Genomic DNA, 222,897 nt, shown 5'->3' on the forward strand with positions numbered 1-222,897 from the left:
CGAACGCGATGACAGCGACTGTCAGGAGTAGGCCGGGACCGTGCATGTCCGTGGCCCATTGTCCGAGTGCAACTTGCAGGTCGAGCTGCTCGTCGACGCCCATGAGGCCGGTGAGATTCGCGGTGCCGTCGGTGACGAGAAACAGCACGCCGATGCCGATGAACAGCAGACCCGAGATGAGGGAGGCGGTATGAGTTCGCAATGGAGCCTGCTGAGTCAGGAGCGCACCGACCAATCCGAGTCCGGCGCCCAGAGGCGCGAGCACCGAGGTCAATCCGGCATAGAAGAGTGCGGTGCGTGCTGCAAGACGTCCCGCGCCGTCGAAGGCATACGCGAAGAAGGAGGGCAGTAGCAGCGCCGAGCACGGACTGAGCAGGGAAAGCAGGTCGCCGAGCAGGGCGCCGAGCAGACCGATCTCGGTCACGGCGCCGACCCGGCTGCTGCCTCGATGACCTGCTCGAAGACCCCGAGCGGTTGTGCGCCCAGAATCGGGGTGCCGTTGATCACGAACGACGGTGTACTTGCCACGCCGATGGTGTTCGCCTCGAGCATGTCGGCGTAGATGTCCTGGTCCACGGACGGGTCGGCGGCCTGCCGGTCGAATCGGTCCTGGTCGGGCACTCCGGCCGCAGCTGCGAAGCTGCGCAGAGCCTCCGATGTCAGGTCGGGATGACCACGATCGGGGGAGGAGGCGTAGACGGCCGTACCGAACTCCCAGAACTTCCCCTGTGCGGCAGCGGCGTGGCCGGCAAGATCTTCGGCCATCGACTGCTCGCCGAAGATCGGCAGGTCGCGCCATTCGATGCGCAGAATTCCCTCGTCCACGTACTTGTCGATCAAGGCCGCTTCGACGTCCCGGCTGAACTTGGCACAGAACGGGCAGCGGTAGTCGGAGTACGCGACCATCACCACGGGAGCGTCCACCGCGCCGATCGCCAACGGGTCGCCGTCGATGCGTCGGGACATGTCTCCGACCGGTCCCACTCCTACCGTTCGGGCGAAGCCCGGCACGGTTCCACTCTACGGCCTGCACACCGTCGTCGACGGCGGCGTGCAGGCCGCTGGTGAAGAAGTTCGGCCCGATGCTCAGGCGGTGGGGCCGCGCCGGACCTCTCGGCCCGCGGACACCCACGCTCTCGTCCCGCCGGCAACGGATACCGCGGGCCGTCCGGCCGATTCGAGGATCTCGGCTCCGCGCTTGCTCCGGTTTCCGGATGCGCAGATGACGTAGACGGTCTCTCCCGGAGCTACCTCGCTCACACGGGCGGACAGTTCGGGGAGGGGGATCAATTGGGCGCCGGGAACGTGGCCCTGGATGTACTCGTAGTCCTCGCGGACATCGAGCACCGGAGCTCCGGACTCCCACGCCTGGATCAGAGCGGCAGTGTCGACTTCGTGCATGGTGAACTCCTCGGTTCGGGTCTGTCGAGAATGGGTGAGCACTTCCGAGTTCTCCGCTCAGCCCGCCGCCACGGCGGCGCGAGAGCGTCCTCCGAGTCGTTGCAGCGGGCAGTGCTCCCTGCGGTTGCAGGCATAGGTGGCGCCGGCGGCAACGACGGTGAGTGCCGCCGCGGCGATGCCGACGCCGGGATGGATCTCCTGCGCGAGGATGACGGAGGACATGATCAGGACGAACCAGCCGAAGCTCTTGCGCAGGGTGTCCGGATCGACCAGTGAGGTCAGGCGGCCGCCGATGAGGCTGCCCACGACGGCGGCACCGGTGACCATCGCCGCCAGACGCCAGTCGATCTGCACGTTGGACAGGTAACCGCCGAGTCCGGCGAAGGACTTCATGGCGATCACGATCAGCGATGTGCCGACCGCGACCGGCATCGGCAGACCACCGAGCAGCGCCAGAGCCGGGACGACGAGGAAGCCGCCGCCGGCGCCGACGAGGCCTGTGACCAGGCCGACGACCACGCCGTCGAGCAGGATCTTGCCCACGGGCATGGCCTGGTCGCCGTCGTCGGCCGCGGCCTTGTTCTTACGGCCGCGGAGCATGGCGATCGCTGTTGCGATCATCATTACGGCGAAGCCGAGCAGCAGGACGGTGCCGGGTATGAAGCGCGAGAGCAGACCCCCGCCGTAGGCGCCGACCATGCCGGCCAGACCGAACAGGATTCCGGTGCGCCACTGCACGCGGCCGGCGCGTGCATGGGAAATCGCGCCGACCGCGCTGGTGACACCCACGACCAGCAGCGAAGTGGCAATCGCTTCCTTTGCGTCCATACCTGCCACGTAAGCGAGCAGCGGGACGGTGAGAATCGAGCCCCCGCCACCGAGCAGTCCGAGGGTGACACCGACGAGGACTGCCAGAGCTACGGTCAACGCGATCATGATCAGTTCCTCTCGGCGCTTTCGGTATTCGACTGGACAAGCTGCGCGACGATGCTCTGGGCGTCGCACGAGGCGCCGCGGTTGTAGGGCAGCTTGGACAGCAGCATGCCCATTGCGCAGGTGTTCGACAGTGCGGCGAAGGTCAACCCACCGCCGATTCCGGCGGCGAGCCACTTGAGCTTCGGCACGGCGATGCTGCCGAGAACCGAGCTCAGCACGAGCGAACCGGCGACGAGCCGGACCTGGCGTTCGAGGTCCCAGCGTTCGGCGCCGCGGTTGACGGGCAGGCCGGCCGCTTCCCAGCCGAGCATGCCGCCCTCGAGGATGTGGAGGTTGAACAATCCTGCGTCGCGCAGGGTCTCTTCGGCTTGACCGGCACGCTGTCCGGAGCGACACACCAGGACGACGTTCTCGTCGAAATGAGCGCAGAACTCGTCGCGGTGCTCGCGCAACAGGTCCAGGGGGACGTTGTAGGCGCCGGGGATGTGCACGGACTCGAACTCGCCCGGAGTCCGGACGTCGATGATCCGCACGTTCTTGCCGGAGTCGATCGACTCGTGCAAGGAGTTCGGGTCGACGGTGACAGCGGGGGACTCGGTCATGGGGGGCCTTTCGATCGGGGAATCGGATGGGGCTGATAAAAGTGCCCCAGGGGGTATTCTTCGACTATCGTACACATACCCCTGGGGGTATATGCAAGGAGCTTGTCGGGTGAGCTCAGGCGAGGCCGAGGAGCAACTTCTCGAGTTCCTTCTCGGTGATGCGGTCGTCGCAGGCGGCGTCCTGTTCGTCGAGGATGCATCGGCGGAGTCGGTCCGAGATGATCTTGAATCCGGCGCGATGCAGCGCGTGGGATGTCGCTGCGAGCTGAATGACCACCTCGCGCAGATCGCGGTCGGTTTCGAGCATCGTGATAACCGCGGTGAGCTGGCCTTGTGCTCGGCGCAGGCGTCGCAGGGCGGCGGTATCGGCTTCCGGATTCTCCATCGGTAACTCCCTGCTCGATCCTGCGCTGCCGGGAAATCGGACCCGGATACCCCAGGGGGTACTTGACATACCCTAGGGGGTATATGCCACGATGTCTACATCACCGGAACATCACCCGGATCCAGCAACGGAGGAATCCATGATTCTCGAGCAGTACTACATCGAGTGCCTCTCCCACGCGTCCTACCTCATCGGTGACGAGAGCACGGGCAGGGCGGTCGTGGTCGACCCCCGCCGCGACATCACCGAATACCTCTCCGACGCAAAGAAGTACGGACTGACCATCGAAGGGGTGATCAACACCCACTTCCACGCGGACTTCGTCTCGGGTCACCTCGAACTGGTCGACGCCACGGGTGCGTGGATCGGATTCGGTGAAGCCGCCGAGACCGACTACCCGATCCGCCGGCTGCGCGACGGCGAGAAGCTGTCCCTCGGTGAGGTCGAACTCGAAATTCTCTCCACCCCGGGCCACACCTGGGAATCGATCTCGGTGCTGGTGCGCGAACACCCCGATGCCGTCCCGTCGGCGGTGCTCACCGGCGACTCGCTGTTCATCGGCGATGTCGGCCGCCCCGACCTGGTCAACCTCGGCGACGGATCCACCAGCGATCTGGCGCGAGCGATGTATCACACCGTGCACGAGAAGCTGCTGACCTTGCCCGACCAGGTCGTGGTCATGCCCGCTCACGGTGCCGGTTCGTCCTGCGGGAAGAACCTGTCGACCGAACTCACCTCGACCATCGGGGAGCAGCGCGCCACCAACCCGTCCGTGCAACCGATGAGCGAGGACGACTTCGTCGCCCTGGTCACCGAAGGGCAGCCGGCCGCCCCGTCGTACTTCTCGGTCGACGCCGCGATGAACAAGCGGATGCACCCGCTTCTGCTGCAGGACCGCACCATTCCCGAGCTGAGCCCCGAGCAGGTGAAGGCCGAACTCGAGGCCGGCACGCGTGTTCTCGATGCGAGAAGCGTCGACGATTTCGCCGCCGGGCATCTGCGCGGATCGGTCAACGTCGGGTTCGACGGGCGTTTCGCCGAGACCGGCGGCATGGTCGCCGAGGTCGGCGAGAAGATCGTGCTGATCACCTATCCCGGTGAGGAGCAGGACGCCGCGGTGCGCCTGGCGCGAATCGGATCCGACGGTGCCGCAGGTTATCTGAACGTCGACCGGGACGGGGCCTTCCCCGCGGAGCTGGCCGGCCTGATCGAGGCCGCACCCCGGACGACCGTCGAGGAACTCGACCGCTTGCTCGCCGCCGACGCGGTCACCCTCGTCGACATCCGCAACCCCGGTGAGCGCGAGTTCGGGACGATTCCGGGCGCGGTGCCGATCCCGTTGGCGCAGTTGCGGGCCCGTCTGGACCAGGTTCCCGCCGGCAAGCCGATCGTGGTGCACTGTGCCGGTGGATGGCGTTCGAGCGTGGCGGCTTCGCTGCTGCGGGCCCAGGGCTTCGAGAACGTCACGGATCTGCTCGGCGGCTACAACGCGTGGGCCGAATCTCACGTCCCTGCCTGATCATTCCGGCCCGGAGAAAGGAACGGAAACGATGACGACGAAGAACCTCACGATGGCGGACTTCGAATCCACCATCGTCGGCAACGACATCGTTCTCGTCGACTTCTGGGCGTCGTGGTGCGGCCCGTGCCGTGCCTTCGCCCCGGTCTTCGACAAGTCGTCGCAGGCACACCCCGAGATCGTGCATGCCAAGGTCGACACCGAGGCCGAGCAGCAGCTCGCCGCCATGGCGAACATCCGCTCGATTCCGACGATCATGGCATTCCGAGAAGGTGTGCTCGTCTACTCACAGCCCGGCGCGTTGCCGGCACCGGCTCTCGAGGACCTGATCACCCGGATCGAGGCCCTCGACATGACCGAGATCCACGACCAGGTTGCCGGACAACGCGCAGCCTCCCGCTCCTGACCCTTCGCCGGGTCCGTAGCGAACTCTCATCGAGGAGGACTCTCATGTGTTACCCCGTCGCCTGCCCGAACTGCGCAAAGACCGGATGGGGCGGATGCGGACAGCATGTCGACGCCGTCATGCGTTCGGTGCCCGCCGCCGATCGCTGCACCTGCGGTCAGGACACCGTCCCGGCCCGCGCCGAGCGTCGAAGCGTGCGGTCGCTCTTCCGTCGCTGACCTCGGTCGCAACCATGGAGACGGCGTACGAACCGGAACCGGCCGTAGCCGTCGGCCCCGACCCGGAGGCCGGGACGTGAGCCCCAGGGCCACGCCCCGGCCTCCGGTGCTGGGTCTGCGGGCCAACGCCGCCCAGTTCACCCTGCTGGTGGCGGTCAACGCCCTGGTGGGAGGCATGGTCGGTCAGCAACAGACCGTTCTTCCGCTGCTTGCCGAGAACGAATTCGGGCTGAGCGGTTACACATTCATCTTCACCTACGTGGCAGCCTTCGGGATCACCAAGGCTGCCGCAAACTACTTCGCCGGGACCTTCTCCGACCGCTACGGGCGCAAACCGGTGCTGCTGGTGGGATGGTTGTTCGCCCTGCCGGTACCTCTCATGCTGATTCTCGCCACCGACTGGTGGTGGGTGGTAGCCGCGAACGTACTGTTGGGTATCAACCAGGGGCTCACCTGGTCGACGACCGTGGTGATGAAGATCGATCTGGTCGGTCCGGCCCGGCGCGGTCTGGCCATGGGACTCAACGAAGCTGCAGGTTACGGCGCTGTCGCGGTGACATCGCTGTTCGCCGGTTATCTGGCCGAGCATTTCGGTCTGCGCCCCGCACCCTTCCTGCTGGGGCTCGCGTACACCGCCCTGGCGTTGGTGTTGTCGGGTTTCTTCGTGAGGGAGACCCGGGATCACGCGTTGCTCGACGCCGGGCAACATGTGGCCCGCGCCGACGGAATCCACGATCACCTTCACGCCGACCTGACCGACCGTGAGATCGTGGTCCAGACCAGTCTTCGGGAACCCGCTCTGTCCTCGGCGAGTCAGGCGGGATTGGTCAACAACCTCAATTTCGGTCTCTCGTGGGGGTTGTTCCCCCTGTTGTTCGCCACCGCGGACCTCACCGTTGCACAGATCGGCCTGCTGTTCGCCCTTTATCCAGGAGTGTGGGGCGCGGGACAATTGGTCACCGGAGCCCTTTCGGACCGGATCGGCCGGAAGCACCTGATCACCGCGGGAATGGCCACGCAGGCGGTCGCCCTGGCGGTCATCGCGCTGAGCGACGCATTCGCGGGCTGGGCGACCGGCACCGTACTGCTGGGTGCGGGCACCGCCATGGTCTATCCCACCCTGCTGGCCGTGATCGGCGACGTCGCCCATCCGGTCTGGCGAGGCCGGGCCGTCGGCGTCTACCGCGTCTGGCGCGATCTGGGCTACGCGGTCGGGGCAGTCCTCGGCGGGATCGTCGCCGACCTGATGGGTCTGCACGCCGCGGTCGGAGTCGCTGCGGCCGTCAGCGCAACCTCCGCGCTGATCGTCGCTCTCCGGATGTACGAAACACAACGGCCGATCGCCGCTGCTCGGTAGCGACTAGGGTGATCCGGGCTCGTCCGGTGACGAATCGACGGAGATTCCGGCCTCGGAACCGGTGGACGCGGAGGCCGGGATACCGGCACGGTCGAGGGCTTCCTCGGTGAGGGAGCGCCCCAGCGCGATCATCTCGGCCGCCTTGTGGAAGTCGAGGCTTCGGCACGCGGTGCGCGGGACCTCCACGAGGATGTCGGGCGGATAGGCCGCCAACTGGAACCGGGACAGCGCCGACTGCATGATGTCGAGCGACCGGTTCATCACCGCGACGCGTCCGAACTTCGGGACGAGCGCATCGTCGACGTCTCCGGTGTCCTCGGTGTCCTCCTCCGGTGGCTCGTCGTTCGCCGCACTGGTCGAGAACCGGTTGACCACCGACCGCACGATGTCGGTGTCGAGCATCTGGTTGGCGCTGCGCCGGAAACGTGCCTTCCATTCCTCGATGGGCCGTGCCTCGGAGCTGGCGTTCTCGGGTGATTGTGCCGAGCCCTGCTCCTCCCCGCCGAGGCTGACTCCGATCGTGAGGTCGGCGGGCATGCCGACCGTCGGTGCGATCGGTAGGGGCGAGAGTGTGCCGCCGTCGGTGAGGACGCGGCCGTTGAGTATCACCGGCGTGATGACGCCGGGTATCGCGATGGATGCCCGGATCGCCGCGTGGACGGGACCTCGCTGGAACCAGACGGCGCGACCTGCTGCGAGGTCGGTGGCGACTGCGGTGAACGGAATCGGGAGTTCCTCGATCACCGCATCGCCGAGGATCTCCCGCATCTTGGACAGGATCCGTTCGGCGCGGATCGCGCCGGGAGCCGAGACCGACAGGTCGAGAAGGCGCACCACATCCATCTGGGACAGTCCGGTGGCCCATTCGGTGTACGGGTCCATCGCACCTGCCGCGTAGACGCCACCGACCAGCGCGCCCATCGAAGCGCCTGAGACTCCGACAATTTCGAGGCCACGTTCTTCGATCGCCCGGATGGCGCCGATATGGGCGTACCCGCGGGCACCACCACTGCCGAGGGCGAGTGCCACGCGTGTCCGTCCGGCCATGGGTCCGATGGTACGCAGCGCCCTCTCCGATATCCGACGGGAACGCAGTCGTCGTGTCGCGCACGGCGCCGGAGTTCGGAAGAATGTTCGGCGGTCGCACTGCACACTGGAGCCCGTGGGTGATGGACGACATCGCGCCCGTACCTATCAGCGAAGGAGCCGCATGCGTTTCGGACTGTTCGTTCCCCAGGGTTGGCGCCTGGACCTCGTCGGCATCGATCCCTCCGACCAGTGGCAGGTGATGCGCGATCTCGCGCTCCGTGCCGATCGCGGCCCGTGGGAGTCGATCTGGGTGTACGACCACTTCCACACCGTCCCTGTACCCACCGACGAGGCCACTCACGAGGCATGGACTCTCGTGTCGGCCTTCGCCGCCGTCACCGACCGTGTGCGCATCGGCCAGATGTGCACCGCCATGGCCTACCGCAACCCCGCCTATCTCGCGAAGGTCGCGGCGACCGCCGACATCATCTCCGGTGGGCGCATCGAAATGGGGATCGGTGGCGGATGGTACGAACAGGAATGGCGCGCATACGGTTACGGATTCCCGTCGGCGGGTGATCGACTGCGTCGGCTCGACGAGGGCGTGCAGATCTTCCGCCAGGCGTGGACCACGGGCTCTGCGACGTTCTCGGGCAGGCACTACACCGTCGACGGCGCCATCGTCCGTCCGCTTCCGCTGCAGGACGGCGGTATTCCCCTGTGGATCGCCGGCGGCGGCGAGAAGGTGACCTTGAAGATCGCCGCGAAGTACGCGCAGTACACCAACTTCGACGGCACACCCGAAGGATTCGCGCGGAAGTCGGAGATCCTGCGCGAGCACTGCGCCGAGGTCGGCACCGACTTCGACACCATCGTGCGATCGGCCAACTACAACGTGGCGATCGGCCGCACCGAAGCCGAGGTGCAGGACCGGCTCGAGGCTCTGCGGGCCCGTCTCGAACCGATCGTCGGAGCGGAGAAGGCCGACGGGGCGCTCGACGCCTTCCGGGGGATGCCCGCCGTCGGAACTCCCGAGCAGATCGTCGAGAACCTCACGGCGCTGAAGAAGCAGGGGCTCGAGTACGCGATCTTCTACGTTCCCGAGGCTGCCTACGACACCTCGGGGCTGGAGCTGCTCGAGAAGGAAGTGCTTCCGCACCTCGCGTGATACCCGCGGCCCCGGGTACTACAGCGCTGAGGCCACAGCGCCCGAGGGCTACAGGGGCCAGCCGTCCACGGGGCCGGGTGGGTCGTCGGCGGACAGTCCGGCGACCCACACGTCCCTCGGCACGCCCCGCTGGAGCAGGCCGTTGCGGGCGATGCCCTCGTACCGGAACCCGGCCCGTCGCGCGACGAGCGCCGAGGCGTCGTTCCCGACGAATGCGCGCCAGGCGCCCCGCGGGACGTTCATGCCGTCCTGCGCGAAGGCGAAGCCACATGCCAGTCGCACCGCGGCCGTCGCCGTACCCCGGCCTCGGGCCGTCGGTGCGATCCAGTAGCCGATCTCCGGATCGGCACTCTCACGCGGGACGAATCCGACCATGCCGCAGAACATCCCATCCGCGGAGCTTCGTACGGCCCAATCGGGGAAACCGTTCGCCCACTTGGCCGGAACGACGTCCTCGACGAAGTGCAGTGCGTCGGCCCGGGTGTAGGGGGAGGGCACGGTGGTCCACCGGGCGATCAGAGGATCCCGGCACGCCTCGGTGATGGCGTCGACGTCGGCCGGACCCGGTGGCGAGAGCACCACCGCACCGTCGGTCAGCGTGCGTACTTCCATGTCACCGCAGTCCTGTGTCACCGCAGCTCGGGCGGCAGTTCCTTGCTCGCCAGTTCGAGGCGACGCTCGTCGGTGGCGTCGACCTGGTCCACCATCTTCAGCTTGTCCTTCAGCACGCGCCACTCCACCTCGGGGATCTGCGCGACCGCGTCGGCGATGACCTTCTGATCACGGGTACCCCAGGCGATCGGCATTGGGCCGACCATCTGCCATGCCCCCGAGTCGTTGCGGGTCGTGCGGTCGGACAGGACGGCGGCACACGGCACCCGCTCACCGATCGCGATCCGATGACCCGGCACCGCCTCCACATTGCGGGTGACCAGGGCGAAGTGCCGGCCGGACGTCTCGGGCTTGGCGATGTCGACCAGCGCGAGCAGCGTCAGCCCGCGGGCACGCTTGGCGGCGACGACGGCCGGGACGAGCGGGCTGTCGCGGTAGAGCTGCTCGATGGTCCCCACCTTGCGCGGCGCCCACAGCGCCACCCACACCGACGTCGCGGCCGCGACCGCCAGCACGGCGGCGACGATGTACGCCCAGGCCTCACCGAGCAGGAACAGACCGACCGCACCCGCGACGCACACCAGGCCGACGAATATCGCCGACCATCGCAGACGACGGACATCCGCGAGGGTCTGGTTCACGGCCTTGGCATGGGGCAGGTCCACGGGGAAGTCGAAGCGGCGCACGCCACCAGCTTATTGGACCCCTTCGGCCGACCACGACCGGCTCGAGCAGAATGCGCACAACGGGGCTTTCGCGCGCAACGGTGACTCGGTGAGGGACGTGGCCACACACTCTGCTGTAGCAGAGATCACACAATCCTCACGGCTTCGAGCCGGACCCCCGCACGAACCTCCGGTCGCACCGCGACCCGCAGTGGACGTGTGCCCGGACCGGCCCCGACCACGTCAGAAAGTGGGCACCGCCATGCTCGTCGTCCTCGGCTTCCTGATGGTCGCCACGTTCATGTACCTGATCATGTCGAAACGGGCCACTCCGGTCGTCGGCCTGATCCTGATCCCGGTCGCGTTCGGCCTCATCGCCGGAGCCGGCACCGACATCGGCGACATGATCGTCGACGGCGTCGAAAGTCTCGCCCCCACAGCGGCGCTGCTGTTCTTCGCGATCGTCTTCTTCGGCATCATGATCGACGTCGGCCTGTTCGACCCGCTCGTGCGGCTCATCCTGCGGCTCGTGCGCGACGACCCGGCGCGACTGGTGATCGGAACCGCGGTGCTGGCGATGGTCGTCTCCCTCGACGGGGACGGGTCCACGACGTTCATCATCACCACCTCCGCGCTGCTGCCGCTCTACCTGAAACTGAAGGTCAGCCCCGTCGTCCTCACCGTCGTCGCGGGACTGGCGAACGCCACGATGAACATCATCCCGTGGGGCGGGCCGACGGTCCGTGCGGCCAGCGCGCTCGGGTTGTCCCCGTCCGAGGTGTTCGTCCCGATGATCCCGTCGCTCGTCGTCGGACTCGTGGTCGTGCTGGGCTTCGCCGCCCACCTGGGCTTCGTCGAGCGTCGCCGCCTCGGGAAGCTCACATGGAAGCCCGACCTGATGCCGCTCGGCGCCGGCCCGTCCGGAGTGGGTACGACGATCGGCAAGGACACGGACGAGGCCGGGGAGGTCGGGCAGTTGGCTGCCGGGCTCGACCCCGACCGTCCGACCCTGCGTCCGCGTCTGCTGCCCTTCAACGCGATCCTCACGGTGGCACTGCTCGTCGTCCTCGGTCTCGACATCCTGCCGATCCCCGTGCTGTTCATGATCGCCGCGGGTATCGCACTGGCCGTGAACTTCCCGCGCGTCGTCGACCAGTCCGCCGCGATCGCACGGCACTCGTCGAGCATCGTGTCGGTCGTCGCGATGGTGTTCGCCGCGGCCGTCCTGACCGGTGTGTTCCAGGGCACCGGCATGGTCGAGTCGATGGCGTTGTGGCTCACCGGCGTCGTCCCCGACTCGCTCGGCCCGTTCCTCGCCGTCATCACCGGTCTGCTCAGCATCCCGATGACCTTCTTCATGACCAACGACGCCTTCTACTTCGGGGTGCTCCCCGTCCTGGCGGAGACGGCAGCGCAGTACGGCATCGAACCGGTCGAGATGGCGCGCGCATCGATCACCGGACAGCCCGTCCACATGCAGAGCCCGCTGGTCCCGGCGATCCTGCTGCTGGTGACCCTCGCCGGGGTGCCGCTGGCCGACCACCACCGCAAGGTGCTGTGGCGCGCCGGAGTGGTCTCGGTCGTGATGCTCGTGGTCGGGGTGGTACTCGGGCAGATTCCGTTCGGGTGAGATCGGCCCCGGGCCACACTGGACGGATGGGACGAACGGGAGCGACGCCGTGAAACTTCGCACCCAGGTACTTCTGCTCCAGTCCGCGGTGGTGGCGGTGGCACTCGGCATCGGATTCACGGTGTTCGCCACCACCACCGAGGACCGCGTCACCGACGAGTACGGTCAGCGGGCGCTCGCGATTGCGCGGTCGGTGTCCGCGGACCCGACCGCGCGGGCCGAGGTCGCACGTTATTCGGCCGCCGACGACGGGGTGGTCTCCCCGGACAACCCGGAACTCGCAGCCGGTGCGGTGCAGCAGGCCGCCGAGGCCGTCCGTACCGCCACCGGGGCGTTGTTCGTCGTGGTCACCGACGACCAGGGACTCCGGCTGGCCCATCCCGATCCGGAGCAACTCGGCCGGAGGGTGAGCACCGACCCCACCGAGGCCCTCGCCGGACGCGAGGTCGTGACCAGCGAGTCGGGCACGCTCGGCGATTCCGTGCGGGCGAAGGTGCCGGTGAGCGATCCCGTCTCGGGCAGGGTGGTCGGGGAGGTGAGCGTCGGCATCGCCACCGACCGGGTGCGCGCCGACCTGCGCAGCGACCTCGCCGATGCCGTCCTGATCGCGCTTGCAGCACTCGTGTGCGGTGCTGCCGGATCGTTGCTGCTCGCCAACCGCTGGAAGCGACTCACCCTGGGACTCGAACCCGAACAGCTCACCGAGCTGGTCCGCGAACAGGAGGTCGTGCTGCACGGGATCTCCGACGGGGTCGTCGGCACCGATGCCCGCGGCATCGTCACGGTCGTCAACGCCGAGGCACGTCGCCTGCTCGATCTCGACGACCGGATCGGTCGCAACGTCGACACTCTCGGGATCACCCCGCGGCTGCTCGACGTGCTGCGCTCCGCGGACGGCATCCCGGTCGCGGCGACCACCGGCGACCGGGTCGTCGTCGCCGTCTCGCGGCGCGTGGTGCGCGACGGCCGGGATCTCGGCACGGTGATGTCGGTGCGGGACCGGACCGACATCGAGACGCTCACGCGCGAACTCGACGCGGTCAAGGCGATGAGTACGGCGCTGCGGGCGCAGAGGCACGAATTCGCGAACCGGCTCCACCTGCTCGACGGACTGCTCCGCCGGGGGCATGCGGAGCAGGCGCTCGCGTACATCGAACAGATCCTCGGTTCGGGCCCGCTCGGTGAGCAGCTCGAGGGCATCGACGCGATCACCGACCCGTATCTGCACGCCTTCCTCGTCGCGAAGGCCGCGCATGCGCGCGAGCAGGGAGTCACGCTCGTGCTCGGCGAGAACACGTGGGTGCATGCCACCGTGCGGGCACCTGTCGACGTCACCACGGTGCTCGGGAACCTGCTCGACAATGCGATCGAGGCGGCACGCACGAGTGGGCGCACACCGGCCGAGGTGGAGGTCGAACTGATGGAGGACGGTGGCGAGCTGCACGTGAGTGTCGCGGACACCGGCGACGGCGTCGATCCCGCGCTGCCCGACGTCTTCGTCGAGGGCGCGACGACCCGGAGCGATCCGACGGTGCCCGGTGGCCGCGGAATGGGGCTGGCGCTGGCCCGACGCATCGCGCGGCTGCACGGCGGCGACGTCGTGCTGGCGGACCGCGGCGGGCAGCGCACACCGGAGAATCCGACCGGGGGTGCGGTCTTCCTGGCGACTCTGCCCGGGATGCTCGACGAAAGGGACACGGGATGGGCGGAACGGATCTGAAGGTCCTCGTCGTCGACGACGACTTCCGCGTCGCCGAACTCCACGCATCCGTGGTCTCGGGGGTGGCGGGATTCGAGGTCTGCGCGGTCGCCGGGAGCATCGCGGCCGCCCGGGACGCCGTTCGGGCCGGACCCGTCGACCTCGCCCTCGTGGACGTGTACCTACCGGACGGCTCCGGGATCGACCTGATCCGGAGCCTCGAATGCGACAGTTTCGTGCTCGGCGCCGCCGGCGAGGGCACGGCGGTGCGCGCGGCGCTCGCCGCCGGTGCACTGGTGTACCTGGTCAAGCCGTTCGCGAGCACCGAACTGGCCCGCCGCCTGGCGGCCTACGCGCAGTACCGCAGGGTCGTCGCGGGGGAGGAGCTCGCCCAGAACGAGATCGACACGGCACTGGCCGCACTGCGGCCGGTGTTACCGGCCGCCCGCCCGGCACCCTCGCGTTCGATGACCGAAGAGCTCGTGATGCAGGCGCTCCGGGAATCCCCGGAACCGATGTCGGCGGGGGAGGTGGCCGTGACGATCGGGGTGTCGCGCGCGACCGCCCAGCGCTATCTCGCGGCCCTCGTCGCGAAGAAACGCCTGCGGATGCAGTTGCGCTACGGCACCACCGGCCGTCCCGAACAGGAATACCGGCCGCTGTGACGCGGGGTACCCGTGGTCCCGGAAAACTCTGCGTCAGCCGATCTGCGGTCCGAGCAGGTCGTCGGCGTCGGTGATCCGGTACGCGTAACCCTGCTCGGCGAGGAACCGCTGGCGGTGCGCGGCGTACTCGGCGTCGAGGGTGTCGCGCGAGACCACGGAGTAGAAGTGGGCCTGGCCGCCGTCGTGCTTCGGACGCAGCAGCCGCCCGAGACGCTGGGCCTCCTCCTGACGCGAACCGAAGGTGCCCGACACCTGGATCGCGACCGAGGCCTCCGGCAGGTCGATGGAGAAGTTCGCGACCTTCGACACGACGAGCACCTTCAACTCGCCCGACCGGAACCGGTCGAACAGCGCCTCGCGTTCCTTCGTCTTCGTCGAACCCTTGATGACCGGGGCGTCGAGCGCTTCACCGAGCTCGTCGAGCTGATCGATGTAGGCGCCGATGATCAGTGTCGGGGCGTCCTTGTGCTGCTCGAGGATCGACTTCACCACCGGGATCTTGGTGCGCGCGGTCGAGCACAGCTTGTACCGCTCCTCGGGCTCGGCCACCGCGTACGCCATGCGCTCGGCGTCGGTGAGGGTCACGCGGACCTCCACGCAGTCGGCGGGGGCGATCCAGCCCTGGGCCTCGATGTCCTTCCACGGTGCGTCGAACCGCTTCGGGCCGATGAGCGAGAAGACGTCGCCTTCGCGTCCGTCCTCGCGCACGAGGGTCGCGGTGAGCCCGAGGCGGCGGCGGGACTGCAGGTCGGCGGTCATCCGGAAGACCGGCGCCGGAAGCAGGTGCACCTCGTCGTAGATCATCAGCCCCCAGTCGCGGGAGTCGAACAACTCGAGATTGCGGTATTCACCCTTCGACTTGCGCGTGATCACCTGGTAGGTGGCGATGGTGACCGGACGGATCTCCTTCTTCTCGCCCGAGTACTCGCCGATCTCGTCCTCGGTGAGGGACGTGCGGGCGATCAGTTCGCGCTTCCACTGGCGCCCGGCGACCGTGTTCGTCACGAGGATGAGCGTCGTCGCGCCGGCCTTCGCCATCGCGGCGGCGCCGACCATCGTCTTGCCGGCACCGCACGGCAGCACCACGACACCCGAGCCGCCCGACCAGAACGAGTCGGCGGCCAGTTCCTGGTAGTCGCGCAGGTGCCAGGGGTTCGTCTCGAAGTCCAGTGAGATCGAATGGGCCTCGCCGTCGACGTACCCCGCAAGGTCCTCGGCCGGCCAGCCGATCTTCAGCAGCATCTGCTTGACGCGTCCGCGCTCGCTCGGATGCACGATCACGGTGTCGTCGTCGATGCGGGCACCGAGCATCGGGGCGATCTTCTTGTTCCGCAGGACCTCGGCGAGCACCGCCCGGTCGAGGCTGACCAGGGTCAGGCCGTGCGCGGGGTTCTTGACCAGCTGGAGGCGCCCGTAGCGGCCCATGGTGTCGACGATGTCGACGAGCAGCGCCTGCGGGACGGCGAACCGGGAATGCGAGACCAGCGCATCGACGACCTGCTCGGCGTCGTGACCGGCGGCACGAGCGTTCCACAGTGCCAGCGGCGTCACCCGGTAGGTGTGGATGTGCTCGGGGGCGCGTTCGAGCTCGGCGAAGGGTGCGATCGCCTGCCGCGCCTCGTTCGCCCGTTCGTGATCGACCTCGAGGAGCACGGTCTTGTCGGACTGGACGATGAGCGGTCCGTCGGCCACGAGTGCCTCCTGTGGATGGAAAGTAGAACTTTCCCATTCTCCAGGTTCGGGCCGTACCGCGCCACCACGACGGTGTACGGCCGTGCGTTCCCCCGTGGCGGGAACGCACGGCCGACCGGTTTCACGGCGTACTCACCGTGCGAGCGACTGCCGCACCTCCATCACGCACACCAGTGCCTCGGAGATACCGGACCGGTAGCCGGCGTCCTTCTCGGAGGCGGGAGGCCTCGAATCCAGTTCCGATTCGAGTCGTTCCTGGATCTTGTCCAGGGCATGCAGCGTCCGCTTCATTCCAGTACCGATTTCTCTTTCTCAGGCCGGCTGTTTCATCGCGCCGGCTCGCTCGTCGAGAACGAACACCCGTGCACGCGCCAATGCGGCACGATATCCGTGCCGCTGTGCGTCGGTGCCCGTTTCCCGACCGGACAATCCACTTATCTTCTCGTACAGCGCTTCGAGCGCCGCGATTTCGAGATCCATGGCCTGCAACCGGATTCAGCTCCGCTTCCGCTTACGGATGAACTCGCCGGCTTCGGCGGCCTTCTGCCGCTTCTCCTGGCGACGTTCCTTCAGGGACTTCGCAGGCTTCTTCGGATTCTTGCCCTTGTCGGCCATTGTCACTCCATCTTCGATGAACAACCACTCGACAGGACCACACCATACGTCATTTCCCAGGAAATGCCAGTCGCTCGAATTATTCTGTGCGCCATCCGAACACGGCGCCGAAATATCCCGCACTCCGGTTTCCGGAGTTGATTTCACCGTGCGTCGATCCCTGTCGGGAAGTTCCGCGCGGCCGATACCGTCACCGGCGATGCTGTGCGGACAGAGGATGTCCACAGCCCGGGCAGACGGGGGAGAGCGATGGGCCGGACCGTGATCGCAGGCCGCAGTGCCTCGCGTCGCGAGCACCGTGCGTGTCGCGTCGTCCACCGATCGCGGTTCCGCGGTTGTCCGCACTGTCGCTGTCGGCTATACCGCGACCGCTGATCTCGGGATCGTTCCTCTCGGGGCCGGGCCCGCGCCCGGGTTCCCGTTCGTCCTCCGGTAGCGCGCGTCGGCGCATTCCGCGCGACGTCGCGCCCCTCACCTTCGCAAGGAGTTCTCATGACCGTGTCCTCACTCGTGCGCTCTCGAAGATCGCGCGCTCCGATCGTCGTCGCGGCCGCGCTGAGCGTCGTGCTCACCGGGTGTGCCGGCGGTTCGACCGGGGGATTGTCCGCCGACGCCGAACTCCCCGAGGAGATTCCACCGGGGACGTCGTTGAGCATCGCGGTCAAGCCCACCCGCATCCAGCTCGAGGCCACCGGCCGTATCGACGAGTTGCCGTTCACGGTGTCGGACTGGCCCGACGTCTCCGCCGGTCCCGACGTCATCCAGGCGTTCCGCGGCGACGCCGTCGATCTCGCGTCCAACGCGGCGATCCCTCCCATCCAGGCCCGTGCCACCGGGCTCGACGCCAGAATCGTCGCCGTACGCGAGAAGGATTCGCCGCAGTATTCGCTCGCGACGGCGTCCGGTGCCGACATCGATTCGTTGGACGACCTGCGCGGCAGGAAGATCGCGCTGTCACCGGGGCAGGCCCAGGGTGTCGTCGTGCTCCGGACGTTGAAGTCGGCCGGAATCGGCCTCGACGAGGTGGAATTCGTCGAACTACCGAGCACGCAGTTCCTCACGGCACTCCAGGCGAAACAGGTCGACGTCGCACCGCTGGCGGAACCGACTCTCACGAAGTATCTGAACCAGTACGAAACCGAGGGTGCGCGAGGGGTGTTCACGCCCGAGGTCGACGCGTTGAGCGTTCTGTGGGCTCCGGTGTCCGTGCTCGAGGATCCCGCGAAGGTCGCGGCGATCAAGGAGTTCATCCCGCTGTGGGCGTAGGGAGACGTCTGGGCGTGGGAGAACCAGGACGAGTGGATCCGCAGGTACTACGTCGAGAGCGAAGGGGTCTCGTACGAGGACGGTAAGCGGATCATCGAAACCGTCGGGCAGAAACCGGCCTACCCCACCGACTGGGACTCCGCGATCGAGTGGACGCAGGAAACCTCGGAACTGCTCGACGAGGCCGGGTGGTTCGACGAGTTCGACGTCGAGCAGATCTTCGATCGCAGATTCGAAACCGTTGCCGCGGAATCCGTTCCGCAGGAGTACCGGAAGGGGTCGGATTCGTGACCGGCACACTGACACAACCGGTGGAGGTCGGCGCCCGTACGCCGGCTCCCGTCGATCCGCCACCGACGGAGGGGATCAGGCCGCTCCGTCGGCTCGGTCTCCGCAAGGCCGTCCCGTTCTCGCGCATGACCGGCGTGGTTCTGCTGCTCGCCGTGTGGGCGATCGGTTCGGGCGCCGGGTGGATCGACGACCGCAAGCTCTCCGCTCCCTGGACGGTGGTGACCAGCGCGATCGAACTCGTCGCGGAGGGAACTCTGCAGCAACACATCCTGGCGTCGCTGAGCCGTGCCGTGCTGGGCTTCGTGATCGGATGCGTCATCGGTACGGCGCTCGCACTCGCGTCAGGACTGACACGTACGGGCGAAGCGTTGATCGACGGCCCCGTACAGTTCAAGCGTGCGATCCCCACTCTGGGTCTCATCCCGTTGCTGATCCTGTGGCTCGGCATCGGCGAGACCTTCAAGATAACGGTGATTGCGCTCGGCACGGTCGTGACCATCTACATCCAGACGCACAACGCCCTCACGGCCATCGAACAGCGCTACGTCGAACTCGCCGAGGTACTCGGCCTCACCCGTGCACAGTTCGTGTGGAAGGTGGTGCTGCGGGGAGCGCTGCCCGGATTCTTCCTCGGTCTGCGCCTCGCGGTGACCGGTGCGTGGCTCACCCTGATCGTGGTCGAGAGCATCAACGCCGTGAGCGGCCTGGGCAAGATGATGTTCAACGCCCAGAACTACGGTCAGCCGGACGTCATCCTCGTCGGATTGCTCGTCTACGGCGTCTTCGGTCTGGCATCCGACGCCGGCCTCCGGTTGCTCGAGCGTCGCGCGCTCGCCTGGCGGAAGACGCTGGGCGGATGAACGCCGTACGCATCCGCGGCCTGATCCGCGGCTTCGGCGACCGGAACGTGCTCGACGGGCTCGACCTCGAGATCCCCGACGGGCAGTTCGTCGCCCTGCTCGGCAGGAGCGGGTCCGGGAAGTCCACCCTGCTGCGTGCGCTCGCCGGACTCGACTACGACGTGGAGATCCGCGGCGGCGCACTCGCGGTACCGGAGAAGGTCTCCGTCGCCTTCCAGGACTCCCGCCTGCTGCCCTGGCTGCGCGTGCTCGACAACGTCACGCTCGGACTCGACAGGCAGGGGAGGAGCCGGGGATCCGAGATGCTGGCCGAGGTCGGCCTGGCCGGACGTGAGGACGCCTGGCCGCTCGAACTCTCGGGTGGGGAACAACAGCGTGTCGCGCTGGCCCGGGCCCTGGTGCGGGAGCCGCAGTTGCTGCTCGCCGACGAGCCGTTCGGTGCACTCGACGCCCTGACCCGCATCAGGATGCACGGACTGCTCGACGACCTCGTCCGCGCGCACCGTCCCACGGTGCTGCTCGTGACCCACGACGTCGACGAGGCGATCGTCCTCGCCGACCGGATCGTCGTGCTGGACGAAGGACGCATCGCCGTCGACCGCCACGTGGATCTCGACAAACCCCGTTCCATCACCGACCCCGGTTTCCGGGACATCAGGGAGGACCTCCTCACCGCCCTCGGTGTCATCACACAACCGTGACGAAAGACCTTTCACGACAGGAGAAGACATGACCGACCGTCGATTGCACCTCAACGCCTTCCTCATGCCCATCGGACACCATGAAGCGGCGTGGCGTCTGCCGGAGAGCGACCCGAACGCGAATCTCGACATCCAGCACTACATCTCGCTCGCCCGCACCGCGGAACGTGGCAGGTTCGACTCGGTGTTCCTCGCCGACAGCCCCGTACTGTTCGCGAATCCCGAACGGCGTCCGAGCGGCAAGCTCGAACCCACGATCATCCTCACCGCGATCGCGACGGCCACCGAGCGGATCGGTCTCATCGGGACCGCGTCGACGACCTACAACGAGCCCTACAACCTCGCGCGGAGATTCGCGTCGCTGGACTTCGTCAGCGGTGGACGTGCGGGCTGGAACATCGTCACCACCGCCGGTGACGACGCCGCCCGCAACTTCGGTCTCGACGGGGTGCCGGCGCACAAGAGCCGCTACGCGCGGGCCGCCGAGTTCGTCGAGGTGTCGACCAAGCTGTGGGACAGCTGGGAGGACGACGCGATCGTCGCCGACAAGGAGGCGGCGATCCACGCCGACTCCGCGAAGGTCCACACCTTCGAACACGAGGGAGAGTTCTTCTCGGTGGCCGGGCCGCTCAACGTGCCGCGGTCACCGCAGGGCTACCCGCTGCTCGTGCAGGCGGGCTCGTCGGAGAACGGCAAGGACTTCGCCGCGCTGTACGCCGAGGCGATCTTCACCGCCCAGCCCACCTTCGAAGAGGGCAAGGCGTTCTACGACGACGTCAAGGACCGTGTCGGCAAGGTCGGCCGCGACCCGCGGCAGGTGCTGATCCTCCCGGGCATCGTGCCCGTCATCGGCGATACGGAGAAGGAAGCACGGGAACTCGACGCCGAACTGGCCCGGCTGATCTCGCCCGAGTACGCCCGCCGCCAGCTCGCCGAACGGTTCGGGCTGCGGCCGGAGCAGCTTCCGCTCGACGAGCCGCTGCCGGAGAACCTGCCGTCCGAGGACGAGATCGAGGGAGCCAAGAGCCGGTACACGCTCATCGTGCAACTCGCACGACGGGAGAACCTCACGGTGCGGCAGCTCATCGAACGCCTCGGCGGCGGTCGTGGCCACCGCACCTTCGCGGGCACGGCCGAGCAGGTGGCCGACACGATCGAGCACTGGTTCCACAGCGGTGCGGCCGACGGCTTCAACATCATGCCCGCGGTGCTGCCGTCGGGACTCGAGAAGTTCGTCGACGGCGTGGTGCCGATCCTGCAGGAGCGTGGTCTGTTCCGCACGGAGTACACCGAAGCCACCCTGCGTGGGCACTACGGACTCCCGCGGCCGGAGAACCAGTTCACCGTCGGGAGGGCGTTCGTGGGGCTCGCGACGCAGCCCTGAGCCTCACCGCACGGGGAACGCGAACCTACAGGCTGTACGTCGACGGCGCCGCCGGACGGACCGCCCTCTATGCTCTGCGCCATGTCATCGCAGAGCCGGGCGGGTGCCTCGGACGGCGGCGCCGTCGACGTCATCGTGGTGGGCAGTGGATTCGGTGGTGCCGTCGCGGCACTGCGCCTGAGCGAGCAGGGCCGGAAGGTCCTCGTGCTCGAACAGGGCCGACGGCACACCCGGGACGATTTCGCCGTTGCCCGCCGCGATCCCCGTCGCTATCTGTGGATGCCCGGGATCGGGCTGCGCGGATTCTTCTCCCAGCGCGTCCTCTCCCATGTCGGGATCATCGGGGGAGTCGGCGTGGGTGGCGGCAGCATCGTCTGGGCGGGTGTGCTGCTCGAACCGAAGGATGCGTTCTTCACCGATCCCGCCTGGCCGTCGGTGCCGGACGGATGGCGTGCGGAGCTGACCGAGCACTACCGGACGGCCGCCCGCATGCTCGGCCGCGCCACCGCTCCGATCAAGGGGCCGATGGACGAGCATCTGGAGGTCGTCGCGCGTCGGGCCGGCGCCGGCGAGACCTACGGTCCGACGCCGATGGCGATCCATTTCGGCGAGGAGGGCGTCACCGTCCCCGATCCCTTCTTCGGTGGAGAAGGACCGGAGCGCACCGGGTGCGTGATGTGCGGCGGATGCCTCGTCGGATGTCCGTACGGCAGCAAGAACACCCTCGACCTCAACTATCTGTGGCTCGCGCAGCGTCGCGGAGCCCAGGTCCGACCCGACAGCCGCGTGGTGTCCGTCGCCGCCCTCGACGCCGGCGGGTACGAAGTGGAACTCGCCGACGGGGAGCGTCTGCGCGCCGGCGAGGTCGTCCTCGCCGCCGGTGTCCTCGGCACCGTGGAACTGCTGTTCCGGTCGCGGGAGAACGGGGGACTGCCGAACGTCTCGGAGCGTCTCGGTGTCGGCGTGCGCACCAACTCGGAGGCGATCACCGCCGTGCTCGCCGACGACGTCGACGTCGACCTCACCCGCGGACCGACGATCTCGAGCGAGTTCTATCCGGACGAACGCACCCACGTCACGCAGAACCGCTACGTCGGAGGATGGCACATGCGGTTGCAACTCGGACCGCTGGTGGACGGTGCCGATCCCCGTCGGCGACGTCGCGAGGCGCTGCGGGCGCTGGCGTCGCGCCCCGCCCTGCAGCTGCGGACGATGTTCGCGCGCAACTTCATCCGCCGGCTCAGTGTGTTCACGGTGATGCAGGACGTGGAGAACGAGATCCGTCTGGTCTTCGACCGGTCGCCGGTGCGGCCCTGGCGGCGCGTGCTGCGTTCACGGGCAGTGGAGGGGCTGCAGGCACCGAGCTATCTGCCCCAGGCGAATGCCGTCGCCCGCTCGTTCGCCGAATCGATCGGTGGCCGCCCGCTCAACCTGCTGCTCGAGAGCATCGGGGGCAAGTCCATCACCGCGCACGTCCTCGGAGGTGCGTCCATGGGCACCGACGCGGCGGACGGCGTGATCGACACCGATCACCAGGTGTTCGGGCATCCGGGCCTGTACGTCGTGGACGGTTCCGCGATCCCCGCCAACGTCGGAGTCAACCCGTCGCTCACCATCACGGCGATGGCCGAACGGTTCGCGGCACGCTACGCCGTGCGTCGTGCATCCGGCGAACCGGCCACATTCGCGCACACCACCGAGGAGAACTCATGACGACACGGGACACCGACGCGCTGCCGCGATCGATACGCGGACTGCAGCAACGATTCCGGATGCTGCACGCCGACGCGCTCCCGGCCGCCGGCACGTACCGGGCCGTCTTCGTCGGACCGGCCGCGCTGCGGGCCGCCGCGCCCCGCGCCATCGCGCTCGGTGGGATGCCCCGGTGGTACGGCAAGCGGTTCGCCGACGACGGAAGCGCCGTGAACCTCCTCGCCGACGCGGACGGCACCCTGCGCGAGGTGCTGCCCATGCGGGTCGCGCTCGAACCGTCGTGGCTCGACGACCGTCCCGCGATCGTCGTGTCGTACGGATCGAACGGGCCGGTGCCGTGGCGCTGGGTCCGCGACGAGTTCCGCCCCGTCGACGACGGGACCCTCCTCGGTCTCACCTTCGTGGCTGCTCCGGCATCACGGATCGCGGCGTCACCGTTCACGCTCGTGCGCGACGCCTGACCGGCCGCACCGGGCCCGTCGTCAGTCGACCAGCGCCACCGACGTGACGCGGTGCAGCACGAAGCTACGCACCGAGCCGGTCGCCGGATCGAAGGCCTGCACCTGCCCGCCGCCCACCGACACCGGGTCGACGATGCGGCGCGTCGCCACGCCCTGGGCGTCGACGTATCCGAGGGTGACGCTGCGCTTGCCGTGCACGGCCAGTTGCAGCAGCGCGAGCGTCGCCGCACCACCGGACCGGCTGCCGTCACCTCGTGCCGAGGCCGTCGGTGTCGCGGCCTCCGCACGGTCGCCGGCGCGCAGCGTGCGCACGAGGGTGTCGAGTTGCTCGTCGCTCGGCGCGGTGGGTCCGGCATAGCGGGCCCGGGCGCGCGGCATCGCGACACGGGCGCCCCGGGGCCGTAGATCCACGATCGCTCCCGAGGCGTCCTCCCCGGCGGGCGCGAAGCCCGCGGCGCGCAGCTCGGTGAGCACCTCGGCGAGAGGCGCCTGCGAGATCGCGACGGTCGGGGCGACCGCGCGCAGGGCGAGCGTGGCGGCGACCGGGGCGGACAGCACCTCGGTGAGCAGAGCCGGATCGTCGGCGCGGACGAAGGACGTCGCCACACCGGCCCGCAGGCGTCCGTGGCGACGCGCGACGTCGTCGATCAGGTAGGTGAGCGACTGCGGCACCGGTGTGCGCGAATGCGTCGCGAACAGGCCGTGCAGGTCGCTCGCGCCCAGACCGGCGTCGAGCGCGCGCCGGATACTGCTGTCGCCGATCCGGTAGACGGTCGCGGCACCGGCCGATTCGACATCGGCGACGAGCGCGATCCGCTCGCCGAGTTCGGGGACGAGCGGTCCGGGGGCGACGATCGTGAGGTCGGCCTGGACGAGCACGTAGTCGACGGGTTCGGGCAGCACCGCCGCCATCTCGGCCTCGGCGTCGCCGCCGTGCAGCAGCGCCTTTCCCGGCGACGCGAGCATGCCGTGCGCGACGAGACCGAGTGTGGTCGCCTCCCGCACGGTCTCCACGACACTCGTCGTGTCGAAGCGGCCCGCCCAGCGAGGACGACGCCACGCCGCTGCGGCACGCAGGTCGGCGACGTCCGTGCCCGCCGCCGGCACGTCGGAGAGGACGTCGAGCAGCAGCCGCCGGTCGCGGGCGGCGGTGGGGGACTTCACCTCGTCGGACAGTGCGGCGACCGGCTTGTCGTTCTGGTCGCGGCGGCCGATCAGCCAGGGCCGGCGCGGCAGGTCGAGCCAGGCACCGGCGAGCACGGCCCAGCGGTAGGCGGGGGTGGACGCGAGCCACGCGTCGGTAGCGGTGGTCGGGGCCCAGTGGTCGTCGTCCCCGGGAGTCGGCGGCTCGGGGAGGCCGCGCGCGATCAGACCGGCACCCGCGAGGACCTCGACGACGAGCGCCGTCTCCTCGTCGTCGAGTCCGACCGCCTTCCCGACGCGATGCAGTTCGCGGACGCCGAGCCCTCCGGCCTTGAGGACGGGAGCGGGTTGCGCCCCGAGAGTGTCGAGAACGTCCTCGCAGTGCCGCAGCAGTTCGAGGGCGGCACCGGCAGCGGTCGCGTTGACGTCGGCGGTCGAGCGGGTGGGTTTCGGTGCGCGCGGGGGAGCGAGCGCCGCCGGATCGAAGGGGGCGTCGTCGCGCAGCGCCTGGCCCACCCGATGGGGGAGTTCGACGGTCTCGTCGTCGATACGGAAGAGCAGCCCGGCGGCGAGCAGTTTCTGCACGGGCCGGTCGGCGGAAGTGTCCGGTGCGGCGTCGCGGGTCCGGCCGATCGGGGACGTGCGCGACAGGGTGTCGAGGATGCTCCGCTGTTCGGGCGGGAGGGCCGCGAGGAGGTCGTCGAGTTCCTGCCGGGACGGTCCGGTGACGTCGCCGGTGCGTCCGACGCGCCACGGAACGGCGTCCACGGCGGCGGCGACGAGACGCAGCTCGTCGGTGGAACCCCACACGAGCAGCAGCGAGCGCAGGGTGGACAGGATCCGGTCGAGATTCCTCGCGCTGATGCGGCCGGAGACTTCGTCGAGCACGGCGGCGCGGGAGACGGGGGTGTCCACCGCTCCGAGACGGGCCAGGACCTCGATGATCCCGAAGGCGGCGGTGTCGAGTTCGTCGGCCGCACGGAAGACCGAGGCGCGTTGCTGCGCTCGGCTCGCGAGCACGTTCATGCTCGCCGGCGGCGGCACCACGAGATCGGGACGGGCGCGCAGCGTGGCGGCCAGATCCGTGTCGCGTCGACCTGCCAGCCAGCGGGCGAGGGAGTCCGTGGCGGTGTCGGGAGCGGGCGTGGTCGGGGACATCCCCTCCAGATTAGAGACCTGCGGTAGCAGGCCCCGAACTCACCTGCCAAAATGAGCGCATGGCTACCTCTTCGAAAAAGCATTACGTCGACCACGGATGGCCCGAGCTGGCCGACGGTGAGCACGCTGTCACCGAACTGTCGTCCACGCGTTCCGGTCCGCTCTCCCCGTACGGTGAGGACACCGTGTTCCCGTTGCCGGTCGAGGACCTGCCCTACACGCATCCGAAGACGGTGATCAACCGCTGATCCGATCGCGGATCACCGAACAGGCTCTTCCGTACGACGCCCGGTCCCTTCGTGGGGCCGGGCGTCGTCGTGTGAGGGAGGAACGAGCTCGTCCGCATATGCGGAAGGGCCCCGCACCGTGATCGGTGCGGGGCCCTTCCGGGATGTTCGGGGTGTTACTGCGGGAGCACCGCGCGAACGGCGTCCAGGATGTTCGGGTCGAGCTCGACGCCGGCGTCCTGGAGTGCGGCGACGCCCTGCTCGAAGCCGGCCAGGATGCCCTGGACCTCGGCGGGGAGAGCGGGGGTCTCCGGAAGCTGCGGGACAGCGTTCTGGATGGCGGGCGCCGGGGTCTCGGCGGGAGCGCTGGGGGCGGCGTCGACGGAGCGCTGCGTGGGCGCGCTCGACAGTCCGAGGCTCGACGAGCAGGAGGGCCATGCGCCCCAACCCTGGCCGGCGAGGACACGCTCGGCGACGGCGATCTGCTGTTCGCGGCTGGCCTGGTGGGCCGTGGCAGCGTATTCCTGGCCGCCGTAGGCGTTCCAGGTGCTCGGCGAGAACTGCAGGCCGCCCTGGTAGCCGTTGCCGGTGTTGATGCCCCAGTTGCCGCCGGACTCGCACTGTGCGAGGCGGTCCCAGTCGGAGTCGGGAGCGGCAGCGGCGGTGCCGCTGAACGCGACACCCGTGACGCCGAGGACTGCACCCGTCAGCGCGAACTTCGCGACGGTACGACCGGTATTGGTGGGCTTGCGATGGCGTCCGCTCATGTCGGTTCCGTGTTCCTCTCCGTACGCACCTACGAGGTCAGCTGTCGGGTTCGGGCTGAAGAGGTTGCCCGGCCGTGTCGCTCCGTTGGGAGCGCCTTCGGCTTCACCCCGAGGACCGTCGCGGTTGCGTCGGCCCGGGCCTCCTGGACACCGTCCGGCTGTGGGCCGATCGGTTCCTGGGAGACCGGTGGGTCCCCCGTTTCCTGTCCCCTGTGGATCGTTCGTCGGGACTTCCGGAACCACGGGACAGGAATTTGGCGCGGCGGTTCCGGACCGGTCGAGCCAGGCGGTTCGACCGGACATGACGGTAACGGTTCCGAGGGCGAAGTGTCACCAATTGATAACGCGCCGATTCGCGTGGCGACGGACGTGCGCGGCGCAGACCAGGGAATAAAGTCCCAGGTAGTGGGGTTCGGGTACCCGAAAATCCGTTTCGAGTCCCGCCCGTTATCCGCTTGTTATGTGAGAAAGATCACATGTAACTCGGGCGGGCATCCACAGGAACGATCTCCCTCCCCAGGGGCATCAGGGAGATCGGGATCATCTTCAGGTTCGCGACGGCGAGCGGGATGCCGATGATCGTGACGGCCATGGCGATCGCGGTGGCGATGTGGCCGAGGGCCAGCCAGATGCCGGCCACCAGGATCCAGATGACGTTGCCGATCAGCGACATGGCGCCGGCGGTCGGCCTCTCGACCGTCGTCTTGCCGAACGGCCACAGCGCGTAGATGCCGATCCGGAACGACGCGATGCCGAACGGGATGGTGATGATGAGGATGCAGCAGATCAGACCGGCCGCGAAGTAACCGAGCGCGAGCCACAGCCCGCCGAAGATCAGCCAGATGATGTTGAGCAGGATCCTCATGTCCGGTCTCCGTTCCGAGCGCGCCGGCCCGAGCGCAGCGCGAAGGCGATGGCGAGGGCGAATCCCAACGGCCATGCGAGGGTCAACAGATACAGCACGAGCCCGGGGCTGCCGTCGGTGAGCGCCGGCGTGAGGAAGATGGCGAGGACCGCCACCACGCCGACGACGAAGCAGGCGATCGCGGCCTTCAGGAGGCCGTTACGCGGGGCGGCAGACGAATCCGAAGATGAAGTACCCACGTGACCACGGTAGTCGCCGCGGAGGCGAACGGTGACGTCCGGGAGCGGGAAGACGATTCGGGGGTGGACCCACCTCTGCGGGTACACTGACAGGTGTCTACGCGTCCCGCTCGACCGAGCCGGGGCGCGTTGTTTTGCATGATGAACGGGTTGCCCCGCTTGGGGCACAGCTGTCGAGGAGCAGGTGAGCGCGGTGCCGACCGGCAAGGTGAAGTGGTACGACGTCGAGAAGGGCTTCGGCTTCCTGTCCCAGGACGAGGGTGAGGACGTCTACGTCCGTGCCTCGGCGCTCCCGGAGGGAGTGGAAGCGCTCAAGCCCGGCCAGCGCGTCGAGTTCGGTATGGCGGTGGGCCGCCGGGGACCGCAGGCGCTGAAGGTCGAGCTCCTCGAGCAGCCCACGCTGCGGCAGGGCCGCCGCGAGGCTCCCGCGCAGCAGAAGCGCCGCGCGCCGGACGAGCTGCACGGCATGGTCGAGGACATGATCAAGCTGCTCGAAGTGGCGGTCCAGCCCGATCTGCGGCGCGGGCGCTACCCCGACCGCAAGACCGGGCAGCGTATCTCCGAGGTCATGCGGGCGATCGCACGCGAGCTCGACCACTAGGGACGAACCACGACGGGCCGCCCTCGCCATGTGCGAGGACGGCCCGTCGTCGTATGCGGGGTCGGGACCTCAGAACGTCTTGACGGCCCACACGGCGTGCGCGATCGGTTCACCGGCCTCGTCGACCACGGCCGACGGCAACTGGATCTCGACTCCGAGCAGCTGCAGCTCCGGGGAGCTCTTCACGGTGAGGGTGCGACGCGCACCGGCCTCGAACATCGCGCCGTCGATGTAGGTCTGCCCGGTCTGCGTGTCGCCGTAGACGGTGATGATGCGCCACGGCGCATCGGCGATCTCCGACGGAAGCGACAGCTGCAGCGGGTAGCCGGCCGGCACGTCGAGCCGACCGATCGGGTTCTCCACGCAGTCCTCGAGATAGAGATTGCAGTGCTGCGCGGGGTCGACCGTCACGGTCTCCCCCTGTGCGTAGGCGGTGATGGTGGGGAGCGTGGGCTCGGCCGAATCGACCAGTTTCCACACCGTGGCGGCGACTCCCGCTACCACGACCACCAGGGCCACCAGCAGCAGCGCGAGAGTCTTCTTCGTCCGGGCCTGCAACTCAACTGTTCCAATCTTCGGTGGGGGATCCACCGGCGCGCCTCCGCCCGGCAGCCGTCTCCGTGGAGACGCGTTCGGGTCGACGGCCGCCGAATCCCGGCAGCAATGTCCCCCCACGGTATGTCAGCACCGTCTGTGCGAATCCGAGAACCAGCACGACGGAGACCACAGCGAATCCGAGCCACAGCTCGGTCGGCAGCAGCACACCCATCGCTCCGCCGAACACCCAGCTGAGCTGGAGGACCGTCTCGGACCTGCCGAATCCGGACGCGATCGACTCCTCGGGGAGGTCCTGCTGGAGCGATGCATCGAGCGAGACCTTGGCCAGCGCGCTGGCGCACGCCGCGACGAGCGCCGCCAGCGCGGCGGCCAGGACGTTGCCGGTCGCGGCGACGACGGCGGCCACGACGACGACCGCGGCGGTGCACCGCACGACGATGAGAGCAGGACGTCCGAGCGCGAGTCGCGCTCCGGTCGCGTTGCCGGCGAAGTTACCGATCGCGGCGGCGGCACCGACACCACCGAGCATCGCGGCCTGCATCAGCGGATCCTGACCTGTGGTGTTCTTCGCGACGAACGCCATGAACAAGGTCAGGAAGCCGGTGAGGATGCGGATGGTGCCGTTGCCCCACAGACCGGTCACCACCGCGCGTCCCAGCGGTTGCTTGCGTTTCCCGGACTTGGTGACGATCACCTCGGTCACGGTGTCGGCGTTCAGCACCTCGGTGCGCGCGTCGGAGCGGTGGTACGACAGCGTCGCCGGCACCTCGCCCTCGGTGACCTCGACCCAGGCGGGGATACGCATGCTCAGATAGGCGCCGAACGCGGTGATCCCGGCACACAACCACAGCGCGCCCGACGAACCGAACGCCCATGCTGCGGCCGCCGCGATCGCGCCGGCACCGATCGTGCCGCCGACCAGGCCGAAGACCGTCAACCGGGAGTTCACCCTCACCAGATCGATCTCCGGTGGAAGAACTCTGGGTGTCACCGCGGATTTGAGCACCGCGAACGATTTGCTCAGCACCATCATGCCGAGGGCCGCCGGATACAACACCCAGCTGTCGAAGTTGAACACCAGCACCACCGCGAGCACCGTGCGCAGCGCGAACGACGTCGCCAGAGCGACGCGACGACCGTGTTGCAACCTGTCGAGCAACGGCCCGATGAGCGGCGCGATGATCGCGAACGGCGCGATCGTGATGAGCAGATACAGCGCGACCTTCGTCCTGTCCTCACCGGTGGCCGCCGAGAAGAACAGGGTGTTCGCGAGCGCGACGGCGATGGCCGCGTCGGAGGCGAAGTTCGCCATCGTCGCGTAGGTGAGCGCGGTCAGGCCCGACTTGTCGGCGCCGTCGGCCGTGGCCGCTCGACGGAAGGTCGCGATGCCCTTCGAGGTGAGTTCGCGGCTGCGCAGGGCCGCGACCCGCGTCACCGTCAGCTTCCGCGGCATGCGCGGAGCGCGCGGCGAGTCGGTCTCGGACGAGGACTCCGCCCGACCGGCGGCCGACGCCCCCGGCGGCCGGCGAGGATGGTCGACGGGATGCAGGGGCGGCAGGGGAGTGCGACGGCCCGAGACGCGGCGCGGAGGCGGATAGTTGCTGTACCCCGGATGCTGCGAGCCCGGGGCACGGCCGTCCGCTCCCTCGGGGGCGGGTCGCTCGTCCGGTTCGGTCACGTCTTCGATTCTTCCCCACGCGACAGCGGGTGTAACACAAGGGCGGCACGTGGCCGCGGTGACGCGTGTCGCGATCGGTATGCCACCCGGATCACTCCACGAAACGCACTTCGAACAGCGTCGGCCAGTACTTGCCCGTCACCAGGAACCGATCGGTCCCGGGGATCTGCGCGATGCCGTTGAGGACGTCCACGTCGGCACCCTCGGGCAACCGATCGCGCAGCGGAGCGGCATCGACCCGGGCCTCCACCCGGCCCGAGGTGGGATCGATCAGCACGATCTCGTCCGTCTGCCATACGTTCGCCCAGACCCTGCCGTCCTCGGTGCATTCGAGTTCGTTGAGCTCCGACACGGCACGGCCGTCCCGGTGCACGGTGACGCGCCCGAGTTCGTCGAAGGTGGCGGGGTCGCGGAAGATCAGCTCGGCCGAGCCGTCGCTCATCACCAGACGGTCGGGTTGCGCACACAGTCCCCAGCCCTCGCCGTCGTAGTCGACCCGCCGCTTCTCGAGCAGAGTGTTCCGATCACGGACGACGGCCGTGCCGTCCTTCCAGGTCAGCTGCCACAGCTCGTCGCCCACCACGGTGATGCCCTCACCGAAGAGGTCGTCGAGGACGGGTTCGCGGGTGCGCTCGGTCCCGGCGAGGGTGACGGTCCCGCCGTCGAGGTCGACCTCCCTGGCCGACACCCACGAGCGTCCGGCCCGGCCGGTGCCTTCGAGCAGTTCACCTTCGTCGATCTCGAGGCCCTGGGTGAACGCCTCCGGATCGTGGGGGTGCGTGGCGACGACCTCCACACCGAGTTCGGTGGCCGGCGGACCGGGTTCGGCGACGAGATCGTCGCCGCACCCGGCGGTGGTGATGCAGACGACCGTCGCGACCGCGGCCGAGAGGAGAAGACGAGGCACGCGCCCATCCTGTCACCGCGCGTATGAGCGGTGCCCGTACGACCTTCCGCGACCCGCAGGCGCCGGAGCAGACAGGTCAGGCAGAATAGGGGCCGTGAGTGTTGCCTCTGCTTCCACTTCCCGAGGAACGAACCCCGTGGTCGATCCGGCGGTGCGTTCCGTGCTCGCCGACGCCGTCGACCTCGCTCGGGCCGCACTCGACGAACTCGGAGACGGTGGAGTCGGCGCCTATCTGGGCGTGACACGCGAGGACGAGTGCTCGGCCACCCATCGTTTCGCCTCGGAGCTGCCGGGCTACCGCGGGTGGCAGTGGGCCGTCGTCGTGGCCGCCGCCCCGGATTCGGATCGGGTGACGGTGAGCGAACTCGTGCTCCTGCCCGGCCCGGACGCGCTCGTCGCACCCGAGTGGGTGCCGTGGAGCGAGCGGATCCGTCCCGGCGATCTGGGCCCCGGCGACCTGCTGGCTCCCGCTCCCGACGACGTGCGCCTGGTGCCCGGCTACATGCAGTCCGGCGACCCCGAGGTCGACGAGACCGCCCTCGAGATCGGGTTGGGCCGCAAGCAGGTCATGAGCCTGGAGGGTCGCCTCGAGGCAGCGCAGCGCTGGTTCGACGGCGAGTACGGCCCGGGTTCGGAGATGGCGGAGGCCGCTCCGTCCTCCTGCCGCCTGTGCGGTTTCTACCTTCCGCTCGCCGGATCGCTGCGTGCGGCCTTCGGTGTGTGCGGGAACGAGTTCGCCGCCGACGGTCACGTCGTGCACGCCGAGTACGGGTGCGGCGCGCATTCCGATACGAGTCTGCCCACCGGTGCCGGTTCGCCGATCTACGAAGCCTTCGACGATTCGGCAGTGGAGGTCGTCGAGCTCGGACCGGCCACCTCGGCGCCTGCGGAGTCCGTGACCACCGAGTCCACGGCTGTCGAGTCCACGCCGACCGATTCCACGGACGAGCCCGCCGCCGAGTCGTCCCCGTCCGAGTCGGAACAGACCGACTGACGTGACCCGCCCGGACCCCGCGGATCCGTTCGGGACCGCGGCGTTACGCGAAGGGATCATCGCAGCCTGGTCGTCGTCGCCCACCCGTCTGCGCGAGGACGCGGCCACCGAGGCCGATCACGTCCGTGCGGGGTACCGCGACCGCGTCCTGACCGAGCTCGCCCAGAACGCCGCCGACGCCGCTGCGCGTGCCGGTGTACCGGGCGAGCTGCGGGTGTGGTTCGCCGAAGGCCGTCTCCACGTCGCGAACATCGGTGAGCCGCTCGACGAGGGCGGTGTCCACGCGCTGACCGCGCTGCGCTCGTCGAACAAGACCGGCGCGGGATCCACCGTGGGGCGGTTCGGTGTCGGCTTCACGGCGGTGCTGTCGGTCTCCGACGACATCGAGGTGCGTTCGCGTACCGGTTCGCTCCACTTCTCGGCCGACCGCGCCCGCACGGTGCTCGCCGAGCGGAACCTGCCCGAGCCGGAGTCCGGTGTCCCGGCGCTGCGCCTCGTGTGGCCGACGGAGACACCGCCGGCGACCGGCAGCGACACCGAGGTCGTGCTCGTCCTACGCCCGGGCGTCGATGCGGTCGCGTTGCTCGACGCCTTCCGTTCCGAGGCCCACGACATCTTGCTCGAACTCCCGGGCCTGCACACCCTCGTCGTCGCCGACGACGAATTCACCCGTCACCGGCGCGAACTCGACAGCGGCCTGTGGGAGGTGCGGATCGGCGATCGCACCTGGTGGGAGTTCACCGGAGCGTCGGCGCGATGGCTGGTGCCCGTCGTCGACGGGCGGATCGACCCGGTCCGCAACGACGTCCTGCGGGCCCCCACCCGCTCCGACGAGGAGCTGTCGCTCCCTGCGATCGTCGTCGCCGACGTCGCCATGCAACCCGACCGGCGGCGTGTGCTTCCCGGCGCCCATGTCGAGAACGTCGCCCGCGGATACGCGCGGTTCGTCGCGGCTCTGCCCGCCGAGCAGCGACTCGACCTGGTGCCCCTGCCGGGTTTCGCGCGCAGCGAGGTCGACGGACGGATCCGCGAGGCGATCCTCGACGAGCTGGCTGCCGGCGCGTGGCTTCCCGCCGCCGACGGCAGCGCCGATCTGGTGCCCGACCGGGCCGTCGCACTCCCCGGTCTCACCGACGAGCTCGCCGACGTCCTCGGCGAGGTCGTCCCGGGACTCGTGATCCCCGAGTTGTGCGGGCCGCGACATGCCTCCGCGCTGACCGCCGTCGGCGTGCATCGGCTCGGTCTCGCGCGACTGGCCGAACTGCTCTCCGGGCACGAACGCGATCCGAAGTGGTGGAACCGCCTGTACGAGGCGCTCACTCCGCTCGTCGTCGACGCGGTCGCAGCCGAGGAACTCGCGTCCCTTCCCGTTCCGCTGTCGGACGGCCGGACCGTGACCGGCCCGCGCACGGCCGTGCTCGCGACGCAACTGCAGGATCTCGGCCCGGTGTCGATGCCGTGGGTGCGTCTCGTCCATCCCGACGCCGCGCATCCGCTGCTCGCCCGGCTCGGAGCCGGCACCGTGACGGTCGAGGACCTGTTCGCCGACCCGGCGCTCGTCGCGGCCGTCGAGGACACCGATCCCGACGACATCGACCCGGACGGCGACTTCCCGGCCGGTGAGCTCGCCGACGTCGTGCTGCGGCTGGTGCCGCTCGTGTCGCCCACGGCCGTGCCCCGCGAACTCGGGGCGCTGCTCTTGCCCGACACCCACGGCGACCTCGTCCCCGCCGACGAACTACTGCTTCCCGGTGCACCGCTCGCAGAAGTACTGGTCGAGGACGCGCCCTTCGGCACCGTCGATCCGGCCGTCCCCGACCGGTACGGGGCCGACGCCCTGCGCGCGATCGGTGTGGGCTGGGGTTTCACGGTCCTGCGCGCGGAACTGCCGACCGGACCCGACCACGACCTGCCCGACGAGCACCTGTGGTGGGAGCGGCTCGACGACGATCCCGAGGTGCTCGTCGCCGTGCGCGACCTCGATCTCGTCGACGATCGCCGCTGGTCGCGGGCATTGACCCTGCTGGCCGCCGAACCTGCGACGGCCGAGGCGATCACCGACCCCGCCGGATACACGGCGTGGTACCTGCGCACCCGCGCGTCGCTCGACGGCCGGCCGCTGGGGCACTACCGATTCGCCGACGACACTCTCTTCGAGGGTCTGCTCGACCCCTGCACCCACCCCGACGCATCGGCCTTCCGGAGCGCCCTCGCCGGGACGCGGATCGACGACACCGATCTGGCACAAACACTGCTCGACCGGCTCGCGGACGACAGCAGGTCACCGGGACCGGCCGCGATCGTCGCCGCCCACGACGCGCTCGCCGCGGCCTTCTCGTCGGGTGGTCTCGACCCGGAGTCGGTGACCCTACCCGACGGGGTGCGCAGCCTGGCGGGTGTCGTCGTCGACGCAGCCGATGCTCTCGTGCCCGACCGTCCGTGGTTCGCGGCCGCGATCCCGCACGACCGGCTCGTCACCGGTGGGCGGGGATCGGCGCACGCGCTCGCGGACGTGCTCGACATCGCCGTGGCGTCGGCGGTCGTCGACGCGGAACCCGTCGAGCAGGGACGCAGCTCGACCTGGGAACGCGAACCGGCCGCGGTGCTGGCCGGGATCGTCGCCGGTATGCCGCTTCCGCGCGGGGTACTCGCGCTGCACGACCGGCTGGTCGTGCGCTGTTCCGGGGCGCTGACCGGTGAGGTCGAGGTCGAGTGGTGGATCGACGCCACCGGCACCGTCCACAGCACACCGACCGGCCTGGTCGCGGCACTCGCCGCTCTCACGGACCGCACCTCGCGCACGGCGCCGGACGCGAGAGCCGAACCGTGATCCTCGATGCCACGGTGCTCGAATGGATGGTCTCGATCCGCGAGCCCGGGCTGACCACCGCGGTGACGGCACTGACCCACACGGGCGGGGGAGTCGCCACGACCCTGATCGCCGCGGCGACGACGCTGTTGCTGGTGCGGGCCGATCGGCTGTCCGACGCCGTCCTCGTGGCCGGAGCGGTCCTCACGGGCTGGCCGGTGATGGTGCTGCTCAAGAACATCTTCGGGCGTGTCCGGCCCCCCGAACCCGAACGGCTCCTGGCCCTGCACACCGAGTCGTTCCCGTCCGGACACGCGATGACCAGCGCGGTTCTGGCCACGGCGCTCGTCGCGGTCGTGGTGCGCACATGGCCGCGCGGCGATCGCCGCCGGACCGTCGCGATGATCGCGCTCGCCGTGTACACCCTCGCGATCGGGCTCACCCGCGTCTACCTGGCGGCGCACTGGCTCACCGATGTCGTCGCGGGCTGGATCTTCGGGATCACATGGGCCCTGCTGTGGGTGTGGTTGATCACTCGCGTACGGATCCGCCGCTGACACTGCCGCGGGCGTGTCGCGGACGGCGGCGGGCGGGGATCAGTCCAGACCCACCTGGGCGCCTCGGTCGCCGCGACGGGCGGCACGACGCTGCAGGAGGAAGAGCGCAGTTCCCAGCAGCCCCACCACGATTCCCGCTACACAGACCGGTAACGCATCGTCGCGGAGATCGCCGCCGACCGCCGACACGACGACGGTCGCCACCACCCACAGAGCGGTTCCCACGGCGAGCGCGGGACGCGGGTCGGCGAGGCGTCGGATACGGGCTGCGACGAGCTGGGCGGGTTCCACGGTTTGCAGATTAGTTCCTTCGCGCTGCAATAATCGGTTCCCGTTGCGACGCCCCGTACTCGACGAGCGGATTTGTGGACATGGCCGTAGGCACCGACTTCAAGCGAACGTCCTTTCTGGACACCTATTTCAAGATCACCGAACGCGGTTCGACCGTGTCCCGGGAGGTGCGTGGCGGCATCGTCACGTTCTTTGCGATGTCGTACATCGTTGTCCTCAACCCGCTGATCCTCGGTAGTTTCTCCGCCGACGACGCGACGGCGAAGGTCGACGTGATGGGCAACATCCTGCCCATCAACCAGGTCGCCGCCGTCACCGCGCTGGTCGCCGGCTTCATGAGCATCGTCTTCGGTGTGGTCGCCAACTATCCGTTCGCCATCGCCGCCGGCCTCGGCATCAACAGTCTCCTCGCGGTGACCATCGCGCCGCAGGTGACCTGGCCCGAAGCGATGGGCCTGGTGGTCATCGACGGCATCATCATCGTCGTGCTGGCCCTGACCGGATTCCGCACCGCGGTCTTCAACGCGATCCCGGCGGAACTGAAGGCCGCTATCGCCGCCGGTATCGGTGCCTTCATCGCCATGATCGGTCTCGTCGACGCCGGTTTCGTCCGCCGCATTCCCGACGCCGCCGGCACCACCGTGCCGGTCGGTCTGGGTATCGACGGGTCGATCGCCTCGTGGCCGACCTTCGTCTTCGTCGTCGGCGTCCTGCTGATGGGCGTGCTCGTCGCGCGCAAGGTACGCGGCGGACTGCTGATCGGCATCGTCGTCACGACCATCCTGTCGATGATCATCGAGGCCATCACGGACGTCGGCCCGTCCCTGGGCACCAACCCCAAGGGCTGGAACCTCAGCACGCCCGAGGCACCCGACTCCTTCTTCGGGATCCCGGACCTGAGCCTCGTCGGCAACGTCGACGTGTTCGGCGCGTTCACCCGGATCGGCGTGATCGCCGCGACGCTGCTCGTGTTCACCCTCGTCCTCGCGAACTTCTTCGACGCGATGGGGACCATGACCGGCCTCGGCAAGGAAGCCGGTCTGGCCGACAAGAACGGCACCCTGCCCGGCATCGGCAAGGCCCTCGTCGTCGAGGGCACCGGCGCCATCGTCGGTGGTGGCGCCTCGGCCTCCTCGAACACGGTCTTCGTCGAATCGGCGTCGGGTATCGCGGAAGGAGCCCGCACCGGCCTGGCGAACGTGATCACCGGCGTGATGTTCCTGCTCGCGATGTTCCTGACCCCGCTGTACGAGGTGGTCCCGATCGAGGCGGCCGCTCCGGCTCTCGTCGTGGTCGGTGCCCTGATGATCGGCCAGGTCCGCGACATCGACTTCTCGGTGTTCGCCGTGGCGCTGCCGGCCTTCCTGACCATCATGGTCATGCCGTTCACCTACTCGATCGCCAACGGCATCGGTGTCGGCTTCATCACCTGGGTGGTCCTGCACGCGGCCGGCGGCAAGATCCGCACCATCCATCCGCTGATGTGGATCGTCGCGGCGCTGTTCGCCCTGTACTTCGCCGTCGATCCGATCACGGAACTGCTCACCTAGACGGCCGACGCGTGTTTCGGGCGATGTGACGTATTCTGCACGCCATGATCTCGGATACACGCGCACTCGCCGGTGACCTCTCACTCGCCGTTGTGCGTCTGACGCGTCATTTGCGGGGGAGACGCACCGATTCCCGAGTTTCTCTGACCCAGATCTCGGCAATGGCCACTCTCGCGCAGGAGGGTGCGATGACCCCGGGGGCGCTGGCGGCGCGCGAACGCGTCCAGCCACCCTCGATGACCAGGGTCATCGCCTCTCTCCACGAGCTCGGGCTCGTCGAGCGGACGCCGCACCCCACGGACGGACGGCAGATCATCGTGACGCTGTCCGAAGCCGGGACCGAGCTGCTCGCCGACGAGGCCCAGGCACGCGAAGTGTGGCTGACCGAACGGCTCGAGAAGCTCGACCCCGACTCGCTCGGGACGCTGCGCGGAGCCATCGGAATCCTCACGGCGCTGGTCGCGGAAGACGACTGACGGCACCGCGGTCGAGGGGGATGACCGCACCGCGGTCGAGGGGGATGACCGCACCGCGGTCGAGGGGGATGACCGCACTGCGGTCGTGACGGCCGACCCGGTGCGGGAGGGCGCGTGGACGCTGGGAGAATGTCCCGGTGGTTCACGTCATCGACATCGACGATCCTTCCGACCCCCGGGTCGACGATTTCCGCGGTCTCAACTCCGCGGATCGTCGGCCCGACCTTCCCGGTGGCAAGGGGCTGGTGATCGCAGAGGGTGTGCTGGTGGTCCAGCGCATGCTCGATTCCCGGTTCGCTCCGACGAGCCTGTTCGGGGTGGGTCGACGGCTGGACGAACTCGCCGACGATCTGCGCGACGTCGACGTGCCCTTCTACCGCACCGACGCCGGAACCATGGCCGAGGTCGTCGGTTTCCACCTCAACCGGGGGGTGCTCGCGATCTCGCGCCGACCCGCACCGTTGCCGCTCGACGAGGTGCTCGACAAGGCGACCACGGTCGCGGTGCTCGAAGGAGTCAACGACCACGAGAACATCGGATCGATGTTCCGCAACGCGGCCGGACTCGGTGTCGATGGTGTGCTCTTCGGGAAGGGTTGCGCCGACCCGCTGTACCGCAGATCGGTGCGTGTGTCGATGGGGCACGCCCTCCGTGTTCCCTTCGCGCACCTCGAACTGTGGCCGTCCGACCTGGATCAGTTGCGCGGCAGAGGGTTCCGGCTGATCTCGTTGACACCCGATCCGCGGGCGATCCCGCTCGCGGATGCGATGACGGGGGAGAAGGTCGCACTGCTGCTCGGCGCCGAAGGTCCGGGCCTGACCGAGGACGCGATGCGGGCGACCGACGTGCGTGCCCGAATCCCCATGGCGCCCGGCACGGATTCGCTGAACGTGGCCACGGCAGCGGCGATGGCGTTCTACGAGCGGGTCCGGCTCCCGCGATGACCCAGGCTCGCGACCCCGCGCCCACCCCGTGGGCGACGGGGCTCACGCTGACGGCCTTCTCCTTCGCCGCCATCGTCGTCGCCGTCGTCGCCTGCGGCCAGGTACTCGGCAGGATCCACCCGGTCCTCGCCGTCGTCGTCAATGTCGTGACGGTCGCGGGGATCGTCCCGACCGTGTGGTCGTGGCTGCGGGTGCCGGTACTGCGCTGGTTCGCGGCCGGTGTCGTGGCCGGCGTGCCGTTCGGTTGGGTCGCGCTGCTCGTGTCCTGATCGGTTTCCGGGTGCGCTCGCCGCCGGAGAGAATCTCCGACCTCTGTCGGGGAATTCCGACTGGAGAATTCCGACGAAGCGCACACTCGAGGATGTCGGGTCATCCGGAAGGAGCAACATGTCTCACAATGTGCATGCCGATCGGGAGGAAATGTCGATCAAGCAGGGCCTGGCCACGGGAACGTCGGTCGGCGCCGCAATCATCATGACCTTGATCGGCGCTCTGCAGTTGTTGCAGGGAATTGCGGCGGTCGCCGAGGACGAAGTATTCGTCACCGGCCAGGAGCACCTGTTCACGTTCGACCTCACCACGTGGGGGTGGGTCCACATCGTCGTCGGTGTCGTGATGGTGATCGTGGGCATCGCATTGATCTCCGGGGCGACATGGGCGCGGGTGTCGGCGATGGTCATCGCCGCGCTGTCGATCCTGGTGAACTTCATGTGGCTTCCCTACTACCCGGGATGGGCGCTCGCGATCATCGCCCTCGACATAGTGGTCATCTGGGCGATCGCCACCTGGAACCCCCGGGCGGTGTACTCCTGATCGACTCGATCCGGTACCGAATCGCGCCGATTGCGTAAACCGGTGCCCTCCACCCATGAGCGGGCGTATGGTATATCCGGCCCTCCCGATAAGAGGGACGGAGGTCGTCATGACTGAAGATGGACCTGCCGAAGCCCGAATCGGACAGTCGTCACGATTCGACACCGGTGTCGATGAGCGTACCGGGGGCCGCGAGTGGTAGCAGTGCCGTTGCGGCACACCGCAGGGGGAAACTGGATTTCGAGATCTTCATTCTCCGGTGGTTCGTGGGGCGTCGTCCCCGCCATCGGTTCGGCCGTGGAGGTTCGGCTATGGATTCATTCTGGGACTATGTGTGGTACACCGTCGTCGTATTCGCCTTCGTGGCATACCTGATCGTCCTGTTCCAAATCATCGTCGACCTCTTCCGGGATCACTCCGTCTCCGGTTGGGTCAAAGCGATCTGGGTCATCGGGCTGGTGGTTCTCCCGTACCTCACGGCACTGGTCTACCTGATCGCTCGTGGTCGGGGAATGGCAGTGCGGGCACAGCGGGCCCAAGCCGAGGCGAAGCAGGCCACCGACGAGTACATCCGGACCGTGGCGGTCGGGAAATCCCCGGCCGAGCAGATCGCCGATGCCAAGGCCCTGCTCGATTCCGGCGCGATCACACCCACGGAGTACGAACACCTCAAGGCGCAGGCGCTCGGCAACGTCACGACCGGACGTGACGGCGTGCCCATCGCATGAACCATCGTCGCAGGGAGGGCGCCGCGGACGGTGTCCTCCCGTGGTCGGCTCGTGCGTTCGAGGAATCGACGTATCGACAAGCCGGCGGTTGAAAGTGTATGGGTGGCAGCGTAACCCGCGGGCACCCTTGTTCCTCCGAATTGGATCGTGCCTGCTCCCCACGGGGATCGGCGCACGATCGATGTCTACTTCGTACACGAGAGGATCGTCATGTCGCATGACGTACGCCCCGACAGGGGCGGGACCAGTGTGAAACAGGGCATCGCCGCAGGCACCTCGATCGGGGCGGCGATCATCCTGGCAACCGTCGGCATCATCCAGCTCCTCCAGGGCATCGCAGCGGTGGCCGAGGACGAAGTCTTCGTCCGGGGCGTGGAATACACGTTCAAGTTCGACTTCACCACGTGGGGATGGATCCACATCGTCCTCGGTGTCGTGATGCTGGTCGCCGGCCTCGCATTGATGAGCGGTGCCACGTGGGCACGTGTCACGGCGATCGTCCTCGCCGCGTTGTCGATCATCGCGAACTTCCTGTGGTTGCCGTACTACCCGTGGTGGTCGATCCTCATCATCGCGCTCGATGCGGTTGTGATCTGGGCGGTCTCGACCTGGCAGCCGCGCACCGACTACTACTGACGCGGCCGTGCAGGAGAGCGGTCGCAGCGCTCGGGGCGAACCGGTCGGGAACGTCGAGGTCGACGAGTCCGACGCTCCCCGCTCGCAGCGACGACGGAGTGCACTGCACCTCACACTTCCCGGGTGCTGGGGTGCAGTGCTTTTCGCATGCCTGTCCTTCACCCCGTCGCTGCTTCCACGCGGCGGGCTCCTGCAGGGGATGATCTGCGGGATCACCGCCGCGATCGGTTACGGCCTCGGCGTGCTCCTCGCGTTCGTGTGGCGTGCGTTCGCCGACCGGCCTCCTCGGCCTCCCAAGGCTACGTCGTGGTGGATCTTCGGTGTCGGTGGAGTGGTCCTCTTCGCGGTCTTCTTCGGTCTCGGCCAGTACTGGCAACACGAAATCCGCTCTCTGATGGGGATTTCCGACTACAATCTCGTGCTCACGATCCTCTCGCCGGTCGTCGCAGCCGTGATGTTCGCTCTGTTGCTGGCGATCGGGCGCGGTATCCGCGGCCTGTACCGCTGGGCGGCGAAGACGCTCGACCGCTGGATCGGGCAGCGAGCTGCGAACGTCGTCGGATGGGTGCTCGTCGCCGGCCTGGTCTACGCGGTCGTCTCCGGCGTGCTGCTCGCAGGTTTCATCGAAGCCGCCAACACGGCGTTCTCGGCGCGCGACACGAGAACCGAGGAAGGTGTGCAGCAACCGACGACCGCTCTACGCTCCGGCGGCCCCGATTCGGTGGTGCCGTGGGATTCCCTGGGGTGGCAGGGGCGGATCTTCGTCGGGCAGGGCCCGTCCACCGAGCAGCTCGGCCGGTTCGCCGAAGGTCCTGTCCTCGAACCGATCCGGATCTACGGCGGCCTGGCGTCGTCCGAGGATACCGAGGAACGTGCGGCACTGGCGGTCGAAGACCTCACGCGGGCAGGTGGATTCGAGCGTGAGAACCTGGTGGTGGTGACGACGACGGGCAGTGGATGGGTGGACCCGGCTCTGGTGGACTCGGTCGAGTACCTCACCGGCGGTGATGTCGCGACCGTGGCGATCCAGTACTCCTACCTGCCCTCGTGGATCTCCTATCTGGTCGACCAGTCGAAGGCGAGGGAGGCCGGGCGCGATCTGTTCGACGCGGTCTACGACGTCTGGTCCAAGCTTCCCCAGGACGCCCGCCCCCGATTGCTCGTGGCCGGGGAGAGTCTCGGCTCGTTCGGTGGGGAGACCGCCTTCAGTGGCGAGTACGACCTGCGTAATCGCACGGCGGGCACGGTCTTCGCCGGACCGCCGAACTTCAATGTCCTCTTCCGGGAGTTCAGCGATCACCGTGACGACGGCAGCCCGGAGATCGAGCCGGTCTTCCGGGACGGCCGCACGGTGCGATTCACGAACGATCCGCAGGCGGGGATCCCGCCCGCGGACAGTCCGTGGGAGGGAAGTCGGGTGCTGTATCTGATGCATCCGTCCGACCCGATCGTCTGGTGGAGTCCACGTCTGATCACGAGAGAACCGGATTGGATCGGCGAGGCCCCCGGGCGCGACGTGCTCGAGGACATGGTGTGGATACCGTTCGTGACCTTCTGGCAGATCACGGCCGATCTGCCCTTCTCCACGGGCGTTCCCGCCGGCCACGGCCACAAGTACAGCACCGAGTACGTCGACGCCTGGGCCGTCGTCCTCCAGCCCTCGGACGTCACGACCGAGGACCTCGACTCCCTGAAAAGTATTGTCGGAGAGGAAGAATGAGACGGAAAGGCGAGGAGCCGGGTCAGGGAGAGGTCAGCGCGCCACGAGACGCCGCCACCAACCGGTCTTCGGCTCCGGGACGGTGATCTGCGGGACCGGGGTACGCAACGTGAAACTCCACGTCTCGATCTCGCGCGGGTCCGGCTCGTCGGCGCGACGACCGACGTAGCGGAATCCGAGCCACGCGCCGTGGGCCTCCTCGACGAGCTTGCGCGGGTGGAAGGGGAGGGACTCCGGGGGCGGCGGGATGTTCGGCGGCCAGCGGAGCGGGTGTTCACCCGCCCAGAACGGTCGTTCCCACACGAACGGCAGGCCCTCGTCCTCGAAGAACTCGACCGTGTTCGCCCCGAAGCTGCGCCGCAGCCTGCCGCACTCCCACACGGCGAACGATCCCCACGCGCCGCCCGGATCGGAGGCCAGCAGGCAGGTGCGTTGCGCGGCGGGTGTACGCAACCACATCGCGGGAAGCTCCGACGGGTGGCGCAGGGCGAATCGGTGGCTCGATACGACCGTCACGCCGGGGTAACTGCCGACCCAGAATCGTTCGACCCCGTCCTCGCCGGCTGTGCCCGGCCCGTCGGTACCACCGACCTCGGTCAGCGGTACCCGCACGCCGGGGTCGACCTGGAGATCGGGGAACAGGCGCGACAGAAGTGCTTGCGCCGCATCGCGGTCCGGGGAGAACTCGCGCAGGACCGCTGCGGGATCGGGTGCGTCGACGTACCAGAGCGTCGACATCGTCGCCGACATCGTCGACGACTTCCTCAGACGCGTCCGTTACTGCGCACACCGAGCAGCACGTCGTCCCACGAGGGGAGGGCGGGCTTGCCGCGCTTGTCCTTCGCGGGAGCCTGCGACGCGCGCGATGCATCGGTGTCGTCGGGCACCGTGACGGCGACGGTGGTCTCCTCGTCGGCGACCGGCTCGGGAGCAGGTTCGTCGGAAGCGGGAGCCTCCAGCGCTATCGGGGCGTTGCGCTCGGCGTTCTCGGCCTCGGTGGAATCGTCGACGTCGCGCGCCGAGTAGACCGGGGTCAGGTAGCGCAGGGGACGGCCGCAGTCGGGATCGACCAGATCGGCGGCGATGTCGTCGAGCGCGGTGATCGTGCCGCCGTGGGCGTCGGGCTGGTAGCGCCAGTGGGCGCGGTTCGTGGAACGGCCGGCGTGCCACCGCAGCTGCGCGACCCAGAAGCCCTCGTCGTCGCGCCAGGCGTCCCACTCGGCTTCGTCGAGGCTGTGCCCGCGAGCGCGGAAGGCCTGCGTGACGATCTCGTGGAGGGTCTCGACGGCGGGACCGTCGGGGCGGACGGGATGGCCTTTCTTGGCCATGTCGGCGGCTCGGGACCGCTCGAGCAGGACGGGATAGGCGAACCGTTCGACCTTGGCGACCGGGATCCCGGCCTCGTCGGCCACCTGTTCGACCGAGGCGCCGCCGCGGATGCGGGCCTGGATCTCGCGAGGGCGGAGCTGGCTGGTCGTCTCGATCTGGATCTGTCCGAGACGGGCCAGATCTCCGCGAGCGGCCGCGCGCAGGGTGTCGTCGACGGGAATGCGGAACTTGTCCCCCGTCGTGGGATCGGCGAGCACCACATGCTTAGCATCGGGCTCGAGACCGACCACTCGAAGCTCTCGCACCTTGACCTCCTCGCGCCGATCGCGATTGACCCGCCCGACTGTAACCGACCTGGATATTTTTCGTGGCCGGACACGCCGCGCCACGCCGAGCGACATCGCAAGAAATCCGACGCGGCGCGTTATCGTCCAGGGTTCGCCGAAATGTCTCGATGCGAGGTCGAGACTATGACGACAACGGGGCCGGGTCCGACATCGGACCCGGCCCCGCTGCGCGAGGTGCTCAGAGCTGGGAGACGACCCAGTCGATGCTCTTGGTCAGCTGCGTGACGTCTTCGGGATCGATGGCCGGGAACATGCCGATGCGCAGCTGGTTGCGGCCGAGCTTGCGGTACGGCTCGGTGTCGACGATGCCGTTGGCCCGCAGGATCTTCGCGACCTGCGCCGCGTCGACGGAGTCGGCGAAGTCGACGGTGCCGACGACCTGCGAACGCAGCGACGGATCGGCGACGAACGGCGTCGCGTACTCGGACGCCTCGGCCCACTCGTACAGGCGCGAGGACGAATCCTTCGTGCGCGCGACGGCCCAGTCGAGACCGCCGTTGCTGTTGAGCCACTCGATCTGGTTGGCGAACAGCAGCAGGGTGGCCAGCGCCGGGGTGTTGTAGGTCTGGTCCTTGCTGCTGTTGTCGACGGCGATCGGCAGCGACAGGAACTCGGGGGTGAAGCGACCCGACTCCTTGATCTCGGCGACACGCTCGAGCGCGGCCGGGCTCATCAGCGCGATCCACAGGCCACCGTCGGCGGCGAAGCACTTCTGCGGGGCGAAGTAGTACACGTCGGTGTCGGAGATGTTCACCGGCAGGCCGCCGGCACCCGAGGTCGCGTCGATCGCGATCAGGGCGTTGTCGGAGCCGGCAGGACGCTGGACGGGAACCGCGACACCCGTCGAGGTCTCGTTGTGCGCCCAGCCGATGAGGTCGGCCGACGCGTCGGCGACGATCTCCGGAGCCGAGCCAGGCTCCGAACCCACGACGATCGGATCGCCGATGAACGGGTTCTTCTTCGCGACCGTCGCGAACTTCGACGAGAACTCGCCGTAGGTGAAGTGCTGCGAGCGCTCCCGGATCAGACCGAAGGCCGCGGCGTCCCAGAAGGCGGTGGTGCCGCCGTTGCCGAGGACGACCTCGTAGCCCTCGGGCAGGGAGAACAGGTCGCGCAGACCCGAGCGGACACGGGCGACGACGTCCTTGACCGGCTTCTGCCGGTGGCTGGTGCCGAACACCGAAGCGCCGACGTCGACCAGCGACTGCAGCTGCTCGGGACGAACCTTGGACGGGCCGCAGCCGAAGCGGCCGTCTGCGGGCTTGAGGTCGGCGGGAATGATCGGTGACGCGTCTGCCATCGGAATGCGTGTCCTAAGAGTCGAGGGACATGGTGCACAGGTAGTCTAGACCGCCCCCTCGGAGCCCCGGCCGGGCGCTGGTCGGCCCGGCCGGGGAAGAGGCATCAGCGATGCGTGATCGAATCCCAGCCCGTGACCTCGGAGGCAGGGCGCGGATCGGGGCCGGTGTAGATCGCCGCGGGACGCACGAGCTTGCCCAGGCGCTTCTGTTCGAGGATGTGGGCGCACCAGCCTGCGGTCCGTCCGCAGGTGAACATCGCGGGCATCATCGCCGCGGGGACCTCGGCGAAATCGAGGATCACTGCGGCCCAGAACTCGACGTTGGTCTCGATCGCCCGGTCGGGACGACGCTCGCGCAGCTCGGCCAGGGCGGCCTGTTCGAGCGCGGCCGCCGCCTCGAAGCGGGGAGCGGCGAGACGCTGGGCGGTGCTGCGCAGCACCCGGGCGCGGGGGTCCTCGGCGCGGTAGACGCGGTGACCGAAGCCCATGAGCTTCTCCTTGCGGTCGAGGATGCCCTTGACCAGCCCGCGCGGATCGCCGGTGCGTTCGGTCTCCTCGATCATCGGCAGCACGCGCGCCGGGGCGCCGCCGTGCAGCGGGCCGGACATCGCACCGACCGCGCCGGAGAGCGAGGCGGCCGCGTCCGCGCCGGTCGAGGCGATGACCCGGGCGGTGAACGTCGAGGCGTTCATGCCGTGCTCGGCCGCCGACACCCAGTAGGCGTCGATCGCCTCGACGTGCTTGGGATCCGGGTCGCCCTTCCAGCGGACCATGAAGCGCTCGGTGACGGTGCTCGCCTCGTCGATGCGCTGCTGCGGCACGGCGGGCTGGTAGATGCCGCGGGCGGACTGGGCGACATAGGACAGGGCCATCACCGCGGCGCGGGCGAGATTGTCGCGGGCGGTCGCGTCGTCGATGTCGAGCAGCGGACGGAAGCCCCAGATGGGTGCGAGCATCGCGAGACCGGCCTGGACGTCGACGCGCACGTCGCCGGTGTGGATCGGGAGGGGGAACGGCTCGGCCGGGTGCAGGCCGCGACCGAACTCGCCGTCGACGAGCAGGGCCCACACGTCACCGAAGGTGACTCCCTTCTCGACGAGCTCTTCGATATCGACCCCGCGATAGCGCAGTGCGCCACCGTCCTTGTCGGGCTCGGCGATGTCGCTCGTGAAGGCGACAACGCCTTCGAGTCCTGCGACGAAATCCTCGGGAACTGACGCGCTCGCTGCCATGACGGTTGGGCTCTCCTCGTTCGAGCACGGCCCGGTCCGGGCCGCGCTGCCGGTGGAATGAGGTCACCGTCAGGTGTGATCGGCGCCCCACTCGGGTCGTCGTGAAAACTGTAGCCTCCGTGGTCCGAGCGCCGCCGCCCGGATGCCGGGAGTACCGTCGTCGTTCGTGCCGTCCGATTTCCCGTTGCCGCGCCCCGAGGGTGACGACCTCGCGCGTATGCGTGTCGACTACAGCCCGGCGGGGCCGACCGACGAGTCCCCGGCCGACCGCGATCTCACTCCCGGCGATGTCGCCGAGGGCTGGCTTCCGCTGGTGCGTACGTGGTTTGCGAATGCGGTCGCCACCGCGGTGCCCGAACCCAATGCGATGGTGCTCGCGACCGTCGACGAGCACGGCCACCCCGCGACCCGCACCGTGCTGTGCAAGAAGATCGACGCCGACGGCCTGACCTTCTTCACCAACTTCGAATCCGACAAGGGCCGGCATCTGGCCGGACACCCCTATGCGTCGGCGACCTTCCTCTGGTTGCCGGTCTACCGGCAGGTGACCGTCCGCGGGCCGGTCGTCCGCGTGTCCGACGAGGAGACCCTGGCGTACTGGCAGACGCGGCCGCGCGGATCCCGCCTGGGTGCTTGGGCGTCGCAACAGTCGCGTCCGGTGGCGGAACGCGCCGATCTCGAGCACGCCCTCGTCGAGGCCGCCGAGCGGTACGAGGTCGACGACGACATCCCGGTACCGCCGTTCTGGGGCGGGTTCCGCATCGTGCCCGAGTCGGTCGAGTTCTGGCAGGGCCGGCCCAACCGGCTGCACAACCGGATCCGCACCCGCCTGGTCGACGGCCGCTGGATCACCGAGCGTCTGCAACCGTGAGGCGCCTGCTCGCCGACACCACACCGCTGCGTAACAAGGACTACGCCCGGCTGTGGTGGGCCGGGATCGTCACCGTCATCGGTGCGCAGATGGCGGTCGTCGCCGTACCCCAGCAGATCTACGAGATCACCCGCAACTCCGCCTATGTGGGGCTCACCGGTGTGTTCGGGCTCGTGCCGCTCGTGGTGTTCGGCCTGTGGGGTGGGGCGCTCGCCGATGCGATGGACCGCCGGAAACTGTTGCTCATCACTTCCACCGGTCTCGGTGTCACGTCGTTGTTGCTGTGGGCGCAGGCCGCGAGCGGACTGAACAACGTGTGGGTGCTGCTCTGTCTCTTCTCGGTGCAGCAGGCGTTCTTCGCCGTCAACCAGCCCACCCGGGCGGCGGTGATCCCGCGGTTGCTGCCGGTCGGGCAGATCGCGGCGGCCACCTCGCTCAACATGACGGTCGTGCAGTTCGGGGCGATCGCCGGCCCGTTGTTCGCCGGCGCTCTCATTCCCGTCGTGGGTCTGTCCACCCTCTACCTGCTGGACGCGATCTTCCTGCTCGCCACGCTGTGGGCGGTGGTCCGGCTTCCGGCGGTCCCACCGCTCGGTGAGGTCACCAAGGCCGGACTGCGTGCGGTCTTCGACGGTTTCCGGTACCTGTCGGGCCAGAAGATCCTGCTGGCGTCGTTCGTCGTCGACATCGTCGCCATGGTGTTCGGGATGCCGCGCGCCCTGTTCCCGCAGATCGCCCACGAGTCGTTCGGCGATCCGGCGCAGGGTGGCTTCGCCCTCGGCCTGCTGTTCGCGGCGATGTCGGTCGGCGCGGTGGTCGGCGGCGTCTTCTCCGGATGGCTGCCGCGCGTACAACGCCAGGGTCTCGCCGTGATCGTGTGCATCGTCCTGTGGGGCGTGGCGATGGTCGGTTTCGGTGCCGCGGTGTGGTGGGCCGAGCCCGACGGCAGCGGTCTGCTGCTGTGGGTTGCCCTGTTCTTCCTGGCCTTCGGCGGGGCGGTCGACATGGTGTCCGCGGCCTTCCGCTCGACGATGCTGCAGACCGTCGCCACCGACGAGATGCGCGGCCGGTTGCAGGGCGTGTTCATCGTCGTCGTCGCGGGAGGACCGCGCATCGGCGACGTGCTCCACGGCGCCGCCGCAGCGGCTGCGGGCACGGCGGTCGCGGCTGCCGGTGGCGGTGTCCTCGTCATCGTCGGCACGCTCGTGTGCGTCGTCGCCTTCCCGGCCTTCGTGCGCTACCGGGTCTCACGCACTCCCGGCTGACGGGCCCGCGGGGTCGTCCGGCAGGGGAGCCCGCAACTCCGTGACGGCGATGCGCGCGGCCTCTCCGATCGCCGCGTCGACCACCGGCAGTACGGGGTCCGCGCGGGCGGCGCGGGTGAACACCGCGACGGCGATCGGATACTCGCCGGGGAACTCGACGACCGCCACCTCGTTGCGGATGATGCCGATCGTGCCGGTCTTGCCGGCGATCGCGACCCCGCGATGCGGGAAGCCCGATGCGATGCGGTGCGGCCAGATCTGGGCGCGCATCACCTGTTGCGCGAAGGCGGTGCTCTCGGGCGAGAGCGCCGAGCCCGACCACACGGCCTCGAGCAGCCGGGTCATCTCCTCCGGGGTGGTCGCGCTCGTGTAGGCAGGGTCGTACGCCGAGACGGTCCAGGCCGCGTCGATATCGGTGAGCGCCCGGAACGCCTCGACGGTGGTGCGGGTGTCCGTCTCCTCGACGAGGCGCTGATAGACGTCCGCGGTCCCACCGACGATCCGGGTCCGCGTGAGTCCGAGGCGCGTGAGGAGTTCCTCGACGGCGGTCGTGCCGATCTCGCCGAGCAGCACGTCGGCCGCTGCGTTGTCGGACACCGTCATCATCGACGCGGCCACATCGCGTCGGCTCATCGTCACCGGATCCCGGAAGCTCGCGATCCCCGTCGGGCCGGGGGTGCAGTCCGACGGCACGATCCGCAGCTGTCCGGATGCGTCGAGCCGGCCCGCGTCCACCTCCGCGCAGAACGCGAGGAACAACGGAAGCTTGTACACCGACGCGAGGACCACGCGTTCGTCCCCGCGCACCGACAGCATCGCCGCCCGCGGATCCGCACACCGGCGGGCGTGCAGCCATCCCGTGCAGCCCGCATCCGCGAAGACCGCCCGGATCCGGTCGACGGCCGTGTCCCGGCGAACCCCGCCGTTCACCGGACCCGCTCCTTGAACAGGACGCGGTCGAGGGCGTCGACGTGCACACCGACGTCGGCGTCGGCACGTCGCACGATGCGCACCCGCAAGGCCAGCGCGGACGGCGCCCAGTCCAGCCAGGCCACGCCGGGCACCGCGCCGGGCGGCGAGGTCGACACCCCGAAGTGGGTACCGGCGGCCACGGCGGCGAGCACCGCGCGGTCGTCGACCGCCGGGGTGGTGTCGACATCGAGTCCTCGTTCGCGCAGCAGATCCTGCACGGCGTCGAAGGACGCCGGGTTCCCCGCCCGTGGCGGCGCGGCGAACGTCAGGTCGGAGAGCATCGGCAGACGCGGCCGGTCGGAGCGGGCGCTGCGGTGGTCGGCCGGCACGACCAGCCATCGCCGGAGTTTGACCACCGGGCCGGCGTCCAGTCCCTCGGTCAGGGCCGGATGTTCGACGACGGCGAGATCGCACATCCCCGATCGCACGGCGTCGACGAGCTCGACGGTGCTCGCGGATCGCGTCGACACGGTTGCCTCACCGCGTCGGCTCAGAGCTGTGACGCACAGGGTCACCAGGCGGTCGGGCAGCGCGCGGGTGGCCCCCCAGTGCAGGAGCCCCCGGGCGCGGGCGACACGTCCGGCCTCGGCGAGGAAGCGGTCGGCGTCGTCGACGAGGAGACGCGCGCGGGGGAGCAGCTCCGCTCCGGCGGGAGTGAGGACCGCTCCCTGCCTGGTGCGATGCACGAGTTCGGAACCCAGATGTTGTTCGAGTTTCCGAAGTCCTTGTGACAGAGGGGGTTGCGTCATGTCGAGCGCCGCCGCAGCCCGGCCGAAGTGTCCTTCCTCCGCGACGGTGACGAAGAACCGGAGGTGGCGGATCAGGTCCATGGCAGGGATTCAATCAGCACGGGCGGGTGACTCGCCGACCCGGTGTGTCGCGCGGCCGGATCCCGCCCGTCCTCCCCGTTTCGAACAGCGGCGATAGTTTTTCCGACTCGTGCGGGCGGCAGGTGCGTATTGGCGGGGCGATTCCTGTCGGTGGTGTCCTGTCGGCATGACATCCACCGAGTCCCTCTTCCGTAACAGATTGTCGCGCAGGCGTTTTCTCCACTCCACCCTCGCTCTGTCCTCCGTCGCCGCCGCGGCGGCCTGCGGCTCGCAGGACGGTCCCGTCGGCACGGTCCCGTCGACGACGGCCGATTCGGTACCCGATACGCAACTGCTCGCCGCCGGGGTCGACAAGCGTCTGATGGAGATCGAGGACCGCTACGCCGTGAGGCTCGGAGTGTTCGCGCAGTCGCCGGTGACCGGGCGCGTCCACACCTACCGGGCCGACGAACGGTTCGCGATCTGTTCGCCTTTCAAGGTCTACGCCGCCGCGGCGATCCTGCGCCTCGAGTCGGAGGGATCCCTCCGGCTCGACGAGACCTTTCCGATCGACCCGGACGACATCGTCGTCAATTCGCCGGTGACCTCGGAACATCAGGGGCGTGTGCTGCCGCTCGACCGGCTGTGCGAGGCCGCCCTCACCCGCAGCGACAACACCGCCGGAAACCTGATGCTGCACCGGATCGGTGGGCCCGATGCCGTCACCGCCTTCGCCCGCTCCGTCGGGGACGAGGTCACCCGGCTCAACCGGTGGGAACCCGAACTCAACGAGGCGGCCCGGGGTGACGAGCGCGACACGACCACCGCCGCAGGACTCGCTCACGGATTCCGTGAGGTGCTGCTCGGCTCGGGGCTGCCCGATCCCCAGCAGCGCACACTGCTCGGCTGGATGCGGGCGACCACCACCTCGGACACCCGGATCCGCGGGGGTCTGCCGCCGGGATGGACGTCGGCGGACAAGACGGGCGGAGGCAACCACGGGACGGTGAACGACGCCGGAGTGGTGTGGTCTCCGGACGGGCAGCCGATGGTGTTGGCGATCCTGTCGGACTCGACCACGGGTGACCCCGACGCCCCCCTCGAGGGCGGACCCGTCGCGGAGACCACCGCCGTGCTGGTCGATGCGCTCTTCGCCGTGCCGTGAGTACAGTGACCGGCGTGGGGCGCCGGATCGACGCAGATCCCCGCGTAACGACCTTGGTGAGACCCGGGTAGTATTGCCGCAGGTTATCGGCGTGTGCCGGCCTTGCGGCACAGTCGCGGAGGGTGCGGGCGAGCGTTCGGAACCCACATGGACGACATACCGATCGAGGACTTTCGGCGGACCCTGCCGCAGCGCATACCCCGCGCTACGGCTAGGTTCTACGTGAATGTCCGGAAGTTTCTCGTAGGTCTGAGCTTGAGAGGGATCCTTCGTGCCCGCTGAGAATGACACCAACCCCACCCTCAGCTACCCCGGTGGCGAACACACGATGTCGATCGCCAAGGCGACGGAAGGCAATGACGGTATCGAGCTGGGCAAGCTCCTCGCGGCGACCGGGTACACCACCCTCGACCCGGGTTTCGTCAACACCGCCTCCACGAAGTCGGCGATCACGTACATCGACGGCGAGAAGGGCATTCTGCGGTATCGCGGATACCCGATCGAGCAGCTCGCCGAGAAGTCGACGTTCATCGAGGTCAGCTACCTGCTGATCTACGGTGAGCTGCCGACTTCGGAGCAGCTCGAGGTCTTCACCGACAAGATCCGCCGCCACACCCTCCTGCACGAGGATCTCAAGCGGTTCTTCGACGGCTTCCCGCGCAACGCGCACCCGATGCCCGTCGTGTCGAGCGCGGTCAACGCCCTGTCGGCGTACTACCCCGACTCCCTCGATCCGGACGACTCCGAGCAGGTCGAGCTGTCGACGATCCGTCTGCTCGCCAAGCTGCCGACCATCGCGGCCTACGCCTACAAGAAGTCTGTCGGTCAGCCCTTCCTCTACCCCGACAACTCGCTGTCGCTGGTCGAGAACTTCCTGCGCATGACCTTCGGCTTCCCCGCCGAGCCCTACGAGATCGATCCCGAGATCGCTCAGGCGCTCGACATGCTGCTCATCCTGCACGCCGACCACGAGCAGAACTGCTCGACGTCGACGGTGCGCCTCGTCGGTTCCTCCGACGCCAACCTCTTCACGTCCATCTCGGGCGGCATCAACGCACTGTGGGGCCCGCTGCACGGCGGCGCCAACCAGGCCGTGCTCGAGATGCTCGACGGCATCCAGAAGTCCGACGGCGACGTCAAGGATTTCGTCCGCAAGGTCAAGAACAAGGAAGACGGCGTGAAGCTCATGGGCTTCGGACACCGCGTCTACCGCAACTACGACCCGCGGGCCGCGATCGTCAAGAAGACCGCCGACCGCATCCTCAAGAAGCTCGGTGCGGGCGACGAACTGCTCGAGATCGCCATGAAGCTCGAAGAGGCCGCCCTCACGGACGACTACTTCATCGAGCGCAAGCTCTACCCGAACGTCGACTTCTACACGGGCCTGATCTACCGTGCGATGGGCTTCCCGGACCGCATGTTCACCGTGCTGTTCGCCCTCGGACGCCTGCCCGGCTGGATCGCGCACTGGCGTGAGATGCACTCGGACCCGACCCTGAAGATCGGCCGTCCGCGTCAGATCTACACCGGTTACACCGAGCGTCCGTACACGTCCCTCGAGGAGCGCTGAACCCTCGTAGCGACCGGAAAGATCGACCGAATCCCGACGAGGAGACACGCATGACAAAGCCCGAAATCGAGTTCCAGGAGGGCCCCGCCCCCACCCAGTTGGTCATCAAGGACCTGGTGGTCGGCGAAGGTGCCGAAGCGGAGCCCGGATCGAAGGTCGAAGTCCACTACGTCGGGGTCGAGTTCGATACCGGTGAAGAGTTCGATTCGTCGTGGAGCCGTGGTGAGTCCATCACCTTCCCGCTGTCCGGTCTGATCGCCGGCTGGCAGGAGGGCATCCCGGGCATGAAGGTCGGCGGCCGTCGCCAGCTGACCATCCCGCCGGAGCTCGCCTACGGTCCCGCCGGATCGGGCCACCGCCTGTCGGGCAAGACGCTGGTGTTCATCATCGACCTGCTCGCCGTGCAGGTGCCGCCGGAGGTTCCGACGGTCGAGCCGGCGACCGGCCCGGCTCCCGCCGATCTCGTCGTCGAGGACATCACCATCGGTGACGGCGACGAAGCGCAGCCCGGCGGTGTGGTCGACGTGCACTACCACGGGGTGGAGTACGACACCAACGATGTGTTCGACTCGTCGTTCGCTCGTGGCGACTCCGTCCGCTTCCCGCTCGGACGGCTGATCCCGGGCTGGCAGGAAGGCATTCCGGGCATGCGCGTCGGTGGACGTCGCAAGCTCACGGTGCCCCCGCAGCTCGCGTACGGACCGGCCGGTTCCGGGCATCCGCTCGGAGGCAAGACCCTGGTCTTCGTGATCGATCTGCTCGGCGTCGGATAACCGACCCGCAACGACATTCGAGGCCCGCAACACCGGTGGAAGCACCGGGTTGCGGGCCTCGTCGTCGTTCAGTTCCGGGGCGTCCCGAGCATCGACAACGCGAGGTCGACGTAGTTGCGGGCCAGATCGTCGACGTCCACGCGGCCGGGCCGGTACCACCGCGCGACGTCGATCCCCAGCGACAGGATCGCCAGCGCTGCGGTGGGCACGTCGCCGACCCGGAACGCGCCGCTGTCGACCCCCGAGGAGATGACCTCACGGACCACCGCGTCGGTGCGTCTGCGGATCTCCGCGATCTCGCGGTAGTGCTCCTCCGAGAGCGCGTGCAGTTCGTACTGCGCGACCCGGCAGGTGGTGTGGTGCACGGCGTGGATCCGCACGAAGCGGTCGACGATGGCTCGGATCCGCACGATCGGGTCGGTGGAACTCGTGGCGGCGCTCTCGACCTCCTCGAGAACGTGGAGGTGCCCGTTGCGGCCGGCCTCGAAGAGCACGGCCTCCTTGGACGGGAAGTGCACGTAGAGCGCCGCGGGGCTCAACCCTGCGCCGACGGAGATGTCGCGGGTGGTGGTCGCGTGGTAGCCGCGGCGTGCGAAGGACTCCACCGCGGAGGCGACCAGCCGACGTGCGACCTCGGATCCCCCGCTTGGAAGCGCTGCGACAAGAGAGGCGTCGGGGGTCTGCTCGGGTGTGTCGGTCACGGGGTCCGTCCTGCGGGTCGCGGAGAAGGCGTCGTTGACATCATGCACCGTCGTTGGTCTACTGAGTGAGCGCTTAGTTCGTTCTGCTGAGTTCGTTCCTGCTACGGCCGATATCCGAGTCGCCCGAAAGGATCCTCGATGCCCTCTCCCGTACTGTCCCGCCGCGACCTGGACTTCCTCCTGTACGACTGGCTCGACATCGAGTCCCTCACAGCGCGGGATCGCTTCGCCGAGCACTCCCGGGAGACCTTCGACGCCGTGCTCGACCTGAGCGCCGACATCGCCACCAAGCACTTCGCGACCCACAACAAGAAGGGCGACGCCCAGGAGCCTCGCATCGGCGAGGACGGTCGCGTTGAGATCATCCCCGAGGTCAAGGACGCGCTCGACCTGTTCTGCAAGGCGGGACTCCTCGCCGGCGGGTTCGACGAGGAGCACGGCGGCATGCAACTGCCGGTCACCGTGCAGCGTGCCTCGATGGCGTGGTTCCAGGCCGCGAACGCCGGCACCTCGGCCTATCCCTTCCTCACCGCCGCCAACGCGAGCCTGCTGGTCACCCACGGCAGCGACGAGCAGATCGAGACCTTCGTGCCGCCGATGCTCGAGGGCCGCTTCTTCGGCACCATGTGCCTGTCCGAACCGCAGGCCGGTTCGTCGCTCGCCGACATCACCACCAGGGCCGTGCCTGCCGCCGACGGCACCTACCGGCTGACCGGCACCAAGATGTGGATCTCCGGCGGCGACCACGAACTCACCGAGAACATCGTCCACCTCGTCCTCGCCAAGATCCCCGGCGGTCCGGACGGCGTGAAGGGCATCTCGCTGTTCATCGTCCCGAAGTTCCTCGTCGAGGCCGACGGCACGCTCGGCGAACGCAACGACGTCGCGCTCGTCGGCCTCAACCACAAGATGGGCAACCGCGGCACCACCAACACCCTGCTCAACTTCGGCGAGGGTGTCCACACCCCCGGCGGTGAGGCCGGCGCGGTCGGCTACCTGCTCGGTGAGCCGCACAAGGGCCTGTCGTACATGTTCCACATGATGAACGAGGCCCGGATCGGCGTCGGCTTCCTCGCCACCTCCCTCGGCTACGCCGGATACCTGCAGTCGCTCGACTACGCCCGTACCCGCACGCAGGGCCGGCCGCTCGGCGCCAAGGATCCGTCCTCGCCGCAGGTGCCGCTCGTCGAACACGCCGATGTGCGACGAATGTTGTTGGCGCAGAAGTCCTATGTCGAAGGTGCTCTCGCGCTGGGGTTGTACTGCTCGAAGCTCGTCGACGTGCAGCGCACCGCCGAGAGCGACGACGAGCGCACCCGTGCCGGTCTACTGCTGGACCTGCTCACCCCCATCGCGAAGTCCTGGCCGTCGCAGTGGTGCCTCGAGGCCAACAGCCTCGCGATCCAGGTGCTCGGCGGCTACGGCTACACCCGCGAGTTCGACGTCGAGCAGTTCTACCGCGACAACCGACTCAACCCCATTCACGAAGGCACGCACGGCATCCAGGGCCTCGACCTGCTCGGCCGCAAGGTGATCATGCAGGGCGGTGCCGCTCTCGCGCTGCTCGGCGAAGCGGTGGGAGAGACGATCACCCGGGCGACGCAGGCCGGGGGCGACGCCGCCGCCTACGCGGAGCAGCTGGGCTCGGCCGTGGCGCGCGTCGCGGAAACGACCGCGACGCTGTGGTCCACCGGCGATCCTGCTGTGGCCCTGGCCAACTCGTCGGTCTACCTCGAAGCCGTCGGGCACGTGGTGGTGGCATGGATGTGGCTCGAGCAGCTCCTCGCGGTGGGCGACCGCGAGGGCGACTTCTTCGACGGGAAGCGCGCCGCCGCACGGTATTTCTTCCGCTTCGAACTGCCCAGGACCGGACCGCAGTTCGATCTGCTCGCGAGTCTCGACCGCACGACCCTCGACGTGTCACCGTCGGTTCTGTAGCGACACCTTCCAGGTGACCGTCAGCGACCCGCCGACCGGTAGCGCATGCCACCGGTCGGCGTGGTCGTCGAAGGTGGCCACGATCCGGTCGACCACCGGGGTGACATCGTGCGCGGACACATATGCCGGAAGGCTCTGCGCCAGACCGCGTCGCACCTCCCAGACGGGAACGGCGATGCGCGCCAGTGTCTCCGACCTGATCATGTCGTCCTCTGCGCGCGGCGACATCGCATGCTTCTTCGAGCGCCGACGCCGACCCGCTCTGGTCCGCTCCGCGTTGTCGACGGGCCAGAACATGCCGTTGTCGCCTGCGGCCAACTGCCCGAAGACTCCGAGTTCGATCCCTGCCTCCTTCTCGACCAGCAGGTGCACGAGGTCGTGGGGGAGATAGGGGTGACCGCCCGGGCCGTTGCGCGGAGCGAGCTCCGGACCGGTGTCGCGGTGCACCGCGATCTCGTACCCGATGCCGGGACCCTTCGTGAAGACGACGCGCATGCTCGTCACGTTAGGCCCCGCGGGTAGGAGATCGCATCCGATTTTCAGGCGGACGCGCGCTCGACGAGCAACGACAGGGCGTGACGCACGGTCTTCGCGAGTACCTTCTCGGGATCACCGTCGAAGCGCTGCTCCTCGCTGCGGGTGCCGTCCGGACCGGTCGTCGCGAAGCAGACCGTGCCCGGTGGGCGGCCGTCCTGCGGGTCGGGGCCACCGGCCCCGCTCACGGCGACGACGATGTCCGCGCCCAGAAGGCGGGAGGTGCTCTCCGCCATCGTGCGGGCCGCGCTCTCGCACACGACCGGGCCTTCCGCAACCTCGAGCAGGCCGTACTTGACCTCGCGCGAGTACGCGACGATGCCGCCGCGGAACCAGTCGGAGCTGCCCTTCGCGGCACCCAGGCGGGCTGCGAGCGTGCCCGCGGTGAGCGACTCCGCGCAGCCGAGCGTCAGCTCCTTGTCGGAAGCGAGCTGAGCCAGCTGCTCGATCAACTCGTCGGAGGTGTCCGTCCCCTCCACCACGTCGTCATCGGCCATGCGTGTCTCCTTCCAGAGCATCGGGTCGCACCCAGCGGGTGAGCAGGGTGCCGTCGTCGTCGCACACCAGGTGCGCACGTCGCAGGGGAGTCAGAGCAGCGGTCGGCGAGTGCGCGATACGCGCGGCGTTGCCGGCCGCCAGGACCGGAGCCCAGGTCAGGCACAGCTCGTCGACGACGCCGTCCTCGATCATGCGGCCGAACAGATTCGGTCCGCCCTCGCACAGCACCCGGAGCCAGCCCGCCTCGCCGATCGCCGCGAGCAGGGAGGGCCCGTCGATCACCGCGTCGGCGATGACACGGACGTCGCCTCCGGCGGCCTCCACCGCGCGCCGGGCGGTCTCGGGGGCACGCGCGGTCGTGAACACCACGGGCGGGATCGTCGTGTCGGTGAACAGCCGCAGCTCGGACGGCAGGTCGCACGAGGCCGTCACCACCGCGACCGGCGGTATCGGAGCGAGTCCGGCCTCCTCCCGGCGCGCACGCAAGGCCTCGCTGGTCCGGGCGCCGCCGTAGTTCTCGGCCCGCACGGTGCCCGCGCCCACGAGGATCACGTCGGCGAGTTCGCGCAGCAACCCGAAGACCTTCTTGTCGGCGGGCGAGCCGAGGGCACCGGATCGTCCCTCGACCGCCACGGCTCCGTCGAGGGAGGACACGAAGTTGATCCGCATCCACGGCCGGGACAGATCGTCGGGGTAGGCGTAGAGAGCGCGCAGCGCCGTGTCGTCCACGTGCTGCGCCGCATCGGTGCCGTCGAGTCGTCGCATGTCGCCGATCAGACCACTCCCGCCCGCCGGATGCACGTCACGCGCCGTGCCCGGCGTCGAGATCGCCCACGGACTTGAAGGTCATGAGGCGGTCCAAGTCGCCGCGGAGCTCACCGCGCTCGGGCTCGAGGAGGAAACCCCCGTGGTCGCCGGTCGTGAACGTCTCGAGGATCCGGCCGACGAACCACGCACGCGGACCGTCCAGCACGGGCAGACCGTGGGGTCCCTCGCGCCACGAGCAGCGGTCGAACTTGTCGATGTCGTCGCCGGTGTGCTCGCCGAACAGCGCTGCCAGTTCGCGGTCTGCCGGGGTCAGGACGTGCACGGCGAGGTGCTTCGCCTTCGACGCCACCCGGTAGGTCCGGTTCTTGTTCGACAGCGCCACCAGGAAGCGGGCCGGATCGATCGCGGACTGGGTCGCGAAGCCGATCAGGCAACCGCTGCGTTCCTCACCGTCGAATGCAGTGACGATGAACATCGGGTAGTCGAGCTGCGAGGCGATGTCCGCGAAACCGTCGGCGGATCCTTCGAGTGGGGCGTCGGCCATGAGCCGAATCGTACGGCCGTGGCACCGCTCCGGCGGTGGTTCGGCCGCGGTGCGACTGTGAGTTTGATCGGTGTGTGACGGGGGGTACCCGCCGCAGTATGGACGCCGAGCACAGAGGTGACGGATCGTCGGGTGCCACGCTTGCCCCCGATGACCCGCGCAAACCCGACTCTCCGACCGATCTGTCCACGCCGTCGTGGAAATATGTGCTGCGCAGGACGATTCGGGAGTTCAGTCGAGACCAGTGCACCGATCTCGCCGCTGCACTGACGTACTACGCCGTCCTGTCGTTGTTCCCCGCCCTGCTCGTCGTGGTCTCGTTGCTCGGCGTGTTCGGCCAGGGGCAGACGACGGTCGACACTGTGCTCGGCATGGTCGAGGACCTCGCCCCGTCCTCCGCCGTCGACACCCTCCGAGGACCGATCGAACAGCTCGTGTCCGCACCGACAGCCGGATTCGCCCTGGTAGTCGGTATTCTGGGCGCGCTGTGGTCCGCATCGGGATATGTCGGCGCATTCGGCCGCGCCATGAACCGGATCTACGAGATCGAGGAGGGCCGGCCCGTCTGGAAGCTGCGCCCGCTGATGCTGCTGATCACTGCTGTGGCCCTGGTGGCCGCCGGTGCGACCGCCCTGATGCTCGTGATCAGCGGTCCGGTCGCACGCACGATCGGCGACGTCATCGGCCTCGGCGACACCGCCGTGACGGTGTGGAACATCGTCAAGTGGCCCGTGATGCTCGCACTGGTGGTCATGATCGTCGCCGTGCTGTACTACGCGACGCCCAACGTGTCCCAGCCGAAGTTCCGCTGGGTCAGCCTGGGATCGCTCATCGCGATCGTCGTGTGGATCGTGGCCTCGGTGGCATTCGCCTTCTACGTCTCGAATTTCGGCAGCTACAACAAGACCTACGGCTCACTCGCCGGCGCGGTGATCTTCCTGCTGTGGTTGTGGATCACCAATCTGGCCCTGTTGTTCGGTGCCGAGTTCGACGCCGAGATGGAACGTGGCCGCCAGCTGCAGGCCGGTATGCCTGCCGAGAAGACACTGCAACTGCCCGAACGTGATTCGCGCGTCAGCGAGAAGAACGCCGCCAAGCTGGAAGAACTCGTCGAGCACGGGCGCAGGCTGCGTGAGGCCCACAGCACCGACAACCCCGACGGCTCCTCCGGAGAGGCGGCCGACCCCGTGGGCCCTACCGGGCCCACGACGGAAAGGAATCCGCGATGACGACACCCGCCGGCAATGCTCGCCCCGTGGCCGAACAACCGAAGAATCTGTCCACGGTCGAGCTCACCGAGCGACTCACCGAACAGGTCTCGACCCTGGTGCGAACCGAGGTCTCGCACGCGCTCGAGGAGGTCAAATCCAAGGGCACCCGCATCGGTGTGGGTGTGGGGATCTCGGGTGCGGGAGCGATCCTGTTGTTCCTCGGTCTGGCGACGCTGATCGCGACGGCCGTGCTCGGCCTCGCCACCGCCGTCGAACCGTGGCTCGCGGCTCTGATCGTTGCGCTCGTGGTGCTCGTCATCGGTGGCATCCTCGCCGCGGTCGGGGCCTCGAAGGCGAAGAACGCCGCACCGCCCGTACCGGAACGCACGGCCGCCAGTGTCCGCGCCGACATCGACGCCGCGAAGGGAGCAACGAAGTGACCGCATCCGACAACGGTGGTCGTCCGGACGAGGTGGCCGACATCGAACGTCAACGGGCCGAACTCGCCGCGACCGTCGGCGAACTCACCGACAGACTCGACGTTCCCACCCGGGTCAAGCAGTCCGCGGCCGAACGCGTCGAGGAGGTCCGCAACCGGCACGATCTGATCGCGATGGCCGGTGGGGTCGTCGTCGCCGTGCTCGTGCTGGTGCTCGTGAGGCGCAGACGGAGGAAGTGACACAGACACGGATCGGCGGACGGAGACCGCACATGTACTCGGCGGACGGAGACGAGGTCTCCGTCCGCCGATCCGTGCGGGTCATGGGGTCGATCAGCCGCCGAGTTGTTCCTTCAACGCGTCGAGCACGGCCGGGTCCTCGATCGTCGACGGCACGGTGTACTCCTCGTGGTCGGCGATCTGCCGCATGGTCTTGCGGAGGATCTTGCCGGAGCGCGTCTTCGGCAGGGCCTGGACCACGGTCACGTCGCGGAAGGTCGCGACCGCGCCGATCTGGTCGCGGACCATCGTGACGAGTTCCTGTCGCAGGGTCTCGGGATCGATCTCCACGCCGGACTTGAGCACCACGTAACCCGACGGGCGCTGGCCCTTCAGTTCGTCGCGGATGCCCACCACGGCGCATTCGGCGACGGCGGGATGCGAGGCCACCACGGCCTCCATGCTGCCGGTCGAGAGCCGGTGCCCGGCAACGTTGATCACGTCGTCGGACCGGCCGAGGACGAAGACGTAGCCGTCCTCGTCGACGTAGCCCGAGTCGCCGGTGAGGTAGTAACCGGGGAAGGTGTCGAGGTACGAGCGGCGGTACCGGTCGTCGTCCTGCCACAGGCCGGCCAGCGTGCCGGGCGGCAACGGCAGACGGATGACGATGTTGCCTTCGGTGTTCGGATCGACGGGCTTGCCTTCTCCGTCGACGATCTCGACCCGGTATCCCGGCACGGGGACGGTGGGGGAGCCGGCCTTGAGCGGCATCGGTTCGAGGCCGCGCATGTTCGCGGCGATCGCCCAACCCGTCTCGGTCTGCCACCAGTGGTCGACCACCGGGCGGTCGAGCACCTTCGTCGCCCAGTGGTAGGTGTCGGGGTCGAGGCGCTCACCGGCGGCGAAGAGCGTCTGCAGCGAGTCGATGGGGTACTTCTTCAGCTCCTCGGCGTTCGGATCCGCCTTGCGCACAGCGCGAATCGCCGTGGGAGCGGTGAACAGGGCCTTGACGCCGTTCTCGGCGATGATCCGCCAGAACGCACCCGCGTCGGGGGTGCCGACGGGCTTGCCCTCGTACATCACCGTCGTCGCACCGACCAGCAGCGGGCCGTAGACGATGTAGGAGTGGCCGACCACCCAGCCCACATCGGAGGCGGTCCACCACACGTCGCCCGGATCGATGTCGTAGATGTTGTGCATCGACCACGTCAGGGCCACGGCGTGCCCACCGTTGTCGCGGACCACGCCCTTGGGCTTCCCGGTGGTGCCGGAGGTGTAGAGGATGTAGAGCGGATCGGTCGCCGCGACCGTCACGGGCTCGGCGGGGGACGCGTCGGCGCACAGCTCGTCCCAGTCGAACCACGCCGCCGAGGACGTCTGGTAGTCGGCCGCCGAACCGGGGATCTGCTCGCGGTTCTTCACGATCACGGTGTGCGGCGGGGTCGGCGACAGACCGATCGCCTGCTCGACGATCGGCAGGTACTCGACCGTGCGGCCGGGTTCGAGGCCGCCGGAGGCGGTGACCAGCACGACCGGCGTGGCGTCGTCGATGCGGGTCGCGAGCTCTTTCGCGGCGAACCCGCCGAACACCACCGAGTGCACCGCCCCGATGCGGGCGCAGGCGAGCATCGCGATGGCGGCCTCGGGGATCATCGGCATGTAGACGATGACGCGGTCGCCGGCAGCCACACCCTGGTCGCGCAGCACACCGGCGAACTTCGCGACCTCGTCGAGCAGTTCGGCGTAGGTGTACGTGCGCTTGGCCGGGACCATCGCCGAATCCCAGATCAGGGCCGGACGGTCGCCGTTCCCTGCCTGTACGTGCCGGTCGAGTGCGTTGACGCTGGTGTTCAGCGTGCCGTCCGGGAACCACTTGTACGACGGTGCCGCCGAGTCGTCGAGGGCTCGCGTCGGCGCGCTCTCCCACTCGACCGCGCGGGCGGCCTCGAGCCAGAATCCCTCCGGATCCTCGGTGCTCCGGCGGAACGCCTCCTCGTACGAGCCCATCGTTCGTGTCCTTCCTCGACGGCGGTTGTGGCGCGAACCACTCTATGTGACCTGCAAGGGGGTGGCTGCAGGTCTGCGTCGGACGGCCACAACCACGCGACGAACGGACGAAGTGCCTACCCTGAGCCGCATGACCTCGATCGCGGAAGACCTGCTGCTCCTGCTTCTCGACGACGAATCGGGAAAGTCCGTCGTCGACGGGGTGAAACTGCCGCGTGTTCTCGCCGGTGCCGTGCTCCTCGAACTCGCCCTCGACGACGTGGTGGCCGTCGACACCGAGGGGAACCAGGTGAAGAAGGGGCGGATCGCGATACGCACCGAGGCACGACCCGCCGATCCGATCCTCGCCGAGGCGGTCGAGCGGCTCGGCTCGGGCAGGCCGGTGAAGCCGACGGCGGCCATCGAGAAACTGCAGAAGGGCCTGCAGGAGAAGCTTCTCGCGCGGGTCGTCGAGCAGGGCTGGGTCTCGGAGGAGCGCGGGAAGATCCTCGGGGTGTTCCCCACGAAGAAGTGGCCCGCGATCGATTTCACCCACGAACAGCGCGTCCGCGACCTGATCCGCGCGGCGTTGATCGACGGCCTGACCCCGGAGCCACGTACCGCGGCGCTGATCGCCCTGCTGTCGGCGGCGGATGCGGCCCCGAAGGTGTTCCCGGACGCCGACAAGCGAGCGGTGAAGAAGCGGGCGAAGGAGATCGCGCAGGGCGAGTGGGCGGCCAGAGCGGTGCGCGATGCCGTCGCGTCCGTCAACGCGGCCATGATGGCCGCCGTCGTGGCCGGCGGAGCGGTGGCGGGTTCGAGCTGATCCGGATCGCGCCGCGTCAGGACGGCACACCGAGCTTCCGGTACCGCTCGATCCGTCGCCGGTAGCGGTCCTCCGCGGGTTCCTCGGTGAGGATCGCGAGTTCGCGGGCGACCGCGGCACCGACCCGCTTGACGAACGAGACGGGTTCCTCGGTGGCGTCCGGACGCTCGGGGACGACCGCGTCGACGACACCGTTGCGCAGTAGGTCGCGGGAGCGGATCCCCTGATCCTGCGCCATGGCCGGTGCGTGGGTGGTGTCGCGGTGCACGATCGCGCTGGCACCTTCGGGCGGGAGCGGCGCGAGCCAGCCGTGCTGCGCGCACAACACCCGGTCGGCGGGGAGCAGGGCGAGTGCGCCGCCGCCGGTTCCCTGGCCGAGCAGCACCGACACCGTCGGAGTGGGCAGGGTGACGAGATCGGCGAGGCAGCGGGCGATCTCGGGTGCGAGCCCGCGCTCCTCGGCCTCCTTCGACAGCGACGCACCGAGGGTGTCGATGACGAGCACGAGCGGCAGGCGCAGTTCGTCGGCGAGACGCATCGCGCGGCGGGCCTCGCGCAGCGCTCCCGGCCCCATCGTGCGTTCGGGTGACTGTCCCGCGCGGTCCTGACCGAACATCACGCACGAGACACCGCGGAACCGGGCGAGCGAGAGCAGGACGGTGCGATCGGACTCTCCCTCACCGGTCCCGGACAGGGGGACCTGCGCGGAGGCGGCATGACGCAGCAACTGCCGGATACCGGGCCGTTCGGGGCGTCGACTGAGCATCACCGACTGCCAGGCCGGGATGTCGGGCACGTCGTCGACGGTGGTGATCGCCGGACTCGACGTCACCTCGGGCCGGTTCCCCTCGACGAGCACGCGCAGCAACCGGTGCACGACCTGCCGCACACCGCCGATGGGCACGACTCCGTCGATCACGCCCTTGCGGTACAGGTTCTCCGCCGTCTGGACGTCCTCGGGGAAGTTCTCCTGGTAGAGCGCCTTGTAGACGCGCGGGCCGAGGAAGCCGACGAGCGCGCCCGGTTCGGCGGCGGTGACGTGCCCGAGCGACCCCCACGACGCGAACACGCCACCGGTCGTCGGGTTGCGCAGGTACACGAGGTAACCGAGATGGGCGGCCTTGTGGGCGGCGACGGCTGCGGCGATCTTCACCATCTGCACGAAGGCGAGCGTGCCCTCCTGCATGCGGGTGCCCCCGGAGGTGGGGGAGGCGAGCAGGGGCAGGCCCTCTGCGGTCGCCCGTTCGACGGCGGTGACGATGCGTTCGGCGGCGGCGACACCGATCGATCCTGCGAGGAAGGCGAATTCGCACACGATCAGCGCGACGTGACGGCCGTGCACGGTGCCCGACCCGGTGAGCACGGATTCGTCGACCCCGGACTTCTCGGCGGCCCTGTCCAGATCGGCGAGGTACTTCTCGCCCGCCCCGGCATCGATCGGTGGAACGTCCCAGGAGACGAAGCTTCCCGGGTCGAGCGCCTTGTCGATGAACTCCTGCGCCGAGATCCTGCCACCGGCCACGTCGCCTCCACCTGTCCTCGTCCGTCGACGTCAACCTATACCGACGCGAACGAGGGGGAGGTTGTGTGCGCGTTCTTGCGACAAACCGCACATATCCTCCCCCTCGTTGCAGGGTCGGTTATCGGCCGAGGGCTTCCTTCCACGTGACCGTCCGGCCGATGCGCAGGATCGATCGCTGGTAGATGCGCGCGGCGATCACACTGAGCACCGCGATGGCGGCGACCATCAGAACGATGGTGCCGACGATCTGCAACGGTGTGGCCACCCCTGCCGCGATACGCAACGGCATGAGGATCGCCGAGAACGGCGGGATCCAGCTCAGCGTGGTGCTCCATCCGGCCTCGGGATCGTCGACCGACGAGAACGCCGCGAAGAACATCGCGAGGATCAGCATCACGAGCGGACCCGAGGTGGAGTTGACGTCCTCCTGCCGCGACACCATCGACCCCGCCGCCGCGTAGAGGACGGCGAAGAACGCGAAGCCGAGGACGAACCAGCCGAGGGTGCCGGCGAGCACGCCGAGGGCGGTGCCGGTGATCGTGAGGGTGTCGGTGGCGAGCGCGGTGCCGACGCCGACCACCCCGTAGGCGGTGAGTTGCAGGAGCCCGACCGCACCGATGCCGAGGATCTTGCCCCACAGCAGCTGGAGCGGACGCAGCGTGGACAGCAGCAGTTCGACGACGCGCGAGGACTTCTCCTCGACGACACCCGTCGCGACGTACATGCCGAACATCAGGATCTGCATGTACAGCAGGACCACGGCGATGATCGAGAGGATGATGCGTTGTCCCTGTTCGGGATCCGGCGGGTCGAGGGCGTCGACGGTCACGGTCGCCGCGGACACGTCGGCCGCGACCGCAGTGGGATCGACGCCGCGGTCGGTCAGCGCGGCGACCTGGGCCTGCTGCACGACAGCTGCCTCGACGACGGCGCGGACGTCGGTGTCGAGTTCCGATTCGGTGATCGCCGTGACGGACGCCCCGTCGCCGGGGACGAGCGCGACGTCGAGGTCGCCGGAGGACACCTGTTCGCGGGCGGTGGCGGCGTCGGGCACGTCGGAGACCTCGAGCGGAGTGCCGACGGTCTCGCCGAGCGATTCGATCGTCGTCTGCAGCGCGGGTGCGCCCACGACTCCGACGGTGGGCCGGTCGTCGTCGCCGCCGGACAGGACCGAGGTGGCGACGATGCCGACGACGATCGCGACGAGGATGATCGCGTTGCTGATCAGGAAGCTCTTCTTCTGTACCTGCGTGACGAACTCGCGTGACGCGACGAGACCGACCGCGCGGGCGTTGCTCAACGGGGCGCTCATGCGGAAACCACCTCTCGGAACAGCTCGGTCAGGGACGGGCGCCGGAGCGAGAACTCGTGGACCGGGCCGGTGGCCAGCGCCGCCTTGAGGATCAGCTGGTCGTCGGCGCCGGGGGTGACGGTGAGCACGGTGCGTTCGTCCTCGTACTCGGCGTGGGTGACGCCCGGCAGGCCGTGCGCCCATCCGCGGGGTGCCTGCGGCGCGTGGACGACGAGGAGCGCATCGCCCTTGGACCGCAGGTCGTCGACGGTGCCCACGGCGCGCATCCGGCCCGCGCCGATGATGCCCACGCGGTCGCACAGGCGTTGGACCAGGTCGAGTTGGTGGCTCGAGAACACGACCGGCACACCCTCTTTCGCCTTCTCGAGCAGGACGTCGCTCATGACGTCGACGGCCACCGGGTCGAGGCCGGAGAACGGCTCGTCGAGGACGAGGACCTTCGGGTCGTGCACGAGTGCCGCGGCGAGCTGCACGCGTTGCTGGTTGCCGAGCGACAAGGCGTCGACCGTATCGCCGAGACGTTCGGCGATACCGAGCCTCTCGGTCCACCGCTGCACCGCCTCCGATGCCTCCGACTTCGAAAGTCCGTGCAGCCGGGCGAGATAGGACAACTGCTTGCCGACCTTCATCTTCGGGTACAGGCCGCGTTCCTCGGGCATGTACCCGATGTTGCGGCGCATCCCGAGGTCGACCGGTTTCCCGTCGATGCGGACCTCGCCGGAGTCGGCGGCCAGGACGCCGAGGGTGATCCGCATGGTGGTGGTCTTGCCGGCCCCGTTGCTGCCGACGAAACCGAACAACTCACCGGGGCGGACTTCGAAACTCACGCCGTCCAGAGCGATCTTGTCGCCGTAGCGCTTCGAGAGATTGTCGATCGTCAGTGTCACAGCAGGTCCTCCGGATCGTCGTCGGGGCGGGTCCAGGCGAGCAGCACGGCGGGCAGGCAACCGCTGAACAGGATCGAGGCGAGCGCGAGCCCACCCATCGAGTACGCGAGGGCCTGGTGGTCGAGGGAGTCGATCGAGGCGCCGAAGAGCAGGGTGAAGATGGGGATCAGCAGAAGTGCCTGTGCCACCGACAATCCGATCGAGCGGGCACTGTTGCGCTCGGCGATCTCGCGTTCGTCGAGCGCATGGCGGGGAGCGTCCGACTGGCGTCCGGAGACGATCTGCAGGCAGGTCCAGGCGGGCAGGAAGATCAACGCGGCCGGCAGCCACACGATCGCTGCCGCCATGGTGAAGTACGAGGCGATCGCGACGGCGAACATCAACGCGATCAGCGCTACGACGGCGACGGCGAGGATGCGGCGGCGACGTCGGGTACGCCAGTTCGGCATCCACCCCCCGGTGATCTCCTCGTTCTTCAGGAACCTGCGGGTGCGGTATTCCTCGTAGCGGTCGAGCAGGGATCCTGTGGTCATCTCAGGCCTCCTTCCGAGGCTTGTACAGCTCGGTCGACAACGGCGTGAACTCGGTGCGGGAGAAGACGGCCTCGACCGGTAGTCCGAAGACATCGCAGATGCGGAAGGCGAGATCGAGACTCGGATAGTGGTCGCCGCGTTCGAGTGCGCCGACGGTCTGCGGGTTCACGTCGATGAGCGCGGCCAGTTGTGCGCGGCTCATGCCACGCTCCGCGCGCAGCACGCGGATGCGGTTGTAGATGGGGAGAGTTTCCCCACGACGTACCGGACTCATGGAACAAAGTGTTGTGAAAACACAACACTTTGTCAATGGGTGACGACGGATCGATACATCGTGGACTTGTCAGTCGTCGTCGGCGAAGCCGCGAAGACGGTCGAGTTCGCGGCGTTCCTTCTTCGTCGGACGACCCGCCCCGCGGTCACGGCGGGGGAGCGCCGCCAGGACTTCCTTCGGCGGAGGCGGGGGACTGTGATCGATGTAGGCGGTCGCGGCGATCGGTGCACCCACGCGCTTGTTCATCAGCTGGGTGACCTCGACGATCTTCTCCGTACCGTGCGCGCGTACGCGGACTTCGGCGCCGATCGTCACCGGCGTCGACGGTTTGGCCGTTACCCCGTCGACGCGGACGTGCCCGGCGCGGCACGCGCTCGCCGCAGCGGACCGGGTCTTGAACAACCGGACCGACCACGTCCAGCTGTCCACGCGCACGCTTCCACCCATCTACAGCAACTCCTCGCTCAGCTTCCCGTCGTCGAGCATCCATCGACGTGTCGTCCGTGTGGTCTCCAGCATGCGGCGATCGTGCGTGATCAGCAGCAGAGTGCCCTCGAAACTGTCGACGGCCTGCTCGAGTTGCTCGATCGCCGGCAGGTCCAGATGGTTGGTGGGTTCGTCGAGCACCAACAGATTGACGCCGCGTGCCTGCAACAGCGCGAGCCCCGCGCGGGTGCGTTCGCCCGACGACAGTGACGACGCCGTCCGCAGGACGTGGTGACCCTTGAGAGCGAACTTCGCGAGCAGGGTCCGCACGTCGGCGTCCGGCCAGTCGGGCACGTTGCGACCGAACGCCTCGACGAGCGGTTCGTCGCCCTCGAACAGGCTGCGGGCCTGATCGATCTCGCCGACGAGCACACCCGAGCCCAGCGACGCGCGACCGGAATCCGGTTCGATCGTGCCGAGCAGCAACCGCAGCAGAGTGGACTTCCCGGCGCCGTTCGGACCGGTGACGACGATGCGATCGCCCCACTCGACCTGCGTGGTGATCGGCCCGAGGACGAAGTCACCCCGCCGGACGACGGCCTCGTCGAGGGTCGCGACCACGGTGCCGCTGCGCGGGGCGGCGGCGATGGCCATGCGCAGTTCCCATTCCTTGCGAGGCTCCTCGACGACGTCGAGCCGCTCGATGCGCCGCTGCGTCTGACGCGCCTTCGCGGCCTGTTTCTCGGTGGCCTCCGCGCGGTGCTTGCGTCCGATCTTGTCGTTGTCCTTGGACTTGCGGCGCGCGTTGCGGACTCCGTGTTCGAGCCAGTTGCGTTGCATCCGGGCGCGTTCCTCGAGCTGCGACCTGGTGTCGGCGAACTCCTCGTACTGTTCACGCGCGTGCCGGCGTGCCACCTCGCGCTCGACGAGATACGCCTCGTATCCGCCCTCGTAGACCGAGATCTGCTGTTGCACGGGATCGAGTTCGACGATGCCCGTCACGGTGCGTGCGAGGAACTCGCGGTCGTGGCTGACGACCACCAGTGCCGTGCGCGTCTCGTCGACGAACCGTTCGAGCCGTTCGAGGCCGGCCAGATCCAGGTCGTTGGTCGGTTCGTCGAGCAGGAGCACGTCGTAGCGCGAGAGCAGCAGCGCCGCCAACCCGGCGCGGGCGGCCTGACCACCGGAGAGCGACGTCATCGGAGCGTCGAGCCCGACGTCCAGACCGAGGTCGTCGACCACCTTCTCGGCGCGCTCGGCCAGGTCGGCGCCGCCGAGCGCCAGCCACCGTTCGAGGGCCGGGGTGTAGTCGTCCTCGCCGGAGTCGCCGAGGCGCTCGGCGGCGGCGTTCATGACGCGTTCGGCCTCGGCGACACCGGTACGCCGGGAGAGGAAGCCGAGGATCGTCTCGCCCGGCACCCGCTCGGGTTCCTGCGCGAGGTAGCCGATCGTGGCGTCGGGCGGGCTGAGGATCACCGAGCCGGTGACATCGGCGTCGCCGACCCCCGCGAGGGTGGTGAGCAGCGTCGATTTCCCGGCGCCGTTGGCCCCCACGAGTCCGATCACGTCGCCCGGTGCGACGGTGAGATCGAGTCCGTCGAACAGGACACGTTCCCCACGGGAGGCCGACAGGCCGTCGATACGAAGTGTTGCGCTCACGCTCCGAGTATCCCGGTCGAGGTGGAACCGGGTTCGGGCGCGGGTCCTCCGTGCCACGGGAGCACCGTCAGCTCCGGCACTCCGCGGGGACGACCCCCTCGTCCACCGGGTCGACTTCCTCCCCGTCCACCGGAACGAGTTCGAGCGGATTGTCGATCTCGTCGCGCGGCGTCCGGGCCGCGACGATCACGATCATCGCCGCGACGGCCGGCACGATCCCCGCCACCGCGAAGGTCGGCGCGAGCCCGACCGTGAGGGCGAGCGGCCCGGCCACGGCCATCGACAGCGGCATGAACACGATCGAGACGAAGAAGTCGAGACTCGACACCCGGCCCAGCAGGTGCGCGGGCACCCGCCGTTGCAGCAGCGTCCCCCACACGACGGATCCGGCGTTGAACAGGGCGCCGACGACGAACACCGCCACGATCATGATCAGTACCGATCCCGAGACGCCGATGACGACGAGAGGGATACAACCCAGGCCCCACATCAGGAGCGGGACGGTGAGATAGCGCCTCGGCAGCCGCAGTGACGCCACGAGCATCGACCCGACGGCACCACCGACACCGAAACCGGCCATCACCATCGCGTGCTGCGACGGCCCGCCCCCGGTCGCCTCGCGGATCGCGAACGGGATCAGCACCTCGATCGGCCCGAGCACGCACAGGACCGCGACGGAACCGAACAGGAGGGTTCCGAGCAACCACGGCGTGCGCACGGTGAACCGCACACCCTCCGTGAGATCGTCCACCACGGAACGGAATCCGCTCGATTCGTCGCTCTGTGCGTCGTCACGGCGGACCGCGGTCGGGTGCATCGCGAGGATGCACAGCGCACCGACCACCTCGAGGAGTGCGACCGTGCACATGGCGACCGCCGGGGACGAGGCCGCCACGACGGCGCTCGCCGCCGCCGGACCGGCCGCCTGCATGAGCGTCGGCCGGAGCACGCCCTCGACCCCGTTGGCGGCGAGCAGGTCCTGCGGCGGGACGATGGACGGCAACAGCGCCGAATAGGCCGGGAACTGGACCCCGTTGGCGAGCCCCAGCGCGAAACCCACGGCGGTGAGGTGCCAGAAGGTGATCGATCCGTTCACGGCGAGCGCAGCCGTCACCGCGACCAGCACCGCCCGTGCGATGTACGTCGCGAGGAGCAGGGTGCGCTGCGGGATCCGATCGGCGAGCACACCTCCGAGAAGTGCGACGAGGACCATGCCCACCGCCGGCCCCACCGCGACGGACGACAGTTCGGCCGGGCCACCGCCCATCTCGACGACCTGCCACACCACCGCGATGAGCCAGGTGCCCACGGACAGCAGTCCCGCCGCGAGCGCCAGGATCAGCAGGCGGTACTGCGGATGAGCGAACGGCCGCACGGGCCCGCGCGCCAGGCGCGGACGCCGATGCGGCGGTGATGCGGTGTGGTTGCTCATCGTGTTCCCCCGGTCGTCGGACGGTCCGATGAGATCTTGCGACCTCGAGGCGACTCGAGGTCAAGTGTCTTCGCCTCTCGGGCGACCGATCAACCGATTTTCGGTGGACGTCGCCGTCAGCGTGCGGGGCCGAATTCGAGAACGATGTCGGCGGAACGCCTTTCGCCGCTCTCGGTGGTCCACTCGATCGACACGACATCGCCGGGACTGCGACGGAGCAGGCGCTCCTCGAGTTCACCGGTCGACGAGACCCGCTCACCGTCGAACGACACCACGACGTCACCGGCGTCGAGACCGGCGTGATAGGCGGGACTGTCGTAGGAGACCCACAGCACTTCGGCCCCGAGATCCTGGCCGTCCCTGCGCGCGGTGGTGACGCTCGCGCCCAGCCGGGGTGTCGGACCCACGTGCACCGACCCTTCGCTCACCCCCGTCCGCACCTGCTCGACGACGGTGACCGCCTCGGTGATGGGCACCGCGTACGCCTCGGGGGTCGTATCGGGCGAGGTGTCGGTGTTCCGCTGCACCGCACCCGCGGTGTTGATGCCCACGACCGTTCCGTACTCGTCGACCAGCGGCCCGCCGGAATCACCCGGCCGGATGGGGGCGTCGGTGCGGATCATCCCCGTGAGGCGGTGGCGCGAACCGTCCGTGGCGTCGCGCACAACCACGTTGCGGTCGAACTCGACGATTGTGCCGGGGGTCGCCACGACGACCCCACCGCCCTGGGAGTTGCCGAAGGCCGTGACCCGGCTGCCCACCGGCGGCAGGTCCTCGGCGATCGTGGCGGCCGGGAGGTCGCTCGCAGTGCCGAGTCGCAGCACGGCGAGATCGCGCTCGCGGTCGTAGCCGAGGACCTCCGCGTCGTAGATCAGGCCGTTCGCGCCGCTCACCGCGCTGATGTCGGTGGCTCCGCTCACCACATGATGATTCGTGACGACCGTGCCGTCGGGAGTGATCACGATCCCGGTGCCCGTCATGCCCGTCCATCCCGCGCTCGCGTCGATCGTCACGACGACCGGCAGGGTGCGCGCGGTGAGTTCGTCGGCGGTCAGCGGCGTCGGGGGCGGAGCGACCGGCACCGGAGGTGGGGGAGGGAGCGCGACGTCGACCAGGGCCGGTGCCGATGCGACGAGGCTGGCGGTGGTCGCGAGCGCGACCAGCAGCACCGATCCGCCCCGCCCGCTCACTGCTGCGGCACCTCGCGGGTGAGATGGTCGAGCAGTTCCCGGGCCGCGGCGCGACCGGCGCGGTTCGCCCCGATCGTGGACGCCGACGGGCCGTAGCCGACGAGGTGGATGCGAGGATCCTTCGCGACGCGGGTCGCGAGCCGGCCGTCCATCGTGATGCCGCCCCCGGCGTTGCGCAACGACAGCGGCGCCAGGTGGTCGAGGGAACTCCGGAATCCGGTGCACCACAGGATGACGTCGACGTCGAGTGTCCGGCCGTCGCTCCACCGCACACCGGTCTCGGTGATCCCGGAGAACATCGGGGATCGCTCCAGCGCGCCGCGTTCGCGGGCGGCCCGCAGCGCCGGGGTGAGGGGGAGCCCGGTGACGGAGACGACCGATCCGGGTGGCAGTCCGCGTCGTACCCGATCCTCCACGAGCGCGACGGCGGCGTGACCGCGCTCGGCCGTGAAAGGTTCCTCGCTCCAAGCGGGTTCGCGTCGCGTCACCCAGGTGGTCTCGGTGACGCGGGAGATCTCGTCGAGGAGCTGGACCGCGGAGATGCCGCCGCCGACGACGAGCACGTGCTGCCCGGTGAACTCCTCCGCCGTTCGGTAGTCCTTGGTGTGCAACTGGCGTCCGGTGAAGCGCGCGGCGCCGGGGTACCACGGGACGAAGGGGCGCTCCCAGGTGCCGGTCGCGTTGATGATGCCGCGTGCCGCGTAGACGGCCGATTCGGTCTCCACGCGCAGTCGCTCGCCGCGGTCGCACACGACCCGCACGGTGGTGGGGCGGTGGACGGGAAGGTCGAACTCCTTCTCGTAGGCGGCGTAGTACTGCGGTACCGCGGAGGCTGCCGGAACCTCTCCCGCGGAGGTGTCGACGACGTCGGCGAACGCGAGGCCGGGCAGGTCGTGGACGCCGTTGACGGTGCTCAGTGTCAGTGACGGCCAGCGGTCCTGCCATGCGCCGCCGGGGCCGAACGAGCGGTCGAGGACGACGAATCCGGTCTCGGGGGCGACTCCGAAGCGGGTGAGGAAGTAGGCGGTGGACAGGCCGGCCTGCCCGGCGCCGATCACGACGATGTCGACCGGCGTCGCATCGGCGGTCTGTACCTCGGCCGCATCGAGTGCCTCGTCGGCGAGCATCGCGAGCCTCCCTCTCGGATCGTTGTCCTTCATCATGCCGCGATCACGTCCGGTGCGCGGAAGGAACGCTGTCCGAGTCCGGATAAATGTGATATCACTTTAATATCGCTTTGACTCTGGGAGGTAGGAACATGGATGTCGTGCAGTCACCCGTGACCGTCGAGCGGCCGGGCCCCTCGTCCAACGGCTGGCCGGTGCTGATCGCCGCTCTGGTCGTGATCGCCGCAGGCGCCGGTCTGATCGGCTGGGGAGCGGTGGATGTCACCGTTCCGCTGATCGTCGCCGGTGGTGTTCTCGTCGTGCTCGCCCTCGTGGCGCTCGCCGGACTCGTCCTCGTCGAGCCGAACGAGGCCCGCGTCCTCCAGCTCCTCGGCAGCTCGTACACCGGCACCCTGCGCGAGCCCGGCCTGCGCTGGATGAACCCGCTCAACACCCGCCGCAAGATCTCCACCCGTATCCGCAACCACGAGACCGGCAAGGCCAAGGTCAACGACGCCGACGGCAACCCCATCGAGATCTCGGCGGTCATCGTGTGGCAGGTCGAGGACACCGCGCGCGCCGTCTTCGACGTCGACGATTTCGAGGAGTTCGTCGCCGTGCAGACCGAGGCCGCGGTCCGTCACATCGCCGGCTCGTACCCGTACGACGCTGCGCCGGAAGTGATGTCGCTACGCCAGAATGCCGACGAGATCACCACCAAGCTCTCGGCCGAGGTCCACGACCGCGTGCAGTCCGCCGGCATCCGCGTCATCGAGACCCGCATCAACCAGCTCGCCTACGCACCCGAGATCGCTCAGGCGATGCTGCGACGCCAGCAGGCCGGCGCCGTCATCGCGGCCCGCGAGCAGATCGTCAAAGGCGCCGTCTCGATGGTCGGCACCGCATTGGCCCGCCTCGAGGCCGAGCACACCGTCGAACTCGACGAGGAACGCAAGGCCGCGATGGTCTCGAATCTCCTCGTGGTGTTGTGTGGAGACCAGAGTGCTCAGCCCGTCCTCAACACGGGATCGCTGTACCAGTAGGGATCATGCGGCATGGCCGAACGTAAGAAGGTGCTGCTGCGCCTCGACCCGGCAGTCCACGACGCGCTCGCGCGGTGGGCTGCCGACGAGTTGCGCAGCACCAACGCCCAGATCGATTTCCTGCTCCGGCGGGCCCTCACCGAGGCCGGCCGGATGCCGCGCGAGGTGGGGCGCATGCGCAGACCGGGTCGTCCGCGCACCGACGCCGACGACGAGGAGTGAGCCGACATGGCCGACACGGCACGACGGAGAAGCGCCGCCGACGAGACGGGTCGCTACGCAGTGCTCCACCCGGCGATCGCCGAGGCGGCCCACCGCGCGGGTGCGACCGCGATCGGCCTGATCGACGTGGGGCGCACCGCGGCCCTGAACCTGTGCGTCGACCGTGTGGGCATCACCTACAGCGACGGCGTCTTCCTGGGCGATCCGGATTCCCCTGTGCAGGAGAGTTGTTCGATCGTCCACGGCGGGTCGGTTCCCGAGCGGGCGATGCCTCCGGTGGTCGCGCGCGCCGCCGTGACGCGGCACCGGCCCGGCGTCGAGGACGCCCTGCTCGCCGAGGACCCACCCGTCCGGTTCTGCGGCGACCTCGTGGACCTGCTGCCCGACGCGATCGCGGCGGTACCCGAGGGTGCTCTGCCCGTCGTGACGACGACCTGGGCGTTGTCGCGTCTGGCGATCCCGCGACGCCCGTCGTTCGTCATCCGCCTCCGCGAGGCGGCCGCGGTGCGAACGGTCGCGTGGGTGTCGGCCGAGGGTGTGGGCGTCGCGCCGTCGATCCCGACGCTCGGTGATCGCCCGGCCTCCGGTCACAGCATCGTCGGTATCGCGTTGTACGAGGGCTCTCGGCAGCGGGTGGATGCGGTGGCGCGCTGCTGGTCGCGCGGGCGTCTCCTCGACTGGTTCCACTGATCCCGATTCCACAGTTTCGGTGGTTCCAGCCCCGCTCAGCGGGGTCGGATCCACCGAAATCGGATCAGGGCGATCAGGGCATGCTCGAACTGATGGAATGATGCGGGGTGTTCGGTGACGAAGGGATGGGGCGACACATGATCGGGATCAGCCGCGACGGCGACGTCGTGACCGTGGAACTGCAACGCGAGGAACGCAGGAACGCGCTCAACACGCAGTTGTGCGTGGAGATCCGCGAAGCCGTGGACAAGGCCGTGGCCGACGACGCGCGCGTCATGGTGATCACCGGGCGGGGCTCGAGCTTCTGCGCCGGGGCCGATCTCTCCGGCGACGTCTACGCCGAAGGGTTCACCGACAGCCTCGCCGAGATGCTGCGCACCATCGTCGAGGCGCCGATTCCGGTGATCGCGGCCGTCAACGGCCCGGCCATCGGTGCCGGCACCCAGCTGACGCTCGCGTCGGACCTGAGGGTCGTGGCGCCCACCGCGCGTTTCTCGGTTCCTGCTGCGCGCCTCGGTATCTCGGTGGACCGCTGGACGGTCCGGCGCCTCGCCTCGCTCATCGGCGGCGGTCCGGCACGCGCCGTCTTCCTCGCCGCCGAACCCGTCCACGCCGAGGAGGCGCTCGCGCGGGGGCTCGCCAACCGCATCGGCGATCTCGCCGCCGCCCAGGCCTGGGCGCACGAGATCGCGAAGCTCGCGCCGCTGTCGCTGAACGCGATGAAGTTGTTCCTCAACGACGACGGCACCCGCGACGAGGCCACACCCGAACAGACTGCCGCACTCGCTGCGGCATGGCTCAGCGAGGACGCCCAGGAGGCCAGGCTCGCTCGTTCCGAGCGCCGCGACCCGATCTTCCGCGGACGATGAACGTCCGGTCCGCGGTCTCGGCCGCGCTCGCCGGAGCGGGCACTCTGTGGGTCGCGCGTGCCGTCAACGGCCTGCCCGGTTCCATCGGCGCCTCGGTCTCCGACATCCGCCCGTATGCCGCCGCGTCGCCCCGCTACCGCGACGGTCGTTTCCACAACACCGACCCGGCGTCCGTGCTCGGCCCCGAGGCGGCGGGCGGTTTCGCGAAGGACCTGCTCACCCGAGGGTCGCGGGGGAGACCTCGCACCGACGTGCCGTTGTCGCCCTATCTCGCTCCGGTCGACGCGGCGGATCTCGCCGTGACGTGGTTCGGGCACTCGACCGCCCTCGTGGAGGTCGACGGTTACCGGGTGCTGTGCGACCCGGTGTGGAGCGAGCGCGTGTCGCCGTCACCGACCGTCGGCCCGGCACGTCTGCATCCGGTGCCGGTCGAACTGCAGACCCTGCCGCGCCTCGATGCGGTGGTGATCTCGCACGACCACTACGACCATCTCGACCGGTTCACGATCGAGAGCCTCGCCGTGCTGCAGCCGACCGTCCGGTTCGTCGTCCCACTGGGGGTGGGTGCGCACCTGCGCCGCTGGCGGATCGACGAGGACCGCATCGTCGAACTCGACTGGGACGAGCACGTCGAGGTCGACGGCCTGCGCATCACGTGCACCGAGGCCCGGCACTTCTCCGGCCGGGGCCTGCAGCGCAACATCACGTTGTGGTCGTCGTGGGTGTTCACCGGGCCGGTGCGCCGGGTGTTCTTCGGTGGTGACAGCGGGTACACCCCGCGGTTCGCGGACGTCGGCGAGGCATACGGGCCGTTCGACCTGACGTTGCTGCCCGTCGGCGCCTACGACAAGCGCTGGCCCGACGTGCACATGAATCCGGAGGAGGCGGTGCGCACGCATCTCGACCTCGGTGGTGTCGACCGTCGCGACAGTCTGCTGGTGCCCGTGCACTGGGGAACCTTCGACCTCGCCTTCCATGCCTGGTCGGAGCCGATCACCCGGTTGCTGCCCGCCGCGAAGGAGTCGGAGGTGATCACGGCGGTACCGATGCCGGGTCAGCGGATCGACGTGTCGAAGTCCGACACGTCGAAGCCCGTCGCACTCGAGCCCTGGTGGCTCGCGTCGAGCTGATCCACCCGCCACGACACCGGTTGTTCGCTTTCGTGCCCTAATCTGGTTCGTCATGGCAGTAGAAGAGCCCACGACGGTGGTGGGAACGGGCGAGGCGCCGGTCCTCGCACCCGACCACGCAGCCAACGGGCTGTCCACCGAGCAGGTCGCCGAGCGTGTGGCGCGTGGCCTCACCAACGATGTCCCCGACCGCGCATCCCGGTCGGTCAAGGACATCGTCCGGGCCAACGTGTTCACCCGCATCAACGCGATCCTCGGGGTGCTGCTGCTGATCGTGCTGGCCACCGGCTCGATCATCGACGGCATGTTCGGTCTGCTGATCATCGCGAACAGCAGCATCGGCATCATCCAGGAGGTGCGCGCCAAGCGCACCCTCGACAAACTGGCCATCGTCAGCCAGACGAAGCCCGTCGTGCGCCGGGACGGCGCCGCCGCGCCGATCGTTCCCCGCGAAGTGGTCCTCGACGACCTCATCGAGCTCGGCCCCGGCGACCAGCTGGTCGTCGACGGCGAGGTGGTCGAGGCCCAGGGACTCGAACTGGACGAGTCGCTGCTGACGGGCGAGTCGGATCCCGTGCACAAGGTGCCCGGTTCGACGGTCATGTCGGGCAGCTTCGTCGCCTCCGGTTCCGGCTCCTACCGCGCGACGAAGGTCGGCCGCGACGCCTACGCGGCGCGGCTCGCGGAAGAGGCCAGCAAGTTCACGCTCGTGAAGTCGGAGCTGAACGCGGGCATCAACAAGATCCTGCGCTTCATCACCTACCTGATGATCCCCGCGGGTCTGCTCATCATCTACAACCAGCTCTTCTCCAGCGGCGAGTCGCTCGGCCCCGCGCTGAGCGGCATGGTCGCCGCCCTCGTGCCGATGGTGCCCGAGGGCCTCGTGCTCATGACCTCCATCGCGTTCGCGGTCGGTGTCGTCCGCCTCGGGCGACGCCAATGCCTCGTGCAGGAACTGCCGGCGATCGAAGGCCTCGCGCGCGTCGACGTGGTGTGCGCCGACAAGACCGGCACGCTCACCGAGAACGGCATGCGCCTGTCCGACCTCGAAGCCGTCGACGGCAGCGACCTCGACGAGGCCCGCGCCGCCCTGGCCGCGCTCGCGGCCGACGACCCGCGCCCCAACGCCAGCGTCCTCGCGATCGCCGAGGCGTTCCCCACCGCCCCCGGCTGGGGCGAGCCGACGGCCGTCGCGCCGTTCTCGTCGGCGAAGAAGTGGAGCGGTCAGTCGTACGGCATCCACGGCAATTGGCTCCTCGGCGCACCCGACGTGCTGCTCGACCCCGGCACCGACGCGGCGCGACGCGCCGAGGAACTCGGCTCGAACGGACTGCGGGTGCTGCTGCTCGCGCGCAGCGACCGTCCGGTCGACGACGAACTTGCTCCCGGCACGGTCACGCCGGCGGCGCTCGTCGTCCTCGAACAGCGGGTACGCCCGGACGCGAAGCCGACCCTCGAGTACTTCGCCGGCCAGCAGGTCGACGTCAAGGTCATCTCCGGCGACAACGCGATCGCCGTCGGTGCGGTCGCCTCGTCGCTCGGCCTGCCGGGCAGCGCGTCCCCCATCGACGCGCGTTCCCTGCCGGAGGGCGGGAACGAACTCGCCGACGTCGTCGAGGGCTCGACGACCTTCGGCCGGGTCCGTCCCGACCAGAAGCGCGCGATGGTCGGGGCGCTGCAGTCGCGCGGCCACACCGTCGCGATGACCGGCGACGGCGTCAACGACGTGCTCGCCCTCAAGGACGCCGACATCGGAGTCGCGATGGGATCGGGCAGCCCCGCCACCCGTGCGGTCGCGCAGATCGTCCTTCTCGACAACAAGTTCGCGACGCTGCCCTACGTGGTGGCCGAGGGTCGTCGGGTCATCGGCAACATCGAACGCGTCTCCAACCTGTTCCTCACCAAGACGGTGTACTCGGTGCTCCTCGCCTTCCTGGTGGGCGTGTCGGGTGTGCTGTCGCAGGTATTCGACTTCGAGCCGTTGCCGTACCCGTTCCTGCCGCGCCACGTGACGATCGCGGCGTGGTTCACCATCGGCATCCCCGCCTTCCTGCTGTCGCTGGCACCGAACAACGAGCGGGCACGCTCGGGCTTCGTCTCCCGCGTGATGCGACTGGCGATCCCCTCGGGCGTCGTGGTCGGTGTGGCGACCTTCGTCTGTTACGTGCTCGTCTACGGCGGTCCGGAGCAGACCGAGCAGCAGAAGATCCAGGCCGGTACCTCGGCCCTGATCACCCTGCTGATCATCGCGCTGTGGGTGCTCGCGGTGGTCGCCCGCCCGTACCAGTGGTGGAAGATCGTGCTGCTCGCCGGTTCGGTGCTCGGCTACGTGATCCTGTTCTCCGTACCGTTCACCCGCGAGTTCTTCGCGCTCGACCCGTCGAACGTCGGGTACACGACGATCGCGGTGACGTGCGGGCTGATCGGAGTCGTCCTCGTCGAGGCCCTGTGGTGGGTGTCGGGGCGTCTGCACGGGGAACGCCGGCGCCTGTTCGCTGCCCACGACGATCTGCTGCCGGGCGTACACTGACCCGCAGCGCACGGATGGGTGCGCCCGAACCTCACGGCGATCCGACGAGGGAAGGACCGAACGATGGGTTTCATGGATTCGGTGAAGGGCCTTGTGAACAAGGGCAAGGACTACGCCGCGAAGAATCCCGACAAGGCCGACCAGTTCATCGAGAAGGCCGGCGACCAGGTGGACGGACGTACCGGCGGGAAGTACGCCCAGCACGTCGACAAGGCGCAGGACGCCGCTCGTCAGCATCTGGGTACCACCGACAATCCCGCACCGGGCACGCAGCCCGAACCCGGCGGTGAGCCGGGCCCCGAGGGCGGTCCGGGCCCCGAAGCACAGCCGGGTCCGCGTCAACCCTGATCACGGCAGATACGGAAGTACCGTGTCGCCGAAGGTGTCGATGAACGGGCGCTGATCCGGCCCCACATGGTGCAGGTAGATCTCGTCGAAACCGAGTTCGGCGAATTCGCACAGGCGGTCGACGTGTTCGGCGGGATCGTCGGACACGATCACTGCGCCCTCGAGGTCGCCGTCGTCGAGTTCGGCGGCGTGGGACTCGAATTCCTCGGCTGTGGCAAGCTCTGCCATGAGTTCCGGCGGTAGGGCGTTCGTCGCCCACTGTTCCCGTGCGATCTCCCGAGCACGCTCCCGGGTGGGAGCCCAACTCAGATGGACCTGCAGCACGGTCCGTCCACGTCCGCCTCCGTCGTGGTAGGCGCCGAGGATCCGGCGCAGGTCGTCGAGCGGGGCGTTGACGGTGACGAGACCGTCGACCCGGTCGGCGAAACGACCGGCCGTTTCGGGAGTCAATGCAGGAAGCAGGATTTCGGGAGGGATCTCCGGCCGGTCCCAGACCCGTCCGCGGTCGACCCTCACCGCGCCGTCGTGGTCGACGACCTCGCCCGCGTGCAGGCGTCGCACGATGTCGAGGTTCTCGCCGAGGAGTTGCTGCCGTTCCTCCTTGGGTGGCCAGGCGACTCCGGACATCCGTTCGTTGCAGTGCTCGCCGCTGCCGAGTGCGAACCAGAAGCGGTGCGGGAACATCGATGCCAGAGTGGCGGTGGCCTGGGCGGTGACGACGGGGTGGTAGCGGAAGCCGGTCGCGGTGACGACACCGAAACGTAGGTCGGTGGTGGCCAGGGCCGCTCCGAGCCACGACCACGCGAACCCCGAGTGTCCCTGGCGGTGCGACCACGGCTCGATGTGGTCCGAGCACATGGCCGCCCCGAAGCCGGCCGCTTCCGCGAGCCGGACGTCCTCGAGCAGGCGGGATGGGGACGCCTGTTCGTGTGAGGCGTGAAAACCTATCAGCGTCATACCTGTCCGCTCCTCCGGTCGATCGGCGATCAGTACTTCTCGATGAGTGTGAGTGCAGCCGTCATGAGCGCGAGGTGGCCCAGTCCCTGGGGGAGATTGCCGAGGAAGGTACCGTCCTCGGCGATCATCTCCGAGTACAGGCCCACGTCGTTGGCGAGCGGTACGAGTTCGCCCATCAGTTCGGTGGCTTCGTCGGTCCGTCCCGTCTCGGCCAGTGCGGCGACCATCCAGTACGCGCAGGCGACGAACGTCCCTTCCTCCTTGTCGGCACCGCTGTACCGGTAGAGCAGCGGTCCGCGGCCGAGTTCCCGTCGCAGGGCATCGCAGGTGGCCTGCATGCGCGGACCCCGGTCGTACCCGCCGACGGCTCCGAGCAGGACGGACGCGTCCAGGCGATCGGTGCCGGGATAGGCGGTGTAGCAACCCTGTTCGTCCGACCAGCAGTTCTCCTCGATCCAGTCGCGGATGAGATCGCGTTCGCGTCGCCAGCGATCCGCCGTTCCCGGGATCTGCCCGACCTCGGCGAGGTGGACGGCGCGGTCGAGCGCGTGCCAGCAACTCATCTTCGAGTTGGTGTAGTGCTCGCGTTCGAGCAGTTCCCAGATGCCGTGATCGGCCTGCTGCCAGACATCGCAGGTGTGGTCGGCGATGCGGGCGAGCAGACGCGCGGTCGCGATGTCGAGCACGTAACCCTCACTGCTGTAGAGGGTCACGATCTCGAACAGGTCGCCGTAGATCCCGAGCTGCAATTGGCCTGCGGCCCTGTTCCCCTCGACCACCGGGCCGATTCCGCGCCAACCCGGAACGTCCAGTCGCCGTTCGTCGTCGGGCGTTCCGCCGTCGAGCCGGGTGAACACCTCCGCATCGGCGCCCTGATCGCGCACCACGCGGAGCAACCAGCTCATCGCGGCGTGCACCTCCTCGCGATCGCCGAGACGGATCAGCGCGTGCAGGGTGTAGGCGGCGTCGCGCACCCATGCGAAACGGTAGTCCCAGTTCTTCTCGCCGTCCGGGTTCTCCGGAACGGACGTCGTCGCCGCCGCGGCGATCGCGCCCGATCGGTTCTGCAGCAGTTTCAGTGCGAGCGCGCTCCGGATCACCGCGTCGGCCCAGGGGCCGTCGTAGTGCAGGAGCGTCGACCACTGCTTCCATCGGTCGACGGTGCGGTCGATGTTGGCAACGATCGCGTCGGCGTCGGGCAACGGCAGGGGCTCGTTCTCCGTCGACAGCACGGCGATCAGGTGCCGGGACCCGGCCGAGGTGGTGAAACCGCCACCGATCGAGCGGTGCTCGACCACGGGTTCACCCGTGCCGGACGTGCGCACCCCGATGCTCACGGTGCCCACCCGCAGGACAGGGCCGTGCTGGGTCCGGTCGCACCAGGGCTGGTACCGGCCCAGTCCGGTGCCGGGCGCGACCGTCCAGCGCATCGCGACCTCGCCGTCCAGACCTTCGACGCGGCGGGCGAGCTCACCCCAGGGCAACCGCCCGGCGACGCCCGTGTCGATCGAATCGGTCACCCGGACACGGCCCTGTGCCGTGGTGAAGACGGTGCTCAGCACGTTCGTTCCCGGCACGTATGCGCGTTCGACGGTGAACTCGTCGACCGGCCGCAGTTCGACGGAACCGCCCGCCGGTGCATCGAGCAGTCGCGCGAAGACGGGGTGCGAGTCGAGGTGCGGTACCGGATACCAGTCCACCGACCCGTCCTCGGCGACGAGGGCGACGGTGTCGCCGTCGCCCAGTGCGGCATAGGAGCGCAGGTCCGCGTAGCCGTCGTCGTCGCGGGCTGGGATCACACGCACTCCTCGCTGGGCCGGGTACACGGCGGTCGATCGGTTGCATACCCGTGCCGGGTCGGAGCAAACGACCTGCCGATCCCGTTGTGGGATCGGGTATGCGGGCCGGTCGTGGGAACAGGCGGAGCGAACGGAGTCCGGCAGGCCGGCCGAAGATGATGACGTGGCCACCACGTACTCGAGATTCGTTGCGACGCAGCATATTATTCGCATGAGCTCGACATTGTGCAGGTCGAGGCGGGCAACTATCGTGCGCCGCATACCTGGTGCAGACATCACTCGTCGGTACGACGACGAAGGGATCGGACGATGACCGCAGCGGCCTATGCCGAGTTCCTGCCCGAGAATTACCGATCGGCTCGGCGGGAACCGGAGTCTACGTGGTGGGAGTGGCGTGGTCGCCGCGTCCACATCGCCCGCGACCGCCGTCCCGATGCTCCGGTGCGCGTGATGGGAATCCACGGCGCGGGCGGCCATTCCGCGGCGCTCTGGTCGTTCGCTTGCCTGGCTGCGGACGACGACGTGGACATCCTCTTCCCGGACATGCCCGTCTACGGCCGCACCGTCGAACCCCATCCCTCGCAGGTCCGCTACTGCGATTGGATCGACCTGCTCTGCGACCTCGTTGCCGCCGAACGCGCCGACGATCCCCGGCCGCTGGTCCTCTTCGGCGCGAGTATGGGCGGGATGATGGCCTACGAGGTCGCGGCCCGCACCGGATAGGTGGCCGCGGTGGTCGCGACCTGCCTCCTCGACCCCGGCGACCCCCAGGGGCGGGTAGCCGCAGCCCGATGGGGCTTCGCCGGAAAGGTGGCACCGTCGCTTCTGCCGCCCGTGGCCCGGGTGGCAGGTGATCTCCGACTGCCGATCAGATGGCTCGTGCGGATGAACCGGATGAGCAACGACCCCGACCTCACGCGCATGTGCGAGTCGGACCCGCTCGGGGGGAGGAGTCCGGATCCCGCTGGGATTTCTGGCCGACTGGTTCACCTACCCGCATGCCGCGCCCGAGGACTTCACCGCAGCCCCGGTCACGCTCGTGCACCCGGCCGCCGACCGCTGGACCCCACCGGAGCCCAGCCTGCGGTTCCTCGACCGCATCTCCGCGCCGACGCAGGCCGTCCTGCTCGAGAACTGCGGGCACTGGCCGATCGAGGAGCCCGGACTCACCCGGCTGATCGCCACGACGCGTGCCGTCATCACCGGGGTGGCCGCACAAGGGTGATCACGGATCCGGCACCCGACTGCGGGTTCGCTTCGGCCGGCCGCCGGCTGTGTCACCATCACACCGTGAACCGGACGCCTGGCACGGTGCCGTCGCGATGAACGGCGCGTGGATCCTGCTGGTCGTCATCGCCGGGATCGCGGTGACCGCCGTCGCGTCGCGCCGCGACCTGCAGGCCCCGCTCGTGCTCGTCACCGTCGGAGCGCTGGTGTCGTTCGTGCCGGGCCTGCCGAGGCTCGAACTGGATCCGGAGATCATCCTCGGGGTCGTCCTGCCGCCGCTGCTGTATTCGTCGGCCCTGCGGTTCTCGGTTCCCACCTTCCGGCAGTACCTGCCGTCGATCCTGCGGCTCGGCATCTACGCCGTGCTCGTCACGGCGTTCGTCGTGGCGTGGACGGCATCCGCGATGATGGCGGCGCTGACCTTCGGTGCGGCGCTCGCTCTCGGCGCCGTCGTCGCACCGACCGATGCGGTCAGTGCCGTCGCCGTGGGCCAGCGACTCGGACTGCCGAAACGGGTCATCGCGGTGCTGACCGGGGAAGGGCTGGTCAACGACGCCACCGCACTGACCCTGTTCACCGTGGCGATCTCGGCCGTCACGGGCACACACATCCTCGCCGATTCGCCGTTCCTGTTCTTCGTCTACGAGGTCGCGGGTGGCATCGCCGTCGGTCTGGTGCTCGCGTACGCCGTCCACCTGATCCGTGCCCGGATGTACGACTCGCCGCTCGAGACCGTGCTCGGGCTGGTGCTGCCGTTCGCGGCCTATCTCGCCGCCGAGGAGATCCACGCCTCGGGAGTGCTCGCCGTCGTCGCCGCCGGACTGTTCATCGGGCACCGGGCCACCGAGGTCTCGGTGAGCACGCGACTGCAGGAACGCGCGGTGTGGAAGAGCGTCGACGTGGTGCTCGAGACGTTCGTCTTCGCCTACATGGGCCTGCAACTGCGGTTCGTCCTCGACGAGGTCCGTGACAGCGGCACCGATCTGCGCCTCGCGTTGCTCGGTGCGGTGGTGATCCTGCTCGTCGTCATGATCGTGAGGCCCGCGTGGGGTCTGCTGCACTGGGGGCGGCGCGCGCTCGTGCGACGCGCCGGATCCGAACGCCTCGGCCGCGACCAGCTGAACTTCCGGGAACACGTCGTGGTGTCGTGGGCGGGTATGCGCGGGGTCGTCACCCTCGCCGCGGCCGGTGGGGTGCCGGTGGCGATCGCGTCGGGTGCTCCTTTCCCCGGACGCGAGATGATCCAGATCTCCGCGCTGGTCGTCGCCATCGGCACCCTCCTCATCCAGGGTGCGACGATGCCGTGGCTCATCCGCCGACTCGACGTCACCGACCCCTACGAGCGGCTGCGGACCGAGGAACAGATGGCGGTGGCCCGCAGGATCTCGGCCGAGTCGAGCGATCGGGTGCTCACCGAACTCGCCACGCATCCACCCGAGGGCGTGGACCCGGAGATCTACGACAAACTTCTGGCCAAGGCGCGCAAGTCGCTCCGGTCCCGGCAGGAGGCGGAGACCGTCGAGGACACGGCGGAGGACGCCGGAACGCGACTGGCCGCGCTGTTCGACGACATCCGGCGGGCGTCCCTGCAGGCGCGACGCCAGGCCCTCATCGACGCCCGCGACCGCGGTGAACTCGACGACGAGATCCTCCGCGACGTGCTCGAGAGCCTGGACATCGACGAAGCAGCGGTGGAGGAGCGCATCCGCCGCCGGCGTCGGGACGACGGTGCCCGAGGTCGGGACGACGATGTGCAACGGTAGGGACGACAGGGCGCAACGGTAGAATTTCCGCAAGTGAACACCCCGCACGGCCCGGAACAGGTGCCGCACGATCCCCGCACCGAAGTCTCCGTCCGATTCGCTCTCCGGTCGCCTGCTCGTCTGAAGACCGAACTCCTGGCCGGCCTGGTCGTGGCGCTCGCCCTGATCCCGGAGGCCATCGCCTTCTCCGTGATCGCCGGTGTCGACCCCCGGGTCGGGCTGTTCGCCTCGGTGACCATGGCGATCACCATCGCGATCGTCGGGGGACGGCCCGCGATGATCTCGGCGGCGACCGCGGCGGTGGCGCTCGTGATCGCCCCGGTGTCCGAGCAGTACGGGGTGGACCACCTCATCGCGACGGTGATCCTCGGGGGCATCTTCCAGGTGCTGCTCAGCTTCCTCGGCGTCGCCAAACTCATGCGGTTCGTGCCGCGCAGCGTCATGGTCGGCTTCGTCAATTCGCTCGCGATCCTCGTCTTCGTCGCCCAGATCCCGCACCTCGTGGACGTGCCGTGGATGGTCTATCCGCTGGTGGCAGCAGGTCTGCTGGTGCTCGTGTTCCTCCCGAGGATCACCGAGGCCGTGCCGGCTCCGCTCGTCACGATCGTGCTCCTCACCGTCGTGACGGTGGCCTTCTCGCTGAACGTGCCCGACGTTGCGGACCAGGGTGAACTGCCCGAGAGCCTGCCCTCGCTCTTCGTCCCGGACGTGCCGATGACCTTCGAGACCCTCCGGATCCTCGCGCCCTACGCGCTCGCGATGGCCCTCGTCGGCCTCATGGAATCGCTGATGACGGCCAAACTCGTCGACGACATCACCGACACGCGGTCGGACAAGACCCGCGAGGGCTGGGGTCAGGGCATCGCCAACATCGTGACCGGATTCTTCGGTGGCATGGGCGGTTGCGCCGTCGTCGGCCAGACCATGATGAACGTGAAGGTCTCCGGGGCGCGGACCCGTCTGTCCACCCTGGCGGCAGGCGTGTTCCTGCTGATCCTCGTGGTCGCGCTCGGCGACATCGTCGGGCTGGTCCCGATGGCTGCCCTCGTCGCCGTGATGATCATGGTGTCGATCGCGACGATCGACTGGCACAGCGTGCATCCGCGGACGCTGCGGCTGATGCCGCTCAGCGAGACCGTCGTCATGGTCGTCACCGTCGTGGCCACGGTGAGCACCGGCAATCTCGCGATCGGAGTGTCGCTCGGAGTGCTCACGGCGATGGTGCTGTTCGCCCGTCGCGTCGCGCACATGACCACCGTCGAGAAGATCGCCGATGCCGACACCGACGGGGACGGAGGAGTGGACACGCGCACCTATCGGGTGACCGGTGAACTGTTCTGGGCGTCGAGCAACGACCTCGTCCACCAGTTCGACTACATCGGCGACCCGGAGAACGTCGTCATCGACCTCACCGACGCCGACATCTGGGATGCGTCCACCGTCGCCACCTTCGACGCGATCCAGCAGAAGTACGCAGCCAAGGGCAAGACGGTCACCATCGTCGGACTCGACGGTGCGAGCCTCGAACGCCTCCGCAGGCTCTCCGGCCGACTCGGTGGGGAGAACTGACCGCGCATACCGGGAGCGGTGGGTCGATTCGACGTAACGTGAGCGCATGATCGCGATCGAGCTCGCCGCGGTGGTACTGCTCCTGGTGCTGGTCGTGGTCTCGGTGGTGCTGTGGACCCGGCGGGTGGTCACCACACCCGCCGAACGCGCGGTCCACGCGACCCTGCACACGGCGTCCCTCGCGGCGCGCCCCCTGCGCGCCGGGCTCGACGCGTCGTCGGCGAAGGAAGCGGCCCCGCACCTGCGGATGCTGTTGGCCGAAGCACGCGCGGTGGCGCTGCTGGACGAGAACGGTGGCCTGCTCGCCTGGGACGGCCCGTTCGAGGAACTGACGGACGAGATGATCGCCGCCGCGGGCCGGGCCGTCGCAGACAAGCGCCGCGTGCTCGTCGGGCACCACGACCTGCGGCGAGGCCACGGCGACCTAGCGGCCCGCGCACTGATCGCCCAGCCGCTCGTCGTGGAGGACATGGGTGTCGCAGGGGTGCTCGGCGTCGTAACGACCGTCGAACCCGGCCCGGCGCTGCTCGGCGCGATCACCGAGGTGGCGCGGTACGCGTGCAGTCAGATCGAGCTCGCCGAGCTCGATGCCTCCCGTGCCCGGCTCGACCGTGCCGAGGTCCGCGCGCTGCGCGCCCAGATCAGTCCGCACTTCATCTACAACGCGCTCAACACGGTGGCGTCGTTCGTCCGGACCGACCCCGACCGGGCCCGCGAACTGCTGCTGGATTTCGCCGATTTCACCCGCTACTCGTTCCGCGCGGCCGGCGAGTACACCCTGCTCGCCGACGAACTGCGCAACATCGACCGGTACCTGACGCTCGAACGTGCCCGCTTCGGCAATGCCCTCGAGGTGCGCCTGCAGATCGCGCCCGAGGTGCTCAATGTGACGTTGCCCTTCCTCGCTCTGCAACCGCTCGTCGAGAACGCCGTGCGGCACGGGATCGCGGGCAAGGACACCCGCACGGGCACGATCACCATCACCGCGGCCGACGAGGGCACCGACTGCGTCATCAGCGTCGAGGACGACGGCATCGGCATGGACCCGGAACTGCTGCGCTCCGGCACGCTCGACGCGATCGCCGAGAGCGACCACGGCAGCGGAGTCCGCGAGTCCGCGCACGTGGGCCTCGCCAACGTCGACGACCGGTTGCGGGCGGCCTTCGGCAACGACTACGGCCTCGTCATCGAGACCGCGCCGGGGGCAGGCACCCGGGTGAGCATGCGCGTGCCGAAGTTCAGGGCGGGTATCCGGCCGTGAGGAACACCCGGCATGGCACGATGGATTCGCCGTGAACGAGATCACAGACAACCTGACCGTGCTGGCGGTCGACGACGAACCGCCGGCCCTCGACGAGCTGGCCTACCTGCTGCGCGCGCAGGAGGAGATCGGCGTCGTACACACCGCGGGAGACGCGACGACCGCTCTGCGTGTGCTGCGCGACGGAGGCATCGACGCGGTCTTCCTCGACATCAACATGCCCGGGCTCGACGGCCTGGAACTCGCGGGCATCCTGCGCAATTTCGCGGTGTCCCCGGCCGTGGTGTTCGTGACGGCGCACGACGACCGCGCGGTCTCGGCATTCGACCTCGGCGCCGTCGACTACGTCCTCAAGCCGCTGCGGGAGGAACGACTCGCCGAAGCGGTCCGGCGGATCGCCGAACGCAGCCGACCCGCCGCGCAGGCGACATCCGAGACCGGCCAGAGCGACGACGTGATCCCGGTCGAGCTCGGTGGGGTCACCACGCTCGTGCCGCGCTCGTCCGTCCACTGGGTCGAGGCCGAGGGCGACTACGCGCGACTGCACACCGCGACCGGTTCGCACCTGGTGCGTATCCCGATATCGACGCTCGAGAACCGCTGGGCCGACGCCGGCTTCCTGCGGGTGCACCGCTCCTATCTCGTGGCGTTGCCGCTCGTCACCGGTATCCGCAGTGTGGGTTCGGGTCTGGTCGTGTGCCTGCGCGGCGACAGCAACTCCCCGCCCGTCGAACTGCCCGTCAGTCGCCGGCACACGCGGGAACTCAAGGACCGGCTCATCCGCGGTCCGATGCAGTCGTGGACGTCCCGATGAGCACCACCGGCGGCCCACCCCCGCCGCGTCAGAAGGTCGTCCTCGCCGAACGGCGCGGGGCGCGCATGGTCCGCACCCGGGTCGAGGTGCAGCAGCAGACCGAGGTGGGCGACGCGATGGTGCGCGGGCTGGTCCGGGCTCAGCTCGGGCTCGCCCTGCGCGTCGCACTGTTCACGGTGTGTCTGCTGGGCGCCGTTCCGGTGCTGTTCCACCTCGCTCCCGGTCTCGCGGCGGTGACGGTCCTCGGGATCCGCCTGCCGTGGGTGTTGCTCGGTGTGGTCGGTTATCCGATCCTGCTCGGTATCGCGTGGGTGTATCTGCGCCTCGCCGAACGCAACGAGCAGGATTTCACCGACCTCACCGACGATTGACGACCCATGAGCGGATCGATTCCCGTCGTCACCGTCGTCGGTCTTGTCGCCGCGGCGATCGCCACCGTCGCGATCGGTGTGTACGGCGTGCGGATGGCGCGCACCACCTCGGATTTCCTCGTCGCGTCCCGCAGCGTCGGCCCGCGCTGGAACGCCGCGGCCATCTCCGGCGAATATCTCTCGGCGGCATCCTTTCTCGGGGTGGCCGGACTCGTGGCGAAGTTCGGTGCCGACGCCCTGTGGTATCCCGTCGGTTTCACGGCCGGTTATCTGGGTCTGCTGCTGTTCGTCGCTGCGCCGCTGCGACGTTCGGGTGCCTACACCGTCCCGGACTTCGCGGAGTTCCGGCTGGGGGAGAAGTGGCTGCGCACGCTGTCGATGATGGTCGTGGCGATCATCTGCATCCTGTACCTGGTGCCGCAGTTCCAGGGTGCGGGCCTGACGCTCAACATCCTTCTGGGAGTGCCCGACTGGGTGGGTGTTGCGGTGGTCGGGGTGATCGTGGTGGCCAACGTGGTCGGCGGCGGGATGCGGTCGATCACATTCGTGCAGGCCTTCCAGTACTGGCTCAAACTCACGGCGGTCGCTCTGCCGGCCCTGGTCCTCACGCTGCATTTCGTCGGTGACGCCCGGGGCGTCGACGAACCCGTGCCGCCCACCGTCACCGAGACCACCACCGTCGACGTGACGATCGACGTGGTCGTGCAGGTCGCCGAAACGCTTCCCGTCGTGGCGACCGGGGAGATCGACGGCCGGCCGGTCGCGGGTGTCTTCGAACTCGAACCGGGGGAGCACGTCCTCGGGGCCGGAACCGAACTGGTCCTCGACGCCGGGTCGCCGGTGCCGGTGGTGGCCGGTGCGCCGACCGACAACGACACCTGGGCGTCGCCGGGAGCCGGGTTGGGGGCCAGCAGCGAACATCCGCTGTTCCAGGTGTATTCGCTGATGCTCGCGACCTTCCTGGGCACGATGGGGCTGCCCCACGTGCTCGTGCGCTTCTACACCAATCCCGACGGACGGGCGGCGCGCATGACGTCGTTCGCCGTCATCGGCCTGCTCGGGTTGTTCTATCTGTTCCCCACGCTGCTCGGGGTGTTCGCGCGCCTGTACGTCCCGCAGCTGCTCATCACCGGACGTTCCGATGCGGCAGTGCTGTTGCTGCCGGGATCGGTGCTGTCGGGTTGGGGTGGGCAGTTGCTCGCGGCGCTGGTCGCCTCGGGTGCGATCGCGGCCTTCCTGTCGACGTCGTCCGGACTGCTGGTGAGTGTCGCGGGTGTGTTGTCCACGGACGTGTTGCGCGGCCGGGTGCGCGACTTCCGGGTGGCCGCGGTGCTCGCCGGTGTGGTGCCGCTCGTGCTCGCGCTGTCGGTGACCTCCCTCGACCTGTCGCGTTCGGTCGGGCAGGTCTTCGCGATCGCCGCGTCGACGTTGTGTCCGCTGTTGGTGCTGGGGATCTGGTGGCGTGGCCTCACCGCGATCGGTGCCGCGGCGGGGATGGTCGTCGGCGGATTCGTCGCGGGCAGTGCGGCCCTGGCGACCGTGCTGCTGCCGGTCGATCCGTCGGTGGCCTCGGGATGGCCGACGGTGCTCTCCGCCTATCCGGCCGCGTTGAGCGTGCCGTTGGCATTCGTCACGATGATCGCGGTGAGTCTGCTGACGCGTCGCCGGATTCCCAGGGATGTGGGTAGGACGTTCTCCCGCATGCACGTACCCGAGCGGCTCGGCATGGGCCGCGACCGCGAACTCGGCGCGTTCGGTGAACGCGGCCGCGGTCCCGGGGAGAGTCGCCGTTCGTCGCGGTGACGCGACCGTTCGTCGCACGAGGGCACCCCTCGTCGTTCCGCCTCTTGTCTCCTCTGTTCGTGTGACAGCCGTCTCATTAGCGTTGTGATCATCCTCAGCTCACACGACTATCAAGGAGTCGGCAGTGACCACAGCACCACTCAGCGAGAGTGGCGTACCCCAGCAGCGACGGATACCGACGCCGCAGGAGTTCGTCACGATGCAGGAGAGCCCGGAGTTCCAGGAACTGCGCAGCCGTCTGCGCCGTTTCGTGTTCCCGGTGACGGCGTTCTTCCTGGCCTGGTACGCCCTGTACGTCCTGCTCGCCACCTACGCGGACGAGTTCATGGCGACGAAGGTCATCGGCAACATCAACGTCGGGCTGATCCTGGGTCTCGGCCAGTTCGTCACGACCTTCGTGATCACCGCTGTCTACGTGAAGTTCGCCGGCCGTGAGCTGGATCCGCGTTCCGCCGCGATCCGCGAGGAACTGGAAGGACCCCTGCAGTGACCGTTCTCGCGCAGAGTGGGGCCGACGTCGGCAACCCGATCCTCAACATCGCCATCTTCGTCGCGTTCGTCGTCGTGACGATGGGCCTGGTCATCAAGGCCAGCCGCACGACGAAGAAGGCCTCCGACTTCTACACCGGCGGCGGCCAGTTCTCCGGCCCGCAGAACGGCTTCGCCATCGCCGGCGACTACCTGTCGGCCGCCTCGTTCCTCGGTATCGCCGGTGCGATCGCCGTCTACGGATACGACGGCTTCCTGTACTCGATCGGCTTCCTCGTCGCATGGCTCGTCGCCCTGCTGCTCGTCGCCGAACTGCTCCGCAACACCGGCCGGTTCACGATGGCCGACGTGCTGAGCTTCCGGCTCAAGGAACGGCCCGTCCGCATGGCGGCGGCGCTCTCGACCCTCGCGGTGTCGCTGTTCTACCTGCTCGCACAGATGGCCGGCGCCGGCGGACTCGTCGCGCTGCTGCTCGACATCGAGGGCAAGGCCGGCCAGGCCATCGTCGTCGCGGTCGTCGGTGTGCTCATGATCGTGTACGTGCTGATCGGTGGCATGAAGGGCACGACCTACGTGCAGATGGTCAAGGCCGTGCTGCTCATCGCCGGCGCCGGCCTGATGTTCGTGCTCGTCCTGTTCGCGGTACGGGGCAACTTCTCGCAGCTGCTCGCCGACGCCCAGGCGATGGTGTCGAGCTCATCGAACGAGGCCGTCGCGCAGCGTGACGTGCTCGCCCCCGGTGCCAAGTACGGCATCAGCAACATGTCGCAGATCGACTTCCTCTCGCTCGGCATCGCACTGGTCCTCGGCACCGCCGGTCTGCCGCACGTGCTGATGCGCTTCTACACCGTGCCCACCGCCAAGGAAGCACGTCGCTCGGTCACCTGGGCCATCGCCCTCATCGGCGCCTTCTACCTGTTCACCCTGGTGCTCGGTTACGGTGCCGCGAAGATGGTCGGCCCCGACGCGATCCTCGGCGCTCCCGGCAAGGAGAACGCGGCGGCTCCGTTGCTGGCCTTCGAACTCGGCGGCACGCTGTTCCTCGCGATCATCTCGGCTGTCGCCTTCGCTACGATCCTCGCGGTCGTCGCCGGTCTGGCCATCACCGCCTCGGCGTCCTTCGCCCACGACATCTACGCCAGTGTCATCAAGCGTGGCAACGCCACCGAGGACGAGCAGGTGCGGGTCTCGCGGATCACGGTCGTCGTGATCGGTCTGGTGGCGATCGTCCTCGGCATCCTCGCCATGGGACAGAACATCGCCTTCCTGGTGGCCCTGGCCTTCGCGGTCGCCGCCTCGGCGAACCTGCCCACCCTGCTGTACTCGCTGTTCTGGCGGAAGTTCAACACGACCGGCGCCCTGTTCAGCATCTACGGTGGTCTGATCAGCTGCCTCGTGCTCATCGTGTTCTCCCCGGCGGTGTCCGGTGCACCCTCGGCGATGTTCCCGAACGTGGACTTCTCCTGGTTCCCGTTGTCGAACCCGGGCATCGTGTCCATCCCGCTCGCGTTCGCGCTCGGCGTCGTCGGCACTTACGTCGGACGCCGCAAGCAGGAGGACCGGTACAAGCAGGCGGAGATGGAGGTCCGCTCGCTCACCGGTGTCGGTGTGGAGAAGGCCGTCTCCCACTGATCCTCTGCGCCGCGTGGCCCGCTCCCGATCCGGGGGCGGGCCACCGTCGTGTCGGGGTGCCCCGCCGGCGGAACGGACCGTCTACTGTTGCGGACCATGGCGAAACTCGAAGTGTCCACCGACCTTCCGCTCGACCCGCACGCAGCGTGGGAACACGCCTCCCGCCTCGAATCGTTCGGGGAGTGGCTGAGCATCCACGACGGGTGGCGCAGCGACCTGCCGGACACCCTCGCCGAGGGCACCACCCTGCAGTCGGTGGTATCCGTCAAGGGCATGCGCAACCGCGTCACGTGGACCATCGTCGAACTGGACGCGCCGCACCACGTGGTGCTGAAGGGAACCGGCAAGGGCGGCACGAAGTTCTCGATGCGGCTCGCCGTCGCCGCCCGCGGGGACGGTTCGACGCTGTCGATGAAGATCGACCTCGGCGGTGCACCCCTGTTCGGTCCGATCGGGTCGGGGGTGGCGCGTGCCCTGCACGGCGACCTGCAGTCGTCGCTCGACACCTTCGCGCGCCGCTACGGCGGGAACTTGACGCCTCTGGACACGTCCCCGGGAAAGGCGTAGACCCGTAAGGACAACCGCGGCCGGCCGCGGATCGGATCCGTCGCCGAGTGCTCGGTACTCGACGCGAATGCGAGGTCGACGCCCATGTCCGAGGATCACGACCCGGGTACCGGTGGGCATGCCGCCGAATCGCGGTGGTGGGCGTGGGCGGCCTGTCTCGGCGTAATCGCGGCGATCGTGCTGCCGCTCGTGGAAGCCGGTCTGCGAGGTGTCGTCGCGCTGCTGCTGGTCGCGGCGGCCGGCGCAGCCCTGGCCGTCGCCGGGGCCTACTGGTTCCTCACCCACCGGGGCGTGATCCGCGGGGCGGCTCTGGCCGTGACCGTTCTCGCGCCGGTGGTCGTGGTGGTCGTCTTCGCGGCGTCCGGTCACCTGTGGGTCGCCGTCGCGTCGGTACTGCTCGTCGCCGTGGCGGTCGCGTGCGGCCGCCACGCCCTGCGAGACGAGCGCGTGACCCCGCAGCCGGAGTTCCCCGCCCTTCCCGTGCAGCATCCGTTCTTCGTCATGAATCCACGCTCGGGTGGCGGCAAGGTCGTCCGTTACGACCTGCAGCGCAAGGCCGAGGAACTCGGCGCCGAAGTGGTGTTGCTGAGCGGACCGCAGCAACTCGACGTCACCGAACTGGCGGAGCAGGCCGTCGAACGAGGGGCGGACCTGCTCGGTGTCGCGGGTGGCGACGGAACACAGGCCCTCGTCGCGGCGGTCGCAGCGCACCACCGACTTCCGTTCGTGGTGATCAGCGCCGGAACCCGGAATCATTTCGCTCTCGACCTCGGGCTCGACCGGGAGGATCCCGCTGCGGGTCTGGACGCCCTCCGTGACGGGGTCGAACTGCGCGTCGATCTCGGCCGGATCAACGGGCGGCCGTTCGTCAACAATGCGTCCTTCGGGGTCTACGCAGAGGTGGTGCGGAGCCCTCAGTACCGTGCCGACAAGACGGCGACGGTGCTGCAGATGCTGCCCGATCTGCTCGGTGAGCAGGGCAGGCCGGGCCTGCGGGCGCACATCGACACCGAGACCGTCGAGGGACCTCAGACGGTGTTGGTCAGCAACGGTCCGTACGCCTTCGACGACCTGGCAGGAATGGGCCGACGGCCCCGCCTGGACAGCGGCCGGCTCGGTGTCGTCGCGATCTCGGTCTCGAACGCACGCCAGGCGATCGGCCTGTTCCGTCGCACCCACAACCGAGGCCTGTTGCAGCGCACCGCCACAGAAGTGGTCGTCGATGCGGATGTACCGGAGATTCCGGTCGGAGTCGACGGTGAGTCGGTGATGCTGTCGACACCCGTCCGATGCACGATCTCCACCGGAGCGCTACGAGTTCGTGTTCCCCGCAACCGTCCAGGAGCGCGTGTGTCGCCCCCGCACCTCGATTCTGTTCGGTTGCGGAAGATATTGTGGCCGAATTGAACTCTTCGGATCTCACATTCCGGCGTATCCCGCGACTTCAATGGAGGGATGTGCAGATGGATGGCGTATACCGGTGATCCCGTCCTGATGGACGACCTCCTGTTCCGGCCGGTGCACTCCCTGATCGACCAGAGCCTGCATTCCAAGATGGGCGCAACTACCACGAACGGGGACGGCTTCGGCATCGGCTGGTACGGGGAGGGCCCGAGGCCGGCATTGTTCAAGTGCATCGAACCCGCCTGGAACGAGAGCAACCTCCGCGAGCTCGCCACGCAGATCCGTACGCCGTTGATGTTCGCGCATGTCCGCGCCTCGACGGGAACTCCGGTGCAGCGCACCAATTGCCATCCCTTCCGCTACGAGAACAGGTTGTGGATGCACAACGGGGCGGTGCACGGATTCCATCTCATGAAACGGGACCTGGCGATGGCCGTCGATGCGAGTCTCTACGACGCGATCCGGGGATCGACGGATTCCGAGATGCTGTTCTACCTCGCGCTCACCTTCGGCCTCGCCGACGACCCGTTCACCGGCGTCGCGAAGGCCGTCGGTTTCGTGGAGGACATCGGAGCACGCATGGGCATCGAGAATCCCATGCAGGGAACGATCGCCACCACCGACGGCAGCAGCGTCTGGGTGTTCCGGTATTCGACGGAGCGAAAGACACGCTCGTTGTTCTACTCGGCCGACATCAAGGCGATACGGGCGCAGCATCCCGAAGTGGAAGTGCTGTACCAGCTGGGGGACGACACCCGTTTCGTTGTATCCGAACCCCTCCGCGATCTCGAAGGGGCCTGGCTGGAGGTTCCCGAGTCGAGCGCGGGTGTCGTTCGGGGGAGCGACCAGGAGTTCCGGCCGTTCGCGCCGATCTCACCCGTGCGCTCGATGTGATCACGACGAATTCCCCGCTACAGGAGTCACTCCCGCCGAGGGCGGCAACGATCAGGTCGTCGGTTGGTTCTCAGGGTTGCGGGCGGGCCTGATCACCAGTTCCAGAGCGAGCAGTGCCAGTACCGCACCCAGCACGATGAGCGTGACCACGAGTCCGGTGGGATAACGCCAGAACATCACGAGCAGTGCGGCCGCTCCGATGACGACCGATCGGATGGCGATGCGGGCGCGGAAAGCGTTTTCCTCGAAGGGGTTCGGAGAACGTGGCTGTCGCAGTCGCTGAACGGCATCGAGGCTGCGGCCGAACCCACGCCGAACGGTCCGGGCGGAGGGCGAGCCACCGGTGAGGTAGGCACCGAGAGCGATCACCAGTCCGAGCACCGCGACCGCCCGAAGGCTGGTCCGCAGCGGCATCAGCACGGCATCGATGATGGCTGCTGCCGCCTCCGGCGACAGGACGTCGGGCGGGACATCGTCGAGATACAACGATCGAGCGATGATGAGCGCGACCGCCAGAACGAACATTCCTACGACCAGTGCGAGGCCGACCAAGGCGAGTGCGCGTAGGCGACGGCCCGGCGGCGCGACGGCGACTGCGCCGGCAGCAGCGGCGAGGGTGATCCAGGGCAGCACATCCGACATGTTGTCGAGAGTGTTCACGGCTCGCTGCGCCCGGACCAGTTCCGGTGATCGGAACAGGACCAACTGCTTGTCGACACTCGGGATCTTCTCCGCGAACGTGAAACCGCGGTCGAGGAGACGGCCCTTCACGTTGTCGATCACCGTGCCGAGCGAAATACTCACCGTGCCCGAATCGTCGACCGTCACCGACGACGGCCCGACGTTGCCGGTCACCACCGCGACCAATGCGTCGTGGGCGGCGCGGTGGGCCTGGATCCACAGATCCTCGAACTGCTCGCTCTGCACCAGTGACAACACCGTCTCGTTGACGAAGTTCCGCGCCTGTCCGGTGATCACCGGTGCCAGTCCCTCGACGGCGCGGTCGACGCGCGGCGCGTTCTCCGTGGCCGGAACGGCGTCGGTGAGAGCGACCAGAGCGTCGGTCGTCAGACCTTCGACGTCGACGCGTGTGAAGATCTCGTCGGTGACGGAATTCGCGATCTGCGTCTGGATAGCGGGGTTCGAGCCAAGCGGGGCGACGGTTGTCACGTACCGGTCGGTGTCGAGGATCTCGCTGCGCACGAACCGTGCGGTGACCGAGAGGACGGCCAGGACCGCGACCAGCACGGCGAGCAGTGCAACGGCAGCCCAGCGCCAGCCGTGTCTCGCGGGCCGCGGCTCGGGAACGGGCTCCACCCCGACAGCGGCTCGTTCCCGGAGCGCGGCGACTTCCGCACGCAACCGTTCGAGTTCGGCGCGCTCGTCGTCGTCCAGTCGGTCGGGTCGGGGACCTCCACCGCCCGTGCCGATGTCTGTGGTCATCCCTGCATCGCCCCCTTTCGGGGCCGGACCCATTATGCGCCGTTGCCGACAACTCCGGTTGGAATTTGGATCCTGTTCCCTTCAGAAGTGGACTTCGAGTGGTCATACTCGACAGGAGGGGATCTGTTGTCGACGACACCGACGGAAGTCCACTCCCGGCTTCCGCCAACGATCTTTCATCGAAAAGAGGCTTCAGGTGACCGATTCGGATATCGACGAGATGGGCCCGGTCGACTATCTCGTCATCGAATTCCCCGCCGACCGACCACCGAACGGTTCTGCTCTACCGCTGCTGCTCGACCTCGTCGAGCGAGGCATCATCCGGGTGCTCGATCTCGCGTTCGTCCGCAAGGACACCGACGGTTCGGTCGCCGGGATCGACATCTCAGAGGTCGGGCTCGAAGGAGAAGTCGACGTGACGTTGTTCGCGGAGGCGTCGTCGGGCCTGCTCGGCGACACCGATTTCGACGAAGCGGGGGCTGCGCTCGAACCCGGCTGCTCGGCGGCCGTGCTCGTCTACGAGAACACCTGGGCTGCTCCGCTGGCGCGGGCACTGCGTCGCAACGGCGCCGAACTCGTCGCGTCCGGGCGTATCCCGGTCCAGAGCATCCTGGCTTCGCTGGAGAAGCTCGACGTCGAAATGTGACTCGAGCGAACGAAATACACGAGGAGATCGACATGCCAGGACTACTCCGCGGGGTGGCTCGCACCGCAGTCGTAGCCGGGACGGCGACGGCCGTCTCCAACCGCGTCTCCCGTCGGCAGGGAGAACGATGGGCATCCCAGGGCCAGGCCGTCTACGGGCGCCCCGCACAGTACGCACCCGAACCCGAACCCATGCCCGCGCCGCCTCCGGGTGGAACGGACCGCATCGCCGCGCTGAAGGATCTCGCAGAATTGAAGGCCCAGGGTGTGCTCACCGAGGCCGAGTTCGAGAGGGAGAAGGCGCGAATTCTCGCATCCTGAGCCCGAGTCCGGTCTCTGCGTCGAGCGGACACGACCGCTCCCACGCGGCGGCGACGGGTCGAGGAACGAGCTTCATGGGCGACTGGAGGTGCCGTCAGCTCTTCGGGCACGACGTCGACGTCGGGGAGGTCGAGCCGGAATACTGGTCGACCCGTCGGCCGCCGTCGACCTGAGATCGTAACGGTGACGCACTGTATCTGTTGAGAGAGAGCGTATTCCGGGTGTCTCCGGCCCTATCCTCGCGACATGGTCGTCACTGGGCTCCGGAGGCGGAAGGCGTGGCACTCGAGGTCGCGGGAAGGAACGCGGACGCGACGAGTCCGACGAGCCCGATGCACGCCAGTACGATCATCGCGGCCGCATACGACCGGTCCGGCGTGGCGAGGCCGACGACGAGGACGGTGCCTGCCACGGCGGTGCCCAGGGACGAACCCAGATTGGACACGCACCGCGACAAGCCGGAGATCTCACCCTGCTGTTCCTCCGGGAACGCCGACTGCACGACGTTCACGGACGGAGTGAGCATCGCACCCAGTCCGACGCCGATGAGCAACAGGCCCGGGGCGAACGCCCATGCGCTGGTCCATGCACGGACCAGCAGGAGCAGAACCACGATGCCGCCGAGGGTGACGACGAAGCCGCTCATGATGAGGGCACGCTGTGAATGCCGGGCGGCCAATCGTTCCGCCAGCAATGAGGAACCGAGAATGCCGGCGGTAGCGGCGGTGAAGATGATGCCCGTCTCGATTGCGTTGTAGCCGCGGACCACCTGCAGGAATGCCGAGACGACGAACGCGACGCCCATCAGCAGCAGCCACTGGATGTTCTGGGTGACGAGCGCGAGATTCGATGTGCGATTACGGAACAGGTCGGTCGAGAGGAGTGGCACTCTGCCGGCCCGTTCGAAGCGTCGTACGTGCAGGAAGAATCCGACGACGAGCAGGATTCCGATGCCGATGAGGCCGGCGGACACCGAGAGTGCGTTGTCCGCCTGGAGAATCCCCATGACGGTGCAGACGAGACCTGCGGCGGACAGGACGGCGCCGATCCCGTCGAAGGGTGTGGTCGGATCCGGGGGCAGGGGATCCTCGAGTCCTTTGCTCAGAACGACGATGGCGGCGACGATCAGTGCCTGGAAGACGAAGGCGGCCCGCCAGTCGATCGCAGTAGTGATCAATCCACCGATCAGCGGCCCGGCTGCGGCGCCTATCCCACCCATGCCGGTGATCACGCCGAAGGCCCGTGCCCGGGACTTCATATCGGTGAAGAGCATCGTCGTGAGGATGTATACGGGCGGGATGAGCAGTGCGGTGCCGATTCCCTCGAAGATCGAGTTGCCCAGGATCAGGATTCCCATACCCGGTGCTGCCGCGCTCAGGAGGGCGCCCACGCCGTACAGTACGAGTCCGGCGACGAAACACCGCTTGCGACCCCATCGGTCCGTCAGTTTCCCACCCGGAATCATGAAAGCTGCCATGACCAGAAGGAACACGGTGATCGCGGTCTGCACACCCTGCACCGTGGTGTCCAGGTCGACGCTGATGTCGTTGATCATCACGTTCATGTTCGAACCTGCGAAACTGCAGATGAACTGAGCGAGGGCGAGTGGGAGCAACATTCGCCGAATAGGGGCGGAAGGTTTCGCCACCGGATTCTCGGTCATCTCGTACTTCCCGTCGCGAAGGACGTCGCCGAAACTCTGAACGTCATGATCCACCGCGGTGGTGGACGGTGGCGCAGACGAGTCGAAACCGTGACCTTGACCTGATATCCGAGACCGGAGGAAGATCGAAGAACTCGACTCCTCTTCTCGCGAGGTAACGTCATGCTTCTCGAGGACTACGGCTTCATCGGTGACCTGCAGACCTCCGCGCTCGTCGGCCGGAACGGCTCGATCGACTGGCTGTGCATGCCCGCGTTCGACTCCGGGTCGTGTTTCGCGGCCCTGCTCGGCGGCCCGGAGCACGGACGCTGGCTCGTCGCGCCTGCGGCGGAACCCGTGGCGGTCACCCGTCGCTATGTCGACGACACCCTGGTGCTCGAGACCGACTTCGAGACTGCAGAGGGCGCCGTCCGTCTGATCGACTTCATGCCTCGTCGGGGATCGGGTCCACCTCGGCTGATCCGTATCGTCGAGGGGTTGCGGGGCCGTGTGCCGATGCGAATGCACTTGGCGATACGCCCCGATTATGCGGCGGTCACACCGTGGGTCGAGGCGGTGGCCGACGGTGCTGTCGCGACGGCCGGCCCGGACGCCTTCCACCTGTGCACGACGGTGCCGTTGGAGATCCGTGCCGGAACCGTCGAATCCGAGTTCGTCGCCGTGGAGAGCGGCCGATACCGATTCGCTCTGGACCGGTACCCATCCTTCGAACCGGCCCCCGTCGTCGAGGATGCCGAATCCGCGCTTGCACGCGCCGTGGAGTGGTGGCGCGACTGGACCGGCCGGTGCACCTACAAAGGGGCGTATCGCGACGAGGTGATCCGCTCTCTGATCGTCCTCGAGGGGATGACCGACGAGACGACCGGTGCGATCGTGGCGGCCCCGACCACCTCCCTACCCGAAGCGCTCGGCGGGGTACGCAATTGGGACTACCGCTACTGCTGGTTGCGCGACTCGGTGTTGGCACTCGAAGCGCTGCTCGCCGGGGGATACACCGGCGAGGCTCTGGCCTTCCGTGACTTCCTGCTCCGGGTGGGAACGGGTGATCCGGCCGATGTGCAGATCATGTACGGGATCAGGGGAGAGCGTCGACTGACCGAGTTCGAGGTGGAACATCTGCCCGGTTACGAAGGGTCGGCGCCCGTCCGGGTCGGAAACGCCGCAGCCGAACAGTTCCAGCTCGACGTGTACGGCGAGGTCCTCAGCGTGGCGTACAAGGGAGCCGAAGCGCTCGGTAGGATCGAGCCGCACATGTGGCCCCGCTGGCAGGCCGTGATCGAATACGTCGAAGGAATCTGGCAGGAACCCGACGACGGGATCTGGGAAACACGCGGCCCCCGGCGCCATTTCACGCAGTCCAAGGTCATGGCCTGGGTCGTCTTCGACCGCGCGGTCCGGCTCGCCGAGGGATTCGGGCTCGACGCACCTCTCGACCGGTGGAGGCGGACCCGCGACGAGATCCACGACGAGATCTGCGAACGTGGATACGACCCGGTCCGTGGCACGTTCACGCAGTACTACGGCTCCACGGAACTCGACGCCAGCGTTCTGCTGATACCGCTCGTCGGCTTCCTGCCCCCGACCGACGACCGGGTCACCTCCACCATCGACGCGATCCGGAACGAACTCGGTCGCGACGGCTTCGTGTCCCGATATTCCACGACGGATACCGACGACGGGCTTCCCGGGGACGAAGGACAGTTCCTGGCCTGCTCGTTCTGGCTGGTGAGCGCGTTGGCGCTCAACGGCCGGGTCGACGAGGCCCGCACGTTGTTCGAGCGGTTGCTCGGGCTCACCAACGACCTCGGACTGCTCGCCGAGGAGTACGACGTGCCGGCGGGGAGGCAGGTCGGCAACTTTCCCCAGGCGTTCAGTCACCTCACTCTCGTCGGCGCGGCTTGCGCGATCACCGTCGCCGAACGGGCACGGGCAGTGGATCCGGCCGGCGGAGCACCGGCCGTCTGATCCGACATCATCAGAACACCATGTGTCCGTGGGGTATTCACCCACACCGTGCGTGCTGTATGTATCCTGTGGGTACATGCTGTCCCGCATACGCGCCCGTGTTCGTCGGTGTCTGTCCATCGAACGAACCACATTGATGCACTAGGAAATCGGTAGAAATCGTACGAATGTCGCCGATTCGGCGCGGACGCTTCCCCGGACCCGCCGAGCACGTTTCAATGACAGGTGCAGAGGGGCTGTCGGGAGCGCAGGGGATACGCTTCCGCGTCGCTTGCTCCGTCGGGGAAGTTTGCGAACGGTGGCAGGGGAACAAGATGGAACACGGTGTTGTGTTGTGGTTCGACGCCGGTCTGGGTCACGGCTTCATCCGTGACGACGACGGTACGGAGATCCTGGTGCACTACTCACAGATCGATGGGAGCGGCTACCGCTTCCTGACAGGTGGCCAACAGGTCCGATTCGAGATCGGTTACGGGATCTTCGGTCGACAGGCGGTCAACGTGCAGGTGTGCTGACATGCGGAACGTTCGGATGGTGTGATCGTGTAATGGACACACGGGCGAACGAGTGGGCGGAGGAGGCCCACATTCCGGCTGCAACTCCGACCGAGGAGCAGGTGTGGGCCTCGCGGGCCGCGATCGAGCGGGCCACGGGCGTGCTGATGGAGCGGTACGGACTCGATGCCGAGCAGGCGAAAGAGACGTTGCTCCAGGCGTCCCGTCACGCTGCCGTGTCGATGGTGCAGTTCGCGGGGGACGTGCTCACTTCGGGTCGAGCAGGTGAACCCCCCGAGATCCGAGTGGTGCTGGACGCCGCGTCCGCGCCTTCCGGTCTACGGAAGGCCGTCGCCTTCATCGAGTCCGAAGCGGCTCGTCCCATCAGGTTGGCGGACATCGTGGCTGCTGCGGGGGTCGGAGCCCGAGCTCTGCAGTACGACTTCGTGCGCCACCTCCATACGACGCCCACGCGATACCTTCGGTCGGTGCGGCTCGAGCGGGCTCATCGGGAGTTGCAGACCGCCGACCCGCAGCGTGAGACGGTCGCGTCGATCGCGGCGCGGTGGGGTTTCTCGTCGCCCGGGCGGTTCGCGATGCAGTACCGGTCCGTCTACGGAAGATCCCCTCGCGTGACCCGGTCGGACGCGCTGTGGTCCGATCGAACTACTGCCGATCCTGCAGAAAACGAATAGACTGCACCGGAAGCGAACGATGTGTTCGCTGTGGACGCTGCCGGCGGGGCGCGAGACTTCCGACGCAGGGGGTCGGATCTGTCGACCTGCCCTGCCGGCAGAGCCTCGAGTGCCCACATTCGGCCCCGGCGAGGACATTTCGGCGTATGCTCGGAACATCGGTGATCGCCTGTCACCCCCCTGCATAGACGGTCACCGCCGCCGGGTGGATCAGAGGTGGGCCATTCGTGCGATGCCGAACCCTGTCGCCCATTTCCCCCTGCTCGGGTGGCAGGGTTTCGGCGTGCTGCAGGTCGTTCGGCGCACGGGCATCTCACCTCAGCGGTCGGAATCTGTTCCTGCGCCTCGTGATTCCCCGGGATCGCCGTCGTCGTCCCTGTCGGAGAGGTCGGCCGCATAGGGCGCACGGGGCGGAGCGATCTCGTCGAGACGTTCGTTGATCGCGTGGGCGATCAGATCGTGCTGCAGACGGGAGAGGGGGAGCAGGCCGTTGAGATACGCCTCGATCTCCATCCTCCCCACTTCGCCACCGAGCGCGAAGTAGCGGAGCCACAACTCCTCGACGCCGAGTCGCGACGCGCGGAGCGCAGCGATGAGTTGCCGGCGATGCTCGCCGTCGGGAAGATAGTTCATCGCGGCGTCAGACCGTCTCGGTGTGGGTCGACGCGACTATCTCCGCTGCCACCTCCCGTACGGCGATGCGTCGTTGGGCCGACAATTCGAGCAGTCGCTGCACGGCACGATCGGCATCGAGGTTCTCGCGCAGCAGCACGATTCCTTTGGCGGTGGCGATCAGGTCGCGGTCGCGTAGGGCCTGCAGCAACCGTTCCTCGAGCGCTTCGGCTTCCGACAGAGTGTGCATGTTCGCCAACAGGATCGCTGCCTGGTCGGCGAAACGCCCCAGGATGTCCTCACTTTCCGCTGTATAGACATGGGGGCGCGTGGAATACACCTTCAGTGCGCCCAGCGTTCGTCCCGCGTACCGCAGGGGAATACTGAGCGACGCGCTCATCCCTGCCTCCGCCGCCCGAGCGGACCAGTCCGGCCAGCGGGGGTCGTTCCCGAGATCGTCGACCCGCACGGTCACGGAGTCCCGGACCGCAGTCAGGCAAGGACCCTCGCCGAGTTCGTACTGCAGTGCGTCGAGACGTTCGACCAACGGTCCGGTCGCGGCAGAGGTGGACCGGTTGCTCCCCTCGTCGACGAGGGTGAGCCCCGACCCGTCGGATCCGGGCAGGGTGTCCTTGGCGAGCGAGGTGATCGACTCCAGCACGGTGGTCACCGTCTGCTCGGTCATCAGCACTCCCGCCATGCGGGCGAAGACCGCAGCCCACGCGTCGGGAGTCGGACCCTGTGACTCCGCCATGTCCCACCTCCCGCCGCAACGCGGTCGTATACCACCGATGTACCGAACCTACCCTTCCCGAAGCGTCGGCGTTCACGGACGCACAGTCCCGATCGTCACCCTTCGACACCGCACCCGAACGCGTCCGGATTGGCAGAATCCGGAGTATGCCGACCCGGACGATCGACGGTCACCGCATCACCCTGACCAACCTCGACAAGGTGCTGTATCCGAGCACCGGGACGACGAAGGGTGAGGTCGTCGAGTACTACGAAGCCGTCGCCGACGCGATGCTTCCCCACATCGTGGGCAGGGCAGCGACCCGCAACCGGTGGCCGAACGGTGTCGGCGAACAGTCCTTCTTCGAGAAGAACCTCCCCGACCACGCACCGGCCTGGCTCGAGCGCCGCACCTTGCACCACAAGGACCGGCGGGTCACCTACCCGCTGTTCGATTCCGCCGCCGGACTGGTCTGGCTCGGCCAGCAGGCCGCTCTCGAACTCCACGTGCACCAGTGGCGATTCGACGGGGAGAAGGCCGGACCCGCGACCCGCATCGTCTTCGATCTCGATCCCGGCCCCGGCGTGGGCCTTACCGAGTGCGCGGAGGTCGCCCGTCACGTGCGCGACACCGTCGCCGAACTCGGGTGGACGGCCTATCCGGTCACCAGCGGCAGCAAGGGCATCCACCTGTACGTCCCGCTCGACCGGATGTTGTCGTCCTCGGGGGCGTCGAAGGTTGCGAAACAGGTCGCGCGCAATCTCGAGACCACCCTGCCCGACCTGGTGACCGCGACCATGGCGAAATCGGCGCGCGAGGGCAAGGTCTTCGTCGACTGGAGCCAGAACAACAGTTCCAAGACGACGGTCGCGCCGTACTCGCTGCGCGGTCGCGACGAGCCGTGGGTGGCGGCGCCCCGCAGCTGGGACGAACTCGACGACCCCGACCTCGCGCAACTGCAGTTCCGGGAGGTCCTCGCGCGCATCGACGAGTTCGGGGACCTGCTCGCCGGTCTCGACCCGCCCCTGGGCAAGGCCGTGTCCGGCGACGCCCTGGACACCTACCGCGGCAAGCGCGACGCCTCGCGCACCCCGGAACCGGTACCCGACCGCGTCCCCGACGACGGTCCCGGCGACAGGTTCGTCATCCAGGAGCACCACGCGCGTCGCCTGCACTACGACCTGCGGCTCGAACGCGACGGTGTGCTGGCCTCGTGGGCCGTCCCGAAGAACCTGCCGGACACCTCCGGGCGAAACAATCTCGCGGTACGGACCGAGGACCACCCCATCGAATACCTGACCTTCCACGGGACGATCCCGAAGGGCGAATACGGCGCCGGCAGCATGACCGTGTGGGACACCGGCACCTACGAGACCGAGAAGTGGCGGGACGACGAGGTGATCGTCCGGTTCCACGGTGAGAGGGTCGAGGGACGGTACGCGCTGATCCGCACCGAGAAGAACCAGTGGCTGGCGCACCGCATGAAGGACCAGTCGCCGCTGAGTACCGAGTCGGCGTCCGATGCCGAACCGGCCTCCCTCGTCGGCTCGTCGGGGTCCAAGGCCTTCCCGCGCGATCTCGCGCCCATGCTCGCAACGCCCGGTGACGTCTCGGGTCTCGACGCCGAACACTGGGCGTTCGAAGGCAAGTGGGACGGATACCGCGCCATCGCCGAGGTCGAGGACGGCACCGTCAGACTCCGCAGCAGATCCGGACGCGACGTCACCGACGACTACCGGAAGCTCGCCGAACTCGCGACGATCCTCGACGGTCATCCGGCGGTGCTCGACGGCGAGATCGTCGCCGTCGACCGTTCCGGGGTGACGAGCTTCTCGATGCTGCAGCGCGGCGTCAACTACGAGTACCGCGTGTTCGACGTGCTGTATCTCGACGGGGTGTCGCTGCTGCGCAAGACGTACGACGATCGCCGACGCGTCCTCGAGGCGCTCGCCGCTGCCACGGACGGACTGATCGTGCCGGAGCTGCTCCCGGGTGACGGCCGGAAGGCCCTCGAACGCAGCAGGGCGAAGAACTGGGAGGGCGTGGTCGCGAAGCGCCGGGACTCCGTGTACCTGCCGGGCAAGCGCGGAGCGGGATGGATCAAGTCGAAGAACTGGCTCACCCAGACCGTCGTGCTCGGCGGGTACCGCCGCGGCAACGGCAACCGTGCCTCGACCTTCGGATCCCTGCTGCTCGGCGTCTACGACGACGACGGCGAGTTCGTGTACGTCGGCAAGGTCGGCACCGGTTTCGACGACGAGACGCTCCTGTCGGTGGCGAAGGCTATGAAGGGGCACACGAGCCGTACGAACCCGTTCGCGAACGAGGTGCCGGCCGCCGAACGCCGCGATGCGGTGTGGTTGCGGCCCGAACTCGTGGGGGAGGTGCGGTTCGGGGGATGGACGGAAGGGGACCGGGTGCGGCACGCGAGCTGGCGTGGTCTGCGCGACGACGTGGACGCGTCGAGCGTGGTGCGAGAAGAGGAAACAGGCACCGACTGCTAACGTTCGTTCGAAGTCGGGTGATCGGGCATTAGGGGAGGCATCAATGGCCGAGGGCTCGCGTGGCGTCGTCCGTCGGATCGGTTTGGTCGAGGATCACGAGTCGGTCGCGCTCGGGTTCGCCGCGATGCTGGCCGACCAGCCCGATCTCGAGCTCGCGGGTACCGCCACCACCGTCTCGGGTCTGCTCGAGCAGGTCACCGACCTCGACCTCGCCGTTCTCGATCTGCGCCTGTCCGACGGGTCCTCACCGAAGAGCAACGTCGAGCAGTTGCGCGCGGCCGGACTCGAGACCCTGGTGTTCACGGGCGCCGAGAACCCGTATCTGCTGCGGTCGGCCGCCCGCGCCGGTGTGCTCGGGGTGGTGCGGAAGTCCGAGCCCGCTGCTGTGGTGATCGAAGCGATCCGCGTGGCCGCCGCCGGAGGGCAGGTCGCCAGCACCGAGTGGGCCGCGGCGATCGACGGTGATCCCGAACTCGACGACGTGGGCCTGAGTCCGCGGCAGCTCGAAGTACTCGAACTGTATGCATCGGGGGAGAAGCTCGACCGGGTCGCCCGGCTGACGGGCCTCGCTCCGCAGACCGTCAACGACTACCTGCAGCGGATCCGCCAGAAGTACGCGGAGGCAGGTCGTCCCGCGCCCACGAAGACGGATCTGTACAAGCGTGCCGTCGAGGACGGTTGGCTGCCGATGCCCGAACGGTCGGATGTCCGCCGTCGCTGACGAGCCGGCCGGGAGCGCCGGAGAGAAATCGCATGATCGCAGCACCGCGGCTGCCGACCGACTCCTCCGGATGTTCGCGCGATTCGTCGCGATCGGATATCTCTGCTACTTCGCGTTGCTCGTGCCGGAGATCCTCGAGGCGTCGGCACTCGTCGCGTGGTGGTGGACCCCCGCCGCGGCCGTCCTCATGTTCGGATCCGGGGTAGCGCTCGGCTTCGCGTCGTTCCGCGGCACGGTGTGGATGCAGCGGACCGCAACCGTCGACGCGCTCGCCTACGTCGTGATGGTCGCGTTGTGGTTCGTGGCGTGGAACGGGACGAAGATCCCGCAGGATCAGTCGTTGTGGTTCACCGCCTTCCCCGGACTCGCATCGCTCGCGGCGGCGGTCGCGTGGAAACCCCGGCGGGCGTTCGTCCACATGCTCGTCGCGGTCCTGCTCGCGCAGTGCGCGAACCACCTCGTCCGCGACGCCCCCTTCGGGTACTTCCTGGCCCCCGACCTGGCGTTCGCGTTCGTCTTCTCGAGGTGAGCATCCGCGGACGCATGCGCCGCCTGTCCGGTGGACGGGCGGTCGTGCAGTCCGCGCCCGGGGCCGGGACCCGGGTGCTGTTGTACTGGCGGGATCCGGCCGCATGAACACGGCGAACTCGACCGTCTCCGATCTGCTGCGGATGCACAGCCGGCCCGCGCGGGCCTTCGCCGTCCTGTACGCGGTGACCTGCGTGGTGCTCGCCCTGAACACCGCGCCCCATGCCGAGGTCCGCTGGCCCGTCGCGATCGCCGTGATCGTGTGTGTGGCCGCCGCCTACGCGCTCGTCGCGGTGGAGGGCGACCCACTACCGGTACGACCCGCACTGGCGATGACGTTCGCGGGCGCGATCGCGTCGGCGTCGGTGCTGTGGGTGCTGCCCGCCGATCCGGCGCCGCACCCCATCGAGCTGTGGCCGTTCGGGATGTCCACGACAATTCTCGTGTTCATGTGCGTGCGGGGGCGCACGGCGTTCGCCTGGTGCGGGATGCTGCTCATGCTCGTCGTCGCCGCGCTGTGGTCGTATCTCACGGGTCCGGGGATCGCCTACGGGCTGGGACTGACGATCACGAGCGCGGGGCCGGTGCTCATGGGCACCGTCTGCGCCTACACGATCCGCCCGCTCGCGCGGTCGATCTATCTCCTGCGCGCCCGGTCGATGCAGCGGATCGCGGCGGAGTCCGCGGCCGCCGCGGCCCTGGAGGAACGTGATGCCCGTCTGAGCAGTCTCGATGCCTCCGCGCGTCCGTTGCTCAAGCGGATCGTCTCGGGCGAACCTCTCGACGAGAACGAGCGGATCGAGTGCGGACTGGTCGAGGCGCGACTGCGCGACGGTCTGCGTGCGCCCGTGCTCCAGGTACCCGAGGTCGACCGGGCCGCTGCTGCGGCCCGCCGGCGCGGCGTCGAGATCGTCATGCTCGACGACCACGCCATGGACTCGGCTTCTCCCGAGGTTCGGCGCGCCGTCTACCGGGAGGTGGTGGACGTGCTCGATTCGGTGAGCCAGGGGTCGGTGACCGTGCGGGTGCTGCCGCCGGCCCGCGCGGCGATGGTGACGATGCTGGTGAAGGGCGAGGGCGTGCGACGGATCGAGCTCGGGCACGACGGGCAGCAGACCGGTCGTTAGCCGAAGCACCGATGCCCATATTTTCTTGGGCAGAGAAAGATCGGTCTCGGTAGTTGTCGGTTTCAACAGTTACGGTGTACGCACTCGAAACGGAGTTCGTCGGGGGACTCGGTTCGATCCCATGTATTCATCTCGGTAGGGACGCGCTATGACGACGATGCTCGAACATTCCCCGGCACAGAAGCCTGCACCTCAGAAGCCCGCACTCTCGGCTCGCGAGATCGAGATCCTGCGGGCCTGGCTGCTCTGCGAGTCCAAGTCCGAGGCCGCTGCGAGCCTGTTCGTCACCGCAGCCACGGTCAGCACCCACATCGTCCGCATCCGCGAGAAGTACGCCCGCGTCGGGCGTACGGCGACCACGAAGACGGCACTGCTCGCCCGCGCTCTGCAGGACGGTGTGGTCTCCATCGACGAGCTGTGACCCGTCGGCCTGCCACCGCACAGGGTGGACACACGACGGATCCGATGAGCGCGGCCGACCGGATCCACCGGGTCTTCGGCCGGTTCATCAGCGCGGGCTACGTGTTCTACCTGCTGTTCGTCGTCCCCACGGCGGTATCGCAGGCCCACCTCACGGCATGGTGGTGGTTGCCGACGGCACTGCTCGCGATCTTCGGTACCGGGATCGCGCTCGGGGTGGCGACCTTCCTGAGTGATGTCCGGTGGGTCGGACGACTCGCAGCCGCCAACGCCGTCTCCTTCCTGGTCGCGGCGGTCCTGTGGTTCCCGGCCTGGACAGGTGAGGTCTCCACGAACACGGCCTGGCAGGCGCTCTTCCCCGGAGTGGCAGGACTGTCCGCGGCGGCAGCGTGGCGGCCGCGGACGGCGCTCGCCTACCTCACGGCGGTGGTGTTCGTCGTGCAGACCACCAACTATCTGCTGGTGAACACCACGACGGGATACCGCTTCGTCCCGGAACTCGCCTTCGCGCTCATGTTCTGCGGGGTCTTCGCCGCCGCGGCGATCGTCGCCTTCCGCACGGGCGACGTCCTCGATTCCACCGTCGCAGCCACGGAGAGGTCCGTCGTCGCAGCAGCGGCGGCCGCGGCCAGGACGGTCGAACGCGAGCGGTTCGACGCGCTCGTCCACGACCAGGTGATGTCCACCCTGCTCGCCTCGGGTCGCGGCGCATCCGACGGTCCCGTCGCGGCCCAGGCCCGTCGTGCGCTGGAGATGTTCGACTCCCTGCGGCGCGGCGACGACACCGAGAGCAGCTTCGACGCCGACCGGGTGGCGGCCCAGTTCCGCTCGGCGGCCTCCGAGGTGGACGAGGACGTCGAGTTCACGACCACGACGAGCGCCGATGCCGGGCCGCACTACCCGGCCGACGTGATCAGGGCGGTCGGAGCCGCACTGGCCGAGGCCGTGCGGAACAGTGTCCGCCACGCCGGCCCGGGCACACAGCGGGCCGTGCACGTCGACCTCGGGCCCGGATCGGTCCGGGTGGTCGTCCGCGACGACGGCCACGGATTCGACCCCGCCCAGATCGATCCCTACCGGATGGGCATCCGCGCGAGCATCCACGGACGCATGCGCGGTCTGGCCGGAGGCGACTCGCAGATCACCTCGGGTCCCGGGGGCACGACGGTGACGCTGCTCTGGTGCGATCCGGCCGAGCGTCGCGCACCGTGACGACCGCCGAATCGACCCGCGACGTGCGCGACCTGCTGGGGATGCGCACCACGGCCGCACGTGTACTCGTGAGCCTCTACGCCCTGGTCTGCCTCGTGCTGGCGGCGTTCGGCGCCGAGCACACGTCCGCGAGCTGGCCTCCCGCCCTCGCCGTGCTCGTGTGCACGTTCGCGGCGTGGATCGGGTTGGCCTGCATGATCGCGACCGCGACCTTCTGGACCTACGCCACCGGACAGGGGATCGGCCCCGGCCTGTCGCTGTCGCTCGTCAACGCCGCCCCGGTCCTCATGTCCACCTTCTTCGCCTTCACCCTGCGACCACTCGCCGGATCCATCTACCTGCTGCGTGCGATGTCGTTGCAGCGCAGCGCGGAACAGGCGGCCTCGGTTGCAGCGCTCGAGGAACGCGACGCGCAGCTCGACCGGCTCGACTCCCTGGCCCGGCCACTGCTCGAACGGATCGCGACCGGAGAGGTACTCGAGGCGGGGGAGCGACGCGCCGGTGTGCTGCTCGAAGCACGTCTGCGGGACGGGCTTCGAGCGCCGGCCCTGCAGGATCCCCAGGTCGTCGAGGCGGCCGACGCCGCGCGCCGGCGAGGCGTGGACGTGGTGATGCTCGACGATCACGGCCTGGACGGGGTGCCCCCCGACGAACAGGCCCGCCTCCGCCGTGCGGTCGCCGACGAACTCGACTCGGTGTCACACGGTTCCGTCACGGTGCGGGTCCTGCCTCCGGGCCGCCGGGCACTCGTGACGATCCTCGTGCGGGGGGATTCCGTGCGCCGCATCGAGCTGGGTTCGACGTCGCAGGACTAGAGTCGCCTCCCGTGACCGTGCTGAAGTCGTTGCTGCTGTTCGCCGTTGCCGCACTGTTCGAAATCGGTGGTGCGTGGCTGGTGTGGCAGGGTGTGCGCGAACACCGCGGCTGGATCTGGATGGGGCTGGGTGTGATCGCTCTCGGCGCTTACGGTTTCGTCGCCACACTTCAGCCCGACGCGAACTTCGGCCGCATCCTTGCCGCGTACGGCGGTGTGTTCGTGGCGGGTTCCCTGGTGTGGGGCATGGTGATGGACGGTTTCCGGCCGGACCGATGGGATGTCGCGGGCGCGCTCGTATGCCTCGCCGGCGTTGCCATCATCATGTATTCACCCAGGTGACGACGCATCCGGCACCACCTCGGTGACGAGGCATACGGCACAACTCGGCCGGATGCCTCGTCCGGGCGTCACGGCACCACGACGCTGCCGACTGCGGGGGTCGAGTTGCACAGCGGTCCACTGCCGAGATTCACCGAACCGAAGACCGTCGCCACGACCTCACCCGGGCCGGTGTCGACCAGCGTCGACAGGTTCGGGTACGCACCGCCGAGATCGACGATGCCGGCGCGGCCGTTGTTGCGGTTGAGCCACGCGACGCTGACCTGTCCGGCCGCCGGGACCGGCCACAGGGCCTCCCGCGTGGAGAACAGGACGTGGCCGCCGGGGATGCCCTCGTCCGGTCCGGGTTGCGCCGTGACCGAGGTGAACGACGCCAGGCTGCCCTGGTTGATGCAGCCGATGGTGATCGCCGTGCCCAGGGGCTGAGGGGGTGCAGCGGTGGCCACACCGGTGAATGCGATTGCGGCGGCGACGGGTGCCGCGAGGGCGAGAACTCGACGTGGAATTCGCAGTGCAGGCATGGTGCTGCTCCTCGGAAAGGGAAGGTCACGTCCGGGAGCCGACCGCGGCGAGGGGTACCGCGGCGCGTCCCGCGCACCGATGACGTGCGTGAGTCTATCGAGACACCGAAGTCCCAGGAGGGGTTTCGGTCTCGATCCGATACAGCGCGGAAGCATTGCGGCGCAGTACCGCGTCGGCGAGCTCGTCGCCGAGCACGTCCTCGACGAGCGTGATGTCGCTGTCCCGGAACGGTCGCGGTGCGCGTGTCGACGGCAGGTCGGTGCCGAACACGAGTGCACCGGGATTCACTTCGGCAACGGCGCGAAGTGTGTCGGCCACCGGGAGATCGACGCGTCCGAACCCTGTTGCCTTCACGTGGATACCGCTCTCGACCAGCCGCAACAGTGACGGCAGGCCGTCCTGCGACAGTCCCAGGTGATCGATGGAAACGGCGGGCAGAGCTGTGATCGTCGTGTGCAGATCGGCGAGATCGCGCGAGTCGATGTACAACTCGGCGTGCCAGCCGACGAGATCGTGGACCCGCCTGGCGAGCCGGTCGAGGTCGGACAGTGTCGCCGATCCGCCCCGGCGGACGTTGAACCGCACGGCCCGCACTCCCGCCGTGTCGAGCCGGGTGATCTCGTCGTCCGAGGCAGTGGCCGGAAGTTGTACGACGCCGACGAAAGTGGGCCCGAGCCGGTCGAGTGCGTCGAGGAGATAGCTGTGGTCGAAGGCCTGGAACGAGCCCGACACCACCGCCCCGCCGGTGACGCCCAGATGCGCGACCCGCGCGAGATAGTCGTCGACCGTGAACGGTTCGGGCAGATAGCCGTCGTTCTCGACGGGGGGGAAACGCGGATCGATGATGTGCAGGTGGGCGTCGAACATCTCCCCACGATAGGAAGCTCGGTCCGGGCGGGACAGGGTTCGGATCAGCGGGAGTTCACTCGCGGCGGCGGTGCGCGGTGTGACGGCGGAGGAGGGACTCGGCCAGTTCCGCCACGAGGCCCCGTGCCTCGGGTGGTCCGACGATCTCGATGTGCTCACCGAACTGCAGCAGTTGCCGCACACCGTCCATCGAGTCGTAGGCCACCGTGATGCGCGAGACGTCCGGTCGCGGTCCTGCGGTGCTTCCGCGCAGGCGGGCACCGAGGATGCGCCGGGCGAGGTCGAGGCGGTTCGTCGCGAGATCGGCGGTGACGACGACGTCGTCGCGTCGTTCGAGGGCGTCGCCGAGCTCGCGTGCCAGGGCCGGCAGGGTCCGGCCGGGGGACAGGTGGCGCGGCCGGTCGAGCACCTTCCACGCACTCAGGCGGGTCAGTGCGAACAACCGCGGTCGCCCCTCGTCGTCGGCCACGAGATACCAACGGCCGGCGCGGGAGAGCACACCGTAGGGATCGACGACGATCTCGCGTTCGTCGCGGTGCCCGCTCGACCGGTACGTGATGGCGAGTCGCCGTCCGCGCCGCAGGTCGCGGGTGAGCGCAGCGACGTCGGCCCGGTCGTCGGCGGCGAACCATCCCCGGTTGTCTACGGTGACCACCTCGGTCAGCGGCAACAGGTCGTCGTCGCGTGTGGTGGTGGGCGTGCGCCGGGCGCGTGCGGTGAGCTTGTGAACGGCGTCCCGCGCGGCGGTGTCGACACCGAGTTGCCGGGCCCGGCCCATGTCGACACCCAGGGCGCGCAGGACGTCCACCTCGGACGCGGTGAGGCGGTTCAGGTCGGTCTGCCGGCCGGGGATCATCACGATGCCGCCGTACCTGCCGCGTTCGGCGACCACCGGAAGGTCCGCAGCAGCAAGCGTTTCCACATCGCGTAGCACGGTGCGCTCGGAGACGCCGAACTCCTCCGCGAGTTCGGCGGCCGTGACCCGTCTGCGGGCCTGCAGGACGACCAGCATGCTCAGCAACCGCTGCGGCCGGTTCATCGAATGTCGGATCTCCTTCCGAAAACACGACAGGAACTGTCAGGTTTCGGTGTCACGGTAGTTCCCGAAGCCCTTCACATCCACACATGATCCGAGGAGATGTCGATGACCGTGTCGTCGCCCAACCTGTTCCTGATCTACGTGACCGACGTCGAACGCGCGACCCGCTTCTACAGCGACCTGTTCGACATGACCCCGCAGATGACGACCCCGCGCTACGTCTCCTTCGAAGTGGCGCCGGGAGTGCTGTTCGCACTGTGGTCGGGTCGCGCCGGGGCCGTGGACGCGAACGCGCCGCGGTTCTCGGAGGTGGGCCTGATGGTGCCCGGCTCGGCCGCCGCCGTCGACGCGATCCACGACGAGTGGGTCGGCAAGGGAGTGACGGTCGTGGAGGCACCGCACGACGAGGTGTTCGGACGGACGTTCGTGGTGTCGGACCCGGACGGGAACCTCATCCGCGTCTCCCCACTGGACTGAGTCCCCGCTCGACGGAACGATCTACGACGCCTCGCGCATCGTGAGCCCGCCGAGTTCGACCGTGTACGTCTGCGACGCCTCGTCCCACCACACGGAGTAGGTGGTGGGGTAGAGGCCCTCGCGCTGGTACGCCTGGGGCAGGCGGAGTTCCTCGTGGTGCGCGGGCCGCGTCGCGAGCCACTCCCGGCTCAGCATGGGTTCGATGAACGCCTGCCGCCCGTCCCACGTGCCGTAGAGCACGGTCTCGGTGAGGTGGTGTCCCGCTGCCGGGTCGTGCTCGGCCTCGGTGGTGTCCACCCAGTGCAGTCCCATGCCCGCGACGGTGGACGTCAGCGGATCTCCGGACGGTGCATACCCCTCCGGGATGTACCGCGGGTCGGGCACGCGGGCCGCGGCGGGGATGTAGCCGGGGGCGAAGGGATGGATCGACTCCACCGTGGGCCTGTCCAGCAGATAGAAGTGGACGTCGAAGTGCGGGACGTCGAAGCCGTGCTGGGGGTCGTGGCCGTGCGAGTTCCAGTCGACCGTGACGTGGTCGAACGCGGTGGCGGCCGCTTCCTCGGGCAACTCGAGCACGTAGGCCTCGGTGACCGGCAGCAGAGCGCTGGGCAGGTCGTCGAGTGCGGCCGCGTCGAGTCGCACCCCGATGGTGGCCGGCGTGCCCTCCTCGTCGACGGTGACGTACGTGCGGGCGTTGCCCGCGCCGACCGGATGGGCCGGTCCTTCGACGAGGCCGGAGACACCCCCGGCCCCTGCGGGGGCGGGAGTGACGAACAATCCGAGGACCGCCGCCGAGACGATCACGGCGAGATGTCGGGCACGAGGCCGAATGTCCATGTGGGGTCCTCGATTTCCGTCGTCGTCGAGCGGCATCGTTGTGGATGCTAACTGTCGCGCGGACGGCGGAGGGCCGACTAGATCGAACCGTGATGCGTGGACGGGACGGTGCCCGTGACGTTCGGGGTCCGGGGCCCGGGGGTGCTCGTGGAGGCGGCGGACCCGATGTGTGCCCCCGGCAGGATTCGAACCTGCGACACCCGCTTTAGGAGAGCGGTGCTCTATCCCCTGAGCTACGGAGGCGTCCGGCCGGGCGGAGCCGGCCTTGGCGCGTTGTGAGTGTAGCCGCCGGGCGTGTGCCGTAACCAAGCGCCCGCTCCCGAGGCTCCCGAGGCGGTGCGTACGACCTGCAGGTTCCCGCCGATTGAGATCAAGGAAAGGTAACACTGGCCTTTCCCTATACCGTTTTGTTACCTTGGGTCGCCAGGAGCGGCCGGGGGATACCCGGTCGAAGTCGGGACGAAACAAGGGACACACTGTGGGACGCCATCAGCGCACACGCGAAGACGAAGCATTCGACCTCGAGACGATTCGCGTGCCGTCCTCCGGCAAGGGCCGTCACCGCGTCGAGCCCACCGGTACGTCCGCTCCGGTCAAGGCCGCCACCGTCGCCGCTGCCACGGGTGCCTTCTTCGCCGTCGGCTCGCAGATCGGCGCGGGCACCGCTGCCGCGCATCCCGGCCACGACCACGTCCAGGCCGAGGCTCCCTCGCCCAGCCTGCCCTTCGAGCTTCCCGCGGGCCTGCTGCCCGAGGGTGTCGAGATCCCGGCCATCCCCGGCATCACCACCCCGGCGGAGCAGGGCGCGCCCGAGCTCCCGGCCGAGGTCACGAACTTCCTCGACCAGTTCTCCGGTCCCAGCTGGCTCGACCAGCTGAACCCCGGTGCTCCCTCCGCTGTGCAGCCCGTCTCCGGCACCCTCACCTCCGACTGGGGTCCGCGCTGGGGTGCACACCACGGCGGCATCGACATCGCCGCTCCGCTCGGCACTCCCATCAAGTCCGCAGCCAACGGCACGGTCCTCGACGCCGGACCGGCCTCCGGCTTCGGCCAGTGGGTCCGCGTCCTCAACGACGACGGCACCACCGCCGTCTACGGTCACGTGAGCAGCTACCAGGTCTCTGCCGGTGAGCGCGTCAACGCGGGCCAGCAGATCGCCACCGTCGGCAACGAGGGCTGGTCCACCGGACCGCACCTGCACTTCGAGGTCTGGGACACCGAAGGCACCAAGATCAACCCCAACGCGTGGCTGAGCGATCGCGGCGTCGTCACCGACTGGGGCGGATACCGCGCCGTCTGATCCGACCCGCGGTATTCGATCCCACCCGACGGCGCGCCGTCGGCCCACCCCCGGCACCCGCGCGCGCTAGGCTTGGCTCGACAGACCGCGCGCCGACCCGGGGGTTCCATTGGGAGCTGAGATATCCGCTCGTTCGTTCACCGGGGAAGACCGGCGGATGTTCCGGAGCAAGGTTCGCGACTGCATGAAGGCGCTCGAACGGATGCTTCGAGAGGGCGTCTTCGTCGACGTGCACTCGTCACCCGAACCGCATCTCGGCATGGAGATCGAGTTCAACCTCGTCCGCGACGACATGTCGCCCGCGATGTCGAACCTCGAGGTGCTCCAGGCGATCGACGATCACGCGGTCTTCCAGACCGAACTCGGACAGTTCAACGTCGAGATGAACGTCGAGCCGCGACGTCTCACCGGCGACGAACCCTTTGAACTCGAGGAGTCGCTGCGGTCCTCGCTGCGGCGCGCCGACGAGCGGATGCACCTGCACGACGCGCAGCTGGTCATGATCGGCATGCTGCCCACACTCGAACTCGGCGATCTCGAACTGGGCCGGATCACCGCCAATCCCCGATACGAAGCGCTCAACGAGCAGATCTTCGCGGCGCGCGGTGAGGACATCGAACTCGATCTCGACGGTGTGCCGTTGCCCGGCACCGATGTCGTGGAAACCCTTCGCGCAGACATGAATTCGGTGGTTCCCGAGGCTGCCTGCACGTCTCTGCAGCTGCATCTGCGGATCGCTCCCGAGGATTTCGCGACGCACTGGAACGCCGCCCAGTGCCTGGCCGGAGCGCAGGTCGCGCTCGCGGCGAACTCACCCTTCCTCGCCGGCAAGGCGCTGTGGCACGAGAGCCGGATCCCGTTGTTCGCGCAGGCCACCGACACGCGACCGCTCGAACTGCGGAACCAGGGCGTCCGTCCCCGCGTGTGGTTCGGCGAGCGGTGGATCGACTCCGTCCTCGACCTGTTCGAGGAGAACTCCCGCTACTTCACGGCTCTTCTGCCGGAGGTCTCGGACGTCGATCCGATGGCCGAACTCGACGCCGGACGGGTTCCCGAACTGCGTGAACTGCAGATGCACAACGGCACCATCTATCGATGGAACCGGCCCGTCTACGACATCAGCGACGGCCATCCGCACCTGCGCGTCGAGAACCGTGTGCTCCCGGCAGGACCGACCGTCCTCGACACCATGGCCAACGCCGCCTTCTATTACGGGACGCTGCGCGCCCTGGCCGACTCCGACGAGCCGATCTGGCGCGACCTCAGCTTCGACGCCGCCGAGCGGAATCTCGTGCTCGGCGCGAAGTTCGGGCTCGACGCGAAGCTGTACTGGCCGCGCACCGGATGGGTCGGCGCCGACGAACTCGTGCTGCGGTGCCTGTTGCCGCTCGCACACCAGGGCCTCGAGGCCTACGGGCTGTCGGCGGCGGTCCGCGACCGCTATCTCGGCATCGTCGAAGGGCGTGCGCTGACCCGGCAGACCGGAGCGGCATGGCAGCGACGGCAGGTGGCCCGACGTGAAGCCGCCGGCGAGAACCGTCGCACCGCCCTGCTCGGGATGATGAAGGACTACGTGCAGAACATGGCCTCGGGTACTCCCGTCCACGAGTGGGAGTGACGACCCTACAGTTGCAGGGTCCGCGTCACGGCCACCGTCGGTTGGACGACGACGCGATCGGCGGGCGGATCGAAGCCGGGTACCTCGCCGAGATCGTCCCCGAGATCGGCGACTCGGACACCGAGACGGCTCTCGAGCATGCTCAGTGTCAGTTCCACCTCGATCCCGTCGGGGCCGGGAGCCCAGAACAGGAAGCCGAAGTCGTCGGACGGTTCGGCGCGGAAGCCGTCCACCGTCGCGCCGTGGACGTGGGCGGTGGTGTTGTCGATCCACAGTCCGACGGCCTGGGCGTCCCTCGGTGAGCTCAACCGCAGTCGAATCTTCCGGGCACTTCCGCCGGTCGTGTCGTCGAGGATCTCGACCTCGGGCGCCTCGAGATCGGCGACCGGAGCGGGTCCGTGGTACATCGGACGGTGATCCCGCCACGGGAAGGCGGTGGGGAGCGGCTCGGGGCCGCTGGTGAGCAGGCCTTCGCTCCAATCGGATCGCGGGCCGTCGGGCGATCCCCACACCGCGGCGCCCCGATCGGCGTCGAGCGAGTACCAGAGATATTCCTGCCGGGGATCGGTCGCACCGTCCCGGTTGAGGTAGCCGGCGAGCAGCGTGGCCACCAGGACGATCGCGATCGTGCCCGTTGCGGAGACGACGAGCCCACGGGTGGTCGACGGGAACGGCTCGCACAGCGGGAGCACCGCCGCGAACGTGAAGGCGACGAACACACCGGCCACCGGCGCCCCGTAGAGGAGTCCGGCGTCGAAGGACACCAGCACGGCGGGCAGGCCGAAGATCAGCGACCCGAGCGCGCCCAGCGTGATCGCGACGAGCGGCCACACCGTGTCGCGCTGCGGGAGGAGCAGCGCCACCAGCAGACCCAGCGCCGCCGGCAGGACGAGTACGAGCAGCGTCAGAGGCACACCGGCGAAGGGGATGCCGGCGAGCGCGAGCACCGCGACGAGCGTGAACGCTCCGCACGTGAGCGCGGCGGCCGGACGGTCGCGACCCCACCATGATCGCGCGACCAGCAGGACGCCGAGGGCCGCGACGACCGCCGCGAACTGGAAGACACCCGGCCGGTAGGGCTCGTCGGCGACCGGCGCGGCCGTGCCCGGATCGACGGTCTGCACGATCCACCACGGCAGCCACGCCGCGCCCGCCGCGAGCACGGCGGCGAGCAGGGCCACGGCCACGGCTGCGCCGACCTGCCAGGCAGACGTCTCGCCGCGGCGCACCCGCAGTACGACGATCGCCCCCACGGTTCCGGCCAACGCGATCGCCCCGACGATCTCGGCCCAGCGCGGAATGTGGAGAAGTCCCCAGGGCGCGGTCGTCACGACCTGGTCGCCGCCGTCGTCGACGGCCGTGAGATCGGATCCGGCGAGCGTGCGGGCGGTCGCGAGGGAGGTGTCGCCCATGTGTTGCAGCGACGTCCGGCTGAGACGGTCGGGGGTGTCGAGAGGGCTGTGGTAGTACGCCGAGCCCGCGGAGATCGCGGTGTCGAGGGCGTGGTGGCCGTGTTCGGCGAAGCGTCGGAAATCGGTGTCGTTCGGCAGTGCCTCGAAGATCAGCTCGGTGAGGGAGTCGGCGTTCGCTCCCGGCGCTCCCGCGAGGCTGTCGATCAGGACGCCGTTCGGTGAGGTGATCCGGAAGGTCGTCGGAGTACCGGCGTTTCCGCGCGCCTCGTGGTTGAGCACGACGACGGGACCGGCCCGCACCGACTCCGCGCCCACGAACCGGTGGGCGCCGAGCAGACCGTTCTCCTCACCGTCGGTGAGCAGGACGACGACGTCGTTCCGTGGGGGAGGACCGGAATCGATGGCACGAGCGACCTCGAGGACCGTGCCGACGCCGATCCCGTCGTCACCCGCGCCGGGGGAGCCCCGGACCGTGTCGTAGTGTGCGGCGAGCACGACGGTGCCGGTGGGGTCGGTACCGTCCCGGGTCGCCACGATGTTCTGCACGCGGGCGCCGCGTTGGGTCGCCTCACCGGACCGCGCCATCCATCCGACACCGGAGTCGACGCGGGTGGACCACCCGAGTTCCTCGAGGACGGCGACGAGATGGTCGCGGGCATCGGCGTGGGCGGTCGATCCGAGCGGCCGTGGGCCGGTGGCGATCGCGTCGATGTGTTCGCCGGCGCGGGCGGCGCTGAAGACGTCGGCGGGGGCGTCGGTTCCGAGCGGCTCGTCGGACCCGGGGAACAGGGCGACGAGGCCCGCCACGAGGAGGACTCCGATCAGTGCGAGGACACGGCTACCCAGTGCCGTGAATCGGCTGCGCGGGGACCGGGCCGGGTGGCGAACAGCCGCGGCGGAGTCCATGGGTGCAGCCTAGCCGCGAATGCAGCGGTGCCCCGGCAGACTCGGCCGGGGCACCGCGATCGGATCCGATCGATCAGGAGGCAGGCGCCCAGCTGTCGGGTCCGAACACCTCGTAGTGGATGTTCTCGGCCGGGACGTTGCGCTCGATCAGGGCCTCGCGCAGCGAGAGCATGAACGGCAGCGGACCGCACAGGTAGGCCTGGGTCTTCGGGTCGAGCGGCAGATCGGAGATGTCGGCGCGCCCGACGCGGACCGTCTCGAGCGGCTGGCGGTTGCCGAGGTCCTCGTACCAGCGGTACAGCTGGGCCGACGGGATCTTCTCGGCGAGCGTCTCGAGCTCGCGGCGGTGGGCGTGGCTCGCGACCGAGCGGTCGGCGTGCAGGACCGCGACGGGACGCTCGTCGCCGATGCCGGCGAGGTGATCGAGCATGCCGATCATCGGGGTGCATCCGATACCGGCCGACGCCAACAGGATCGGAGTGTCGTCCTCGGTGAGCACGAGATCGCCGAAGGGAGTGGTGACCTCCAGTTCGTCGCCCTCGAAGACGTTGTTGTACAGGAAGTTCGACACCTCACCGGCGGGAAGCACGGTGCCGTCGGGCGCTGTGGTCTCGAGGACCCGCTTGACGGTGATGCGCCAGTCGCCCTTCGCGGGTGCGCTCGACAGGCTGTACTGACGGATCTGGCGGGCACCGTCGGGGAGGTGGACGCCGACCGACAGGTACTGGCCCGGACGGAAGGCGGGCAGCGGGGAGCCGTCGAGCGAGGTGAGCACGAACGAGACGGTGTCGGCGGACTGGTGGACGCGGTCGGCCACGCGGACGGTGCGCCAGACGTCGCCGGCCTCGACACCCGCGGCCCGGTACAGATCGGCCTCCATCGAGATGAGCGTGTTGGCCATCAGCCAGTACAGCTCGTCCCACGCCTTCGCGACCTCGGGAGTCACTGCGTCACCGAGGACTTCGACGATCGCCTCGAAGAGGTGCTTGTGGACGATCCAGTACTCGTCGGGCTTGATGCCGAGCGATGCGTGCTTGTGGGCGACGCGGGACAGGATCGCCTCGACACGAGCGGGATCGGGATCGAGCTGGAGCGTCGCGAAGGCCGCGATCGATCCGGCGAGTGCCTTCTGCTGCTCACCCTGCTTCTGGTTGCCGCGGTTGAACAGATCGCGTTCGAGTTCGGGATGGGCGGCGAACATCTTGCTGTAGAACAGCGGGGTGATGTCGCCGATGGCGGCTCCCACCGCCGGGAGGGTTGCGGCGATGACGTCCTTGGACTCGGGTGAGAGCGGCATGGTGTGTCTCCTCGTGTGTGTCGTGACAGGCTGCACCGGCGGCATCGCCGTGAGTCGGCGGCCGGTGGGTGGTTCGAGGGTGAGCAGGACCGGACCGGCGTCAGGGGTCGCCAGGTCGGCGATCGTGACGTCGTCGAGGGCGGCGTAGAAGGCGTCCTGTGCGGCACGGAGCCGGGAGCGGAGGCCGCAGCCGCGACGCATGGGGCACGGCTTCGCTCCTTCGCACTCGACGACCTCTTCTTCACCTTCGAGGGCTCGGGTGAGCCAACCGAGGCTCGCCGTGCGGCCGAGTTCGGTGATGGTCAGACCCCCACCGCGTCCGCGGCGGGTGGTGACCACTCCGAGCTCGCCGAGTCGGGCGACGACCTTCGTCGTATGTGCGTACGACAGATCGAGCCGGTCTGCAATCGTTCTGGTGCTGGGCATACTCTCCGCCGGGGTGGCGACGAGATGCATCACAACTCTCAGTCCTAGATCGGTGAACCGGGTGAGTTGCATGGCTTCACGGTAGTAAATTCGCATCGCGGATGACAATTTAATGTGACGCAGATCGCTGTGGTCGGAATGCATTGCGAACAAAGGAATCTCGACTCGATGACCAAAGTCCGTATCCGGGCGTACCGGATCGGGCTAGCCTCACGGTTGTGAAACCTCTCGGTGAAGCACCCCGCGACCACAACCACGTGACCGTCGGTGTGGACGGTTCCCCGGCCTCCGAGCGGGCGGTGAGATGGGCGGCGGCCACCGCAGCCGGCCGGAAGATCTCCCTGCATCTCGTCCACGCGGTGGACTTCGCACCCTCCGGCTGGACGAAACTTCCCTTCTTCCGTCCCTCGCAGGTCTTCGAGTGGAGCGAGGTCGAAGCCCAGGCGCTCCTGCAGGAGGCCGCGGAGACAGCCGAGGCGGTCGCGCCGGATCTCGAGATCACCGCCGAACTCGCCCTCACCGGCAGCGCCAAGTGGCTCGTCGAGCTGTCCCGCACGTCGCGGATGATCGTTCTCGGCGCCACCGGCAGCACCAAGCTGGGGGAGGCGTTCCTCGGTTCCACCCCGGTCTCCGTCGCCGGTCACGCCGAATGCCCGGTCGTCGTGGTGCGGGGACCGGAAGGGTCCGTCCCCGACGAGCGACCCGTCGTCGTCGGCGTGGACGGCAGCCCCGCGAGCCGCCACGCGGTCGACCTGGCGTTCGAGGAGGCGTCCTGGCGCAGGGTCGACCTCGTCGCCGTCCACGTCTGGAGCGACCTGAAGGTCGGGGAGATCGACGAGTCGCCCCTCGACTTCGATCCCCGCGCGTTCGAGGAATACGAGCACTCACTGCTGTCCGAGTGCCTCGCAGGCTACGGCGAGCGCTATCCGGACGTGACGGTGCACCGCAAGGTCTACGTCGACGGTCCCCGCGCCCACCTGCGGTCCTGGAGCGGGAAAGCCCAGCTCGTGGTGGTCGGTACCCGAGGCAGGGGCGGCTTCAAGGGGATGGTGCTCGGCTCCACCGGAAACGCACTCATGCGCGAGGCGCACTGCCCGGTGATGGTGGTGCGACCGGTCACCTCCTGACGGCGGTAGTGTTCGGGGGCACGTGGACGAACGCGCCCCGAACGGGGGTGTGCAGCAGGAACGAAGGTGGCGCATGCGCATCGGAATGGGACTGAACTACAGCGGAGGTTTCGCGGAGACCGCGGCGGAGGTGGCCGATCTGGAGAAGGCCGGCCTCGACATCGTGTTCGTGCCCGAGGCCTATTCGTTCGATGCGGTGAGCCAGCTCGGCTACCTCGCGGCGAAGACCTCCCGCGTCGAGCTCGCCTCCGGCATCCTCCAGTTGTTCACCCGGACACCGACGCTCACCGCCATGACGGCGGCCGGCCTGGACTTCGTCTCCGACGGCCGCTTCGTGCTCGGTATCGGCGCCTCCGGCCCCCAGGTCATCGAAGGTTTCCACGGCGTTCCCTACAACGCGCCGCTGGGTCGCACGCGCGAGATCGTCGACATCTGCCGCCAGGTGTGGCGTCGCGAGAAGGTCGAGCACCAGGGCAAGCACTACCAGATCCCGCTGCCGGCAGAGCGCGGCACCGGTCTCGGCAAGCCGCTGAAGATCATCAACAAGCCTGTGCGTGAGCGCATCCCGATCATCATCGCCTCGCTCGGCCCGAAGAACGTCGAGATGACCGCCGAGATCGCCGAAGGCTGGCAGCCGCTGTTCTACTACCCGGAGAAGGCCACCGAGGTGTGGGGCGAATCGATCGCCAAGGGCAAGGCCAAGCGCGATCCGGCACTCGGCGACCTGCAGATCTACGCCCAGACCCCGCTCGCGATCGGCGACGACGTCGACCACATGCTCGACTGGGTCCGCCCCATGGTCGCGCTCTACGTCGGCGGCATGGGTGCCAAGGGCAAGAACTTCTACAACGACCTCGCGATCCGCTACGGCTACGCGAAGGAAGCCGAGACCATCCAGGAGCTGTACCTGGCCGGCAAGAAGGAGGAAGCGGCCGCGGCGGTGCCTACCGAACTGCTCCGCTCGATCTCCCTGATCGGCTCGGAGGGCTTCGTGCGCGAGCGTGTCGCGGCCTTCGCGGAGGCCGGGGTCACCACTCTCAACGTCACCCCCTTCGCGGCCGACACCGCAGGTCGCGTGCGACTGATCGAACAGCTGCGGCAGATCTGCGGCTGACCCACCGAGAAAGGTTCTGCGTGCGATGACCGAGAACAAGCCGATCGTCGTGGCCGTCGACGGATCCGACGCGTCCACGACCGCGGTGAACTGGGCGGCACGGGCGGCTGCGATCCGCGGCCTGCCGTTGCGCATCGTCACCGTCGTGCACATCCCCGCCTTCTACTACTCCGAGCCCTACCTCGCGCAGAGCTTCCACGAGGAGATGAAGGCGACGGCCCGTGACCGGCTCGACAATGCGGCCGTGCTCGCCCGGCAGATCATCGACGAGAACCGTCACGGAAACGTCGAGGTCACCACCGCGCAGCTCGAAGGCAAGGTCGTTCCCACGCTCATCGCGGAGGCCGAGCACGCCGACCGGCTCGTCGTCGGATCGCGCGGTCTCGGTGAGGTGAAGGGCCTGCTCGCCGGTTCGGTCTCCACAGCGGTCGTCTCGCACGCGACGGCGCCCGTCGTCGTGGTGCGGGGCCGCACGCTCGACGGTGCGCCGCCGGCGGAGGGGCCCGTCGTGGTCGGTGTCGACGGATCGGTCTCGTGCCGCGACGCGGTGGAGGTCGCGTTCGAGGAGGCCTCCGCACGCGGCGCGACACTCGTCGCGGTGAACGTGTGGAGCGACGTCAGCGTCCAGCCCTCGCTCGGAGCGGTCCCCGAGGACCCGCACTGGAGCCGGATCCAGACCGGTGAGGAGATCGTGCTCGCCGAACGTCTCGCCGGTTACCAGGAGCGGTACCCGGACGTCACCGTCGAACGGGTCGTCGCCCGCGACCGGCCGGTGCGGGTGCTCAGCGAATATGCAGAGGCCGCACAGCTTCTCGTGGTCGGAACCCGCGGACGTGGCGGATTCAAGGGACTGCTGCTCGGCTCCACGAGCAACGCGCTGATCCAGACCGCGGACTGCCCGGTCCTCGTCGTCCGGTCGAAGGAGACCGAGGACTGATCCCGGGCGGGGATCGATCCGGCGGAGGAGCGATGCGGGGCGTCACCCGAAGTCGTCGACGCCCCGCTCGCGCAGTTCCCGCCACGCGTCGGCCGGATGCACGCCCCGGCTGATCGCCCCGTTCTCGATGAGCACCCCGAGCATCTGCGAGAGTACGAACGCGACGTCCTCGACGCGTCCGCACTCGTAGCGGGCGGCCAGCCACCCGGAGACGTTGCCGGCCTTGGCGGCCTGCGCCATGTCCAGGGCCGTGTGGAACAACTCGCGGGTCGGATCGTCGATCGGATCCTCGGTCGGTGCGCTCATCGTCACCTCGATCTTTCTTCTCGTCAGAAACCTACGCGCAGGATCACCAGCGGCACCACCGGCAGGTCGAGCATCTCCGCCAGACGCGAGCCGGTGTCCTCGACCCGCAGGGGATGCGTGATGACCGACGCCGACAGTCGCGCATCGATGGCCGCGAGCCAGCACCGCTCCACCGCCGCGCCCACCCGGACCAGATCGGCCGGCGATGTCGACGGTGCGGAGAACAGCAGCACCGATTCGCGCGCGATCGCCGCTGCCAGCGCATCGACGTCGGGAATTCCCGTGGTGACCATGGCCTCGCCGGCCGCACCGTGTTCGTCGAGGGTCGCGCTCCAGGTGGCGACCACCTCGGCGTTGCCGCGCGGCTGCCAGTGGGAGGTCCACGAGAACATCTCCCGCTGGTAGTGCGGATGACGTCGGCGGGCCTCCGCCGCGTAGGCGAGCACCTGGGCCAGGGCGACGGCCTCGTCGGCGGCGAGCAGGCGCACGTCGACGTCGGGTATCTCACCGGCCGCGGCGACGACGTCGGCGAGGGTCTCCGTCGGCACCGGGATGTCGGTGAACGATTCGCGGTGGCTGCGCCGATGCGAGATGGCGGCGTACAACCGCAGGTCGCGGCTGCTCGGGGTGCCCGGGCCGAGCGTCTCGATCCGGGCGATGAGGTCGGGCCGCTGCGGATCGGGCAGCACGGAGGTACGCGAGCGGTTGCCGAGGACCCGGATCGCGAGCTCGAGATTCGCGAGGGCCGCGCCGCACGAGATCAACCGGTCGACGCGCAGCGGGTCCGGACCCGGCTCGGCGAACTCGAGGCGTTCCTCCAGTTCGGCGCTGTGATCGGGCAGGCGCAGATTCCACGGTTGCGTGTCGTGCACCGATGGTGCCTCCACTACCGCACGCGCAATGATCTCGGTGTCACCGAGCGACCAGGTTCCGGCATCGACAGTCACGACATCCTCCTCGTCGGCTCGTTCGTCCCACATGTCCACCTCTGCTCCTTCAGCGTCTCCCGAGCGGCGCCCGCGGGGCAGGGGGAGAAGGTCCCCAGATGGGTGTCGAACGGCCCCGAGGACGTGGGTATCGCGGTACACCTGGGACAATGACGGGACAGGATGTCAACGAAAGGTGCCCGAGATGACCCGCGTGTTCCTCGTCGACGACCACGAAATCGTGCGGCGCGGCCTGGTGGATCTGCTGAGCAGCGTGCCCGACTTCACCGTCGTCGGTGAGGCCGCATCGGTGGGTGAGGCCCTGGCCCGTGTGCCCGAGAGCGGCGCCGACGTCGCGGTGCTCGACGTGCGGCTCCCCGACGGCAACGGTGTCGAACTGTGCCGCGAGCTGCGCAACCGCATGCCGGGCCTGCGCGCCCTGATGCTCACCTCCTACGCCGACGACGAGGCGCTCTTCGACGCGATCATGGCCGGTGCCTCCGGATTCGTGCTCAAGCAGATCCTCGGCACCGACCTCGTCTCGGCGATCCGCACCGTCGGTGAGGGCGGCTCGCTGCTCGACAGCCGCGCCACCGCCGCACTCATGGAACGGATCCGGGCGTCGCGCACGGCCGATCCGCTCGCCGAGCTGTCGGAGCAGGAACGCGCCGTCTTCGAGCTCATCGGCGAGGGTCTGACCAACCGGGAGATCGCCGAACGACTGTTCCTCGCGGAGAAGACCGTGAAGAACTACGTCTCGCGACTACTGGCGAAGCTCGGCATGCAGCGCCGCACGCAGGCCGCAGTGCTCGCCACCGAGCTGCGCAACGAGCGCGGCAAGTCGACGTCCTGACCCGTCAGAGCGGGACGGTCCACAGCACCCGGGTGCCGCGCGGCTGGGCCGGGCCGATCTCGCACGACCCGCCGCACTGCACGGCACGTCGCTCGAGATTCGCCAGGCCGCTGCGGCGAGGCGTGTCGGGTAGCCCCGTGCCGTCGTCGAGGATCTCGATCCGGAAGTCGTCCTGAACCGAGACCGACACCGAGATGTTGTCGGACTGCGAATGACGCAGTGCGTTGCTCAGCCCTTCGCGGAGCACGGCCTCGGCATGCGGGTGGATGCGCATCGGCACCAGCGTGTCGATGGGACCGACGAACTGCACGTTGGGTGCCACCGCGGAGTGGATGCTCAGATCGCCCACGACGTCCAGCAACCTCCGGCGCAGGCTGTTCGACGCCGCCGCGCCGGTGGTGTGCAGATCGAAGATGGTCGTGCGGATCTCGCGCACCGTCCGGTCGAGTTGCTCGATCGCGTGGCGGATCACCTCCACCACGCGTGCGGTGTCCGCCCCTTCGGCGGTCGCGCTCTGCAGGCTCATACCGGTTGCGAACAGGCGCTGGATGACGTTGTCGTGCAGGTCCTGTGCAATGCGGTCACGGTCGGCAAGCACGTCGAGCAACCGCTTCTTGCGTTGCTGTTCGGCGAACTCGAGGGCCACGGCCGCGAGGTTCGCCATGGATTCGAAGCGGGCAACGTCCTCGTCGTCCCACGGTTCGGTACCGGCCTCGCGGGTCGCGACGAGCACGCCCGTGACCGTCGACGTCGTCGACAGCGGCAGCACCACCGCGTGGCCCTCGTCGCCCTGCTCCATCGGTGGCAGTCCCTCGAGGGTGTCGAGGTGCATCGCCTGCCGGCTCTTGAGTGCTTTCAGCACAGGCGATCCGGTGAGATCGAAACGCTTGTCCTTCCCGCACGGCACCGCGGGGGACGCGGCCTGCAGGCGACCGTGATGTCCGTCGACGAGCACCACATAGGCGCCCGAGCACCGGGCGAGTTCGCGGACCTGGCCGGTGAGCATCGACAACGTCTCGTCCACCGACCCGCCCATCAGCAGCCGGGAGTTGATGGATGCCATTGCGGTGAGCCATCTCTCGCGGGCGAGGGAGCCCTCGAACAGGCGCGCGTTCTCGACGGCCACGCCGGCGGACATCGCGAGCACCTTGAGGATCACCTCGTCCTCTTCGGTGAACTCGGGTGCGCCCAGTTTCTCGGTGAGGTAGATGCTGCCGAAAACCTTGCCGCGCACCATGATCGGAGTTCCGAGGAAGCTCTTCATGGGCGGATGGTTGGGCGGGAAACCGATGGAGGCGGGATGCTTCGACAGGTCGGCGAGGCGGACCGGCCGGGGATCGTTGATGAGCAGACCGAGGATGCCCCGGCCCTCGGGCAGGTGTCCCATCACCTCGCGCTGCGTCGGATTGATCCCCACGTACACGAACTCCGACAGGCCACCGTCGGCGGCGCGCACGCCGAGAGCACCGTAGCGGGCGTCGAGGAGAGCGGTCGCGGCGGAGACGATGCGCTGGAGCATGGAGTCGAGCTCGAGACCCGATCCCACGACGAGCACCGCTTCGAGCAGGCCGCGCAGGGTCGTCGGGGCGTCGACGGAATCGTCGAGCCGGTCGCGGAGCTCGGCGAGCAGCGTGTCGATGGCGACATCGGTGGGTTCGATCATGATTTTTTCTCTTCCAGCAGGTGCAGCGCGGCGGCTACGGCGGATTCCGAGGGATCCGTCTTCGCGCGGCTCAGGTCGTGCGCGGCCCCGGTGACCTCGACGAGGGTCGTGGCCGCGGGCAGGAGGCCGAGTGCCTCCCGCAGTTCGTCGAAGGTACCGAAGGGATCGCGGTCGCCGTGGACGAACACCGTGGGCATCGAGATCTTCGGCAGGTGCTCGGTGCGCAACTTCTCCGGCTTGCTCGGCGGATGGAGGGGATAGGACAGCAGGACGAGGGCGTCGGCGATGCCCGGTTCGTCGGCTGCGAGCATCGACGTCTGCCGGCCACCGTAGGAGACGCCACCGAGCAACAGGGGTCCGAACACACCGTCGCGCAGCGCCGCGGCCGCGGCGGCCACGCCCTCGCGGTCCTCCGCGGCGCGGGACGGCTGCGGGGGACCCTTGGGCTTGCGCCGGCGGAACGGCAGGTCGTAGCGCAGGGCGAGGAAGTCGGCGTCGGCGAACCGGGAGCACATCAGCTGCAGGATCCGGGCGTCGCAATTGCCACCGGCGCCGTGCGTCAAGGCGACGCCACCCCGCGGACTGCCCTCGGGAAGATGCAGGTGACCGGCCACGATGCCGGTGTCCAGCGGTTCGACACTCACACCGATACGGTAACCGCCGCGTAGGCGACGTTTCCGTACCCCTCCGTGATCCGCCGCAGGTGACCTGTGCTGCGGCGCCCGGCTACCGTCCGGCGGCCGCGCTGCGAGGGACGGGGCCGATGTCCGCGTGGCGGCCGGGCACGAGCGCAGCGTGTCGCCCACCCGGGCCGGGACCACGGCGGGCGGCCAGCGCGTCGGCGACGGCTCCGGTGACGAAGCCGTAGACGCTCTTGTGGAGGACGTCGATCGCCAGTTCCGAGCGGGGCCACGTCTGCGGCGGGGCTCCCACACCGGTCGCGTTCTCGAGGATCTGGTCGTTGGTCAGACGGACGACGGTGAACTTCGACGATGCGAGCGGCCCCCGCAGGCCCACCTCGGCCATGACCGAACGCAGGACGCCGAGGGCGATGCCCTGCCCGAAGTGCATCGTCCAGTTCAGGGCGGTCGAGTGTTGCCCGGCCGATTCGGAGGCGCCCGTCAACCGTGCGAGTACGCGGCCCGGCACGTGGGAGTTCGGTCGCCCGGTGACGGCCTGCTCGATCTTCTCCCCGACGGTCATGGCGGCGACGCCGGCCGCACCGGCGACCAGGCCTTCCCACAGTGCGTTTCTCAGCATGAACGCTCGGGTACCCGCCGCGGGATCGGAACAACCCGTATTCCCGGGGCGGAGTTTCCCAGGGCGGAGTCCTGCGGACGGCACGGTGAAGAAGCGTCCTTCGGGCGAGACGGTGAGGGAGCGATGACCGGAGCGACACGACCCGGAGACACGTACTGCGGAATCTCGGTGCGGCACTCCGCGATCAGCGGTGCACTCCTCGGTGTGGCGCTCATGGCCGCGATCGACGAGATCGTCTTCCACCAGATCCTCGGCTGGCACCATTTCTACGATCGCTCCACACCCGCGGTCGGTCTCGCGTCCGACGGGCTGCTGCACACGGCCGAATTGCTCGTTCTCGTAGCGGGATTCGCGTTGCTCGCGGATGTGCGCCGCAGGCACGCCCTGGCGGTACGACACTTCTGGGCCGCGCTGCTCATGGGGGCCGGTGCATTCCAGTTGTTCGACGGGCTGGTGAACCACAAGGTGTTCCGCGTCCACCAGATCCGTTACGACGTCGACGTGTGGCCCTACGACCTGGCCTGGATCGCAGGGGCTCTCGTCTTCCTCGTCGTCGGTGCGCTCCTGTGGTGGTCGGCGCGACGGAGTGTTCGCACCTCCGGCCTCGCGGACGGATAGGAGCCGCCCGGTGCACGACCATCCGACGAACATGGGGCCGGGAGCGCTCGCCCTCGTCGTTCTGCTGGTGGCTGTCGTGGGGGTCGCGCTGTACATCGGGGCCGCCGTGCGGCTGCGGCGACGCGGCGACGCGTGGCCGTGGTGGCGTGACGCGAGTGTCGCAGCAGGTGCCGGCGCCGTCGCGGCAGCGGTGCTGCCTTTCGGCGCGGCAGCGGTGCTGCCTTCCGTCGCTGCTGCGGCGGTAGTTCCTCTGCCCGGTGGTCCGTTCACCGCGCACATGGCCGGGCATCTGCTCGTCGGCATGGTCGGACCCCTGCTGATCGTGCTGGGCCGGCCGGTGACGCTGCTGCTGAGGAGCATCCCGGTGGGAGGCACACGCACAGGTCTGCTCACCGTGCTGCATTCGCGACCTGCCGCACTGCTCACGGCGCCGGCCGTCGCGGCGGTCCTGGACATGGGTGGGCTGTGGGTGCTCTACCGGACACCGCTGTTCGCGGCGATGCACGACGACACGCTCGTCGCGATCGTCGTCCACCTGCACGTCTTCGCCGCGGGGATGCTGTTCACCGTCGCGATCTGCCGCCTCGACCCACTCCGGCGCCGGTACGGTCTCCCGCACCTCGCGGTGGTGCTGCTCGTGGCCGGCGCAGTCCACGCGGTGCTGGCGAAGACGTTGTACGCGCAGTCACCTCCCGGCACGATGTTCGCCGCATCCGATCTGCAGGCGGGCGCCCAGCTGATGTACTACGGCGGCGACGCGGTCGGGGTGGCCCTGGCCGTCGTGCTCGCCGTCCGCTGGTACGGCGGTGTGGGACGAGCCCGCCACGCGGGCGGTGTGGGACGGGCCCGCGCGCGGACGGTCACCGTCGGTCGCGCTCGTCGACCGGCCGCGTGAGCCGGACCCACATCCGGTGCAGCATCGCGGCGAACACCACGACCCAGGCCGCTACCGCGACCCACAATTCGGCGGCGCCGATCGCGCCGACCAGCGGCAGGTCGTCGGCGCGACCCAGATACATCCCGGCGACCGCGTACATGCCGAGCGGGAAGACGATCGACCACAGGGACGAGTCGTAGTCCAGCGGCACCCGGTGGACGCGGTGCCGCCACCAACCGGCCGCGACGAGCGGCGGGATCAGCCACGTCGCGAAGGCCCAGATGACGACGGCGAGGCCCGCGATCAGACCGCGGGTCGCGTCGACCATCGGTGCGTCGTCCATCTCGACGATGCGTGAGCCTGCCACGACGGTGATCGAGCACGCTCCCATCGACACCCAGTACGGTGCGGTCAGATCCGTGGGTCTCAGCGGATACTGCAGCATCCGCGCGGCGACGAAGATCCCGGCCGCCGCGTACAGGAACAGCCCGACGCCCCAGGTGAACACCGCGACGGCAGCGAGGAGCCGGTCCAGTTCGCGGTAGACGGGCTGGAGGGTGGCCGCGGCGATGGCCACCGATTCGCTGGCGACGACCCAGACGAACCACGTTCCGTTGGCCTTCGCGAGGACGGGACGCTCCGCCGTGCCGAGCACGGCCGTCCACGGGACGACATATCCGAGCACCAACCAGGTCGCCGCCGCACCCGCGAGCAGTACGGCCGCGGTGGAGTGCCAACCGTCCATCATCAGCCGCACGCCGAGCACGTTGCTGCCCGCGACGAAGGTGAAGAAGCCGAACGCCCGTCCGGAATCGGCGAGATCGGCACGGACCTCGTCGCGGAACGCGAGGAACCGCCACACCGACAGACCTGCGAGCGTCGCGTATCCGATCGCGGACACGATCAGCAGCGCGGCCGATGCGAGGTGGATACCCCGGAGGTGGAGACCGATGGAGACGATGCCGCCGGCCATGACGAAGGCGAAGTAACCCGGTGCGAGGGTGCGGACCTCTTCGCGGAGACGGGAACGGGCCTGCACGGCGCGCACGCTACTTCAGCAGGCGGGACATCCGCCGGTCGGCGAGGACCTTCCCTCCGGTCTGGCAGGTGGGGCAGTACTGGAACGAACGGTCGGTGTAGGAGACCTCTCGGACGGTGTCGCCGCACACCGGGCACGGCTCGCCGGTACGCCCGTGCACGCGCAGTCCCGACCGTTTCTCGCCCTTGAGGCGCGCCGCGTCCTGCCCGACCGAGCGGGTGACGGCGTCGGTCAGTACCGACCGCATCGACCCGTACAGGGCGGTCACCTCGTCGTCGGTGAGCTTGCCGGCTGTCGCGAACGGCGACTGCTGCGCGACGTGCAGGATCTCGTCGGAGTAGGCGTTGCCGATGCCCGCGAGAACCTTCTGATCGGTGAGCAGCGTCTTGAGACGCGAGGTGCTGTCGGTCAGGAGCGCGGCGAACTCGTCCCGGGTGAGCGCGAGCGCGTCGGGGCCGAGGCGGGCGATGCCGGGCACCGTCTGCGGATCGTCGACGACCCAGACCGCCAGGCGCTTCTTCGTACCGGCCTCGGTGAGATCGAAGGCCGGTGTCGTCGCGTCGGGGGCGAACAGATGCACGCGGAGCGCAAGCGGACCGCGACCGAGTTTCGGGGGAGCCTGCGACGGTTCGTCGAGCCAGCGCAACCAGCCTGCCCGCGACAGGTGGGTGATCAGATGCAGCCCCGAACAGTCGATCGCGAGGAACTTGCCGAAGCGCGAAGCTCCGGTGATGTCGCGTCCCTGCAGCGCCGTGATCGGCGGGTCGGCCGTCTGCAGCACGCTCAGCGCCGCGACGTCGATGCGTCCGACGACGCTGCCGACCGCGTGCTCGCGCAGGAACACCACAAGTGCTTCCACTTCGGGGAGCTCGGGCATGGGAACAGGCTACGGTCGCCGGGCCGTTCGCGGGTGGCGACGGACACCATCGCGCCCCCGATAGACTGCGCTCGTGACTGTGTCGACGCCCTACGAAGACCTGCTGCGCCTGATCCTCGAGACCGGCGCGGAGAAGGCCGACCGTACCGGAACCGGCACGCGGAGCCTGTTCGGCCACCAGATGCGCTTCGATCTGTCCGAGGGCTTCCCGCTGATCACCACGAAGAAGGTGCACCTGAAGTCCATCGTCTACGAACTGCTGTGGTTCCTGCGCGGCGACTCGAACGTCAAGTGGCTGCAGGAGCACGGCGTGACGATCTGGGACGAGTGGGCCGCACCCGACGGCGATCTCGGCCCGGTCTACGGCGTTCAGTGGCGCTCGTGGCCGACCCCGGACGGGCAGCACATCGACCAGATCAGCCAGGTGCTCGAGACGCTGCGCAGCAACCCCGACTCGCGGCGCATCCTCGTCTCGGCGTGGAACGTCGCCGAGCTCGACCGGATGGCGCTCATGCCGTGCCATGCCTTCTTCCAGTTCTACGTGGCCGACGGCAAGCTCAGCTGCCAGCTCTACCAGCGCAGCGCCGACATGTTCCTCGGCGTGCCGTTCAACATCGCCAGCTACGCGCTGCTCACCCACATGGTGGCGCAGCAGACCGGACTCGAGCCGGGAGAGTTCATCTGGACCGGCGGCGACTGCCACATCTACTCGAACCACATCGAGCAGGTCACCGAGCAGCTCACCCGCGAGCCGTATCCCTACCCGACGCTGAAGCTGCACCCGCGCGACTCGATCTTCGACTACCGCTACGAGGACGTCGAGATCGTCGGCTACCGGCACCACCCGGCGATCAAGGCGCCGGTGGCCGTCTGATGGGGGATGTCACCCTCGTCTGGGCGCAGGCGCGCGGCGGTGTGATCGGCCGCGACAACAGCATCCCGTGGCACATCCCCGAGGACATGGCGTTCTTCAAGGACGCCACGATGGGCAAGCCGGTGGTCATGGGCCGGCTCACCTGGGACTCGCTCCCCCCGAAGTTCCGGCCGCTGCCGGGCCGCCGGAACATCGTCGTCACCCGCAACGCCGAGTGGTCGGCCGAGGGTGCCGAGACCGCGACGAGTCTCGAGGACGCACTGACACTCGCCGGTGAGGACGAGGTCGTCGTCATGGGCGGGGGCCAGATCTACGCGCAGGCGATGCCGTTCGCGACGCAGCTGCTCGTGACCGAGGTCGACCTCGACGTCGCCGGAGATGCGACCGCCCCTCCCCTCGGGACCGAGTGGGTGGCGGAGCCCGGGGAATGGATGACGTCCACCAAGGGAATCAGGTTCCGCTGGATCCGGTACGCGCGAAGCTGAGTTCTCGCGGCGGCATCTGAGCGATACTGCGGTACATGGACAAGCTCTCGTTGACCGCCCTGGCACGGCAGCAGCTCAAACTCGCAGCGGCGTCCAGCAGCGGACGCAGCTCCCAGACGGTTTTCGGTGGGCATACCAAGCACCTGCGGCAGACCGTCGTCGCGTTGCTCGCCGGCCACGAACTCGGCGAGCACGACAGCCCCGGCGAGGCGACCCTGCAGGTGCTGTCGGGTCAGCTCCAGCTCGTCGCCGGCAACGATGTGTGGAAGGGCTCGGCGGGCGACATGATCATCATCCCGCCGGTCCGGCACAGCGTCAGCGCCATCGAGGACGTCGCATTCCTGCTCACCGTCGCCAAATAGCAGTCGTTCACTGCACTCGCCGAGTAGCGACGCTCATGGCACTCGCCGAGTAGCGGCGCTCATGGCACCGGTGCCGGAGCGGTGTACCCGCGGTAGCCCTCCCACGCGAGTCGACGCTCGCGCCGCGGATCGTGCTCGACGCGCGTGACCTCGTCGAAAATCACTGTTGCGCGGTCCTTCTCGTCGTAGCGCGGCCACGACGGCAGAGGTTCGCCGTGCCGGGCCACGTTCAGCCACTGACGTTGCATCGCCCCGGCGGCCGTACGCAGGCCGCGTCGCCCACCGAGCGCCGTGAGCGCCCGGCCGAGCAGCTCGTCGGTCTGGTCGAAGACCGCGAGCAACTCCACCGCGTGCGTCGCGTCGAAACCCGTCCACCGCAGCAGTCGCGGCGCGAGGTCGAAGCGGTACATGAAGGTCGGCGCGAAACGCGAATGTGCCTGCGCGATCTGCACGGACGGATACCAGAAGGTGAGGTCGCCGCCGAGATCGACGGCGGCACGTTCGTCCGGATATCCCGGATAGACCGCCGTGATGCGATCCTTCGCCTCCGGGTCGGTCGCGGCGAACAGCGCGTCGATCCGCCGCGGGCTCGTCGGCAACGCGTCGAGGAACTTCGGGAACAGTGCACCTTCGCGGTCGTTCGTCCCGAGCACGAGCGGAACGGGATGCGCTGCGCCCGTCTCGTACGCCTCGAGCGGCTGGAGCGGAACGAAATCGCCGTCGACGACCGGCCCGAAGGGATGCAGACCGGGGGTCGCGCGCAGCACCTGCGCCCCGAGCCGCGATCCCACCCGTCCGAGTTCGGCGGGGGAGGCGTCGAGCAGCGCCCGCGCCGCGGTATCCGGATCGGCGCCGAGCAGTTGGACGAACTTCCGGCCCCATTCGGCCGAGCGGTCGGCGGTGACGACGAGATTCGGTGCCGGGCTCTGTGCGATCGCGGCGGAGAACAGTCCGCGTGCGGCGGGTGTCGCGAGCAGGGTCGTCACCGAGGTGCCGCCGGCGGACTCGCCGAAGATCGTCACGTTGTCGGGGTCGCCGCCGAACGCCGCGATGTTGCGCTGCACCCATTCGAGCGCCGCCACCTGGTCGCGCAGGCCGAGATTGGAATCGAATCGCACCGAATCGGTGGAGAAGGACCCGAAGTCGAGATAGCCGAGCGCTCCGAGGCGGTAGTTGATCGACACGTAGACGACGTCGCCGCGCCGGACCAGCGACTCGCCGCCGTAGACCGACAGGGCGCTCGTGCCGAGGGTGAACGCGCCGCCGTGGATGAACACCATGACCGGTCGCGGCGCGTGGACCCGACCGGCGGGGGCGAGCACGTTGAGGGTCAGGCAGTCCTCGTCGGGACGCACACGTACCCCGCGACGCCCGGTCTCGGCATAGCGCGGATGCTGCGGGGCGGCATTGCCGAACTGCATCGCATCGCGCACCCCCGTCCAGGGCTCGACCGGTTGCGGCGCACGCAGCCGTAGCGGGCCCACCGGGGGAGCGGCGTAGGGAATGCCGCGCCAGGCGAGGAGGTCGCCGAGCCGGGTGCCGCGGACGGTTCCGTCGGCGAATGTGACGTGGGTCTCGGGCGTCATGCTCCGCACTGTACGTGACGGGGCGTCACGGTAGCCGCCGTGTCCACCGTCGACGTCACCAGGAGTGGGGCTCGAGTCCCCGGTCCGCGAGCTCGGCCCGCACGTAGGTGCGCAGCGTCGCGGTGTCGGGGAAGCGCTCCTCGTCGAGGGCGACGAACGCGAGGGTGTACCGCTCGTCGGTGTGGCAGGCGTAGACCGACAGGCGGGTCGCGGTGCGGGCCGGCCGGGTGTCGAGTCCCGGGTGCATGGCGCGCATCGCGATGCCGGTGGTGCGGTACGGCCCCAGGGTGGTGAGTTCGCGGGGCACCGCGCCGATGTTGGAACACAACAGGTCCCGCTCGCCTGCGCCTCGCGCGACGCGGGCTGCGAACCGGTCGGGGAGGAGTTGCAGGATCTCGGCCGGCATGTTGTGCGGGGCGCCCTCCCGTGGCTGCGAGTAGGCGTGCGCGGCGCGGGCGCGGATGGAGGCGAGCGTGTCGCCGTCGTCGACGGTGATCCCCACCATCGACACGCCGTTGGAGACGGTTCCCTCCTTCCGGTCGTCGACCGGAACGGAGATGCGCACGGGGAACGGGATGCGGGCGCGCCGGGCGACACCGGCGGACACGGCGAGCAGCAGGGCGTTCGGGCTGCCGTCCTCCGCGGCCGCGACAGCCTTCCACTGCGCCGCGTCGACGTCGACGAGCGCGGTGCGGGGTCGCGACCGCACCGTCTGCGGCGCGGGCGGCTTCTCCGTGCGGGGCGTGTACTTGACGCGGCGCAGCCCGCCGCCGACCTTCCGGAACAGCTGCATCGCATCGCGCAGGTCGGAATGACGACCGGGGTCGGGTCGTCGCGGCCGGTCGGCGAGCGCGTCGGCGACCGCGCGGACGAATCCCCGCGCGTCGGTCAGGACGTGCGAGCACACGATCGACAGTGCGGTGCCGCCGCTCGTGAGTCGGGTCGCGGCGAGCGCCCAGCCGGGACCGAGCTCGGGATCGACGTTCACGTTCGCGTGCTCGTCGGCCCAGGCGAGGAGCTCGTCGTCGGGGATGGGGGTCGCGGGATAGCGCAGGGGATGGACGTGCGTGTTGGGTTCGAAGCGGGGGCGTGCACCGGGAACCCGGGGGCGGACCACACGGCGACCGAGCGGGCCTTCGGACAGCACGTCGTGCAGGGACAGCAACAGGGTCGCGTCCACGGTCTCGTCGGTGCGCCACAGACCCTGCATCACCGACGGCAGGCCGGTTCCTTTGTGGCGGTGGAGGAACATCTCGTCCACGACGCTCAGGCGATTCACAATCCCGACCGTAGCGCCGACCGTTGACCGAAGCACTGAACCGAGGTTCAATCCTTGGTGTGGCGTACCGGCGGACACCCGCAGTGCAGGAGCGACTCGACGCGCAGCGCGAGGCGATCGCCGCTGCCGCCGTGGCTCTGCTCAGCGAACGCGGCTACAGCGGACTGTCCGTCTCGGCGGTCGCCGAACGGGCCGGCGTCGCCACCGGCAGCGTCTACCGGCACTACGTCGACAAGTCCGATCTCGTGGTGCGGATCTTCCGGGAACTGTGCGACCGGGAGGTCGAGGCCGTGACGTCCGCGGCCGCAACCGGATCCGGTGCCGACCGCGTGAGCGCGGTGGTCGACACCTTCTCCCGCCGTGCCCTGCGCAATCCCACCCTCGCCTACGCGCTGCTCGCCGAACCGGTCGACGCGGCGGTCGACGCCGAACGGCTCGTGTTGCGCCGCGCCTTCGCGGCGGCCTTCGCGAACGCCGTACGCCACGGCGTCGCGACCGGTGAATTCCCCGAACAGGACGTCGAACTCACCGCCGCCGCGCTCGTCGGGGCCGTCGGTGAGGTGCTCACCGGCCGCCTTCGCGGCCATCGCGACAGCGCGGCCGGATCCACTGTCCCCGACCTCGTCGCCCTCGCGTTGCGAGCGGCGGGGCACCTGCCTTCCGGAACGACATCAGGAGTGAAGCCGTGAATTTCCCCGCCACCCACGAGGTGTTCAACCAGGTACCGGACCTCGAGCCCTACGGGGCCGCCGACGACCCCGCCCTCCTCGAGGGGCTGCGCCGCGAAGGCGCGAGCTGGGCCAAGGACGAGGTCCGCGAACTCGGCGCCCTCGCCGGCACCGCCCGTGCCCAGGACTGGGGCCGGCTCGCCAACGAGTACCCGCCCGTATTGCACACCCACGACCGATACGGCCACCGCATCGACGAGGTGGAGTTCCATCCGCACTGGCACGACCTGATGACCGTCGCCGTCGAGAACGGCCTGCACGCGGCACCCTGGCGCGACCCGCGTCCCGGCGCGCACGTCGCCCGCGCCGCGAAGTTCTACGTGTGGGGACACACCGACGCCGGGCACATGTGTCCGATCTCCATGACCTACGCCGCGGTCCCGGCGCTGCGCCACAACGCCGAACTCGCCGAGCGCTACGAGCCGTTGCTGGCCGCACCGCACTACGACTTCGGGTTGCGCGAACCCTCCACGAAGCGCGGTCTCATCGCCGGGATGTCGATGACCGAGAAGCAGGGTGGGTCCGACGTCCGCACCAACACCACCACCGCGACCCCCAACGCGGACGGTTCGTACACGATCGTCGGGCACAAGTGGTTCACCTCCGCGCCGATGTCCGACCTGTTCCTCACCCTCGCGCAGACCGAGCACGGACCGTCGTGCTTCCTGCTCCCGCGCGTCCTCCCCGACGGCACTCGCAACGCCATTCGCATCCAGCGGCTGAAGGACAAGCTCGGCAACAAGTCGAACGCCTCCTCCGAGATCGAGTACGAGAACGCGATCGGCTGGCTCGTCGGCCCGGAAGGTCGCGGTATCAACACCATCATCGAGATGGTGAACATGACGCGACTCGACTGCGTCATCGGCTCGGCCGTGAACATGCGGGTCGCGACGCTGCGCGCAGTCCATCACGCCCGCCACCGGAAGGCGTTCGGCGCGTTGCTCGTCGATCAGCCGCTCATGCGCAACGTCCTCTCCGATCTCGTCGTCGAGTCCGATGCCGCGACGACGATGATGATGCGCCTGGCCGGGGCCACCGACCGCGCCGCCGGGGACGAGCAGGAGGCCGCGCTGCGCCGCATCGCGCTGGCCGTGACCAAGTACTGGGTGTGCAAGCGGGCGCCCGCGGTGGCGGCCGAAGCCCTCGAATGCCTCGGCGGCAACGGCTACGCCGAGGAATCGGGCATGCCGCGGTTGTACCGCGAGTCGCCGCTCATGTCGATCTGGGAAGGATCCGGCAACGTCGCGGCACTCGACGCGCTGCGCGCCATGGCCCGGCAACCCGACACCGTCGAGGCGTTCTTCGCCGAGACCAGGCTTGCGGAAGGCGCCGATCCGCGGCTCGACTCGGCCATCGCCCGGGTGGGCAAGGAACTCGCCGATCTCGAGGACGCTCAGTACCGGGCACGGCGGGTGGTGGAGCTCATGGCGCTGGTCCTGCAGGGCGCGCAGCTCGTCCGGCACGGGCATCCCGCGGTCGCGGAGGCCTTCTGCCGGAGCCGGCTCGACGACGACTGGGGCATCGCGATGGGCACACTGCCGACCGGTGTGGACACCGCCGCGATCCTCGATCGGGTCTGACGAGGGCGGGTCCGATCCTGCGGCGCTGTCACCTGTCGTAGGTCGCGGGCATACTGGAATACGTCCTGCGAGGAATCGAACACGGGTGGAGCCGGTCATGATCGGCAGCAACGAATGGTGGGAGTGGGGTCGGCAGATCGCACTCGCGGTGACCGAGCCGCATGCACTGCACCGTGCCCGCATGATCGTGCGCGGCGTCGTCGCCGAGTCGGAGGCGGTGAGCGACAGCCGCCGGGGCGACGCCGAGATCCACACTGTGAACCTTGCCCAGGGCACTCCGGTCACGATGAGCCCCCGACTGGCGTCCATGGTGCGGTCGGCGCTGTGGGCGGCCCGCATGACGGGCGGGGCCGTCACCCCGGTCGACTCCGACGATGCCTCCGTCGACGCCGGGGCCATCCCGCCGATCCATCCGATCCCCACCTACCGCGACGTGCAGATCGACGGAGACATCGTGCTCGCTCCCTTCGGAGTGAGCCTCGAACTCGGCGCGACGGCCGTGGCCGACACCGTCGACTACTCCGCGGCGCTCGTCGCGAACCTGCTCGAATGCGGGGCGCTCGTGCGCATCGGCGACGTGATGGCCACTGCGGGGCACGCGCCGGCCGGGGGATGGCAGGTGCCGCTCCCGGATCGAGGCTCGGTCGAACTGCCGGCCGGATGGGCGATGGCGTCGCACACCAGCGACGTCGCCGATCCCGAGCGGTGGCGTCTCGTCAGCGTCATCGCTCCCGACGCGGTGTGGGCCGATGCGGCCGCGGCGACGGCGTTGCAGCGGGGGATCGGAGCCCTGTCGTGGCTCGAGCAGTACGACCTGCCGGCGCGTCTCGTCGACACGCACGGACGGGTCCGGACCACCACGGCCTGGTCCGATCCGAAGGCTGCTTGATCTCTCGAGCAGGGTGCGGTCAGGCTGACAACAGTGGGCGAAATACCTGACACTACATGATACTTTCTGATACTCACTCAACCGCGCGCATCGGAGAGGCCGCCGAATATCGGAACATGTCAGTCGTGGGGGGTGCGTAAGAGCATGTCTCTTATGGCCTAGATCGTTTGTGCGGCATAATGCATCGTCGTGGTCGATGCGTTGTCTTCCCGGCTGGTACCGGATGCGTTGTGGGAGATCGTCGAACCGTTGCTGCCCGGCTTCCGGGCGCGGCCCCAAGGCGGCGGCCGGGCGGCACTCGATGATCGGGCGGTGTTCACCGCTATCGTCTACGTGCTCACCAGCGGCTGCGCCTGGCGGCACCTGCCGCCGTCATTCGGAGTCAGTGTTCCGACCGCGCATAGACGGTTCACCACCTGGGCCAAGGCCGGGGTATTCGACGAGCTGCACCGCCGGGTCCTCGATCGGCTCGGCGCCGGTGGGGACCTGGACTGGTCCGCCGCGATCCTCGACGCCGCGCACGTGCGGGCGAAAAGGGGGGCTCTCTGACCGGTCCCAGCCCGGTCGATCGAGGCAAGAGCGGCTCGAAGATCCACATCCTCTCCGACGCCGATGGTATCCCGCTCGTCACCGCGGTGACCTCAGCAAATACCCACGACAGCGTCATGCTGCAACCCATGGTCGCCGCGATTCCCGCGGTGCGCTCACCTCGCGGTCCGCGCCGCCGCAAACCCGGCCGGGTCCGGGCGGACAAGGGTTACGACTACCCCGTACACCGCCGGTGGCTGCGGGCACGGGGCATCGTTCCGCGGATCGCCCGCCGCGGCGTCGACAGCAGCGAGCGCCTCGGCCGTTACCGGTGGAAGATCGAACGCACCTTGGCCTGGCTCACCGGCTACCGCCGACTGACCATCCGCTACGAGCGCCACGGCGAGCGCTTCGCTGCTTTCCTCCAACTCGCCGCAGCGTTGACCTGCTTCAAGAAACTCGCCAAATGAGACATTCTCTAAGGCAGCGGCGGAAGGCCGGTTGCCTTCTCGCCGTATGGGTTCCGGTCAGCGCATTTTCGAGCAAGCAGACCTCGACCGGTATCTCGGTCGGCCCGCAGCCGGGAGGACGCCCTCGGCCCGGATCGAAGCGTTGTACTGCCGTGTGTCGGGCTCCACAGGGCAGGAATCATCGCTCACCCATCAAGAGGCGATGTTGCGCGAGAGCGCCACCGGTGCAGTGTACCGGGTGTACAAGGACCGTGGATCCGGGCTGCGAGAGAAGCGGGCCGGATTGGATCGGTTGCTCGACGACGCCGCCCGGGGACACTTCACGGTGGTACGGGTGGTGTGGCGGGATCGCCTGGCGCGGTTCGGGGTGGTGTGGATCGAACGGTACCTGTCGGTGGTCGGAGTTACCGTCGAGGTGCTGCGTGAGCAGGGCGAGATATCGCTGGCGGAGGAACTGATGGACGACTTCATGGCACTGCTGGCGTCGTTTTCGGGTCGGTTCTACCGGCTGCGGTCGAAGCAGAACCAACGTCGACTTCTCGATGATGCGGGGGCACGGTTGGGCAGGGATGAGCAATGACCGACACCACCGACCACCGTCGGTTCGCCTTCACCACCCGACCGTATCTCGCAGTCGACGACACCACCGGAGATCCGATCGGACTCGACGACCTCGACACCCGCATCCGGTGGCTGCTCGGCCTGATCACCGGCGCCGAAACCGAACTACTCACACGTCTGTGGCATCCCGCCACCTTCGACACCCTCACTGCGGGCCGCGACCGCGACGGCCGGGCTCTGCCGAAACACGGGCACGTCGTCGCTGCTCGTCTCGGCTGGGCCCCCACCTACCCGGACGGGGTGTATGTGCCGTCACGGGTGTCACGGGTGGTCACCGCACAGGCCACCGCGACGCTACGGACCTCGGCCTACCGCGACACTGCGATCGCGTCGCTCTCGGCCCGGTTCGATCCCGCTACCGGGCGTATCGCCCCGCCTGCCGGTGGGGAGGTGCCCGTGCCGTCGGGCTTCGCCCGAGGTGTACGGCGGCAGTTGCTCGCCCGTACCCGTCGGGCCGATGCTTCGGGTGCATCGACGTCAGACGCGGCCACCACCGACGATCGCACCTCGGACGCGGCCACCTCGGCTTCTGCGCAGCCCGAACGGTTGAGGATCACCGACATCCAAACACCACCACAGGTCAGCGCCATGGCCCGCCTGTCCGCCGCCGACAAACAACTCGCCGAGCTCACCGTCACCGACGATGCGATGATCTTGACGGTCAAGCTCCCCACCACCGGCACCCCGACGACACGGACCCAGTGGCGGGCGGTGCGGTTGACCGCCGCGCTCCCGCCGCACCTGCACGGCCGTCCGATTACTGCGTGGCATCTGCCGACTCTGACCCTCGACGGCCGGGGTCTGTTGCTGCGCTGTGCTGCCACCGAAGCCGTCCCCGCCGGCGAACCGCGTGCCGCGACCGTGGCGGTGGGGGTGGACTGGTCACCGTCGGCCCTCGGCGCCGCCGCGATCGCCACCGACACCGGCGACGGGTTGGTGTCGGACTATGAGGGTTACACGTACGATGACCGCGGACTCGGCATCAAACTTGCCCGCCTGCAGACCGAAGGCCAATTCCTGCACCGCAAGGCAGCCCGCCTGACTCGGCTCGCCGAGAACGCACCACCCCGGCTCCGGGCGGAGCTGGAAGCGAAGATCGCCGTGCTCGACGAGAACCGCACCGCGGTCGGTGCCAAGCGAAGAAAGATCAACCGGGAGATGGCGTTTCATTTCGCGCGTCAGGTCACCGACTACGCGGTCGCCGCCGACGCGACGATGATCGCCGTCGAAGATCTCGCGACCCTCGAACCGCGTGGGCGTGGCCGGGTGAACAACAATCGGGCGGCGCAGTCCGCGCGCCGCAAGGCCGCCGACGCGCTGGCTCAGACCGCAGCCCGGGTGGGTGTAGTGGCGGTGTCGGTCCCCGCCCGCGGGTCGTCGGCGTGGTGTCCGGGGTGCAACTCACCGCTGGCCCGGCCGGGTGGCTACCACAACGCGTGGTGCGCACATTGTGAGGTGGGTGGGAATCGTGATCATGTGGCGGGGGTGAATCTCGCCAAGCGTGTTCTCCTCGGACGGGGTGCGGCGGTCCGCACCCGTGCCGGGAATCTGGAGATCCGCACCATCGAGCATGCTCCGGTGCGCAAGTGCCGGGACAAGACCGGTCCGACTCCGGGCAGGCCGCGGCATCGCCGTGTCCGTCGTAGTGTTCCGGCCCCGACTCCCGCTGAGGGGGTGAACACGTTGAAGTCTCGTCCTGCACCTGAAGCGTCGGTGTGGGACACGGTCGAGCCCGCGGCATCGCAGGATGTCTCGGGTAGCCGTGAGGAACGTGGGTCTGGACCGCCTGGCATGTAGGTGGCAGGAAGTATCAGGTTTACGTAGACGCTCCGTCGCGCAGGTTGCGGTAGATCTCGATCAGGTGGTCGGTGGACGCGTCGCCGGTGTCGGGTGTGTCGTCGCCGGCGAGCACGGTCTGCAGGGCGGTGGCCTGGGTCTTGCCGAGTTCGACGCCCCACTGGTCGAACGAATCGATCCCCCACACGATGCCCTGGACGAAGGTCTGGTGCTCGTAGAACGCGATGATCTGCCCGACCACCGACGGCGTGAGTTCGGGGGCGAGGATCGTCGTCGACGGCCGATCACCGGGCATGACCTTGTGCGCCACCAACGCCTCGTCGACGCCTTCGGCACGCACCTCGTCGGCATCACGGCCGAAGGCCAACACTTTGGCCTGGGCGAACATGTTCGCCAGCAACAGCACCTGCATGCCGGTCTGCCCGTCGCGGGCGGGCAGGTCGTCGCCGGAACGGGCGAGGCCGAGGAAGTCGACGGGGACGATCTCGGTGCCCTGGTGCAGCAGCTGGAAGAAGGCATGCTGACCATTGGTACCGGGCTCGCCCCAGAACACCTCCCCGGTCGGACACGAGACCGGTGTGCCGTCGGCGCGCACGGATTTGCCGTTCGATTCCATGGTCAGCTGCTGCAGATAGGCCGGCAGCCGCGCCAGATCCTGCGCATAGGGCACCACCGCCCGCGACCGGTGGCCGAGGACGCTCGCGTTCCACACCCCGATCAACCCCGCCAGCAGCGGTGCATTCTGCGCCGGCTGCGCGGTGGTGAAGTGGGTGTCGATGGCGTGCATGCCGGCGAGGAACTCACCGAACCGCTGCCGGCCGATGGCGCACATCACGGCCAGGCCGATGGCCGATCCCACCGAATAACGCCCGCCCACCCAGTCCCAGAATTCGAACATGTTCGCCGGGTCGATACCGAACTCGACCACCCGCTCCGTATGGGTCGACACCGCGACGAAATGCTTCGCGACGGCGTCTTCGCCGAGGGCGTCGATGAGCCAGCGGCGGGCGGCGGTGGCGTTGGAGAGGGTTTCGAGGGTGGAGAACGTTTTCGACGCGACGATGAACAGTGTGGTGGCCGGGTCCAGGTCGGCCAGTGCCGCGGTCAGATCGGCCGGGTCGACGTTGGAGACGAACCGCGCCGCCGGCCCGTCGTGAAAACGGCGCAGCGCGCGGGTGACCATCGCCGGGCCGAGATCGGAGCCGCCGATGCCGATGTTGACCACCGTGGCGATCTTCTCGCCGGTGGCGCCGCGCCAGTCGCCGGCGCGGAGGCGGTCGGTGAACTCGCCCATCCGGTCGAGCACGGCATGGACGTCGGCGACGACATCGACCCCGTCCACGACCAACGTCGCATCGCGGGGCAGGCGCAGGGCGGTGTGCAGCACCGCGCGGTCCTCGGTGACGTTGATGTGCTCACCCGAGAACATCGCCTCCCGAGCCGCGGCGATCCCCGCGGTGTCGGCGAGCTCGAGCAGGGCCTGCAGGACCGGGGTGTCGAGGCGTTGCTTGCTGAAATCGATCACCAGATCCCCGGCAGGGACCGTCAACGCCGAGACCCTCTCGGGTTCGGAGGTGAACAACTGCCGCAGCGACACCGATTCGAGCCGGTCGCGATGGTCTTCCAGAGCTTTCCACGGTGCCGTTGCGGTTACGTCGCTCATGTCGTCGACAGTAGTGCGCCCCCACACGGTGCGCCCGGTGTGCGACTGTGTCCCTCGGTGTGACGAAGGGATCCTTCGGTTTCCCACAGCGAGCGACCGCGGCGCGCATGATGGGGCATATGGATGCTGCAGAACTGATTCGGTCCGTCCCCACCGACCTGTTCCTCGGCGGTGAATGGGTGGCGGCCGAGAACGGAGCCACCTTCGGAGTCCACGATCCCGCGACCGGCGACGAACTGACCCGTGTCGCCGATGCCGCGCCCGGCGACGCCCTACGGGCCCTCGACGCGGCCGTCGCGGCCGGTCCTGAATGGGCAGCGACCCCGCCGCGTGAACGCGCCGAACTGCTGCGGACGGTCTGGCAGAAGATCACCGACCGCGCCGACGACTTCGCGCTGCTCATGACACTCGAGATGGGCAAGGCGCTGCCGGAGAGCCGATCGGAGGTGACCTACGGCGCCGAATTCCTGCGATGGTTCTCCGAGGAAGCGGTCCGCATCGCCGGTCGCTACACGCCCGCCCCGGCCGGCACCGGCCGCGTTCTCGTGACCAAACAGCCCGTCGGCCCCTGCCTGGCCATCACGCCGTGGAACTTCCCGCTCGCGATGGGAACCCGCAAGATCGGTCCCGCCCTCGCCGCGGGGTGCACGATCATCGTCAAGCCCGCGTCCGAGACACCCCTCACGATCCAGCTGCTCGCGCAGCTCTTCGACGAGGCAGGACTGCCCAAGGGCGTCCTGTCGGTGCTGCCGTCCTCGCATGCCGGGGAGGTCACCGGGCCGCTGCTCGAGGATCCCCGGCTGCGCAAGCTCACCTTCACCGGCTCCACCGAGGTCGGTCGCATGCTCGCCGAGAAGGCCGGTCGTTCGCTGCTGCGCACCTCGCTCGAACTCGGCGGCAACGCGCCGTTCGTCGTCTTCGAGGACGCCGATCTCGACGCGGCGGTCGAGGGCGCGGTGGCGGCCAAGCTGCGCAACGGGGGAGAGGCCTGCACGGCCGCGAACCGCTTCCACGTCCACAATTCGGTGCGCGACGCTTTCGTCGCCAAGCTCACCGAGCGCATGGCGTCGTACAAGCTCGGGCCGGGAACGGACCCCGACGCGACGCTGGGCCCTCTGGTCAACGAGAACCAGAAGAAGACCGTGATCGAACTCGTACAGGACGCCGTTTCGGCGGGCGCCTCGGTGCGCCTGGGCGGGGAACCTGCCGACGGTCCGGGATGGTTCTACCCGGCGACCGTCCTCGACGACGTGCCGAAGCAGGCCCGCATCCTGCAGGAAGAGGTGTTCGGGCCGGTCGCGGCCGTCACCGGCTTCGACACCGAGGAGGAAGCGCTCGCGGCAGCGAACGACACCCGCTACGGGCTCGCCGCCTACATCTTCACGCGCGACCTCGACCGGGCCCTGCGCGTGTCGCATGCGCTCGAAACGGGCATCGTCGGTGTGAACCGCGGGGTCGTCTCGGATGTCGCGGCCCCGTTCGGCGGAATCAAGGATTCCGGGCTGGGACGCGAAGGCGGTACCGAGGGCATCGAGGAATTCCTCGAGACCAAGTACATCGCCCTGCAGTAGGGAACTCAGCGATGGCCGGGACGGCTTCGCCGTCACTGACGCGGACGGCCTCGCCGTCAGTGACCCAGGCGGCCACGCCCGAGGCGGAGCAGCAGCATCGCCAGGGTGTGGCCTTCCTGGCCCAGCTCGCTGAACCGCTCGAGGACCTTCATCTCGCGGCTGTGCACGAGACGGGTACCGCCGGACGCCATACGGGTACGCCCGATCATGCGGGAGACCTCGGTGCGGCGCTTGACCGCGGCCAGGATCTCGGCGTCGAGACGATCGATCTCCTTGCGGAGCTCCTCGATCTCGGCCTCGGTGGGCACTCCGGTGTCGTCGGCCGCGGCCGGTGTTCCGGCGTTCGCCTGGCCCGGCTCGCCGGAAAGGGAAGAATCGATGTGCGTGCTCATGTCGTCTCCTCGCATCTGCTCTGAAGGATCGCCCGTATGGGAGCGGCTGTTACCGGTATCGGGTCGGGCCGGCGGTCGGGAATCGACAGCGACAACCGGAACTCGATCCGAGCCTGCAAAGGACAGAAGACATGGCCTCCAGTTTGCCACTCACCCTGTAGGCCCTGCCACTCGGCTCGATCGACTGTGTGGTCCGGATCCGTTGTCCGCGCGGTCCGGTAGTTTGGTGAAACGATGAACACTCCCGTCGCGCTCGCAAACTCCCACCCAGGATCCGATGCTCTTCTCGAAGGGCTCAATCCGCAGCAGCGGGAAGCGGTCACGCACGAAGGGGCCCCGCTGCTGATCGTCGCGGGCGCGGGCTCCGGCAAGACTGCGGTGCTCACCCGTCGTATCGCCTATCTGCTGGCCGAGCGCGGCGTCGTCCCTGGTCAGGTGCTCGCCATCACGTTCACCAACAAGGCCGCGGCCGAGATGCGTGAGCGGGTGGCGGCCCTGGTGGGGCCGCGCGCGAATGCGATGTGGGTCTCGACCTTCCACTCGAGCTGCGTCCGGATCCTGCGCGCGCAGGCGGGTCTGCTGCAGGGCATGAATTCGAATTTCACGATCTACGACGCCGACGATTCCCGTCGTCTGCTCACGATGATCGCGAAGGATCTCGAACTCGACAGCAAGAAGTACTCCGCCAGGCTGCTGTCCACGCAGATCTCGAACCTGAAGAACGAACTGATCGGGCCCGAGGAGGCCGCCCACGAGGCGGAGACCGATTCGGCGGCCACCGAACTCACCCGCGTCGTCGCCCGGGTCTACGCGCACTACCAGCAGCGCCTGCGCACGGCGAATGCCTTCGACTTCGACGACCTCATCGGCGAGACGGTGGCGCTGCTGCAGGCGCATCCGCAGGTCGCCGAGTACTACCGGCGCCGGTTCCGCCACGTGCTGGTCGACGAGTACCAGGACACCAACCATGCGCAGTACGTGCTGGTGCGCACCCTCGTGGGTGATCCCGAGGAGGAGTCCGCCGTCCCCCCAAGCGAACTGTGCGTGGTGGGCGACGCCGACCAGTCGATCTACGCCTTCCGCGGCGCCACGATCCGCAACATCGAGGAGTTCGAGCGCGACTATCCGCAGGCGCGCACGATCCTGCTCGAGCAGAACTATCGCTCCACCCAGAACATTCTGTCGGCGGCGAATTCCGTCATCTCCAAGAACACGGGGCGCCGCGAGAAGCGGCTGTGGACCGATTCGGGCGAGGGTGAACTCATCACCGGCTACGTCGCCGACAACGAGCACGACGAGGCGCGGTTCGTCGCCGCCGAGATCGATCGGCTCGTCGACGGCGGCGCCACCACCTACTCCGACATCGCGGTGTTCTACCGCACCAACAATGCTTCCCGCGCGTTCGAGGATGTCTTCATCCGGCACGGTGTGCCCTACAAGGTCGTCGGCGGTGTGAGGTTCTACGAGCGCAAGGAGGTGCGCGACATCGTCGCGTACCTGAAAGTGCTCGACAATCCCGACGACACGGTGAGCCTGCGCCGCATTCTGAACACCCCTCGCCGCGGTATCGGCGATCGCGCCGAAGCGTGCGTGGCGGTGCACGCCGAGCGGCTCGGTGTCGGCTTCGGGCAGGCCCTCGCCGACGCCGCAGTCGGCAAGGTCGCGCTGCTGAACACGCGGGCGCAGAAGGCGATCGCCGGTTTCGTCGAGATGATGGACGACCTGCGGGCGATGCTCGTCGCGAGCGACGCCGACGGCAACGACACGGCCGACATCGGCGACATCGTCGAGGCGATCCTCGAACGCACCGGGTACAGCGCAGAGCTGTCGGCGAGCGACGATCCGCAGGACGGCGCCCGTCTCGACAACCTCCACGAACTCGTCAGCGTGGCAAGAGAATTCAGCGCCGACGTGCGCAACGCGGCCGGGATCGTCGACGACGTACGCGAAGAGGGCGATCCCGAACCGGGATCGCTCGCGGCCTTCCTCGAGAAGGTCTCGCTCGTCGCCGACGCCGACCAGATCCCGGAGAACGAGGCCGGTGTGGTCACGCTGATGACGTTGCACACCGCGAAGGGCCTCGAGTTCCCCGTCGTCTTCGTCACCGGTTGGGAGGACGGCCAGTTCCCGCACATGCGTGCCCTGGGCGATCCGGCCGAGCTGTCCGAGGAACGGCGACTCGCGTACGTCGGCATCACCCGAGCCCGGCGTCGTCTCTACCTCACGCGCGCCGTGCTGCGGTCGTCCTGGGGACAGCCCCTCACCAATCCGGAATCCCGCTTCCTGCAGGAGATTCCGCAGCATCTCATCGACTGGCGACGCCTCGAGCCCACACCCGCGCGCGGGCAGGCGATCGGCTCGGGCACCGGTTCACGGTTCGGTGCGGGCGAGCGGCGCGGTTCGTCGGGCACGCCGAGTTTCGGTGCGGCGCGCGGACGCAACAACCAGTTGGTGCTCGACGTCGGCGATCGCGTCAGCCACGACAAGTACGGTCTGGGAACGGTTCTCGAAACCCGGGGCTCGGGCCCCACGGCCACCGTCGTGATCGACTTCGGCAGCGCCGGCAAGGTGCGGCTGATGCTCGTCGGCGGTGTGCCGATGATCAAGCTGTGATGCCCTGAAAGCCTGTGGCAGGCGCGGATTCGCACGCAGAAGCGGATTCGCGCCGAAACGGGAAGGGGGGAACGGGGAAACGGCGGGCCGAACGTACGGCGACGTCGGTCAGTCGCGCTGGATGCCGAGGGCGATACCGCGCGTGGCGAGCCACGGGACGGGGTCGATCTTGTCGACACCGTTGAGGTGCACCTCGAAGTGCAGGTGCGGGCCGGTGGAGAAACCGCGGTTGCCCATGGTTGCGATCTGGTCGCCGGCCATGACGCGCTGACCCACGGTCACCAGGGACTGGTCGATGTGCCCGTACACGGTGACGGTGCCGTCGGCGTGAAGGAGCCGGACCCACATGCCGAAGCCGGAGGCCGGACCGGAATCGATGACCTCACCGTCGGCGACCGCGAGGATCGGGGTGCCGATGGGGCCTGCGATGTCGACGCCGGCGTGGAGGGTGCCCCAGCGTGCGCCGAAGTTCGAGGTGAACGACCCCACGGCGGGGAGAACGAAGAGCGGACGGCGGGCCGCGGCCTCGCGCGCAGCGCGTTCCTCGCTGAACCGCTGGCCCTTGGCCAGAAGATTCGAGAACTGCGACAGGTCGTTCGGGTCGGCGATGTTGAGCACCTGCGGTGCCTGCGACGGCTCGGCGTCGGCGGTCGGCGCGAACTGCGCGGCCTGGGGCACTGCGGTGGCGGTGATGATCGAGGAATCGGCTTCGCCGGCAGCGAGGGCGACCTCGGAGTGGTCGGTGTTCTGCCCCGGGCCACCGTTGGCTGCGGCCTGGCCCGCGGCGACCACGGCGCCTGCGGCGACAGCGAAGACCGCGGCGCGGCCCTTGAGGGCGGTGGGGGGAGTGGGAAGTCGATGGGCTCCACCGCGGGATGCGGGAGCGGTGACGTCGGTGCGCTCGTCGGAACGATCCTGCGCGAAGCGGTCGTCGCGGTCGGAACGATCCTGCGCGAAGCGGTCGTCGCGGACGGCGTGGCCGAAGGAGTCGGAGTAGTAGGTGGGCTCGGGACCGGGGCCGGTGTTGCGGAAGTCCATCGTGGCGGCTTCCCAGGCGTTCCAGTCTTCGGGTGCCGATTCGGGACGGCGGGTTCGGCTCTCGGCACTCGGGTTACCAGAGCGCATCGCCATCCTCCGTTCGTGACCTCATCGTTACTTCGACCAGGCGACGGTAACGAAGCGATCGCAGGGGTGGCAAGCCGTAGTTCGTCCGGCGGACGTTATGTGAGTGGCATCACAGTGCAAACCGGGGCAAATTGGGACATGCCCCAGCGGCCGGCGTCCCAAACACTGTTTTCCGACACGTCACGAGTCTGTTGCATCGCGGCAGCGTGGGATCCGGTGTCAGCGGGCGAGTGGGTACCTGTCATCCTGAACCGAGTGCTCCGCTCGAACGTGGCGCCCGCCACGTTCCGGGAGGAGAACTGCGAAGTCGTTCCCGGACCAACGCGCGCGTGACCTGTGCCACATGGGACTGCCGCGCGTGATCCGCGGCCCGGCCGAGAAACTAGAGTCCGAAACGACCCGCTCGATACCCCGGAGCGGGCGTGAACGCAGACGAGACGGTGAGCAGATGGATCTCTTCGAATATCAGGCGAAGGAACTCTTCGCCAAGCATGACGTGCCGACGTCGGCCGGCCGTGTTACCGACACTGTCGCCGGTGCCCGCGAGATCGCGGAGGAAATCGGCAAGCCGGTCATGGTCAAGGCCCAGGTCAAGGTCGGCGGCCGCGGCAAGGCCGGTGGCGTGAAGTACGCCGCCACCGCAGACGACGCGCAGACCCACGCCGAGAACATCCTCGGCCTCGACATCAAGGGTCACATCGTCAAGAAGCTCCTGGTCGCCGAGGCCAGCGACATCGCGGAGGAGTACTACATCTCCTTCCTGCTCGACCGCACCAACCGCACCTACCTGGCCATGTGCTCGGTGGAGGGCGGCATGGAGATCGAAGAGGTCGCCGCCACCAAGCCGGAGCGCCTCGCCAAGGTCCCCGTCGACGCCGTCAAGGGTGTCGACCTCGCGTTCGCGCGCGAGATCGCCGAGAAGGGCCACCTGCCCGCCGAGGTCCTCGACGCCGCAGCCGTGACCATCCAGAAGCTGTGGGAGGTCTTCGTCAAGGAAGACGCTCTCCTCGTGGAGGTCAACCCCCTCGTCCGCACCCCGGACGACCAGATCCTCGCCCTCGACGGCAAGGTCACCCTGGATGCCAACGCCGACTTCCGTCAGCCCGGCCACGCCGAGTTCGAGGACAAGGACGCCACGGATCCCCTCGAGCTCAAGGCCAAGGAGAACGACCTCAACTACGTCAAGCTCGACGGCGAGGTCGGAATCATCGGTAACGGCGCCGGCCTGGTCATGTCGACCCTCGACGTCGTCGCCTACGCAGGCGAGAAGCACGGCGGCGTCAAGCCCGCCAACTTCCTCGACATCGGTGGCGGCGCCTCCGCGGCCGTCATGGCTGCCGGTCTCGACGTGATCCTGAACGACGCTCAGGTCAAGAGCGTGTTCGTCAACGTCTTCGGTGGCATCACCGCGTGCGACGCGGTTGCGAACGGCATCGTCAAGGCTCTCGAGATCCTCGGCGACGAGGCCAACAAGCCGCTGGTCGTCCGCCTCGACGGCAACAACGTCGACGAGGGTCGCCGCATCCTCGCCGAGGCCAACCACCCGCTGGTCACGGTCGTCGCCACCATGGACGAGGCTGCCGACAAGGCGGCCGAACTCGCCTTCGCAGCGAAGTAAAGGGACACACAGAACAATGGCAATCTTCCTTACCAAGGATTCCAAGGTCATCGTCCAGGGCATCACCGGCGGCGAGGGCACCAAGCACACCGCGCTCATGCTCAAGGCCGGCACCCAGGTCGTCGGCGGCGTGAACGCCCGCAAGGCCGGCACGACGGTCTCGCACACCGACAAGGACGGCAACCCGGTCGAGCTCCCCGTCTTCGGCTCCGTCGCCGAGGCCATGAAGGAGACCGGCGCCGACGTCTCGATCGCGTTCGTTCCCCCGGCCTTCTCGAAGGACGCCATCGTCGAGGCCATCGACGCGGAGATCCCGCTGCTCGTGGTCATCACCGAGGGCATCCCCGTGCAGGACTCCGCATACGCCTGGGCCTACAACGTCCAGAAGGGCAACAAGACCCGCATCATCGGCCCCAACTGCCCCGGCATCATCACCCCGGGTGAGTCGCTCGTCGGCATCACCCCGGCGAACATCGCCGGCAAGGGCCCGGTCGGCCTCGTCTCCAAGTCGGGCACCCTGACCTACCAGATGATGTTCGAGCTGCGCGAGTACGGCTTCTCGACCGCCATCGGCATCGGCGGCGACCCGGTCATCGGCACCACCCACATCGACGCCATCGAGGCGTTCGAGAAGGACCCGGAGACCAAGGTCATCGTCATGATCGGCGAGATCGGCGGCGACGCCGAGGAGCGCGCGGCCGACTACATCAAGGCCAACGTGACCAAGCCGGTCGTCGGCTACGTCGCGGGCTTCACCGCTCCCGAGGGCAAGACCATGGGCCACGCCGGCGCCATCGTCTCGGGCTCCTCGGGCACCGCTCAGGCCAAGAAGGACGCTCTCGAGGCGGCCGGCGTGAAGGTCGGCAAGACGCCGTCCGAGACCGCTGCGCTCGCTCGCGAGATCCTGCAGTCGCTCTGATCCTGCAGTCGCTCCGACAGCAGCGTCACCTTCCGTGCGCGCCTTCCGGTGGCTCCGGCCATCGGGAGGCGCGCACGCGCCGTTTCAGGTGTCGATCCAGTCGATTCCCGCAGGTTCGAGCTCTCCCACCCCGGACGTCAACGACGCCACCCAGCCCTCCAGTTCGCTCCGTTCGCGCCCCGCGACGGTGAGGACCACCCGGTCCGCATAGGCCACGTCGAGCACCGCGACGCCGCGCCCGCGCAGTTCCGCCTCCACGCGACCCGCCTCGCCGTGATCGATCGCGAGGGTGAACTTCTCCTGCTGTCTGCGCTCGACGAGGGGCGCCTCGTCCAGTGCCGTCGCGACCGCACCCGAGTACGCGCGCACCAGCCCGCCCGCGCCGAGCTTGATCCCTCCGAACCATCGGGTCACCACCACCGCGACGTTCACGAGATCCCGGTGGTGCAGGACCTGCAGCATCGGAATGCCGGCCGTACCGCCCGGCTCACCGTCGTCGCTCGACCGCTCGGCGCGCGCCGACGGGTCGTCACCCACCACGAACGCCCAGCAATGGTGTCGGGCATCGGGATACAGTCGGCGTTGTTCGTCGACGAAGGCGAGCGCGGCGTCGGCCGTGTCGACACGACGAACCGCCGCGAGGAAACGCGAGTGCTTCACCTCCGTCTCGACCACGACGTCGGGACCCGGGGCGAGAGTGTGCGGCATGGACCCCATTCTCTCGGGTAGTCCCTAGGCTGTTGACTGCAGGACGAGTGACCGACCCACACCGATCGACGGCAGGAGAATCGATGACATTCCCCGCAGGCGCATCCACCCAGAGCAAGGTGGTGCCGTTGCTGCTGCCACTCGCGGTGGCCGTGCTCGGTGCCGTGAACTTCCTGCTCGGCCTCACACCCTTCGTGAACATCACCTTCGGCTCCCAGGTGGCACTCACGTCGTTCGATTTCGGCTTCGCCGTCGTGCCGCTGGCCTTTCTGCTCTTCGGCGGTGTGAGCGCGGCACTGTCGCTGCTCCCCGGCCAGGACTTGCGTGCGGTGGCAGTCGCGGCGTCGGGCGTCGGTTTCGTGACGTCCCTGTTCCAGCTGTTCCACCTGCCTGAGGACACCGGGATCGCGTGGGGCGGCGTGACGATCCTCGTCCTCGGTTTCCTGCAATTCGCGCTGGCGCTCGTCGGGCTGCTGTTCGGCCTCGGCATCCTCGTGTCCGGCCGGTCGGGGGAACGGGGTTCCTTCGGTTCGGCGCAGGGCGCCGGGCAGTACCAGGGATTCGGGACCGGTCCGGGAACCGGGCAGCCCCAGGGCTTCGGTTCGCCGCAGGGGTACGGCCCGCAGGGATACGGCCAGCCCTACGGCGCGCAGCAGGGAGTCACCGGCGGGCAGTCCCAGTTCGGTGCGCCCCACCCCGGCCACCAGGCCTATCCCGGACAGCAGACGTCGGGGGAGTACTCCGGTGCCCAGCAGTACTCCGGTGCGCAGCAGTACTCGGGTGCCCAGCAGTACCCGGGTGCTCAGCAGTACGGCGGACAGCAGTTCGGCGGAGCCCAGCAGTTCCCCGGGGCACAGCAGTACGGCGGGTCGCAGTATCCCGGTGCCCAGCAGTACGGCGGGGGAGCGCAGTATCCCGGTGCCCAGCAGTACTCCGCCGGCCAGCAGTACACGGGTGCGCAGCCGACCCAGCAGTATCCGGTCCAGGAACCGCACGGAACTCAGGACCCGACGGACCACACCGAAGCCCGGGCGGACGACACAGCGTCCGATGCCGACACGACGGGTACGGAACGTCGCGAGGAGACCGGGACCACTGCCACAGGCGACCAGGACGCGACGCAGGCCTTCCGCGCACCGGACGACCAGCGGTGATCGGCGCGCCTGACACCACGATCGCCGTGTCGGTGACACTCTCGAACCGATGACTTCGACGCTCGGCCGGTCCACCCGGCACGTTCCCACCGACGACGACAGCCTGGACCCGGAACGGTTCCGCATCCTGCTCGGCACCGCGGCCCGCGTGCCGGCGGTGACGCTCGCTGTCGTGGCCACCATCGTGGTGACGACGATGGTCGTGGCCAACAGCGACCTCACCGGCATCTACGCCGCGATCGCCGGCACATGGCTGGCGCTGCACCAGGTGACACTCACGATCGACGGCACGTCGCTCGGTGTGCTGCCGCTGCTGCCCACCGCCGTCCTGGTGTGGCAGGCGGCGCGCGGATGTGCGTCCGCGGCCGACGCGCTCGTCGAGAACAGCGGATACGCCCTCGATCGTCAGGACATCTCGCGCATCACCGTCGCCGTCCTCGCGGGCCCGCTGCTGGTGACCGCGGCGTCGCTGATCGTGCTGCAGGACGCGGCGAGTGTGCTGCCGGTGACGCCCCCGAACGCGGCTGCCGCCCTGGCGTGGGTCACCGGCATCTACCTCTTCGCGGCCCTCATCGGCATCGGCTCCCGCGTGTGGAAGCCGCTGGTGCGCTACTACGCGGCGCCCGACTGGCTCGTGCTGGCCTTCCGTCCCGCACTGCGGGTGCTGCTGGGGCTGTTCGCGCTCGGCGGGCTGGCGGTCGTCGCCGGATTGCTGTGGTCGTGGAACGTCGTCGGTGAACTGCTCGCGCGCGGGGACCACTGGACCGGCGTGCTGGGTCTGACGGTGATGTCGATCCTGTACCTGCCCAACGTCATCATCGGTGCCGCTGCCGTCCTGGCAGGCAGCACCGTGCATTTCGGCGACATCCATCTGAGCCTGTTCGAGGCGACGGGTGGCGACCTGCCGGCACTCCCGGTGCTCGCGGCGGTCCCCTCGGGCCCGGCCGCGGCGTTCTGGCCGGTGCTGCTGGCCGTTCCGGCGACGATCGGTGCGCTACTCGGCCGTTTCGCCGCGCAGCGGACCCTGCAGGCGAAGGCCGACGGTGCCCCGGTGGGCAGCGCCGACGCGGCATGGACGGTGCTCGCTGCCGCAGCGGGAGCCGGACTCGTCACGGCGCTGGCGACCTGGGTCGCGGGCGGCCCGCTCGGCGTCTTCGGCACGGTCGGCGCCAACTGGTGGCTCGCCGGAATCCTCGTCTTCGCCTGGTCGGGCCTGCTCGGCATCATCACGGCCCAGCTGCTCGTGTGGCGTGAAGGACGACTCGCCGCGGCGGCGCTGCGCGCCGACACCGAGGTGGGCGAGGAGACCCCGGAGGATGCGGCAGACGCGGCCCGGGCCGACGACACCGCCGACGGAGAGACCGACGCAGAACTCGAAGTGGCCGAGAACGAGACCCCGGCACTCGAGGCTCCCGCGTCGGAGGACGCCGAGGTCGAGGAGGAATCCTCGGTCGAGGACACCGATCTCGACGAGAACGAAGCCGCCGCAGGCGACGCGGACGAGGACGCCGAGGACGGTGCGTCCGACGCGGACGACGACGCGGAGAGCCCCGACGAGGACGCGGATGCGGACACCGACGACGTCATCGACGCCGAGGTGGTCGAGGTCCTCGACGAGGATGATGCCGAGGACGACAGCGAGCCCGACGAGGAGGTCGCGAACAAGGCCGAAAAGGGCGCCGACTAGGCTCTCCTACGGCCGGTCGATCGGCCGACCCACCTCGACTTCACAGGAGTGGACCCTGACTGCCTCGCGTGACCAGCTGCCGCCCACCGCGCCGGCGCGGCTCGTCGTCCTCGCCTCGGGCACGGGCAGCCTCTTGCGTTCGCTGCTCGACGCCACCCGGACCGACGGATATCCCGCGACGGTCGTCGCTGTCGGTGTCGACCGCGAATGTCCCGCCGAAGGGCACGCCGCCGACGAAGGCATCCCGTCGTTCCGCGTCGCCTTGCGCGACTTCGAGGACCGCACTTCGTGGGACCGCGCGCTGACCGACGCGGTCGCCGCCCACGAACCCGACCTCGTGGTGTCCGCGGGCTTCATGAAGATCCTGGGTTCGGCCTTCCTCGAGCGGTTCGCCGGCCGCATCATCAACACTCATCCCGCGCTGCTGCCGTCGTTCCCCGGCGCGCACGCCGTCGCCGACGCCCTGGCCTACGGCGTCAAGGTCACCGGTTCGACGGTGCATCTCGTCGATGGGGGAGTCGACACCGGGCCGATCCTCGCGCAGGAAGCCGTGCAGGTGCTCGACGACGACGACGAGGACACCCTGCACGAGCGCATCAAGGTTGTGGAGCGACGGCTGCTGGCCGAGATGGTCGCCGCCGTCGCCACCCGTGGAGTTGTTTCCGATGGACGAAAGGCCGTGATCCCCGGTGACCGAACGTAAGACTGTGCGCCGCGCGCTGGTCAGCGTGTACGACAAGAGCGGGCTGGTGGAGCTGGCGACAGGCCTCCACGCGGCAGGTGTCGAGCTGGTCTCGACCGGCTCCACGGCCAAGACCATCGCCGACGCAGGCGTGCCGGTGACGAAGGTCGAGGAACTGACCGGCTTCCCCGAGTGCCTCGAGGGCCGGGTGAAGACCCTGCACCCGCGCGTGCACGCCGGCATCCTCGCCGACACCCGCAAGCAGGACCACCTCGACCAGATCGCCGATCTCGGCATCGAGGCGTTCGAGCTCGTCGTCGTGAACCTCTACCCGTTCACGCAGACGGTCGCCTCGGGTGCGAGCCCCGACGAGTGCGTCGAGCAGATCGACATCGGCGGTCCGTCGATGGTGCGTGCTGCGGCGAAGAACCACCCGTCCGTCGCGGTCGTCGTCGACCCGGCCGCCTACGGTGATGTGCTCGCCGCCGTCGAGGGTGGCGGTTTCACCCTCGAGCAGCGCAAGCGTCTTGCCGCGCAGGCGTTCCAGCACACCGCCGCCTACGACGTCGCCGTCGCGAGCTGGATGAACAGCGGCTACGCGACGCCCGAGGGCGACGAGTCGCAGTTCCCGGCGTGGACCGGCGCGACCTGGACCCGCTCGAATGTCCTTCGCTACGGCGAGAACCCGCACCAGGCCGCAGCCCTGTACGTGAACGAGGCCGGCGAGCCGGGGCTCGCGCAGGCCGAGCAGTTCCACGGCAAGGAGATGTCCTACAACAACTACCAGGACGCCGACGCCGCCTGGCGTGCCGCGCACGACCACAGCGAGCCGTGCGTCGCGATCATCAAGCACGCCAACCCGTGCGGCATCGCGATCGCCGACGACATCGCCACCGCGCACCGCAACGCGCACGAGTGCGACCCGGTCTCGGCCTTCGGTGGCGTCATCGCCGCCAACCGCGAGGTGAGCGTCGAGATGGCCGAGCAGGTCGCCGAGATCTTCACCGAGGTGATCATCGCCCCGTCGTACGCCGACGGCGCCGTCGACGTACTCTCCCGCAAGAAGAACATTCGCATCCTGCGCGCCGATTCACCGAAGTCGGCTCCGGTCGAGATCCGTCAGATCTCCGGCGGGTTGCTCCTGCAGGAGCGCGACGTGCTCACCGCGGACGGCGACTCCACTGCCAACTGGCAGCTCGCGTGCGGCGAGGCCGCCGACGAGGCCACACTGCGCGATCTCGAATTCGCTTGGCGTGCATGCCGTGCTGTGAAGTCCAACGCGATCCTGCTGGCCTCGGGCGGCGCGACCGTCGGTGTCGGCATGGGCCAGGTCAACCGCGTCGACTCGGCGCGGCTCGCCGTGACCCGTGCGGGCGATCGGGTCGCCGGGTCGGTGGCCGCGTCCGATGCCTTCTTCCCGTTCGCCGACGGTCTGCAGGTGCTGACCGAGGCCGGCGTGAAGGCGATCGTGCAGCCGGGTGGCTCGGTGCGCGACAACGAGGTCATCGAGGCCGCCCGCGAGGCCGGCGTGACGCTGTACCTCACCGGCGCCCGGCACTTCGCGCACTAGGGAACGAACCACAGACGCGCGGCACCCCCGCGCACCGTCGCTCAGGCGGCGTGCGCGTGGGTGCCGTTGTCGTGTGCGGTGTGTTCGACGGTGTGCTTGCCGCGACCCTCGGAGATGACGAGCTTGGCAGCGCCACGGTCGAGCAGCTCGCGGATGAGATCCGCGGAGGCGGCGCCGCTCTCGGTACCGCCGACCCGGCTCAGGTCGATGGTGATGGCGTGACCGGTGAGGTCGTCGGGCAGTTCGGTCGACACGGTGCCGCCGGATTCGATTCGCAGTTTCATGGTGTTTCTCCTGTCGAGGTGATCTTGTATGGGTCGCGGTCGGGGATAGAGAAAGGGCACCCGGGGCGTATGTGCCCCGAGTGCCCGAGAACGAGTCGTCGTGTGACTTCTATTCTCGGGATCGCTCCGCCGCGAAGTGGAAGAAGAAGTGAGAAAACGGTACGGAACAGCCGGCTACGTACATCTGCTTGTATCGCATCGGACCGTACCTTCCTCGTGTGAACCAGTTGGTTAACGGATGACCATACACGAACAACGCGGAATGGACATTTGTTATTTCTGCGTCGTCCGTCGGCGGGGTGTGACGCTCAGCCCCTCAGCTTGTCGAGCCACGCCCCGAAACCGGATGTGAACTCGTCGGAGAAAGGCAGGTCGGCGACGTAGTCGGCGCCGGTCGACTGCTGGTCGCCGATGTCCTTGAGCACGTGGTTGGTGCGCGTCATGTGCAGCGACGTCAGGCGGGTGTGGACGAGTGCCGCGTCGAGCGCGTCGACGTCCTCGACCCGTACCTGGATGTCCTTCGACGAGACCGTGGTGAGCACCGGCAGGTCGCCGGCGACCTGTGCGGCGAGCATCCGCGGATCGAGCGCGTCCTCCTCGGCGAGTGCCTTCGCGTTGGCGGGGACGAGCCCGGCATTGCGCAGCGGCTCGGGGAGTGCGTCGCTGAGAGTGCCGTCGGCGCGGAGCGACTCGACTGCGCCCGTGAGCGCGACCCGCAGTTCGTCGGCGATCTGGACGGGCAGCTGTCCCGCGGCGACGACGGCGTCGAGTTGTGCGTCGATCTGGGCGGTCAGCAGGTCGAGCAGACGCACGGCGAGCGGTTCGAGCAGACCGAGACCGGCGATCGAGTCGTTGTCCTGGGCGAGCGACAGCGCGATCAGCGCGCCCTCGCTGTGCCCGACGACGTAGAGCCGCTTCGGGTCGACCCCGCGCTGCGAACCGAGAAAGGCGAGCGCGTCGGAGGCGTGGTCGATGAACGTCGAGAAGCCGAGATCGGCGACGTCCTCGACGCTGTACGGGCCGAGACCGGTCGTGCCGCTGCCGAACTTGTCGTAGCGCAGGCTCGCGAAGCCCTTGCGTTCGAGCACGTCGGCGAGGTGCCGCAGGGTGCCGATCGATCCGGGGAGCAGTGCGCTGTCACCGTTGCGGTCGGTGGGGCCGCTGCCGGCGAGCAGCAGGACGGCGGGCACCGGACCCCTCATGGAGACGGGTACCCGCAGACTGCCGTGCAGGGTCACGTCGCCGCTGGAAAAGGTGATCTCGGTGTCCGACATGTCATGTGTCTATCAGAAGTCGCCGGGTCGGCCCGTATCGAGGGCGCCCCGGTGTGGCGCCGGTTTCGTCCGTGCCGTGCGGGCGCGGCGCACCCGCCGGTAGCCCCGCACGCCGAGCCATCCGAACAGCGCCAGCAGGGGGATGACGAGCAGGGGAGCGAGCAGCGAGATCACCGACGTGACGAACGAGGTGACGCTCTCGACGATCGAGAGCACGGGATTGCCGAAACCTGCGGTGGTCGCGGTGCTCGCGACCCGCGTGCCCGTCTGCGCCGTGCTCACCGCCAGGGCGGTCGGGGCGCCGATGACGATGCCCGCGAGCGCCGCCATCGCGGGATCGAGACTCGCGAACGCCGCCCACGCGGCGAGCGCACCCGCGACGGGCCGTGTGACCGTGCCGACGGCGGACAGGGCGTTGTCCACGAGCGGCACGAGGTCGGCGACGACCTCCACGACGGTGGCGATCGCCAGGGCGACGAGCGCCGAGGTGGACCCGAGCCACTGCATCGATTCGTTGAGGACCACGCCGAAGAGTTCGAAGTGGACCGCGGCCGACAGGAGCAGCAGCGGCAGGAAGGTGCGCAGCCCGGTGGCGGCCGCGAGCCCCAGCCCGAGCAGGGCCGCCAGGATCCAGGTGTCCATGCCGCGAGTGTAGGCGGACCGGTCGCGTGATCGCGGATGCCGAAACGGCGGTTCGGTCGTACCTTGGGTGGGGTGACGTCACCCACACCGCGCCCCTCCACGGTCGGCGAGCTCCGCGCCTCCGGCCACGTGCAACGGTCCGTCAAGGACGAGATCCGGCACAACCTGCTCGCTGCGCTGCGCGACGGTACCGATCCGTGGCCCGGCATCCTCGGTTTCGAGGACACCGTCGTCCCGCAGCTCGAACGCGCCCTCATCGCCGGCCACGACGTGGTCCTGCTCGGCGAACGCGGCCAGGGCAAGACGCGCCTGCTGCGCACCCTGCCGCTGCTGCTCGACGAATGGACCCCGGTCATCGCCGGCTCCGAACTCGGCGAGCATCCCTACGAGCCCATCACCCCGGCGTCGATCCGCCGGGCCGCCGAACTCGGCGACGACCTGCCCGTCGCGTGGCGGCACCGCAGCGAGCGGTACGCCGAGAAGCTCGCGACGCCCGACACCTCGGTCGCCGACCTCGTCGGCGACGTCGACCCGGTGAAGGTCGCCGAGGGGCGCAGCCTCGGCGACCCGGAGACGATCCACTTCGGTCTCGTGCCCCGCGCGCACCGCGGTATCGTCGCCGTCAACGAACTGCCCGACCTCGCCGAACGCATCCAGGTGTCGCTGCTCAACGTCATGGAGGAACGCGACATCCAGGTCCGCGGTTACACGCTGCGCCTGCCCCTCGACGTGCTGCTCGTCGCGAGCGCGAACCCCGAGGACTACACGAACCGCGGTCGCATCATCACCCCGCTCAAGGACCGTTTCGGCGCCGAGATCCGCACGCACTACCCGACGCGGCTCGAGGACGAGATCGCCGTCATCGAGCAGGAGGCGCACCTGCAGGCCCGCGTACCGGAGTATCTCTTCGAGATCCTCGCCCGGTTCACGCGCTTGCTGCGCGAATCGACCTCCGTCGACCAGCGTTCCGGTGTCTCGGCGCGGTTCGCCGTCGCCGGCGCCGAGACCGTCTCGGCCGCGGCCCTGCACCGCGGTGCGGTCCTCGGCGAGGACGATCCGGTCGCGCGTCCCGTCGACCTCGGCACGGTCGTCGAGGTGCTCCGCGGCAAGGTGGAGTTCGAATCCGGCGAGGAGGGAAGGGAATTCGAGATCCTCGACCATCTCCTGCGGCGTGCCACGGCCGAGACCGCCCGCTCGCGACTCGCGGGCGTCGACCTCGGGCCGCTGGTCGCGGCCGTCGAACAGGGCGATCCGGTGGTCACCGGTGAGCGGATCACCGCGAAGGTGCTGCTCGACGAACTGCCCGAACTGCCCGTCCTCGACGCCGTCGCCGAACGGCTGGGTGCCACCGACACCGGAACCCGAGCCGCGGCAGTGGAACTCGCCCTCGAAGGTCTGTACCTGGCGCGGCGCATCGCCAAGGACACCGGCGACGACGGCTCGGCGGTGTACTCCCGATGAGCAGGTCGGCCCGCTACGGTCCGTATACCGGGGGCGATCCGCTCGCCCCACCGGTGGACCTGCGCGACGCGCTCGCCGCGATCGGCGACGACGTCATGGCCGGCGCGTCACCGAAGCGTGCCCTGCGGGAGTTGCTGCGCCGTGGGCACGACGGCATGCGCGGCCTCGACAAGATTGCCGCGCAGGCGAACCGGCGTCGACGTCAGCTGCTCGACCGCACCAACCTCGACGGCACCCTGCGTGAGGTGCGCGAACTCCTCGATCGCGCCGTGCTCGAGGAACGCAAGGAACTGGCCCGAGCCCTCGACGACGACGCGCGGTTCGCGGAGATGCGGATCGAGGAGCTGCCGACGTCGACGGCGCAGGCCGTGCAGGAACTCGCCGACTACGACTGGCGCAGCGCGCAGGCCCGGCAGGATTACGAGAAGATCCGCGATCTGCTCGGCCGGGAGATGCTCGACCAGCGCTTCTCCGGGATGAAGCAGGCGCTCGAGGGGGCCACCGACGAGGACCGGCAACGCATCTCGGAGATGCTCGAGGACCTCAACGACCTGCTCGACAAGCACTCCCGCGGTGAGGACACCGCGGAGGACTTCGAGCAGTTCATGGCCCAGCACGGCGAGTTCTTCCCGGAGAACCCGCAGAACGTCGAGGAACTGCTCGACTCCCTCGCGCAGCGGGCCGCGGCGGCGCAGCGGCTGCGCAACTCGCTCACCCCCGAACAGCGCGACGAACTCGACGCGCTGGCCCAGCAGGCGTTCGGATCCCCGGATCTGATGAGCCAGCTCGACCGTCTCGACGGCCACCTGCGTGCCGCCCGTCCCGGCGAGGACTGGACCGGCTCCGAGCAGGTGCGCGGCGAACAGGGCATGGGTCTCGGCGAGGCCACCTCGGCGCTGCAGGAGTTGTCCGAACTCGACCAGCTCGCCGAGCAGCTGTCGCAGCAGTACGCCGGGGCGTCCCTCGACGACATCGACCTCGACGCGCTCGCCCGTCATCTCGGTCCCGAGGCCGCGGCCGATGCACGTACTCTCGCCGAACTCGAGAAGGAACTGCAGCGGCAGGGCTTCTTCGACCGGGGCGCCGACGGGCAGTGGCGACTGTCGCCCAAGGCCATGCGCCGACTCGGCGAGGCGGCCCTGCGCGATGTCGTCAATCGCATCTCGTCGCGCACCGGGCAACGCGAGTCGCGGCGGGCGGGTGTGCTCGGCGAACCGACCGGCGCGTCGAAGGCATGGGAGTTCGGCGACACCGAACCGTGGGACGTCGTGCGGACCCTCACCAACGCGACCCTGCGCAGTCCCGGTCTGCCGGTGCGGATGTCGGTACAGGACGTCGAGGTGATCGAGACCGAACAGCGGACGCAGGCGGCGGTCGCGCTGCTCGTCGACACGTCGTTCTCGATGGTCATGGACGGTCGCTGGGTGCCGATGAAACGCACGGCCCTCGCACTGAACCATCTCGTGTCCACGCGCTTCCGCGGGGATGCGCTGCAGCTCATCGCGTTCGGCCGGCACGCCCGTGTGGTGTCGGCGTCCGAACTCGCCGGGCTCGACGGCGTCTACGAGCAGGGCACCAATCTGCACCACGCCCTGATGCTCGCGGGTCGTCACCTGCGTCGTCATCCCAACGCGCAGCCGGTGGTCTTCGTCGTCACCGACGGTGAACCCACCGCCCATCTCGAACCGGACGGCTTTGCCGCCTTCGACTATCCGCCGAGCGCACGCACTCTCGGGTTGACGGTGCGCGAACTCGACCACATCGCGCGGCTCGGAACCCAGGTGACGATCTTCCGGCTCGGCAGCGATCCGGGGCTCGCGCGGATCGTCGACGTGCTGGCACGTCGTGTCGGGGGACGGGTGGTCGCGCCCGACGTCGACGGTCTGGGAGCGGCGGTCGTCGCAGACTACGTGCGCGCTCGTCGGAGGTCCTGAACACTCAGCGTCGCACCGACCGCCAGGTGGTCGCGGCGGCGGTGGACAGCAGGACAGCGGTCACCCAGAAGATCGACGCGACACCGGCGACCCCGGCGATCGCACCGGCAACCATGGGCACCGCGACCTGCCCGAGACGGTTGCCGGTCAACCGCACGGCCAGCGCCGACGCGCGGTCGACCGGTGCGACGAGTTCGACCACCCACGTCATCGTCAGGGGTTGGCCGACACCCCAGAACATTCCGCACACGGCGAGCAACGCGCCGATGACCCACGGGTTCGGCACGAGCGGCAGCAGCGCGACCGGCACGATGGTCCCGGCGGTCGCGGAGACGAGCAGCCACCTGCGCGGAATGCGGCGCAGTGCCCACGGCAGCAGGGCACGCGAGACGATCGATGCCACGGTGCGGGCGGTGAGCAGGATCGATACCAGCAGCACACCGAACCCGAACTGTTCGCCGAGCAACGGCAGGTAGGCCACGACGAGGTCGACCGAGGCGAGGACCACGAGGCTCGACAGCATCGCGGGCTTCATGCCCTTCGTCCCGAGCATCGACAGGATCGACTGGGGCGCGCCGTCCTCCGCGGTGCGGCCGGATCCCGGCGGCTCGCGCAATCCCAGCACGAGCGGCAGGGAGAGCAGCGAGACCACCGTCATGACCAGCAGTGCGCCGGTGGTCTCCACGGATCCGTTGCCGTCACCGGTGGTCGCGGCGATCACACCGGAGACGGGCACGCCGACGGCCTGCCCGACCGACACACCCAGCGTGAGCCCGGCGAACCCGCGATCCAGTTGACCCGGCGGCGACAGGATCGACACGAACGCCTGCCCCGACACCGTGACGAGCAACTGCCCGAGACCGAGCACGACGTTGCCTGCGGCCAGCACGAGCAATCCCGAACTGAGCGCGATCAACCCGGCGCCGACCGTCGTGACGACGATGCCCGAACGCAGAATGGCGGTCGCGTGCCCACGGTCCACTGCGCGCCCCATCCGCACCGCCGCGATCAGCGGGACGATGGCGTAGAGCGCGGTGACGGCACCGATGGTGGTCGCGTCGCCGCCCAGCGCGAGGATCCGGTAGGAGACCAGGACGCGGATCGACTGGAATGCCGCGTGCAGCAGGGCCGTGGACAAGCACAGGTACAGCAGCCAGTGACGCGGAGGATGCGGCATACGTCAGGCGCCGGCCGTCACGACCCGGTCGCCGAGGGGCGACTGCAAGGAGACCTCGAGCGTGCCGACGACGGCGACCATGATGCACATGCGGTCCTGCATCTCCGGCAGTGTGCCGCCGAGCAGCGTCACCGTCACGGTGTCGTCCGTTTCGGTGACGGTCGCGTCGACGCCGAAGCATTCGGGGGTGCCCGTCTCGAAGTGCAGGGCGATCCGGTCGTCGCTCACTCGCGACCACGACAGGATCGTCAGCGGATGCGTGTTCACGAGGTCGGGTCGCGGCGAGAACGCCGTCGCTCCTGCCGGAACCGGTTCCTCGGGCAGCGCCGGGACATCCGGTGTACTCGAACTCGATCCGCAGGCCGCGATGATCAGGCACATCGCGAGGACGGTGATTCCCCGGCAGGCACGGACGACGGAACGCATGGCTCCCACGGTATTCCCGTGTCGCGTGTTCATCACGCCAGCAGGGCGGCGGTCACGCCGATCGCAGGGATGGAGGCGAGGGTGGTGACGAGCGCGGCGTCGCGGGCGAGCACCGTGCCGCGACCGTAGGCGCCGGCGTAGACGAAGACGTTCTGCGCGGTGGGAAGAGCGGCGACCACCACGACCGCGAACAGGGCGTGGCCGTCGAGGCCGAACACGAAACGCCCCATCAGATACGCGAGCACGGGCTGGGCGAGGATCTTGAGAAACGAGGCGAGCGCGATGTCGCGGCGGGGGCTCGTGCCCTTCTCGAGCACCCGGACACCCTGCAGCGACAAGCCGAACGCGAGCAGCGCACCGGGCACCGACGCACCGCCGAGCAGATGGAACGGCTGCAGCAGCGCTTCCGGGGGCGTCCATCCGCTGATCGCGATGGCGAGCCCGGCCGCGGCGGCCAGGACGATGGGGTTCTTGAACGGCGCGAGCAGAGTGTCGAGGCGCGAGACCCCGGCGCGCATCGTCGACAGGTCGAGCATGGTCAGCGCGATGGGGGAGAGCACGACGATCTGGAACAACAGCAGCGGCGCGACGAACGAGGCGTCGCCGAGCACGAAGACCGCGATGGGGATGCCGAGATTCGCGGAGTTGACGTAACCGGCGCACAGCGCGCCGATGGTCGCCTCGGGAACCGCACGTCGCAGCCAGAGTTTCGCGACGACGAAGTGCACGATCGCGACGGCGAACGCCGTGGCCGCCGCGATGTAGAGATTGGGCGAGAAGATCACCGAGAGGTCGGACGTCGCGAGCACGTCGAACAGCAGCGCGGGGGTGGCGACGAAGAAGACGAGCCGGCTGAGCACCGTCTGCGCCTCGTGCCCGAGTGTGCCCATGCGCCCCAGCGTGAAGCCGATGGCGATGATCACGAAGATGACACTGAACCCCGCGATCACACCCGACACGGTTGCCTAGTCTAAGGACCCTGTGGATGAGTTCCCGAGGCAGGCGCCCGGAGCGCAGTTCTTGTCGATCGGAGCCGAATTTTTCGACGACAACTGCTCACTCGGGAACGTTCATCCACAGGGCGACGCTCCGGGGTTCCACGTCGAGCGGGCGTTGTGCAGGCTTCCGCCATGGGGGAATTCGACGAGCCGTTCAGCGGCACCGACGCACTGGCCGAGAAATGCTTGACGCCGTACCGACTGCGGACCATGCGCCGGCTGCATCGCGACGTGTACATCCATCCCGACGCGGAGATGACGGCACTGCGGCGTGCGCGTGCGGCGTGGTTGTGGACGCGAGGCGGTGGCGTACTGGCAGGGCTGTCCGCTGCCGCGGTGCACGGCAGCAGATGGGTCGACGGTCGTGCGCCGGCGGAGCTGCTCCGGACCGGGAGTCGCCGCGGCACGGCCGGGGTGAGGGTGCACGGCGACACCGTGCTCGAGGAGGAGGTCTGCGAGCGCGAGGGGATGTCGGTGACGACTGCCGCGCGGACCGGTTTCGATCTCGCCCGGTGGCTGGCACCGGCGCGAGCCGTCGAACAACTCGATGCGTTGTGTCGAGCCACCGGGCTGGATCCGGCAGACATCCTCACCGTCGCCGACCGGCACCGCGGGGAGCGCGGACTTCCGCAGGTGCGCGCGGTCGTGCCCCGCGTGGATCCCGGTGCCGAGTCTCCACCCGAGACCAGGGTCCGCCTGTTGCTCGTGCACCACGGACTACCGGCGCCGGCCACCCAGGTGCCGATCGTCGACGAGGGCAGGGTGGTCGGTTGGGCGGACATGGGGTGGCACGAATGGCGCACCGCCGTCGAGTACGACGGGGTGCACCACTGGACCGACGAGCGTCAGCGCACCAAGGACATCGAGCGCTACGAGTCGTTCGCCTCGCTGGGCTGGTCGGTGATCCGGGTGAACTCCGAGCAACTCCGAATGCGTCCGCTGACGATCGTCGAGCGGGTCCGCAGGGCGCTGCGGGCTTCGGGCGCACCCGTGTGATGTGCACTTCTCGTCGAAAACTTCGACGAATTTCGACAATACCTGCACATACGACGACGCCGCCCCTCCCGATGGGGAGAGGCGGCGTCGGAAGCTACGACCTACTTGCTGCTGACGTAGGGGAGCAGAGCCATCTCGCGGGCGTTCTTCACCGCGACGGCGACCTGACGCTGCTGCTGCGGGGTCAGGCCCGTGACGCGACGGCTGCGGATCTTGCCGCGGTCGGAGATGAAGGTGCGGAGCAGGTTGACGTCCTTGTAGTCGACGTACTCGATCTTCGCCGCGAAGAGGGGGTTCTTCTTGGGCTTGCGTCCCTCTACGGCACGCGACTTCTTCGACGGTCCTCGCTTGACTGCCATATCTCGCTCCTCACCAGCTCGACTTGTGGACGCCGGGTAGTTCCCCGCGGTGGGCGAGTTCACGCACACGCACTCGTGAGAGCCCGAACTTTCGCAGGTGGCCGCGCGGGCGGCCGTCCGCAGCGTCTCGATTGCGCAATCGTACCGGACTGGCGTCGCGGGGTAGACGCTGCAGTGCCCGCTGGGCTTCGCTGCGCTCCTCGGGCGAGGACGACGGTCGGCGCACGACCTCCTTCAGCTCCGCGCGGCGCTCGGCGTACCGGGCCACGATCGCCTTCCGTTGCTCGTTGCGCGCGATCTTCGATTTCTTCGCCATGACTACTTCTCCTCCCGGAAGTCGACGTGTCTGCGCAGCACGGGGTCGTACTTGCGCAGGACGAGACGGTCGGGATCGTTCCGGCGGTTCTTCCGGGTGACGTAGGTGTAGCCGGTTCCCGCGGTCGAGCGAAGCTTGACGACGGGCCGGATCTCGCTGCGTGCTGCCATCAGAACTTCTCTCCGCGGGCACGCAGACGCGCGACGACGCTCTCGATGCCGTCGCGGTCGACGATCTTGATGCCCTTGGTGGACAGGTTCAGCGTGACCCGGCGTCCGAACGAAGGTACGAAATAGGTTCTGCGCTGGATGTTCGGGTTCCACCGCCGGCTGGTGCGGACATGGGAGTGCGATACGGATCTCCCGAAACCGGGTCGCCGTCCGGTGAGTTGGCACGTGGCCGACACGTCGGCTCCTTTCGTAGGTAACGACAATCATTTTCGACAAAGTGCTTCGCTGACTGTACGCTCAGGTGTCGTTAATGACAATCGTTATCGAAAGGAGTCCTGTGGACACCAGGACGCCGCTCGTCATCGTCTGCGGATGGCGCGGACGGACTGCGCAGGTCGCGCGGTCGCTCCTGCGTCCGGGCACCGCGGTCGTCCACCACGACCTGTCCGGTCTCGACCAGGGCGTACTCCGCCGCTCAGTGCTCACCGTCGAGGGCGAACGCACCGAGATCCTCGAACTCGCGCACGGGTGCGTCTCCTGCACGCTGCGCGAGGATCTGCTGCCGCTTCTGCGCCGCATGCGCGACTACAGCAGCGTCGACCGGATCGTGCTGCACCTCGACCCGCAACTCGAACCCGAGGCACTGTGCTGGGCAGTCGAACATGTCGTGGTGAGCGGGATCGTCGGTCGTGTCGACGGACCCGCGTCCCTCGATGTCCGAGTGGACGGCGTCGTGACCTGCCTCGACGCCGCGACCTGGCTCGAGGACGCGACGGGCGACGACGAACTGAACGAGCGTGTCGACGACGACCGCACCCTGGCGCAGGTCGTCGTCGGCCAGGTCGAGTTCGCCGATGCGTTGGTGGTGCTTCCGGGAGCGGACGGCTGGCAGCAGGCACGCCTGCACGCGGTGCTCACCCGACTCGCCCCGGACGCGCCGATCGCGTGGGCGGGGGAACCGGACGTCGAGCGGCTCCTCCGCGAGATACCCGCCACCGCCCGTCGGGGGACGATCGACGGGGCGCACTCGCCTCTCCTACGAGGTCAACCGCCCCTCGACGACGACTGCGGAATCCGCCTCGTCGAGTTCTCCGCCGACCGGCCGTTCCATCCGGAACGTCTCCACCACGCGATCGACGTGCTGCTCGACGGCGTCGTGCGCGCCCGAGGGCGACTGTGGGTCGCCACCCAACCCGACAATGCGCTGCTCGTCGAATCCGCCGGTGGAGGACTGCGGGTCGCTCATGCCGGGCCGTGGCTCGTGTCGATGACTCCCGAGCAACAGCGCGAGATCCCGCCGGAACGCCGCGCGATGGCGTCGCTGCGCTGGGACGAACGCTACGGCGACCGGGACACGAGCATCGTCGTCCTCGTCCACGACGCCGACCCGGATCTCATCGACCGCACCCTGCGTGCGGCAGTCGTGACCGACGACGAGTTCGACCGCCCCGACCTGTGGCCGACCTGGCACGACCCCTTCGGTCGATTCCACGAAGACCCATGTGACGACCTCCCGGCAGACCGCCGCGACAACGAGAGAGAGGAACACCGATGAAACCGGCCCTGCATCCCGACTACCACCCCGTGGTCTTCCGGGACGCCAACACCGGCGCCACCTTCCTGACCCGTTCCACCGCGACATCCGAACGCACGACCGTCTGGTCGGACGGCCGTACCTACCCGCTGATCGTCGTCGATGTCACGAGCGACTCGCACCCGTTCTGGACGGGCGCCGCCCGCCTGCTCGACACCGCCGGTCGCGTCGAGAAGTTCGAGCGCAAGTACGGCCGGCGCCGACCCTGATCCCCGAACCTCCCGACATCGAAGGAGAACGACATGGCAGTCCCCAAACGCAGGAAGTCCCGCTCGAACACCCGTCATCGCCGGTCGCAGTGGACGGCGAAGGTCCCCGATCTCGTGCCGGTCACGGTCGACGGAACGACAGTGAAGGTGCCCCGCAGGCTCGTCGAGGCCGTGCACAGGGGTGACGTTGATCCCCGGACCGACTGAGTCGTAGAGCCCGCCCGCCACCGCGGGTTCTCAGCGCGCTCTCAGTAGGGGCAGGCCACAATGGTGATCATGCGCATTCTGGTGGTCGACGACGACCGTGCGGTGCGGGAGTCGCTGCGCCGGTCCCTGAGCTTCAACGGATACACGGTCGACCTCGCGACGGACGGGCAGGACGCCCTCGAACAGGTCGCGGTGTCGCGTCCGGATGCGATGGTGCTCGACGTGATGATGCCGCGCGTCGACGGCCTCGAGGTGTGCCGCCGGCTGCGCAGCACCGGCGACGACCTGCCGATCCTCGTCCTCACCGCACGCGACTCCGTGTCCGAGCGGGTCGCGGGTCTCGACGCCGGTGCCGACGACTACCTGCCGAAACCGTTCGCGCTCGAGGAACTGCTCGCGCGGCTGCGGGCACTGCTGCGTCGCGCCACTCCCGATCCGGACAACTCCGCCGACGAGGTGCTGCGGTTCGCCGACCTCAGCCTCGACCCCGCGACCCGCGAGGTCACCCGTGGCGACCGGCAGATCAGCCTCACGCGCACCGAGTTCTCCCTGATGGAGATGCTCATGGCGAATCCGCGGAGGGTGCTCACGCGCAGCCGCATCCTCGAGGAGGTGTGGGGTTACGACTTCCCGACCTCCGGCAACGCCCTCGAGGTCTACGTGGGGTACCTGCGACGCAAGACCGAGGCCGGTGGGGAACCGCGCCTGATCCACACGGTGCGCGGCGTCGGGTACGTGCTGCGCGAGACCCCGCCGTGAGCGACCCGATGCGACCACCTCTTCTCCTGACCCGCTCGGTGCCGCTGCGCACCCGCGTCACGCTCCTCGCGGCCGGCGCGGTGGCGCTCGCCGTCGCCGTCACGTCCATCGCGGCCTACGCCGTGGTGTCACGGGCGTTATATTCCGAGGTCGACACCCAGTTGCGGGCGCGGGCCGCCGCGCTCGTCGAGTCGAGCACCCTCATCACCTACGACCCGCGCTATATCGGCGGGGCCCAGCTCTACAGCTCCGACATCAGCGTCGCCCTGATCTATCCGGATCTCGGCAGGTACGTGCCGCCGGGCTCGTCGGTCCCCATCGGCGAATCCGAACTGGCGGTGGCCGAGGGCGACCGTGAGTCGTCGCTTCGCACCGTCGCCCAGCAGCGCGTACTGGCCCAGCGCATGCCCGACGGCAGCACGGTCGTGATCGCACAGCGACTGCGTCCCACCGTCGAGATCCTCAACCGCCTGGCGAGTGTGCTGTTCATCGTGGGCGGTTGCGGGGTGGTGCTCGCCGCCGCCGTGGGTGCGACGGTCGGCCGCACGGGTCTGCGTCCCGTCGCCCGGCTCACCGCCGCCGCCGAGCGGGTCGCCCGCACCGACGACCTGCGGCCGATCCGGGTGACCGGCCACGACGAGCTCGCTCGTCTCACCGAGAGCTTCAACATGATGCTGCGCGCCCTCGCCGAGTCGCGGGAACGGCAGAGCCGGCTGGTCGCCGACGCCGGTCACGAACTGAAGACACCGCTGACCTCGCTGCGGACCAACATGGAACTGCTCATCGCGGCGAGCCGTCCCGGTGCACCGAGCCTGCCCGACGAGGACATGGCCGAACTGCGGGCCGACGTCATCGGCCAGATCGAGGAGTTGTCGACGCTCGTCGGCGATCTCGTCGACCTCGCTCGGGAGGATGCACCGGAGACGGTCTTCGAGGTCGTCGACGTCGCCGAGGTGGTGGACCGCAGCCTCGAACGTGCGCGTCGACGGCGTACCGACATCGAGTTCCGGGCGACCACCGAGCAGTGGTTCGTCTTCGGCGACCAGGCCGGACTCACCCGCGCCGTGGTCAACGTCCTCGACAACGCGGCCAAGTGGAGCCCGGCGGGGGAGGACGTCGTCGTGAACATGCGGCAGATCGCCAGCGGTCTGATGGAGCTGACCGTCGACGACGCCGGCCCGGGGATCCCGGAGGAGGAACGCGAACTGGTGTTCGAACGGTTCTACCGGGCGACGACCGCGCGGTCGATGCCGGGATCCGGTCTGGGACTGGCCATCGTGCGACAGATGGTCACGAAGCACGGCGGGACGATCGCCGTCGAACGGTCGAATCGGGGCGGCGCGCTGATCCGCATCGTGCTGCCCGGCACACCGGCCCTCGACGGAGAGACACACCCCACCGAGATCGAATGAATTCGACAGCAGAATCGCGGGTACTTCTGAGGCGACTCTCAGCTGCCCGGTCCATGCTGGACGAAGAAGCGCGGAGGTGCTCGACGCACCCCGCATCATCGGCCACCGCACGCCGACGTCGACCCGTATGCGTCCGGTGGCCCCGGCGGAAAAAGGCGAAGTGACGAATGAGTGAGGACCCCACCCGCGGCGCGGGAGCACCGCAACCGCAACCCCATCCGTACGGTCCCGGTGGCTACACCGACCCCTACGCGCAGACCCCCCACCAGCCCGGACCTCCGCCGCCGGCTCCGGGACCGAATCGCATGCCGGCCCGTTCCACCCTCGTAATCGGTGCCATCGCACTGGCGCTGGTGAGCGGCGGTATCGGTGGCGCGGTCGGCGCGTGGTCGGTACGCGACTCGTCCGGACCGGTCGTCAACTCCCTCGACGCTCCGCGGCCCGAGACACAGACGATCGCCGCCGCTCCCGAGGGCAGCGTGCAGGCCGTCGCCGACAGGGTCGTGCCGAGCGTCGTGCGCATCGAGGTCCTCGGTCGCACGGGTGCCGGTGAGGGTTCGGGTGTGGTCCTGTCCTCCGACGGATTGATCCTCACCAACAACCACGTCGTGGCGGGCGGTGGGCAGGGTGCGCGCCTGACGGTCTTCTTCTCCGACGGCTCCACCGCTCCGGCGACGGTCGTCGGCGCCGACGCGGTGTCGGACATCGCCGTCATCCGGACCGAGGGTCGCAACGACCTCACGCCCATCGAACTCGGCAGTGCCGACAACCTCGCCGTCGGCCAGGAGGTCGTGGCGGTGGGCTCGCCCCTCGGACTTCAGAGCACCGTGACGGCGGGCATCGTCTCGGCCCTCAACCGTCCCGTCTCCACGAGTGGGGACACTGCCAACCAGGCGTCGGTCATCGACGCGATCCAGACCGACGCGGCGATCAACCCGGGCAACTCCGGTGGCGCACTCGTCGACATGGAAGGCCGCCTCGTCGGTATCAACACCGCGATCGCCACGGCAGGCGGACAGTCCGGCTCGATCGGCCTCGGCTTCGCCATCCCCGTCGAGCAGGCCCGGCGCATTGCGCAGGAACTCGTCGACACCGGGAAGGCGACGCACTCGATCATCGGCGTCCAGGTCCCGTCGCGGGACAACGCCTACGGCGCGCGCGTCGTGGAGGTCGTGCCCGACGGCCCGGCCGATCGTGCGGGGATCCCGAACAACGCGCTCATCGTCAGGATCGATGATCGTGTCGTCACCGACGGCGACTCGCTCATCGCCGCGATCCGCTCCCGCGCGCCCGGCGAGACCGTGAAGATCACCTACCGCACACCCGACGGCGACGAGAACACGGTCGACGTCGTGACTGCCCCGGATTCCGCCGGACGATGAGGGACGACATGGACATAGCTCACATTTCGGTACAAGAGCCGCATGCTCTCGACCCGCAAACTACCGTGGACCTCATGGAACTCGAAGCTCCCAGAAAAGGCCGCGCACTCGTCGTCGTCGTCGACGATCGCGTCTCCCACGGCGACAGTCCGGACTCCGCGGGTCCGCTCGTCACGGAGCTTCTCGTCGAGGGCGGTTTCGCGGTCGACGGTGTCGTGACGGTCGCGGCAGATGAGGTCGAGATCCGAAATGCGCTGAACACCGCGGTGATCGGCGGCGTCGACCTGGTGATCTCGATCGGTGGCACCGGTGTCACCCCTCGCGACGTGACGCCCGACGCGACCGAGGACGTGCTCGATCACGAGATCCGCGGCATCGCCGAGGCGCTGCGCTCGTCGGGCTTGGCGTCGGGTGCCGTCGACGCCGGCCTCTCCCGCGGCCTCGTCGGAGTCTCCGGATCGACGCTCGTGGTGAACCTCGCGTCGTCGCGTCCCGCCATCCGCGACGGGATGGCAACCCTGCTGCCTCTCGCGGCGCACGTCATCGAAGAATTGTCCTGGGTGGAGGAGTGACGCCATGGACGGCGATCCTGCGAACCCGCAGGAACCCGACGACCCCGCGGATCAGCCCGACGAGGTGACCGAAGAACAGCGCACGAGCCGTGCCCGGATCGACCGGGCACGGCTGGCGCGCATCTTCGGCGACGTGCTTCCCGAGACCACTCGCGACGAACGGCGGGACGACGACCCGCGCGAGGGCGGAACGGACGAATGGCTGCGACGTCAGGTACCACCTCACCACTCGGGCTCGTGATGTGTGTCACATTTGCCGGGTTGCCCTCGAGGTGATTCGAACTCGTTGTCGGTCGTAAAGAAACGGCAATGCAACATTTCGTTCAACTCGGCATGATCCACGATGTGGGACGCGCAGGCGCCGAGTGGTCGCTGAGGGCACCCTTCGGGACACGGCGGGCGAAAGCCTCGAGTCGCCCTACCTGGGCAAATCGAAAAATGTGCCGTACAGCGCGCATGTTGTCCGGCGTGTCGGCGTGCAATGCCGACGTGTCCGTTTCGTGAACATTTTGTGTGTTCCCACGGGTCTCACGAGCCGTCTCGAGCCCTCCGCGTTACATTTCCGAGCCGTTGCTCTGGGAAAGGTCACGGTCTAATCTCCCTCTCAGGTTCAAACCGGTCGAGCCCGGGCCCTGCGGCCCGGGCTCGATCACGAATCGGTAACGCAAAACCGTGCGGACGATGGACGTAACCGACACACCGACGGCTGATCCGCCGGTGTGTTCGCTGTGGACAGCGACCCGCGGGCGACAGGGCGACCACTTGTTGTCGGACGCGGTGCGCAACCCGGCACGCAGAGAACGGATGAGGCATTCATGAAGATTCAGACGCGACGTGGCTTTCGGGCCGCCCGCAACGCCACGGTGGCGGCAGCTGCTGTGGCCGGTCTGGTTCTCGGATCGGCCGGCGCCGCAGGTGCCGAGGTCAACGACCAGAACCGGATCGTCTCCAACGGCCACGAGGTCATCGTCACGCAGGAGGACACCTTCATCAACGGTGTGCCCCCGATCGGCGGCAGCCCGCTGAGCCGTGAGTGGTTCCACAACGGTCGCGGCATCGCCAACATCGTCGGCCCCGAGGCGGCGGACTTCGAAGGTTCGACCTTCCAGTTCGGTTACCAGGTCGCGTGGACCGCCTCGCTCGACGGCGCACTCGGCTTCGGTTGGGCAAGCCCTCAGCTGGAGTTGGAGGCCACGCGCGGCATCGAGAACGTCGACCAGTTCGATCAGGTGTGGAACACCAACGATGAGGACAAGTACGTCGATTACGACGGAAACGTTGTGGACGAGAAAGATCGCGTTCCTGCGACCGATGATGGAACGGCGGAGGGTAAACCGCTGTACATCCCCAATGACAAGACGAGCCCTGCCCCTTATGCAGAGGACGCACTGGTCACTTCGGGTCTCCTTCCTCAGGTCACAGCTGCGATCGATCTGACTCCGGCGCCCGGCATTGAAGAAATCGTCGTCGCTGAAGGCGAGTTCGACGGTGACTTCAAGGAAGTCCAGATCGCCAACGTCCACGGTGCCGCCACCGGTGTCATCGGTCCGGTCTCTCTCCGTCCGTTCGTTCGTGTGATCACTGAGAACGGCGACAACGTCACCACCTACGGCCAGGTCTGGACCCTCTAGTCCTGCTCCGCGCCATCCCGCAAGAAATCCCCACCACCACAAACGGAGTAATCATGGGAATCAAGTCGCGTGGCTTCAAGGCCGCTCGTAACGCCGCTGTCGCCGGTGCCGCCGTGTTCGGTCTGGTGCTCGGTGCCTCGGGCGCCGCTTCGGCCGAGGTCAACGACCAGAACCGCATCGTCTCGGACGGACTCGAGGTCGTCGTGACCCAGGAGGACACCTTCATCCAGGGTGTTCCGGCTCTCGGTGGCAGCCCGTTCAACCGCGAGTTCTTCCACAACGGCCGCGGCACCGCCAACCTCATCGGTGAGGGCGCTGCCGACGCGGAGGGCACCACCTTCCAGTTCGGTTACCAGTTCGCGTGGGCCGGCAGCATCGACGGTGCCATCGGCGTCACCTACTCGACCCCCGGTCTCGGTGTGGACTTCAAGTCGGACACCACCGTGAAGGTGACCGACATCCTCCCCCAGGCTTACGCCGAGCTCGAGCTGACCCCGGCTCCGGGCATCGAGGAGCTCGTCGTCGCCGAGGGCGAGTTCGACGGTGATTTCAAGACCGTTCAGTTCTCGAACGTCCACGGCACCGCGTCCGGCGTCCTCGGCGCTGTCCAGGTCCGTCCGTTCGTCCGCGCCATCACGGCCAACGGCGACAACGTCACCACCTACGGTGCTCCCTGGACCGTCTGAGTAGTAGACGTCCGGCTCACGCCGAACACAGCACGGAAGACCGGGCCCGCTCGAATCTCGAGCGGGCCCGGTCTTCTTCGTCGTCGGGCGCCTACTCGATTCCGGGGTTGGGCTTGGCATGGGCGCCGCCCTGACCCGACTGGGCGGCCTGGGCTTCGAGGATGTCGCGGATCTGGATGAGCAGGTCCTCGGCGCTGGCCTGCTTGTCCTCCGGTTCGGTGACGAACTTCTTCTTCGCCGCGTTGGCAGGGACGATGAGCACGAAGTACACGACCGCGGCGATGATGATGAAGTTGATGATCGCGGAGATCACCGCGCCGATGTTGATGAACGTCGCGGGATTGTCGCTCAGGATCTGGAATCCCCAGCCCATCTCGTTGTCGCCGCCCACCGCGCTGATGAGCGGTTCGATGATGTACTCGGTGAAGGCCGTGACGATAGCGGTGAATGCGGCACCGACCACGACCGCGACGGCGAGATCGAGGACGTTGCCCCTGAGTATGAAGTCCTTGAAGCCCTTCAGCATGGTGTGCTCCTTCTCGCGGCCTGTCCGCCGGAACCGCGCACATGAGGTAGGTCACACGGACGTCCACACGATAAACCGCGAGGTCGGTTCCTCGTGGCGGTTGCGCTGGGAAACGAGCGGATGCTCAGTGCAGCGTGACGGTCAGAGCACTGACGAGCGATGCCGCCGCGACCGCCGTGGCAGGTTCGGGCTCCAGTGCGACCAGCACGACCCGCTCGTTCCGATCCCGCGCCGACCCGCCGGATTCGGCCAGCACCACCACCGCACCCCGGGCGAGGACGTGCGCGCCGGGCAGGGGGCCGTCCTCGGTCTCCGTGACCGTGAGGACGTCGACGCGGTCGCCTTCGCGGAGCAGTTCGCTCACACCCGCGTCGGCGAGCCGGATGGGCACCACGCGGGCCTCGGTGGAGCCGGTGGCGGCTGCGGCGAGACGGGGGCCGAGGAGACGGGCGTCGACGAGCGGTTCACCGGCCGGCACGGGGCCGGCGAGAGTGTGGCCCAGGGCGTCGTCGACGTGGTGCAGGGTCCCGGCGACCACAGTGGACCGATCGCGCTCCACGTGAGCGACATCGTCGGCCGTGAGGGTGTGCCCGGGCGCGAGATCGTGAGCCGCGACGACAACCGTCGCACGATCGGTGTCGGGGTCGCCGCGCAGGGCGAGGATCACCGCAAGGGCGGCGAGGAGTCCGGCAGCGATCCGGCGGGCCCGGACGATGCGCGACCGGCCGGGGCGGAGGAGTTCGACGAACCGGTCGGGGAGCGTGGGCTGCAGCGAGGCGCCCGCAGAGGAGTGCGAGCGGTGCGGACGCGCGCTCTCACGCCGGAGGAACGGGAAGGGGCCGACGGACATGCCCCGAACCTAGGAGGTGGGGATGCCCTGTCGGCCCCGATGAGCCCTCGGAACCGGCGGTCTGTGGATGACTCGACCGCCTGTGGACAAGGGAGTCCGGGAAGGTCAGCTCGCGGCGGCAGCCGGAGCCGAGGAGGTGCTGCTCGACGACGAGCTGCTGTCGCTGGACGAGGAGCTGCTCGAGCTCGTCGACGCGGATTCGCTCGCAGTGCTGCCGCTGCGGGAGTCGGTGCGGTAGAAGCCGCTGCCCTTGAACACGATGCCGACCGAGTTGAAGAGCTTGCGCAGCTTGCCTTCGCACTGCGGGCATTCGGTCAGGGAGTCGTCGCTGAAAGACTGCACGATGTCGAACTTGTTGTCGCAGGCCGTGCAGGCATATGAGTAGGTGGGCACCGGTGATCCTCCGCCAGTTCGTCGAACCGCAGTTTTCGTAGTACTGCAGTTTTGGCACTCTACCGCCGACAGTGCCAACAGCGCTAGGGAGTGTGTTGTTCCGCACGGTCGTCGCTACCGAGCCGGACCAGCCCTTTCCCGGGTGTCAGCGCCCATCCCATACGGATGTCGTGGGGGTCCTCGGGGAGTTCGTCGACGAGCTCTTCGTCGCGGACCACCGCGATGATCACGGCCTCGGGTGAGGCGAGGTGCAAGGTGCGGTCGTAGAAGCCGGCGCCGCGACCGAGTCGCACGCCCCGCACGTCGACCGCCAGTGCCGGGACGAGCACCGTGTGAGCCTCCGCCACCGCCTCGGGCGGGTAGATCTCACCGCCCGGCTCGCGGAGCCCGAAATCGGCCGCCATCAGCGTCTTCTCGCCCATGTAGCGGGCCCACGACAGTGGTTCACCGGTGCGTGTCACCGGGACGAGCACGGTTGCTCCGGCCTCGGTCAGGGCATCGAGGAGTGCGATGGATCCGGGCTCCGAACCCACCGGCACGTATGCGCACACCACCGACCCCGCCGGGGCGAGCGTCGAGGCCACCGTGGCGAGCGCGGTGTCCTCGATTCTGCGCCTGGCGGCACTCAGCTCACGCCGAGCTGTAAGAATGCGGTCACGCCAGACCGCTTTCGGGGGTGGGGGCATGTCTGCGCCTTACGATCGCCGAACCACCGTCCTCGGTGGCCGAAGTTTAGGGTGGGAGTCTATGACGAACAGTACGACCGGAGGCACGCGGCATTTCAAGACCGCGGTTGTCCCCGCAGCAGGTATGGGGACGCGGTTCCTTCCCGCGACCAAGACGGTCCCGAAGGAACTCCTTCCGGTGGTCGATACGCCCGGCATCGAGCTCGTGGCGGGTGAAGCCGCGGAGTCGGGCGCCGAACGCCTTCTCATCGTGACGGCGCCGGGCAAGGACGGCGTGGTCGCGCACTTCGTCGAGGACCTCGTCCTCGAGTCCAAGCTCGAGGAGAAGGGCAAGTACGAGCTCCTCGCCAAGGTCCGCAAGGCCCAGGGGCTGCTCGAGGTCGAGTCCGTGGTCCAGGAGAAGCCGCTCGGCCTCGGTCACGCCGTGGCGTGCGCCGAGGAGGCGCTCGATCCCGACGAGGACGCGATCGCCGTGCTGCTGCCCGACGACCTCGTGCTGCCCGTCGGCGTGCTCGAGACGATGCAGCGCGTCCGCGCCAAGCGCGGCGGTTCCGTGCTGTGCGCGATCGACGTGCCCAAGGAACAGGTCAGCGCGTACGGCGTCTTCGACGTCGAGGTCGTCCCGGACGCCGTCAACCCCGACGTGCTCAAGGTTCTCGGGATGGTCGAGAAGCCGGTCGTGGAGGACGCACCGTCGACCTTCGCTGCCGCCGGCCGCTATCTGCTCGACCGGGCGATCTTCGACGCACTGCGTCGCATCGAGCCCGGAGCCGGGGGAGAGCTGCAGCTCACCGACGCCATCGCCCTGCTCATCTCCGAGGGCCACCCCGTCCACGTGGTGGTGCACCGCGGAACCCGACACGACCTCGGAAATCCCGGAGGCTATCTGCGCGCTGCGGTTGACTCGGCGCTGAACACCGAAGAGTACGGGCCCTCGCTGCGCGAGTGGCTCATCGAGCGCCTGAAGCGCTGACTGCAGGACGGGCTGGAGGACGAGAAGCGGTATGCGGTCGGTTGAGGATCAGCAGGCCAGGGTCACGGCGGCGGCAGTCGCACCCCGGCCGGTCCGGGTGGCCATTTCCGAGGCGCAGGGTCTGCTGTGCGCGGAGGAAGTGGTCACCGAGCGACCCCTACCCGGATTCGACCAGGCGGCGATCGACGGATACGCCGTGCGCAGCGTCGACCTCCAGGCCCCGGCCGACACCGACGGTGGGTCCGCACCCGCCGAGGTGACGCTGCCGGTCGTGGGCGAGGTGCGTGCCGGTTCGCGTCAGCCGATCCGTCTCCAGCCCCGTCAGGCGGTGCGCGTCGACACCGGTGCGCCGCTGCCGACGCTCGCCGACGCGGTGCTGCCGCTCGACAACACCGACGGCGGTGCGGCGCGCATCAAGGTGCTCGAACCGGTGCGGTCCGGCGACTACGTGCGCCGCACCGGCGACGACGTCCAGCCCGGCGACATCGCGGTGCGGGCCGGGACGATCATCGGGGCCGCCCAGGTGGGTCTGCTCGCCGCGGTCGGCCGCGACAAGGTGCTCGTCCATCCGCGCCCGCGACTGTCGGTCATCTCCGTCGGTGGCGAACTCGTCGACGTCGATCGAACCCCGGGACCGGGACAGGTCTACGACGTCAACTCCTACGCGCTGGCTGCGGCCGCGCGTGATGCCGGAGCCGACGTCAACCGGGTCGGGATCGCCAGTACCGACCCGAAGCGGCTGCGCGAGGTCGTCGAGGGTCAGCTGATCCGCGCCGAGATCGTCGTGATCGCCGGTGCCGTGGGCGGCGGTGCGCTCGAGGAGGTTCGCGAGGCGCTGTCCGATCTCGGCGAGCTGGGCGTCGAGCGGATCGCGATGCATCCGGGCTCGGTCCAGGGCTTCGGACGTCTCGGCCGCGACGAGGTGCCGACCTTCCTGCTGCCCGCCAATCCGGTGAGCGCGCTCGTCGTCTTCGAGGTGATGGTCCGGCCGCTGATCCGCATCGCGCTCGGCCGACGTCAGCCGATGCGCCGCGTGGTCTCGGCACGCACGGTCGCCCCCATCACCTCGATCCCCGGTCGCAAGGGTTTCCTGCGCGGCCAGCTCATGCGCGACGAGACGACGGGCGACTATCTCGTGCAGGCGCTCGGTGGCGCCGCGGGCTCGTCGTCGCATCTGCTCGCCACCCTCGCCGAGGCGAACTGTCTCGTCATCATCGATCCCGAGGTCTCCGAAATCCGCACGGGAGACCCGGTGGACGTGGCGTTCCTCGGGCAGCGGGGTTGATGTCCCGTCATCCCGGCTGGCCGGCCGAGCTCGGGCCGCTGCGGGTGGCCGGGGGCACGGTGACCGTCCGATCGATCCGACTGCGCGACGCCGCGGCGTGGAGCCGTCTGCGTCTGCGTGATCGTGCGCATCTCGAGCCGTGGGAGCCGACCGGGGAGGCGCCGTGGGACATGCGGCACCACATCTCGGTGTGGCCGGGGCTCTATCGGAGTCTGCGCTCGGAGGCCCACAAGGGCCTCATGCTGCCGATGGCCATCGAGCTGGACGGCAGGTTCTGCGGGCAGCTGACGGTGGGCAACATCGTGCGCGGAGCACTGCGCTCGGCGTGGATCGGCTACTGGGTGGAGAAGGAGGTCAACGGCCTCGGTGTCGCGACCGCCGCCGTCGCCCTGGGCCTCGACCACTGCTTCGGCCCGGTCGGGCTGCACCGCGTCGAGGCCACCGTGCGGCCCGAGAACGAGCCCAGTCGCGCGGTGCTGCGCAACGTCGGCTTCCGCGAGGAAGGTCTGCTGAAGCGCTACCTCGACGTCCAGGGCCGATTCCGCGACCATCTGCTGGTCGCGATGACGGTCGAAGAGGTGCCGGGCTCGGTCTCGGATCGCCTCGTCCGTGCCGGTCGCGCGACCTGGTCCTGATCGCTTTCCGTCTCGAGTCGGGTTCGTTCGATATGTAACGCAGGTTACTCGCAACTCGAGTAACAATCCCCAGCGCGTGTGGGATCTCTGTGATTAGAGTGAAGAAAGTGTCAGTTGGTTTCGCGTGACTCGAGTGACGTCTGTTGTCGATCGAGTCGGCGTTTCTGTACAGGTAAACGCGGTGATGCCGTTAGCCTCATGTAGGTCGGTGGCGTCGACGGGCTGGTAGGGCGACGACTGGAGGGAGGACCACCGGATGCCGAACTCGCTTCTGTGGATCGGGCTCGTTGCCGTGTGGTTGTTCGTTCTGGTGCCCATGCTGGTCACGAAGCGTCCTCGAATCCGGCAGACGACCGACGCCGCGCTCGCAACTCGAGTTCTGCACCGCGGAGACGACGAGCCGATCGCCCCTCGAGGGCCGGCCGCCGGGCACCGCAGCGATCCTCATTGGCGTCCGAGTCGTGACCGCACGCACCGCACACCCGCGGAGGACCGCATGAACACTGAACTCGACGACAGGCCGGAGATCGATTCCGACGAGGCCGACGTCCACGACGAAGCAGCACCCGACCGTGAGCCCGTGCGCGCACACGCACCGCAACGCCGGGGCCGCGGCGGATTCGACCCGCACGCCGATGCGGTCGCCAGCGCCGCACGATACGAATTCCGGCAGCGGGCCGTCCTCGGCCTGCTGATCGCCGCGATCATGACCTCGGCGCTCGCCCTGATCGTCTCGTCGGTCATGTGGTGGCTCGCCGGTCTCGCGGCCGTGGCCCTCGTCGCCTATCTGTTCTACCTGCGGCGCCAGGTGCATCTCGAGCAGGAGATCCGGCGGCGTCGCCTCGCACGACTGCAACGGTCCCGCGCGGGGGCCCGCGGCGGCCACGACGACGTTCCGCAGCGACTGCGTCGCCCGGGGGCCGTGGTCCTCGAGGTCGACGACGAGGATCCGGAGTTCGAACATCTCGATCGTTACGAGGACGACTACGGCATCGACCACGGCTACGACGTCCGAGCGAGCGACGGCGACGACGAGTCCGGCGACTACGTCGTTCCCCGCGCAGTGGGGGAATGATCGTCCTGCGACGCTTACGGCGGGGCCCGCACCGCATCGGTGCGGGCCCCGACCCGGCTTCGGAGCAGGCCGTGAAATCGTCCGTCACCTGCGTCGACACTCCGATTTCGTGATGAACGGGGTGGTTTGCTAGAGTTTGCGAGTCGGTTCCCTCGGAACCTACGGGGCTGTGGCGCAGTTGGTAGCGCGCTTCGTTCGCATCGAAGAGGTCAGGGGTTCGATTCCCCTCAGCTCCACCCCCGAAAGCCCCGCCCTCGGCGGGGCTTTCGTCGTATGCGGAGGCATTCGCTGGCGGGTCCACGCCGAACCCGGCAGACTGTGTGTCATGGACCACAGGATGAGTGATGACGAGTTGCGTCGGGCGATCCGGGTACTGCGCGAGCGCGCCGATCTCGCGCGCAGCGAGAATCGCCACGACGATGTCGAGATGATCGAGCGCACGATTCGGCAATACCAGGAGGAGATGGCACAGCGGCTCTGAGTTCCGTCCCCGGAGTGGAACACGAACACTCCGGCCCACAAGTCGCTTCGCGCAGACACACAAGTCGCTTCGCTCCGGCGCATCCGGTTCGTCCGTGGCGCGCCGGAGCGTCGTGTCGTCACGGCGACGTTAGGGTGTCGCCATGGCGATCACCGACCTGCGCGGAACCAAATTCCTTGTGACCGGCGCGGCCAGCGGAATCGGCCGCGCCCTGGCCCATGCCGCTTCCGAACGCGGGGCCCGGCTGGTGCTCACCGACCTGCAGGAGGAGGCCCTCGACGAGGTCGTCCGCAGCGTTCGTGAACGCGGCGGCACCGTCCTGCACTCGGCCGCCCTCGACATCTCCGACTACGAGGCCGTCACAGCCTTCGCCCGCGACGTGCACGAGGCGTGCGGGTCGCTCGACATCGTCGCCAACGTCGCCGGAGTATCGGTGTGGGGCACCGTCGACCGGCTGAAGCACGAGCACTGGAAGCTCATGGTGGACGTCAACCTCATGGGGCCCATCCACGTCATCGAGAACTTCGTACCGGCGATGATCGAGGCCGGTCGCGGCGGGCACATCGTCAACGTCTCCTCTGCCGCCGGGCTGCTCGCCCTGCCGTGGCATGCCGCCTACAGCGCAAGCAAGTTCGGTCTGCGCGGGGTATCGGAGGTGCTGCGGTTCGACCTCAAGCGCGACGGCATCGGTGTCTCGCTCGTCGTCCCGGGGGCCGTGCGCACACCGCTCGTCGACACCGTGCAGATCGTCGGCGTCGACCGCGACCGCCCCGAGGTCCGCAAGCTCACCCAACGGTTCGTCCGGCACGCCGCGACGCCCGAGAAGGTGGCCGAGCGCATCGTCGCCGGCATCCTGAAGAACCGCTTCATGGTCTACACGTCGTTCGACACCAGGTTCGGTTACTGGTGGGCGCGTAAGTTCGCACCGCCCTACAACCTGGTCATGCAGGCCGCCAACGACTACTTCCGTCGCGTCGTCGGCACCAAGTGATTTCGGTGGATCCGACCCCGCTGAGCGGGGCCGGATCCACTGAACTCACTCCGACGCGCGGTGCAGCTCAGCGTGCAGGTGGTGCGTCAGCGGGGTGTCGGCGTGGGCCATCCAGAAGTCGTAGACCAGCGTGTCGCCGTCGACCTCGAAACGCCGCCGGACCTCGTGCACGGGTTTGGCCTCGGGCGAGCGCTCCAGGGTGAGGGTGGTGAAGTCCAGCACGCCGCCGGCCGGACTGGCCCGCTGGATCTCGACGAACCCGGTGGGCTGCGAGACGAGCAGTTCGACGTCGTCGCCGCTGCGACGCAGGTAGCCGTTCTCCGTGTGCAGCGGGCGTCCCTCGGTCCGGTGCCGCGTACGGCTGACGTACATCAGGAACGGCTTGCCGGGGATGGTGGCGAACTCGATCGTCTCGTCGTACGCGAAGTCGTCGATGGTGGGGTAGTGGCCGTCGCCACCTCCGGTCCAGCGCCCGGCGAACGGTGCCAGGCACCCGAGCGGGTCGTCGGCCATGAAATCTCCCTCGTGTTCTCGGATCGGTGTGTTCTTCGCAATCGTTGTCGCCGTACTCGACGTGCCTGACCCGGCTGCCGCCGTTCTGCGCGATACCGTGAGCATATGAGTCATCGCTGGGGTGTCGAGTCCGAAGTCGGTGAACTCCGCGCCGTGATGCTGCACCGGCCCGGTGCCGAACTCGAACGCCTCACGCCCCGCAACAACGACCAGCTGCTCTTCGACGCCCTGCCGTGGGTGGCGCGCGCCCAGGAGGAGCACGACGCCTTCGCCGACCTGCTGCGCAGCCGCGGGGTCGAGGTGTTCCTGCTGGCGGACCTGCTCACCGAGACACTCGAGGCCAGCGGCGCCGCGCGGGTGCAGAGCGTGTCGTCGGCCGTCGACGCACAGCGTCTCGGTCATGCGCTCGCGGAGGAGCTGACGGGCCATCTGCGTGCCCTGCCCGCTGCCGAGCTCGCCCGGATCCTCATCGCGGGCATGACCTTCGACGAGCTGCCCGCGGTGGGCAGCGGCGCGGCCCCGTCCCTCGTGCGGCTGATGCACCACGGTTCCGATTTCGCGATCGCCCCGCTGCCGAACCTGCTCTTCACGCGCGATTCGTCGTTCTGGATCGGGTCACGCGTCGCGATCCCCAATCTGGCCTTGCCCGCACGCCGTCGCGAGACCAGCCTCACCGACCTCATCTACGCCTTCCATCCGCAGTTCCTCCACGTGCGCCGCGCGTACGAATCGCACACCGCGCCCGTCGAGGGCGGCGACGTGTTGCTCCTCGCGCCCGGCGTCGTCGCCGTGGGGGTGGGGGAGAGGACCAGTCCGGCCGGTGCGGAAGCGTTGGCGCGCAGCGCCTTCGACGACGGGCTCGCGCACACCGTGCTGGCGGTGCCGATCGAGCAGCGACGGGCGTCGATGCACCTCGACACCGTGTGCACGATGGTCGACGTCGACGCGGTGGTGATGTACCCGGCGATCCGGGACAGCCTCCAGGCGTTCGCCATCCACCGCGAGAACGGCGCGGTGCAGATCTCGGGGCCGCGCCCCTTCCTCGAGGCCGCCGCCGATGCGATGGGGATCGAGAAACTGCGCGTCATCGACACCGGTCTGGATTCCGTTGTCGCCGAGCGTGAGCAGTGGGACGACGGGAACAACACGCTGGCCGTGGCGCCCGGCGTCGTCGTCGCGTACGAACGCAATGTCGAGACGAACACCCGCCTCGAGGACTCGGGGGTCGAAGTGCTGCGGATCGCCGGGTCGGAACTCGGTTCCGGCCGCGGCGGTCCGCGATGCATGTCGTGCCCGCTCTCGCGGGCGGCCCTGTAGCTGCCGTCAGAGGATCTCGCGCACCTTGTCGACCGGACGCGCGAGCACGGTGCCCTTGTCGGTGACGACCAGCGGACGTTCGATGAGGATCGGGTTCGCGACCATCGCGTCGAGCAGTTCGTCCTCGGACGCCTCGGCGAGGTTCAGCTCCTTGTAGAGCGATTCCTTCTTCCGGATCGCCTGGCTCGGTGTGAGACCTGCCGCATCGAGCAGCGACCGCAGCTCGTCGCGAGACGGCGGAGTCTCGAGATATTTGATGACCGTGGGTTCGAGTCCGTTCTCCTTCAGCAGCGCCAAAGTGTTGCGTGACGTGCTGCAGCGCGGGTTGTGATAGATCGTCGCCGTGGTTGCCATGGCCCGATTCTGCCCTGACGCAGTCCGTACTCAGGTGCCACCCGCGGCCGTGTTGCCCGATTCGTCCCTGTTGAAGCTGCTGGGAAGCGTTATTACGATTTTCGCGCCCTGAAGTTTTTCGAATTCTCTCTCAGAAAAGGCACGGAGCACGATGCTCAAAGGTTTCAAGGATTTCCTGCTGCGCGGAAACGTCGTCGAACTCGCCGTCGCAGTGGTCGTCGGCGCGGCGTTCACGTCCATCGTCACGGCGTTCACCGATCACATCGTGAACCCGCTGGTCGCCGCGGTGGGTGGCGACAACGAGATGGGCTTCGGCTTCCGCCTGCTCTCGTCGAACGACGCGACCTTCGTCAACCTCGGTGCCGTCATCTCCGCGGCGATCAACTTCTTCATCATCGCCGCCGTCGTCTACTTCGTGCTCATCGTGCCGGTCAATGCCGCCAAGGCCCGCTTCGCGCCGGAGAAGGAGCCCGAGGACGAGCCGCTGAGCGAGACCGATCTGCTCATCCAGATCCGCGACCTGCTCGAGACCGGCAGCTACAACCACGCCCCTGCCGACGCGCCCTCGGCCGAAGCGCCCGTCAAGGTCACCGAGCGCTGATAACCTGCGAGAATGCTCGACCTCACCATCGATCCCGACTCGCCCGTCCCGCCGTTCGAGCAACTGCGCCGGCGCATCGTCGAGCTGGTACACGATGGTGAGCTGATCGCAGGTTCGAAGCTGCCCACCGTCCGGGGCCTCGCCGACACCCTCGGCATCGCACCGAACACGGTCGCCAAGACCTATCGGGAACTCGAGAAGCTGGGCGTGCTCGAGGCCCGCGGGCGGGCTGGGACGTTCGTCGCCGACACGGGCGATCCCACCCGCACGCGGGCCCAGCGATCCACCAACGAGTACGTCGCGGAGGTGAGGGCACTCGGGATGTCCGACGAGGAGATCCTCGAATTCGTCTCGGCCGCCCTGCGGGCGGGCTGACCTGCCCATCTGCAGGATCGCGCAGAGTATGCATGTCGCGTCCGAAATGTGATGGTTTTCTCGGGTTCGGCGATTCCGCTCCGCAGGCGCCCGAAACTTGCAAGGTTTGTTCGCATGAACGTCCCTGGTGATCGGCCCGGGTCCGAGGAGATCGACGAGGTCTCGGGCGCCGGTGTTTCTGAAGTAGCCGCGTCCGCGGCGCATCCGCCGCAGACCGACAAGGTGGTCTTCGGAGTCGCTGCCGCGCTGGTGGCGGCGATCGTGGTGTGGGGTCTGGCCGCCACCGAGAACTTCGGGACCGTCACCGGGAACATCCTCGACTGGATCGTCGTCGAGTTCGGTTGGTTGTTCGTGCTCACGGCGAGCGGATTCGTGTTCTTCGCGCTCTGGCTGGCGGTGAGCCGATACGGCCGCATCCCGCTCGGCAAGGACGACGAGAAGCCGGAGTTCCGCACCGTCAGCTGGATCTCGATGATGTTCGCCGCCGGTATGGGCATCGGCCTGATGTTCTTCGGTGTCGCCGAACCGCTCTCGCACTTCGTCGAGCCACCACCGGGCAGCAACGGCGGCACCGGCGTCGCGATGGCGACCTCGATGTTCCACTGGAGCCTGCATCCCTGGGCGATCTACGCCGTGGTGGGTCTGGCCATCGCGTACGGCACCTTCCGCAAGGGTCGCAAGCAGCTCATCAGCTCGGCGTTCATCCCGCTGCTGGGACGCCGGGCCGAAGGTCCGCTCGGCAAGGTCATCGACATCCTCGCCCTGTTCGCGACCCTGTTCGGCACCGCGGCGTCGCTCGGCCTGGGCGCGCTGCAGATCGGCTCGGGTTTCGAGGTCACCGGCTGGCTCGAGACGGCCGGCGTGATGCTGCTCGTCGCGATCGTCGCACTGCTCACGCTCGCGTTCATCGCGTCCGCGGTCACGGGTGTCGCCAAGGGCATCCAGTACCTGTCGAACATCAACATGGTGCTCGCCGCGATCCTGGCGATGTTCGTGTTCGTGCTCGGACCCACCGTCTTCATCCTCAACCTCGTGCCCACCACCCTCGGTGCCTACGCCGCGGAGTTCGCCCGCATGTCGGCGCGCACGGCCGCCTCCAACGAGGCCGCAGGTGAGTGGCTGTCGAGCTGGACGATCTTCTACTGGGCGTGGTGGGTCTCGTGGGCGCCCTTCGTCGGTATGTTCCTCGCCCGCATCAGCCGCGGCCGCACCATCCGCGAGTTCATCGTCGGCGTCATCCTCGTCCCGAGCCTCGTCAGCCTCATCTGGTTCTCGGTGTTCGGCGGCGCAGGTATCGGACAGCAACTGGACGGCCTGGACATCGCGGGTGCCGACAGCGTCGAAGGGCAGCTGTTCGGGGTGCTCGGCAACCTCCCGCTCACCGGCATCGCCACGGTCGTCGCGATGCTCCTCATCGCCATCTTCTTCATCTCCGGAGCGGACTCCGCGTCGATGGTGATGGGCAGCCTCAGTCAACGCGGCACCCTCGCGCCGAATCGTGGCGTCGTGGTCTTCTGGGGCGGACTCACCGGCGGTGTCGCGGCACTGCTGCTGTGGAGCGGCGGCGAGGAAGCCCTCAACGCCCTGCAGACGATGACGATCATCGCCGCGGCCCCCTTCCTTCTGGTGATGATCGGCCTGTGCGTGTCGCTGTACCGGGATCTGCAGCGCGACCCCCTGATCACGGGCGGGCGCAGGAAACGGACACTGCGCAAGGTCGAATGACCGAACGGTCCCGCATCGAGGGCGTCGAGTTCCTGCTCGACGTCCTCGATCCGTGTCCGGGCACGTCCGTCCTCGCGATCGACGCCGGGTCTGCCTCCGCCGTGGTCGCCGAGCACGTCGGCCCCCACGGCCGCGTGCGCGTGGCACCCTCGGTGACCCGCGCCCACGAGTTCGCGCAGCGGGAGAAGTTCGACCGCATCTACGCACTCGACATCCCCGACCTCCGCGAGGACACCGCCGCCGCGGCCGCCCTCGCGCCGCTGCTGACCGACGACGGACAACTGTGGGTGATCGACGGGGCGGGGCCGGGGGAGGACACCGGAACCGTCTCGATGACGGTGAGCACCGTTCTCGCACGGGCAGGATTCGCGATCGTCGACATCCTCGAACGTGGGTCGCGGGTCGCGGTGTGGGCGGCGGCCGGACGACGGCATCACGGGTGACACACGACGCCGCGTGCCTGCGGTGAGTTGTCGCCCACCCCGAGTACGGTGTCGCCTGCCCGGCAGTTGCTCTTCGAGAGGAGTGCGCGTGACCGACACCGACCGATTCGACGAGGCCCTCGACCGCGACTGGGCCCGTTACGCCTCGCAGCTGGCCCGGCGCATCTCCGAACTCACCGGATCCGACGCCTTCGAACTGCACGCCGAGACCGCCTCGGGGCCCGCGGCCTGCGTACGGGTGCTCGCGAGCGCCGGCGGACACGCCACGATCGAGGTCACCGGATCCGAGCCGGTCACACGGCCTGTGTCCGAGGCCGACATGCTCGCCCGGCACATCGTGTCGGTATTGCGCGGTCGCGGGAAGGTGCCGCATCCGGCCTTCCTGCAGGCACACCCGCCCTCAGCGCTCGGCGACCTCCGCGAACGTGTGAGCGATGCGCTCGCGCACGCCCTCGGGCGTCCCGTGCCGGTCGACGCCGACGGCGATTTCGTCGTGGTCCTCGACTCCCAGGTGGTCTTCGTTGTGATCGACGACGACGGCAGCATCAGGCTGTGGGCCCCGCTGCTGCACGCGATCCCCGAGGACGACAACCCGGGAGCCGCACCCGCCGGCGGTCGCAGCCACGCGCTGGCCGAGCTCACCGAACTGAACCGGACGTGGCCGCACATCAAGGTGGTGCTCGTCGAGGACCGGCTCGTCGCCACCGTCGATCTGCTCGGCGATCCGTTCGTGCCCCGCCACCTGTCCGAGCTGCTCCAGCGACTCAAGGGCTTCCTCACGGTCGTCGACGAGAGATTCGCGCGCCGCTTCGACGGCGTCCGCTACGGCTCCGACAGGGACCGCGACGTGGAGCTGCCCGAGGGCAGCGTGCTCGACGAACCCAACTGAGCTCTCCTCGGAACGAGCGACTGCGCTCCGCTCAGCGCCAGCTGGGGAGCCACAGCTGGTCGTTCCAGTGCTCCGGGGTGATCGGCAGCGCCGTGAGGATCGGCCACAACCACACGAAGTTCGCGATGACGAGCCCGACGTACAGGCACACCACGAGCAGCCCGGTCGTGCGCCGTTCCGTCGAGGCGTGCGGCGACCCGAGGATGTCGCCGATCACCAGCGCGACACCCATCACCAGGAACGGCGCCATCGGCACCGCGTAGAAGTAGTACATCTGCCGGTCGAGGCTCGCGAACCACGGGAGGATCCCCGCGCCGTATGCGGTGAGCACCGCGGCCCACCGCCAGTCGCGGCGGACGAGCAGCTGCCACAGTCCCCATCCGAGCACCGGCACCGACACCCACCACAGTGCCGGCGTTCCGATCAGCATCACGGCCTTGACGCACTGCTCGGCGTCGCATCCGCTGATCCGCTCGCCGTCGGCGAAGTAGTACAGCATCGGACGCAGGCCCATCGGCCACGTCCACGGCTTCGATTCCCAGGGATGCTGGTTGCCGGCCGAATTCGTCAGGCCGGAGTGGAACTCGAGGACGCTCGCGCTGTAGTACCAGAGCGATCGCAGCGCGTCGGGCACGAACGAGAACATCCCGTCGTGGCCGATCCGCGAGCCGACCGCGTGACGGTAGACGCCGGTCTCGCTTGCGAACCACGCCCAGTAGGTCGACAGGTACACCCCGAGCGGGACGAGCACGAGGGCGTACAACGCCGGGCCGATGTCGCGCAGGGCCGTCCCGACCCACGGTCGCTGCACCCGGTACGCGCGACGCGTCGCAAGATCGAAGGCCACGGACATCAGCCCGAAGAACGCGATGAAGTACAGACCCGACCACTTGGTGCCCACCGCGAGACCCAGCAGGATGCCCGCGCCGAAGCGCCACCAGCGCACACCGAAACGCGGACCCCACACGCTGTCGAGGACACGGCCCTCGGCGTGCACCTTCGCCATGCGGGCACGTACGTCGTCGCGATCGACGATCAGGCAACCGAAGGCGGCGACGACGAAGACCGCCTGGAAGATGTCGAGCATGCCGAGGCGGGACGACACGAAGGTCACCCCGTCGACGACGAGCAGCAGACCGGCGATCGCGCCGAGCATCGTCGAGCGGGTCAGCCGCCGCACGATCCGCACGACCAGCAGGACGAGCACGACGCCGGCCGCCGCGGCCGAGAAACGCCAACCCCACGCGGTGTAGCCGAACAGTGCCTCGCCGAGCGCGATCATCTGTTTGCCGACGGGCGGATGCACGACGAGCCCGTAGCCGGGGTTGTCCTCGATCCAGCCGCCGGTGAGCACCTGCCAGCCCTGCGGTGCGTAGTGCTTCTCGTCGAACACCGGTGTCTTCGCATCGGTGGGGTAGTTGAGCATCGTGAACCGCGTGATCGCAGCGAGCGCCGTGACGAAGGCGGTGACGATCCAGCCACGCGCCCGATCTCCGGGGAGGGGCTCGGGTCCGGGCACCAACGGGCCGGGACCGATGAGGCGACGATCCTGCGCTGCCGACGGACCACGGCCGGGGGCCTGTGAAGGGCTGCGGTCCGTCACGGTCACGTTCCGATCGTAGGCTGAGCCGTATGCAGGCAGCCAAACCGGTCCAGGGCGCGAATCCGGGAGAGGGCCGGCTCGTGCTGGCCGCCACTCCGATGGGAGATATCGGTGACGCCTCGGCGCGTCTCCGCGACGCCCTCGGCACCGCCGACGTCATCGCCGCCGAGGACACCCGGCGCACCAAGGCACTCGCCGCGGCGCTCGGCGTCACCATCACCGGGCGGGTCGTGAGTTTCTACGACCAGGTCGAGGTGTCGCGGCTGCCGGGCCTGGTCACCGACATCGAGGAGGGCCGCACCGTCCTGCTCGTCACCGACGCGGGCATGCCGTCGGTGAGCGATCCCGGCTACCGGCTCGTCGCGGCGTGCGTCGAGGCCGGTCTGCCGGTGACCTGCCTGCCCGGTCCGTCGGCCGTCACCACTGCCCTCGCCCTGTCGGGCCTGCCCGTCGAGCGGTTCTGCTTCGACGGGTTCCCACCCCGCAAGCCGGGCCAGCGACGCGCGTATTTCGGAACGCTCGTCCACGAGCCTCGCGCCGTGGTGTTCTTCGAGGCACCGCACCGGCTCGCGGCGTGTCTGGCCGACGCCGTCGACGTGCTCGGCGGTGACCGTCGCGCCGCCGTCTGCCGCGAGCTCACCAAGACCTACGAGGAAGTGCGCCGCGGCACGCTTGCCGAACTCGCCGAGTGGGCCGTCGAGGGCGCGCGCGGTGAGATGACCGTGGTGCTCGAAGGAGCGGTTGCCGTGGCCACCGACCCCGTCGACCTCGTCGACGAGGTGGAACGGAAGGTCGAGGACGGGATGCGGCTGAAGGACGCCTGCGCCGTCGTCGCCGAAGCGGCGTCGAAGTCGTCCGGTGCGACGGTCTCGAAGCGCGAACTGTACGACGCGGTGCTGGAAGCGCGTCGCGACTGACGAGGCCTGCCGCCCACCGATCGAGAAGAACGCATATCGGACGCGCCGCGGGGTCCGGGGACACTGCGTGCCACGGAAGCCTAGACTCTGCCGGGTCCCGAGCGCAGACGTCACCGGCACCGGCCGGTCGGACGCTGTCGGGGGCTTCGGACGATCAGGAGGACGCGGATGGATTCGGTGAACGATTTCCTCGTCGAGGTGGGTGGGGTGGTGTGGGGGCCGTACCTGCTCATCCCGCTGCTGTTGGGTACGGGCCTTGTGCTCACGGTTCGACTGAAGGGCATCCAGTTCCGCAAGCTGTGGCCCGCGCTGCGGCTGGGTCTGATCACCCGCCACGATCCCGGAGCCACCGAAGGGGACATCTCCCAGTACCAGGCGTTGACCACCGCGCTCGCCGCGACGGTGGGCGTGGGCAACATCGCCGGTGTCGGCACCGCGATCTACTTCGGCGGGCCCGGCGCGCTGTTCTGGATGTGGGTCACCGGCCTGGTCGGCATGGCCAGCAAGTACTCCGAGGCGTTCCTCGGCGTGAAGTACCGCACGACCGACGCCAAGGGTGAGCAGAGCGGTGGTCCGCAGTACTACCTCGCCCGCGCCATCCCCAACAAGGCCGGTCTCGTCCTGAGCCTGCTGTTCGCGGTGTTCGCCGTGCTCGCCAGCTTCGGCATCGGCAACATGACCCAGGCCAACACCGTCGCCACCCAGCTCGACGGCACCTTCGGTGTGCCCACCTGGCTCAGTGGCATCGTGATGACCGTGCTCGCCGCGGCAGTCCTGCTCGGCGGCATCAAGTCCATCGGCAGGGTCACCGCCGGCTTCGTGCCCGCGATGATCCTCCTCTACGTCGGCGCCGGCATCATCGTTCTCGCTGTCAACTTCACGCAGATCCCCGACGCCTTCGCGCTCATCTTCACCGATGCCTTCACCGGCACGGCGGCCACCGGCGGCTTCATCGGATCGGTCTTCATGATCGCTCTGCGCTACGGCGTGGCCCGCGGCATCTTCTCGAACGAGTCGGGCATGGGCAGCGCGGCGATCGCCGCCGCGGCCGCCCAGACCACCCACCCGGTGCGTCAGGGCCTGGTGTCGATGACCCAGACGTTCATCGACACGATCATCGTCGTCACCTTCACCGGTCTGGTCATCATCACGACCGGAGCCTGGGAGTCCGGCGAGCAGGGCGCCGCGATGACATCGGCCGGCTTCGCCGACGGCCTCGGTGGGGACTGGGGTCACTGGATCGTTGCCATCTCGGTCGTCTTCTTCGCCTTCTCGACGATCCTCGGCTGGTCGTACTACGGCGAGCGGTGCGTCGAGCGTCTCGTCGGTCGCCGCGGCGTGGTGCCCTACCGCGCGATCTTCGTGGTCGTGGTGTTCATCGGTGCCACCACCCAGCTCGAGGTGGTCTGGAACTTCTCGGACGTGATGAACGGCCTCATGGCCCTGCCGAACCTGATCGGTCTGCTGGTGCTGTCGGGTCTGATCGCGCGGGAGACGAAGGCCTACCTCGATCGCGACCCGTACCTGCTGAACGGCCCCGTCGTCGCGACGGACGATCCCGACACCGTCAAGTAACCGGAAGAAACGGGAAAGGGCCCCGCAATGCGGGGCCCTCGAACGTCTGCGGAGCGTGCCTCCACGCCGACCCGGAACTACCCCTCGTCAGTCCCTATCGGCGTGGAGGCCCCCGCCCCACACTGCAAGGCCGAACCTTGCGTGGTCACCACTCTTCCCCGCCTTTGATGGGGACGAAAAATACCGACCGGCGCGGAACCGGTATCATCCCTGCTCAGACGTGGTGAGGAATTTTTCCGCAGCGGATGTTTGCAGGCGGGGAACGGGAGCACGAAGGGCGCGGAACGGATGTCAGAGACCGGCGGAAAGCCTGGTTCGGCGCAGCGTCAGTTCTTCGCCGACCAACTGCGGATGCTGTTCGCCGCAGCCGGTCGCCCCGCCCTCAAGAAGGTCGTCTCGGATGCCGCGACCGTCGCCCGGGCGGTGGGCAGCGACCGGACCGTCTCCGTCCAGCGGGTCAGCGACTGGCGCAGCGGCAACCGGATGCCGGCCAACTTCGAGTCGGTGCATCCGGTGCTCGTGGTCCTCATCCGCGCGGCGCGGGAGCTCAACGCCGAACCGCCGGCCCCCGGTCTGTACTCCCTGAAGCAGTGGGAGAACTGGTGGAAGGCCGCGCGCGGCCAGGCGAACGCTCCGCGCACCAAGGAATCGGCATCGGTATCGGTGCCGCCCGGGATCCGTCCTTACAAGGGACTCGCCTCCTATCGGCAGAACGACGCCCGGTTGTTCTTCGGGCGCGCCCAGAGCGTGCGGACCCTCGCCGACGTGGTGACGGCCTCCCACGGGCAGGGCCCGGTCGTGGTGACCGGTGCCTCCGGCGTCGGCAAGTCCTCGCTAGTGCAGGCCGGTCTCATTCCGCAGCTGTGTTCCGCGCCGGACTGCCACCCGGTGGTCCTCACCCCCGGCACCGACCCGGTGGCACGACTCGTCGACGCGCTCCCCGAACTGGCCGACGTCGACGACCCCGCCGACCACACCGCCGTCCACGCGGCCCTGCGTGCCGCGACCTCCCGTACGTCGTCGTCCTTACTGCTGATCGTCGTCGACCAGATCGAGGAACTGTTCACCCAGTGCAGCGACGTCGCTCTGCGCACCGAGTTCCTCACCCTGCTCGAGACGGCGTCGACCGGTTCGGACGGCGACGCGCCCGCCCTCGTCGTCGCGACGATGCGGTCGGACTTCTACGACCAGGCAGTGGCCACCCCCGTGCTCGCCCGGGCCCTCGAACGGCGGACCAAGACCGTCCAGCCCCTCGACCGCGACGATCTCGTCGAGGTCATCACCGCGCCCGCCAAACTCGTGGGGGTCCGCCTCGAACCCGGTCTCGTCGACCTCATCCTCCACGACCTCACCGGACTGGCCGATGGTGAGATCAGCGGCACCGAGCTTCCCCTGCTGTCCCACCTGCTCGACTCCCTGTGGGACAAGCGCAGCGGGGGCACGCTCACCGTCGCCGCCTACCGCGCGACCGGCGGGGTCCGCGGATCCGTCGCCGCCGGCGCCGAACGGGCGTGGGAGAGTCTCGCCGACGATTCCGACCGTGCCCGTGCCCGCTCGATGCTCGTCCACCTGGTGTACGTCACCACGACCGGCACGGACGTCAAGATCGCGCGGTCGCTGAAGGAACTGCTGGCGGTGGGCGGGGAGGATCGCGACGCGTCGAAGCGCGTCCTCGACCATTTCGTGTCGGCACGTGTGCTCGTCGTCGACGCCGATTATGTCGAACTCATCCACGATGCGGTGATCGACGCGTGGCCCCGACTCAAGTCCTGGATCCAGCAGGACCGCGCCGGTGCCGCCCTGCGACAGCAGATCGAGGCCGACGCGTCGACCTGGCTCGGCTCCGGACGCAACCGCGAGTTGCTCTACCAGCGCGGACGCATGGACGTCGTGTCCGAGCAGAATCCGCACCTCGCCATGGCGGGCACCCCCGAGGACCGGCGCGGGCCGGTCGCGCTCAGTCCCACCGCGGTGGCCTTCCTCGACGCCTCCCGCCGGCAGATCGCCCGCGAGACCCGGACCCGGCGGGTCGGCATCGCCGCGATGGCGCTGTCCACGATCATCGCGTTCGTCATGACCGGACTGGCCTGGGACGCGAAGAGCCGGGCCGAGACGGCACGGAGCACCGCGCAGTTCCAGCAGATCGTCGCGCTGTCCGACTCCCTGCGGGACGAGGACCCCACGATCTCGGCGAACCTGGCGCTCGTCGCGGCCGAACTCCAGCCCGACAGCCCGGTCGCGTACTCGAGGCTCATCGCCAGCCAGGCCGTGCCCCTCGCCTACACACTGAGCGGACACACGGGGCCGGTCTACGGCGTCGTCGTTTCCCCCGACGGGTCCACCCTCGCGTCGGCGAGCGACGACGGCACCGTCCGCCTGTGGGCACTCGACGGCGACGAACCGTCCGCCGTGGGCGAGCCGTTGCAGTTGTCGTCGAAGTACATGGCGTCCGTCTCGTTCAGCCCCGACGGCCGTTTCCTCGCGATCGGGGCAGGTGACGGCGGTGTGTGGATCTACGACGCGTCCGACCGTGCCGCGCCGCGCGTGGTGCTCGACCGGCAGGTCTACGCCGACGGCGCCGTGCACAACGTGCGGTATTCACCCAACGGGCGGGTGCTCGCCGTGCCCTACGACGACGGGCACGTCGCACTCGTCGACACCTCCGATCCCGGATCGGGCCGGTTCCCCGTCACCCTGGTCGACGAGCACGACGGTGGTGTGCGGACGGTGGCCTTCCGTCCCGGCGGGCAGGTCCTCGCCACGTCCAGCGACGACCGCACCGTCCGGCTGTGGGACGTGAGCACGCCCTCGCGGCCGGTGCCGCTCGGCGAGCCGCTCACCGGTTTCGGCGACGTGGCCCATTCGGTGAGCTTCAACGGCGACGGCACGATCCTCGCGGCGAGCAGCGACGACGGTGTGCTGCACCTGTTCGACACCACCGATCCGCGCGCGGCCCGCCCGCTGGGGGTGCCGACGAACGCCCACACCGGGGGTGTCTGGAACATCGCGTTCCTCCCCGACGGACGCACGCTGGCGAGCGCGTCGTGGGACGGCACCGCGAAACTGTGGGACGTCGACCCGTCGACGCGAACCCTCGACGAGATCGGCCCGCCGCTGACCGGGCACGGAGGCGGTGTCCCGACGCTCGCGGTGAGCCCGACCGGAACCACCGTCGTCACCGGCGGACAGGATTCCAACGTCCGGGTGTGGACGATGCCCCGGACCAGGGTGGCGGTGGCCGACGGTGCGCTGACCAGGCCGGCGATCGATCGTGCCGGTGCCCTCGTCGCGACCGGCAGCTACGGACCGGATGTCACGCTCTGGCGGGTGGGTCAGGGCGGCGACTGGAACCGCGCCGGTGGGATCGCGTTGCCGCGTCCGCTCGGTGGTGCGTACGTGTGTGCGCTCTCGCCGTCGGGCACGATCCTGGCCACGGCACCGACGTCCGGCGGCAGCGTGCAACTGTGGGACGTGCGCGATCCGGCGACCCCGAAGCCGTTCGGCGATCCGGTGCCGCTCGACACGAGGTTCACCTCCGCCCTGGCGTTCGGACCCGACGGCACGACCCTCGTGACCGGCGCCGACGACTTCTCGGTGCAGTTGTGGGACATCGCGGATCCTGCCGAACCGGTGCCGTGGGGCCGGCCGCTGACGGGACCGAAGAATCTCGTGCGCAGTGCCGCCATCAGCCCCGACGGCCGAAGTCTCGTGGTCACGAGCGCCGACAGCGAGATCTACGCCTGGGACGTGACCGATCCACGCTCCCCGCGGCGGGTGAACGTCTCGGACGGGCACTCCACCGGAGTGAACACCGTGGCCTTCGGTGGATCGAGCGATGTGCTGGTGACCGGCGGGGACGACCACGACGTGGTGGTCTGGGACCGCACCGAGTCCGGTGACTTCGTCGCCCGCGAGACCAGGTTGAGCGGCCACACCGGCACGGTCTACTCCGTCTCCATCACCCCCGACGGCACCCGCGCGGTCAGCGGCAGCGACGACGGCACCGTCCGTCTGTGGGACGTCGCCGACCCGGGCGGCATGCACGAGATCGGTGGCCCGGTCACCGACATGGGAACGGGACGATGGCAGGTGACCTTCGCGCCCGACGGCACCATCGTCGCCGCCGGTGGCGACGGTCTGCTCCGCACATGGGGGCTCGATGCCGATGCCGTCGTGGCCCGCATCTGCCGTTCCACCTCGGTGCGACTCGAGGAGGTCCTCGACCGTTACGAGTTGCCGTCGCCTCCCGACGAGGTGTGCTGAACGGCTGCCCGCGCGTCGCCGAGCGTGAGGATGCTGGCGGCCTTGTCGAGGCATTCCTGCCATTCCGCGTCGGGATCGGAGTCGATGGTGATGCCGCCTCCCACACCGAGCGCACACACGCCGTTGCCGCTGTCGTCGTGCCCGAACTCGACGGTGCGGATCGCGACGTTCAGTTCGGTGCCGGCGATCGGGCTCGACATGCCGACGGTGCCGCAGTAGACACCTCGCGCGGAACCCTCCCACCTGGTGAGCAGCGTCCGGGCGCGGAGTTTCGGGCAGCCCGTGACCGATGCGGGCGGGAACGCCGCGTCGAGCACATCGGCGACCGTCACACCCGGTCGCCGCTCCGCCGCGACGGTGGACACCAGATGCCACACGCCGGGTGCGGGACGCACGGTCAGAAGATCCTCGACCCGCACCGAACCGGTCTCGGCGACGCGGCCGAGATCGTTGCGGACGAGATCGACGATCATCACGTTCTCGGCGACGTCCTTGACCGATGCCCGTAGCCCGGCGGGGTCGGCGGAGAGGGGGAGGGTTCCCTTGATCGGACTCGACCGCAGCGTGTCGCCGTGGAGGGAGACGAACAGTTCGGGCGAGAGCGACGCGACTGCACCCCACGATCCCTGCAGGTAGGCGGCGCGCGCAGGGGCCGTCCGGGAGATCCCGTCGGCGAAGAACGCCAGCGGATCGCCGTCCCATCGGCCGGTGAACCGCGTGCACACGCACGCCTGGTACACCTCGCCGGCGCGGATCGCGTCGAGACAGCGTTCGACGCCGCGACGGTGCTCGTCGCGCGATGGTGGTGTCCAGTCGATGTGCCAGTCCGTGGCGTTCGTCGACTCTGTGGCGTTCGTCGGCGGGGCGGCGGTCGACGGTGAATCGAGGACCGCCGCGGCGAGATCGTCGGGAAAGGGTGCGGTACCGAGGGTCTCGTACCACCAGCACCCGTCGGCGTCGAGACGCAGGACGGTGTCGGTCCACCCGCTCGCGGCGAGGGGCAGCGCGGGTCGGTCCGGGATGCGATCCGGGTAGGCGAGATAACCGATGCGTCCGCCTCCGATGAGCGGCCGGTCGTCACCCCCGGGTTCGGGCGCGTCCGCGGGGAGGGAGAAGACCTCCGCCGGTGGGACGGATTCGACGGACACGGACGGGACGAGCACGGCTGCCGCCCCGAACCATTCGCCCGACAGTGCCGCCGGGGCGGGGATCGCGAGGATCCTGGCGCGTTCTGCGAGTGCACCGAGCACGCGATCGACGGTGCCGCCGCGGCCGAGTCGTTCCATCCGCATGGCGTCAGCTTGTCATGCCTGTTCGGAAGCATCGGGACGAGCCCGGAGATGCGCGAGCTTGTCGGGATTGCGGACCACGTAGACGCCGGTGATCAGGTGGTCGTCGATCTCGAGGTGCAGCACCATGTCGAGGACACCGGCCGAGTAGACGAGGAAACCGGGCATCGAGTTCACCACGGCCGGCTCGATGATCATGTCGGGCAGCGGATGCCGGACCAGTCCGAGGAACAGGCGGGCGACCTTCGCGGAGCCGAAGACCGGAACCCGGGCCGCATTGACCTTGCCGCCACCGTCGGCGAGGTACCGCACGTCGGGGGCGAGCAGCGACAACAGTCCGTCGAGATCGCCGGTGGTGGCCGCGGTGAGGAACGCCGCGACCACCCGCTCGGTCTCATCGCCTGCGGGAGTGAAACGTCGCTGCCCGGCGTGGACGTGCTCGCGGGCGCGGTGCGCGATCTGCCGCACGGCACCCTCCGTGCGGTCGACCGTCTCGGCGATGCGCCGGTACTCGAAACCGAACACCTCGCGCATCACGAAGACCGTGCGTTCGACGGGTGTCAACGTCTCGAGAACCAGGAGCATCGCCGTGGAGACGGACTCGGCGAGTTCGACCTCGTCGGCTGCGTCGGGAGATGTGAGGATCGGCTCGGGCAGCCACGGCCCGACATAGTCCTCCCGGCGGCGCTGCGCCGACCGCAGCGAGTTCAGCGCCTGACGCGTCACGATCTGCGCCGCGTAGGCCCGTGGATTGTCGACGGACTCGGTGTCGGTGCCGGCCCAGCGGATGTAGCTCTCCTGCAGGACATCTTCGCTGTCGGCGACGCTGCCGGTGATCTCGTAGGCGATCGAGAACAGCAGTCCCCGGTGCTCGGTGAAGACATCCTCGCCGGTCGTCATACGTGCGCCTTCTCCCGTGCGGCGGTGTCGGGTCCGCGTCGGGTCGGCAGGGAACGTCCGCGCGCCTGCTGCTGCATGCTGTGGATGGTCCCACGAACGACGGCTTCCTTCACCGGTGCTGCGAGCCGTCCGCGCACGGCCCACCTCGACGGGGTGTCGTCGCGTGCCGACAACTGCACGACGCCGCGATCGCGGCCGAGGGAGATGCAGGTCGAGACGAAGCCGAGCGACAGCGGCGCCGGCTCGCGTCCCTGCAGTAGCTGCCACATTGTGTCGGCGCCGTGGCTGCCGAGCGGCATCGCGGCCTGGCAGCTCATGCGCAGGTGGTCGTTGCCCTCCACCGCCACGGCGTCGCCCACGCCGACGATCGGCATGCTGTCGCCCACTCCGACGATCGGCGTGCCGTCGACCGCCTGCAGGGTGTCGCGCACCCGGAGACGACCGTGCTCGTCGACCGGCAGTCCGCTGCGACGGGCCAGGTCGGGTACGGAGAATCCTGCTGTGCGCACCACGAGAGTCGCGGGGATCTCGGCGCCGTCGTCGAGGGCGACCGAACCGTCGTCGACGCGGGTGACCCGCCGTCCCGACAGGACCTCCACACCCAGTTCGTCGAGCCGGCGGCGGATGTAGCGCTGCGTGTTCGCGGGAAAACCCGCGCCCGGATCTCCGACGAGGACGTGGGTGTGCCGCGGATGCGACTGTGCGAGTTCGGTGACGGTCTCGAGGCCGGTGAGTCCGCCACCGATCACGACGACGGAGGTGTGATCGTCCGCCTGGAGAAGCGCATCGTGCAGAGCCGTGGCGGAGTCGAGGTCGGCGACGGCGAACGTCTTCTCCGCACCGGGGATCGTGTCGGAACCCGAGGTGCTGCCGACGGCGTAGACCACCGCGTCGCACCGCAGGACGGTCCCGTCGGCGAGGGACACCGCGTGCGGCTCGATCCGTACGGCCGAGCCGACGTGCAGCGTCGCTCGCGGGTGCAGGAGATCGGACAGTTCGTGTGTGGCGGTTCCGGATCCGGCCGCCACCTGGTGGAGCCGGACGCGTTCGACGAAGACCGGTCGCGGGTTCACGACGGTGACCGCCACCCCGGGATGTTCGGCGAGCAAGCGGTTCGCGGTCATCACTCCGGCGTAGCCCGCCCCTACGACCACCACATGGAATTGCGTCGTCATCGCTCTGTTCCCTTCGCTTGTCGGAAGTGGTGTCACCGATAGGACACCGCTCGTGGCGGGGATGTGACACGACGCCGAGACGAATTCCTGCGACGCCCGCCTCCAGCTGCTTACCCCGTCGGTGATCGACCGGGTCAGCGACCGACCGTGCGGGACTCCGGTGTCAGCGAGGCGGTCTCGGCTGCATCGCGACCGGCGTGGAAGCCGTCGGCGTCGACCCCGCGGCTACGCGAGTCGCGGGTGACGGGGAACAGTCGCCGGAACTCGGTGTCGACGGCGTCGGAGCGCCTGGCGAGGATCGGTGCGAGCTTCGTGATGGGCATCTGCGCGTCGGCGGCGGCGTGCGCCGTGGCCCGGACGTCCGCCTCGCGGAGACGCTCGCCGATCCGATGCGCGTAGCCGGTGAGGAACGCGCGGCGGAAGGAGGTCGCGGACGATCCGCGTCGCCCCGCCGTTCCGACCGTCTGCACGGCCCGTCCGGCCTGCACGAGCAGCGAGGTGTACAGCATCTCGGCCTGCTGCAGGTCGGTGGCGGTGCCGACGATCGTCGCGATCTGCACCCGGGTGAACCACACCGTGCGCACGCGGTTGGCGTCGCCGATGGCGGTGAGGAGCAGAACCTTCTCCCGGATGTACGGGCTGTCGAGGTGGATGCGCCGGCCGACGACCGGGTCGGTGGCGGAGTCGGGCCCGGCCAGCAGCGCCGCACCCACGGCGTGACGCGAGACGAGTTCCTGCGCCTTCGCGGTGAGCGCTTCGGCCTCGTCGGGGAAGTCGGTGGACTCGGCCTTCGACAGCAGTGCCCGGATGCGTTCGAGGATTCGGGTGTCGGGCGGGGTGGGCGCAGACGGGTCGCCGGACCGGACCGACGGCCACCGCGACGGCGGGGGTGTGAGGATCGCGAAGGACGGCAGGTACTTCCAGGTGAAGGCGAGCCCTTCGATCTCGAAGCGGGTGACGTCGGGGCACGCGCGGAACAGACCGTCGGCCAGCGTCGGGGCTCCGGCCGCGTGGGCCGGACGCGGGTGCCGGCGGGCGATCTCGTCGAGCTGCCGCACCCACTCGACGGGGGCGCGTTCGGCCGCGCGACGGATCTGAGCGTCGAACAGCATCGTGGCCGCCGTCAGTGCGACGTCGGAGGCCCCACCCGAGCGGGCGGTCACGTGGAGCACGTCGGCGGGCTGCCATCCCCGCTCGTAGGCACCGCCCAACTCGGCGAGCAGGGAGTGCTCGTTCAGGCCACCGGATCGAACATGTGTTCTATCTCTGCGCATGCGCCGCAGTGTGGCGCACGGCACCGACAGGTTTGCATGGCGACGGAGAACATGCAGGTGAAGCGCTCTCCGTCGCCGGGCGGGCGCTCAGTCCTCGTCGACGTAACGCGGGAACACCGGTGCCGGGGCGGGCAGGGCCGTGCCCGGAGCCAGACGGGTCGCGACGGCGTCGAACTGCCGTGCCTCGGGTGCCTGGCCGAGGAGATCGAGGATCTTCGCGGCGGCATCGGGCATCACCGGCTGGACGAGCAGACCCACGATCCGAACGACCTCGAGCGTGACGTACAGAACCGTCGCCATCCGCTCGGGATCGGTCTTGCGCAGCACCCACGGCTGCTGCGCCGAGAAGTAGCGGTTGGTCTCGCCGAGCACGTGCCAGATCGCTTCGAGACCGAGGTGCAGGGCCTGGGAGTCGAACTCGGCGCGCACCTTCGCGAGCAGCGCGTCGGCCTGGGCGAGCATGGCCTCGTCGTCGGCGGTGAACTCGCCCGGCGTGGGCACGGTGCCCTCGAGATTCTTGGCGACCATCGTCAGGGAGCGCTGCGCGAGGTTGCCGAGGTCGTTGGCGAGATCGGCGTTGATGCGGGTGACGATCGCCTCGTGGCTGTAGCTGCCGTCCTGGCCGTAGGAGATCTCGCGGAGCAGGAAGAAGCGCAGCTGGTCGAGGCCGTACTGGTCGACCATCTCGAGCGGATCGACGACGTTGCCGACCGACTTCGACATCTTCTCGCCCTTGTTGAACAGGAAGCCGTGGACGAAGACCCGCTTCGGCAGTTCGAGGCCCGCCGACATGAGGAAGGCCGGCCAGTAGACGGTGTGGAACCGCGTGATGTCCTTGCCGATGATGTGCAGGTCGGCGGGCCAGTAGCGGCGGTAGGACTCCGACCGGGTGTCGGGGAAACCGGCGCCGGTGAGGTAGTTGGTCAGCGCGTCGACCCACACGTACATGACGTGATCGGGGTGATCGGGGACGGGAACGCCCCAGTCGAAGGTGGTGCGGGAGATCGACAGATCCTTCAGGCCGCCGGAGACGAAGCTGACGATCTCGTTGCGGCGGGTGGCCGGGGCGATGAAGTCGGGCTGCTCCTCGTAGAGCTTGAGCAGCTTGTCCTGGTAGGCCGACAGCCGGAAGAAGTAGGTGGACTCCTCGGTCCACTCCACGGGGGTGCCGGTGTCGGTGGAGATCCGCGAACCGTCCTCGAGCAGCGTGGTCTCGCCGTCGGTGTAGAACGCCTCGTCGCGGACCGAGTACCACCCGGCGTAGGTGTCGAGGTAGATGTCGCCCGAGTCGACCATGCGCTGCCAGATCGCCTTGCTCGCCTCGAGATGATCGGCGTCCGTGGTACGGATGAACCGGTCGTACGAGATGTTCAGCCGCTTGTCCATGGCCTCGAACACGTCCGAGTTGCGGGACGCGAGTTCGGTGACCGGGATCCCTTCCTTCGCGGCAGTCTGCTGCATCTTCAGACCGTGCTCGTCGGTGCCGGTCAGGAAGCGCACGTCGAAGCCGTCGAGACGCTTGAACCGCGCGATCGCGTCGGTCGAGATGTACTCGTAGGCGTGCCCGATGTGCGGGGCGCCGTTCGGGTACGCGATCGCGGTCGTGACGTAGAACGGCGGGCGGGTGGGATCGCCGGCGGCCGGGCGGGAGGAATCAGGCGCAGTCATGGTGGCCAGTAGTTTATAGGGCGTGAGTGCAGCCCGTCCCGCCCCCGAAGCCCCGCAGCCGTTGAGCCCCCTCGTCGACGCCCACACGCACCTCGACGCGTGCGGCGCCGAGGACGCCGCGACGACGTCCGCGATCGTCGATCGTGCCGCCGCGGTGGGGGTCGGACGCATCGTCACCGTCGCCGACGATCTCGAGGCGGCACGTTTCGCCGTGCGGGCCGCGCATTGGGACGACCGCGTCTACGCTGCCGTCGCCATCCATCCCACCCGCGCGAACAGCCTCGACGACGCCACCCGTGCCGAGATCGAGAAACTCGCCGCCGACCCGCGCTGCGTCGCGGTGGGGGAGACCGGCCTCGACCTCTACTGGCCGGGCAAGCTCGACGGGTGCGCCGAACCGGCCGAGCAGGAGGAGGGTTTCCGCTGGCACATCGACCTCGCCAAGCGACTCGGCAAGCCGCTGATGATCCACAACCGCGAGGCCGACGCCGACCTGCTGCGCGTCCTGCACGACGAAGGTGCACCCGAGAAGGTGATCTTCCACTGCTTCTCGTCGGATGCCGACATGGCCCGTCGCTGCGTCGACGCCGGATACCTGTTGAGCTTCTCGGGCACCGTGAGTTTCAAGAACGCGAAGGCGCTGCGTGAAGCGGCGCCGCTCGTGCCCCGCGAGCTGGTGCTGGTGGAGACCGACGCGCCGTTCCTGACCCCGCATCCCTTCCGGGGTGCGCCGAACGAGTCGTACTGCCTGCCGTACACCGTGCGGGCGCTCGCCGAGGTGCGCGGTGAGGACGCCGGCGAACTGGCCGCGGCCACCACCGCGAACGCCGAGCGGGTGTACGGACTTTCGTAAAGGGCACGCGCGCTCCCACTCCCGTCGTGAGAATACGGGCATGCGCTCCTTCGTCTACAACTCTCATCCGGTACGTGTGATCTTCGGCCCCGGTACCGCCTCGCGGGTCGCGGACGAAGTACGTCGACTCGATCATTCCCGCGTCCTGCTGCTCGCCGGCGAGCACGTGCGGCACCAGGCGGAGCTGGTCGAGAAGTATCTCGGCGATCTGCAGGTCGCGCGTTTCGACGGCGCGGTCATGCACACGCCGGTGGAAGTGACCGAGCGGGTGCTCGGCCTGGTCACCGAGCACGACGTCGATGCGGTCGTCGCGGTCGGCGGCGGCTCGACCACGGGCCTGGCCAAGGCACTGGCCCGCCGCACGGGGATCGATCAGGTGATCCTGCCGACGACCTATGCCGGGTCGGAGGTGACGCCCGTTCTCGGCGAGACCGCCGACGGGGTGAAGACCACACGTTCGTCGCCCGACATCCTTCCGGAGACCGTGGTCTACGACGTCGAGTTCACCACCTCGATGCCGATCCCGCTGGCGGTGACCAGCGCGATCAACGCGATGGCCCACGCCATCGAGGCCCTCTACTCCGAACAGGCAAATCCGATCGTCGATGCTCTCGCGCTCGAGGCCGTGGCCGCGATCGCCCGGGGTATCCCGGCGCTCGGTGCGGATTCGGCCGATCCGGAGGGGCGTTCGGATCTGCTGCTCGCCGCGTGGCTCTCCGGTACCTGCCTCGCTTCGGCGGGAATGGGGCTGCACCACAAGCTCTGTCACGTCCTGGGTGGGTCGTTCGACCTGCCGCACGCTGCCACGCACACCGTCGTGCTGCCCCATGCGCTCGCCTACAACGAACCGTCGGTACCGCACGTCATGGCGCGGGTCGCGCAGGCGCTCGGCACGGATTCGGCGCCCGCGGGCGTCTACGACCTCGTGGCGGCGGCCGGTGGGCCGACGAGTCTCGAGGAACTGGGGTTGCGGGAGTCCGATCTGGACGAGGCGGCGCGACTGGCGACGGCGAAGCCGTATCCGAATCCCCGGGAGGTCACGGAGGTGGGTGTGCGGCGGTTGCTGGGGGAGGCGTTCGCCGGTAACCGGCCGGAGCCGGTCGAGAAGGCTGGTTGAAGCTACAACCACGGGTTGCTATCTTAGTTGTCGCTTCAACTAAGTGGGGCTCTCCGGCCTCCGACCCGAAAGGCTCGACATGAAGACCCCTCTCGTCCGCGACATCGGCATCCTCGTCGCCCGGCTCGTACTCGGCGTCATCTTCCTCGCGCACGGACTGCAGAAGTTCAACTCGTGGGGATACGAAGGCACCAAGGCGGGCTTCGAAGGAATGGGCGTGCCCGCCCCGGCGATCTCTGCGTTCGTCGCCACCTGGATCGAGATCCTCGGTGGTCTCGCGCTCATCCTCGGTGTGCTCGTCCCCGTGTTCGGCGTCCTGCTGTTCCTGCTCATGTTCGGCGCGTTCCTCATCGTGCACGTGGAGAACGGAATCTACGTCGGCGACGGCGGTTTCGAACTCGTGGCCGCGCTCGGCGCGGGGGCTCTCCTGCTCGCCGCGGTCGGTGCGGGAGCATTCAGCGTCGATCGCTTCCTCGCGCGGAGGGTTCCGCTCCTGCGTACGGCCTGACCTGCGGTTCCGGGGCGCTGTGGACGATTTCTCCCGATCGTCCGCAGCGCCTTTTCCGTCCGATGACGCGCGCTTTTCGCATATGTCTTGTTATTCTCCTGCACGACATATGCGTTCACGGATTTCTCCGACAGGATCGATATGACCGTGCAGCAAGCTGTTCCGCGTCGCGACACCACGTGGAATGTCAATCGACGGACCTTCCTCGTGGGCGCAGGCGCACTCCTCGCTGCCGGCCTCGTGGGCGCCGGAACCTCTGCGGCACAGCCTCGGACACCGCAGCGTCCCAACATCCTCATCATCATGACCGACCAGGAGCGTCAGCCGATGCACTGGCCGGCCGACTGGGCGCGCAACAATCTGCCCAATCGGCAGCGGCTCGCCGACACCGGGCTGACCTTCACACGATCGTTCTGCAACGCCGCGATGTGCTCGCCCAGCCGCAGCACGTTCTTCACCGGGCTCTATCCCGCCCAGCACGGCGTGGTGAGCACCCTCACCGAGGGCGGCACGCTCTCGCCCACCGAACCCGTGCTGCCGGTGGACGGCCAGAACATGGCGAAGATGCTGCTCTCCGCCGGATACGACGTCCACTACCGCGGCAAATGGCACATGAGCAAGGGTGCCGACGGCGGCGACCCGTCGCCCGAGGACATCGCGCGGTACGGCTTCGCGGGATGGGAGCCCCCGGAGGCCGGGCAGGACACCGCACCCGAGAACTTCGGGGGTGGCTGCGCCGACCGCGACGGCAAGATCGCCTCCGACGCCGCCGAGTTCCTGCGGTCGCGAAGTGCCTCCGACGACAGGCCGTTCGCGCTCATCGTGTCGTTCGCCAATCCCCACGACATCCTCTCGTACCCGAAGACCTGGGACCAGGTCGACGGCGACTGCAACAACTACGGCGCCTTCGCGCCCGAGGCGTTCGAGCAGGGAATCGACCTGCCGCCCACCATCGACGAGGACCTGCTCCGCAACTTCAAGCCCACCGCTCAGGCCGAGCTGCTCCTGCTGCTCGCGGGCGCGCTCGGTCCGCTCGTCGGTCCCGAGGCGGCACGGCAGTACGTCAACCTGTACGCCTACATGCACAAGGTCGTCGACCAACACATCGGGACCGTTCTCGATGCGCTGGAATCGGTTTCGGGCATGCGCGAACGCACCGTCGTCTTCCGGGTGGCCGACCACGGCGAGATGGGGCTGTCCCACGGCGGGCTCCGTCAGAAGGCCTTCAACGCCTACGAAGAGACCCTCAATGTTCCTCTCGTGGTGAGCAATCCGGTGATGTTCCCGAGGCCGGTGTCCACCGACGCGCTCGCGTCGCTGATCGACGTCATGCCCACCCTCGCGACGATGGCGGCCGTGCCCGACCGTTCGGCGTGGACGTTCAAGGGCGTCGACCTGACACCCGTCATAGAGGGTGCGTCGTCCGGTGCCACGCCGCCGCAGGTGCAGGACACCGTCCTGTTCACCTTCGACGACGAGAACGCCGCCGCGGCCAACGGGCAGACGACGGTGAAGCAGCCCAACCACATCCGTGCCGTCCGGCAGGACCGGTGGAAGTACGCGATGTACTTCGACCCGTCGGGACGCGCGCTGCCGCAGTTCGAGCTCTACGACCTGCACGACGATCCGCTCGAGACACGCAACCGCGCGAACCCGCTCGATCTCGCGAACTTCGACCCGGTGCAGGTCGCGACCATGCACGCCGTCCTGATGGACGTGATGGCCCGCACCGGCACCACCCCCACCGTGCCGATTCCGCAGTTCCCCGTACCGAGCGGATCCGCCGATCTCCCCGTCCCCAGCGGCTCGGCAGGGCGCTGACGAAGCCGCTCATCGGCAACCACGACCACCGGTAGGCGATCCGCTGTGCGCCGGTGGTCCGCCGGCCGTGTTCGCGATCCGCGCTGCCGTTCGGTGCTGTGCCGGTAGTGCCGCTCACGGCCCTGCACGAGGCCCTCGCGTGCGGCGAAGCCTCCTTCCTCTCCGGTGCGTGACCACCTGCCGCGTCGGAGCCTGTGGGTGTCGACACCTCGACCGCTTCGGATGGGATGCGGCACAGATGTGCGAGAACCTCGACCGCCTCACGGAACTTCTGTCCCCGGTGTCCGAAACGAGAGGAATTCCCTTTTCCGAGTATCGCTAGAAAATGGCGATTTCGGGCACACCGAAATGGTCGAGGTAATACCTGTTCGATATTTGTGACGGGCGTCGTGATCTGACAGAAATCATTATCAGTGCAGCTAGAGGCGATGGAGTTGCAATAACAATGCCGTCTCGTTACCGTGCTGTGATCACAGTTGTCGTCCGTCTGGAAATAATCGTGTCACCTTTCACCAAGATCAATCGCGTCAAGTCGCCGGTGTTCTACTCGGTGGTCGCCGCCGTCTTCGTCACCCTCGGTGCCGGTGGTGCCACTGCTGTGGTTCAGCACAAGGACGTCGTCCTCGACGTCGACGGTGAGCAGCGTGCCTTCGGCACGATGAACTCCAACGTCGGCGACATCCTGGCCGCCGCCGGCTACACCGTCGACGAGAACGACGTCGTGGCCCCGGCCGTGGACTCGTCCGTCTCCGACGGCGACACCATCGTCCTGCGACAGGCCCGTGAGCTGCGCCTCACCGTCGACGGTGAGGAGCGCTCGGTGTGGACCACCGCGCTGACCGTCGACGAGGTGCTCGACCAGTTCCGCCTCTCCGACGACGCCTACGTCTCCGCCTCCCGTTCGCACCGCCTTCCGCTCGACGGTGCCGATCTCGAGGTCGTCAACCCCAAGACGGTGCGCTTCGCCGACAACGGCGCGCCCGCCGCCGAGGTGCGCGTCGCAGCGCCGACGGTCGCCGAGTTCCTCGAGGCCCAGGGCACGAAGCTCGAGCAGGCCGACAGCGTCACCCCTGCCCTCGACGCGGAGCTCGCGGAGGGCATGGAGGTCGTGGTCACCCGCGACCGGACCGAGTCGCGGACCGAGAACCTGCCGATCGCCCCGCCGGAGAACCGCGTGGACGATCCGAACATGCTCGAGGGCGAGACCGCCGTGAACGACCCGGGTGCTCCGGGTGAGCGATCGGTGACCTTCGACGTCCACACCGTCAACGGTGTCGAGGTCGGACGCACCGAGACCGACTCGAAGGTCCTCGCCGAGCCGCGGCCCGTCGTGATCCGCGTCGGCACCAAGCCGAAACCTGCTGTGCCGGCCTCGGGTCGCGCGTCGACCTGGGACTCCATCGCCCAGTGCGAGGCGACCGGCAACTGGGCCATCAACACCGGCAACGGTTTCTACGGCGGCCTGCAGTTCACGCAGCAGACGTGGGCCGGCTTCGGCGGCACCCAGTACGCACCGCGCGCCGATCTCGCGACCCGCGAGCAGCAGATCGCCGTCGCGGAGAAGGTCCAGGCGGCCCAGGGCTGGGGCGCATGGCCGGCCTGCACCAGCAAGCTCGGTCTGCGCTGACCGGCACGGGTGTGCACGGTGTGACCTGCTCCCGAGTGCGCTAGGTTCACCACGTGTCAGCAGACGATCCCGAAACCACTCCGAGGGCCACCCCGGCTTCTCCGCGCGGCCTCGCCGCGCTGCTCGGACCCGCCGAGGTCCGTGCACTCGCGGAGGAGTTCGGGGTGCGCCCGACGAAGCAGCTCGGCCAGAACTTCGTGCACGACGCGAACACGGTGCGCCGCATCGTCAACGTCGCCGGGGTCGGCCCGGAGGATGTCGTGCTCGAGGTCGGGCCCGGCCTGGGTTCGCTCACCCTCGCCCTGCTCGACGTCGTCGACCGTGTGGTTGCGGTCGAGCTCGATCCCGTTCTCGCGCAGCGTATTCCCACGACCGTGCAGGAACGGGCCCCGCGGCTCGCCGACCGCTTCGACGTCGTGCGCATGGACGCGATGAAGGTGCTGCCGAAGGACCTTCCCGTCACGCCCACCGCGCTCGTCGCGAACCTGCCCTACAACGTCGCGGTGCCGGTGCTGCTGCACCTGTTCTCCGAATTCCCCACTCTGCGAACCGCTCTCGTGATGGTGCAGGCCGAGGTCGCCGATCGGCTCGCAGCCGAACCGGGTGGCAAGATCTACGGCGTACCCAGCGTGAAGGCCCGGTTCTTCGGCGACGTCCGCAGGGCCGGCGCTGTCGGGCGTGCGGTCTTCTGGCCCGTTCCCCAGGTGGAATCGGGCCTCGTGCGCGTCGACCGCTATGCGGAGCCACCGTGGCCCACCGACGCCCGGACGCGCGCCCGGGTCTTCGCCGTCGTCGACGCGGCCTTCGCGCAACGGCGAAAGACGTTGCGCGCAGCGCTGAGTGGATGGGCGGGTTCGCCCGCGGAGGCCGAGAGGCGCCTGCTGGCGGCCGGTATCGAGCCGTCGACCCGCGGGGAGAAGCTCGACGCCGCAGCCTTCGTGCGGCTCGCAGGGGTGGAGTGATCTAGGCCACTCTTCCTGGCGGTCGGATGCGATGTGTGGTTAAGTTGTCCTCGGTCGTTAGGTAGTGTGTTCGTGGTTTACCCCTCGCACATTTCTGGTTGCGAGCGGAGGCGATAGCCACGATGGAATCGTTTCAGCCGTGTAGTGACAGACCCGGGAGCCGAAACCGACTCCCGACGAGACAGAACGTCTATATCCGTTCTGCCTGCAAGTGAAGGACAGCAACATGGCTGAAGGTACTGTGAAGTGGTTCAACGGCGAAAAGGGCTTCGGCTTCATCGCTCCCTCGGACGGCTCCGCTGACGTCTTCGTGCACTTCTCCGAGATCCAGGGCCGCGGCTTCCGCACCCTCGAGGAGAACCAGCGCGTGAGCTTCGAGATCGGCCAGGGCCAGAAGGGCCCGCAGGCCACCGGCGTGAACGTCATCGGCTGATACCGATACTCTCCGAATCCGGGCCGGCACCTCAGGGTGCCGGCCCGGATTCGTTGTATCCGGTCAGCCGATCATCGCCCCGTAGCCGGTGATGCCCAGGCCGGACGAGCCGGTCGACGAGCCGGCGGAGTCGGCCGAACCGGTGGCCACTCCGGCCGAGCCGGTGGGCGGGTTGACGCAGTCCACGAGATTCAGCGAGCGCAGGACCAGGTCGCCGAGCGAGCAGACGCGCGGCGGAGCCGGTTCGGCCGAGGCGACGCCGGCGGTGCCGAGCGTGGCGGCCGCGGCGACGACGCAGACGGCAACCGCATTGCGTACGGATCGAGTCACATTTCCTCCAGTGTGTTCACGAGTCGCCCGATCGTAGAGCGTGGCCGCGGCGGTCGGGAAGCGTCCGTATCCCGAGTAAGCTCTGTACTCGTGCTTTCCGTCGTGCCGACCCCCGTGACAGTGCGGGTCCCGTCCAAGGTCAACCTGCATCTCGCGGTGGGTGACCTCCGTCCCGACGGCTACCACGACCTGCACACCGTCTTCCAGGCCCTGTCCCTGTACGACGAGGTGTCGGTGGTCCCGGCCGACACCCTGAGCGTGACGGTGCGCGGCGCGGGCGCCGAGTCGGTGCCCACCGATTCGACGAACCTGGCGTGGCGCGCCGCCGAGATGATGGCGGAACGGGCCGCACGTACACCCGACGTGGCGATCACGATCGACAAGGGCATCCCCGTGGCCGGCGGAATGGCCGGTGGCAGCGCCGACGCTGCCGCGACGCTGGTCGCGCTCGACGCGCTGTGGGGCATCGGGGCGCCCCGGGAGGACCTCGCGGATCTCGCCGCCCGCCTCGGCAGCGACGTGCCGTTCTGCCTCCACGGCGGAACGGCGATCGGAACAGGGCGGGGCGAGCGCCTCGTCCCCGTCCTCACCCGCGGCACCTTCCACTGGGTACTGGCCCTCGCGAAGGGTGGTCTGTCCACACCGGTCGTCTTCCGTGAACTCGACCGGCTGCGTGCCGAGGGAGAACCTCAGCGCGTCGGCAGCGCCGATGCCGTGCTCTCCGCGCTCGGCTCCGGTGATGCGCACCGGCTCGCGCCGCTGCTCGGCAACGACCTGCAGGCCGCGGCCCTGTCCCTCGACCCGATGCTGCGACGCACGCTCCGAGCGGGTGTCGAGGCCGGGGCCCTGGCGGGCATCGTCTCCGGTTCCGGCCCCACGTGCGCGTTCCTCGTCGAGGACCAGCACGCCGCCGTCACCGTGAGTGCCGAACTCGCCGGTGCCGGTGTGTGCCGTACGGTGCGGGTCGCCTCCGGTCCGGTGCCCGGCGCCCGTGTCGTCGGCGACGCCGATCCCGCACACCCCTGATCCCGTAGTACATCCCCGCAATCCTCGGAAGGCGTTCCTCCACGTGGCGAATCTGATCAACCTCGAACAGGTCTCGAAGTCGTTCGGCATCAAGCCGTTGCTCGACTCGGTGTCCCTCGGCGTGAACGAGGGGGAGCGGATCGGTGTCGTCGGCCTCAACGGCGGCGGCAAGACGACGATGCTCGAGGTGCTCGCCGGCATCGAGGAGCCCGATTCGGGCCGGGTGAGCCGCGTGAACGGTCTGCGCATGGCCGTCGTGACGCAGCGCGGCCGTCTGCCGGAGGGCTCGACCGTCGGCGAGGTGGTCCTCGGGCCGCTCGACGTGGCCGAGCACGAGTGGGCCGGTGATGCGCGCATCCGCTCGGTGCTCACCGGTATCGGCATCGACAATCTCGGTCTCGACGCGGTCGTCGACGGTCTGTCCGGTGGTGAGCGTCGCCGGGTCGCCCTTGCCTCAGCCCTCGTGCAGGATCTCGACCTGCTCGTCCTCGATGAGCCCACGAACCATCTCGACGTCGAAGGCGTGCAGTGGCTCGCCGAGCACCTGCTGTCGCGGCGCAGCGCGCTCGTCGTCGTCACCCACGACCGCTGGTTCCTCGACACTGTCGCGACCCGCACCTGGGAGGTCGTGAACGGCCGAGTCGAGAGCTACGAGGGCGGCTACAACGACTGGATCTTCGCGCGCGCCGAGCGCTCGCGCCAGGCCGACGCTATGGAGGAACGCCGCCGCAATCTCGCCCGCAAGGAACTCGCGTGGCTGCGACGCGGCGCCCCGGCCCGCACATCGAAGCCGAAGTACCGCATCGAGGCCGCCGAAGCGTTGATCGCGAACGTGCCGCCGCCGCGCGACTCCGTGGCGCTGGCCTCCTTCGCGAAGCGCCGCCTCGGCCGCATCGTCATCGAACTCGAGGACGCCACCCTCACCACCCCGGACGGCCGCGAACTGGTCCGCGACCTCACCTGGCGTCTCGGCCCGGGCGAGCGGATCGGTCTCGTCGGCGTCAACGGCTCGGGCAAGACGACCCTGCTGCGCACGCTCGCGGGCGAACTCGAACCGGCACAGGGACGTCGCGTCCAGGGGCAGACCGTCGAGATCGGCTGGCTGCGGCAGGAACTCGACGACCTGCCCACCGACATGCGGGTGCTCGACGCCGTCAAGGACGTGGCCGAGCGGATCACGCTGGGCGACAAGGAGATCTCCGCCGGTCAGCTCGCCGAACGTCTGGGCTTCACACCGGCGCGGCAGCGCACCCCCGTCGGCGACCTGTCCGGTGGTGAGCGTCGCCGGCTGCAGCTCACGCGTGTGCTCATGGCCGAACCGAACGTGCTGCTCCTCGACGAGCCCACCAACGACCTCGACATCGACACACTCCAGCAGCTCGAGGACCTGCTCGACGGCTGGGCCGGAACCCTCGTGGTCATCAGCCACGACCGGTATCTCGTCGAACGCATCTGTGATTCGACGTGGGCCCTGTTCGGCGACGGCCGGCTCACGAACCTTCCCGGCGGCATCGAGGAGTACCTGCGCCGGCGCGCGGCCATGGGCGACGGCGACGTGCCGTCGGTGGCGTCGACCGTCTCGAAGACCGGTGACGCCGCGGAGCAGCCGAAGAAACGCGACGGTGCCGCGGAACGTGCCGCGCGCAAGGAACTGTCGCGCCTCGAGCGTCTCGTCGCAAAGCTGACCGAGAAAGAGGAGAAGCTGCACCACGACCTCGCGGAGGCGGCGACCGATCCCGACCGGCTGCAGAAGCTCGACGCGAAGTTGCGTGAGGTGGTCGCGGAGAAGGAAGCGGCCGAGGAGCAGTGGATGGAGCTCGCCGAAGATCTCGACTGAATCCTCTTGACCTCGAGTCGGCTCGAGGTCGCAGGATGGGCGTCGTCAGAAGGAACGCCCATCAGGAGGATCCATGTCCGTCACCGAAACATCCGGTACCTCTACGCATCTCCCGCAGTCCCGACTCGCACGTTCCGCTGTGGTGGTCGCCGCGTCCGTCGTGACCGCACTGGTGATCGACCTCGTGCTGTGGGCCGTCGGGCTCGTCGCGGGTGGCTCGTTCGAACACACCGACGCCGGTGAGGTGGTGAGCGCGGCGCCCGGTGGCGTGGTGCTCATGTCCGTCGTCCCGCTCACCGTCGGTCTCTCCGTCGCGGCCCTGCTCACCCTGTGGTGGAACGGTTTCGCGCGGATCGCCCAGGTCGTCGGGGCGTTGCTGCCGCTGGCGACGATCCAGGGCACGATCTCCGCGGACTTCGACACGCCGAGCACCGTCGCCCTGGCGCTGATGCACGTCGTGATCGCCGTGGTGGTCGTCGTCGCACTGGAGATGCTCCGTGCGCGTGCCTGACACGAGTAGGGGGAGGAAATGTGCGCTTTCGCAAGGAAAGTCGCACATTTCCTCCCCCGAGTTCGGGCGGAGACCTACAGGCCGAGCAGCTTGCTGATGATCTCGTTCATGATCTCGTTGGTGCCGCCGCCGATGCCGAGGACGCGGGCGTCGCGGAAGTGGCGCTCGACCTCGCTCTCGCGCATCAGGCCGATACCACCGGAGAGCTGAACCGCCTCCATGACGGCGTGGTCGCAGACCTTGACGGCGTTGTTCTTCGCCATCGACGTCTCGAGCAACATGCCCTCGCCGTTGACCCACCGCTCGGCGACCGAGCGGCAGAACGTCTGTGCCGCAGTGATCTCGGTGGCGAGCTCGGCGAGACGGTGACGCACGACCTGGCGCTTCGACAGCGGACGGCCCATCGTCTCGCGGGACTTGACCCACTCGACGGTCAGGTCGAAGCAGCGCTGCGCGGTGGCGACGGCCTGGAAGGCCAGCGACAGGCGCTCACCCTGGAACTGCTGCGCGATCTGCCCGAAGGCCGAGTTCTCGGCGCCGATGAGGTTGGAGACCGGCACGCGCACGTCGTCGTAGAACAGCTCGGCGGTGTCCGAACACAGCCAGCCCATCTTGTCGAGCTTGCGGGAGACCGTGAAACCCGGTGTGTCCGTAGGGACGACGACGAGCGAGATGCCACCGGCGCCGGCGTCGCCCGTGCGCACCGCGGTGGTCACGAAGTCGGCGCGTGTACCCGAGGTGATGTAGAGCTTCGCACCGTTGATGACGTACTCGTCGCCGTCACGACGCGCGGTCGTGCGGATGTTCGCGACGTCGGAGCCGCCGCTGGGCTCGGAGATCGCGAGCGAACCGATCGCGCGACCCTCGAGCGCGGGACGCGCGAACCGCTCGATCAGGTCGGTGTTGCCCGACGAGACGATGTGCGGGGTGGCGATGCCGTGGCTGAACAGCGCCGAGATCAGGCCCGACGAACCACCGGCGAGGATGATCTCCTCGAGGATCGCGAGCATGTCGAGGGCGGTGCCGCCCGAGCCGCCGTGCTCCTCTGCGACCGAGGCGCCGAGCAGGCCCGCGTCGGCGGCCTTGCGATGCAGTTCGCGCGGGATCTCGCCGGCGCGCTCCCACTCGTCCAGGTGGGGGACGATCTCCTTGCGCGTGAAGTCGGCGGCGAGCTGACGGAGCGCCTTCTGCTCGTCGGTGTCCCAGCGGATCA

The 222,897-nt window shown here is 68.7% G+C and carries 224 protein-coding genes, 2 tRNA genes, 3 pseudogenes and 1 riboswitch (2 of these 230 running past the window's edge); of the genes and pseudogenes, 135 read left to right on the top strand and 94 right to left on the bottom strand.

Annotated elements, in window-relative coordinates; translation table 11 throughout:
• The 6 genes from U9J23_RS04260 to U9J23_RS04285 all read right to left on the bottom strand — a co-directional run.
• On the bottom strand, nt 1–424 hold the 5' portion of the coding sequence (locus U9J23_RS04260) for a hypothetical protein (RefSeq protein WP_039587612.1). The gene continues 59 nt to the left of window position 1, outside the view; only the first 424 of its 483 coding nucleotides appear in the window; the start codon lies at nt 422–424; its stop codon lies beyond the left edge, outside the window.
• Nucleotides 421–966, bottom strand: a complete 546-nt coding sequence (locus tag U9J23_RS04265; protein WP_083543719.1) for a DsbA family protein — start codon at nt 964–966, stop codon at nt 421–423. Before U9J23_RS04265 ends, U9J23_RS04260 begins: the two co-directional genes overlap by 4 nt.
• A 120-nt stretch (nt 967–1,086) precedes the next feature.
• Nucleotides 1,087–1,401 carry a rhodanese-like domain-containing protein gene (locus U9J23_RS04270; protein ID WP_039587717.1) on the bottom strand — a complete coding sequence of 105 codons (315 nt, stop codon included), beginning with the start codon at nt 1,399–1,401 and terminating at the stop codon, nt 1,087–1,089.
• A 57-nt stretch (nt 1,402–1,458) separates the two neighbouring features.
• Nucleotides 1,459–2,337, bottom strand: coding sequence for a sulfite exporter TauE/SafE family protein (locus tag U9J23_RS04275; protein ID WP_106200586.1), 879 nt, complete (start codon nt 2,335–2,337; stop codon nt 1,459–1,461).
• A 2-nt stretch (nt 2,338–2,339) separates the two neighbouring features.
• Nucleotides 2,340–2,939: a rhodanese-like domain-containing protein gene (locus U9J23_RS04280; protein ID WP_039587607.1), complete on the bottom strand. Its 600-nt coding sequence runs from the start codon at nt 2,937–2,939 to the stop codon at nt 2,340–2,342.
• Nucleotides 2,940–3,054: 115 nt separating this feature from the next.
• Nucleotides 3,055–3,324, bottom strand: a complete 270-nt coding sequence (locus U9J23_RS04285; protein WP_272266816.1) for a metal-sensitive transcriptional regulator — start codon at nt 3,322–3,324, stop codon at nt 3,055–3,057.
• Between the two features lie 139 nt (nt 3,325–3,463).
• Between U9J23_RS04285 and U9J23_RS04290 the strand changes: the two genes are divergently transcribed.
• The 4 genes from U9J23_RS04290 (at nt 3,464) to U9J23_RS04305 (ending at nt 6,824) form a co-directional block, all read left to right on the top strand.
• Nucleotides 3,464–4,843 carry an MBL fold metallo-hydrolase gene (locus U9J23_RS04290; protein ID WP_106200585.1) on the top strand — a complete coding sequence of 460 codons (1,380 nt, stop codon included), beginning with the start codon at nt 3,464–3,466 and terminating at the stop codon, nt 4,841–4,843.
• Nucleotides 4,844–4,874: 31 nt separating this feature from the next.
• Entirely contained in the window at nt 4,875–5,249 is a 375-nt protein-coding gene (trxA, locus tag U9J23_RS04295; RefSeq protein ID WP_071934404.1) for a thioredoxin, read from the top strand.
• Nucleotides 5,250–5,293: 44 nt separating this feature from the next.
• Complete coding sequence (locus U9J23_RS04300) at nt 5,294–5,467, top strand: hypothetical protein (protein ID WP_162836426.1); 174 nt, start codon at nt 5,294–5,296, stop codon at nt 5,465–5,467.
• A 76-nt stretch (nt 5,468–5,543) separates the two neighbouring features.
• A complete protein-coding gene (locus U9J23_RS04305) occupies nt 5,544–6,824 on the top strand; it encodes an MFS transporter (RefSeq protein WP_106200584.1) in 1,281 nt (426 codons plus the stop codon).
• Between the two features lie 3 nt (nt 6,825–6,827).
• Here U9J23_RS04305 and U9J23_RS04310 read toward each other — a convergent pair whose 3' ends face one another.
• Nucleotides 6,828–7,871 (bottom strand): patatin-like phospholipase family protein, encoded by a 1,044-nt coding sequence (locus tag U9J23_RS04310; protein WP_272266808.1) that lies wholly within the window; start codon nt 7,869–7,871, stop codon nt 6,828–6,830.
• Between the two features lie 163 nt (nt 7,872–8,034).
• On the opposite strand from U9J23_RS04310, the gene U9J23_RS04315 reads away from it, so the two are divergent.
• Nucleotides 8,035–9,021 (top strand): LLM class F420-dependent oxidoreductase, encoded by a 987-nt coding sequence (locus tag U9J23_RS04315; protein WP_230824565.1) that lies wholly within the window; start codon nt 8,035–8,037, stop codon nt 9,019–9,021.
• A gap of 48 nt (nt 9,022–9,069) precedes the next feature.
• Here U9J23_RS04315 and U9J23_RS04320 read toward each other — a convergent pair whose 3' ends face one another.
• Nucleotides 9,070–9,633 (bottom strand): GNAT family N-acetyltransferase, encoded by a 564-nt coding sequence (locus U9J23_RS04320; protein WP_272266806.1) that lies wholly within the window; start codon nt 9,631–9,633, stop codon nt 9,070–9,072.
• Nucleotides 9,634–9,650: 17 nt separating this feature from the next.
• Nucleotides 9,651–10,319 carry a DUF3239 domain-containing protein gene (locus tag U9J23_RS04325; protein WP_230824563.1) on the bottom strand — a complete coding sequence of 223 codons (669 nt, stop codon included), beginning with the start codon at nt 10,317–10,319 and terminating at the stop codon, nt 9,651–9,653.
• Between the two features lie 241 nt (nt 10,320–10,560).
• Between U9J23_RS04325 and U9J23_RS04330 the strand changes: the two genes are divergently transcribed.
• Genes U9J23_RS04330 through U9J23_RS04340 form a run of 3 tightly spaced genes read left to right on the top strand, consistent with a single transcriptional unit; the run spans nt 10,561 to nt 14,292 of the window.
• Complete coding sequence (locus tag U9J23_RS04330) at nt 10,561–11,928, top strand: CitMHS family transporter (RefSeq protein WP_200360159.1); 1,368 nt, start codon at nt 10,561–10,563, stop codon at nt 11,926–11,928.
• A 49-nt stretch (nt 11,929–11,977) separates the two neighbouring features.
• The gene (locus tag U9J23_RS04335) at nt 11,978–13,648 is read left to right on the top strand and encodes an ATP-binding protein (RefSeq protein ID WP_230824561.1); all 1,671 of its coding nucleotides are present in this window, start codon (nt 11,978–11,980) and stop codon (nt 13,646–13,648) included.
• Entirely contained in the window at nt 13,630–14,292 is a 663-nt protein-coding gene (locus tag U9J23_RS04340; RefSeq protein ID WP_230824558.1) for a response regulator, read from the top strand. Before U9J23_RS04335 ends, U9J23_RS04340 begins: the two co-directional genes overlap by 19 nt.
• A gap of 33 nt (nt 14,293–14,325) precedes the next feature.
• Here U9J23_RS04340 and U9J23_RS04345 read toward each other — a convergent pair whose 3' ends face one another.
• From U9J23_RS04345 to U9J23_RS04360, 4 genes are all read right to left on the bottom strand, one after another.
• Nucleotides 14,326–15,984 (bottom strand): DNA repair helicase XPB, encoded by a 1,659-nt coding sequence (locus U9J23_RS04345; RefSeq protein WP_230824556.1) that lies wholly within the window; start codon nt 15,982–15,984, stop codon nt 14,326–14,328.
• A 132-nt stretch (nt 15,985–16,116) separates the two neighbouring features.
• Complete coding sequence (locus U9J23_RS04350) at nt 16,117–16,275, bottom strand: hypothetical protein (protein ID WP_016691299.1); 159 nt, start codon at nt 16,273–16,275, stop codon at nt 16,117–16,119.
• Nucleotides 16,276–16,296: 21 nt separating this feature from the next.
• The gene (locus tag U9J23_RS04355) at nt 16,297–16,464 is read right to left on the bottom strand and encodes a hypothetical protein (protein WP_016691300.1); all 168 of its coding nucleotides are present in this window, start codon (nt 16,462–16,464) and stop codon (nt 16,297–16,299) included.
• Nucleotides 16,465–16,479: 15 nt separating this feature from the next.
• Entirely contained in the window at nt 16,480–16,917 is a 438-nt protein-coding gene (locus U9J23_RS04360) for a hypothetical protein (RefSeq protein ID WP_155418936.1), read from the bottom strand.
• A gap of 174 nt (nt 16,918–17,091) precedes the next feature.
• On the opposite strand from U9J23_RS04360, the gene U9J23_RS04365 reads away from it, so the two are divergent.
• The 6 genes from U9J23_RS04365 to U9J23_RS04390 all read left to right on the top strand — a co-directional run bounded on the left by U9J23_RS04365 (nt 17,092) and on the right by U9J23_RS04390 (nt 23,275).
• The gene (locus U9J23_RS04365) at nt 17,092–17,865 is read left to right on the top strand and encodes an ABC transporter substrate-binding protein (protein WP_326601554.1); all 774 of its coding nucleotides are present in this window, start codon (nt 17,092–17,094) and stop codon (nt 17,863–17,865) included.
• Between the two features lie 287 nt (nt 17,866–18,152).
• Complete coding sequence (locus tag U9J23_RS04370) at nt 18,153–19,016, top strand: ABC transporter permease (protein WP_059381817.1); 864 nt, start codon at nt 18,153–18,155, stop codon at nt 19,014–19,016.
• Nucleotides 18,992–19,717 carry an ABC transporter ATP-binding protein gene (locus U9J23_RS04375; protein WP_059381853.1) on the top strand — a complete coding sequence of 242 codons (726 nt, stop codon included), beginning with the start codon at nt 18,992–18,994 and terminating at the stop codon, nt 19,715–19,717. Before U9J23_RS04370 ends, U9J23_RS04375 begins: the two co-directional genes overlap by 25 nt.
• 28 nt (nt 19,718–19,745) lie before the next feature.
• A complete protein-coding gene (locus U9J23_RS04380) occupies nt 19,746–21,101 on the top strand; it encodes an LLM class flavin-dependent oxidoreductase (RefSeq protein WP_085469253.1) in 1,356 nt (451 codons plus the stop codon).
• A gap of 81 nt (nt 21,102–21,182) precedes the next feature.
• A complete protein-coding gene (locus U9J23_RS04385; RefSeq protein WP_059381852.1) occupies nt 21,183–22,814 on the top strand; it encodes a GMC oxidoreductase in 1,632 nt (543 codons plus the stop codon).
• Nucleotides 22,811–23,275, top strand: coding sequence for a hypothetical protein (locus U9J23_RS04390; protein ID WP_272266799.1), 465 nt, complete (start codon nt 22,811–22,813; stop codon nt 23,273–23,275). Before U9J23_RS04385 ends, U9J23_RS04390 begins: the two co-directional genes overlap by 4 nt.
• 21 nt (nt 23,276–23,296) lie before the next feature.
• Here U9J23_RS04390 and U9J23_RS04395 read toward each other — a convergent pair whose 3' ends face one another.
• The gene (locus U9J23_RS04395; RefSeq protein ID WP_229580995.1) at nt 23,297–25,576 is read right to left on the bottom strand and encodes a helicase-associated domain-containing protein; all 2,280 of its coding nucleotides are present in this window, start codon (nt 25,574–25,576) and stop codon (nt 23,297–23,299) included.
• Nucleotides 25,577–25,635: 59 nt separating this feature from the next.
• On the opposite strand from U9J23_RS04395, the gene U9J23_RS04400 reads away from it, so the two are divergent.
• Nucleotides 25,636–25,824 (top strand): hypothetical protein, encoded by a 189-nt coding sequence (locus tag U9J23_RS04400; RefSeq protein ID WP_006551681.1) that lies wholly within the window; start codon nt 25,636–25,638, stop codon nt 25,822–25,824.
• Nucleotides 25,825–25,979: 155 nt separating this feature from the next.
• Here U9J23_RS04400 and U9J23_RS04405 read toward each other — a convergent pair whose 3' ends face one another.
• The 3 genes from U9J23_RS04405 to U9J23_RS04415 all read right to left on the bottom strand — a co-directional run bounded on the left by U9J23_RS04405 (nt 25,980) and on the right by U9J23_RS04415 (nt 27,674).
• On the bottom strand, nt 25,980–26,570 hold the full coding sequence (locus U9J23_RS04405) for a resuscitation-promoting factor Rpf1 domain-containing protein (RefSeq protein ID WP_059381813.1): 591 nt from the start codon (nt 26,568–26,570) through the stop codon (nt 25,980–25,982).
• A 10-nt stretch (nt 26,571–26,580) separates the two neighbouring features.
• Nucleotides 26,581–26,755: riboswitch (cyclic di-AMP (ydaO/yuaA leader) on the bottom strand.
• A gap of 287 nt (nt 26,756–27,042) precedes the next feature.
• Complete coding sequence (locus U9J23_RS04410; protein ID WP_085469258.1) at nt 27,043–27,435, bottom strand: YccF domain-containing protein; 393 nt, start codon at nt 27,433–27,435, stop codon at nt 27,043–27,045.
• Complete coding sequence (locus U9J23_RS04415) at nt 27,432–27,674, bottom strand: hypothetical protein (RefSeq protein ID WP_226950073.1); 243 nt, start codon at nt 27,672–27,674, stop codon at nt 27,432–27,434. Before U9J23_RS04415 ends, U9J23_RS04410 begins: the two co-directional genes overlap by 4 nt.
• A 193-nt stretch (nt 27,675–27,867) precedes the next feature.
• On the opposite strand from U9J23_RS04415, the gene U9J23_RS04420 reads away from it, so the two are divergent.
• On the top strand, nt 27,868–28,275 hold the full coding sequence (locus tag U9J23_RS04420; RefSeq protein WP_186455367.1) for a cold-shock protein: 408 nt from the start codon (nt 27,868–27,870) through the stop codon (nt 28,273–28,275).
• Nucleotides 28,276–28,344: 69 nt separating this feature from the next.
• Here U9J23_RS04420 and U9J23_RS04425 read toward each other — a convergent pair whose 3' ends face one another.
• The 3 genes from U9J23_RS04425 to U9J23_RS04435 form a co-directional block, all read right to left on the bottom strand.
• Nucleotides 28,345–28,833, bottom strand: coding sequence for a DUF2771 domain-containing protein (locus U9J23_RS04425; protein WP_106200572.1), 489 nt, complete (start codon nt 28,831–28,833; stop codon nt 28,345–28,347).
• A 1-nt stretch (nt 28,834) separates the two neighbouring features.
• The gene (locus U9J23_RS04430) at nt 28,835–30,511 is read right to left on the bottom strand and encodes an MFS transporter (RefSeq protein ID WP_059381809.1); all 1,677 of its coding nucleotides are present in this window, start codon (nt 30,509–30,511) and stop codon (nt 28,835–28,837) included.
• A 91-nt stretch (nt 30,512–30,602) separates the two neighbouring features.
• Nucleotides 30,603–31,418: a glutaminyl-peptide cyclotransferase gene (locus U9J23_RS04435; protein WP_059381808.1), complete on the bottom strand. Its 816-nt coding sequence runs from the start codon at nt 31,416–31,418 to the stop codon at nt 30,603–30,605.
• Between the two features lie 136 nt (nt 31,419–31,554).
• Here U9J23_RS04435 and U9J23_RS04440 point away from each other — a divergent pair, with 136 nt between their 5' ends.
• Genes U9J23_RS04440 through U9J23_RS04450 form a run of 3 tightly spaced genes read left to right on the top strand, consistent with a single transcriptional unit; the run spans nt 31,555 to nt 35,778 of the window.
• The gene (locus tag U9J23_RS04440; RefSeq protein ID WP_272266789.1) at nt 31,555–32,412 is read left to right on the top strand and encodes a DUF3027 domain-containing protein; all 858 of its coding nucleotides are present in this window, start codon (nt 31,555–31,557) and stop codon (nt 32,410–32,412) included.
• A gap of 1 nt (nt 32,413) precedes the next feature.
• Nucleotides 32,414–35,242 (top strand): sacsin N-terminal ATP-binding-like domain-containing protein, encoded by a 2,829-nt coding sequence (locus U9J23_RS04445; protein WP_272266787.1) that lies wholly within the window; start codon nt 32,414–32,416, stop codon nt 35,240–35,242.
• Nucleotides 35,239–35,778: a phosphatase PAP2 family protein gene (locus U9J23_RS04450; protein WP_059381805.1), complete on the top strand. Its 540-nt coding sequence runs from the start codon at nt 35,239–35,241 to the stop codon at nt 35,776–35,778. The genes U9J23_RS04445 and U9J23_RS04450 overlap by 4 nt, the downstream gene beginning before the upstream one ends.
• Nucleotides 35,779–35,817: 39 nt before the next feature.
• On the opposite strand, the gene U9J23_RS04455 is transcribed toward U9J23_RS04450, so the two are convergent.
• On the bottom strand, nt 35,818–36,069 hold the full coding sequence (locus U9J23_RS04455) for a DUF2530 domain-containing protein (protein ID WP_059381804.1): 252 nt from the start codon (nt 36,067–36,069) through the stop codon (nt 35,818–35,820).
• 80 nt (nt 36,070–36,149) lie between these two features.
• On the opposite strand from U9J23_RS04455, the gene U9J23_RS04460 reads away from it, so the two are divergent.
• The 8 genes from U9J23_RS04460 (at nt 36,150) to U9J23_RS04495 (ending at nt 42,936) form a co-directional block, all read left to right on the top strand.
• Nucleotides 36,150–37,619 (top strand): NCS2 family permease, encoded by a 1,470-nt coding sequence (locus U9J23_RS04460; RefSeq protein WP_106200569.1) that lies wholly within the window; start codon nt 36,150–36,152, stop codon nt 37,617–37,619.
• Between the two features lie 44 nt (nt 37,620–37,663).
• Nucleotides 37,664–38,095 (top strand): MarR family winged helix-turn-helix transcriptional regulator, encoded by a 432-nt coding sequence (locus U9J23_RS04465; protein WP_106200568.1) that lies wholly within the window; start codon nt 37,664–37,666, stop codon nt 38,093–38,095.
• Nucleotides 38,096–38,232: 137 nt separating this feature from the next.
• On the top strand, nt 38,233–39,039 hold the full coding sequence (locus U9J23_RS04470; RefSeq protein WP_106200567.1) for a TrmH family RNA methyltransferase: 807 nt from the start codon (nt 38,233–38,235) through the stop codon (nt 39,037–39,039).
• The gene (locus U9J23_RS04475; protein WP_085469265.1) at nt 39,036–39,308 is read left to right on the top strand and encodes a DUF2537 domain-containing protein; all 273 of its coding nucleotides are present in this window, start codon (nt 39,036–39,038) and stop codon (nt 39,306–39,308) included. Before U9J23_RS04470 ends, U9J23_RS04475 begins: the two co-directional genes overlap by 4 nt.
• A gap of 118 nt (nt 39,309–39,426) precedes the next feature.
• Nucleotides 39,427–39,852: a DUF7144 family membrane protein gene (locus tag U9J23_RS04480; protein WP_326601572.1), complete on the top strand. Its 426-nt coding sequence runs from the start codon at nt 39,427–39,429 to the stop codon at nt 39,850–39,852.
• A gap of 311 nt (nt 39,853–40,163) precedes the next feature.
• On the top strand, nt 40,164–40,580 hold the full coding sequence (locus U9J23_RS04485; RefSeq protein WP_085469267.1) for an SHOCT domain-containing protein: 417 nt from the start codon (nt 40,164–40,166) through the stop codon (nt 40,578–40,580).
• 210 nt (nt 40,581–40,790) lie between these two features.
• Nucleotides 40,791–41,216, top strand: coding sequence for a DUF7144 family membrane protein (locus U9J23_RS04490; RefSeq protein WP_085469339.1), 426 nt, complete (start codon nt 40,791–40,793; stop codon nt 41,214–41,216).
• Between the two features lie 7 nt (nt 41,217–41,223).
• On the top strand, nt 41,224–42,936 hold the full coding sequence (locus tag U9J23_RS04495) for an alpha/beta hydrolase (protein ID WP_189637506.1): 1,713 nt from the start codon (nt 41,224–41,226) through the stop codon (nt 42,934–42,936).
• 33 nt (nt 42,937–42,969) lie between these two features.
• Here the strand turns inward: U9J23_RS04495 and U9J23_RS04500 are convergent, their stop codons facing one another.
• The 4 genes from U9J23_RS04500 to U9J23_RS04515 form a co-directional block, all read right to left on the bottom strand.
• Nucleotides 42,970–43,686, bottom strand: coding sequence for a DUF6928 family protein (locus U9J23_RS04500; RefSeq protein ID WP_326601576.1), 717 nt, complete (start codon nt 43,684–43,686; stop codon nt 42,970–42,972).
• A gap of 14 nt (nt 43,687–43,700) precedes the next feature.
• Nucleotides 43,701–44,570: a septation protein SepH gene (sepH, locus tag U9J23_RS04505; protein ID WP_326601578.1), complete on the bottom strand. Its 870-nt coding sequence runs from the start codon at nt 44,568–44,570 to the stop codon at nt 43,701–43,703.
• A 220-nt stretch (nt 44,571–44,790) separates the two neighbouring features.
• Nucleotides 44,791–45,912, bottom strand: coding sequence for a phosphoserine transaminase (serC, locus tag U9J23_RS04510; protein ID WP_059381795.1), 1,122 nt, complete (start codon nt 45,910–45,912; stop codon nt 44,791–44,793).
• A 104-nt stretch (nt 45,913–46,016) separates the two neighbouring features.
• A complete protein-coding gene (locus U9J23_RS04515; protein ID WP_326601581.1) occupies nt 46,017–47,144 on the bottom strand; it encodes a citrate synthase 2 in 1,128 nt (375 codons plus the stop codon).
• 184 nt (nt 47,145–47,328) lie between these two features.
• Between U9J23_RS04515 and pdxH the strand changes: the two genes are divergently transcribed.
• The gene (gene pdxH, locus U9J23_RS04520) at nt 47,329–48,015 is read left to right on the top strand and encodes a pyridoxamine 5'-phosphate oxidase (RefSeq protein ID WP_174247087.1); all 687 of its coding nucleotides are present in this window, start codon (nt 47,329–47,331) and stop codon (nt 48,013–48,015) included.
• Nucleotides 48,012–49,280, top strand: a complete 1,269-nt coding sequence (locus U9J23_RS04525) for an MFS transporter (RefSeq protein ID WP_326601583.1) — start codon at nt 48,012–48,014, stop codon at nt 49,278–49,280. Before pdxH ends, U9J23_RS04525 begins: the two co-directional genes overlap by 4 nt.
• Here the strand turns inward: U9J23_RS04525 and U9J23_RS04530 are convergent.
• Nucleotides 49,263–50,210 carry a serine hydrolase gene (locus U9J23_RS04530; RefSeq protein WP_326601585.1) on the bottom strand — a complete coding sequence of 316 codons (948 nt, stop codon included), beginning with the start codon at nt 50,208–50,210 and terminating at the stop codon, nt 49,263–49,265. The genes U9J23_RS04525 and U9J23_RS04530 overlap by 18 nt on opposite strands.
• Nucleotides 50,207–51,082 (bottom strand): LysR family transcriptional regulator, encoded by an 876-nt coding sequence (locus U9J23_RS04535; protein ID WP_059381791.1) that lies wholly within the window; start codon nt 51,080–51,082, stop codon nt 50,207–50,209. The genes U9J23_RS04530 and U9J23_RS04535 overlap by 4 nt, the downstream gene beginning before the upstream one ends.
• Nucleotides 51,083–51,281: 199 nt before the next feature.
• Between U9J23_RS04535 and bla the strand changes: the two genes are divergently transcribed.
• From bla to U9J23_RS04555, 4 genes and pseudogenes are all read left to right on the top strand, one after another.
• The gene (gene bla, locus U9J23_RS04540; RefSeq protein WP_442802287.1) at nt 51,282–52,226 is read left to right on the top strand and encodes a class A beta-lactamase; all 945 of its coding nucleotides are present in this window, start codon (nt 51,282–51,284) and stop codon (nt 52,224–52,226) included.
• A gap of 271 nt (nt 52,227–52,497) precedes the next feature.
• Nucleotides 52,498–53,796, top strand: coding sequence for a citrate synthase (locus U9J23_RS04545; RefSeq protein ID WP_080968201.1), 1,299 nt, complete (start codon nt 52,498–52,500; stop codon nt 53,794–53,796).
• A 50-nt stretch (nt 53,797–53,846) separates the two neighbouring features.
• Nucleotides 53,847–54,197 (top strand): annotated as a pseudogene (locus tag U9J23_RS04550) (FKBP-type peptidyl-prolyl cis-trans isomerase); the annotation flags it as partial.
• A gap of 6 nt (nt 54,198–54,203) precedes the next feature.
• Nucleotides 54,204–54,569 (top strand): FKBP-type peptidyl-prolyl cis-trans isomerase, encoded by a 366-nt coding sequence (locus tag U9J23_RS04555; RefSeq protein ID WP_229580578.1) that lies wholly within the window; start codon nt 54,204–54,206, stop codon nt 54,567–54,569.
• 68 nt (nt 54,570–54,637) lie between these two features.
• On the opposite strand, the gene U9J23_RS04560 is transcribed toward U9J23_RS04555, so the two are convergent.
• Nucleotides 54,638–55,270 carry a TetR/AcrR family transcriptional regulator gene (locus U9J23_RS04560; RefSeq protein ID WP_442802265.1) on the bottom strand — a complete coding sequence of 211 codons (633 nt, stop codon included), beginning with the start codon at nt 55,268–55,270 and terminating at the stop codon, nt 54,638–54,640.
• Between the two features lie 138 nt (nt 55,271–55,408).
• On the opposite strand from U9J23_RS04560, the gene U9J23_RS04565 reads away from it, so the two are divergent.
• Nucleotides 55,409–57,208, top strand: coding sequence for an acyl-CoA dehydrogenase (locus U9J23_RS04565; protein ID WP_326601591.1), 1,800 nt, complete (start codon nt 55,409–55,411; stop codon nt 57,206–57,208).
• On the opposite strand, the gene U9J23_RS04570 is transcribed toward U9J23_RS04565, so the two are convergent.
• Genes U9J23_RS04570 through U9J23_RS04585 form a run of 4 tightly spaced genes read right to left on the bottom strand, consistent with a single transcriptional unit; the run spans nt 57,191 to nt 59,552 of the window.
• Complete coding sequence (locus U9J23_RS04570) at nt 57,191–57,703, bottom strand: hypothetical protein (RefSeq protein WP_064059821.1); 513 nt, start codon at nt 57,701–57,703, stop codon at nt 57,191–57,193. The genes U9J23_RS04565 and U9J23_RS04570 overlap by 18 nt on opposite strands.
• Before the next feature lie 44 nt (nt 57,704–57,747).
• The gene (locus tag U9J23_RS04575; protein ID WP_059381786.1) at nt 57,748–58,239 is read right to left on the bottom strand and encodes a CinA family protein; all 492 of its coding nucleotides are present in this window, start codon (nt 58,237–58,239) and stop codon (nt 57,748–57,750) included.
• Nucleotides 58,229–59,005: a pyrimidine reductase family protein gene (locus U9J23_RS04580; RefSeq protein ID WP_272266770.1), complete on the bottom strand. Its 777-nt coding sequence runs from the start codon at nt 59,003–59,005 to the stop codon at nt 58,229–58,231. The genes U9J23_RS04575 and U9J23_RS04580 overlap by 11 nt, the downstream gene beginning before the upstream one ends.
• A 37-nt stretch (nt 59,006–59,042) precedes the next feature.
• Complete coding sequence (locus U9J23_RS04585; protein WP_059381785.1) at nt 59,043–59,552, bottom strand: flavin reductase family protein; 510 nt, start codon at nt 59,550–59,552, stop codon at nt 59,043–59,045.
• A gap of 98 nt (nt 59,553–59,650) precedes the next feature.
• Here U9J23_RS04585 and U9J23_RS04590 point away from each other — a divergent pair, with 98 nt between their 5' ends.
• From U9J23_RS04590 to U9J23_RS04600, 3 genes are read left to right on the top strand one after another with little or no spacing between them, the layout of a single operon-like run.
• Entirely contained in the window at nt 59,651–60,781 is a 1,131-nt protein-coding gene (locus U9J23_RS04590; protein WP_272266767.1) for a YihY/virulence factor BrkB family protein, read from the top strand.
• Nucleotides 60,778–61,203, top strand: a complete 426-nt coding sequence (locus tag U9J23_RS04595) for a phage holin family protein (RefSeq protein WP_272266765.1) — start codon at nt 60,778–60,780, stop codon at nt 61,201–61,203. The genes U9J23_RS04590 and U9J23_RS04595 overlap by 4 nt, the downstream gene beginning before the upstream one ends.
• Nucleotides 61,200–61,442, top strand: a complete 243-nt coding sequence (locus tag U9J23_RS04600; protein ID WP_272266763.1) for a DUF3618 domain-containing protein — start codon at nt 61,200–61,202, stop codon at nt 61,440–61,442. The genes U9J23_RS04595 and U9J23_RS04600 overlap by 4 nt, the downstream gene beginning before the upstream one ends.
• Before the next feature lie 93 nt (nt 61,443–61,535).
• Here the strand turns inward: U9J23_RS04600 and U9J23_RS04605 are convergent, their stop codons facing one another.
• The gene (locus U9J23_RS04605; RefSeq protein WP_106200554.1) at nt 61,536–63,428 is read right to left on the bottom strand and encodes a propionyl-CoA synthetase; all 1,893 of its coding nucleotides are present in this window, start codon (nt 63,426–63,428) and stop codon (nt 61,536–61,538) included.
• 130 nt (nt 63,429–63,558) lie between these two features.
• Here U9J23_RS04605 and U9J23_RS04610 point away from each other — a divergent pair, with 130 nt between their 5' ends.
• Complete coding sequence (locus tag U9J23_RS04610) at nt 63,559–64,233, top strand: GOLPH3/VPS74 family protein (RefSeq protein WP_085469282.1); 675 nt, start codon at nt 63,559–63,561, stop codon at nt 64,231–64,233.
• 16 nt (nt 64,234–64,249) lie between these two features.
• Here U9J23_RS04610 and U9J23_RS04615 read toward each other — a convergent pair whose 3' ends face one another.
• From U9J23_RS04615 to U9J23_RS04660, 10 genes are all read right to left on the bottom strand, one after another.
• Complete coding sequence (locus U9J23_RS04615) at nt 64,250–65,755, bottom strand: carboxyl transferase domain-containing protein (protein ID WP_272266760.1); 1,506 nt, start codon at nt 65,753–65,755, stop codon at nt 64,250–64,252.
• Nucleotides 65,756–65,873: 118 nt separating this feature from the next.
• On the bottom strand, nt 65,874–67,067 hold the full coding sequence (locus U9J23_RS04620) for an ABC transporter permease (protein WP_326601599.1): 1,194 nt from the start codon (nt 67,065–67,067) through the stop codon (nt 65,874–65,876).
• Nucleotides 67,064–67,954, bottom strand: coding sequence for an ABC transporter ATP-binding protein (locus U9J23_RS04625; RefSeq protein ID WP_059381755.1), 891 nt, complete (start codon nt 67,952–67,954; stop codon nt 67,064–67,066). The genes U9J23_RS04620 and U9J23_RS04625 overlap by 4 nt, the downstream gene beginning before the upstream one ends.
• Nucleotides 67,951–68,487 carry a hypothetical protein gene (locus U9J23_RS04630; RefSeq protein WP_059381754.1) on the bottom strand — a complete coding sequence of 179 codons (537 nt, stop codon included), beginning with the start codon at nt 68,485–68,487 and terminating at the stop codon, nt 67,951–67,953. Before U9J23_RS04630 ends, U9J23_RS04625 begins: the two co-directional genes overlap by 4 nt.
• A gap of 1 nt (nt 68,488) precedes the next feature.
• Nucleotides 68,489–68,761 carry a helix-turn-helix transcriptional regulator gene (locus U9J23_RS04635; protein ID WP_016934131.1) on the bottom strand — a complete coding sequence of 91 codons (273 nt, stop codon included), beginning with the start codon at nt 68,759–68,761 and terminating at the stop codon, nt 68,489–68,491.
• A 69-nt stretch (nt 68,762–68,830) separates the two neighbouring features.
• Nucleotides 68,831–69,208: an RNA-binding S4 domain-containing protein gene (locus U9J23_RS04640; protein ID WP_059381753.1), complete on the bottom strand. Its 378-nt coding sequence runs from the start codon at nt 69,206–69,208 to the stop codon at nt 68,831–68,833.
• Nucleotides 69,209–70,846 carry an ABC-F family ATP-binding cassette domain-containing protein gene (locus tag U9J23_RS04645; RefSeq protein ID WP_326601605.1) on the bottom strand — a complete coding sequence of 546 codons (1,638 nt, stop codon included), beginning with the start codon at nt 70,844–70,846 and terminating at the stop codon, nt 69,209–69,211.
• 67 nt (nt 70,847–70,913) lie between these two features.
• The gene (locus U9J23_RS04650; RefSeq protein ID WP_229580517.1) at nt 70,914–72,278 is read right to left on the bottom strand and encodes an MFS transporter; all 1,365 of its coding nucleotides are present in this window, start codon (nt 72,276–72,278) and stop codon (nt 70,914–70,916) included.
• A 116-nt stretch (nt 72,279–72,394) separates the two neighbouring features.
• A complete protein-coding gene (locus tag U9J23_RS04655) occupies nt 72,395–73,468 on the bottom strand; it encodes a S1C family serine protease (RefSeq protein ID WP_326601608.1) in 1,074 nt (357 codons plus the stop codon).
• Nucleotides 73,465–74,595, bottom strand: a complete 1,131-nt coding sequence (locus U9J23_RS04660; protein WP_085469287.1) for an NAD(P)-binding domain-containing protein — start codon at nt 74,593–74,595, stop codon at nt 73,465–73,467. Before U9J23_RS04660 ends, U9J23_RS04655 begins: the two co-directional genes overlap by 4 nt.
• Before the next feature lie 131 nt (nt 74,596–74,726).
• On the opposite strand from U9J23_RS04660, the gene U9J23_RS04665 reads away from it, so the two are divergent.
• From U9J23_RS04665 to U9J23_RS04695, 7 genes are all read left to right on the top strand, one after another.
• On the top strand, nt 74,727–75,617 hold the full coding sequence (locus U9J23_RS04665) for an SPFH domain-containing protein (protein ID WP_085469288.1): 891 nt from the start codon (nt 74,727–74,729) through the stop codon (nt 75,615–75,617).
• 12 nt (nt 75,618–75,629) lie between these two features.
• Nucleotides 75,630–75,839, top strand: a complete 210-nt coding sequence (locus U9J23_RS04670; protein ID WP_085469289.1) for a hypothetical protein — start codon at nt 75,630–75,632, stop codon at nt 75,837–75,839.
• A 6-nt stretch (nt 75,840–75,845) separates the two neighbouring features.
• A complete protein-coding gene (locus U9J23_RS04675) occupies nt 75,846–76,529 on the top strand; it encodes a DUF2332 family protein (RefSeq protein ID WP_059381749.1) in 684 nt (227 codons plus the stop codon).
• Between the two features lie 137 nt (nt 76,530–76,666).
• The gene (locus tag U9J23_RS04680) at nt 76,667–77,398 is read left to right on the top strand and encodes an enoyl-CoA hydratase (RefSeq protein WP_059381780.1); all 732 of its coding nucleotides are present in this window, start codon (nt 76,667–76,669) and stop codon (nt 77,396–77,398) included.
• Entirely contained in the window at nt 77,395–78,528 is a 1,134-nt protein-coding gene (locus U9J23_RS04685) for an MBL fold metallo-hydrolase (RefSeq protein ID WP_326601612.1), read from the top strand. Before U9J23_RS04680 ends, U9J23_RS04685 begins: the two co-directional genes overlap by 4 nt.
• 52 nt (nt 78,529–78,580) lie before the next feature.
• The gene (locus U9J23_RS04690) at nt 78,581–81,058 is read left to right on the top strand and encodes an HAD-IC family P-type ATPase (RefSeq protein ID WP_059381747.1); all 2,478 of its coding nucleotides are present in this window, start codon (nt 78,581–78,583) and stop codon (nt 81,056–81,058) included.
• A 63-nt stretch (nt 81,059–81,121) separates the two neighbouring features.
• Nucleotides 81,122–81,406 carry an antitoxin gene (locus tag U9J23_RS04695; protein ID WP_059381746.1) on the top strand — a complete coding sequence of 95 codons (285 nt, stop codon included), beginning with the start codon at nt 81,122–81,124 and terminating at the stop codon, nt 81,404–81,406.
• Here the strand turns inward: U9J23_RS04695 and U9J23_RS04700 are convergent, their stop codons facing one another.
• Together U9J23_RS04700 and U9J23_RS04705 are read right to left on the bottom strand one after the other, a co-directional pair.
• Nucleotides 81,407–82,363, bottom strand: a complete 957-nt coding sequence (locus U9J23_RS04700; RefSeq protein WP_326601615.1) for a TIGR03885 family FMN-dependent LLM class oxidoreductase — start codon at nt 82,361–82,363, stop codon at nt 81,407–81,409.
• Between the two features lie 29 nt (nt 82,364–82,392).
• Nucleotides 82,393–84,162, bottom strand: coding sequence for a glycoside hydrolase family 15 protein (locus U9J23_RS04705; protein WP_229580512.1), 1,770 nt, complete (start codon nt 84,160–84,162; stop codon nt 82,393–82,395).
• Nucleotides 84,163–84,471: 309 nt separating this feature from the next.
• Here U9J23_RS04705 and U9J23_RS04710 point away from each other — a divergent pair.
• The 12 genes and pseudogenes from U9J23_RS04710 (at nt 84,472) to U9J23_RS04765 (ending at nt 97,956) form a co-directional block, all read left to right on the top strand.
• Nucleotides 84,472–85,387: pseudogene (locus U9J23_RS04710) on the top strand (alpha/beta hydrolase).
• 97 nt (nt 85,388–85,484) lie between these two features.
• Nucleotides 85,485–87,152, top strand: coding sequence for a Na+/H+ antiporter (locus tag U9J23_RS04715; RefSeq protein ID WP_106200542.1), 1,668 nt, complete (start codon nt 85,485–85,487; stop codon nt 87,150–87,152).
• A gap of 33 nt (nt 87,153–87,185) precedes the next feature.
• A complete protein-coding gene (locus U9J23_RS04720; RefSeq protein ID WP_059381742.1) occupies nt 87,186–88,721 on the top strand; it encodes a SulP family inorganic anion transporter in 1,536 nt (511 codons plus the stop codon).
• Between the two features lie 46 nt (nt 88,722–88,767).
• Nucleotides 88,768–89,982, top strand: a complete 1,215-nt coding sequence (locus U9J23_RS04725) for a sensor histidine kinase (protein ID WP_085469294.1) — start codon at nt 88,768–88,770, stop codon at nt 89,980–89,982.
• A gap of 31 nt (nt 89,983–90,013) precedes the next feature.
• Nucleotides 90,014–90,796, top strand: a complete 783-nt coding sequence (locus U9J23_RS04730; RefSeq protein WP_085469295.1) for a LytR/AlgR family response regulator transcription factor — start codon at nt 90,014–90,016, stop codon at nt 90,794–90,796.
• Nucleotides 90,793–91,167 (top strand): hypothetical protein, encoded by a 375-nt coding sequence (locus U9J23_RS04735; protein WP_059381779.1) that lies wholly within the window; start codon nt 90,793–90,795, stop codon nt 91,165–91,167. Before U9J23_RS04730 ends, U9J23_RS04735 begins: the two co-directional genes overlap by 4 nt.
• A 6-nt stretch (nt 91,168–91,173) precedes the next feature.
• Nucleotides 91,174–92,970, top strand: a complete 1,797-nt coding sequence (locus U9J23_RS04740; protein ID WP_059381739.1) for a sodium/solute symporter — start codon at nt 91,174–91,176, stop codon at nt 92,968–92,970.
• A gap of 124 nt (nt 92,971–93,094) precedes the next feature.
• A complete protein-coding gene (locus U9J23_RS04745) occupies nt 93,095–93,460 on the top strand; it encodes a DUF485 domain-containing protein (protein WP_159416562.1) in 366 nt (121 codons plus the stop codon).
• On the top strand, nt 93,457–95,091 hold the full coding sequence (locus U9J23_RS04750) for a solute symporter family protein (protein WP_159416561.1): 1,635 nt from the start codon (nt 93,457–93,459) through the stop codon (nt 95,089–95,091). The genes U9J23_RS04745 and U9J23_RS04750 overlap by 4 nt, the downstream gene beginning before the upstream one ends.
• 96 nt (nt 95,092–95,187) lie before the next feature.
• Nucleotides 95,188–95,658 (top strand): type II toxin-antitoxin system Rv0910 family toxin, encoded by a 471-nt coding sequence (locus tag U9J23_RS04755; RefSeq protein WP_059381737.1) that lies wholly within the window; start codon nt 95,188–95,190, stop codon nt 95,656–95,658.
• A gap of 84 nt (nt 95,659–95,742) precedes the next feature.
• Nucleotides 95,743–97,065: a diacylglycerol/lipid kinase family protein gene (locus U9J23_RS04760; RefSeq protein ID WP_326601624.1), complete on the top strand. Its 1,323-nt coding sequence runs from the start codon at nt 95,743–95,745 to the stop codon at nt 97,063–97,065.
• 60 nt (nt 97,066–97,125) lie between these two features.
• Nucleotides 97,126–97,956 (top strand): class II glutamine amidotransferase, encoded by an 831-nt coding sequence (locus U9J23_RS04765; protein WP_120281602.1) that lies wholly within the window; start codon nt 97,126–97,128, stop codon nt 97,954–97,956.
• 51 nt (nt 97,957–98,007) lie between these two features.
• Here U9J23_RS04765 and U9J23_RS04770 read toward each other — a convergent pair whose 3' ends face one another.
• Entirely contained in the window at nt 98,008–99,399 is a 1,392-nt protein-coding gene (locus tag U9J23_RS04770; protein WP_326601627.1) for a hypothetical protein, read from the bottom strand.
• 196 nt (nt 99,400–99,595) lie between these two features.
• On the opposite strand from U9J23_RS04770, the gene U9J23_RS04775 reads away from it, so the two are divergent.
• Complete coding sequence (locus U9J23_RS04775) at nt 99,596–100,045, top strand: DUF6325 family protein (protein ID WP_006551605.1); 450 nt, start codon at nt 99,596–99,598, stop codon at nt 100,043–100,045.
• Nucleotides 100,046–100,077: 32 nt separating this feature from the next.
• Nucleotides 100,078–100,365, top strand: coding sequence for an SHOCT domain-containing protein (locus tag U9J23_RS04780; RefSeq protein WP_026061819.1), 288 nt, complete (start codon nt 100,078–100,080; stop codon nt 100,363–100,365).
• Nucleotides 100,366–100,618: 253 nt separating this feature from the next.
• Here the strand turns inward: U9J23_RS04780 and U9J23_RS04785 are convergent, their stop codons facing one another.
• Complete coding sequence (locus tag U9J23_RS04785; RefSeq protein ID WP_326601630.1) at nt 100,619–102,028, bottom strand: MFS transporter; 1,410 nt, start codon at nt 102,026–102,028, stop codon at nt 100,619–100,621.
• Nucleotides 102,029–102,190: 162 nt separating this feature from the next.
• Here U9J23_RS04785 and U9J23_RS04790 point away from each other — a divergent pair, with 162 nt between their 5' ends.
• The 3 genes from U9J23_RS04790 to U9J23_RS04800 all read left to right on the top strand — a co-directional run bounded on the left by U9J23_RS04790 (nt 102,191) and on the right by U9J23_RS04800 (nt 105,182).
• Complete coding sequence (locus tag U9J23_RS04790) at nt 102,191–103,993, top strand: glycoside hydrolase family 15 protein (protein ID WP_272266728.1); 1,803 nt, start codon at nt 102,191–102,193, stop codon at nt 103,991–103,993.
• Between the two features lie 314 nt (nt 103,994–104,307).
• Nucleotides 104,308–104,508, top strand: coding sequence for a cold-shock protein (locus tag U9J23_RS04795; protein WP_019289879.1), 201 nt, complete (start codon nt 104,308–104,310; stop codon nt 104,506–104,508).
• A 32-nt stretch (nt 104,509–104,540) separates the two neighbouring features.
• Nucleotides 104,541–105,182: a helix-turn-helix domain-containing protein gene (locus tag U9J23_RS04800; protein ID WP_230787906.1), complete on the top strand. Its 642-nt coding sequence runs from the start codon at nt 104,541–104,543 to the stop codon at nt 105,180–105,182.
• Nucleotides 105,183–105,500: 318 nt separating this feature from the next.
• Here the strand turns inward: U9J23_RS04800 and U9J23_RS04805 are convergent, their stop codons facing one another.
• Together U9J23_RS04805 and U9J23_RS04810 are read right to left on the bottom strand one after the other, a co-directional pair.
• A complete protein-coding gene (locus tag U9J23_RS04805) occupies nt 105,501–105,815 on the bottom strand; it encodes a hypothetical protein (RefSeq protein WP_085469311.1) in 315 nt (104 codons plus the stop codon).
• Nucleotides 105,816–105,822: 7 nt separating this feature from the next.
• Entirely contained in the window at nt 105,823–106,548 is a 726-nt protein-coding gene (locus U9J23_RS04810; protein WP_326601635.1) for a GAF and ANTAR domain-containing protein, read from the bottom strand.
• A gap of 146 nt (nt 106,549–106,694) precedes the next feature.
• On the opposite strand from U9J23_RS04810, the gene U9J23_RS04815 reads away from it, so the two are divergent.
• From U9J23_RS04815 to U9J23_RS04850, 8 genes are all read left to right on the top strand, one after another.
• Entirely contained in the window at nt 106,695–109,031 is a 2,337-nt protein-coding gene (locus U9J23_RS04815) for an ATP-dependent DNA ligase (RefSeq protein ID WP_272266724.1), read from the top strand.
• 43 nt (nt 109,032–109,074) lie between these two features.
• Nucleotides 109,075–109,752: a response regulator transcription factor gene (locus U9J23_RS04820; protein ID WP_006551596.1), complete on the top strand. Its 678-nt coding sequence runs from the start codon at nt 109,075–109,077 to the stop codon at nt 109,750–109,752.
• 70 nt (nt 109,753–109,822) lie between these two features.
• A complete protein-coding gene (locus U9J23_RS04825; RefSeq protein WP_229580501.1) occupies nt 109,823–110,281 on the top strand; it encodes a hypothetical protein in 459 nt (152 codons plus the stop codon).
• A gap of 103 nt (nt 110,282–110,384) precedes the next feature.
• On the top strand, nt 110,385–111,407 hold the full coding sequence (locus tag U9J23_RS04830; RefSeq protein WP_229580500.1) for a hypothetical protein: 1,023 nt from the start codon (nt 110,385–110,387) through the stop codon (nt 111,405–111,407).
• A 148-nt stretch (nt 111,408–111,555) separates the two neighbouring features.
• Nucleotides 111,556–111,828 (top strand): LuxR C-terminal-related transcriptional regulator, encoded by a 273-nt coding sequence (locus U9J23_RS04835; protein WP_016692216.1) that lies wholly within the window; start codon nt 111,556–111,558, stop codon nt 111,826–111,828.
• A gap of 44 nt (nt 111,829–111,872) precedes the next feature.
• Nucleotides 111,873–113,039, top strand: coding sequence for a sensor histidine kinase (locus U9J23_RS04840; protein WP_326601643.1), 1,167 nt, complete (start codon nt 111,873–111,875; stop codon nt 113,037–113,039).
• On the top strand, nt 113,036–113,854 hold the full coding sequence (locus U9J23_RS04845; protein WP_326601645.1) for a hypothetical protein: 819 nt from the start codon (nt 113,036–113,038) through the stop codon (nt 113,852–113,854). The genes U9J23_RS04840 and U9J23_RS04845 overlap by 4 nt, the downstream gene beginning before the upstream one ends.
• Before the next feature lie 11 nt (nt 113,855–113,865).
• Complete coding sequence (locus U9J23_RS04850) at nt 113,866–114,195, top strand: YnfA family protein (protein ID WP_006551592.1); 330 nt, start codon at nt 113,866–113,868, stop codon at nt 114,193–114,195.
• Between the two features lie 68 nt (nt 114,196–114,263).
• On the opposite strand, the gene U9J23_RS04855 is transcribed toward U9J23_RS04850, so the two are convergent.
• From U9J23_RS04855 to U9J23_RS04865, 3 genes are all read right to left on the bottom strand, one after another.
• Nucleotides 114,264–114,716: a hypothetical protein gene (locus tag U9J23_RS04855; protein WP_059381724.1), complete on the bottom strand. Its 453-nt coding sequence runs from the start codon at nt 114,714–114,716 to the stop codon at nt 114,264–114,266.
• Between the two features lie 94 nt (nt 114,717–114,810).
• On the bottom strand, nt 114,811–115,584 hold the full coding sequence (locus U9J23_RS04860; RefSeq protein WP_059381723.1) for an amidohydrolase family protein: 774 nt from the start codon (nt 115,582–115,584) through the stop codon (nt 114,811–114,813).
• 55 nt (nt 115,585–115,639) lie between these two features.
• The gene (locus tag U9J23_RS04865; protein WP_272266704.1) at nt 115,640–116,623 is read right to left on the bottom strand and encodes a helix-turn-helix transcriptional regulator; all 984 of its coding nucleotides are present in this window, start codon (nt 116,621–116,623) and stop codon (nt 115,640–115,642) included.
• Between the two features lie 105 nt (nt 116,624–116,728).
• On the opposite strand from U9J23_RS04865, the gene U9J23_RS04870 reads away from it, so the two are divergent.
• Nucleotides 116,729–117,100, top strand: a complete 372-nt coding sequence (locus U9J23_RS04870; RefSeq protein WP_228525414.1) for a VOC family protein — start codon at nt 116,729–116,731, stop codon at nt 117,098–117,100.
• A 21-nt stretch (nt 117,101–117,121) separates the two neighbouring features.
• On the opposite strand, the gene U9J23_RS04875 is transcribed toward U9J23_RS04870, so the two are convergent.
• Together U9J23_RS04875 and U9J23_RS04880 are read right to left on the bottom strand one after the other, a co-directional pair.
• Nucleotides 117,122–117,937: a DUF5602 domain-containing protein gene (locus tag U9J23_RS04875; protein ID WP_059381721.1), complete on the bottom strand. Its 816-nt coding sequence runs from the start codon at nt 117,935–117,937 to the stop codon at nt 117,122–117,124.
• Nucleotides 117,938–118,107: 170 nt separating this feature from the next.
• Nucleotides 118,108–118,180 (bottom strand) — tRNA-Arg (locus U9J23_RS04880).
• 235 nt (nt 118,181–118,415) lie between these two features.
• On the opposite strand from U9J23_RS04880, the gene U9J23_RS04885 reads away from it, so the two are divergent.
• Together U9J23_RS04885 and U9J23_RS04890 are read left to right on the top strand one after the other, a co-directional pair.
• Nucleotides 118,416–119,237, top strand: coding sequence for a M23 family metallopeptidase (locus U9J23_RS04885; protein ID WP_059381720.1), 822 nt, complete (start codon nt 118,416–118,418; stop codon nt 119,235–119,237).
• Nucleotides 119,238–119,346: 109 nt separating this feature from the next.
• Entirely contained in the window at nt 119,347–120,855 is a 1,509-nt protein-coding gene (locus U9J23_RS04890) for a glutamate-cysteine ligase family protein (RefSeq protein WP_272266703.1), read from the top strand.
• A gap of 5 nt (nt 120,856–120,860) precedes the next feature.
• Here the strand turns inward: U9J23_RS04890 and U9J23_RS04895 are convergent, their stop codons facing one another.
• The 3 genes and pseudogenes from U9J23_RS04895 to U9J23_RS04905 form a co-directional block, all read right to left on the bottom strand.
• A complete protein-coding gene (locus U9J23_RS04895) occupies nt 120,861–123,173 on the bottom strand; it encodes a M28 family peptidase (RefSeq protein ID WP_326601653.1) in 2,313 nt (770 codons plus the stop codon).
• A gap of 73 nt (nt 123,174–123,246) precedes the next feature.
• Entirely contained in the window at nt 123,247–124,470 is a 1,224-nt protein-coding gene (locus tag U9J23_RS04900; protein ID WP_059381717.1) for a globin domain-containing protein, read from the bottom strand.
• A 120-nt stretch (nt 124,471–124,590) separates the two neighbouring features.
• Nucleotides 124,591–125,040 (bottom strand): annotated as a pseudogene (locus U9J23_RS04905) (RrF2 family transcriptional regulator); the annotation flags it as partial.
• A 74-nt stretch (nt 125,041–125,114) separates the two neighbouring features.
• Here U9J23_RS04905 and U9J23_RS04910 point away from each other — a divergent pair.
• From U9J23_RS04910 to U9J23_RS04920, 3 genes are all read left to right on the top strand, one after another.
• Complete coding sequence (locus tag U9J23_RS04910) at nt 125,115–126,023, top strand: universal stress protein (protein WP_059381715.1); 909 nt, start codon at nt 125,115–125,117, stop codon at nt 126,021–126,023.
• A gap of 73 nt (nt 126,024–126,096) precedes the next feature.
• Entirely contained in the window at nt 126,097–127,137 is a 1,041-nt protein-coding gene (locus U9J23_RS04915) for an LLM class F420-dependent oxidoreductase (protein ID WP_059381714.1), read from the top strand.
• A gap of 25 nt (nt 127,138–127,162) precedes the next feature.
• Entirely contained in the window at nt 127,163–128,074 is a 912-nt protein-coding gene (locus U9J23_RS04920; protein WP_326601656.1) for a universal stress protein, read from the top strand.
• 42 nt (nt 128,075–128,116) lie between these two features.
• On the opposite strand, the gene U9J23_RS04925 is transcribed toward U9J23_RS04920, so the two are convergent.
• On the bottom strand, nt 128,117–128,386 hold the full coding sequence (locus U9J23_RS04925) for a hypothetical protein (protein ID WP_326601658.1): 270 nt from the start codon (nt 128,384–128,386) through the stop codon (nt 128,117–128,119).
• A 17-nt stretch (nt 128,387–128,403) separates the two neighbouring features.
• A complete protein-coding gene (locus U9J23_RS04930) occupies nt 128,404–129,360 on the bottom strand; it encodes a nitroreductase family protein (protein WP_326601660.1) in 957 nt (318 codons plus the stop codon).
• Nucleotides 129,361–129,511: 151 nt separating this feature from the next.
• On the opposite strand from U9J23_RS04930, the gene U9J23_RS04935 reads away from it, so the two are divergent.
• Nucleotides 129,512–130,159 carry a response regulator transcription factor gene (locus U9J23_RS04935; RefSeq protein ID WP_059381771.1) on the top strand — a complete coding sequence of 216 codons (648 nt, stop codon included), beginning with the start codon at nt 129,512–129,514 and terminating at the stop codon, nt 130,157–130,159.
• A 4-nt stretch (nt 130,160–130,163) separates the two neighbouring features.
• Here U9J23_RS04935 and U9J23_RS04940 read toward each other — a convergent pair whose 3' ends face one another.
• The 3 genes from U9J23_RS04940 to U9J23_RS04950 all read right to left on the bottom strand — a co-directional run bounded on the left by U9J23_RS04940 (nt 130,164) and on the right by U9J23_RS04950 (nt 133,082).
• Nucleotides 130,164–131,822, bottom strand: coding sequence for a sensor histidine kinase (locus U9J23_RS04940; protein ID WP_326601662.1), 1,659 nt, complete (start codon nt 131,820–131,822; stop codon nt 130,164–130,166).
• Nucleotides 131,819–132,466 carry an alpha/beta hydrolase family protein gene (locus U9J23_RS04945; protein ID WP_326601664.1) on the bottom strand — a complete coding sequence of 216 codons (648 nt, stop codon included), beginning with the start codon at nt 132,464–132,466 and terminating at the stop codon, nt 131,819–131,821. Before U9J23_RS04945 ends, U9J23_RS04940 begins: the two co-directional genes overlap by 4 nt.
• A gap of 82 nt (nt 132,467–132,548) precedes the next feature.
• Entirely contained in the window at nt 132,549–133,082 is a 534-nt protein-coding gene (locus U9J23_RS04950; protein ID WP_326601666.1) for a hypothetical protein, read from the bottom strand.
• Between the two features lie 123 nt (nt 133,083–133,205).
• Between U9J23_RS04950 and U9J23_RS04955 the strand changes: the two genes are divergently transcribed.
• Complete coding sequence (locus U9J23_RS04955; protein ID WP_326601668.1) at nt 133,206–133,700, top strand: DUF2243 domain-containing protein; 495 nt, start codon at nt 133,206–133,208, stop codon at nt 133,698–133,700.
• A 10-nt stretch (nt 133,701–133,710) separates the two neighbouring features.
• Complete coding sequence (locus tag U9J23_RS04960; RefSeq protein ID WP_326601670.1) at nt 133,711–134,595, top strand: cytochrome c oxidase assembly protein; 885 nt, start codon at nt 133,711–133,713, stop codon at nt 134,593–134,595.
• Here U9J23_RS04960 and U9J23_RS04965 read toward each other — a convergent pair.
• Together U9J23_RS04965 and U9J23_RS04970 are read right to left on the bottom strand one after the other, a co-directional pair.
• The gene (locus U9J23_RS04965) at nt 134,561–135,625 is read right to left on the bottom strand and encodes a tellurite resistance/C4-dicarboxylate transporter family protein (RefSeq protein WP_326601671.1); all 1,065 of its coding nucleotides are present in this window, start codon (nt 135,623–135,625) and stop codon (nt 134,561–134,563) included. The genes U9J23_RS04960 and U9J23_RS04965 overlap by 35 nt on opposite strands.
• A 1-nt stretch (nt 135,626) precedes the next feature.
• Nucleotides 135,627–136,493: an Fpg/Nei family DNA glycosylase gene (locus tag U9J23_RS04970; protein WP_326601673.1), complete on the bottom strand. Its 867-nt coding sequence runs from the start codon at nt 136,491–136,493 to the stop codon at nt 135,627–135,629.
• Nucleotides 136,494–136,566: 73 nt separating this feature from the next.
• On the opposite strand from U9J23_RS04970, the gene U9J23_RS04975 reads away from it, so the two are divergent.
• Genes U9J23_RS04975 through U9J23_RS04985 form a run of 3 tightly spaced genes read left to right on the top strand, consistent with a single transcriptional unit; the run spans nt 136,567 to nt 138,214 of the window.
• Complete coding sequence (locus U9J23_RS04975) at nt 136,567–137,367, top strand: thymidylate synthase (protein ID WP_059381706.1); 801 nt, start codon at nt 136,567–136,569, stop codon at nt 137,365–137,367.
• A complete protein-coding gene (locus U9J23_RS04980; protein WP_326601676.1) occupies nt 137,367–137,852 on the top strand; it encodes a dihydrofolate reductase in 486 nt (161 codons plus the stop codon). Before U9J23_RS04975 ends, U9J23_RS04980 begins: the two co-directional genes overlap by 1 nt.
• Before the next feature lie 35 nt (nt 137,853–137,887).
• Complete coding sequence (locus tag U9J23_RS04985) at nt 137,888–138,214, top strand: cupin domain-containing protein (RefSeq protein WP_059381704.1); 327 nt, start codon at nt 137,888–137,890, stop codon at nt 138,212–138,214.
• Between the two features lie 59 nt (nt 138,215–138,273).
• Here the strand turns inward: U9J23_RS04985 and U9J23_RS04990 are convergent, their stop codons facing one another.
• Together U9J23_RS04990 and U9J23_RS04995 are read right to left on the bottom strand one after the other, a co-directional pair.
• On the bottom strand, nt 138,274–139,800 hold the full coding sequence (locus U9J23_RS04990; RefSeq protein WP_326601679.1) for a carboxylesterase/lipase family protein: 1,527 nt from the start codon (nt 139,798–139,800) through the stop codon (nt 138,274–138,276).
• A gap of 55 nt (nt 139,801–139,855) precedes the next feature.
• Nucleotides 139,856–141,079, bottom strand: a complete 1,224-nt coding sequence (locus U9J23_RS04995; protein ID WP_085469327.1) for a hypothetical protein — start codon at nt 141,077–141,079, stop codon at nt 139,856–139,858.
• A 59-nt stretch (nt 141,080–141,138) separates the two neighbouring features.
• On the opposite strand from U9J23_RS04995, the gene U9J23_RS05000 reads away from it, so the two are divergent.
• From U9J23_RS05000 to U9J23_RS05025, 6 genes are all read left to right on the top strand, one after another.
• A complete protein-coding gene (locus U9J23_RS05000) occupies nt 141,139–141,768 on the top strand; it encodes a TetR/AcrR family transcriptional regulator (protein ID WP_272266682.1) in 630 nt (209 codons plus the stop codon).
• Nucleotides 141,765–143,387, top strand: coding sequence for an acyl-CoA dehydrogenase family protein (locus tag U9J23_RS05005; RefSeq protein ID WP_326601682.1), 1,623 nt, complete (start codon nt 141,765–141,767; stop codon nt 143,385–143,387). Before U9J23_RS05000 ends, U9J23_RS05005 begins: the two co-directional genes overlap by 4 nt.
• Before the next feature lie 97 nt (nt 143,388–143,484).
• Nucleotides 143,485–144,276 carry an FAD:protein FMN transferase gene (locus U9J23_RS05010; RefSeq protein ID WP_272266678.1) on the top strand — a complete coding sequence of 264 codons (792 nt, stop codon included), beginning with the start codon at nt 143,485–143,487 and terminating at the stop codon, nt 144,274–144,276.
• A 189-nt stretch (nt 144,277–144,465) separates the two neighbouring features.
• A protein-coding gene (locus U9J23_RS05015) for an IS5 family transposase (RefSeq protein ID WP_442802266.1) occupies nt 144,466–145,274 on the top strand; the annotation gives its coding sequence in 2 pieces (ribosomal slippage) (nt 144,466–144,813 and nt 144,816–145,274; 807 coding nt in all).
• Between the two features lie 46 nt (nt 145,275–145,320).
• Nucleotides 145,321–145,854: a recombinase family protein gene (locus tag U9J23_RS05020; RefSeq protein ID WP_272267079.1), complete on the top strand. Its 534-nt coding sequence runs from the start codon at nt 145,321–145,323 to the stop codon at nt 145,852–145,854.
• Nucleotides 145,851–147,692, top strand: coding sequence for a zinc ribbon domain-containing protein (locus U9J23_RS05025; RefSeq protein WP_272266676.1), 1,842 nt, complete (start codon nt 145,851–145,853; stop codon nt 147,690–147,692). The genes U9J23_RS05020 and U9J23_RS05025 overlap by 4 nt, the downstream gene beginning before the upstream one ends.
• A 19-nt stretch (nt 147,693–147,711) precedes the next feature.
• Here U9J23_RS05025 and pgi read toward each other — a convergent pair whose 3' ends face one another.
• A complete protein-coding gene (pgi, locus tag U9J23_RS05030; RefSeq protein WP_326601686.1) occupies nt 147,712–149,355 on the bottom strand; it encodes a glucose-6-phosphate isomerase in 1,644 nt (547 codons plus the stop codon).
• 119 nt (nt 149,356–149,474) lie between these two features.
• Between pgi and U9J23_RS05035 the strand changes: the two genes are divergently transcribed.
• Nucleotides 149,475–150,926: an NAD-dependent succinate-semialdehyde dehydrogenase gene (locus tag U9J23_RS05035; RefSeq protein WP_059381699.1), complete on the top strand. Its 1,452-nt coding sequence runs from the start codon at nt 149,475–149,477 to the stop codon at nt 150,924–150,926.
• A gap of 56 nt (nt 150,927–150,982) precedes the next feature.
• Here U9J23_RS05035 and U9J23_RS05040 read toward each other — a convergent pair whose 3' ends face one another.
• On the bottom strand, nt 150,983–151,318 hold the full coding sequence (locus U9J23_RS05040) for a chorismate mutase (RefSeq protein ID WP_120281645.1): 336 nt from the start codon (nt 151,316–151,318) through the stop codon (nt 150,983–150,985).
• 234 nt (nt 151,319–151,552) lie between these two features.
• Between U9J23_RS05040 and pcrA the strand changes: the two genes are divergently transcribed.
• Complete coding sequence (gene pcrA / locus U9J23_RS05045; protein ID WP_230823545.1) at nt 151,553–153,931, top strand: DNA helicase PcrA; 2,379 nt, start codon at nt 151,553–151,555, stop codon at nt 153,929–153,931.
• A gap of 108 nt (nt 153,932–154,039) precedes the next feature.
• Here the strand turns inward: pcrA and U9J23_RS05050 are convergent, their stop codons facing one another.
• Entirely contained in the window at nt 154,040–155,062 is a 1,023-nt protein-coding gene (locus U9J23_RS05050; protein ID WP_272267651.1) for a M23 family metallopeptidase, read from the bottom strand.
• Nucleotides 155,063–155,504: 442 nt separating this feature from the next.
• Here U9J23_RS05050 and sucC point away from each other — a divergent pair, with 442 nt between their 5' ends.
• Complete coding sequence (gene sucC, locus U9J23_RS05055) at nt 155,505–156,674, top strand: ADP-forming succinate--CoA ligase subunit beta (RefSeq protein WP_006553761.1); 1,170 nt, start codon at nt 155,505–155,507, stop codon at nt 156,672–156,674.
• A gap of 16 nt (nt 156,675–156,690) precedes the next feature.
• Nucleotides 156,691–157,593, top strand: coding sequence for a succinate--CoA ligase subunit alpha (sucD, locus tag U9J23_RS05060; protein WP_059381695.1), 903 nt, complete (start codon nt 156,691–156,693; stop codon nt 157,591–157,593).
• 84 nt (nt 157,594–157,677) lie between these two features.
• On the opposite strand, the gene U9J23_RS05065 is transcribed toward sucD, so the two are convergent.
• Nucleotides 157,678–158,301, bottom strand: a complete 624-nt coding sequence (locus U9J23_RS05065; RefSeq protein ID WP_085468989.1) for an IMPACT family protein — start codon at nt 158,299–158,301, stop codon at nt 157,678–157,680.
• An 83-nt stretch (nt 158,302–158,384) separates the two neighbouring features.
• Between U9J23_RS05065 and U9J23_RS05070 the strand changes: the two genes are divergently transcribed.
• The 4 genes from U9J23_RS05070 to purH are packed head-to-tail and all read left to right on the top strand — an operon-like array spanning nt 158,385 to nt 163,394.
• Nucleotides 158,385–159,455, top strand: coding sequence for a DUF5336 domain-containing protein (locus U9J23_RS05070; RefSeq protein ID WP_059381693.1), 1,071 nt, complete (start codon nt 158,385–158,387; stop codon nt 159,453–159,455).
• 49 nt (nt 159,456–159,504) lie between these two features.
• A complete protein-coding gene (locus tag U9J23_RS05075; protein ID WP_059381692.1) occupies nt 159,505–161,142 on the top strand; it encodes a cell division protein PerM in 1,638 nt (545 codons plus the stop codon).
• 55 nt (nt 161,143–161,197) lie between these two features.
• On the top strand, nt 161,198–161,845 hold the full coding sequence (gene purN, locus U9J23_RS05080; protein ID WP_272267838.1) for a phosphoribosylglycinamide formyltransferase: 648 nt from the start codon (nt 161,198–161,200) through the stop codon (nt 161,843–161,845).
• Nucleotides 161,832–163,394: a bifunctional phosphoribosylaminoimidazolecarboxamide formyltransferase/IMP cyclohydrolase gene (gene purH, locus U9J23_RS05085; protein WP_059381691.1), complete on the top strand. Its 1,563-nt coding sequence runs from the start codon at nt 161,832–161,834 to the stop codon at nt 163,392–163,394. The genes purN and purH overlap by 14 nt, the downstream gene beginning before the upstream one ends.
• A 41-nt stretch (nt 163,395–163,435) precedes the next feature.
• Here purH and U9J23_RS05090 read toward each other — a convergent pair whose 3' ends face one another.
• From U9J23_RS05090 to U9J23_RS05100, 3 genes are all read right to left on the bottom strand, one after another.
• A complete protein-coding gene (locus U9J23_RS05090) occupies nt 163,436–163,678 on the bottom strand; it encodes a hypothetical protein (protein ID WP_059381690.1) in 243 nt (80 codons plus the stop codon).
• Between the two features lie 308 nt (nt 163,679–163,986).
• The gene (locus U9J23_RS05095) at nt 163,987–164,952 is read right to left on the bottom strand and encodes an alpha/beta hydrolase (protein WP_085468986.1); all 966 of its coding nucleotides are present in this window, start codon (nt 164,950–164,952) and stop codon (nt 163,987–163,989) included.
• Nucleotides 164,953–164,964: 12 nt separating this feature from the next.
• Entirely contained in the window at nt 164,965–165,594 is a 630-nt protein-coding gene (locus tag U9J23_RS05100) for a DUF4126 domain-containing protein (protein ID WP_059381688.1), read from the bottom strand.
• Between the two features lie 72 nt (nt 165,595–165,666).
• On the opposite strand from U9J23_RS05100, the gene U9J23_RS05105 reads away from it, so the two are divergent.
• Both U9J23_RS05105 and U9J23_RS05110 read left to right on the top strand, forming a co-directional pair.
• A complete protein-coding gene (locus U9J23_RS05105; protein ID WP_059381687.1) occupies nt 165,667–167,055 on the top strand; it encodes an ATP-binding protein in 1,389 nt (462 codons plus the stop codon).
• Nucleotides 167,052–168,989, top strand: coding sequence for a VWA domain-containing protein (locus U9J23_RS05110; protein WP_326601693.1), 1,938 nt, complete (start codon nt 167,052–167,054; stop codon nt 168,987–168,989). Before U9J23_RS05105 ends, U9J23_RS05110 begins: the two co-directional genes overlap by 4 nt.
• A gap of 4 nt (nt 168,990–168,993) precedes the next feature.
• Here U9J23_RS05110 and U9J23_RS05115 read toward each other — a convergent pair whose 3' ends face one another.
• From U9J23_RS05115 to U9J23_RS05125, 3 genes are read right to left on the bottom strand one after another with little or no spacing between them, the layout of a single operon-like run.
• Nucleotides 168,994–170,166, bottom strand: a complete 1,173-nt coding sequence (locus U9J23_RS05115) for an MFS transporter (RefSeq protein ID WP_059381685.1) — start codon at nt 170,164–170,166, stop codon at nt 168,994–168,996.
• 3 nt (nt 170,167–170,169) lie between these two features.
• Nucleotides 170,170–170,592: a hypothetical protein gene (locus U9J23_RS05120; protein WP_272267666.1), complete on the bottom strand. Its 423-nt coding sequence runs from the start codon at nt 170,590–170,592 to the stop codon at nt 170,170–170,172.
• Between the two features lie 32 nt (nt 170,593–170,624).
• Nucleotides 170,625–171,551 (bottom strand): AEC family transporter, encoded by a 927-nt coding sequence (locus tag U9J23_RS05125; RefSeq protein ID WP_174479594.1) that lies wholly within the window; start codon nt 171,549–171,551, stop codon nt 170,625–170,627.
• Nucleotides 171,552–171,722: 171 nt separating this feature from the next.
• On the opposite strand from U9J23_RS05125, the gene U9J23_RS05130 reads away from it, so the two are divergent.
• Nucleotides 171,723–172,586: a DUF559 domain-containing protein gene (locus U9J23_RS05130; RefSeq protein ID WP_160873860.1), complete on the top strand. Its 864-nt coding sequence runs from the start codon at nt 171,723–171,725 to the stop codon at nt 172,584–172,586.
• A 101-nt stretch (nt 172,587–172,687) separates the two neighbouring features.
• Here U9J23_RS05130 and rpsR read toward each other — a convergent pair whose 3' ends face one another.
• From rpsR to rpmB, 4 genes are read right to left on the bottom strand one after another with little or no spacing between them, the layout of a single operon-like run.
• The gene (gene rpsR, locus U9J23_RS05135) at nt 172,688–172,945 is read right to left on the bottom strand and encodes a 30S ribosomal protein S18 (RefSeq protein WP_006553776.1); all 258 of its coding nucleotides are present in this window, start codon (nt 172,943–172,945) and stop codon (nt 172,688–172,690) included.
• A gap of 10 nt (nt 172,946–172,955) precedes the next feature.
• Nucleotides 172,956–173,261, bottom strand: a complete 306-nt coding sequence (gene rpsN, locus U9J23_RS05140; protein ID WP_006553777.1) for a 30S ribosomal protein S14 — start codon at nt 173,259–173,261, stop codon at nt 172,956–172,958.
• A gap of 2 nt (nt 173,262–173,263) precedes the next feature.
• Complete coding sequence (rpmG, locus tag U9J23_RS05145; RefSeq protein ID WP_006553778.1) at nt 173,264–173,431, bottom strand: 50S ribosomal protein L33; 168 nt, start codon at nt 173,429–173,431, stop codon at nt 173,264–173,266.
• Nucleotides 173,431–173,667: a 50S ribosomal protein L28 gene (rpmB, locus tag U9J23_RS05150; RefSeq protein ID WP_160873861.1), complete on the bottom strand. Its 237-nt coding sequence runs from the start codon at nt 173,665–173,667 to the stop codon at nt 173,431–173,433. The genes rpmG and rpmB overlap by 1 nt, the downstream gene beginning before the upstream one ends.
• Before the next feature lie 101 nt (nt 173,668–173,768).
• On the opposite strand from rpmB, the gene mrf reads away from it, so the two are divergent.
• From mrf to U9J23_RS05200, 10 genes are all read left to right on the top strand, one after another.
• Entirely contained in the window at nt 173,769–174,986 is a 1,218-nt protein-coding gene (gene mrf, locus U9J23_RS05155) for a ribosome hibernation factor-recruiting GTPase MRF (RefSeq protein ID WP_160873862.1), read from the top strand.
• Complete coding sequence (locus U9J23_RS05160; RefSeq protein ID WP_088899221.1) at nt 174,983–175,234, top strand: type B 50S ribosomal protein L31; 252 nt, start codon at nt 174,983–174,985, stop codon at nt 175,232–175,234. The genes mrf and U9J23_RS05160 overlap by 4 nt, the downstream gene beginning before the upstream one ends.
• A gap of 33 nt (nt 175,235–175,267) precedes the next feature.
• Complete coding sequence (gene rpmF / locus U9J23_RS05165; RefSeq protein ID WP_088899222.1) at nt 175,268–175,441, top strand: 50S ribosomal protein L32; 174 nt, start codon at nt 175,268–175,270, stop codon at nt 175,439–175,441.
• A 69-nt stretch (nt 175,442–175,510) separates the two neighbouring features.
• Nucleotides 175,511–176,200, top strand: coding sequence for a response regulator transcription factor (locus tag U9J23_RS05170; protein WP_059381765.1), 690 nt, complete (start codon nt 175,511–175,513; stop codon nt 176,198–176,200).
• An 8-nt stretch (nt 176,201–176,208) separates the two neighbouring features.
• Entirely contained in the window at nt 176,209–177,612 is a 1,404-nt protein-coding gene (locus U9J23_RS05175; RefSeq protein ID WP_229568261.1) for a HAMP domain-containing sensor histidine kinase, read from the top strand.
• 167 nt (nt 177,613–177,779) lie between these two features.
• A complete protein-coding gene (locus U9J23_RS05180) occupies nt 177,780–178,994 on the top strand; it encodes a S1C family serine protease (RefSeq protein ID WP_174479593.1) in 1,215 nt (404 codons plus the stop codon).
• A 74-nt stretch (nt 178,995–179,068) separates the two neighbouring features.
• Nucleotides 179,069–179,566, top strand: coding sequence for a MogA/MoaB family molybdenum cofactor biosynthesis protein (locus U9J23_RS05185; RefSeq protein WP_272267678.1), 498 nt, complete (start codon nt 179,069–179,071; stop codon nt 179,564–179,566).
• Between the two features lie 4 nt (nt 179,567–179,570).
• On the top strand, nt 179,571–179,807 hold the full coding sequence (locus U9J23_RS05190) for a hypothetical protein (protein ID WP_272267680.1): 237 nt from the start codon (nt 179,571–179,573) through the stop codon (nt 179,805–179,807).
• Nucleotides 179,808–180,381: 574 nt separating this feature from the next.
• Complete coding sequence (locus U9J23_RS05195; protein ID WP_272267843.1) at nt 180,382–181,197, top strand: MspA family porin; 816 nt, start codon at nt 180,382–180,384, stop codon at nt 181,195–181,197.
• A gap of 53 nt (nt 181,198–181,250) precedes the next feature.
• Nucleotides 181,251–181,883, top strand: coding sequence for an MspA family porin (locus U9J23_RS05200; RefSeq protein ID WP_272267682.1), 633 nt, complete (start codon nt 181,251–181,253; stop codon nt 181,881–181,883).
• A gap of 91 nt (nt 181,884–181,974) precedes the next feature.
• On the opposite strand, the gene mscL (U9J23_RS05205) is transcribed toward U9J23_RS05200, so the two are convergent.
• The 4 genes from mscL (U9J23_RS05205) to U9J23_RS05220 form a co-directional block, all read right to left on the bottom strand.
• Nucleotides 181,975–182,409, bottom strand: a complete 435-nt coding sequence (gene mscL, locus U9J23_RS05205) for a large-conductance mechanosensitive channel protein MscL (protein ID WP_272267685.1) — start codon at nt 182,407–182,409, stop codon at nt 181,975–181,977.
• Nucleotides 182,410–182,533: 124 nt separating this feature from the next.
• The gene (locus U9J23_RS05210; protein ID WP_059381676.1) at nt 182,534–183,259 is read right to left on the bottom strand and encodes an SAF domain-containing protein; all 726 of its coding nucleotides are present in this window, start codon (nt 183,257–183,259) and stop codon (nt 182,534–182,536) included.
• Between the two features lie 105 nt (nt 183,260–183,364).
• Complete coding sequence (locus U9J23_RS05215; RefSeq protein WP_016692918.1) at nt 183,365–183,652, bottom strand: FmdB family zinc ribbon protein; 288 nt, start codon at nt 183,650–183,652, stop codon at nt 183,365–183,367.
• Between the two features lie 83 nt (nt 183,653–183,735).
• Nucleotides 183,736–184,338, bottom strand: a complete 603-nt coding sequence (locus U9J23_RS05220) for a 5-formyltetrahydrofolate cyclo-ligase (protein ID WP_059381675.1) — start codon at nt 184,336–184,338, stop codon at nt 183,736–183,738.
• Nucleotides 184,339–184,399: 61 nt separating this feature from the next.
• On the opposite strand from U9J23_RS05220, the gene U9J23_RS05225 reads away from it, so the two are divergent.
• The 7 genes from U9J23_RS05225 to U9J23_RS05255 all read left to right on the top strand — a co-directional run bounded on the left by U9J23_RS05225 (nt 184,400) and on the right by U9J23_RS05255 (nt 189,778).
• The gene (locus U9J23_RS05225; protein WP_326601714.1) at nt 184,400–185,311 is read left to right on the top strand and encodes a UTP--glucose-1-phosphate uridylyltransferase; all 912 of its coding nucleotides are present in this window, start codon (nt 184,400–184,402) and stop codon (nt 185,309–185,311) included.
• Nucleotides 185,312–185,342: 31 nt separating this feature from the next.
• Nucleotides 185,343–186,596: a molybdotransferase-like divisome protein Glp gene (glp, locus tag U9J23_RS05230; protein WP_326601716.1), complete on the top strand. Its 1,254-nt coding sequence runs from the start codon at nt 185,343–185,345 to the stop codon at nt 186,594–186,596.
• Nucleotides 186,596–187,231 carry a GNAT family N-acetyltransferase gene (locus tag U9J23_RS05235; protein WP_085468974.1) on the top strand — a complete coding sequence of 212 codons (636 nt, stop codon included), beginning with the start codon at nt 186,596–186,598 and terminating at the stop codon, nt 187,229–187,231. Before glp ends, U9J23_RS05235 begins: the two co-directional genes overlap by 1 nt.
• Before the next feature lie 256 nt (nt 187,232–187,487).
• Nucleotides 187,488–188,306, top strand: a complete 819-nt coding sequence (gene sepX, locus U9J23_RS05240) for a divisome protein SepX/GlpR (RefSeq protein ID WP_145708463.1) — start codon at nt 187,488–187,490, stop codon at nt 188,304–188,306.
• Between the two features lie 163 nt (nt 188,307–188,469).
• Nucleotides 188,470–188,542, top strand: a tRNA-Ala gene (locus U9J23_RS05245).
• A gap of 101 nt (nt 188,543–188,643) precedes the next feature.
• Nucleotides 188,644–188,787 (top strand): hypothetical protein, encoded by a 144-nt coding sequence (locus U9J23_RS05250; protein WP_153811617.1) that lies wholly within the window; start codon nt 188,644–188,646, stop codon nt 188,785–188,787.
• A gap of 142 nt (nt 188,788–188,929) precedes the next feature.
• Nucleotides 188,930–189,778, top strand: coding sequence for an SDR family oxidoreductase (locus tag U9J23_RS05255; protein ID WP_059381670.1), 849 nt, complete (start codon nt 188,930–188,932; stop codon nt 189,776–189,778).
• A 45-nt stretch (nt 189,779–189,823) separates the two neighbouring features.
• Here U9J23_RS05255 and U9J23_RS05260 read toward each other — a convergent pair whose 3' ends face one another.
• On the bottom strand, nt 189,824–190,291 hold the full coding sequence (locus tag U9J23_RS05260) for an FABP family protein (protein WP_145708460.1): 468 nt from the start codon (nt 190,289–190,291) through the stop codon (nt 189,824–189,826).
• Nucleotides 190,292–190,396: 105 nt separating this feature from the next.
• Between U9J23_RS05260 and arcA the strand changes: the two genes are divergently transcribed.
• A complete protein-coding gene (gene arcA, locus U9J23_RS05265; RefSeq protein WP_326601724.1) occupies nt 190,397–191,608 on the top strand; it encodes an arginine deiminase in 1,212 nt (403 codons plus the stop codon).
• 6 nt (nt 191,609–191,614) lie between these two features.
• Here arcA and arsC read toward each other — a convergent pair whose 3' ends face one another.
• Entirely contained in the window at nt 191,615–191,962 is a 348-nt protein-coding gene (arsC, locus tag U9J23_RS05270; RefSeq protein WP_085468971.1) for an arsenate reductase (glutaredoxin), read from the bottom strand.
• Nucleotides 191,963–192,113: 151 nt separating this feature from the next.
• On the opposite strand from arsC, the gene mscL (U9J23_RS05275) reads away from it, so the two are divergent.
• From mscL (U9J23_RS05275) to U9J23_RS05295, 5 genes are all read left to right on the top strand, one after another.
• Nucleotides 192,114–192,563 carry a large conductance mechanosensitive channel protein MscL gene (gene mscL, locus U9J23_RS05275; protein WP_059381667.1) on the top strand — a complete coding sequence of 150 codons (450 nt, stop codon included), beginning with the start codon at nt 192,114–192,116 and terminating at the stop codon, nt 192,561–192,563.
• A 12-nt stretch (nt 192,564–192,575) separates the two neighbouring features.
• On the top strand, nt 192,576–192,938 hold the full coding sequence (locus tag U9J23_RS05280; RefSeq protein WP_060652127.1) for a GntR family transcriptional regulator: 363 nt from the start codon (nt 192,576–192,578) through the stop codon (nt 192,936–192,938).
• Nucleotides 192,939–193,052: 114 nt separating this feature from the next.
• Entirely contained in the window at nt 193,053–194,663 is a 1,611-nt protein-coding gene (locus tag U9J23_RS05285) for a BCCT family transporter (protein ID WP_230823572.1), read from the top strand.
• Nucleotides 194,660–195,106 (top strand): hypothetical protein, encoded by a 447-nt coding sequence (locus U9J23_RS05290; protein ID WP_326601732.1) that lies wholly within the window; start codon nt 194,660–194,662, stop codon nt 195,104–195,106. Before U9J23_RS05285 ends, U9J23_RS05290 begins: the two co-directional genes overlap by 4 nt.
• An 88-nt stretch (nt 195,107–195,194) precedes the next feature.
• Nucleotides 195,195–195,995 (top strand): T3SS (YopN, CesT) and YbjN peptide-binding chaperone 1, encoded by an 801-nt coding sequence (locus U9J23_RS05295; protein WP_326601734.1) that lies wholly within the window; start codon nt 195,195–195,197, stop codon nt 195,993–195,995.
• 31 nt (nt 195,996–196,026) lie between these two features.
• Here U9J23_RS05295 and U9J23_RS05300 read toward each other — a convergent pair whose 3' ends face one another.
• Nucleotides 196,027–197,604 carry a dolichyl-phosphate-mannose--protein mannosyltransferase gene (locus U9J23_RS05300; RefSeq protein ID WP_442802267.1) on the bottom strand — a complete coding sequence of 526 codons (1,578 nt, stop codon included), beginning with the start codon at nt 197,602–197,604 and terminating at the stop codon, nt 196,027–196,029.
• A gap of 23 nt (nt 197,605–197,627) precedes the next feature.
• Here U9J23_RS05300 and rsmI point away from each other — a divergent pair, with 23 nt between their 5' ends.
• The 3 genes from rsmI to U9J23_RS05315 all read left to right on the top strand — a co-directional run bounded on the left by rsmI (nt 197,628) and on the right by U9J23_RS05315 (nt 204,353).
• Complete coding sequence (gene rsmI, locus U9J23_RS05305) at nt 197,628–198,515, top strand: 16S rRNA (cytidine(1402)-2'-O)-methyltransferase (protein WP_326601736.1); 888 nt, start codon at nt 197,628–197,630, stop codon at nt 198,513–198,515.
• Between the two features lie 168 nt (nt 198,516–198,683).
• Nucleotides 198,684–200,090: an alanine/glycine:cation symporter family protein gene (locus U9J23_RS05310; RefSeq protein WP_059381660.1), complete on the top strand. Its 1,407-nt coding sequence runs from the start codon at nt 198,684–198,686 to the stop codon at nt 200,088–200,090.
• A gap of 288 nt (nt 200,091–200,378) precedes the next feature.
• The gene (locus U9J23_RS05315; RefSeq protein ID WP_326601739.1) at nt 200,379–204,353 is read left to right on the top strand and encodes an nSTAND1 domain-containing NTPase; all 3,975 of its coding nucleotides are present in this window, start codon (nt 200,379–200,381) and stop codon (nt 204,351–204,353) included.
• Here U9J23_RS05315 and U9J23_RS05320 read toward each other — a convergent pair.
• The 5 genes from U9J23_RS05320 to metG form a co-directional block, all read right to left on the bottom strand.
• Nucleotides 204,317–205,645 (bottom strand): aminodeoxychorismate synthase component I, encoded by a 1,329-nt coding sequence (locus U9J23_RS05320; RefSeq protein ID WP_106200498.1) that lies wholly within the window; start codon nt 205,643–205,645, stop codon nt 204,317–204,319. The two genes, U9J23_RS05315 and U9J23_RS05320, sit on opposite strands and share 37 nt — an antisense overlap.
• A gap of 12 nt (nt 205,646–205,657) precedes the next feature.
• Nucleotides 205,658–206,542 carry an RNA polymerase sigma-70 factor gene (locus U9J23_RS05325; protein WP_326601741.1) on the bottom strand — a complete coding sequence of 295 codons (885 nt, stop codon included), beginning with the start codon at nt 206,540–206,542 and terminating at the stop codon, nt 205,658–205,660.
• A complete protein-coding gene (locus U9J23_RS05330) occupies nt 206,539–207,717 on the bottom strand; it encodes an NAD(P)/FAD-dependent oxidoreductase (RefSeq protein WP_326601743.1) in 1,179 nt (392 codons plus the stop codon). Before U9J23_RS05330 ends, U9J23_RS05325 begins: the two co-directional genes overlap by 4 nt.
• A gap of 134 nt (nt 207,718–207,851) precedes the next feature.
• Nucleotides 207,852–208,991, bottom strand: coding sequence for a DUF2786 domain-containing protein (locus U9J23_RS05335; RefSeq protein WP_272267706.1), 1,140 nt, complete (start codon nt 208,989–208,991; stop codon nt 207,852–207,854).
• An 87-nt stretch (nt 208,992–209,078) separates the two neighbouring features.
• Nucleotides 209,079–210,659, bottom strand: coding sequence for a methionine--tRNA ligase (metG, locus tag U9J23_RS05340; RefSeq protein WP_106200494.1), 1,581 nt, complete (start codon nt 210,657–210,659; stop codon nt 209,079–209,081).
• 22 nt (nt 210,660–210,681) lie between these two features.
• Here metG and U9J23_RS05345 point away from each other — a divergent pair, with 22 nt between their 5' ends.
• The 7 genes from U9J23_RS05345 to U9J23_RS05375 all read left to right on the top strand — a co-directional run bounded on the left by U9J23_RS05345 (nt 210,682) and on the right by U9J23_RS05375 (nt 217,980).
• Complete coding sequence (locus tag U9J23_RS05345) at nt 210,682–211,512, top strand: TatD family hydrolase (protein WP_059381654.1); 831 nt, start codon at nt 210,682–210,684, stop codon at nt 211,510–211,512.
• A gap of 40 nt (nt 211,513–211,552) precedes the next feature.
• On the top strand, nt 211,553–212,629 hold the full coding sequence (locus U9J23_RS05350; protein ID WP_326601747.1) for a maleylacetate reductase: 1,077 nt from the start codon (nt 211,553–211,555) through the stop codon (nt 212,627–212,629).
• 79 nt (nt 212,630–212,708) lie between these two features.
• A complete protein-coding gene (locus U9J23_RS05355; protein ID WP_085468963.1) occupies nt 212,709–213,137 on the top strand; it encodes a DoxX family protein in 429 nt (142 codons plus the stop codon).
• A 141-nt stretch (nt 213,138–213,278) separates the two neighbouring features.
• Nucleotides 213,279–214,958, top strand: coding sequence for a sulfatase-like hydrolase/transferase (locus U9J23_RS05360; protein WP_106200492.1), 1,680 nt, complete (start codon nt 213,279–213,281; stop codon nt 214,956–214,958).
• Nucleotides 214,959–215,457: 499 nt separating this feature from the next.
• Nucleotides 215,458–216,585 carry a resuscitation-promoting factor gene (locus tag U9J23_RS05365; protein WP_085468961.1) on the top strand — a complete coding sequence of 376 codons (1,128 nt, stop codon included), beginning with the start codon at nt 215,458–215,460 and terminating at the stop codon, nt 216,583–216,585.
• Between the two features lie 53 nt (nt 216,586–216,638).
• Nucleotides 216,639–217,547, top strand: a complete 909-nt coding sequence (rsmA, locus tag U9J23_RS05370; protein ID WP_326601752.1) for a 16S rRNA (adenine(1518)-N(6)/adenine(1519)-N(6))-dimethyltransferase RsmA — start codon at nt 216,639–216,641, stop codon at nt 217,545–217,547.
• Nucleotides 217,548–217,773: 226 nt separating this feature from the next.
• On the top strand, nt 217,774–217,980 hold the full coding sequence (locus U9J23_RS05375) for a cold-shock protein (RefSeq protein ID WP_006553820.1): 207 nt from the start codon (nt 217,774–217,776) through the stop codon (nt 217,978–217,980).
• A 63-nt stretch (nt 217,981–218,043) separates the two neighbouring features.
• On the opposite strand, the gene U9J23_RS05380 is transcribed toward U9J23_RS05375, so the two are convergent.
• Nucleotides 218,044–218,310, bottom strand: a complete 267-nt coding sequence (locus U9J23_RS05380) for a hypothetical protein (protein ID WP_085468960.1) — start codon at nt 218,308–218,310, stop codon at nt 218,044–218,046.
• Between the two features lie 90 nt (nt 218,311–218,400).
• Here U9J23_RS05380 and U9J23_RS05385 point away from each other — a divergent pair, with 90 nt between their 5' ends.
• From U9J23_RS05385 to U9J23_RS05395, 3 genes are all read left to right on the top strand, one after another.
• Nucleotides 218,401–219,336, top strand: a complete 936-nt coding sequence (locus U9J23_RS05385) for a 4-(cytidine 5'-diphospho)-2-C-methyl-D-erythritol kinase (RefSeq protein WP_059381647.1) — start codon at nt 218,401–218,403, stop codon at nt 219,334–219,336.
• Between the two features lie 43 nt (nt 219,337–219,379).
• A complete protein-coding gene (locus tag U9J23_RS05390; RefSeq protein WP_326601759.1) occupies nt 219,380–221,173 on the top strand; it encodes an ABC-F family ATP-binding cassette domain-containing protein in 1,794 nt (597 codons plus the stop codon).
• A gap of 73 nt (nt 221,174–221,246) precedes the next feature.
• Nucleotides 221,247–221,684, top strand: a complete 438-nt coding sequence (locus tag U9J23_RS05395; protein ID WP_085468958.1) for a DUF6069 family protein — start codon at nt 221,247–221,249, stop codon at nt 221,682–221,684.
• A 74-nt stretch (nt 221,685–221,758) separates the two neighbouring features.
• Here U9J23_RS05395 and U9J23_RS05400 read toward each other — a convergent pair whose 3' ends face one another.
• Nucleotides 221,759–222,897: the 3' portion of an acyl-CoA dehydrogenase family protein gene (locus U9J23_RS05400; protein ID WP_059381644.1), read on the bottom strand. Its footprint extends 16 nt past the window's final position; only the last 1,139 of its 1,155 coding nucleotides appear in the window; its start codon lies beyond the right edge, outside the window; its stop codon occupies nt 221,759–221,761.

The organism is Rhodococcus sp. PD04, from assembly GCF_035918275.1.
GTDB classification, from domain to species: Bacteria; Actinomycetota; Actinomycetes; order Mycobacteriales; family Mycobacteriaceae; genus Rhodococcus; species Rhodococcus rhodochrous.

What these genes read in the sequence shown, in the direction of transcription:
- U9J23_RS04265 (WP_083543719.1), bottom strand. Translation starts at nt 966, where the DNA reads ATGTCCCGACGCATCGACGGCGACCCGTTGGCGATCGGCGCGGTGGAC.
- U9J23_RS04270 (WP_039587717.1), bottom strand. Translation starts at nt 1,401, where the DNA reads ATGCACGAAGTCGACACTGCCGCTCTGATCCAGGCGTGGGAGTCCGGA.
- U9J23_RS04275 (WP_106200586.1), bottom strand. Translation starts at nt 2,337, where the DNA reads ATGATCGCGTTGACCGTAGCTCTGGCAGTCCTCGTCGGTGTCACCCTC.
- U9J23_RS04280 (WP_039587607.1), bottom strand. Translation starts at nt 2,939, where the DNA reads ATGACCGAGTCCCCCGCTGTCACCGTCGACCCGAACTCCTTGCACGAG.
- U9J23_RS04285 (WP_272266816.1), bottom strand. Translation starts at nt 3,324, where the DNA reads ATGGAGAATCCGGAAGCCGATACCGCCGCCCTGCGACGCCTGCGCCGA.
- U9J23_RS04290 (WP_106200585.1), top strand. Translation starts at nt 3,464, where the DNA reads ATGATTCTCGAGCAGTACTACATCGAGTGCCTCTCCCACGCGTCCTAC.
- trxA (WP_071934404.1), top strand. Translation starts at nt 4,875, where the DNA reads ATGACGACGAAGAACCTCACGATGGCGGACTTCGAATCCACCATCGTC.
- U9J23_RS04300 (WP_162836426.1), top strand. Translation starts at nt 5,294, where the DNA reads ATGTGTTACCCCGTCGCCTGCCCGAACTGCGCAAAGACCGGATGGGGC.
- U9J23_RS04310 (WP_272266808.1), bottom strand. Translation starts at nt 7,871, where the DNA reads ATGGCCGGACGGACACGCGTGGCACTCGCCCTCGGCAGTGGTGGTGCC.
- U9J23_RS04315 (WP_230824565.1), top strand. Translation starts at nt 8,035, where the DNA reads ATGCGTTTCGGACTGTTCGTTCCCCAGGGTTGGCGCCTGGACCTCGTC.
- U9J23_RS04320 (WP_272266806.1), bottom strand. Translation starts at nt 9,633, where the DNA reads ATGGAAGTACGCACGCTGACCGACGGTGCGGTGGTGCTCTCGCCACCG.
- U9J23_RS04330 (WP_200360159.1), top strand. Translation starts at nt 10,561, where the DNA reads ATGCTCGTCGTCCTCGGCTTCCTGATGGTCGCCACGTTCATGTACCTG.
- U9J23_RS04340 (WP_230824558.1), top strand. Translation starts at nt 13,630, where the DNA reads ATGGGCGGAACGGATCTGAAGGTCCTCGTCGTCGACGACGACTTCCGC.
- U9J23_RS04350 (WP_016691299.1), bottom strand. Translation starts at nt 16,275, where the DNA reads ATGAAGCGGACGCTGCATGCCCTGGACAAGATCCAGGAACGACTCGAA.
- U9J23_RS04355 (WP_016691300.1), bottom strand. Translation starts at nt 16,464, where the DNA reads ATGGATCTCGAAATCGCGGCGCTCGAAGCGCTGTACGAGAAGATAAGT.
- U9J23_RS04365 (WP_326601554.1), top strand. Translation starts at nt 17,092, where the DNA reads ATGACCGTGTCCTCACTCGTGCGCTCTCGAAGATCGCGCGCTCCGATC.
- U9J23_RS04380 (WP_085469253.1), top strand. Translation starts at nt 19,746, where the DNA reads ATGACCGACCGTCGATTGCACCTCAACGCCTTCCTCATGCCCATCGGA.
- U9J23_RS04385 (WP_059381852.1), top strand. Translation starts at nt 21,183, where the DNA reads ATGTCATCGCAGAGCCGGGCGGGTGCCTCGGACGGCGGCGCCGTCGAC.
- U9J23_RS04390 (WP_272266799.1), top strand. Translation starts at nt 22,811, where the DNA reads ATGACGACACGGGACACCGACGCGCTGCCGCGATCGATACGCGGACTG.
- U9J23_RS04395 (WP_229580995.1), bottom strand. Translation starts at nt 25,576, where the DNA reads ATGTCCCCGACCACGCCCGCTCCCGACACCGCCACGGACTCCCTCGCC.
- U9J23_RS04400 (WP_006551681.1), top strand. Translation starts at nt 25,636, where the DNA reads ATGGCTACCTCTTCGAAAAAGCATTACGTCGACCACGGATGGCCCGAG.
- U9J23_RS04405 (WP_059381813.1), bottom strand. Translation starts at nt 26,570, where the DNA reads ATGAGCGGACGCCATCGCAAGCCCACCAATACCGGTCGTACCGTCGCG.
- U9J23_RS04410 (WP_085469258.1), bottom strand. Translation starts at nt 27,435, where the DNA reads ATGAGGATCCTGCTCAACATCATCTGGCTGATCTTCGGCGGGCTGTGG.
- U9J23_RS04460 (WP_106200569.1), top strand. Translation starts at nt 36,150, where the DNA reads ATGGCCGTAGGCACCGACTTCAAGCGAACGTCCTTTCTGGACACCTAT.
- U9J23_RS04465 (WP_106200568.1), top strand. Translation starts at nt 37,664, where the DNA reads ATGATCTCGGATACACGCGCACTCGCCGGTGACCTCTCACTCGCCGTT.
- U9J23_RS04475 (WP_085469265.1), top strand. Translation starts at nt 39,036, where the DNA reads ATGACCCAGGCTCGCGACCCCGCGCCCACCCCGTGGGCGACGGGGCTC.
- U9J23_RS04480 (WP_326601572.1), top strand. Translation starts at nt 39,427, where the DNA reads ATGTCTCACAATGTGCATGCCGATCGGGAGGAAATGTCGATCAAGCAG.
- U9J23_RS04485 (WP_085469267.1), top strand. Translation starts at nt 40,164, where the DNA reads ATGGATTCATTCTGGGACTATGTGTGGTACACCGTCGTCGTATTCGCC.
- U9J23_RS04490 (WP_085469339.1), top strand. Translation starts at nt 40,791, where the DNA reads ATGTCGCATGACGTACGCCCCGACAGGGGCGGGACCAGTGTGAAACAG.
- U9J23_RS04500 (WP_326601576.1), bottom strand. Translation starts at nt 43,686, where the DNA reads ATGTCGGCGACGATGTCGACGCTCTGGTACGTCGACGCACCCGATCCC.
- serC (WP_059381795.1), bottom strand. Translation starts at nt 45,912, where the DNA reads ATGGCAGACGCGTCACCGATCATTCCCGCCGACCTCAAGCCCGCAGAC.
- U9J23_RS04515 (WP_326601581.1), bottom strand. Translation starts at nt 47,144, where the DNA reads ATGGCAGCGAGCGCGTCAGTTCCCGAGGATTTCGTCGCAGGACTCGAA.
- U9J23_RS04535 (WP_059381791.1), bottom strand. Translation starts at nt 51,082, where the DNA reads ATGGACCTGATCCGCCACCTCCGGTTCTTCGTCACCGTCGCGGAGGAA.
- U9J23_RS04565 (WP_326601591.1), top strand. Translation starts at nt 55,409, where the DNA reads ATGCCCTCTCCCGTACTGTCCCGCCGCGACCTGGACTTCCTCCTGTAC.
- U9J23_RS04570 (WP_064059821.1), bottom strand. Translation starts at nt 57,703, where the DNA reads ATGCGCGTCGTCTTCACGAAGGGTCCCGGCATCGGGTACGAGATCGCG.
- U9J23_RS04575 (WP_059381786.1), bottom strand. Translation starts at nt 58,239, where the DNA reads ATGGCCGATGACGACGTGGTGGAGGGGACGGACACCTCCGACGAGTTG.
- U9J23_RS04580 (WP_272266770.1), bottom strand. Translation starts at nt 59,005, where the DNA reads ATGCGACGACTCGACGGCACCGATGCGGCGCAGCACGTGGACGACACG.
- U9J23_RS04585 (WP_059381785.1), bottom strand. Translation starts at nt 59,552, where the DNA reads ATGGCCGACGCCCCACTCGAAGGATCCGCCGACGGTTTCGCGGACATC.
- U9J23_RS04590 (WP_272266767.1), top strand. Translation starts at nt 59,651, where the DNA reads ATGGACGCCGAGCACAGAGGTGACGGATCGTCGGGTGCCACGCTTGCC.
- U9J23_RS04595 (WP_272266765.1), top strand. Translation starts at nt 60,778, where the DNA reads ATGACGACACCCGCCGGCAATGCTCGCCCCGTGGCCGAACAACCGAAG.
- U9J23_RS04605 (WP_106200554.1), bottom strand. Translation starts at nt 63,428, where the DNA reads ATGGGCTCGTACGAGGAGGCGTTCCGCCGGAGCACCGAGGATCCGGAG.
- U9J23_RS04610 (WP_085469282.1), top strand. Translation starts at nt 63,559, where the DNA reads ATGACCTCGATCGCGGAAGACCTGCTGCTCCTGCTTCTCGACGACGAA.
- U9J23_RS04620 (WP_326601599.1), bottom strand. Translation starts at nt 67,067, where the DNA reads ATGAGCGCCCCGTTGAGCAACGCCCGCGCGGTCGGTCTCGTCGCGTCA.
- U9J23_RS04630 (WP_059381754.1), bottom strand. Translation starts at nt 68,487, where the DNA reads ATGACCACAGGATCCCTGCTCGACCGCTACGAGGAATACCGCACCCGC.
- U9J23_RS04635 (WP_016934131.1), bottom strand. Translation starts at nt 68,761, where the DNA reads ATGAGTCCGGTACGTCGTGGGGAAACTCTCCCCATCTACAACCGCATC.
- U9J23_RS04640 (WP_059381753.1), bottom strand. Translation starts at nt 69,208, where the DNA reads ATGGGTGGAAGCGTGCGCGTGGACAGCTGGACGTGGTCGGTCCGGTTG.
- U9J23_RS04650 (WP_229580517.1), bottom strand. Translation starts at nt 72,278, where the DNA reads ATGAGCAACCACACCGCATCACCGCCGCATCGGCGTCCGCGCCTGGCG.
- U9J23_RS04660 (WP_085469287.1), bottom strand. Translation starts at nt 74,595, where the DNA reads ATGCTCGCCGACGAGGCACTCGATGCGGCCGAGGTACAGACCGCCGAT.
- U9J23_RS04665 (WP_085469288.1), top strand. Translation starts at nt 74,727, where the DNA reads ATGGATGTCGTGCAGTCACCCGTGACCGTCGAGCGGCCGGGCCCCTCG.
- U9J23_RS04670 (WP_085469289.1), top strand. Translation starts at nt 75,630, where the DNA reads ATGGCCGAACGTAAGAAGGTGCTGCTGCGCCTCGACCCGGCAGTCCAC.
- U9J23_RS04675 (WP_059381749.1), top strand. Translation starts at nt 75,846, where the DNA reads ATGGCCGACACGGCACGACGGAGAAGCGCCGCCGACGAGACGGGTCGC.
- U9J23_RS04680 (WP_059381780.1), top strand. Translation starts at nt 76,667, where the DNA reads ATGATCGGGATCAGCCGCGACGGCGACGTCGTGACCGTGGAACTGCAA.
- U9J23_RS04685 (WP_326601612.1), top strand. Translation starts at nt 77,395, where the DNA reads ATGAACGTCCGGTCCGCGGTCTCGGCCGCGCTCGCCGGAGCGGGCACT.
- U9J23_RS04690 (WP_059381747.1), top strand. Translation starts at nt 78,581, where the DNA reads ATGGCAGTAGAAGAGCCCACGACGGTGGTGGGAACGGGCGAGGCGCCG.
- U9J23_RS04695 (WP_059381746.1), top strand. Translation starts at nt 81,122, where the DNA reads ATGGGTTTCATGGATTCGGTGAAGGGCCTTGTGAACAAGGGCAAGGAC.
- U9J23_RS04700 (WP_326601615.1), bottom strand. Translation starts at nt 82,363, where the DNA reads ATGACGCTGATAGGTTTTCACGCCTCACACGAACAGGCGTCCCCATCC.
- U9J23_RS04715 (WP_106200542.1), top strand. Translation starts at nt 85,485, where the DNA reads ATGAACGGCGCGTGGATCCTGCTGGTCGTCATCGCCGGGATCGCGGTG.
- U9J23_RS04725 (WP_085469294.1), top strand. Translation starts at nt 88,768, where the DNA reads ATGATCGCGATCGAGCTCGCCGCGGTGGTACTGCTCCTGGTGCTGGTC.
- U9J23_RS04735 (WP_059381779.1), top strand. Translation starts at nt 90,793, where the DNA reads ATGAGCACCACCGGCGGCCCACCCCCGCCGCGTCAGAAGGTCGTCCTC.
- U9J23_RS04740 (WP_059381739.1), top strand. Translation starts at nt 91,174, where the DNA reads ATGAGCGGATCGATTCCCGTCGTCACCGTCGTCGGTCTTGTCGCCGCG.
- U9J23_RS04755 (WP_059381737.1), top strand. Translation starts at nt 95,188, where the DNA reads ATGGCGAAACTCGAAGTGTCCACCGACCTTCCGCTCGACCCGCACGCA.
- U9J23_RS04760 (WP_326601624.1), top strand. Translation starts at nt 95,743, where the DNA reads ATGTCCGAGGATCACGACCCGGGTACCGGTGGGCATGCCGCCGAATCG.
- U9J23_RS04765 (WP_120281602.1), top strand. Translation starts at nt 97,126, where the DNA reads ATGGCGTATACCGGTGATCCCGTCCTGATGGACGACCTCCTGTTCCGG.
- U9J23_RS04770 (WP_326601627.1), bottom strand. Translation starts at nt 99,399, where the DNA reads ATGACCACAGACATCGGCACGGGCGGTGGAGGTCCCCGACCCGACCGA.
- U9J23_RS04780 (WP_026061819.1), top strand. Translation starts at nt 100,078, where the DNA reads ATGCCAGGACTACTCCGCGGGGTGGCTCGCACCGCAGTCGTAGCCGGG.
- U9J23_RS04785 (WP_326601630.1), bottom strand. Translation starts at nt 102,028, where the DNA reads ATGACCGAGAATCCGGTGGCGAAACCTTCCGCCCCTATTCGGCGAATG.
- U9J23_RS04790 (WP_272266728.1), top strand. Translation starts at nt 102,191, where the DNA reads ATGCTTCTCGAGGACTACGGCTTCATCGGTGACCTGCAGACCTCCGCG.
- U9J23_RS04795 (WP_019289879.1), top strand. Translation starts at nt 104,308, where the DNA reads ATGGAACACGGTGTTGTGTTGTGGTTCGACGCCGGTCTGGGTCACGGC.
- U9J23_RS04800 (WP_230787906.1), top strand. Translation starts at nt 104,541, where the DNA reads ATGGACACACGGGCGAACGAGTGGGCGGAGGAGGCCCACATTCCGGCT.
- U9J23_RS04805 (WP_085469311.1), bottom strand. Translation starts at nt 105,815, where the DNA reads ATGAACTATCTTCCCGACGGCGAGCATCGCCGGCAACTCATCGCTGCG.
- U9J23_RS04810 (WP_326601635.1), bottom strand. Translation starts at nt 106,548, where the DNA reads ATGGCGGAGTCACAGGGTCCGACTCCCGACGCGTGGGCTGCGGTCTTC.
- U9J23_RS04815 (WP_272266724.1), top strand. Translation starts at nt 106,695, where the DNA reads ATGCCGACCCGGACGATCGACGGTCACCGCATCACCCTGACCAACCTC.
- U9J23_RS04820 (WP_006551596.1), top strand. Translation starts at nt 109,075, where the DNA reads ATGGCCGAGGGCTCGCGTGGCGTCGTCCGTCGGATCGGTTTGGTCGAG.
- U9J23_RS04825 (WP_229580501.1), top strand. Translation starts at nt 109,823, where the DNA reads ATGTTCGCGCGATTCGTCGCGATCGGATATCTCTGCTACTTCGCGTTG.
- U9J23_RS04830 (WP_229580500.1), top strand. Translation starts at nt 110,385, where the DNA reads ATGAACACGGCGAACTCGACCGTCTCCGATCTGCTGCGGATGCACAGC.
- U9J23_RS04835 (WP_016692216.1), top strand. Translation starts at nt 111,556, where the DNA reads ATGACGACGATGCTCGAACATTCCCCGGCACAGAAGCCTGCACCTCAG.
- U9J23_RS04840 (WP_326601643.1), top strand. Translation starts at nt 111,873, where the DNA reads ATGAGCGCGGCCGACCGGATCCACCGGGTCTTCGGCCGGTTCATCAGC.
- U9J23_RS04855 (WP_059381724.1), bottom strand. Translation starts at nt 114,716, where the DNA reads ATGCCTGCACTGCGAATTCCACGTCGAGTTCTCGCCCTCGCGGCACCC.
- U9J23_RS04860 (WP_059381723.1), bottom strand. Translation starts at nt 115,584, where the DNA reads ATGTTCGACGCCCACCTGCACATCATCGATCCGCGTTTCCCCCCCGTC.
- U9J23_RS04865 (WP_272266704.1), bottom strand. Translation starts at nt 116,623, where the DNA reads ATGAACCGGCCGCAGCGGTTGCTGAGCATGCTGGTCGTCCTGCAGGCC.
- U9J23_RS04870 (WP_228525414.1), top strand. Translation starts at nt 116,729, where the DNA reads ATGACCGTGTCGTCGCCCAACCTGTTCCTGATCTACGTGACCGACGTC.
- U9J23_RS04875 (WP_059381721.1), bottom strand. Translation starts at nt 117,937, where the DNA reads ATGGACATTCGGCCTCGTGCCCGACATCTCGCCGTGATCGTCTCGGCG.
- U9J23_RS04895 (WP_326601653.1), bottom strand. Translation starts at nt 123,173, where the DNA reads ATGGACTCCGCCGCGGCTGTTCGCCACCCGGCCCGGTCCCCGCGCAGC.
- U9J23_RS04900 (WP_059381717.1), bottom strand. Translation starts at nt 124,470, where the DNA reads ATGCCGCTCTCACCCGAGTCCAAGGACGTCATCGCCGCAACCCTCCCG.
- U9J23_RS04915 (WP_059381714.1), top strand. Translation starts at nt 126,097, where the DNA reads ATGCGCATCGGAATGGGACTGAACTACAGCGGAGGTTTCGCGGAGACC.
- U9J23_RS04920 (WP_326601656.1), top strand. Translation starts at nt 127,163, where the DNA reads ATGACCGAGAACAAGCCGATCGTCGTGGCCGTCGACGGATCCGACGCG.
- U9J23_RS04930 (WP_326601660.1), bottom strand. Translation starts at nt 129,360, where the DNA reads ATGTGGGACGAACGAGCCGACGAGGAGGATGTCGTGACTGTCGATGCC.
- U9J23_RS04935 (WP_059381771.1), top strand. Translation starts at nt 129,512, where the DNA reads ATGACCCGCGTGTTCCTCGTCGACGACCACGAAATCGTGCGGCGCGGC.
- U9J23_RS04940 (WP_326601662.1), bottom strand. Translation starts at nt 131,822, where the DNA reads ATGATCGAACCCACCGATGTCGCCATCGACACGCTGCTCGCCGAGCTC.
- U9J23_RS04950 (WP_326601666.1), bottom strand. Translation starts at nt 133,082, where the DNA reads ATGCTGAGAAACGCACTGTGGGAAGGCCTGGTCGCCGGTGCGGCCGGC.
- U9J23_RS04955 (WP_326601668.1), top strand. Translation starts at nt 133,206, where the DNA reads ATGACCGGAGCGACACGACCCGGAGACACGTACTGCGGAATCTCGGTG.
- U9J23_RS04970 (WP_326601673.1), bottom strand. Translation starts at nt 136,493, where the DNA reads ATGCCCGAGCTCCCCGAAGTGGAAGCACTTGTGGTGTTCCTGCGCGAG.
- U9J23_RS04980 (WP_326601676.1), top strand. Translation starts at nt 137,367, where the DNA reads ATGGGGGATGTCACCCTCGTCTGGGCGCAGGCGCGCGGCGGTGTGATC.
- U9J23_RS04985 (WP_059381704.1), top strand. Translation starts at nt 137,888, where the DNA reads ATGGACAAGCTCTCGTTGACCGCCCTGGCACGGCAGCAGCTCAAACTC.
- U9J23_RS04990 (WP_326601679.1), bottom strand. Translation starts at nt 139,800, where the DNA reads ATGACGCCCGAGACCCACGTCACATTCGCCGACGGAACCGTCCGCGGC.
- U9J23_RS05010 (WP_272266678.1), top strand. Translation starts at nt 143,485, where the DNA reads ATGATCGGCAGCAACGAATGGTGGGAGTGGGGTCGGCAGATCGCACTC.
- U9J23_RS05020 (WP_272267079.1), top strand. Translation starts at nt 145,321, where the DNA reads ATGGGTTCCGGTCAGCGCATTTTCGAGCAAGCAGACCTCGACCGGTAT.
- U9J23_RS05025 (WP_272266676.1), top strand. Translation starts at nt 145,851, where the DNA reads ATGACCGACACCACCGACCACCGTCGGTTCGCCTTCACCACCCGACCG.
- pgi (WP_326601686.1), bottom strand. Translation starts at nt 149,355, where the DNA reads ATGAGCGACGTAACCGCAACGGCACCGTGGAAAGCTCTGGAAGACCAT.
- U9J23_RS05035 (WP_059381699.1), top strand. Translation starts at nt 149,475, where the DNA reads ATGGATGCTGCAGAACTGATTCGGTCCGTCCCCACCGACCTGTTCCTC.
- U9J23_RS05040 (WP_120281645.1), bottom strand. Translation starts at nt 151,318, where the DNA reads ATGAGCACGCACATCGATTCTTCCCTTTCCGGCGAGCCGGGCCAGGCG.
- pcrA (WP_230823545.1), top strand. Translation starts at nt 151,553, where the DNA reads ATGAACACTCCCGTCGCGCTCGCAAACTCCCACCCAGGATCCGATGCT.
- U9J23_RS05050 (WP_272267651.1), bottom strand. Translation starts at nt 155,062, where the DNA reads ATGGCGATGCGCTCTGGTAACCCGAGTGCCGAGAGCCGAACCCGCCGT.
- sucC (WP_006553761.1), top strand. Translation starts at nt 155,505, where the DNA reads ATGGATCTCTTCGAATATCAGGCGAAGGAACTCTTCGCCAAGCATGAC.
- sucD (WP_059381695.1), top strand. Translation starts at nt 156,691, where the DNA reads ATGGCAATCTTCCTTACCAAGGATTCCAAGGTCATCGTCCAGGGCATC.
- U9J23_RS05065 (WP_085468989.1), bottom strand. Translation starts at nt 158,301, where the DNA reads ATGCCGCACACTCTCGCCCCGGGTCCCGACGTCGTGGTCGAGACGGAG.
- U9J23_RS05070 (WP_059381693.1), top strand. Translation starts at nt 158,385, where the DNA reads ATGACATTCCCCGCAGGCGCATCCACCCAGAGCAAGGTGGTGCCGTTG.
- U9J23_RS05075 (WP_059381692.1), top strand. Translation starts at nt 159,505, where the DNA reads ATGACTTCGACGCTCGGCCGGTCCACCCGGCACGTTCCCACCGACGAC.
- U9J23_RS05090 (WP_059381690.1), bottom strand. Translation starts at nt 163,678, where the DNA reads ATGAAACTGCGAATCGAATCCGGCGGCACCGTGTCGACCGAACTGCCC.
- U9J23_RS05095 (WP_085468986.1), bottom strand. Translation starts at nt 164,952, where the DNA reads ATGTCGGACACCGAGATCACCTTTTCCAGCGGCGACGTGACCCTGCAC.
- U9J23_RS05100 (WP_059381688.1), bottom strand. Translation starts at nt 165,594, where the DNA reads ATGGACACCTGGATCCTGGCGGCCCTGCTCGGGCTGGGGCTCGCGGCC.
- U9J23_RS05110 (WP_326601693.1), top strand. Translation starts at nt 167,052, where the DNA reads ATGAGCAGGTCGGCCCGCTACGGTCCGTATACCGGGGGCGATCCGCTC.
- U9J23_RS05115 (WP_059381685.1), bottom strand. Translation starts at nt 170,166, where the DNA reads ATGCCGCATCCTCCGCGTCACTGGCTGCTGTACCTGTGCTTGTCCACG.
- U9J23_RS05120 (WP_272267666.1), bottom strand. Translation starts at nt 170,592, where the DNA reads ATGCGTTCCGTCGTCCGTGCCTGCCGGGGAATCACCGTCCTCGCGATG.
- U9J23_RS05130 (WP_160873860.1), top strand. Translation starts at nt 171,723, where the DNA reads ATGGGGGAATTCGACGAGCCGTTCAGCGGCACCGACGCACTGGCCGAG.
- rpsR (WP_006553776.1), bottom strand. Translation starts at nt 172,945, where the DNA reads ATGGCAGTCAAGCGAGGACCGTCGAAGAAGTCGCGTGCCGTAGAGGGA.
- rpsN (WP_006553777.1), bottom strand. Translation starts at nt 173,261, where the DNA reads ATGGCGAAGAAATCGAAGATCGCGCGCAACGAGCAACGGAAGGCGATC.
- rpmG (WP_006553778.1), bottom strand. Translation starts at nt 173,431, where the DNA reads ATGGCAGCACGCAGCGAGATCCGGCCCGTCGTCAAGCTTCGCTCGACC.
- U9J23_RS05160 (WP_088899221.1), top strand. Translation starts at nt 174,983, where the DNA reads ATGAAACCGGCCCTGCATCCCGACTACCACCCCGTGGTCTTCCGGGAC.
- rpmF (WP_088899222.1), top strand. Translation starts at nt 175,268, where the DNA reads ATGGCAGTCCCCAAACGCAGGAAGTCCCGCTCGAACACCCGTCATCGC.
- U9J23_RS05170 (WP_059381765.1), top strand. Translation starts at nt 175,511, where the DNA reads ATGCGCATTCTGGTGGTCGACGACGACCGTGCGGTGCGGGAGTCGCTG.
- U9J23_RS05175 (WP_229568261.1), top strand. Translation starts at nt 176,209, where the DNA reads ATGCGACCACCTCTTCTCCTGACCCGCTCGGTGCCGCTGCGCACCCGC.
- U9J23_RS05180 (WP_174479593.1), top strand. Translation starts at nt 177,780, where the DNA reads ATGAGTGAGGACCCCACCCGCGGCGCGGGAGCACCGCAACCGCAACCC.
- U9J23_RS05185 (WP_272267678.1), top strand. Translation starts at nt 179,069, where the DNA reads ATGGAACTCGAAGCTCCCAGAAAAGGCCGCGCACTCGTCGTCGTCGTC.
- U9J23_RS05190 (WP_272267680.1), top strand. Translation starts at nt 179,571, where the DNA reads ATGGACGGCGATCCTGCGAACCCGCAGGAACCCGACGACCCCGCGGAT.
- U9J23_RS05195 (WP_272267843.1), top strand. Translation starts at nt 180,382, where the DNA reads ATGAAGATTCAGACGCGACGTGGCTTTCGGGCCGCCCGCAACGCCACG.
- U9J23_RS05200 (WP_272267682.1), top strand. Translation starts at nt 181,251, where the DNA reads ATGGGAATCAAGTCGCGTGGCTTCAAGGCCGCTCGTAACGCCGCTGTC.
- mscL (WP_272267685.1), bottom strand. Translation starts at nt 182,409, where the DNA reads ATGCTGAAGGGCTTCAAGGACTTCATACTCAGGGGCAACGTCCTCGAT.
- U9J23_RS05210 (WP_059381676.1), bottom strand. Translation starts at nt 183,259, where the DNA reads ATGTCCGTCGGCCCCTTCCCGTTCCTCCGGCGTGAGAGCGCGCGTCCG.
- U9J23_RS05220 (WP_059381675.1), bottom strand. Translation starts at nt 184,338, where the DNA reads ATGCCCCCACCCCCGAAAGCGGTCTGGCGTGACCGCATTCTTACAGCT.
- U9J23_RS05225 (WP_326601714.1), top strand. Translation starts at nt 184,400, where the DNA reads ATGACGAACAGTACGACCGGAGGCACGCGGCATTTCAAGACCGCGGTT.
- glp (WP_326601716.1), top strand. Translation starts at nt 185,343, where the DNA reads ATGCGGTCGGTTGAGGATCAGCAGGCCAGGGTCACGGCGGCGGCAGTC.
- U9J23_RS05235 (WP_085468974.1), top strand. Translation starts at nt 186,596, where the DNA reads ATGTCCCGTCATCCCGGCTGGCCGGCCGAGCTCGGGCCGCTGCGGGTG.
- sepX (WP_145708463.1), top strand. Translation starts at nt 187,488, where the DNA reads ATGCCGAACTCGCTTCTGTGGATCGGGCTCGTTGCCGTGTGGTTGTTC.
- U9J23_RS05250 (WP_153811617.1), top strand. Translation starts at nt 188,644, where the DNA reads ATGAGTGATGACGAGTTGCGTCGGGCGATCCGGGTACTGCGCGAGCGC.
- U9J23_RS05255 (WP_059381670.1), top strand. Translation starts at nt 188,930, where the DNA reads ATGGCGATCACCGACCTGCGCGGAACCAAATTCCTTGTGACCGGCGCG.
- U9J23_RS05260 (WP_145708460.1), bottom strand. Translation starts at nt 190,291, where the DNA reads ATGGCCGACGACCCGCTCGGGTGCCTGGCACCGTTCGCCGGGCGCTGG.
- arcA (WP_326601724.1), top strand. Translation starts at nt 190,397, where the DNA reads ATGAGTCATCGCTGGGGTGTCGAGTCCGAAGTCGGTGAACTCCGCGCC.
- arsC (WP_085468971.1), bottom strand. Translation starts at nt 191,962, where the DNA reads ATGGCAACCACGGCGACGATCTATCACAACCCGCGCTGCAGCACGTCA.
- mscL (WP_059381667.1), top strand. Translation starts at nt 192,114, where the DNA reads ATGCTCAAAGGTTTCAAGGATTTCCTGCTGCGCGGAAACGTCGTCGAA.
- U9J23_RS05280 (WP_060652127.1), top strand. Translation starts at nt 192,576, where the DNA reads ATGCTCGACCTCACCATCGATCCCGACTCGCCCGTCCCGCCGTTCGAG.
- U9J23_RS05285 (WP_230823572.1), top strand. Translation starts at nt 193,053, where the DNA reads ATGAACGTCCCTGGTGATCGGCCCGGGTCCGAGGAGATCGACGAGGTC.
- U9J23_RS05290 (WP_326601732.1), top strand. Translation starts at nt 194,660, where the DNA reads ATGACCGAACGGTCCCGCATCGAGGGCGTCGAGTTCCTGCTCGACGTC.
- rsmI (WP_326601736.1), top strand. Translation starts at nt 197,628, where the DNA reads ATGCAGGCAGCCAAACCGGTCCAGGGCGCGAATCCGGGAGAGGGCCGG.
- U9J23_RS05310 (WP_059381660.1), top strand. Translation starts at nt 198,684, where the DNA reads ATGGATTCGGTGAACGATTTCCTCGTCGAGGTGGGTGGGGTGGTGTGG.
- U9J23_RS05315 (WP_326601739.1), top strand. Translation starts at nt 200,379, where the DNA reads ATGTCAGAGACCGGCGGAAAGCCTGGTTCGGCGCAGCGTCAGTTCTTC.
- U9J23_RS05320 (WP_106200498.1), bottom strand. Translation starts at nt 205,645, where the DNA reads ATGCGGATGGAACGACTCGGCCGCGGCGGCACCGTCGATCGCGTGCTC.
- U9J23_RS05325 (WP_326601741.1), bottom strand. Translation starts at nt 206,542, where the DNA reads ATGACGACCGGCGAGGATGTCTTCACCGAGCACCGGGGACTGCTGTTC.
- U9J23_RS05330 (WP_326601743.1), bottom strand. Translation starts at nt 207,717, where the DNA reads ATGACGACGCAATTCCATGTGGTGGTCGTAGGGGCGGGCTACGCCGGA.
- U9J23_RS05335 (WP_272267706.1), bottom strand. Translation starts at nt 208,991, where the DNA reads ATGCGCAGAGATAGAACACATGTTCGATCCGGTGGCCTGAACGAGCAC.
- metG (WP_106200494.1), bottom strand. Translation starts at nt 210,659, where the DNA reads ATGACTGCGCCTGATTCCTCCCGCCCGGCCGCCGGCGATCCCACCCGC.
- U9J23_RS05350 (WP_326601747.1), top strand. Translation starts at nt 211,553, where the DNA reads ATGCGCTCCTTCGTCTACAACTCTCATCCGGTACGTGTGATCTTCGGC.
- U9J23_RS05355 (WP_085468963.1), top strand. Translation starts at nt 212,709, where the DNA reads ATGAAGACCCCTCTCGTCCGCGACATCGGCATCCTCGTCGCCCGGCTC.
- U9J23_RS05360 (WP_106200492.1), top strand. Translation starts at nt 213,279, where the DNA reads ATGACCGTGCAGCAAGCTGTTCCGCGTCGCGACACCACGTGGAATGTC.
- U9J23_RS05375 (WP_006553820.1), top strand. Translation starts at nt 217,774, where the DNA reads ATGGCTGAAGGTACTGTGAAGTGGTTCAACGGCGAAAAGGGCTTCGGC.
- U9J23_RS05395 (WP_085468958.1), top strand. Translation starts at nt 221,247, where the DNA reads ATGTCCGTCACCGAAACATCCGGTACCTCTACGCATCTCCCGCAGTCC.